General features: G+C 33.6%; 185 protein-coding genes and 2 tRNA genes (2 of these 187 cut by a window edge). 111 read left to right on the forward strand and 76 right to left on the reverse strand.

The window, feature by feature from the left end; translation table 11 throughout:
• From IM755_RS03610 to IM755_RS03635, 6 genes are all read left to right on the forward strand, one after another.
• On the forward strand, window positions 1–2,274 hold the 3' portion of the coding sequence (locus tag IM755_RS03610; protein WP_194093664.1) for a DUF4175 family protein. It extends 1,041 nt beyond the left edge of the window; 2,274 of the gene's 3,315 nt are visible here — the last part of the coding sequence; its start codon lies beyond the left edge, outside the window; the stop codon is at window positions 2,272–2,274.
• The gene (gene ybeY / locus IM755_RS03615) at window positions 2,267–2,686 is read left to right on the forward strand and encodes an rRNA maturation RNase YbeY (RefSeq protein WP_194093668.1); all 420 of its coding nucleotides are present in this window, start codon (window positions 2,267–2,269) and stop codon (window positions 2,684–2,686) included. Before IM755_RS03610 ends, ybeY begins: the two co-directional genes overlap by 8 nt.
• A 57-nt stretch (window positions 2,687–2,743) precedes the next feature.
• Window positions 2,744–4,615: a tRNA uridine-5-carboxymethylaminomethyl(34) synthesis enzyme MnmG gene (gene mnmG / locus IM755_RS03620; protein ID WP_194093670.1), complete on the forward strand. Its 1,872-nt coding sequence runs from the start codon at window positions 2,744–2,746 to the stop codon at window positions 4,613–4,615.
• Between the two features lie 89 nt (window positions 4,616–4,704).
• Window positions 4,705–5,553, forward strand: a complete 849-nt coding sequence (locus IM755_RS03625) for a class I SAM-dependent methyltransferase (RefSeq protein ID WP_194093672.1) — start codon at window positions 4,705–4,707, stop codon at window positions 5,551–5,553.
• Between the two features lie 241 nt (window positions 5,554–5,794).
• A complete protein-coding gene (locus IM755_RS03630; RefSeq protein ID WP_194093674.1) occupies window positions 5,795–6,370 on the forward strand; it encodes an OmpH family outer membrane protein in 576 nt (191 codons plus the stop codon).
• 77 nt (window positions 6,371–6,447) lie between these two features.
• The gene (locus tag IM755_RS03635) at window positions 6,448–8,724 is read left to right on the forward strand and encodes a helix-turn-helix domain-containing protein (protein WP_194093676.1); all 2,277 of its coding nucleotides are present in this window, start codon (window positions 6,448–6,450) and stop codon (window positions 8,722–8,724) included.
• Here IM755_RS03635 and IM755_RS03640 read toward each other — a convergent pair.
• The 7 genes from IM755_RS03640 to IM755_RS03670 form a co-directional block, all read right to left on the reverse strand.
• Entirely contained in the window at window positions 8,713–9,387 is a 675-nt protein-coding gene (locus IM755_RS03640; protein ID WP_166235468.1) for an ABC transporter ATP-binding protein, read from the reverse strand. The genes IM755_RS03635 and IM755_RS03640 overlap by 12 nt on opposite strands.
• Window positions 9,388–9,390: 3 nt before the next feature.
• Window positions 9,391–10,614 carry an ABC transporter permease gene (locus tag IM755_RS03645; RefSeq protein WP_194093678.1) on the reverse strand — a complete coding sequence of 408 codons (1,224 nt, stop codon included), beginning with the start codon at window positions 10,612–10,614 and terminating at the stop codon, window positions 9,391–9,393.
• A gap of 3 nt (window positions 10,615–10,617) precedes the next feature.
• The gene (locus tag IM755_RS03650; protein ID WP_194093681.1) at window positions 10,618–11,706 is read right to left on the reverse strand and encodes an efflux RND transporter periplasmic adaptor subunit; all 1,089 of its coding nucleotides are present in this window, start codon (window positions 11,704–11,706) and stop codon (window positions 10,618–10,620) included.
• Window positions 11,707–11,719: 13 nt separating this feature from the next.
• The gene (locus IM755_RS03655; protein ID WP_194093683.1) at window positions 11,720–13,009 is read right to left on the reverse strand and encodes a TolC family protein; all 1,290 of its coding nucleotides are present in this window, start codon (window positions 13,007–13,009) and stop codon (window positions 11,720–11,722) included.
• A 52-nt stretch (window positions 13,010–13,061) separates the two neighbouring features.
• Window positions 13,062–13,655, reverse strand: a complete 594-nt coding sequence (locus IM755_RS03660) for a TetR/AcrR family transcriptional regulator (protein WP_194093685.1) — start codon at window positions 13,653–13,655, stop codon at window positions 13,062–13,064.
• 72 nt (window positions 13,656–13,727) lie between these two features.
• Window positions 13,728–14,117, reverse strand: coding sequence for a DoxX family membrane protein (locus IM755_RS03665; RefSeq protein ID WP_026725407.1), 390 nt, complete (start codon window positions 14,115–14,117; stop codon window positions 13,728–13,730).
• Between the two features lie 2 nt (window positions 14,118–14,119).
• Window positions 14,120–15,271: a DNA polymerase III subunit gene (locus IM755_RS03670; protein ID WP_026725406.1), complete on the reverse strand. Its 1,152-nt coding sequence runs from the start codon at window positions 15,269–15,271 to the stop codon at window positions 14,120–14,122.
• Window positions 15,272–15,428: 157 nt separating this feature from the next.
• Between IM755_RS03670 and IM755_RS03675 the strand changes: the two genes are divergently transcribed.
• The 4 genes from IM755_RS03675 to IM755_RS03690 all read left to right on the forward strand — a co-directional run bounded on the left by IM755_RS03675 (window position 15,429) and on the right by IM755_RS03690 (window position 19,703).
• Entirely contained in the window at window positions 15,429–16,616 is a 1,188-nt protein-coding gene (locus tag IM755_RS03675; protein WP_194093687.1) for a phosphoglycerate kinase, read from the forward strand.
• 67 nt (window positions 16,617–16,683) lie between these two features.
• Window positions 16,684–18,222 (forward strand): lytic transglycosylase domain-containing protein, encoded by a 1,539-nt coding sequence (locus IM755_RS03680; protein WP_194093689.1) that lies wholly within the window; start codon window positions 16,684–16,686, stop codon window positions 18,220–18,222.
• A 16-nt stretch (window positions 18,223–18,238) separates the two neighbouring features.
• Complete coding sequence (locus IM755_RS03685) at window positions 18,239–19,222, forward strand: DUF4837 family protein (RefSeq protein ID WP_194093691.1); 984 nt, start codon at window positions 18,239–18,241, stop codon at window positions 19,220–19,222.
• Between the two features lie 37 nt (window positions 19,223–19,259).
• Window positions 19,260–19,703, forward strand: a complete 444-nt coding sequence (locus IM755_RS03690; RefSeq protein WP_194093693.1) for a GNAT family N-acetyltransferase — start codon at window positions 19,260–19,262, stop codon at window positions 19,701–19,703.
• On the opposite strand, the gene IM755_RS03695 is transcribed toward IM755_RS03690, so the two are convergent.
• The 8 genes from IM755_RS03695 to IM755_RS03730 all read right to left on the reverse strand — a co-directional run bounded on the left by IM755_RS03695 (window position 19,704) and on the right by IM755_RS03730 (window position 30,233).
• Window positions 19,704–20,558: an OmpA family protein gene (locus tag IM755_RS03695; RefSeq protein ID WP_194093696.1), complete on the reverse strand. Its 855-nt coding sequence runs from the start codon at window positions 20,556–20,558 to the stop codon at window positions 19,704–19,706.
• A gap of 1 nt (window position 20,559) precedes the next feature.
• Window positions 20,560–22,194, reverse strand: coding sequence for a S41 family peptidase (locus IM755_RS03700; RefSeq protein ID WP_194093698.1), 1,635 nt, complete (start codon window positions 22,192–22,194; stop codon window positions 20,560–20,562).
• A 71-nt stretch (window positions 22,195–22,265) separates the two neighbouring features.
• Complete coding sequence (gene rnpA, locus IM755_RS03705) at window positions 22,266–22,637, reverse strand: ribonuclease P protein component (protein ID WP_194093700.1); 372 nt, start codon at window positions 22,635–22,637, stop codon at window positions 22,266–22,268.
• A gap of 24 nt (window positions 22,638–22,661) precedes the next feature.
• Window positions 22,662–23,351: a hypothetical protein gene (locus IM755_RS03710; RefSeq protein ID WP_194093702.1), complete on the reverse strand. Its 690-nt coding sequence runs from the start codon at window positions 23,349–23,351 to the stop codon at window positions 22,662–22,664.
• 139 nt (window positions 23,352–23,490) lie between these two features.
• Window positions 23,491–25,611: an elongation factor G gene (locus tag IM755_RS03715; RefSeq protein ID WP_194093704.1), complete on the reverse strand. Its 2,121-nt coding sequence runs from the start codon at window positions 25,609–25,611 to the stop codon at window positions 23,491–23,493.
• Between the two features lie 139 nt (window positions 25,612–25,750).
• Complete coding sequence (locus tag IM755_RS03720; RefSeq protein WP_194093706.1) at window positions 25,751–27,628, reverse strand: M1 family metallopeptidase; 1,878 nt, start codon at window positions 27,626–27,628, stop codon at window positions 25,751–25,753.
• Between the two features lie 76 nt (window positions 27,629–27,704).
• The gene (locus IM755_RS03725; protein WP_194093708.1) at window positions 27,705–29,300 is read right to left on the reverse strand and encodes a S8 family peptidase; all 1,596 of its coding nucleotides are present in this window, start codon (window positions 29,298–29,300) and stop codon (window positions 27,705–27,707) included.
• Between the two features lie 72 nt (window positions 29,301–29,372).
• Window positions 29,373–30,233, reverse strand: coding sequence for an MBL fold metallo-hydrolase (locus IM755_RS03730; RefSeq protein ID WP_194093710.1), 861 nt, complete (start codon window positions 30,231–30,233; stop codon window positions 29,373–29,375).
• Window positions 30,234–30,378: 145 nt separating this feature from the next.
• Between IM755_RS03730 and IM755_RS03735 the strand changes: the two genes are divergently transcribed.
• The 11 genes from IM755_RS03735 to IM755_RS03785 all read left to right on the forward strand — a co-directional run bounded on the left by IM755_RS03735 (window position 30,379) and on the right by IM755_RS03785 (window position 39,942).
• Entirely contained in the window at window positions 30,379–30,708 is a 330-nt protein-coding gene (locus tag IM755_RS03735) for a HesB/IscA family protein (protein WP_026725390.1), read from the forward strand.
• 10 nt (window positions 30,709–30,718) lie between these two features.
• Entirely contained in the window at window positions 30,719–32,167 is a 1,449-nt protein-coding gene (gene sufB / locus IM755_RS03740) for a Fe-S cluster assembly protein SufB (protein ID WP_194093712.1), read from the forward strand.
• Between the two features lie 36 nt (window positions 32,168–32,203).
• Window positions 32,204–32,956: a Fe-S cluster assembly ATPase SufC gene (sufC, locus tag IM755_RS03745; RefSeq protein WP_194093714.1), complete on the forward strand. Its 753-nt coding sequence runs from the start codon at window positions 32,204–32,206 to the stop codon at window positions 32,954–32,956.
• Window position 32,957: 1 nt separating this feature from the next.
• Window positions 32,958–34,274: a Fe-S cluster assembly protein SufD gene (sufD, locus tag IM755_RS03750; RefSeq protein WP_194093717.1), complete on the forward strand. Its 1,317-nt coding sequence runs from the start codon at window positions 32,958–32,960 to the stop codon at window positions 34,272–34,274.
• Between the two features lie 93 nt (window positions 34,275–34,367).
• Complete coding sequence (locus IM755_RS03755) at window positions 34,368–35,369, forward strand: DUF2157 domain-containing protein (protein WP_194093719.1); 1,002 nt, start codon at window positions 34,368–34,370, stop codon at window positions 35,367–35,369.
• Window positions 35,353–36,510 carry a hypothetical protein gene (locus IM755_RS03760; RefSeq protein WP_194093721.1) on the forward strand — a complete coding sequence of 386 codons (1,158 nt, stop codon included), beginning with the start codon at window positions 35,353–35,355 and terminating at the stop codon, window positions 36,508–36,510. The genes IM755_RS03755 and IM755_RS03760 overlap by 17 nt, the downstream gene beginning before the upstream one ends.
• A gap of 71 nt (window positions 36,511–36,581) precedes the next feature.
• A complete protein-coding gene (locus IM755_RS03765; RefSeq protein WP_194093723.1) occupies window positions 36,582–37,796 on the forward strand; it encodes an aminotransferase class V-fold PLP-dependent enzyme in 1,215 nt (404 codons plus the stop codon).
• A gap of 11 nt (window positions 37,797–37,807) precedes the next feature.
• On the forward strand, window positions 37,808–38,557 hold the full coding sequence (locus IM755_RS03770; protein ID WP_194093725.1) for an META domain-containing protein: 750 nt from the start codon (window positions 37,808–37,810) through the stop codon (window positions 38,555–38,557).
• Window positions 38,558–38,559: 2 nt separating this feature from the next.
• Window positions 38,560–38,979 (forward strand): SufE family protein, encoded by a 420-nt coding sequence (locus IM755_RS03775; RefSeq protein ID WP_194093727.1) that lies wholly within the window; start codon window positions 38,560–38,562, stop codon window positions 38,977–38,979.
• A 71-nt stretch (window positions 38,980–39,050) separates the two neighbouring features.
• Window positions 39,051–39,374, forward strand: a complete 324-nt coding sequence (locus IM755_RS03780; protein ID WP_194093730.1) for an SUF system Fe-S cluster assembly protein — start codon at window positions 39,051–39,053, stop codon at window positions 39,372–39,374.
• A 64-nt stretch (window positions 39,375–39,438) separates the two neighbouring features.
• Window positions 39,439–39,942, forward strand: coding sequence for a DUF2480 family protein (locus IM755_RS03785; protein ID WP_194093733.1), 504 nt, complete (start codon window positions 39,439–39,441; stop codon window positions 39,940–39,942).
• 26 nt (window positions 39,943–39,968) lie between these two features.
• Here IM755_RS03785 and hflX read toward each other — a convergent pair whose 3' ends face one another.
• The 4 genes from hflX to IM755_RS03805 all read right to left on the reverse strand — a co-directional run bounded on the left by hflX (window position 39,969) and on the right by IM755_RS03805 (window position 46,090).
• Window positions 39,969–41,192 carry a GTPase HflX gene (gene hflX / locus IM755_RS03790; RefSeq protein WP_194093735.1) on the reverse strand — a complete coding sequence of 408 codons (1,224 nt, stop codon included), beginning with the start codon at window positions 41,190–41,192 and terminating at the stop codon, window positions 39,969–39,971.
• Window positions 41,193–41,283: 91 nt separating this feature from the next.
• The gene (locus IM755_RS03795) at window positions 41,284–42,657 is read right to left on the reverse strand and encodes a DUF5689 domain-containing protein (protein WP_194093737.1); all 1,374 of its coding nucleotides are present in this window, start codon (window positions 42,655–42,657) and stop codon (window positions 41,284–41,286) included.
• A gap of 5 nt (window positions 42,658–42,662) precedes the next feature.
• Window positions 42,663–43,298: a choice-of-anchor J domain-containing protein gene (locus tag IM755_RS03800; RefSeq protein WP_194093739.1), complete on the reverse strand. Its 636-nt coding sequence runs from the start codon at window positions 43,296–43,298 to the stop codon at window positions 42,663–42,665.
• 11 nt (window positions 43,299–43,309) lie between these two features.
• A complete protein-coding gene (locus IM755_RS03805; protein ID WP_194093741.1) occupies window positions 43,310–46,090 on the reverse strand; it encodes a TonB-dependent receptor in 2,781 nt (926 codons plus the stop codon).
• 139 nt (window positions 46,091–46,229) lie between these two features.
• Here IM755_RS03805 and IM755_RS03810 point away from each other — a divergent pair, with 139 nt between their 5' ends.
• From IM755_RS03810 to amaB, 3 genes are all read left to right on the forward strand, one after another.
• Complete coding sequence (locus IM755_RS03810; protein ID WP_194093743.1) at window positions 46,230–47,348, forward strand: endonuclease/exonuclease/phosphatase family protein; 1,119 nt, start codon at window positions 46,230–46,232, stop codon at window positions 47,346–47,348.
• A 94-nt stretch (window positions 47,349–47,442) separates the two neighbouring features.
• Window positions 47,443–47,982 carry a 3-hydroxyanthranilate 3,4-dioxygenase gene (locus IM755_RS03815; RefSeq protein ID WP_194093745.1) on the forward strand — a complete coding sequence of 180 codons (540 nt, stop codon included), beginning with the start codon at window positions 47,443–47,445 and terminating at the stop codon, window positions 47,980–47,982.
• Between the two features lie 95 nt (window positions 47,983–48,077).
• Window positions 48,078–49,628: an L-piperidine-6-carboxylate dehydrogenase gene (gene amaB, locus IM755_RS03820; RefSeq protein ID WP_228063887.1), complete on the forward strand. Its 1,551-nt coding sequence runs from the start codon at window positions 48,078–48,080 to the stop codon at window positions 49,626–49,628.
• A gap of 70 nt (window positions 49,629–49,698) precedes the next feature.
• Here the strand turns inward: amaB and IM755_RS03825 are convergent, their stop codons facing one another.
• The gene (locus tag IM755_RS03825) at window positions 49,699–50,526 is read right to left on the reverse strand and encodes a hypothetical protein (protein ID WP_194093747.1); all 828 of its coding nucleotides are present in this window, start codon (window positions 50,524–50,526) and stop codon (window positions 49,699–49,701) included.
• A gap of 281 nt (window positions 50,527–50,807) precedes the next feature.
• Window positions 50,808–51,383: a PhnA domain-containing protein gene (locus IM755_RS03830; RefSeq protein WP_194093749.1), complete on the reverse strand. Its 576-nt coding sequence runs from the start codon at window positions 51,381–51,383 to the stop codon at window positions 50,808–50,810.
• 91 nt (window positions 51,384–51,474) lie between these two features.
• Between IM755_RS03830 and IM755_RS03835 the strand changes: the two genes are divergently transcribed.
• The gene (locus IM755_RS03835; RefSeq protein WP_194093752.1) at window positions 51,475–51,846 is read left to right on the forward strand and encodes a hypothetical protein; all 372 of its coding nucleotides are present in this window, start codon (window positions 51,475–51,477) and stop codon (window positions 51,844–51,846) included.
• 47 nt (window positions 51,847–51,893) lie between these two features.
• Here the strand turns inward: IM755_RS03835 and IM755_RS03840 are convergent, their stop codons facing one another.
• Together IM755_RS03840 and IM755_RS03845 are read right to left on the reverse strand one after the other, a co-directional pair.
• Complete coding sequence (locus IM755_RS03840) at window positions 51,894–52,391, reverse strand: DUF6646 family protein (protein ID WP_194093754.1); 498 nt, start codon at window positions 52,389–52,391, stop codon at window positions 51,894–51,896.
• Window positions 52,392–52,429: 38 nt separating this feature from the next.
• Window positions 52,430–53,164 (reverse strand): metallophosphoesterase, encoded by a 735-nt coding sequence (locus IM755_RS03845; RefSeq protein ID WP_194093756.1) that lies wholly within the window; start codon window positions 53,162–53,164, stop codon window positions 52,430–52,432.
• A gap of 142 nt (window positions 53,165–53,306) precedes the next feature.
• On the opposite strand from IM755_RS03845, the gene IM755_RS03850 reads away from it, so the two are divergent.
• From IM755_RS03850 to IM755_RS03870, 5 genes are all read left to right on the forward strand, one after another.
• A complete protein-coding gene (locus tag IM755_RS03850) occupies window positions 53,307–53,522 on the forward strand; it encodes a hypothetical protein (RefSeq protein ID WP_194093758.1) in 216 nt (71 codons plus the stop codon).
• Window positions 53,523–53,541: 19 nt separating this feature from the next.
• Complete coding sequence (locus IM755_RS03855; RefSeq protein WP_194093760.1) at window positions 53,542–53,718, forward strand: hypothetical protein; 177 nt, start codon at window positions 53,542–53,544, stop codon at window positions 53,716–53,718.
• A gap of 46 nt (window positions 53,719–53,764) precedes the next feature.
• A complete protein-coding gene (locus tag IM755_RS03860; protein WP_194093762.1) occupies window positions 53,765–55,771 on the forward strand; it encodes a tetratricopeptide repeat-containing sensor histidine kinase in 2,007 nt (668 codons plus the stop codon).
• A gap of 11 nt (window positions 55,772–55,782) precedes the next feature.
• Window positions 55,783–56,454 carry a response regulator gene (locus IM755_RS03865; protein ID WP_194093764.1) on the forward strand — a complete coding sequence of 224 codons (672 nt, stop codon included), beginning with the start codon at window positions 55,783–55,785 and terminating at the stop codon, window positions 56,452–56,454.
• A gap of 612 nt (window positions 56,455–57,066) precedes the next feature.
• Window positions 57,067–61,818 carry a PKD domain-containing protein gene (locus tag IM755_RS03870; protein WP_194093766.1) on the forward strand — a complete coding sequence of 1,584 codons (4,752 nt, stop codon included), beginning with the start codon at window positions 57,067–57,069 and terminating at the stop codon, window positions 61,816–61,818.
• A gap of 175 nt (window positions 61,819–61,993) precedes the next feature.
• Here IM755_RS03870 and IM755_RS03875 read toward each other — a convergent pair whose 3' ends face one another.
• Both IM755_RS03875 and IM755_RS03880 read right to left on the reverse strand, forming a co-directional pair.
• Window positions 61,994–63,133, reverse strand: a complete 1,140-nt coding sequence (locus IM755_RS03875; RefSeq protein ID WP_194093769.1) for an ATP-binding protein — start codon at window positions 63,131–63,133, stop codon at window positions 61,994–61,996.
• 81 nt (window positions 63,134–63,214) lie between these two features.
• Window positions 63,215–64,087, reverse strand: coding sequence for an aldo/keto reductase (locus tag IM755_RS03880; protein ID WP_194093771.1), 873 nt, complete (start codon window positions 64,085–64,087; stop codon window positions 63,215–63,217).
• Window positions 64,088–64,263: 176 nt separating this feature from the next.
• On the opposite strand from IM755_RS03880, the gene IM755_RS03885 reads away from it, so the two are divergent.
• The 9 genes from IM755_RS03885 (at window position 64,264) to IM755_RS03925 (ending at window position 74,462) form a co-directional block, all read left to right on the forward strand.
• Window positions 64,264–65,268 (forward strand): AAA family ATPase, encoded by a 1,005-nt coding sequence (locus IM755_RS03885; protein ID WP_194093773.1) that lies wholly within the window; start codon window positions 64,264–64,266, stop codon window positions 65,266–65,268.
• Window positions 65,269–65,420: 152 nt separating this feature from the next.
• Window positions 65,421–66,287, forward strand: a complete 867-nt coding sequence (locus tag IM755_RS03890) for a DUF58 domain-containing protein (protein WP_026725119.1) — start codon at window positions 65,421–65,423, stop codon at window positions 66,285–66,287.
• Between the two features lie 5 nt (window positions 66,288–66,292).
• The gene (locus tag IM755_RS03895; RefSeq protein WP_194093775.1) at window positions 66,293–67,909 is read left to right on the forward strand and encodes a BatD family protein; all 1,617 of its coding nucleotides are present in this window, start codon (window positions 66,293–66,295) and stop codon (window positions 67,907–67,909) included.
• Entirely contained in the window at window positions 67,909–68,913 is a 1,005-nt protein-coding gene (locus IM755_RS03900; protein ID WP_194093778.1) for a vWA domain-containing protein, read from the forward strand. Before IM755_RS03895 ends, IM755_RS03900 begins: the two co-directional genes overlap by 1 nt.
• An 11-nt stretch (window positions 68,914–68,924) precedes the next feature.
• Window positions 68,925–69,968 (forward strand): vWA domain-containing protein, encoded by a 1,044-nt coding sequence (locus IM755_RS03905; protein WP_194093780.1) that lies wholly within the window; start codon window positions 68,925–68,927, stop codon window positions 69,966–69,968.
• Window positions 69,961–70,707 carry a tetratricopeptide repeat protein gene (locus IM755_RS03910; protein WP_194093782.1) on the forward strand — a complete coding sequence of 249 codons (747 nt, stop codon included), beginning with the start codon at window positions 69,961–69,963 and terminating at the stop codon, window positions 70,705–70,707. The genes IM755_RS03905 and IM755_RS03910 overlap by 8 nt, the downstream gene beginning before the upstream one ends.
• Window positions 70,708–70,713: 6 nt before the next feature.
• Complete coding sequence (locus IM755_RS03915; RefSeq protein WP_194093784.1) at window positions 70,714–71,898, forward strand: BatD family protein; 1,185 nt, start codon at window positions 70,714–70,716, stop codon at window positions 71,896–71,898.
• An 18-nt stretch (window positions 71,899–71,916) separates the two neighbouring features.
• Window positions 71,917–73,701, forward strand: a complete 1,785-nt coding sequence (locus IM755_RS03920; protein ID WP_194093786.1) for a BatD family protein — start codon at window positions 71,917–71,919, stop codon at window positions 73,699–73,701.
• Window positions 73,701–74,462, forward strand: coding sequence for a tetratricopeptide repeat protein (locus tag IM755_RS03925; protein ID WP_194093788.1), 762 nt, complete (start codon window positions 73,701–73,703; stop codon window positions 74,460–74,462). Before IM755_RS03920 ends, IM755_RS03925 begins: the two co-directional genes overlap by 1 nt.
• A 47-nt stretch (window positions 74,463–74,509) precedes the next feature.
• On the opposite strand, the gene IM755_RS03930 is transcribed toward IM755_RS03925, so the two are convergent.
• Window positions 74,510–75,031 (reverse strand): CvpA family protein, encoded by a 522-nt coding sequence (locus IM755_RS03930; protein ID WP_194093789.1) that lies wholly within the window; start codon window positions 75,029–75,031, stop codon window positions 74,510–74,512.
• A gap of 143 nt (window positions 75,032–75,174) precedes the next feature.
• Between IM755_RS03930 and IM755_RS03935 the strand changes: the two genes are divergently transcribed.
• The 5 genes from IM755_RS03935 (at window position 75,175) to IM755_RS03955 (ending at window position 80,917) form a co-directional block, all read left to right on the forward strand.
• Window positions 75,175–75,531 (forward strand): hypothetical protein, encoded by a 357-nt coding sequence (locus tag IM755_RS03935; protein WP_194093791.1) that lies wholly within the window; start codon window positions 75,175–75,177, stop codon window positions 75,529–75,531.
• A 100-nt stretch (window positions 75,532–75,631) separates the two neighbouring features.
• Complete coding sequence (gene pheS / locus IM755_RS03940) at window positions 75,632–76,651, forward strand: phenylalanine--tRNA ligase subunit alpha (RefSeq protein WP_194093792.1); 1,020 nt, start codon at window positions 75,632–75,634, stop codon at window positions 76,649–76,651.
• Between the two features lie 32 nt (window positions 76,652–76,683).
• Complete coding sequence (locus IM755_RS03945; protein WP_194093794.1) at window positions 76,684–77,091, forward strand: hypothetical protein; 408 nt, start codon at window positions 76,684–76,686, stop codon at window positions 77,089–77,091.
• 118 nt (window positions 77,092–77,209) lie between these two features.
• Window positions 77,210–80,023, forward strand: coding sequence for a GH92 family glycosyl hydrolase (locus tag IM755_RS03950; protein ID WP_194093795.1), 2,814 nt, complete (start codon window positions 77,210–77,212; stop codon window positions 80,021–80,023).
• A 51-nt stretch (window positions 80,024–80,074) separates the two neighbouring features.
• A complete protein-coding gene (locus IM755_RS03955) occupies window positions 80,075–80,917 on the forward strand; it encodes a thioredoxin family protein (RefSeq protein WP_194093797.1) in 843 nt (280 codons plus the stop codon).
• Window positions 80,918–80,919: 2 nt separating this feature from the next.
• Here IM755_RS03955 and IM755_RS03960 read toward each other — a convergent pair whose 3' ends face one another.
• The 10 genes from IM755_RS03960 to IM755_RS04005 all read right to left on the reverse strand — a co-directional run bounded on the left by IM755_RS03960 (window position 80,920) and on the right by IM755_RS04005 (window position 88,658).
• Window positions 80,920–81,897, reverse strand: coding sequence for a TerC family protein (locus IM755_RS03960; protein WP_194094471.1), 978 nt, complete (start codon window positions 81,895–81,897; stop codon window positions 80,920–80,922).
• A 33-nt stretch (window positions 81,898–81,930) separates the two neighbouring features.
• Window positions 81,931–82,926: an NAD(P)H-dependent glycerol-3-phosphate dehydrogenase gene (locus IM755_RS03965; RefSeq protein WP_194093799.1), complete on the reverse strand. Its 996-nt coding sequence runs from the start codon at window positions 82,924–82,926 to the stop codon at window positions 81,931–81,933.
• 130 nt (window positions 82,927–83,056) lie between these two features.
• Window positions 83,057–84,223 (reverse strand): iron-containing alcohol dehydrogenase, encoded by a 1,167-nt coding sequence (locus IM755_RS03970; RefSeq protein ID WP_194093801.1) that lies wholly within the window; start codon window positions 84,221–84,223, stop codon window positions 83,057–83,059.
• Window positions 84,224–84,286: 63 nt separating this feature from the next.
• Window positions 84,287–84,838 (reverse strand): hypothetical protein, encoded by a 552-nt coding sequence (locus IM755_RS03975; protein ID WP_194093803.1) that lies wholly within the window; start codon window positions 84,836–84,838, stop codon window positions 84,287–84,289.
• 4 nt (window positions 84,839–84,842) lie between these two features.
• Window positions 84,843–85,424: a nicotinate (nicotinamide) nucleotide adenylyltransferase gene (gene nadD / locus IM755_RS03980; RefSeq protein WP_194093805.1), complete on the reverse strand. Its 582-nt coding sequence runs from the start codon at window positions 85,422–85,424 to the stop codon at window positions 84,843–84,845.
• Between the two features lie 63 nt (window positions 85,425–85,487).
• On the reverse strand, window positions 85,488–86,072 hold the full coding sequence (gmk, locus tag IM755_RS03985) for a guanylate kinase (protein WP_194093807.1): 585 nt from the start codon (window positions 86,070–86,072) through the stop codon (window positions 85,488–85,490).
• An 11-nt stretch (window positions 86,073–86,083) separates the two neighbouring features.
• A complete protein-coding gene (locus IM755_RS03990; RefSeq protein WP_194093809.1) occupies window positions 86,084–86,398 on the reverse strand; it encodes a hypothetical protein in 315 nt (104 codons plus the stop codon).
• Window positions 86,399–86,483: 85 nt separating this feature from the next.
• A complete protein-coding gene (locus IM755_RS03995; protein ID WP_228063889.1) occupies window positions 86,484–87,344 on the reverse strand; it encodes a YicC/YloC family endoribonuclease in 861 nt (286 codons plus the stop codon).
• Between the two features lie 76 nt (window positions 87,345–87,420).
• Complete coding sequence (locus tag IM755_RS04000) at window positions 87,421–88,308, reverse strand: DMT family transporter (RefSeq protein WP_194093811.1); 888 nt, start codon at window positions 88,306–88,308, stop codon at window positions 87,421–87,423.
• Window positions 88,308–88,658 carry an arsenate reductase family protein gene (locus IM755_RS04005; protein ID WP_026725142.1) on the reverse strand — a complete coding sequence of 117 codons (351 nt, stop codon included), beginning with the start codon at window positions 88,656–88,658 and terminating at the stop codon, window positions 88,308–88,310. The genes IM755_RS04000 and IM755_RS04005 overlap by 1 nt, the downstream gene beginning before the upstream one ends.
• 79 nt (window positions 88,659–88,737) lie before the next feature.
• On the opposite strand from IM755_RS04005, the gene IM755_RS04010 reads away from it, so the two are divergent.
• Window positions 88,738–89,193, forward strand: a complete 456-nt coding sequence (locus tag IM755_RS04010; protein WP_194093814.1) for a DinB family protein — start codon at window positions 88,738–88,740, stop codon at window positions 89,191–89,193.
• A gap of 69 nt (window positions 89,194–89,262) precedes the next feature.
• On the forward strand, window positions 89,263–90,405 hold the full coding sequence (locus IM755_RS04015) for a cystathionine gamma-synthase (RefSeq protein WP_194093816.1): 1,143 nt from the start codon (window positions 89,263–89,265) through the stop codon (window positions 90,403–90,405).
• Between the two features lie 67 nt (window positions 90,406–90,472).
• Here IM755_RS04015 and IM755_RS04020 read toward each other — a convergent pair whose 3' ends face one another.
• Window positions 90,473–91,255 carry a THC0290_0291 family protein gene (locus tag IM755_RS04020; RefSeq protein ID WP_194093818.1) on the reverse strand — a complete coding sequence of 261 codons (783 nt, stop codon included), beginning with the start codon at window positions 91,253–91,255 and terminating at the stop codon, window positions 90,473–90,475.
• A gap of 259 nt (window positions 91,256–91,514) precedes the next feature.
• On the opposite strand from IM755_RS04020, the gene gdhA reads away from it, so the two are divergent.
• The 6 genes from gdhA (at window position 91,515) to IM755_RS04050 (ending at window position 100,588) form a co-directional block, all read left to right on the forward strand.
• On the forward strand, window positions 91,515–92,858 hold the full coding sequence (gene gdhA, locus IM755_RS04025; RefSeq protein ID WP_194093820.1) for an NADP-specific glutamate dehydrogenase: 1,344 nt from the start codon (window positions 91,515–91,517) through the stop codon (window positions 92,856–92,858).
• A 118-nt stretch (window positions 92,859–92,976) separates the two neighbouring features.
• Window positions 92,977–95,259 (forward strand): type IX secretion system anionic LPS delivery protein PorZ, encoded by a 2,283-nt coding sequence (gene porZ / locus IM755_RS04030; RefSeq protein ID WP_194093822.1) that lies wholly within the window; start codon window positions 92,977–92,979, stop codon window positions 95,257–95,259.
• 4 nt (window positions 95,260–95,263) lie between these two features.
• Window positions 95,264–95,977: a DNA repair protein RecO gene (gene recO / locus IM755_RS04035; RefSeq protein ID WP_194093825.1), complete on the forward strand. Its 714-nt coding sequence runs from the start codon at window positions 95,264–95,266 to the stop codon at window positions 95,975–95,977.
• Window positions 95,978–96,056: 79 nt separating this feature from the next.
• Complete coding sequence (gene ileS / locus IM755_RS04040; protein WP_194093827.1) at window positions 96,057–99,458, forward strand: isoleucine--tRNA ligase; 3,402 nt, start codon at window positions 96,057–96,059, stop codon at window positions 99,456–99,458.
• A 49-nt stretch (window positions 99,459–99,507) separates the two neighbouring features.
• Window positions 99,508–99,888 (forward strand): TraR/DksA family transcriptional regulator, encoded by a 381-nt coding sequence (locus IM755_RS04045; RefSeq protein WP_026725150.1) that lies wholly within the window; start codon window positions 99,508–99,510, stop codon window positions 99,886–99,888.
• 82 nt (window positions 99,889–99,970) lie between these two features.
• Window positions 99,971–100,588, forward strand: a complete 618-nt coding sequence (locus tag IM755_RS04050) for a lipoprotein signal peptidase (RefSeq protein WP_194093829.1) — start codon at window positions 99,971–99,973, stop codon at window positions 100,586–100,588.
• On the opposite strand, the gene IM755_RS04055 is transcribed toward IM755_RS04050, so the two are convergent.
• Genes IM755_RS04055 through IM755_RS04065 form a run of 3 tightly spaced genes read right to left on the reverse strand, consistent with a single transcriptional unit; the run spans window position 100,589 to window position 103,413 of the window.
• Window positions 100,589–101,152, reverse strand: a complete 564-nt coding sequence (locus IM755_RS04055; RefSeq protein ID WP_194093831.1) for a 5-formyltetrahydrofolate cyclo-ligase — start codon at window positions 101,150–101,152, stop codon at window positions 100,589–100,591. It abuts the gene before it with no gap.
• Window positions 101,145–102,383 (reverse strand): aminotransferase class I/II-fold pyridoxal phosphate-dependent enzyme, encoded by a 1,239-nt coding sequence (locus tag IM755_RS04060; protein WP_194093833.1) that lies wholly within the window; start codon window positions 102,381–102,383, stop codon window positions 101,145–101,147. Before IM755_RS04060 ends, IM755_RS04055 begins: the two co-directional genes overlap by 8 nt.
• Window positions 102,384–102,438: 55 nt before the next feature.
• Window positions 102,439–103,413: a succinylglutamate desuccinylase/aspartoacylase family protein gene (locus IM755_RS04065; RefSeq protein WP_194093835.1), complete on the reverse strand. Its 975-nt coding sequence runs from the start codon at window positions 103,411–103,413 to the stop codon at window positions 102,439–102,441.
• 180 nt (window positions 103,414–103,593) lie between these two features.
• Here IM755_RS04065 and uvrC point away from each other — a divergent pair, with 180 nt between their 5' ends.
• The 10 genes from uvrC to IM755_RS04115 all read left to right on the forward strand — a co-directional run bounded on the left by uvrC (window position 103,594) and on the right by IM755_RS04115 (window position 116,111).
• Window positions 103,594–105,393, forward strand: a complete 1,800-nt coding sequence (gene uvrC, locus IM755_RS04070; RefSeq protein WP_194093837.1) for an excinuclease ABC subunit UvrC — start codon at window positions 103,594–103,596, stop codon at window positions 105,391–105,393.
• Window positions 105,394–105,395: 2 nt separating this feature from the next.
• On the forward strand, window positions 105,396–107,594 hold the full coding sequence (locus tag IM755_RS04075) for a patatin-like phospholipase family protein (RefSeq protein ID WP_194093840.1): 2,199 nt from the start codon (window positions 105,396–105,398) through the stop codon (window positions 107,592–107,594).
• 175 nt (window positions 107,595–107,769) lie between these two features.
• Entirely contained in the window at window positions 107,770–108,930 is a 1,161-nt protein-coding gene (locus IM755_RS04080) for a homogentisate 1,2-dioxygenase (protein WP_194093842.1), read from the forward strand.
• Between the two features lie 52 nt (window positions 108,931–108,982).
• Window positions 108,983–110,146 (forward strand): 4-hydroxyphenylpyruvate dioxygenase, encoded by a 1,164-nt coding sequence (gene hppD / locus IM755_RS04085; protein WP_194093844.1) that lies wholly within the window; start codon window positions 108,983–108,985, stop codon window positions 110,144–110,146.
• A gap of 289 nt (window positions 110,147–110,435) precedes the next feature.
• Window positions 110,436–111,212 (forward strand): DUF3108 domain-containing protein, encoded by a 777-nt coding sequence (locus IM755_RS04090; RefSeq protein WP_194093846.1) that lies wholly within the window; start codon window positions 110,436–110,438, stop codon window positions 111,210–111,212.
• Window positions 111,212–112,138 carry a tryptophan 2,3-dioxygenase family protein gene (locus IM755_RS04095; protein ID WP_194093848.1) on the forward strand — a complete coding sequence of 309 codons (927 nt, stop codon included), beginning with the start codon at window positions 111,212–111,214 and terminating at the stop codon, window positions 112,136–112,138. Before IM755_RS04090 ends, IM755_RS04095 begins: the two co-directional genes overlap by 1 nt.
• Window positions 112,139–112,164: 26 nt before the next feature.
• Window positions 112,165–113,403 carry a M23 family metallopeptidase gene (locus IM755_RS04100; RefSeq protein ID WP_194093850.1) on the forward strand — a complete coding sequence of 413 codons (1,239 nt, stop codon included), beginning with the start codon at window positions 112,165–112,167 and terminating at the stop codon, window positions 113,401–113,403.
• A complete protein-coding gene (gene pgi / locus IM755_RS04105) occupies window positions 113,403–115,040 on the forward strand; it encodes a glucose-6-phosphate isomerase (protein WP_194093852.1) in 1,638 nt (545 codons plus the stop codon). The genes IM755_RS04100 and pgi overlap by 1 nt, the downstream gene beginning before the upstream one ends.
• 99 nt (window positions 115,041–115,139) lie before the next feature.
• On the forward strand, window positions 115,140–115,565 hold the full coding sequence (locus IM755_RS04110; RefSeq protein ID WP_194093854.1) for a hypothetical protein: 426 nt from the start codon (window positions 115,140–115,142) through the stop codon (window positions 115,563–115,565).
• Between the two features lie 45 nt (window positions 115,566–115,610).
• Window positions 115,611–116,111 (forward strand): septal ring lytic transglycosylase RlpA family protein, encoded by a 501-nt coding sequence (locus tag IM755_RS04115; protein ID WP_194093856.1) that lies wholly within the window; start codon window positions 115,611–115,613, stop codon window positions 116,109–116,111.
• Here IM755_RS04115 and IM755_RS04120 read toward each other — a convergent pair whose 3' ends face one another.
• Together IM755_RS04120 and IM755_RS04125 are read right to left on the reverse strand one after the other, a co-directional pair.
• Window positions 116,112–116,543: a YciI family protein gene (locus IM755_RS04120; RefSeq protein WP_194093859.1), complete on the reverse strand. Its 432-nt coding sequence runs from the start codon at window positions 116,541–116,543 to the stop codon at window positions 116,112–116,114.
• 1 nt (window position 116,544) lies between these two features.
• Window positions 116,545–117,012 (reverse strand): CYTH domain-containing protein, encoded by a 468-nt coding sequence (locus tag IM755_RS04125; protein ID WP_194093861.1) that lies wholly within the window; start codon window positions 117,010–117,012, stop codon window positions 116,545–116,547.
• Window positions 117,013–117,090: 78 nt separating this feature from the next.
• Here IM755_RS04125 and IM755_RS04130 point away from each other — a divergent pair, with 78 nt between their 5' ends.
• From IM755_RS04130 to IM755_RS04140, 3 genes are all read left to right on the forward strand, one after another.
• Complete coding sequence (locus IM755_RS04130; protein WP_194093862.1) at window positions 117,091–119,121, forward strand: recombinase; 2,031 nt, start codon at window positions 117,091–117,093, stop codon at window positions 119,119–119,121.
• A 3-nt stretch (window positions 119,122–119,124) separates the two neighbouring features.
• The gene (gene dinB, locus IM755_RS04135; protein ID WP_194093871.1) at window positions 119,125–120,222 is read left to right on the forward strand and encodes a DNA polymerase IV; all 1,098 of its coding nucleotides are present in this window, start codon (window positions 119,125–119,127) and stop codon (window positions 120,220–120,222) included.
• Between the two features lie 81 nt (window positions 120,223–120,303).
• Window positions 120,304–120,819 carry a PAS domain-containing protein gene (locus IM755_RS04140; protein ID WP_194093873.1) on the forward strand — a complete coding sequence of 172 codons (516 nt, stop codon included), beginning with the start codon at window positions 120,304–120,306 and terminating at the stop codon, window positions 120,817–120,819.
• A gap of 74 nt (window positions 120,820–120,893) precedes the next feature.
• On the opposite strand, the gene pyk is transcribed toward IM755_RS04140, so the two are convergent.
• From pyk to IM755_RS04165, 5 genes are all read right to left on the reverse strand, one after another.
• Window positions 120,894–122,324, reverse strand: coding sequence for a pyruvate kinase (pyk, locus tag IM755_RS04145; protein WP_194093875.1), 1,431 nt, complete (start codon window positions 122,322–122,324; stop codon window positions 120,894–120,896).
• A 5-nt stretch (window positions 122,325–122,329) separates the two neighbouring features.
• Window positions 122,330–122,803, reverse strand: a complete 474-nt coding sequence (locus IM755_RS04150; RefSeq protein ID WP_194093877.1) for an IPExxxVDY family protein — start codon at window positions 122,801–122,803, stop codon at window positions 122,330–122,332.
• Between the two features lie 103 nt (window positions 122,804–122,906).
• Window positions 122,907–123,650: a ribonuclease III gene (gene rnc, locus IM755_RS04155; protein WP_194093881.1), complete on the reverse strand. Its 744-nt coding sequence runs from the start codon at window positions 123,648–123,650 to the stop codon at window positions 122,907–122,909.
• 2 nt (window positions 123,651–123,652) lie between these two features.
• Window positions 123,653–124,906 carry a beta-ketoacyl-ACP synthase II gene (gene fabF / locus IM755_RS04160; RefSeq protein ID WP_194093883.1) on the reverse strand — a complete coding sequence of 418 codons (1,254 nt, stop codon included), beginning with the start codon at window positions 124,904–124,906 and terminating at the stop codon, window positions 123,653–123,655.
• Between the two features lie 178 nt (window positions 124,907–125,084).
• Entirely contained in the window at window positions 125,085–125,321 is a 237-nt protein-coding gene (locus tag IM755_RS04165) for an acyl carrier protein (protein WP_002988156.1), read from the reverse strand.
• Between the two features lie 173 nt (window positions 125,322–125,494).
• Between IM755_RS04165 and purN the strand changes: the two genes are divergently transcribed.
• The 4 genes from purN (at window position 125,495) to IM755_RS04185 (ending at window position 129,657) form a co-directional block, all read left to right on the forward strand.
• Window positions 125,495–126,061, forward strand: coding sequence for a phosphoribosylglycinamide formyltransferase (gene purN, locus IM755_RS04170; RefSeq protein ID WP_194093885.1), 567 nt, complete (start codon window positions 125,495–125,497; stop codon window positions 126,059–126,061).
• A gap of 127 nt (window positions 126,062–126,188) precedes the next feature.
• Window positions 126,189–126,668, forward strand: coding sequence for a ribonuclease HI (gene rnhA / locus IM755_RS04175; protein WP_194093887.1), 480 nt, complete (start codon window positions 126,189–126,191; stop codon window positions 126,666–126,668).
• 79 nt (window positions 126,669–126,747) lie between these two features.
• Window positions 126,748–127,677 (forward strand): PfkB family carbohydrate kinase, encoded by a 930-nt coding sequence (locus IM755_RS04180; protein WP_194093889.1) that lies wholly within the window; start codon window positions 126,748–126,750, stop codon window positions 127,675–127,677.
• Between the two features lie 81 nt (window positions 127,678–127,758).
• The gene (locus tag IM755_RS04185) at window positions 127,759–129,657 is read left to right on the forward strand and encodes an amidophosphoribosyltransferase (protein WP_194093891.1); all 1,899 of its coding nucleotides are present in this window, start codon (window positions 127,759–127,761) and stop codon (window positions 129,655–129,657) included.
• A gap of 633 nt (window positions 129,658–130,290) precedes the next feature.
• Here the strand turns inward: IM755_RS04185 and IM755_RS04190 are convergent.
• Entirely contained in the window at window positions 130,291–130,896 is a 606-nt protein-coding gene (locus IM755_RS04190; RefSeq protein ID WP_194093893.1) for a superoxide dismutase, read from the reverse strand.
• A 106-nt stretch (window positions 130,897–131,002) separates the two neighbouring features.
• Between IM755_RS04190 and IM755_RS04195 the strand changes: the two genes are divergently transcribed.
• The 5 genes from IM755_RS04195 to IM755_RS04215 all read left to right on the forward strand — a co-directional run bounded on the left by IM755_RS04195 (window position 131,003) and on the right by IM755_RS04215 (window position 142,007).
• The gene (locus tag IM755_RS04195) at window positions 131,003–134,176 is read left to right on the forward strand and encodes a UvrD-helicase domain-containing protein (protein ID WP_194093895.1); all 3,174 of its coding nucleotides are present in this window, start codon (window positions 131,003–131,005) and stop codon (window positions 134,174–134,176) included.
• A 34-nt stretch (window positions 134,177–134,210) separates the two neighbouring features.
• Window positions 134,211–135,407: a glycine C-acetyltransferase gene (gene kbl, locus IM755_RS04200; protein WP_194093898.1), complete on the forward strand. Its 1,197-nt coding sequence runs from the start codon at window positions 134,211–134,213 to the stop codon at window positions 135,405–135,407.
• Window positions 135,408–135,509: 102 nt separating this feature from the next.
• Window positions 135,510–136,913 carry an OmpA family protein gene (locus IM755_RS04205; protein WP_194093900.1) on the forward strand — a complete coding sequence of 468 codons (1,404 nt, stop codon included), beginning with the start codon at window positions 135,510–135,512 and terminating at the stop codon, window positions 136,911–136,913.
• Window positions 136,914–136,976: 63 nt separating this feature from the next.
• Complete coding sequence (locus IM755_RS04210) at window positions 136,977–139,754, forward strand: PD-(D/E)XK nuclease family protein (RefSeq protein ID WP_194093902.1); 2,778 nt, start codon at window positions 136,977–136,979, stop codon at window positions 139,752–139,754.
• 72 nt (window positions 139,755–139,826) lie between these two features.
• Window positions 139,827–142,007, forward strand: coding sequence for a S41 family peptidase (locus IM755_RS04215; protein WP_194093904.1), 2,181 nt, complete (start codon window positions 139,827–139,829; stop codon window positions 142,005–142,007).
• 125 nt (window positions 142,008–142,132) lie between these two features.
• Here IM755_RS04215 and IM755_RS04220 read toward each other — a convergent pair whose 3' ends face one another.
• Window positions 142,133–142,915, reverse strand: coding sequence for an alpha/beta fold hydrolase (locus tag IM755_RS04220; protein ID WP_194093906.1), 783 nt, complete (start codon window positions 142,913–142,915; stop codon window positions 142,133–142,135).
• A 204-nt stretch (window positions 142,916–143,119) separates the two neighbouring features.
• Between IM755_RS04220 and IM755_RS04225 the strand changes: the two genes are divergently transcribed.
• Entirely contained in the window at window positions 143,120–143,512 is a 393-nt protein-coding gene (locus IM755_RS04225) for a DUF1398 domain-containing protein (protein WP_194093908.1), read from the forward strand.
• A 128-nt stretch (window positions 143,513–143,640) separates the two neighbouring features.
• On the opposite strand, the gene IM755_RS04230 is transcribed toward IM755_RS04225, so the two are convergent.
• On the reverse strand, window positions 143,641–144,933 hold the full coding sequence (locus tag IM755_RS04230; RefSeq protein WP_194093911.1) for an aminopeptidase P family protein: 1,293 nt from the start codon (window positions 144,931–144,933) through the stop codon (window positions 143,641–143,643).
• 118 nt (window positions 144,934–145,051) lie between these two features.
• Here IM755_RS04230 and IM755_RS04235 point away from each other — a divergent pair, with 118 nt between their 5' ends.
• The 9 genes from IM755_RS04235 (at window position 145,052) to IM755_RS04275 (ending at window position 155,125) form a co-directional block, all read left to right on the forward strand.
• Window positions 145,052–147,829, forward strand: a complete 2,778-nt coding sequence (locus tag IM755_RS04235) for a VPS10 domain-containing protein (RefSeq protein ID WP_194093913.1) — start codon at window positions 145,052–145,054, stop codon at window positions 147,827–147,829.
• A 90-nt stretch (window positions 147,830–147,919) separates the two neighbouring features.
• Window positions 147,920–148,792 (forward strand): hypothetical protein, encoded by an 873-nt coding sequence (locus IM755_RS04240; RefSeq protein ID WP_194093915.1) that lies wholly within the window; start codon window positions 147,920–147,922, stop codon window positions 148,790–148,792.
• A gap of 179 nt (window positions 148,793–148,971) precedes the next feature.
• On the forward strand, window positions 148,972–149,853 hold the full coding sequence (locus IM755_RS04245; protein WP_194093917.1) for a succinate dehydrogenase cytochrome b subunit: 882 nt from the start codon (window positions 148,972–148,974) through the stop codon (window positions 149,851–149,853).
• Between the two features lie 18 nt (window positions 149,854–149,871).
• Window positions 149,872–151,881 carry a fumarate reductase/succinate dehydrogenase flavoprotein subunit gene (locus IM755_RS04250; RefSeq protein WP_194093920.1) on the forward strand — a complete coding sequence of 670 codons (2,010 nt, stop codon included), beginning with the start codon at window positions 149,872–149,874 and terminating at the stop codon, window positions 151,879–151,881.
• 6 nt (window positions 151,882–151,887) lie between these two features.
• On the forward strand, window positions 151,888–152,469 hold the full coding sequence (locus tag IM755_RS04255) for a hypothetical protein (RefSeq protein WP_194093922.1): 582 nt from the start codon (window positions 151,888–151,890) through the stop codon (window positions 152,467–152,469).
• Between the two features lie 12 nt (window positions 152,470–152,481).
• On the forward strand, window positions 152,482–153,240 hold the full coding sequence (locus IM755_RS04260) for a succinate dehydrogenase/fumarate reductase iron-sulfur subunit (RefSeq protein ID WP_194093924.1): 759 nt from the start codon (window positions 152,482–152,484) through the stop codon (window positions 153,238–153,240).
• A gap of 5 nt (window positions 153,241–153,245) precedes the next feature.
• Window positions 153,246–153,782, forward strand: coding sequence for a hypothetical protein (locus IM755_RS04265; RefSeq protein WP_194093926.1), 537 nt, complete (start codon window positions 153,246–153,248; stop codon window positions 153,780–153,782).
• A 125-nt stretch (window positions 153,783–153,907) separates the two neighbouring features.
• The gene (locus IM755_RS04270) at window positions 153,908–154,360 is read left to right on the forward strand and encodes a hypothetical protein (RefSeq protein WP_194093928.1); all 453 of its coding nucleotides are present in this window, start codon (window positions 153,908–153,910) and stop codon (window positions 154,358–154,360) included.
• The gene (locus IM755_RS04275; RefSeq protein WP_194093931.1) at window positions 154,361–155,125 is read left to right on the forward strand and encodes a nitrilase family protein; all 765 of its coding nucleotides are present in this window, start codon (window positions 154,361–154,363) and stop codon (window positions 155,123–155,125) included. It abuts the gene before it with no gap.
• Here IM755_RS04275 and IM755_RS04280 read toward each other — a convergent pair.
• Together IM755_RS04280 and IM755_RS04285 are read right to left on the reverse strand one after the other, a co-directional pair.
• A complete protein-coding gene (locus IM755_RS04280) occupies window positions 155,122–156,723 on the reverse strand; it encodes an Ig-like domain-containing protein (RefSeq protein WP_194093933.1) in 1,602 nt (533 codons plus the stop codon). The two genes, IM755_RS04275 and IM755_RS04280, sit on opposite strands and share 4 nt — an antisense overlap.
• Before the next feature lie 67 nt (window positions 156,724–156,790).
• Window positions 156,791–157,474 carry a ComF family protein gene (locus IM755_RS04285; protein ID WP_228063890.1) on the reverse strand — a complete coding sequence of 228 codons (684 nt, stop codon included), beginning with the start codon at window positions 157,472–157,474 and terminating at the stop codon, window positions 156,791–156,793.
• A gap of 61 nt (window positions 157,475–157,535) precedes the next feature.
• Between IM755_RS04285 and IM755_RS04290 the strand changes: the two genes are divergently transcribed.
• Both IM755_RS04290 and IM755_RS04295 read left to right on the forward strand, forming a co-directional pair.
• The gene (locus IM755_RS04290) at window positions 157,536–158,312 is read left to right on the forward strand and encodes a hypothetical protein (RefSeq protein ID WP_194093935.1); all 777 of its coding nucleotides are present in this window, start codon (window positions 157,536–157,538) and stop codon (window positions 158,310–158,312) included.
• 63 nt (window positions 158,313–158,375) lie between these two features.
• Window positions 158,376–159,917: a glycine--tRNA ligase gene (locus tag IM755_RS04295; RefSeq protein ID WP_194093937.1), complete on the forward strand. Its 1,542-nt coding sequence runs from the start codon at window positions 158,376–158,378 to the stop codon at window positions 159,915–159,917.
• A gap of 286 nt (window positions 159,918–160,203) precedes the next feature.
• Here the strand turns inward: IM755_RS04295 and thiL are convergent, their stop codons facing one another.
• Window positions 160,204–161,250, reverse strand: a complete 1,047-nt coding sequence (thiL, locus tag IM755_RS04300; RefSeq protein WP_194093939.1) for a thiamine-phosphate kinase — start codon at window positions 161,248–161,250, stop codon at window positions 160,204–160,206.
• Window positions 161,251–161,429: 179 nt separating this feature from the next.
• Window positions 161,430–161,864, reverse strand: coding sequence for a regulatory protein RecX (locus tag IM755_RS04305; protein ID WP_194093941.1), 435 nt, complete (start codon window positions 161,862–161,864; stop codon window positions 161,430–161,432).
• Between the two features lie 171 nt (window positions 161,865–162,035).
• Between IM755_RS04305 and IM755_RS04310 the strand changes: the two genes are divergently transcribed.
• The 3 genes from IM755_RS04310 (at window position 162,036) to IM755_RS04320 (ending at window position 174,002) form a co-directional block, all read left to right on the forward strand.
• Window positions 162,036–168,050, forward strand: coding sequence for a lamin tail domain-containing protein (locus IM755_RS04310; RefSeq protein ID WP_194093943.1), 6,015 nt, complete (start codon window positions 162,036–162,038; stop codon window positions 168,048–168,050).
• Window positions 168,051–168,165: 115 nt separating this feature from the next.
• A complete protein-coding gene (locus tag IM755_RS04315; RefSeq protein WP_194093945.1) occupies window positions 168,166–172,509 on the forward strand; it encodes a hypothetical protein in 4,344 nt (1,447 codons plus the stop codon).
• Between the two features lie 104 nt (window positions 172,510–172,613).
• Entirely contained in the window at window positions 172,614–174,002 is a 1,389-nt protein-coding gene (locus tag IM755_RS04320; RefSeq protein ID WP_194093947.1) for a dipeptidase, read from the forward strand.
• 33 nt (window positions 174,003–174,035) lie between these two features.
• On the opposite strand, the gene IM755_RS04325 is transcribed toward IM755_RS04320, so the two are convergent.
• A complete protein-coding gene (locus tag IM755_RS04325) occupies window positions 174,036–175,334 on the reverse strand; it encodes an HTTM domain-containing protein (protein ID WP_194093949.1) in 1,299 nt (432 codons plus the stop codon).
• The gene (locus IM755_RS04330) at window positions 175,331–176,263 is read right to left on the reverse strand and encodes a bifunctional riboflavin kinase/FAD synthetase (RefSeq protein WP_194093951.1); all 933 of its coding nucleotides are present in this window, start codon (window positions 176,261–176,263) and stop codon (window positions 175,331–175,333) included. The genes IM755_RS04325 and IM755_RS04330 overlap by 4 nt, the downstream gene beginning before the upstream one ends.
• 174 nt (window positions 176,264–176,437) lie before the next feature.
• Between IM755_RS04330 and IM755_RS04335 the strand changes: the two genes are divergently transcribed.
• The 3 genes from IM755_RS04335 to IM755_RS04345 all read left to right on the forward strand — a co-directional run bounded on the left by IM755_RS04335 (window position 176,438) and on the right by IM755_RS04345 (window position 185,604).
• A complete protein-coding gene (locus IM755_RS04335; RefSeq protein ID WP_194093953.1) occupies window positions 176,438–179,272 on the forward strand; it encodes a zinc-dependent metalloprotease in 2,835 nt (944 codons plus the stop codon).
• Window positions 179,273–179,392: 120 nt separating this feature from the next.
• Window positions 179,393–182,716, forward strand: a complete 3,324-nt coding sequence (locus IM755_RS04340) for a zinc-dependent metalloprotease (protein ID WP_194093955.1) — start codon at window positions 179,393–179,395, stop codon at window positions 182,714–182,716.
• A gap of 92 nt (window positions 182,717–182,808) precedes the next feature.
• Window positions 182,809–185,604: a M43 family zinc metalloprotease gene (locus IM755_RS04345; protein WP_194093957.1), complete on the forward strand. Its 2,796-nt coding sequence runs from the start codon at window positions 182,809–182,811 to the stop codon at window positions 185,602–185,604.
• A gap of 48 nt (window positions 185,605–185,652) precedes the next feature.
• On the opposite strand, the gene pth is transcribed toward IM755_RS04345, so the two are convergent.
• The 3 genes from pth to IM755_RS04360 all read right to left on the reverse strand — a co-directional run bounded on the left by pth (window position 185,653) and on the right by IM755_RS04360 (window position 187,953).
• On the reverse strand, window positions 185,653–186,219 hold the full coding sequence (gene pth / locus IM755_RS04350) for an aminoacyl-tRNA hydrolase (protein ID WP_194094477.1): 567 nt from the start codon (window positions 186,217–186,219) through the stop codon (window positions 185,653–185,655).
• 142 nt (window positions 186,220–186,361) lie between these two features.
• Window positions 186,362–186,964 (reverse strand): 50S ribosomal protein L25/general stress protein Ctc, encoded by a 603-nt coding sequence (locus IM755_RS04355; RefSeq protein WP_194093960.1) that lies wholly within the window; start codon window positions 186,962–186,964, stop codon window positions 186,362–186,364.
• Window positions 186,965–187,011: 47 nt separating this feature from the next.
• A complete protein-coding gene (locus IM755_RS04360; protein WP_026725217.1) occupies window positions 187,012–187,953 on the reverse strand; it encodes a ribose-phosphate pyrophosphokinase in 942 nt (313 codons plus the stop codon).
• A 166-nt stretch (window positions 187,954–188,119) separates the two neighbouring features.
• Here IM755_RS04360 and IM755_RS04365 point away from each other — a divergent pair.
• Window positions 188,120–188,199, forward strand: a tRNA-Leu gene (locus IM755_RS04365).
• Window positions 188,200–188,438: 239 nt separating this feature from the next.
• Here IM755_RS04365 and IM755_RS04370 read toward each other — a convergent pair.
• The 4 genes from IM755_RS04370 to IM755_RS04385 all read right to left on the reverse strand — a co-directional run bounded on the left by IM755_RS04370 (window position 188,439) and on the right by IM755_RS04385 (window position 196,991).
• Window positions 188,439–191,330, reverse strand: coding sequence for an alpha-amylase family glycosyl hydrolase (locus tag IM755_RS04370; protein WP_194093962.1), 2,892 nt, complete (start codon window positions 191,328–191,330; stop codon window positions 188,439–188,441).
• A gap of 51 nt (window positions 191,331–191,381) precedes the next feature.
• Window positions 191,382–192,443 carry a SusE domain-containing protein gene (locus tag IM755_RS04375; protein WP_194093964.1) on the reverse strand — a complete coding sequence of 354 codons (1,062 nt, stop codon included), beginning with the start codon at window positions 192,441–192,443 and terminating at the stop codon, window positions 191,382–191,384.
• A gap of 19 nt (window positions 192,444–192,462) precedes the next feature.
• Window positions 192,463–193,977 carry a RagB/SusD family nutrient uptake outer membrane protein gene (locus IM755_RS04380; RefSeq protein WP_317172427.1) on the reverse strand — a complete coding sequence of 505 codons (1,515 nt, stop codon included), beginning with the start codon at window positions 193,975–193,977 and terminating at the stop codon, window positions 192,463–192,465.
• An 89-nt stretch (window positions 193,978–194,066) separates the two neighbouring features.
• Window positions 194,067–196,991, reverse strand: coding sequence for a SusC/RagA family TonB-linked outer membrane protein (locus IM755_RS04385; RefSeq protein WP_194093968.1), 2,925 nt, complete (start codon window positions 196,989–196,991; stop codon window positions 194,067–194,069).
• Between the two features lie 224 nt (window positions 196,992–197,215).
• On the opposite strand from IM755_RS04385, the gene IM755_RS04390 reads away from it, so the two are divergent.
• The 9 genes from IM755_RS04390 (at window position 197,216) to IM755_RS04430 (ending at window position 209,857) form a co-directional block, all read left to right on the forward strand.
• On the forward strand, window positions 197,216–198,238 hold the full coding sequence (locus IM755_RS04390) for a LacI family DNA-binding transcriptional regulator (protein ID WP_194093971.1): 1,023 nt from the start codon (window positions 197,216–197,218) through the stop codon (window positions 198,236–198,238).
• A gap of 205 nt (window positions 198,239–198,443) precedes the next feature.
• Complete coding sequence (locus tag IM755_RS04395) at window positions 198,444–199,850, forward strand: MFS transporter (RefSeq protein ID WP_194093973.1); 1,407 nt, start codon at window positions 198,444–198,446, stop codon at window positions 199,848–199,850.
• 10 nt (window positions 199,851–199,860) lie between these two features.
• Complete coding sequence (gene pgmB, locus IM755_RS04400) at window positions 199,861–200,514, forward strand: beta-phosphoglucomutase (protein ID WP_194094479.1); 654 nt, start codon at window positions 199,861–199,863, stop codon at window positions 200,512–200,514.
• Between the two features lie 45 nt (window positions 200,515–200,559).
• Window positions 200,560–202,845 carry a glycoside hydrolase family 65 protein gene (locus IM755_RS04405; RefSeq protein WP_194093975.1) on the forward strand — a complete coding sequence of 762 codons (2,286 nt, stop codon included), beginning with the start codon at window positions 200,560–200,562 and terminating at the stop codon, window positions 202,843–202,845.
• Between the two features lie 3 nt (window positions 202,846–202,848).
• Window positions 202,849–204,963 (forward strand): glycoside hydrolase family 97 protein, encoded by a 2,115-nt coding sequence (locus IM755_RS04410; RefSeq protein ID WP_194093978.1) that lies wholly within the window; start codon window positions 202,849–202,851, stop codon window positions 204,961–204,963.
• A 64-nt stretch (window positions 204,964–205,027) separates the two neighbouring features.
• On the forward strand, window positions 205,028–206,863 hold the full coding sequence (locus tag IM755_RS04415; protein ID WP_194093980.1) for a glycoside hydrolase family 13 protein: 1,836 nt from the start codon (window positions 205,028–205,030) through the stop codon (window positions 206,861–206,863).
• Window positions 206,863–207,801: an alpha/beta hydrolase gene (locus tag IM755_RS04420; RefSeq protein ID WP_194093982.1), complete on the forward strand. Its 939-nt coding sequence runs from the start codon at window positions 206,863–206,865 to the stop codon at window positions 207,799–207,801. Before IM755_RS04415 ends, IM755_RS04420 begins: the two co-directional genes overlap by 1 nt.
• A gap of 11 nt (window positions 207,802–207,812) precedes the next feature.
• Window positions 207,813–209,249 (forward strand): alpha-amylase family glycosyl hydrolase, encoded by a 1,437-nt coding sequence (locus IM755_RS04425; protein ID WP_194093984.1) that lies wholly within the window; start codon window positions 207,813–207,815, stop codon window positions 209,247–209,249.
• Between the two features lie 122 nt (window positions 209,250–209,371).
• Window positions 209,372–209,857 carry a hypothetical protein gene (locus IM755_RS04430; RefSeq protein WP_194093986.1) on the forward strand — a complete coding sequence of 162 codons (486 nt, stop codon included), beginning with the start codon at window positions 209,372–209,374 and terminating at the stop codon, window positions 209,855–209,857.
• Between the two features lie 54 nt (window positions 209,858–209,911).
• On the opposite strand, the gene IM755_RS04435 is transcribed toward IM755_RS04430, so the two are convergent.
• From IM755_RS04435 to IM755_RS04475, 9 genes are all read right to left on the reverse strand, one after another.
• Window positions 209,912–210,364, reverse strand: coding sequence for a hypothetical protein (locus IM755_RS04435; protein ID WP_194093988.1), 453 nt, complete (start codon window positions 210,362–210,364; stop codon window positions 209,912–209,914).
• A 79-nt stretch (window positions 210,365–210,443) separates the two neighbouring features.
• Window positions 210,444–212,546, reverse strand: coding sequence for a prolyl oligopeptidase family serine peptidase (locus tag IM755_RS04440; protein WP_194093991.1), 2,103 nt, complete (start codon window positions 212,544–212,546; stop codon window positions 210,444–210,446).
• A 109-nt stretch (window positions 212,547–212,655) separates the two neighbouring features.
• Window positions 212,656–213,210 carry a type 1 periplasmic binding fold superfamily protein gene (locus tag IM755_RS04445; RefSeq protein ID WP_194093993.1) on the reverse strand — a complete coding sequence of 185 codons (555 nt, stop codon included), beginning with the start codon at window positions 213,208–213,210 and terminating at the stop codon, window positions 212,656–212,658.
• Between the two features lie 14 nt (window positions 213,211–213,224).
• On the reverse strand, window positions 213,225–215,606 hold the full coding sequence (locus IM755_RS04450) for a TonB-dependent receptor (RefSeq protein ID WP_228063891.1): 2,382 nt from the start codon (window positions 215,604–215,606) through the stop codon (window positions 213,225–213,227).
• A gap of 65 nt (window positions 215,607–215,671) precedes the next feature.
• The gene (locus IM755_RS04455; protein ID WP_194093995.1) at window positions 215,672–215,980 is read right to left on the reverse strand and encodes a hypothetical protein; all 309 of its coding nucleotides are present in this window, start codon (window positions 215,978–215,980) and stop codon (window positions 215,672–215,674) included.
• Window positions 215,981–216,177: 197 nt separating this feature from the next.
• Window positions 216,178–217,167, reverse strand: coding sequence for an aspartate-semialdehyde dehydrogenase (locus tag IM755_RS04460; RefSeq protein ID WP_194094000.1), 990 nt, complete (start codon window positions 217,165–217,167; stop codon window positions 216,178–216,180).
• A 159-nt stretch (window positions 217,168–217,326) separates the two neighbouring features.
• Window positions 217,327–217,704 (reverse strand): large conductance mechanosensitive channel protein MscL, encoded by a 378-nt coding sequence (mscL, locus tag IM755_RS04465; RefSeq protein ID WP_194094004.1) that lies wholly within the window; start codon window positions 217,702–217,704, stop codon window positions 217,327–217,329.
• A gap of 67 nt (window positions 217,705–217,771) precedes the next feature.
• Entirely contained in the window at window positions 217,772–220,216 is a 2,445-nt protein-coding gene (locus tag IM755_RS04470; protein ID WP_194094006.1) for a bifunctional UDP-N-acetylmuramoyl-tripeptide:D-alanyl-D-alanine ligase/alanine racemase, read from the reverse strand.
• A gap of 1 nt (window position 220,217) precedes the next feature.
• Window positions 220,218–220,850, reverse strand: coding sequence for a thymidine kinase (locus tag IM755_RS04475; RefSeq protein ID WP_026726402.1), 633 nt, complete (start codon window positions 220,848–220,850; stop codon window positions 220,218–220,220).
• A gap of 101 nt (window positions 220,851–220,951) precedes the next feature.
• On the opposite strand from IM755_RS04475, the gene IM755_RS04480 reads away from it, so the two are divergent.
• From IM755_RS04480 to IM755_RS04505, 6 genes are all read left to right on the forward strand, one after another.
• Window positions 220,952–221,911: a hypothetical protein gene (locus IM755_RS04480; protein ID WP_194094009.1), complete on the forward strand. Its 960-nt coding sequence runs from the start codon at window positions 220,952–220,954 to the stop codon at window positions 221,909–221,911.
• A gap of 238 nt (window positions 221,912–222,149) precedes the next feature.
• Window positions 222,150–222,833, forward strand: a complete 684-nt coding sequence (rsmI, locus tag IM755_RS04485) for a 16S rRNA (cytidine(1402)-2'-O)-methyltransferase (protein ID WP_194094012.1) — start codon at window positions 222,150–222,152, stop codon at window positions 222,831–222,833.
• A gap of 318 nt (window positions 222,834–223,151) precedes the next feature.
• Window positions 223,152–223,574, forward strand: a complete 423-nt coding sequence (locus IM755_RS04490; RefSeq protein WP_194094014.1) for an OsmC family protein — start codon at window positions 223,152–223,154, stop codon at window positions 223,572–223,574.
• 3 nt (window positions 223,575–223,577) lie between these two features.
• A complete protein-coding gene (locus tag IM755_RS04495; RefSeq protein WP_194094017.1) occupies window positions 223,578–223,910 on the forward strand; it encodes a HopJ type III effector protein in 333 nt (110 codons plus the stop codon).
• A gap of 115 nt (window positions 223,911–224,025) precedes the next feature.
• Window positions 224,026–225,726: a single-stranded-DNA-specific exonuclease RecJ gene (gene recJ, locus IM755_RS04500; RefSeq protein WP_194094019.1), complete on the forward strand. Its 1,701-nt coding sequence runs from the start codon at window positions 224,026–224,028 to the stop codon at window positions 225,724–225,726.
• Window positions 225,719–226,975 carry an MFS transporter gene (locus IM755_RS04505; RefSeq protein WP_194094021.1) on the forward strand — a complete coding sequence of 419 codons (1,257 nt, stop codon included), beginning with the start codon at window positions 225,719–225,721 and terminating at the stop codon, window positions 226,973–226,975. The genes recJ and IM755_RS04505 overlap by 8 nt, the downstream gene beginning before the upstream one ends.
• Here IM755_RS04505 and IM755_RS04510 read toward each other — a convergent pair.
• Genes IM755_RS04510 through rbfA form a run of 3 tightly spaced genes read right to left on the reverse strand, consistent with a single transcriptional unit; the run spans window position 226,972 to window position 229,353 of the window.
• Complete coding sequence (locus IM755_RS04510; protein WP_194094023.1) at window positions 226,972–227,724, reverse strand: UDP-2,3-diacylglucosamine diphosphatase; 753 nt, start codon at window positions 227,722–227,724, stop codon at window positions 226,972–226,974. The genes IM755_RS04505 and IM755_RS04510 overlap by 4 nt on opposite strands.
• 35 nt (window positions 227,725–227,759) lie before the next feature.
• Window positions 227,760–228,959, reverse strand: coding sequence for an ABC transporter permease (locus IM755_RS04515; RefSeq protein ID WP_194094025.1), 1,200 nt, complete (start codon window positions 228,957–228,959; stop codon window positions 227,760–227,762).
• Between the two features lies 1 nt (window position 228,960).
• Window positions 228,961–229,353: a 30S ribosome-binding factor RbfA gene (gene rbfA / locus IM755_RS04520; protein WP_194094027.1), complete on the reverse strand. Its 393-nt coding sequence runs from the start codon at window positions 229,351–229,353 to the stop codon at window positions 228,961–228,963.
• 117 nt (window positions 229,354–229,470) lie between these two features.
• Between rbfA and mce the strand changes: the two genes are divergently transcribed.
• The 3 genes from mce (at window position 229,471) to IM755_RS04535 (ending at window position 230,425) form a co-directional block, all read left to right on the forward strand.
• Window positions 229,471–229,872 carry a methylmalonyl-CoA epimerase gene (mce, locus tag IM755_RS04525; protein WP_194094030.1) on the forward strand — a complete coding sequence of 134 codons (402 nt, stop codon included), beginning with the start codon at window positions 229,471–229,473 and terminating at the stop codon, window positions 229,870–229,872.
• Window positions 229,873–229,931: 59 nt separating this feature from the next.
• Window positions 229,932–230,005: transfer RNA gene (locus IM755_RS04530), tRNA-Ile, on the forward strand.
• 219 nt (window positions 230,006–230,224) lie between these two features.
• The gene (locus IM755_RS04535) at window positions 230,225–230,425 is read left to right on the forward strand and encodes a hypothetical protein (RefSeq protein ID WP_194094032.1); all 201 of its coding nucleotides are present in this window, start codon (window positions 230,225–230,227) and stop codon (window positions 230,423–230,425) included.
• A 14-nt stretch (window positions 230,426–230,439) separates the two neighbouring features.
• Here the strand turns inward: IM755_RS04535 and IM755_RS04540 are convergent, their stop codons facing one another.
• Window positions 230,440–230,686, reverse strand: partial view of a riboflavin synthase gene (locus IM755_RS04540; RefSeq protein ID WP_194094034.1) — the 3' end only. The gene runs 344 nt beyond the window's last position; the window shows 247 of its 591 coding nt (coding positions 345–591); its start codon lies beyond the right edge, outside the window — the gene reads right to left on this strand; it ends in the stop codon at window positions 230,440–230,442.

The following is a 230,686-nucleotide window of genomic DNA, read 5'->3' on the forward strand; positions in this document are numbered from 1 at the left end:
TCAAGAAGAATCACAGATAATTTGAGTTACGAAGTAATTACATCGAATAGAAACATCAACGAGTTTGAAAAATTGTCGTATCAAATCGCAACGATTAAAGATCAATATCCAACAATTTCAGTTCAAATTGCGCCTGATTCATTAAAGTTAAAATCCAAAATGATGATTGGGCAAGTTGCCGATGATCATGGTTTATCGAAGTTACAAGTTGTTTTTTATCCGAAAGGAAACCCAAACGCTGTTCGAAAAGCGAATTTAGCTATCAATAAACAAGCCGTTGACCAATTTATTTATTCATTTCCTAATGGTTTAGCAATTGAAGAAGGTGTAAATTACGAATATTACTTTGAAGTGTTTGATAATGATGTAGTTAATAATTATAAAAGCACAAAATCCTCAGTTTTTCTTCATTATGAGCTTACAGAAGAGCAAAAAGAAGATAAACAACTGCAAGAGCAGAATGAAAACATCAATAGTTTAGAAAAATCGATTCAAAATCAAGAGAAGCAAATTTCAGAATTGGACAAACTCCAAAAAATGAATAAAGAGAAATCGACATTAGATTTCAAAGATCAAAAGAAAGTGGAAGATTTTATCAATCGTCAAAAACAACAAGACGAAATGATGAAAGAATTCACTAAAAAGTTAACCGAGAATTTGGAAGAGTTCAATCCGAAATCACAAGATAAAGACAAAGAAGAATTATTACGTCGTCTAGAAGAAGCAGAAAAACAAGCAGAGAAAAACGAAAAACTTTTAAAAGAATTAGAAGAACTTTCTAAGAAATTAGAGAAAGATAAATTGTTTGACAAAGCTGATAAGTTAAAACAGAATGCTAAAAACCAACAACAAAATTTAGAGCAATTAGTCGAATTGACGAAACGGTTTTATGTAGAACAAAAAGCCGAACAAATTGCAGATAAATTAGACAAGCTTGCTGAGAAGGAAGATAAATTAGCTAATGATGCTAAAGAAAATTCAAAGGAAAATCAGGATGCGATTAATAAAGAATTTGAAAACATTCAAAAAGAGCTTCAAGATTTGGACAAGGAGAATAAAGAATTGAAAGCTCCAATGGACATTCCCAATGATAAGAACGAACAAGAAGATGTGAAGAAAGATATGGAAAAAGCTTCTGAGGAATTACAAAAGCAAAACCAACAGAAAGCAAAACCAAAGCAAAAATCAGCAGCCGCTAAAATGAAACAGATGAGTCAGAAAATGACCCAATCTATGCAGTTAGGTGACATGGAACAAATGCAAGAAGATGCTAAATTGTTACGTCAGATTCTTGATAATTTATTAGCATTTTCATTTGACGAAGAGACTTTAATTAAGACTACGAATACAACACAAACACGTTCTTTGCAATTGAACAAAGTTTTAAAAAAGCAACAAGATTTGAAATTACAATTCAAACATGTGGATGATAGTTTGTTCGCGGTTGCCTTACGTAATCCAAAAATTACTGAAACGATTTTGAATGAAGTCGGTGAAATCCATTACAACTTAGATAAGACTTTAGAAACTTTAGCAGATAATAACATTCAAAAAGGAGCTTCGCACCAGCAATACGTTTTAACTTCAGCTAACCGTTTAGCCGATTATTTGAGTAATGTGCAAAGTGAAATGAATATGGAAATGCAAGGTCAAGGTTCTGGAAAAGGAAAACCAAAACCTGGAGGTGGTAAAGGAATGCAACTTCCAGATATCATCAAACAGCAAGAAGGTTTGGGTGAAAAAATGAAAGAGGGAATGAAACCAGGTGAAAAGCCAGGTGATAAACCGGGAGAAAAATCTGGTCAAGGAAAACAAAAAGGGCAATCGGGTGAGAATGGTGAAGAAGGTGAGAATGGTTCTGAAGGTAATGCCGGTAAAGTTTTGGAAATTTTAAAAGAACAACAACAACTTCGTGATGCACTTCAAAAAGCATTAGAAAAAGAAGGTATGACGGGTCAAGGTCAGAACGCTTTGAATCAAATGAAGGATATCGAAAAGCAATTAATCAATAAAGGATTCAAAAATGAGACGTTGCAAAAGATGTTGAATTTAAAACACGAGCTTTTAAAATTAGAAAAAGCCATTCAGCAACAAGGAGTAGACACCAAGCGTCAGTCAAAAACGAATGATAAGAATTATAATGGTTCCACTACTCCCCTTTCTAAGGAATTAAAAGATTATCTGAATAGTGTTGAAATATTAAACAGACAAAGCTTACCTTTGCAACCCAATTTTAACCAGAAGGTTCAAAACTATTTTAAAGGCAATGATTAGTTTTAATTACGAAACAGATTTCGAACTAGAAAACGAAGCACTATATGAAGATTGGATTTCTCGCATTATTGAATCCGAAGGATTTGATGAAGGTGAAATAAATTATATCTTTTGTGATGACGAATACCTACATAAAATAAATGTTGAGTATCTAGATCACGATACTTTAACGGATATTATTAGCTTCGATTACACAGTAGGAAATTTAATACAAGGTGATATTTTTGTTTCTATTGAGCGAGTAAAGGATAACGCTAATGATTTTAACGTTTCTTTTGAAGAAGAATTAAAACGAGTATTATCACATGGTGTTTTACACTATTGTGGATACAAAGATAAGTCTCCTGAAGACGAAGCTTTGATGCGTTCGAAAGAAGAAGAAAAAATGCAAATGTTTCACGTGGAACATTAAGCTTATAAACTAGAATTTTTTTAAATGTTTCACGTGGAACATAATATTTTATAGAAGATGTTTTTAAATCAATATGATGTAATTGTTGTGGGTGCTGGTCACGCCGGTTGTGAAGCTGCTGCTGCTGCTGCCAACATGGGGTGCTCTACTCTTTTGGTAACAATGAATCTTCAAAACATTGCGCAGATGTCGTGTAATCCTGCTATGGGAGGAATTGCAAAAGGACAAATCGTGCGTGAGATTGATGCTTTGGGTGGATACTCTGGAATTGTTTCAGACAAGACCGCAATCCAATTCAAGATGTTGAATAAATCAAAAGGACCTGCCATGTGGTCGCCAAGAGTGCAATCGGACAGAATGCGTTTTTCGGATGAATGGAGATCGATGTTGGAGAATACTCCGAACTTGGATTTTTACCAAGAAATGGTTTCTGGAATTTTAGCTGAGAATGGAAAGATTGTCGGAGTGAAAACTTCTCTTGGAGTGGAAATCAAAGCAAAGACTGTTGTGTTGACAAACGGAACTTTTTTGAATGGATTGATTCATATTGGCGACAAACAATTCGGTGGTGGTCGTGCAGGAGAAAGTGCTTCTTTTGGAATCACAGAAGATTTAGTAAAATTAGGTTTCGAATCAGGAAGAATGAAAACTGGAACGCCTCCTCGTGTGGATGGTCGTTCATTAGATTTTTCTAAAATGGTAGAACAACCTGGTGATGAAGTTCCAGAAAAATTCTCGTATTCTAATTTGACCGCTCCATTAAAAACACAGCGTTCTTGTTGGATGTCGTATACTTCATTAGAAGTGCATGATATTTTACGTGAAGGTTTTGATAGAAGTCCAATGTTCAACGGAAGAATTAAAAGTTTAGGTCCGAGATATTGTCCGTCGATTGAAGATAAAATTAATCGTTTTGCAGATAAAGAACGTCATCAATTATTTGTTGAACCAGAAGGTTGGACAACTTGCGAATATTATATCAACGGATTTTCAACTTCGTTACCAGAAGATATTCAATTCAAAGCATTACGTTCTGTTGCCGGATTTGAGAACGTGAAATTTTTCCGTCCTGGTTATGCTATTGAATATGATTACTTCCCTCCTACGCAATTGCAACACACTTTAGAAACCAAGTTGGTTGAAGGGTTGTATTTTGCCGGACAAATTAATGGAACTACTGGTTACGAAGAAGCAGCATCACAAGGTTTGATGGCTGGAATAAATGCAGCATTAAAAGTTCAGAATAGAGAACCATTTATCTTAAAAAGAGATGAAGCATATATCGGAGTTTTAATTGACGACTTAATAACAAAAGGTACAGAAGAGCCTTATCGTATGTTTACTTCTCGTGCTGAATACAGAACGTTATTGCGTCAAGATAATGCTGATTTTAGATTAACACCTAAAGCATTTGAAATTGGTTTAGCTAAAGAAGAGCGTTTGATTCGAATGGAACAAAAATTCTCACAATCGGAAGCGATGGTTAATTTCTTTAGAGAAACAAGTCTTAAACCTGAAGAAGCAAATCCAATCTTGGAAGCTAAAGGTTCGGCTCCGATGAGTCAGCCTGATAAAATGTTTAAAGTTTTCTCTCGTCCGCAATTGGATTTGGAAGATTTTAGAAAATTCAAAAAAGTGGCTGCTTATATCGAAGAACATGATTTAGATCAAGAAGTCGTGGAGCAAGCCGAAATTCAAGTCAAATATTCAGGTTATATTGAAAAGGAAAAAAATAACGCAGATAAATTGACTCGTTTAGAAGACATGATAATTCCGGAAAATTTTAATTTCGATAAAATCCAATCTATTTCAATTGAAGCCAAACAAAAATTAAATAAAATACGACCACGAACTATCGCACAAGCTTCTCGTATTAGCGGAGTTTCGCCAAGTGATATTTCGGTGTTGTTAATATATATGGGAAGATAAGAAAGTGTTCAGTGTTCAGTAAAAATGTTTCACGTGAAACAACGCCGTCAAACCTATTAAAATAAGCCTTTCGCATAAAAATAAAATAAATGAATTTTTTAGAAGATAAAAGTTTTATTACCGTTAAAGATTTTTCAGTTTCTGGAGAATCTTTTTCCTTGTTGTTAAATGAGGAATATCAAATCTTAAAAACGCATCCTCAACCTACGTTAGATAAATTAGGTTCGTATTACGAATTTGAAGATTATATTTCTCACACCGATGGAAAACGTACGTTATTTGAAAAAATGTATCACTTCATCAAAAGAAAAGCGATTCGCGATAAAGTTAGTTTGATTAATTCGCACCAACCTTTGAAAGGAAGAATTTTAGATATTGGTGCTGGAACTGGAGATTTCCTTTTGGAATGTAAAAATCAGAATTGGGAAATCTTAGGAATTGAGCCTAATGATAAAGCAAAAGGAATTGCTGTTGGAAAAGGAATTAAATTTGGTGATACGATTGAAAAGTTAGAAAGTAATTCGTTTGATGTAATTACCATGTGGCACGTTTTAGAACACGTTCCAGATGTCGAACATCAAGTTGCAGAATTGAAACGTTTGTTGAAACCTTCAGGGACAATTATTATCGCTGTTCCAAATTTCAAATCGTACGATGCGAAATATTACAAAGAATTTTGGGCAGCTTATGATGTGCCAAGACATTTGTGGCATTTCTCAAAAACAGCAATCGAAAAATTATTCGATAAACAAAATATGAATCTTGAAGATATTAAACCAATGTGGTTTGATAGTTTTTATGTGTCACTTTTATCAGAAAAATATAGATCAGGTAAAATGAATTTCATTACAGGATTTTTTATCGGTTTGATATCAAATGTGTCCGGTTTCTTCAAAAAAGAGTTTTCATCGCATATTTATGTGCTAAAAAACAAGTAAAAATCATTTTAAAGCGATTTTAGACACTTTTTTGTTTAATTTGATGTAATTTATTGTCTTTTTTTAGATGATTTGTCTAAATTAAATTATAAAAGTCACTTTTAATAGCTTGAATCTATCATTTTTAAAAAATTACATAAGAAATTCTTATAATTGAAATATAAATAAAAAAGCAACAAATTTGTTACTTTATAACTTATTATTACTTTTACGAAAAATTATTAATTACCAATATACAACCATGAAAAAATTAGTATTGATTTTAGGTGTTGCATTAAGCGTTTTAGCATGTAACAAAACAGAAACAAGTTCAAAAGATTTTAAAACTGCATATATAGATACTGCTGAGTTAATTGAGAAATACGATAAATTCAAAGATGAAGATGATAAATTCAAAGTAAAATCTGAGGAATTAGGTCGTCCGTTAGAAGCAAAAGTTAGAGCTTTTCAAGCTGATGCTCAAAATTTCCGTCAAAATGCGCAAGTAAAAGGACCACAATGGGCACAACAAATGGGAGCTTCTTTACAACAAAGAGAGCAACAATTAGGAGTTGAACAAAATGCATTAATTCAACAATTACAACAAGAAGGAGCGGTTTTAAAAGATACTTTAATTAGTGAAGTAAAGAAATTTATCAAAGATTACGGAAAGAAAAAAGGATATGATTATATCTACGGTACTGGTGATGCTGCAACAGTTCTTTACGCTAAAGATGGTTATGATATTACTAAAGAAGTTTTGAAAGAGCTTAATGATACTTATAAAGCGACTAAGAAAGACGATAAAGTAGCTACTAAAGAAGAAGAGAAAAAATAATTTGAAAGTCCTGAGAAATCAGGACTTTTTTATTTCCATCCGTTTCTATATATTTGTTTTTTAAAATTTTACGCCACATGGAACAAGTATCAGCCGCAGCCACTTATACCCTTCGATTTATTAATCAAACCAATAAATCCATCTTCCTTACCGGAAAAGCAGGAACCGGAAAAACTACGCTATTAAAAGGAATTATTGCCACAACACACAAAAACACAGTAGTTGTAGCACCCACAGGAATTGCCGCATTGAACGCAAACGGTGTTACGATTCACTCTATGTTTCAGTTACCTTTTGCCGCATTTATTCCTGATAATAAGCAATTTCCACACTTTTCAGATACTGTAAAATTCGAAAATCGCGATTCGTTAGGTCGTCATTTCAAGATGAATAACGTGAAACGTTCCGTAATTCGAAATATGGAATTGTTGGTTATTGATGAAGTTTCTATGTTGCGAGCTGATGTATTAGATGCTATGGATTTTATGATGCGAAAAGTACGCAAAAACGAAAGACCTTTCGGTGGTGTTCAAGTTTTATTTATAGGAGATTTATTACAATTACCGCCCGTGGTAAAAAATGAAGAATGGGAAATGCTAAAGAATTATTATCGAGGCATGTTCTTTTTTCATTCGCACGTAATTCAGCAATTTCCGCCTTTATACATTGAGTTAGACAAAATTTTTCGTCAAACTGATACCGAATTTATTGATGTTTTGAATAATTTACGACATAATAAAATCACTTCGGAAGATGTGCAACTGCTAAATCAATTCATACAACCTGATTTTGATCTGAAGAAAAAAAAAGGATTTATTATTTTAACTACGCATAATGCCAAAGCCGACACCATAAATGCTCAGTCTTTAAAGGATTTAGAAGGAAAACAATTCACCTATTTACCTGAAATTACTGGAGATTTTCCTGAAAAAATCTATCCATTAGAAGAACAATTGCAGTTGAAAGTCGGAGCGCAAGTCATGTTTATTAAAAACGATTTGAATTTCGAAAAGCAATTCTTCAATGGTAAAATGGGCGTAATCAGTTCGTTAACCGAAAAGGAAATTTTTGTTCATTTTCCTGAAGAAAACAAAACCATTGAAGTAGAACGCTACGAATGGCAGAATATTCGCTACAAAGTCAACGAAAACACCAAAGAAATCGAAGAAGAAGTCATCGGAACGTTTGTCCACTACCCTATCAAATTGGCTTGGGCAATTACCGTGCATAAAAGTCAAGGCTTAACTTTTGACAAAGCAGTGCTCGATGTATCGCAAGTTTTTGCGCCTGGACAGGCGTATGTGGCTTTATCGCGTTTGCGTTCGTTAAATGGGCTTATTTTGCTTTCTCCGTTGCGAATGAATGGCATTTCGAGTGATGAACAAGTACTCAGTTATGCCGAAAACAAAGCTTCTGAAGAAATTTTGCAACATTCGTTAGCTAAAGAAACCTTAATTTTTTGGTTGAATACTTTGCTTAATTCATTTGATTTCAAAGAATTAGGACAAGAATGGCGCAATCATTTGTTCAGTTATAATTCCGAAGCACCAAAATCACCAAAAACAAAGCATAACGATTGGGCAAAAACCCAACACGATAAAATTGCAGAAATTCTCGAACCTTCAGGGAAATTTATGTCGCAATTGCATAAAATTTTTTCCGATGAAAATCTTAATGTAGATTTCGTAAAAGAAAGATGCGATGCCGCTTATCAGTACTTTTTCAGAACATTAGATTTGGTTGCAGAAGAATTGTTATTGAAGATTGAAGAAGTCAAACGCATCAAAAAAGTAAAAACGTTTTATGATGAATTATTGGTTTTAGAAGAGCTTCAAATCAAAGCGATTTTACAACTCAAAAAAGCAAAATTATTAACCAATATCATTGTCGAAGGAAAAGAAATTTCGAAGAAAAATTTAATTTCGGAAGACATGAGTACTTACAAAATCAATAAGTTAGTCATTATTGCTGAACGCTTTAGAACTTCGCACGCTGCTTTAGTAGAAGACGATGAAGACGTTTCATATTACACCGATACCAAAAAGAAAAAAACAAAAGAACCAAAAAAATCTACTTACGAGGATACCTTGGAATTGTGGAAACAAAATTTATCGATTTATGAAATTGCAAAACACCGAAAGTTAACACCACAAACGATTTACAACCATTTTGCCAAGCTAATTCAAATGGAAATCGTGCAACTTTCCGATATTTTACCGGAAGATAAAATTTCAGATTTAAGAGCTGCTTTCAAAGATTTTAAAGGCGAAAGCTTAGGCGAATTAAAAGAAATCCACGGCGATCAATTCTCTTGGGATGAGTTGCGATTGTATAAAGCGAGTTTAAACAATTAAACCATCTTTCATTTCTATAATTCGGTCGCTTTTTTTTGCAAAATCATCATCGTGTGTTACAGCAATGATGGTTTGGCCATAGTTTTGAGTTAATTCCTGAAAAATATCAAAAACAATGTTGGTGTTTTTACTGTCTAAATTTCCAGTAGGTTCGTCACCCATGATTAATAATGGGTCGTTTATCAATGCACGTGCAATTGCTACACGCTGTTGTTGCCCGCCCGAAAGTTTGTTGGCAGGTTTTAAAGCTTGATCTTCTAAGCCAAGAATTTTGAGTTTTTCGTATGCTTTTTCTTCGATTTCTTTTTCGGAAAGTTTCCCAAGTTTAATCGCAGGAATCATTACGTTTTTTAAGCACGTAAATTCAGAAAGTAAGTAATGAAATTGAAAAACAAACCCAATTTTTTCATTTCGAATTGCCGCTAATTTATCAGTTGATAAACCCGTCATTAATTCGTTGTCAATGAATAAATTTCCTTTGTATTCTGTATCCATAGTTGATAAAACATACAACAACGTAGATTTACCACTGCCCGATTTTCCAACCATTGATAGAAATTCTCCTTTTTGAACTTCAAAAGATATATTTTTCAAGACTTGAAATTCAATAGGGTCATAGAAATATTTATCTATATTTTCGGTTTTTAGAATAGTTTGTCGCATAATTTATTTTCTAAAAATGGTAACAGGATCAACTTGTGCTGCTTTTTTAGCTGGAATATAACCTGCGAAAAAAGTAATTACGAGACCAATAACAACGCCTTGCAAATATTTTGTCGGTTCATAATCAATAGGAAAATAACCAATATCACCACCAACATATACTTTTTTCAAGAAAGTTATTAAAACAGTAGCCATAATCATTCCGCCTATAACGCCCATGATTCCTATTGTTACCGCTTGTGTCACGAATATTCTAATGACATCTTTTCCTTTAAAACCCATAGCTTTTAAAATAGCGATATCATTAATTTTTTGAGAAACCGTCATGTTTAAAATATTATAAATTCCGAAACCTGCGACTAACAAAATAGTTAAAGAAACAAAAGTGATAATCATTTTTCGCATTTTGTTGGCCGCCATAAAAGTTTCGTTGGCTTCTTTCCAACCTTCTGCTTTATAACCTGTTATATTTGAAATTTTTTCAGCTATTGCTTTTGCTTTTTCTGGATCAACAATATTTACGTTAATATCTGTAATGTAAGACGCTCCTTCTTTCAATAATTGTTGAGAACTGGCTAAATTTACATAGGAATTTGATTTATCAACTTTTGAATTATTGGTTTTAAAAATCCCAACAACTTTATACGTTTTGATGACACTTTTTGAGGAAGTTAAATTGATATTATCGCCAATTTTTGCATTCATTTTTTCTGCAATTCCGCTTCCAATGATAATTCCGTTTGGATTTGATTTTAATAAGTCGAAATTACCTTCAGCCATAAACGATTTGATGTTGTACATCACATTTGCTTCTTCAGGTTTGATGCCAATTGCTAATCCAGAGATTTGTGATTTCCCGTTATTGTAAAAAACATTAACGCTCACTTGAGGAGTCACCACAGTGACTTCGGGCTGTTTTAAAATGGTTTCAGAAATTAACTTCGGATTGATAATTGTATTGTTTGAAGGAACAATTTTTGGGTTAATAATCAAATAATTTTCATTGGAATTTTTAACCAAAACCTTACTTATTTCATCATCTTTATACACTCGAATATGCGATGTTGTTTTAAAAATGCTGGCGCTCGAACTCTTATCAAATCCAACCAACATGCTATTCATAAAAATATAAATAGACATTCCTAAAACCACACCGGCCGCTGCAACAGCTGTTAATTTTTTGTTGGAAATAATATACGTTTTTGCTATTTCTGTATTGATGTTCATGGCTTAAGGTTTTAAAGGCAACAAAACATCTTCTTTAGTGATTCCGTCTAAAATTTCTACATATTCTGTAGAAACTATTCCTGTTTTTACGATAACGGCTTCGTCTTTTCCTTTTACCATTACTTTATTTCCAAACCCCAAAAAGTTTCTTGGTATTAATAGCGCATTTTTCTTTTCGCCAACTAAAATATTAGCTTCTAATTGCGTTCCATAAAGCGAAGTATTTAAAGGTTTGTCGAAAATTACTTTACAAATAAACGATTGAGTTTGCTCATCAAAAGCGGCTAATATTTCGCTGATTTTTGCATTATACACTTCGTTTTTATTGGTATTTAATTGCACAAAAACGGTTTGACCAATTTTTACTTTCCCAATACTATTTTCATCAACATTTAAAACGCCTTCCACTTTATTTTCATCTGCGATTACGGCAATAACATCTCCTTTTTTTACATAATCACCTGAGAATTTTAGCTTTTTAATAATCGTTCCTTTTTGTGGAACAACCAATTTATTATATCCTAGAACTACTTGATTGTTTTTCAATTGATTTTCAGTGTTGATGTAATTTTGTTTGGATTGCTGTAAGACTTGTTGGTATTGTTTTTTCAAAGCATTCAATTGTGATAAGGAATTTTCTGCAGCTAATTGCATGTTTTCATATTCAACTTTGGCAATACTTTGCGAATCGTACAATCTTTTGTAGCGTTCGGCTTGCGTTTTATCTTGCTGATATTTGCTTTCTGCAAACTTTATATTTTGTTGTAATTGTTGCAAAGCGGGAGCATTATCCGTTAAGTTTTCTTTGGAAATAACCACTAAATCTTTAGCTGAAGCGGTATTGTTTTCATTGGTTTTATTGTCAATTGAAGCAATAATTTGGTTTTCAGTTACTTTATTCCCTACATCAAAAGTTGCATTTACTAAAATCCCGTCCGTTTGAGCAGTTAGATTATAAGAATTGTCCCATTCTAATTCGCCCGAAGCAAAAACTAATTCTTTAATGTCTTGTACAACAGGCTTTCCTTCTTCTTTTGTTCCACACGAAACCAAAGTAGAAAGTGTTAGTAAAAGAAACAGACTATTTTTCATTTTTAGAATATTTTTAGTTGTTGTTTATCACAATTTTATTTTTTGAGAATCCTATGTTTGCCAAAGCATTTACCATATTTATCTCACTGATTAACAAATCGTTTTGCGAAATTAGAAGCTTGTCTAATGGCAAAATTTGTTCTTGATATTGATTGAAATTTTTTTCAAAAGTGTCTTTTTTTAGCAGATATATTTTTTTGAAATTTTTATATTGCTCAATCGCTTTTTCATATTCAATTTCTAGTTGTTTGTTGGCAAATTCATTTTCTTTTTCGGCATGATCTGCATTGTTTTTCAATTGATTCAATTGAATTTTCTTATTGTAAACGGCGGTTAATTTTTGCACATTCGTTGGAAAATCCCAAGTAACTTTTAAACCAACATAGTTGAAATTTACCCAATTTGAATTCGCATCAAAATAGTTTACATTACTTAGATTTTGCCAATTAAATGATGAAATAAAAGATAAAACAGGTAATTGTTGCAAACGAGCGATTTTTAAATCTTGTTGCATCATTTGGTATTGCAACTTGTAGTTTTCGCTTTTAAAAGTGGAGTTGGTTGTAACCAATTCATCTCTATTTTCATAATTTGAAAGCTGTTCAGTAAGTTTTAAATCAAACTCGTTTTCAAAAAAAAGCGCTAAACTTTGCTTTTGTATCTTTTCATTTAAGATAAGTTGCGATAATTTATCTTGTAGCGCAATTAAATTAGCCTCTGCTTCATTTACATCTTGTTTTCTTGTAATTCCTTCGTTAAACTTGTTTTGGTTGATTAAAACTAAGCTTTCGGCAATTTTGATGTTTTCTAAGAGAATTTTTTTCTGAGCTTCAAACGAAAGCAAGTTATAATACACACCATTAATTTGATTATAAATGTTTTGCTCGTTGAGTTTGTTTTGATTTTCAACTAATTGTTCGTTGATTTTTGCACTTTTAATCTGGGCAATACTTCCAAAATTTAAAATATCAAATTGAGGTTGTATCGAAAAGGTGCTGGTATATTGTTGTCCCATGGTAACTTCCTTAAAAGTTCCTACAGGTAGTCCAAAGATGGGTCCAGGTAAAAAACTTACCTGTTGTTCAAAATTATTCAGGGATTGAGCAGTTGCTGGAATTCTTGGATTTAATACATTTCCAATCGCTGTTTTTTTTGTTAAGTTTGCTAATTTCGTTTGCAATGTTGCATTTTGCAAGGCATAATTCTTTTCTTTGGAAAGGTGTAACACTTCTGGTAAAGAGTTTACAATTCTTTCTTCTTGGGAAAAACTTGATATTCCACAAAAGATTGAAAAGTATATCAAGAATTTTCTTTTTGATTGTTTATGAATGTTTTCAAATTTTATCATCGCATTTTCATTTCTGAATTAAAGCTAATAAGTTGTCAATTATTTTGCTCCCTTCTATAGAAATATCGTATTGAAAACCCGAAAGTTTCCATTTTAACATTTGAAAACGAAAAGAGCCGAGTATAATGGGTAATAAATCTTCGGTTGAAATTTTTGTGGTGAATTCGTTACTTATTTTTCCTTGTTCAAGTATTTGGGCCAACAATTGCATTTTGTTTTGCATCAATTGAAGAATTATCGTTTTAATTTCTTCAGATTCATCTAATAAACCATCTGATAAAACAGCAACAACAAAGTGAGGATTCTTTTTAAAATAGTTGAATTGACTTGTAAAGACTGCTTTAAAATTTTCAGCTGCAGTATTTTGTGGTTTAATTTCTGCCGTTAATCGCTTGTTCATGTTTTGTTTTAATAGCGATAGTAAAGCAACTAAAATTTCTTCTTTCGATTTGAAATGGCGATAAATAGCGCTTTCTGAAAAATTCATTTCTGAAGCCACTGTTTTTGTAGTTAAGCCTTTTATACCTTTTTCAATAAGTATTTTTCCTGAAACCTCTATGATTTCAAGTTGTCTGTTTGATATTTCGTTTGTAATTGTCATAGGTTAGTGAATATTCACACTACAAAGATATACAAATATTTACTAACTAATAAAAAATCAAATAATTTTAAATTAGTTCAACCAAAAAACCACTAAAACTGCTGGAATAAAGTAAATTACAATCGTTCTTGCACCATCGTAATCTTTTGCTAAACGTTGTCCGAACAAAAGGAAAAGTAACGTAATACAAGATAAAATAGCACCATAAAATCCTAAACCTCTTATTACTACATCTTGCACCAAGTGTTGGATAATTCCAGAAACACATAAAATTCCAGAAACAACTTCTAAAACTAATACAATTCCTAAAGCAAACGGAACTTGTTTTGCTAAAATCGTATTGGCAAAATGACCGGTTAACCATTCTACATTGCCTTTCCAATCTTTAATTTTATCATATCCAGATTGTAAAAAAGTGATGGCTAAAAAAGCTAAGACTAAAAGTGGAGCAACTTGTATCATAATTATGCGTTTTTATGGATTAATCGTGTTAGTTTTATAGATAAATCGGTTAAGATGATTTTGCTATTTCCGTTTCTTTCAATGTGGTAAATAGCATCTTCTAATTCTTTGTAAATATCTGAAATATTGGCGCCATTTACAAACGGAGCAAATTTTTCCAATTCAAATTTAGGTACTTTTGTCTCTAAGAAAACCAAGTCATTCGCTTGATAATTAAGCAATAAAGCTTGTCTAAAAAAGTGAATGCAATAGTGTAAAAATTGCTTTTGCGTTTCTCTTCCAGTAGAAGCAATGTTTTCACTCCAAGCGATTAAATCATTAATAGCGGCGGCATTTCCTTTGGCACGAAAAGCACTTCTCACCCATTCTACAAACCATTCGTCAAACGGAAATTCATCGTCTTCTTTTCGTAAAATATGCAACGCTTTGTTATAATTTCCTTCGCTTTGATGTGCGATTTTTTTTGCAACTGTTGGCTCACAATTTTCACGTGAAACCAAAGCTTCTGCAATTACACTTTCGCTCAAACCAATAAAATCAATAACTTGACAGCGCGATAAAATAGTTTGTAACATATCGCTGGTGCTTTCGGTAATTAAAATGAAAACCGTTTTAGCTGGCGGTTCTTCTAATAATTTCAGTAATTTATTTGCTGACGAACCATTCATCTTGTCCGCCATCCAAATGATCATGACCTTGTATCCACCTTCGTAAGCTTTTAATGCTAATTTTTTGTTGATTTCAGTAGCTTCATCAACACCAATTAAACCTTGTTTGTTTTGAATTCCGAGGTTTTTCAACCAATCAAACAAACTTCCATATGGACTTTCAGTTAAAAATTGGCGCCATTCGACCATGAAATTATCACTAACGGCATGACTTTTGACGCTATCGGTTGAAGCAACAGGAAAAACAAAGTGTAAATCGGGATGCGAAAAATGTTCGAATTTTAGGTTACAAGTGGTGTTTTCACCTACATTTTCTCCGCCTACATTGCCACACAAAATATATTGCGCATAGGCAATCGCCATCGGAAGTGTTCCACAACCTTCAGGGCCAACAAATAATTGTGCGTGCGGAATTCTTCCGGCTTCGGCACTCTTAGTTAAGTGATTTTTAATATGTTCCTGTCCTAAAATATCTTTGAAAAGCATGGAACAAACCTAATCAAAAATTACCAAAATTGGTAGAAAAGAAATCAAAAAGTTGGTTTTAGAAGAATTTAAAAAAATGCAAAATATGATATTTGTTATAAAGATTTAAAATACAATAAATTATATTTGCATTCGCTCAAATTAAAATTCGATATAAATGAAAACACTTAACGACTTCAATTTCAATAACAAAAAAGCAATTATCCGAGTAGATTTTAACGTGCCTTTAGATGAAAATTTCAAGGTTACTGATGCTACTAGAATCGAGGCAGCAAAGCCAACAATTGACAAAATATTGAAAGATGGTGGAAGTGTAATTTTAATGAGTCACTTAGGAAGACCAAAAGGTGTTGAAGCGAAATATTCGTTACAACACATCGTTTCAAAAACGGAAGAAATTTTAGGTCAAAAAGTACATTTTGCTTCGGATTGTATTGGAGAAATTGCAGAAAATGCTGCAAAAAATCTTCAAGCGGGCGAAATTTTATTATTAGAAAACTTACGTTTTTACGCCGAAGAAGAAAAAGGAGATGTTGATTTTTCTAAAAAATTAGCTGCTTTAGGTGATATTTATGTGAACGATGCTTTTGGAACCGCTCACAGAGCACACGCTTCAACTACGATTATTGCTCAATTTTTTCAAGATGCAAAATGCTTTGGTTATTTGTTAGCCAAAGAAATTGAAAGCATCGAAAAAGTATTAAAAAATTCTGAAAAACCAGTGGTTGCGATTTTAGGAGGAAGTAAAGTTTCTTCAAAAATAACGGTGATTGAAAATATTTTAGATAAAGTAAACCACATGATTATTGGTGGTGGAATGACCTTTACGTTCATTAAAGCTTTGGGTGGAAAAATCGGAAATTCAATTTGTGAAGACGACAAATTAGAATTGGCTATCGAAATTTTAAAACAAGCAAAAGAAAAAGGCGTTCAAATTCACTTACCTGTGGATGTTGTGGCTGCTGATGCTTTTTCAAACGATGCCAATACGCAAGTGGTGGATGTTAAACAAATCCCAGACGGTTGGCAAGGATTGGATGCTGGTCCAAAATCATTAGAAATTATCAAACGCATTATATTAGATTCAAAAACAATTCTTTGGAATGGTCCATTAGGAGTTTTTGAAATGGAAAGTTTTGCTAACGGAACCATTTCGTTAGGAGAATATATTGCAGAATCTACTGCAAATGGTGCTTTTTCACTTGTAGGTGGCGGCGATAGCGTTGCGGCTGTAAAACAATTTGGATTAGAGCCAAAGATGAGTTACGTTTCTACCGGCGGTGGAGCGATGTTAGAAATGCTGGAAGGCAGAACCTTACCTGGAATTGCAGCTATTTTAGATTAAGAATACAATAAAACGTTGGTTATTAAGTTATTAATGATTAACATGCCCCAAAAAAACAAAAAACAGAATGAAAAAAACAATTATTATAACATCCCTTTTTCTGTCGCTTTTTAGCTTTGCGCAGGAAACTGCAGAAAAAGAAAATGTACTTCCGTTGCCTAAAATGTCCTACTTGGATTCATTGAAAACAACGTTTGTAAATCACAGCACAAGTAATTGTATTGATGAAAGATGGTTGTCGGAATTAGCGAATTTCGAACTATCAAACGATATGTTTAAAGACATTTCAACCATTGATATTGATTCAGAAGTTAGTTACAATCTTTCAACCGATTTATTAAAGAAGCGATTATCAAAAATGGATGCTAAATCGCCTTTTAATATCGAATATCATCCAGCATTAGAAAATACGATTAAAGCTTTTTTGAAAAATCGTCCAAAGGCATTTGAGCGTTTAATGGCGATTTCGGAGTATTATTTTCCAATGTTTGAAGAGCATTTAGCAAAATATAACATTCCGTTAGAGTTGAAATATTTGGCTATTGTTGAATCGGCTTTGAATCCAAGAGCGAAGTCTCGTGTTGGCGCTTCAGGTTTGTGGCAATTTATGTATCCAACAGGAAAGCAGTATAATTTAGAAGTTACTTCGTATGTTGATGAGCGTTATGATCCCTTAAAAGCAACGGAAGCAGCTTGTCAATATTTATCAAGTTTGTATGGAATTTTTGGAGATTGGAGCATGGTTTTGGCGGCTTATAATTGTGGACCAGGAAACGTTTCAAAAGCAATTCGTCGTTCGGGCGGAAGCCAAAATTATTGGAACATTCGTAAAAATTTACCTCAAGAAACGGCTAATTACGTTCCAGCGTTTTTAGCTACATTTTACATTTACGAATTCAAAAAAGAGCACGGAATTCAGCCTAAAAAAGCGCCATTAACGTATTTCGAAACGGATACGATTATGGTGAAAAAGCAAATGTCGTTCAAACATATTGCTGAGTTATTGGATATTTCGGAAGAGCAACTAGAGTTTTTAAATCCAATTTATAAATTGAAAGTTATTCCTTTTGAAGGAGATAAACCGCATTATTTGCGTTTACCAAAAAATAAAATGGGATTATTTGTTTCTAACGAAGAGAAAATTTACGCTTATTTGAATTATTTAGAAACGTACAAAGAAAAAACAAAATCGGAATTTATAGCTTCCACTTCAAAAGATTCTATTTCATCTTCTGCCGATTCATCATTTGTAAGCAAACCTAAATTTGAACGAAAAACGCAGTTTCACACCATTAAAAGCGGTGAAAGTTTAGGTAAGATTGCCGACAAGTACAATGTTTCCATTTCTGAACTTAAAAAATGGAACAGCATTAAAGGAAATAACATTCAAGCTGGAAAAAAATTAAAAATTTATTCCGACAAAAAAATAATTGCTAAAACCGAGTCAAAAGCTAACAATGACGGGACTTATACGGTTAAAAGCGGTGATTCGTTATTCTCAATTTCAAAACAATTTCCAGGCGTTTCTATTGAAGATATTAAAAAATGGAACGATATTAGTGGTGATAACATACAACCCGGAATGAAATTAAAAATTAACGGATAATAAATTGTTCTACCCCATGAAAAAATTAGCAGTATTCACTTTTGTTGCCCTATCGTTTTTGTCTTGTAAAGAAACTTCTAAAGAAGAAACACAAGCCATTTTATCAGAATCCAATGGAAAAATCAATAATGTTTCGATTATTATTGATGACAATTTGTGGAATGGAGAAATCGGAGATAGCATTCGTAAAAAATTTGCTGCTCCAGTAGATGGTTTACCGCAAGAAGAGCCATTGTTTACTTTAAATCAGTACCCAACAAAAGTTTTTGAAGGTTTTGTGCGTAAAAGTCGCAACATCATTGTTGTGAAGAAAGGGAAAGAAGCTGGATTTGCTGCTAACACTAATAAATACGCAAAACCACAAAATGTATTTTTCATTTCTGGAACCGATACCGAAGATGTTTTAAATGTTTTGGAAGAAAAATCAGCCGAAATTATAAAAACGATTAAAGCTTCTGAAATCATTGAGAATCAAGTTCGAATGAAGAAATCATTGGTTTCAGATGAACAATTACAAAAAAAGTTTGGGATTAGTCTTCAAATTGGTTTTGGATATAAATATGACATGGTGAAAGACAATTTCGTTTGGTTACGTAAAGAATTTACCTCAGGTTACAACAGTATTTTAGTCTATCAAGTTCCAATTGATAAAGTGGAAAACGGAGGCGATATTATTACGAATATAACTACTATGCGAGATGAAATTGGAAAAGCTAACATTCACGGAACATTGCCAAATACTTGGATGATTACTGAAGCCGCTTATGCTCCTTATTTGTTTGACGTAACAGTTGCAGGTAAAAAAACCTATTTAACCAAAGGAACTTGGGAATTAAAAAACGATTTCATGGCGGGACCTTTTGTTAATTACGCCATCAAAGACACTAAAAACAATCGTTATTTAATTTTAGAAGGATTCACTTATAATCCGTCAAAATCGAAACGTGATTTGGTTTTCGAATTGGAAGCGATTATTCAATCCGTTAAGTTTTTAAAATAATATAAAGTTCCCTCCATTGGGAACTTCTTTTTTTAATATGGAAATACAATTCAAAATAAAGCGATTTAACGAACTTTCAACATCCGAACTCTATTCTTTACTTCAACTACGTTCAGAAGTGTTTGTAGTGGAGCAAAATTGCGTTTATCAAGACATTGATGGCAAAGACGAGAAAGCGCTTCATATTTTAGGATATTACAATGGCGATTTAGCTGCATATTCTCGATTGTTCAACAAAGGATATTATTTTGAAGAAACATCTATAGGACGTGTTGTAGTTAGCCCAAAATACCGTGATAAAAAATTCGGTCACGATTTAATGCGAGTTTCTATTAAAGCAATCAAAGAAAGTTTCAACGAAACTGCCATTACGATTTCCGCTCAAGAATATCTCAAAAAATTCTACGAATCGCACGGATTTATCCAAACCAGCGAAATGTATTTGGAAGACGATATTCCGCATATTCAGATGAAAAAATAACTATTTCTTCGGTTGCTCCACAGGAACTACCTCATTTTTAGTAATCAAAAGCTCTACTCTTCGGTCTAAAGTACTGCCTTTTTTTAAGGATTGCGTATTGCCATATCCTTTATACGTCATACGGGTTTTACTGATGCGTTTCATTAAAAAGTAATTATATACTCTTTTGGCACGATTGGTAGATAATTCACGTTTTTTGGTGTCACGATCAATAGCTTCCTTTTGGAATGTTGGCGTACAACAAACATGTCCTTGGATTTCGAAGTGAATGTTTTTGTATTTGTGTAATTCCAAGGCAATTCGGTCTAATTCTTTCTTGGCTTTGTAGGTTAATTGGCTACTGCCTCTTTCAAATAAAACGTGGTCAAGGTATATTCTATCGCCTACAATTCTATCTTTTTTGATCGTACTATAAACACCAGGAATTTTGAAATCTTCAATTACGATTGGTTTAAAATTTACTACTACGTCTACTCTTCTGTTTTTAGAACGCGCTTCAGGAACATTCGTTTGCATATCTTCATCAAGCATAATTCTACCTTTTCCTTCAAGCGTAATGATAATTTTACTTTTAATCCCTTTTTCAATCAATTTGTTTTTTACCGTATTCGCTCTATTGGTTGATAAAGTATAGTTGTACGCGTCTTTTCCTCTATCATCACAGTAGCCAAAAATCTGAATCGATTCAATTCGTGTGGTGTCGATTTTGCTTACGAAAGCCACAACAGCATTAGCTTGCTCTTCTTTTAAATTGTATTTGTCAAATTCAAAGAATATAGAGTGTACTTCTTCATCTTCTTGAGCAAATGAAACTACTGAAAATAGTAAAAATAGTAGGGAAAATAAACGTGTCATCTTATTTTTTTAATATCGATTTGTATTGCGTTTGATTGTTTAATAAGGCAATAGCTTTTTCAATTTCTAAGTTTTCTTTGGTATAAAATTGATATAAACCCTCGCGATATTGGTAACGTGTTATTAATTCTTCTTGAATTAGTTTCTTAATTTGATTTTTGTTTTTATCTAATTCCAATTCTTGATTTCGTTCTATGGCTAACTCCAATTGTTTGTATTCCGCAGCAATTTGAGCATCTATTTTCTCTTTTTTAGCCGTTTCAAGTACGTTTTTCAGTGCTTTATTTGTTTCTGTGTCTAAAGTGATTTTCTCTTGCTTTAAAAACGCTTTAAACGCAGTATAATCTGTGTCGGTTATCGTTGGAATTCCCGAAACAGTTGGGTTTTTATAATACCATTGCGTTGCAAAGTTGAAAATAGCATCCGATTTAACAACAGCATCAGTAATAGTTGCCGTTTTGGTTTCTTCGATTTCGACATCAGGTAAAACACCACCACCATCATAAACCGTTCTTCCTGCTTTGGTTTTAAAGGCATTGAATTCGTTTTGGGATTTTTTGATAGCTTTTCCGTTTGCGTCTTTTTTAGAATAATCTAAAGCTTGAATACATCTTCCCGAAGGTGTGTAATATCTTGAAATCGTAACTTTTACTTGGGTTCCGTAAGACAAATCTAACGGACGTTGTACCAATCCTTTTCCGAAACTTCTGGTTCCTAAAATCACGCCTCTATCCAAATCTTGAATCGCACCTGCTACAATTTCAGAAGCCGAAGCACTTTTCCCATCCACAATAACCGCAATCGGTATTTCTAAATCGATAGGTTCGTTTTTGGTGCGATATTCTAAATTATGTTTTGGATTTTTCGACTTTGTGGTTACAATCAATTCGTTTTTAGGAACAAAAAGATTGCAAATATTCACCGCTTCGTGCAATAAACCACCTGGATTTCCTCTTAAATCTAAAATGATTTTGGTAGCACCTTGTTTTTTCAATTCTAATAACGCCGCTTTGGTTTCAAAACTAGCTTTTTCAGTGAATTTCGTTAAAACGATATAACCTGTATTGTCTTTTAAAAGAGAGAAAAATGGAACGGCTTTTATTTCAACATCGTCTAAAACAATCGTTGCATTTTGTGTTTTTCCTTGACGAATGTATTGAATTTCAACTTTCGTATTTTTTGCACCACGAAACAATTGCGACGCGTCTTCTTTGTATTCTTTTAAACTGATATCTCCAATTTGAATTACCTCATCACCTGCTCTCAAACCCGCTTTATCCGCAGGAAAACCTTTGTAAATTTCTTTTAGAAAAACTTTTCCTTCTTTGCGTTGCACCATAGCGCCAATTCCAGTGTATTCACCCGTATTGTTGATTTTGAATTTTAAAACATCTTGTTCGTTAAAGAAAACCGTGTATGGATCTAATTCTTTTAACATGTTTTTTATGGCGTTATCCATCATTTCACCTGGATTGGTTTCGTCCACGTAATTTTGGTTAACGGTTTTGAAAAGTCCGGTGAAGATTTCGATTTGTTTGGCAATTTCAAAAAAGTCGTTCTTGAAACTAACGCCCACAAACAAGAAACCCGCTGCCAGAACAGGAATGATTATTTTTCCTCTGAAATATTTTTTCATGTTGAAGTATTGAATTATACCAGTTTACGAAAGTAAAGAATCTTGAGCAAAAATTAAACCAAAAGCGCAATTTACTTCTGCCTTTCGTTGAATTTTTGAAAAAGTTGGATGGTTTTCTCTTCAATCTCCTGATAAGAAAGTCGCTCTTTTGTTTGATAGAAAAACATGAAAGCATGTGGTTTTTCTAAATGATCAATCAAAAGATGCTTGTTTAAACGATAGGTTTCGCGCAAAACACGCTTGAAATAATTACGGTCGACCGCCTTTTTGAAATATTTTTTAGATACCGAAACACCCATTTTAATCAGTTCCGCATTAGGTTCTGTATTTTCAACATAAACCAAACGCAAAGGATATTTCGAAACTGATTTCCCTTCCGAAAACAACAAGTCAATTGTGGTTTTGTTTTTTAATTTTTCGTGTTTGGGATAAGTAAATTTCATGAAGCAAAGTTAGAAAACTTTAAATTAAGATGCGTATTTAAGTTTTAATTCTTCTTGAAGCAGGACAAATTTGTAAAAAGTGAAGTTGGAAATTCCGAACAAAATGATGGTTAACATTCGTAAAATTTCATCTGGAAAATAATATTTGTTGATTAAAAACACGCCAATTTGAATCACAAATAAAATAGCGCTAATGAACAACCAATACAATCGTTTCTTGTCTTGAAAAAGGAAATTGAAAGTCGCCATTCCACCAATGAATGATGTTAAAAAGCCATTTATAACCCATGGATAAAAATCCATTTTTACTTCTTTTTCTATCAAAAGTAACGCATACAAATAGATAAAAAAGAAAGGAATCGAGGCCAACACTATCGCTAACCAATTTTTATTTTCAATACTTTTATAAACGATGATAAAAATTAAAATCCGATATGCAAGCGAAATAATCGCTCCAATAAAATTAAAGAAAGGTGTATTTTCCCTAAAAAACAAATAAGCAAAAAAGAACAATATTAAGGCGCTAAAATAGAGCGTACTTTTGACTTTAGAAGCAAGAAAATACATTAAAATAAGAAGCGGAATTCGAATACTTCCTAATAAGAATTCAAGAATTGGAAATGATTTCAAATCTAAAAATGAAAAGGTTACAACCGCTAAAATGTATAGAATTGTTAATTGTGATACCGTTTTATTTTTATCTAAGATTTCCACCCGATTATATTTTATACTAAATTACTAATAATCAATAGTATATTTTTTATTTTTCGATTTTATTTTCAAGCCGACAAAAATAAGCATAAAAAAAGCTTCCTCAACTTGAAGAAGCTTTTCTAAATGCAAAATTCAATCCTTATTCAGATAAAACCGCATTGCTTATAACTAAACTTTCCTGAACATGAGGAGGAACCAGTTGATAAGAACTAAATTCCAATTTGAATTTTGCTTTTCCTTGTGTTAATGAACGAAGTGTAGAGCCGTAATCTTTGAGTTCGGCTAGTGGCACTTCGGAAATAATTTTTTGATAATGACCATCGGTATCCATACCTTGAATGATGGCTCTTCGGGTTTGTAAATCGCCCATAACGTCACCGGTGTAAGCATCTTCGCAAAGCACCTCAAGTTGGTAATACGGTTCTAAAAGTTGAGGTCTAGCTTCATTAAAGGCATCTTTGAATGCGTGTGAAGCCGCCAATTGAAATGAAATATCATTACTGTCTACCGCATGCATTTTACCATCGTAAATACAAATGCGAATGTTTTGACAATTAGAACCCGTTAACGGACCTTCGGTCATGGATTGCATGATTCCTTTTTTAATGGCTGTGGCATAACGATTGTCGATAGCACCACCCACAATACACCAATAAAAGGCAAATTTTCCGCCCCAAGGTAATTCTTCAATTTCTTTGTTGCGAATGTTTACGCCTTGTGGTTCAGGCATATCATCGTAATAAGGCTCTATGGTTAAATGTACTTCGCCAAATTGTCCTGCGCCACCACTTTGTTTTTTATGACGATATTCTGCTTTTGCTGCTTTTGTTATCGTTTCGCGATAGGGAACTTTGGGTTCTTCAAAGATAATTTCGATGTTATTTTCACTTTCGATACGATGTTTGATTAAATCCAAATGCAATTGCCCTTGACCATAAACTATAGTTTGTTTAAGCTCCGAAGATTGCTCTACTTTGAAAGTTAAATCTTCTTCTTCAATTTGATGTAAGGCTTTAATCATTTTTTCCATATCGGCTAGATTGGCTGTTGCGACCGCTTTTCTGATGCGACTTTCTGGAAACTGCATTTTTCTCACTTTTCTTTCAACACCTTTAGCATTCAACGTATTGTTCGAATGTCCGTATTTCAATCGAACAGTAACACCTAAATCACCAGCTGTTAATTTATCAACTGGCGTTCTTTGTTTTCCCTCGGTTACGAATAATTGAGTTAGGCGTTCGGTTTCTCCATTATCAGCATTTACCAATTCATCACCAGCATTCAATTCGCCCGAAAGTACTTTGAAATAGGAAACCATTCCCACTTGTGGTTCTGAAAGCGTTTTGTAAATGAAAATTGTGGTTTTGTCAGAAGCATCGCATTTTAATTCGCCACCATTTTCTAGTTTTTTTGCTGGTCTATCGGCTGGAGATGGAGCAATATCATCGATGAATCCCATAATTCTTCCACTACCCATATCTTTTAAACCTGAAGCACAGAAAACTGGAAATATTTGTTGATGTGCCAAGGCTATTGTTAATCCTTTTGCTAATTCTTCTTCATCTAAATTGCCTTTTTCAAAGTATTTTTCCATCAAACCTTCTTCGTTTTCCGCTGCAGCTTCTACTAAAGCGTTATGTAGCGCATTTGCTTTTTCTAATTCGGATGCAGGAATTGGCATTTTTTCTGGTTTTCCACCATTTTCTGGAAAAACATACATCGTCATGCGAAGTACATCGATAATACTATTGAATTTTTCACCCGAATTGTATGGATATTGAATTGGAATTACTTTGTTTCCGAAACGATTTACTGCTTGTTCCAATGTAGTTTCAAAATCTGCTTTTGGATGATCCATTTGATTGATGACAAAAAAAGCAGGTGTTTGATAATTTTGAACGTATTCCCAAACGATTTCTGTTCCCACTTCTACACCAGAAGCCGCATTTAAAAGAATTACAGCGGTATCGGCCACTTTAAGGGAAGAAACTACTTCGCCTATAAAATCGTCAAAACCAGGAGTGTCAATGATGTTGATTTTGTTGTTGTGCCATTTAACGTGCATTAAGTGGCTGTATAAGGTATTTTCTCTTTCGTGTTCTAAATCGGTAAAATCCGAAATCGTATTGTGATTTTCTACTGAACCACGTCGTGGAATAACGCCACTTTCAAATAACATGGTCTCGATAAAGGTGGTCTTTCCTGATCCCGAATGCCCAAGAAATACCACGTTTCTAATGTCTTTTGTTGCAATGCTCATGACTTTATGTTTTTAAATGAATAACTAATTTTAATTTGCATTTTTAGCACATTAAAATTACGAAAGCTAAAACAGCTAAATCATGATATTTGTCATCTTAAAATGAACACAAAAAAGCGACCCTAAAGTCGCTTTTTTTTTATTTTTTTGGAAAGATATTGTCCTCTCTATTTATATCCGCCATTAGACTATCTGGGTCAATGGTGATGGATCTGATTTTATCTTTTGGTTTTGCAATTTCAAAAGTGAAAGTAGGGTAAGCCCAATCCCATCCTTTTAATACATTCCCTTTAATTCCTGCATACGGATTTGGTTTTTCCCAACGCATTAACGTATTTGGAATGTAGAAAAATTCTTTGGTTCCATCGGTATATTCTACCATCACATCTAAAGGCATTGGCATTCTTCCTTTTCTTTCAAAAACCACTTTTGTATTAGCAGCATTGGCTTCAGAAACTTCTTTGATGCTGTAATCAATAGTATTTGTAGTTAGCGTCCAATCTAACAAATACCAATCTAAATTAGCACCTGAAACTTTTTCCGCCACACGTTTGATATCGTTAGGTGTTGGGTGTGTGAATTTATACTCGTTGTAATAACGTTTGATGGTTTTGTTGAGGTTTTCTTGCCCAATTAAATAACCCAATTGTACTAAAAACACTTCTCCTTTACTGTAAGCAGAAATACCATACGCCATATTCAAATCATAACGATCAGCGTGTGTAGAAAGTGGTTGCTCTTTTCCAGATTTTGCTAAATAAATGTAATTATTGTAAGCGTCTTCAAATGGATTTTCTGTTTTTTTTGGAGGCAATACTTTGTTCATCGCTAAGTTAGAAATGTATGAGGTAAATCCTTCATCCATCCATTCGTGTTTGGTTTCGTTTGTTGCAAGTACGAATTGGAACCAAGAATGCGCCATTTCGTGAGCGGTTACACCAACTAAACTTCCAAATGCTCTGTTTCCGGTTATTAACGTACACATGCCATATTCCATTCCGCCATCGCCACCTTGAATAACAGAATATTGTTTGTATGGATAAGGTCCAACATTTTCATTGAAGAAAGCCAATAATTCAGCCGTTTTAGGTTGCATTTTTTTCCAATTTTCTAAATTTTCTTTCTTGTTTTTGTACAAGAAATGCAATTCCACATTATTTGGACCTAAAATCATGTCATGAATAAACTCATTGTCTGCTCCCCAAGCAAAATCATGCACATTTGGCGCGTAAAAATGCCAAGTTAAGTTTTTAGTTTTCTTTGGATAAACCACATTTACACCTGCATCTTGATAACCGTGTCCAATTTCGTTTTTATTTTGCAAATAACCCGTTCCACCAATTGTGTAAGCTTTATCTATGGTGATTTTCACATCAAAATTTCCCCAAACTCCATGAAATTCTCTTGCGATGTATGGGTTAGCGTGCCAACCTTCGAAATCATATTCGCATAATTTAGGATACCATTGTGTCATTGATAAAGCAACGCCTTCTTCAGATAATCTTCCTGAACGACGAATTTGCAACGGCACTTGTCCATCAAAATCTAATGAAAGTGTTGTTTTTTGATTTGGTAAAATAGCTTTTGCTAAAGTTACTTCTAAAATAGTTCCTACTACTTTAGTGGTTGCAGAAACTCCATCTTGTTTGAAATTAGCAATTTTTAAATATCCTATTTCTTCAGGTTTTAACGTGCTAATTCTACTTTCTTTTACATCTTTACCTTCTTTTTTGAATGTTTTTACCATTCGCTTATCTGGATCAGAAATAGCTTGAAGTCTTGCGTCCATTTCGCTTCCGGGTTGAAAGGCGTTATTGTACAAATGATAAAAAACTTTGTGTAAAGTGTCTGGTGAATTATTCGTGTACACAATTTCTTGTTTTCCTTTGTATTGGAATTTTTTCACATCCATATTCACCTCCATTTTATAGTCAACATGTTGTTGCCAATAGCCTGGATTTGGATTGTTTTGTGCGAAACCAATACAAGAAGTAAGTAAAAGAAGTAATTTTTTCATAATCAATTTTTAAAAGAAAAACCTACAAGAATTTGACAACCTGTAGGTTTTGGTTTTTACTAAAGTAGTGAAATTTTTATTTTTTTGCCATTTTAGCCGCTAAAACTAAAGCGTTATAAGCATTAACAATTCTTCCCGATTTAGAAGCGTCTGCAAAGTTTGCTTTATGCTTATCTTCACCAATTGTAACTGTGTTTTTTAATGGTGTTCCGCTTTCCATGATGATTTGCTTAACTTGAACTGCAGTTAAACTTGGATAGTAAGAACGAATTAATGTTGCAACACCAGCTACGTTAGGAGAAGCCATTGAAGTTCCTTGTAAATATTCATACGTATTTAATGGAGTAGTAGCATAAATTTTATCTCCTGGAGCATAAATATCTACATTGTTTTTTCCGTAGTTAGAAAAACTTGCCACCATTTTAGTTCCGTAAGTAGGAGAAAGTGCTCCAATGATTAATACGTTTTTAGCGAATTCTGGACTTCCATCGTAAGTGTCATTTGGATATTTGTTCGTAACATCTAAATCATAAGATTCGTTACCAGCAGCAATAACTACCAAAACATCTTTAGATTCTGCATATTTGATAGCATCCATAACCCATTCTTTGTGTTGAGAATAGTATTTTCCGAAAGAACCATTGATTACTTTTGCACCATTATCTGCTGCATAGCGAATAGCCAACGCAATATCCTTGTCATACTCATCTCCATTTGGAACAGCTCTTAACGCCATGATTTCAGCATTATTTGTAACACCATCACCGCCTTTATTGTTGCCTCTAACTTGAGCCACAATTCCAGCAACATGTGTTCCGTGTTTTGCTTCTTTTGGTTCTGGACCTACTACGTTGTTGTTTCCGTATTTAGTATCTTTTAAATCATCTGGATTGTCTCCAACGATTTTTCTTCCATCAAAATCAACGTTTAAGTTGTAGTTAACTTGTCCGTAGATATAATCTTTGAATTCTTCAATTTGTTTATCAAAATCCGCTTTTGTGCTATTACTTAAAACTTGTGTAAAAACAGCTTTAGCTTGAGATAATGAAGTTTCTGTTGCAGGAATTGCTTTTACTTCTTCTAATGTAAAATCACTCTTTTTGAAATAGCCCACTAAGGCTTTTTCAGCATTTAGAATGAAATCTAATTGTTGTTTTTGAGGTTGAATTCCTTTTAATTCTTCTGCTAATTCTGTTTTTGCTTTGTCATATTCAGGAGTTCCAGGACCTTTTTTAACGATACGTGTCATTTCTAATTGCTCATGAACAGCATTTCCTAAGAAATTCCACCCGTGAATATCGTCGATATAACCGTTTTTGTCATCGTCAATTCCGTTACCTGCAATTTCTTTTGGATTAGTCCAAATAACCGCTTTTAAATCTTCATGGTTGATATCTACACCAGAATCTACGATACCAACGATAACTTTTTTACCTTTTTTACCTTTTAAAAGTTCCGTGTAAGCTTTGTCAACACTCATACCTGGAAGCGTGTCTTTAACTAAGTCTAAATGACTCCAACGTTGCAAATCTTTTTCTGCGACTGGAGTAGTTTTTAAGGGTAAGTTATCAATATTTTCAACCGGAGTTGAAACCATTTGCTGAGTTCCGCAGCTTGCTAATGCGAATGCAAAAGCTAAACTTAAATAAAGCGGTCTAAAAATTCTCTTCATTTTTCAATTAATTAATTTCAGTTATTGGACTGAAGTGATTTGTATTTGTTACAATAATATTTCTTTTTAACATTATTTTAAAAGGTCTTCACATCTGAAAACTTCTTTCAAACGCACCCCTTTTTCGGTTCGCTCTACCGTAATAATTTCATTGTGAGCGTCGTGCTCTAACCATAAATAATAATTATTATCAGCCGCAGCGTTCATGAATTTTGCTTTTTCATCCAATGTCAACAAAGGTCTAGTGTCGTAACCCATCACATATGGAATTGGAATATGTCCAGCAGTTGCTAGTAAGTCGGCACAAAAAACAATGGTTTTTCCGTTGTAGTTGATGTGAGGTAACATTTGTTTTTCGGTATGACCATCAGCGTAAAATATATCAAAACCTAATTCATTTGAAAACCCAAAATCACTATCAGGACGATTTATGAAATGCAATTGGCCACTTTCTTGCATTGGAAATAAATTCTCGTGTAAAAAAGAAGCTTTTTCACGCGCGTTTGGTTTCGTTGCCCATTCCCAATGGTTTTCATTTGTCCAAAATTTTGCATTTTTAAATGCGACTTCGTAACCGGTTTTATCTTTGTTCCAATTTACGCTTCCACCACAATGGTCAAAATGCAAATGCGTCATGAAAACATCGGTAATATCATCGCGATGAAAACCAGCATTTTTTAACGATTTATCTAAAGAATGGTCGCCCCAAAGTGAATAATAACCAAAGAATTTTTCCGATTGTTTATTTCCCATTCCGGTATCAATCAAAGTTAATCGGTTTCCATCTTCGATTAACAGACATCTAGCTGCAATATCAATAAGATTATTTTCGTCGGCTGGATTGGTTTTATTCCAAATGGTTTTAGGTACCACACCAAACATAGCACCACCGTCTAATTTAAAATTTCCCGCTTCAATAGGATGTAATTTCATAGGTCAAACAATTTTCAGCCAAATTACAAAAAATACTATAAACAGAAACTATGAATCTATAAGTTATAAAAATGTTAGCAATTCTTGTAAAAAGCAATTTATGGCTTATCTTTGCGGTTAATTTAGACAAAATCAAAATAAGAATATGATTAAAGTATCTGATACAGCAAGTAAAAAAATCATCGCTATGATGCAAGAAGATGGTTTTGATGCAGCCAAAGATTACGTACGAGTAGGCGTAAAAAGTGGTGGTTGCTCGGGTTTGTCTTATGATTTAAAATTTGACAAAGAAATAGGAGAAAACGATAAAATATTTGAAGATAATAATGTAAAAATTGCCGTTGAGAAAAAGAGTTTTCTTTATTTGGCAGGAACTATATTAGAGTTTTCAGGTGGTTTAAACGGAAAAGGATTTGTGTTTAACAATCCAAACGCACAAAGAACGTGTGGATGTGGAGAGAGTTTCTCTCTATAAATCAAAAAATATGAGTAAGTATACAGAAGACGACTTAAAAGTCGAATTAGAAAATAAAGAATACGAATACGGATTTTACACCGAATTGGACTCGGAAACGTTTCCTATTGGCTTAAATGAAGACATTGTTCGTGCGATTTCGAAGAAAAAAGAAGAGCCTGAATGGATGACCGAATGGCGTTTGGAAGCTTTTCGCGCTTGGCAAGAAATGGAAGAGCCAGAATGGGCAAACGTAAATTACGAAAAACCCGATTTTCAGGCAATTTCATATTATTCGGCACCTAAAAAAGCGGATCCGAATAAAAAATTAGAAGACGTTGACCCAGAACTTTTGGCGATGTATAAAAAGTTGGGTATTTCTATTGATGAGCAAAAGAAAATGAATAACGTGGCGATTGATATCGTAGTCGATTCAGTTTCTGTGGCAACGACTTTCAAAAAAACATTAAACGAAAAAGGCATTATTTTCTGTTCGATTTCGGAAGCCATCAAAGAACATCCAGATTTAGTTCGTAAACATTTAGGAACTGTTGTTCCAATGAAAGATAATTTTTACGCTGCTTTAAATTCAGCTGTTTTCTCTGATGGAAGTTTCTGTTACATTCCAAAAGGAGTAAAATGTCCAATGGAATTATCAACGTATTTCCGTATCAATCAAGGAGGAACAGGTCAGTTTGAAAGAACGTTATTGGTGGCTGATGAAGAGAGTTATGTGTCTTATTTAGAAGGATGTACCGCTCCAAGTCGTGATGAAAATCAATTGCACGCAGCCGTTGTAGAATTAATTGCCATGGATGGTGCTGAAATTAAATATTCAACTGTTCAAAACTGGTATCCTGGAAACAAAGAAGGTAAAGGTGGAGTTTACAATTTCGTTACGAAAAGAGGTTTGTGCGAGAAAAACGCTAAAATTTCTTGGACGCAAGTAGAAACAGGTTCGGCTGTAACTTGGAAATATCCTTCTTGTGTATTAAAAGGTGATAATTCAATCGGAGAGTTTTATTCGATTGCCGTTACTAATAATTTCCAACAAGCGGATACCGGAACCAAAATGATTCATTTGGGAAAAAACACCAAATCGACCATTATTTCAAAAGGTATTTCAGCTGGAAAATCACAAAACAGTTATAGAGGATTAGTGCAAATTGGAGCAAGAGCTGAAAATGCTCGTAACTTCTCACAATGTGATTCGCTTTTGATGGGAAATAATTGTGGTGCACATACTTTTCCATATATCGAAAGTAAAAATGCTTCAGCCAAAATTGAACACGAAGCTACGACTTCAAAAATTGGAGAAGACCAAGTGTTCTATTGTAATCAAAGAGGAATTCCAACCGAAAAAGCCATTGCTTTAATCGTAAACGGTTTCAGTAAAGAAGTATTGAATAAATTACCAATGGAATTCGCAGTGGAAGCGCAAAAATTATTGGAAATTTCGTTAGAAGGTTCAGTAGGATAATCAATCATAAATTCGAATATATAACACATTTACAAAATGTTACAGATAAAAAACTTACACGCTTCGGTAGAAGACAAAGACATATTAAAAGGAATCAACCTTGAAATTAAAGCAGGAGAAGTGCATGCGATTATGGGACCAAACGGTGCCGGAAAATCAACATTATCTTCTATCATTGCAGGAAACGAAAATTACGAAGTAACCGAAGGCGAAATCTTTTTAGATGAAGAAGAAATTTCAGAATTAGCTCCAGAAGAAAGAGCACACAAAGGCGTGTTCTTATCGTTCCAATATCCAGTAGAAATTCCTGGTGTTTCGGTAACGAATTTCATCAAAACAGCTATCAACGAAAAGCGTAAAGCAAATGGTGAAGAAGAAATGCCAGCGAATGAAATGCTAAAGAAAATCCGCGAGAAATCAGAATTGTTAGAAATGGACAGAAAGTTTTTGTCGCGTTCTCTAAACGAAGGTTTTTCGGGTGGTGAAAAGAAACGTAACGAAATTTTCCAAATGGCGATGTTAGAACCAAAAATCGCTATTTTGGACGAAACCGATTCAGGTTTGGATATCGATGCGTTACGAATTGTGGCTAATGGTGTAAACAAATTAAAAAACGAAAACAACGCGGTATTAGTAATTACGCACTACCAACGTTTGTTAGACTATATCGTTCCAGATTTCGTTCACGTTTTAATGGATGGAAAAATCGTAAAAACGGGTGGAGCTGATTTAGCTTTAGAATTAGAAGAAAAAGGATACGATTGGATTAAACAAGAGCAAACCGTATAATATGGAGTTGAAAGAAAAAATGTTAGCTTCTTTCATGGCCTTTGAAGAAAAAATCAAAGACAATGAAGATTTGCACGAAGTTCGAAATCACGCCATAAAAAATTTCGAAAACAAAGGTTTCCCAACCAAAAAAGAGGAAGCTTGGAAATACACGTCGTTAAATGCCATTTTAAAAAATGACTTTTCGGTTTTCCCAAAAAAGGATAACGCCATCGAATTTAAAGACGTAAAAAAGTATTTCTTACACGAAATTGATACCTACAAAGTAGTTTTCATTGACGGAATTTTCAGTTCGTTTTTGTCTTCTACTACACATGATGGTTTAGATGTTTGTTTGATGGCTTCGGCATTGACCAAACCTAAATATAAAATGGTAATCGATACCTATTTTAATCAAATTGCGAGTAAAGAAGAGAGTTTGACTTCTCTAAATACGGCTTTTTCATTGGAAGGTGCTTATATCAACATTCCAAAAAGTAAAGTGGTTGAAAAACCAATCGAAATCATCTATTTCTCAACCGGAAATGAAGCGGCTTTGATGGTACAACCTCGAAATTTAATCATCGTTGGAGAAAACGCTCACGTGCAAATCGTAGAACGTCATCAAAGTTTGAATAGTAATCCGGTTTTAACGAATTCGGTTACCGAAATTTTCGCTCAAAAACGCGCTATTGTAGATTACTACAAAGTACAAAATGATGTACAAACTGCTAATTTGATTGACAATACGTACATTGCGCAAAAGCAAGAGAGTAGAGTAGCAGTGCACACGTTTTCGTTTGGTGGAAACATCACCAGAAATAACTTGAATTTCTATCACCAAGGAGAACGAATCGATTCCACGTTAAAAGGAATTACTATTATTGGCGACAAACAACACGTAGATCATTATACATTGGTGCACCATGCGCAACCAAATTGCGAAAGTCACCAAAACTATAAAACGATTTTACATGATAATTCAACAGGAGTTTTCAATGGGAAAATCTTCGTTGAAAAAGAAGCACAAAAAACCGATGCATTCCAACAAAACAACAACATTTTAATTGGCGATAAAGCGACTATCAACGCAAAACCACAATTGGAAATCTTTGCCGATGATGTAAAATGTTCACACGGTTGTACGATTGGACAATTAGACGAAAGCGCAATGTTTTACATGCAACAACGCGGAATTCCGAAAAAAGAAGCAAAAGCTTTGTTGATGTATGCGTTTACAAGTGAAGTAACCAATAGCATCAAAATTCCAGAATTAAAAGCAAAAATAGGAAGAATTATTGCAGATAAATTAGGGGTTAATATGGGATTTGATTTGTAATCATCCTTATGTAAATAGTAGAAAACCGCTCAAAAGGCGGTTTTTTTATGTCTTTAAATCAGAATTTCCTTATCTTTAATAAAATTTTAAAGTATGGAAAGACCTCATTTTTCAGAATTACAACTCCAAAAACTCCATCAAAAGGAATTTTTGAAAGACAAAGATTTGGAGGAAATTGCTAATTATCAAAAGAAAGGTATTTTTTCCTTGCGAAGCGAATTGCTTTTAATGATTTACTTTTCGATAATCTTATTTACTTCTGGAATTGGAGTAATTGTCTACAACAACATAGATTCTATTGGACATTTAGCGATTCTTTCGGCTAATTTTATTTTGATGTTGGTATGCTTTTATTTCAGTTTTAAAAAAGCAAAAGGATATTTCAATGATGAGGTTTTGTTCGAAAATCCGTTGTATGATTATTTGGTTTTAACAGGAAGTTTATTGGCGTGTATTTTTTTGGGTTACATCAATTTCCAATATCAAATTTTTGACGATTCGTATGCTTATGTTTCCTTAATTTCAGCCGTCTTATGTTTTGCTGTTGCTTATTATTTCGACAATCGAATTGTACTTTCTATGGCGATTACGAGTTTGGCGGCTTTCATTGGAATCAGCATAACACCAAAAAGTTTGTTTCAAAACGAAGTCTATTCCAATCTAGAATTAACGTATTCTGGATTGATTTTAGGAATGCTTTTGTTGGTTTGGATGGAATATTCGTTGAAACATAAAATCAAAGCGCATTTTCATTTTGTGTTTGCCACGTTTGCTTTGCATTTGTTGGGCGTTTGTATTTTAGCAGGTTTGGTTTCGGATCATTGGTGGGTTTTCATTCCCATTTTAATCGGATTTGTGTATTATTTCTATCAGTTTAGTTATCGTGTTTTGGCTACGTCACTTTTTGCTTTTATGTTGTTGTATGGTTATTTTGGAGTAAATATTGTTGGCGGAAGAATTATTTCGTTTATCCATTTTGAATTTATTTACCAATTTCTAACCATGTTAGCGCCATTTTATGTGGTAGCGAGTATTTATCTGTTTATTCGATTAGTCAAACAATTTAATGCCAAAAAAAATGCAAGCGTACAATAAATCCGATTTAGAAAACTATTTTTTGGCCGAAGAAGCAAAAAAATTATACCAAAAGAAATTCTTGTCAAAAGAGCAATTGCAAAACATTTTCGCCCAATTAGTCCAACTAAAATCGAATTCGAATATTTTCTTTAGAATTGGATTCTTTTTCTTGGGTAGTTTCTTGATTTCAACCATTATCAGCGCTTTTGGATTAGTTTTATTTCCACTAATTTCGGAGGATTTCGAATTCATTTTCTTCTTTTATGCGATTGTGGCCTACATTGGATTAGAGGTTTTGGTGAACATGAAGTTTTTTCGACATGGTTTAGATGATGCTTTCGTCCTTACTTCTCAAATATCTTTTTCAATTGGTATTGGAATTCTCACCGAAGCCATATTGCCGGTTTTAATCACGATGTTAGTCTTAGGACTGTTTTTTGCTATTCGATTCATCAATACCATTTCGGCTGTAATAGCTTTCATAGGTTTGGTTGGGATATTTTTCAATTTAATTGTCGAACATGATGTAATGCCCAAATTTTATTTGTCATTTGTGGGATTAATTTTAGCCATTTTGGTTTATTTTTTTATAGTTCATTTGGCTAAAAACCAAAATTACTATCCGTATTTCAAAACGTTTGATACCATTCGAATTGTGAGTTTGCTTTTAGGTTATTTATCAATGAATTATTTAGTAGTTCGCGAATTGTCTCAATCTTTAATGAACTTAGAAATCACAAATAAATCCGATGTTCCGCTTGCTTTTGTTTTTTACGGACTCACCTTTTTAATTCCGTTGCTTTATTTCTTTTTGGGAATCCAATGGAAAGACAAATTGGTTTTATACACTGGTTTAGCCACTCTAGCGTTTGGATTTTACTCCATTCGTCATTATTATTATTTCTTTCCAATAGAATATGTAATGGTAATCAGCGGAATTTTACTTTTTGGATTAGCCTATTTGATTATCCAACAATTAAAAAACAAAACCGAAGGCGTTACTTTTCAGCCTGATAGAGATTCCGATGATTCTTTATTATTCAATGCTCAAGCCGTTTTGTCTTTAGCAAATGCTACCACATCAGCCCCAACTCAAACCAATCCAATGGATTTTGGTGGCGGCGGATTTAGTGGCGGCGGAGCAGGAGAGAAGTTTTAATTCTATTTTAACCTTTATTTATTCTAATTATAAACAATCAAATCGTAAATTTGTACTCAAATTGTACAAAAATGTTTGATGTTCAAAAAGTAAGAGCTGATTTTCCCATTTTATCGCAAAAAGTAAATGGCAAACCCTTGGTGTATTTTGATAATGGAGCTACATCGCAAAAGCCACAAGTGGTAATTGATGCTATTTCAAAATATTACAGTGAAATCAATGCGAATATTCATCGTGGTGTGCATACGTTGAGTCAATTGGCTACCGATGCGTATGAAGTATCGAGAAATACGATTCAAAACCACTTAAATGCGAAATACAATCACGAAATCATTTTTACTTCGGGAACTACTTTCGGAATTAACTTGGTGGCGAATGGTTTTGCAAGTTTATTAAAAGCAGGCGATGAGGTTATGGTTTCGGCTTTAGAACATCACAGCAACATTGTGCCGTGGCAATTTTTATGTGAAAAAACAGGAGCGAAGTTGGTGGTAATTCCAATGAATGAAAAAGGAGAATTGGTTATTTCAGAATTCGACAACTTACTTTCCGAAAAAACGAAAATCATAACGGTTAATCACATTTCAAATGCGTTAGGAACGGTTAACCCAATAGAATACATCATCAAAAAAGCTCATGGAGTAGGAGCTGCCGTATTAATCGACGGCGCACAAGCAACGCCACATTTACGTCCAGATGTACAAGCATTAAATTGTGATTTTTATGTGTTTTCGGGACATAAAGTTTGTGGACCAACAGGCGTTGGAGTTTTATACGGAAAAGAAGAATGGTTGCGAAAATTACCACCGTATCAAGGCGGAGGCGAAATGATTGCCGAAGTTACTTTCGAAAAAACAACTTATGCCGATTTGCCACATAAATTTGAAGCCGGAACTCCTAATATTTCAGGTGGAATTGTTTTGGGAACCGCAATTGATTATATGAATTCGATAGGTTTTGATAACATTGTGGCTTACGAACAAGAATTGTTAGAGTACGGAACTAAAAGATTACAAGAAATAGAAGGTTTAACGATTTACGGAACGAGTGAAAACAAAGCTTCAGTGATTTCGTTTAATATTGAAGGTATTCATCCGTATGACATTGGCACAATTATCGATAAGTTAGGTATAGCGGTTAGAACCGGTCACCATTGTGCCCAACCTATTATGAATTTTTTCAATATTCCAGGAACGATTAGAGCAAGTTTTGCTTTTTATAATACCAAAGAAGAAATTGATATCTTTGTAGAAGCGGTTAAAAAAGCGCAAATGATGTTATCTTAAAAAGTAAAATTATGAAAATTATGCTTACTATTTTCTTGTCTATTTTCCTTTCAAAAGGTTGTGCGCAAGACCAAGAACTATCTGATGTTAAAATTGTTTATGGAGCTAACACAAGAGGTTATCACAGAATGATAACAATTGAAAATGGGACATTTTCGTTAGTTAGTCAAAGAGATGGAAACCCAAGTGTTGTCAATTTAACAGATACACAATGGAAAAAGTTAGCGGAATTATATAGTAAAATAGATTTAAAAACTTTCAACGATTTAGAAGGTCCAACTATGGAGCGTGCGCATGATGGGAAACCTCATGCTGATATGACAATTGTGGTGAAAGATAAAACGTATACAACTAAAGGATTTGATCATACAATTCCGCCTGCTAAAATTAAAGAATTTGTTGATTATATTAATAAAATTGCTGATGATTCTGTCTTCAAAAATCCAATTTTAGGAAGTTATGTTGTAGAAGAATTAGTAGGAGTTAACGTAGTTGAAAAAAACTATTTTATTAGTTTTGAAAACGAGAAAATTTCGGGTTTTATGGGTTGTAATATGTATTCTGGAACGTATAATCTGAATAATGAAAATATAATTATTTCACCCTTGATGGCAACAAAGAAATATTGTGAAAATGAAATGAAAAATGAAGATGTTTGGTTTAAATCTGTTTCTAATGTTTCTCGTTTCGAAATCGAAAACAAAACAATTTTTCTTTTAGACAACGAAAATAAAGTAGTTTTAAAAGCAACAAAAAAATAAGAATGACAATTAAAGAAATACAAAACGAAATCGTAGATGAGTTCTCTATGTTTGATGACTGGATGCAACGCTACGAATACATTATCGAATTAGGGAAGTCGCTTCCATTAATCGATGAACAATACAAAGTAGACGAAAATATCATCAAAGGTTGCCAATCAAAAGTTTGGGTATACGGAGAAGAACAAGACGGGAAAATCGTCTTTACAGCCGATAGTGATGCTATTTTGACCAAAGGAATTATTGCTATTTTAATCCGAGCTTTTTCTAATCAATCACCAAAGGATATTTTAGATGCAAATACTGATTTTATTGACGAAATCGGTTTAAAAGAACATTTATCACCAACAAGAGCCAATGGTTTAGTTTCAATGATAAAACAAATAAAAATGTATGCTTTGGCATTTCAATCAAAGCAATAATTAAAATTTAAAACCACAAGTTTTCAGATTAACGGAACACTTTTAACTGAATATTGAATACTAAAAATAAAATGGAAGAATTTAACGATACAATCAACTTAGGCGAAGACGTTGTCAAAGTTTTAAAAGGAATTTTTGATCCAGAGATTCCAGTAGATATTTACGAATTAGGTTTAATCTACGACGTAATGATTAATGAGGATAACGATGTAAAAATCTTAATGACCTTAACATCACCAAACTGCCCAGTAGCGGAAACGTTACCGCAAGAGGTAGAGGAGAAAATAAAGTCTATAGATGCTGTTAAATCTTGCGAAGTTGAAATTACTTTTGATCCGCCATGGAGCAAAGATTTAATGAGCGAAGAAGCAAAATTAGAATTAGGAATGTTGTAAAATTTGTTTAATGTTTCTAGTTTTAGGTTGCTCAACTTGAAACTTGAAACTTGAAACTTTTCAAATGGACGAAATAGTAAACAAAGTAGCGCAAAGTTCTTTGATGGTATTCGATTTAGAGGATTACTATCCAGATAATCATGTGGTAGATTTAGATATTTCGCAATGGTTATTAGAGGGATTTATCTTAAAAGAATCCGATTTTCGTGACCAATTAAAAAACAATGATTGGTCTCAATATGAAGACAAATACGTTGCTTTATATTGTTCTACCGATGCGATACTTCCTGCTTGGGCTTTTGCTTTAGTTTCGGTTCATTTGGCACCTCATGCATTAAAAGTAATTCACGGAAGTAAAGAATTAGCGGTTTTTGAGTGGTATCAAGATATATTGAACAAACTCGATTATACCGACTATTTTCAAAAACCGGTAATTCTTAAAGGTTGTTCTAAAAAACCAGTTCCTAACCAAGTGTATACTTTAGCGATTCAAAAATTGATAAAAGTTGCTAAAAGCGTAATGTTTGGTGAGGCTTGTTCAGCAGTTCCATTATTCAAATCAAAATAAAAAAAGACCTCAATTGAGGTCTTTTTTTATTCGTTTTCAACAGCATCTTTATAATCTGGATATAAAAATTTGTTGTAAGGAAATCTTGTAATGTGAATTTCTCTTACTGCCTCGTATACTTTTTCTCTGAATTCCTCAAAATTTGCCTTTTCAGTAGCTGAAATAAACAACGTGTTTTTATCACCTAATTTGCTCATCCAAGTTCTTTTCCAATCTTCCAAAGTATAATGTTTGGTAGTTTTTTCAACACTTAAATCATTTTCATCAAAATGTTCTGATTTGTAAGCGTCAATTTTATTAAAAACCATAATCGTAGGTTTGTCCGCACTTTTAATATCTTGTAAAATTTGGTTTACCGATTCAATATGGTCTTCAAAGTCAGGATGCGAAATATCTACTACATGAAGCAATAAATCAGCCTCTCTAACTTCATCTAAGGTGCTTTTAAACGATTCAACTAACTGAGTTGGTAGTTTTCTAATAAATCCAACCGTATCGCTTAAAAGGAATGGTAAATTCTTTATTACAGTTTTTCGAACAGTTGTGTCAAGTGTTGCGAATAATTTGTTTTCTACGAAAACATCACTTTTTCCTACAGCATTCATCAAAGTTGATTTTCCAACATTGGTATAACCCACTAAAGCTACACGAACCATAGCCCCACGATTACTGCGTTGCGTTGCCATTTGTTTGTCGATTACTTTAATTTTTTCTTTCAATAACGAAATTCTATCGCGCACAATACGACGGTCGGTTTCAATTTCAGTTTCTCCGGGACCACGCATTCCAATTCCTCCTTTTTGACGTTCAAGGTGGGTCCACATTCCGGTTAAACGAGGTAATAAATATTGGCATTGTGCTAATTCTACTTGTGTTCTTGCATACGAAGTTTCAGCACGTTGGGCGAAGATATCTAAGATAAGATTGGTTCTGTCTAATACTTTACAATCTAATTCTTTGGTAATATTTTTGGATTGTGAAGGCGTTAATTCATCATCAAAAATTACAGTTTTAATGTTGTTATCTTTAATGAAGTATTTGATTTCTTCCAGTTTTCCAGTTCCTACAAATGTTTTTGGATTGGGTTTATCCATTTTTTGCGAAAAACGCTTGATAACGGTTCCACCAGCGGTAAATGTCAAAAATTCCAATTCGTCAAGATATTCGTTTAGTTTATCTTCACTTTGGTTTTGGGTTACAATTCCTACCACTATTGATTTTTCAAAGTCAATAACTTCTTTCTCTAACATAATCGTTCTTTAAGAATACAAAGGTACGAAATAGCAAGCATAAAAAAAGCGACTCGATTAGAGCCGCTTTTATAATTTTATAGAATTGTAATTAGTTGATTACAATGTTGTCTAATTGCATTGTTGTAGTTGGACCAGAAGTTCCATTTCCAACATATTCAAACACGAAGAAACCGTTACCAGTAACTCCTGCAGGAATATTGTAAACTCCGCTTGGTGTAAATGATGCTGGATAACCGCTTGGTAATCCAGGAGAAATTGTAAAGTTAGAAGTAATATCAACTAAAGTTGCCGACGTAATTTGAGTACCTGGGACATAATTAGTTGTATAATATACTTTTAATACATTTCCGTTGTGGAAACCAGCATTTGTAGCAAAAGATAATGTGTTTGCAGCAGTCATATCAACAGGAACTAAAAATAATGTTCTGTTTGCTTCAGGAGTTCCACCAAATGAAGACATTTGGATGTAAGTATTTCCACTGAAAACTTTTCTTTGCCAATATCTACTACCTACAGCTGCATCATTAATGTATTTAGGAAATACTTGTTGATTTGTAGTTGTATAAGACGTAAAAGGCTCGTTTAAAGTAGCGCCGTAAACTAAAGCAGAACCTCCGATAGGTGGATATAAATCAATAGCTAATCTAGGATTAGTCATGTTTACGTCATTTAAAGTTCTAATCATAAATTGGTAATCACTATTGTATTTAGTCATTACTCCTCTGATTTTTCCGTTAAATGAAGGAACTGCATTTGATGCAAATGTTGCAAATTCACTAACTCTTACGATAACTTTGTTTCCAAATTCATCAGTAATTTCATGATTTGTTGCCCCACCAATGCTGTTTAAAGTTGCATCATAATATTTTTTGCCTAATGAAGCATCAGTAAATTGAACAGCGTCAAACTCGATTAACATATTCAAATATTGATCGTTTTTTGCTGCAGCTACTGTTAAGTTTTTTACGATATCATTTTCGTTAACATCTTCACAAGATCTTAAAATAACATCTTTATATTCAACACCAGAAATTCTACCAACCCCACTATTGTAAGAAGAACCAATAACGGTAGAACCGTATTGTTTGTTAAAATATCTGTTTTTGTCTAATTTGATAGTAACTTTTCTTCCAGGTTCGAACTCTGTGTATAAATTATAATTGTCAACAGGCATACTAAATCCTTTTAATCCGTCTAATGACATCATTGAAATAGATTTGTAAAAATTTCCACCTTCATCACTTGAAGTTACATAGGCTTCAATGTAATCTGTTAAAGTCTCATCTGTTGTATATTGAACAGCAGTAGCAGTTGCAATGTTAGTTACATCAGAAACTTCTTTTGTTTTTGCAATGGTAACACAATCATTTGATAAATCAGGTGTTCCATAGTCATCGCCGTTAACACACCCAACTAAAGATGCTAAAACAGCAGTTGTTAATACTAATTTTAATTTTTTCATAGCTATTAATTTTTGGTGATCTTAATATTGTCTAATTGTAAAGTAGTTGTAACACCCACTCTACTTCCAGTATATTTGAAGGCAATTCTTACATTATTACTTTCATAAGAACTAATGTCAATATTTCCACTACTTACAAAAACATCATTAGCTGTTGGTGCAGTAAAAGTAAGAGGAGTCCATGTTGCCGTTGCAATGCCAGCAGTTGTGCCGTCATAATCTGTAGAGACAAAAGCGGTTAAAGGATAGCCATTAGCAAATCTAGTTTTTGTTGTAAAAGCTAAAGTTTCTCCAGTAGATGCTGTTAAGTCGATAGCAGGTGTAATTAACCATGCTACATCATTTGTTCCAGATGTAGAATAAAATGATGAGAATTCTGCATATATATTGCTATCAAATGTTCTTGCATGCCATAAACGAGTTGATAATGGTGTTGAAGTTGATCCATTATAATTTACCCATCCTTCTAAAGCGATTGGGACTTCAACAGAACCACTTCCTGTAGGTGAAGTTTCAAATCCTTCATTAAAAGCGTAGCTAAACACGGTAGGTATAACATAATCATCATCTCCTACACAACTTGTTAAAGCACTTGTACTAAGCGCTAACAAAAAAATTGTTTTTAAAAATTTAATTTTCATAGTATATTTTTTTAGAAGTTAATGTAGAAGTTAACAAAGAATGTTCTTCCGTATCCGTAAAAATATTTAGATCCAAAAGAAGGAGTTCCGTTAGCTTGATCAGCTTGTAAATCTGGGAAAGTTGCTTTTCTAGATTGTTCAAAACCACCTGTTTTGTATACAACATCAAAAACGTTGTTTACAGAAGCAAAGAAACCTACTGTATTACGATTTGCTTTACTAATTCTCCACGATTTTCCTCCTGTTAAGTTTACTAATGTAAAGCTGTCGAATTTTTCTTGCTTTAAGATGTCTCTTACTGTTTCAGGAGTAGCTCCAGAGTAATTATCTCCAGTATTACTATCAATACTAAAGTTGTCAGTTCTTAAAATGTTTGCAAAATCAATGTAGCTATTAGCTAAGTAATTAACATTTGCTCCAACCCACCAGAAATGTGGATCTCTATATTCTAAACCAAATGAAGCCGCAGTTTGTGGCATACCTGGTTGGTGGTAATTTTTCATGTAAACAGTTCCAAAATCTGTTAAGCTTTCATTTCCAGCAGCAGCTAATGCATCATCATTAGTTTTTAATTTAGCATTGTCAGAGTAGATATACTGTCCGTAAGAAGCAGCAGCTGTAGCTTTAATAGTAGATGTAATTTGGTATTCTAAACCAAGTTCTGCTCCCATATTTTGTTTGTCAATTCCAGTTACGATTTCACTAACAAAAGTGTCTTCGTCACCACCATCGTCACCGCTTCCAATTCCTTCTCCATAGAAGAATGAAATTTCGGTAGCATTTTGAATTTTAGAGTAGAAACCCGTTAAACGAGCTTTGAATTTTGGTGCTCTTAAGATATAACTTGCATCAGCACTTGTAATGCTTTCGCTTTGTAAGTCTGGAGTAATCATGTTGTTCATTCTAGCATTTGAGAATGAGTTTCTTAAGCTTGGCGCTTTTGTTTGATATAAACCATTGAAATCTAAGTAATTTCTACCGTTTAATTTGTAAGTTAAACCTCCTTTGAAACCAAAGTTTTCAAAGGTAACTTTTTCCCCTTTTCCAAAAGAATTATCAGCGTAAATACCATTTCTGTATAAACCTTCTCTTTGGTATTCTGTTCTAGAGAACGATTGAGCTAAATAAAAATCAGCTTTGTCGTAAGTGAATTTAAATTGAGTAAATCCATCAAATGTTAAAGCGTGTAATAAATAGTTATATCCATAAGTATCTCCTTCGCCAACTTGTCTATTTGGATTGTTTAAGTTAGATTGTGAAGCATCTCCTGAGTAAAAAGGGTCGATATCTAAGAAATATTGACCTCCTAATAAATCCAATAAGTTTTGGTGATTATGAGAACGTAATTTTCTGAAATTAGCACCAGCAGTTAAGCTAACGTTTTCTGAAATACTTGAATTTAAAATACTGTTTGCACTTAATTGGTTGTCATCCGTTCTGTCTTCGTATAAAACGTAAACACTTCTTCCTGCAAAAGCGCTGTTTTGATTTGCAATATACATTGCGTTCCAATCAATTTGTGAATTTGATCTAAAAGTATTTCCAATTTGAGTCAATTGGTCTTGAGTGTAACCTCCTAAATTACTGAAGTAACTTGGTAAGTTTTTGTAGTATGTTGGATCAGGATTATTACCTAATTGGAAATCTAATCTTGAGTTACCAATTTTACCTGTTTGAAAAGCAACGTTAGTATTTAAAGTTGTTTTTTCAGTAATTTTCCAATAGTGAGATAACATTGTGATTGGCTCTTCAACATCTTTATCTCTTGAGTTACGTTTTTTACCATCTTGCCATCCCCAATAAGAATTATATTTAATTCCCATTAAATCATTCACTTCTTTAGTGTTAGGAGAATTTTTTCCTCTACTATTTTGAGCATAAATAGAAGTTAAATTCAAACTGTGTTTGTCATTGATTTTCTTTTCAACACTAGCAAATAATGAGTTTGCAGCGTAGTCTGTACCTTCAAAGTATCCTTCTTCAGCCCATCTTCTTGATGCAGAAACTACAAATGCCCATCCGTCTTTGTTCATACCAGACGCATGTGTTCCCATCATTCTCCAGCTATAGTTGGTGTTAGTACCCGACATAGAGATTCTTGTTCCTTCACGGTAAAAAGACGCTCTTGTATTAATTTCTTGAGTTCCTAAAGCACTACCAAATGTATAATCAGATGGTGCAGAACCCATTGTAAATTCTTGATTTCTTGTAGCATCATTTAAACCACCCCAGTTACTCCATTGTGGTCTTCCATCATATAATTTATTCATAGAGAGACCATTAATCATAGTAACTCCATATTCATTATCTAAACCTCTAATTCTAAAACGAGATTGTCCCCAATTAAAAGCTGCAGCTTGCTGATAAGTATCTCTTGTTGCCTGTAAAAGCCCAGAAGTACTTTCTGATCCACTGTTGTCATCTCCTAAATCGTTTTCAGTAATTGTTACTAAACTCAATTGTTGTTCTGAAGTAATATCTTCTTCTAATAGAACTACTCCTAAATCAAGAGTTTCTCCATTAACAGAAGGTTCTAACATAAAAGTTTGTTGTGTGTACCCAGAAGTTTTGATTACCAACACTTGTTCACCAGTTGGAATAGTTTTAAAAACAAAGTTTCCATCAAAATCAGTCAAAGCAGATTGATTCGTACTTTGAATGGTTGCAACAACATTTTGTAATGGTTTTTGACTTTTAGCATCGATAACCTTACCTTTTAAGGCTGGATTTTGCTGTGCAAAAACAAAAACAGCTTGCAGCACTAATAAAGTGCTCAATACAAGTTTTTTCATAAAGAATATTAAAATTAATACTAATTTAATGTTAAGTAGTTACAAACTTAACAGCCTACAAATGTATAACTTTTAATAATATTATTTACCTTTGGCACCCAATTTGTAATAAACTTGATATTAACATAACATTTGATTTATGAAAATTAAACACCTTTTGGCTGTTTTTACTGTGATTTTGTCTGTAAATAGTGCTGTTTCACAGGATAAAAAATTTAAAGTGCATACAGTAGCATTTTACAATTTTGAGAATTTATTTGATACAATTAATGATCCAGATACCTATGATGAAGAGTATACTCCTGTAAATGGTTGGACAAAAAAGAACTATCAAAAGAAGTTAGACAATTTAAGCCGTGTACTTATCGAGTTAGGCACAAGCGAAAGTCAAAAAAACTCTCCAGTAATTATCGGAGCTTGTGAAATTGAAAACAGAAGAGTGCTAGAAGACTTAGTTAAGCATCCTACTTTAATTAACAAAGGATATAAAGTAGTTCACTTTGACTCACCAGACAAACGTGGAATTGATGTTGGATTTTTATATCAGGAAAAATATTTTCAACCTACAAGTTATATAAATATTCCATTATATGTTTACGAAACCGAAACGGAATCTGATAAAAAAAGAACCAAAGAAGAAGAAAAAGAAGTTGAGGAAAATGTAAATTATGATAAAAAAACAAAACGTATTTATACTCGTGACCAACTTCTAGTAACTGGTTTATTAGATGGTGAAGAAATCAATGTAATTGTGAACCACTGGCCATCGCGTTCTGGTGGTGAGAAAAAAAGTAGCCCTTACCGTGAAGCAGCTGGTAGATTGAATAGAAAAATCATGGATTCTATTATTAAAATTAATCCTAAAGCTAAATTCATTACAATGGGTGATTTAAATGATGGAGCGTATAATAAAAGTGTAAAACAAGGTATTGGTGCGAAACTGAAAAAATCAGAATTAAAAGAACCAAGAGACGTTTACAATCCATTTGAGCAAATGGCTAAAGACGGACATGCTTCTTTATTTTATAGAGATTCAGGTGATATTTTCGATCAAATCATGGTAAGTCAACAATTGGTACCAGCGGATAATAACGATTATGGTTCGTTAAAATATTGGAAAGCAGGTATTTACAATAAGCCTTTCTTAATACAGAAAACAGGGCAATATAAAGGTTATCCACTTCGTAATCAAAATGGAGTTCCAGGATTTTCAGATCACTTCCCAGTATATATTTATTTAGTGAAAGAAGTGAAGTAATTCCAATCTTAATAATTTAATAAGGTTAGTTTGTAATAAAATGCAGCTAACCTTTTTTCTTTTTAGTAACTTTACGTTTTTAAATTCAAAAAAGATGGAAATAAGAAAACCGTTTAATTTGCAAAAGTGGATTGAAGACAACAAAGCGTTGTTAAAACCACCTGTGAGTAATAAGAATTTATATGTTGATTCAGATGATTATATTGTAATGATTGTGGGTGGACCCAATGCACGAAAAGACTATCATTACAACGAAACCGAAGAATTATTCTACCAGTTAGAAGGCGAAATTACCGTTTTTATTCAAGAAGATGGTGAAAAGAAAGCTATGAAATTAGGTCCAGGAGACATGTATTTGCATCCTGCTAAAGTACCACATTCTCCTGCAAGAACAGAAGGTTCTGTTGGTTTGGTAATCGAAAGAAAACGAGCTGGAAAAGGATTCAACGATGGTTTATTGTGGTTTTGCGACAATTGTAATCATAAATTACACGAAGTTTATTTCGAATTACACGATATAGAAAAAGACTTTTTACCTCATTTTAGTACGTTCTACAATTCGGAAGAGAAAAGAACGTGCAAAAATTGTGGAACTGTAATGGAAACCAATCCCAAGTTTACGACTAAGAAATAGTTAAAAAACAGCTGTGTAACTTGATACACACAATTATTAAAATATATTTTTTACATTTGTAAAAATTTAACAAAAACCGAATAAAAAGTTATAAAATGATATCTGAAGCAGCAATTCAATTTGGTATGCAAGAAGCTTTGCAACAATTAGGCATTAAAGAAATTAACGAAGGAACTTCTACTGGAACAAAGTGGTTTTCTAACGGAAAAATCATCGAATCATACTCACCAGCAACAGGAGATTTGATTGGAAAAGTAAAATCTTCAACAAAAGAAGATTACGAAACAGCTATGAGTGCTGCAGAAGAAGCTTTCAAAACATGGCGTTTGGTTCCAGCTCCAAAAAGAGGGGAAATTGTACGTCAAATGGGAGAAGAATTGCGTAAACACAAAGAAGCATTAGGAAAATTAGTGTCTTTCGAAATGGGTAAATCGTATCAAGAAGGTCTTGGAGAAGTTCAAGAAATGATTGATATCTGTGATTTTGCAGTAGGTTTATCACGTCAATTACACGGATTAACAATGCATTCGGAACGTCCAATGCACAGAATGTATGAGCAATGGCATCCGTTTGGAATTGTTGGAATCATTTCGGCTTTCAACTTCCCAGTAGCGGTTTGGTCTTGGAACACAATGTTAGCATGGATTTGTGGTGATGTTTGTATTTGGAAACCAAGTTCAAAAACGCCTTTGTGTGGTGTAGCTTGTCAAAACATCATTCAAACCGTATTAGAAAGAAATAATTTACCAGAAGGAATCAGCTGTTTAGTAGTGGGTAACGAGTCTGGAGATTTAATTAATAACGACAAACGTATTCCATTAGTATCGTTTACAGGTTCTACAAGAATTGGTCGTCACGTATCAAAAACAGTTGCGGAGCGTTTTGGAAACACTATCTTAGAATTAGGTGGAAACAACGCCATTATCGTTTCTAAAGAAGCGGATTTATCAATGGTATTGGTAGGAGCAGTATTTGGAGCGGTAGGAACAGCAGGTCAACGTTGTACTTCAACTCGTAGATTAATTGTTCACGAAAGTGTGTACGATAAAACATTAGACGTTTTAGCAAAAGCGTATGCACAGTTAAAAATTGGAAATCCATTAGATGCTAACAATCACGTGGGTCCACTTATCGATAAAGGTGCAGTGCAAGACTATTTAGATGCGATTTCAAAAGCAAAAGCTGAAGGTGGAAGAGTAATTGTAGAAGGTGGTGTTTTAGAAGGAAAAGGATACGAAAGCGGTTGTTATGTAAAACCATGTATTATTGAAGCGAAGAACGAGTTCGAAATCGTGCAACACGAAACATTCGCACCTGTTTTATATGTTATGAAATACAGCACAATTGAAGAAGCGATTGCCATGCAAAATGCAGTTCCTCAAGGATTATCTTCTTCTATCTTTACCAACAACATGAGAGAAATGGAATTATTCCTTTCGGCTGCGGGTTCTGATTGTGGTATTGCTAACGTAAACATTGGAACTTCTGGTGCTGAAATTGGTGGTGCTTTTGGTGGTGAAAAAGAAACAGGAGGTGGCCGTGAATCAGGTTCTGATGCTTGGAAAGCTTACATGAGAAGACAAACTAACACGATTAACTACGGAACAGCGTTACCTTTAGCACAAGGTATAAAGTTTGATTTCTAAAATAAGTAATTAGTGATTAGTTACTTTTTAGATATAGAGAAACCCTGCAATTGCAGGGTTTTTTTTTGAATTAATCTATTCTAGTGTATTCAATGAGAATTTTATCATTATCTAACAAACTTAAGCTACCGTTTTTTCCAAGTTTATAAATCCAACCAAATGGTTCTCCTTCTATTTTATAATATTTAAAACCATCCTTTTTAGAAATTAAATTAATTTTCTGTAAAATTCCGTCATCTGTTCTTTTATACAATTTCCCATTTGACATTTTTACAAATTCGAAAAAACCTTCTTCCTTAATGTCTTTAAAAGGTTGGAATTGCCATTTAAATATTGTTTTTATCTTTTTTAATGAATGAGAAGCTTTAAAATTATTGTGAGACGTTATTAATTTTGAAATTATTTCTTCATTTGAAAAGGTGTTCTGTAATTTCGAAATAAGGTTGTCATAAATTTTATCCTGATTTAATAAAGAGTATCCGTAATAATTTAAACTAATACTTTCTAATGGATACGCAGGATAGTTTTTCATTATTTGATTAATTACAACTTTATATTTTTCAATAATTGGCCAAAATAGTTTTGCTGAATTTGAATTACTACAATGTGCCATATTCATAACAGGCGCAATTTTATACAATCTAAAGGTGCTTTCATTATGATACTCAAACATTAAAATTGTTCTTATCATTAAGCTAGTAGAAATAGAATCTCTTTTTATTAAATTTTTTTCACTCAATAAAACATTTTGATCTATCTCTAAAAGCTTATCCCAATAAATGCTTACCTCATCAATAGATTTTAAATTTGATATTTCATTCCTGTAGGACTCAACAGGTATTTGTGAAAAACAAATTTTTACAAAGAACAATAAGAATAAGTAAAATGTTTTTTTCATAATTTTTTTAGTAAATGTAAGATTCACGATAGCGCGGAATTGCATTCCGTGCCCACAATCCACTTTAAAACAAAGCTACTGAAATAATTTTATCTTTTTCAAATACCAATTTATTTATACTTAAAAGGTCAAAAAGATCTTGTAGGAAACGGAAAAACCCCACAAATCAAATTTGCAGGGTTTTCTATGTTATAATTTTGTCATTCTGAACTCGTTTCAGAATCTCATACAAACTCAATAAGAAGCTGAAACAAGTGCAGCTTGACAAAAAGGAAAAAAGGTTACTTCGTTTTCTTCACGTATTGCGTCAAAATATAAATACTTTGGTTTTCTACTCTACCTTCAATTAGGTTTGCGTCGTCCCAAACTAATTTAATATTGTGCACGGCAGCTCCACGTTTTGCAGTAAAGGTAGCGCCTTTTACATCTAAATCTTTAATTAAAACTACTGAGTCGCCATCTTGTAAAACAACGCCATTACTGTCTTTATGTACAATTTTGTTTTCGTCTTCTTCTTCGCCTTCTCCAGTTGCTTTTGCCCATTCTAAAGCTTCTTCATCTAAGTACATCATGTCAAGCAAGTCGTTGTTTTTCAAACGAGCCAACATACGCCAAGATAAAATTTGAACCGGTAAATGTTCATTCCACATACTTTCTGATAACCCTCTCCAGTCGTTTTCATTCATGGTTTCTGGGTTTTCAATTTGGTCTTTTAAATGTTTAGCAACTAAAACCGAATGTTCTAAACTCTCTGCAGTGTGAGGTGGCAACGTGTACACAACTAAATCATGTTCGGCACCACTAATTTCGCAAACTGAACCACTGCGGTCTTTCAGTTTTTTTTCTATTACACTCATTTTGAATGGATTTTACGTAATTAAATAATTTGGGACAAAGTTATAAATTGAAATTAATTATCTTTGATTATTAGATTAAAATCCACTTAAAATGAAAAAATTACTCTTAATAATAGCAATCTTTCCATTATTAGCTACACAATGTAATGAAGACGATAACGGAATTGTTTGTACCGAAGAAGCAAGAGCAGGTTTAAATATCACTATAAAAGATTCCGAAACCAATGCCTATTTAAGCGAAGGTGTTTCGGTTGTAGCTACAGATGGAAGTTATTCTGAAACCTTACAAAGTTTTGATAGTACTGAACCGATTTTTTCAGGCGCTTATGAGCGTGAAGGAAATTACACGATTACGGTTTCAAAAACGGGTTATGTAACATACACTTCAGAGGTAATAAGTGTCACTTCCGATGTGTGTCACGTTATCCCACAACAAAGAACCATTTTGCTTCAACCGGAATAAAAAAAGGAAGCCATTTTGACTTCCTTTTACGAATAAATTTAAAATTTTTATAAATTGAACGAGGCACCAAAATGGAATACAAATTGGTTGTTGTAATGTTCAAATCCACGAACATCATTGTCATATCGTGCTAATGGTGCCGAACCTTCAGCATACAATCCAAAACCACTTGAAAAGAAATAACGGAATCCTAAGTGAGCTCCAAAGTTTCGGGTACCTAAATTCAAACCTGGATAAATGTCCATTTTAGGGTCCAAACCTAAAACACTTCCAATGTTTGCATTAAAACGAGCTTTGATATCGGCTCTGTCTTCAAAAGCAGCTTTTTCGCCTAAGATTTCATCAGTGTTTAATAAATAGGTTCCTACGAATCCAAAAGACATGTTTTCGCCCAAACCAAAATCCACTGTTGATGTAATACCAGAACCTCCATCTTGTAGATTAAGTCCCACTTGAAATTTGGTATCTCCTTTTCCTTTAAACGCTTGTGCATTTGTCATTTGAATTGTAACAAACAAACAAATTACCATCAGAATTTTTTTCATAGCATTCGATTTTTAATATTTCTACAAAGATACAATTTTTAATTTCTTCCATTTTCGTTCGGATATAACTCAGGTAAAGCATCACTTTGCCAGAATTCTTTCGTCTCAATATCCATAATCGTAAGTTTTCCTTTGAAAGCGGCACCGGTATCTACATTCCACACACAAGCTTTATTCACAGGAATGGTTTCATTTATTTTAGTTACTGGAGTATGCCCAATATAAATTTCTTTATAAATAGTTAACCGATTTGGATAAGTGATGGCATCTTTAGAAAGATTCGGATCAAGAGCTAAGGCGGTTTCCCAAAGGGTTCTGTCCCAGTAAAAAAGTGGTTTAAAATATTCGTAATCAACGCCTTTCATATTGGTAAAACCAGCATGAATAAACAATCGGTTTTCAGTATCTAAATAATAATTTTGAAGCGATTGTAGAAAATGAATGTGTTTCTCTTTCGTTTTAGCGTCAATATTTTGATACGATTTTACAGTTGTTTCTCCACCATGTTGAAACCACAATTTTTCATCAATATTTTCGTTATTACCTAATAGCCAGTCTAATAGAAGTTCGTCGTGGTTGCCACGAATAAAAATACAAGATTGTTTTTTTTGTAATGCAATCAAAAAATCCAAAACGGCTGGCGATTCGCTCCAACCATCTACAAAGTCGCCAAGAAAAATCAAAGTATCATTATTAGTAACGTTGGCTCTTTCTAAAACTTGGTGAATGGCTTTTAATCCACCATGAATATCCCCTAGTACGAATTTTCTCATAATTAAATATAATTTGATGCAATTTTTAGAAAAATATGCAGAAAAACTACAGCAATTAATTTTTGCAGTGTATCTAATTTTGTATTTCAAGTTAATAAACCCATTGTAAACAAATAAACAAAACCCTTAAAATCAAAATCTTATGAAAAATTTAGTTAAATTATTTGCTTTAGTGTTAGTAGGGATTTCTCTTTTTTCATGTACAACAGACGAATACGATGCTGCACTTGAAGAAAGTGTAAAAGTAACAGAAAATATCCGAAATCAACAATCTAAGGAAGGAGATCTAACAGAAACACAAAATACTACGACTACGGAAGATGGTGATCCTGTGGTAATAATTGTAAAAAAAGATTAACAGATAAATTTAATTTAAAATGAAAACACTAGTAGTTTTATTGGTAAGCTCTATTTTTTTGTCAACTATGTCAAATAATGTAGAGAAAGATTCAATTGAAAAAGTTATGACTTATAAAATTGAAAAAACAGAGAAAATTAAAGTTGAAAGTGCAATTAATTCAAGAACACCTATTATTATTATAAAAAAGGATTAATTATTATCTTTAAATAGTATTTTTGTTTATGAGCAAATCATTTTAATTGAAACAGGTTATAACTTTATTTAGTTTCTTTATTCTCATTGGATGTAATTCAAATGAGGATAAGGCTATAAATCAAAAAAAATTAGATGCCTATTTTGAAAATAGTTCAAATGTAAATTTGGATAAAGCCACTCGTTTGAAATTTATCGATTCGATAGAGCAACTAATTGAAAATTCAAATTATTCCGATTCACTGAGGATAAAGAATTATTTTAAAATAGCCAATCGCTATTTTGGAGTTTTGGAATATGAGAAGTACAAGGAAATAACAAATAAAGTTTTAGAAATTTCTAAATCTAACAAGGACTCTTTAAATATTGCAAGAGCAGAATATTATTTAGGAGATTATTATTTTTCTACTTCAAAAAATGATAGTGCTTATTACTATTATTTGGAAGCAGAGAAAAAATATGAAAATTTAAATGACAAGCCGAATTTAGCAAGCACAAAATTACATAAAGCCTATATTTTATCCTATGAAAAAGATTTTATAGGGAGTGAGATAGAGACTATTAAAGTTTTAAATGTTGCAAAAGAAATTAAAGATCAAGAGTTAATTTATGAGTGTTTTGCAAACCTTGGTAGGTCTTTGTCTGGTTTAGGGAACTATGAACAAGCATTAGAATATCATCAAAAATCGTTATCACAAATTAAGGAGATTGAGAATGACAATTATAAACCTTTATTACAAGCTCAAGCCATAAATAATATTGGTTTTGTATATTTAAGTTTAGGTAAATTTAAAGAGGCTAGTGAGATTTTCACAGAAGGATTAAAGATTAATAATTTAAAAGAAATTCAACCTGTTTTATATACTTCTTTATTAGATAATTATGCTTATTCTCGTTTCAAAATCAATAAAAACGAAGGTCTTAAGGAATTTAAAGAAGCATTAGAACTTGGAGATGAAATCGATGATATTTACAGTAAAATAAACATTAGAATTCACCTTGTTGAATATTATTTATCTAAAAATGATACTACTGTTTCGCTTCAGTATAACGAAGAAGCTAATCGTTTAGCTAAAGAGTCCAACTACAACAAAGAAGTGCTACAAACACTCGATTTCTTTACCACATTAAAGCCTAAAGAAGGTCTAAAATATGCTAAGGAATACATAAAAATTAGCGATAGTTTACAGCGACAAGAGCGCTTAACACGAAATAAATTAGCAAGAATTGAATTTGAAACAGATGAAATTATTGTAGAGAAAGAAGCTATTTCAAATCGTTTTCGAATTATTTTAATTTCATCGTTACTTATTATATCGTTTGGAATATTGTTTTATATTATTCTTTATCAAAGAAGTAAGCATAGAGAATTGTTGTTTAGTCAAGAACAACAAATGGCAAATGAGGAAATTTATAAATTAATGCTCGACAAACAAGACGAGTTAGAAGAAGCAAAAAAGAAAGAACAATTACGAATTTCTCAAGATCTTCATGATAACATTCTAAATAAGTTGGCTAGTATTCGATTTAATTTATTTGCGTTAACTCAAAAGCCAGATGAAACTGTTATAAAAAGAAGTATTGAATATATTGATAAAATTCAAAGTGTGGAAAGTGAAATACGAACAGTTGCTCATGAATTAAATTTTGAATCCTTTCTCAATAAAGGAAATTACAAAAGTATTTTAGAGCAGTTGCTTCAAAATCAAAAGGAAACGTATCAAACCATTTGTGATTATACGATTTCATCTGATGAAGCAATCGAATCACTTTCAGCTTTAGTTAAGATGAATATTTATAGGATTATTCAAGAGACGTTAAATAATATCAATAAACATTCAAAAGCTACTTTGATTTCGATAACTTTAACCATTGATGAAGGTTTCTTATATTTGTATATTATAGACAATGGTGTTGGTTTTAAGGTTTCAAAATTAAAATCAGGAATTGGACTAAAAAACATGGAAAGTCGAGCAGTATCGATAAACGGAAGACTAAAAATTTCATCTGAAATAAATAAAGGAACTAAAGTGTCTTTAAAAGTTAAATTATAAAAACAAGAATTTTGGAAACTAAAAAGCTAAATGTATTAATGATTGATGACCATCCTTCTATGATAGAAGGGTATAAAAGCATTCTCTCTTTTAACGATTTGGATTGTGAAATTAATGTTACACCAGCTTATAATTGCGAAAGTGCTTATTATTTGATAACTGAGAATCAAAATCTATCCGCTTACGATGTGGTTTTTATCGATTTGAGTTTGCCAGCCTTTCCAGAACAAAAAATTTATTCAGGACATGATTTAGCAAGATTAGTTAGAAGTTATATGCCTACTACAAAAATTATAATTCTAACATCTCACATTGAAGCCTTTTTGTTATACAAAATTCATAGAGAAATTGAACCAGAAGGGTTCTTGGTTAAAAGTGATTTTTCAGCTCAAGAACTTTTAACTGCTTTTAATCAAATAATGTTGGGCGAAAAATATAAAAGTCGTACGGTACATCAAAACATTAATGAATTAATGGCAAACGAGTTTTTATTAGACGAATATTATCAACAAATTATAACGCTTTTGGCGCAAGGCATAAAGACCAAAAATATGCCAGAACATATTAACATTACATTAAGCGCAATTGATAAAAGAAAAGCTCACATAAAAGAGTTTTTTAACATTGAAAAAGGCTCTGACGAGGATATCATTAAAGAAGCAAAAAAAAGGGGCTTGATATGAAATTTTAACAAAATGTGCAGAAAAACTACAGCAACCTATTCAAAGAGCGTCCTTAACTTTACATTGTAATTTAAATAATAAAAAGGATGAAACTATATACTAAAATCTTGCTGTTTTTGTTGTTTCTGAGTTTGGTTTGGCTATACACTGTGGTCGATTTAACATACAACACACTATTTTTTGAAAGTAGTACATTTTTATCTAAACTTATAGGATATCATGCGCAATTTGAGCTGATTTATATTTTAGGAGTTTTCCTTTTTGTTTCCTATTTGGTATTAATACTTTTTATAAAAAATAAAAAATTGTATTAGTCGTACTTCATTTTTCTTAAAATCCGCATTACTTTTTTGAAACAGATTTATTTGATAGGATTTTGTAACGATTTAAGATAAGGTTTTACATCAATTATTTTTGTTTGGAATCATCAAAACCTTTAAAAACCGAAGATTCGTAAAAGAATTTAGTGTAAATAAAAGATGATGATTTTATGAAATGTATATTCTATATTTTTTTTTAAAAGATTTTAGGAGAAACAATATTATCATTTTAATAAACAAATAAAAGATTATTTTATTTATTTTCGTTAATTTTATGAGAAATATATCAATTATGAAAAAATTAATTACTTTTTTTAAAAACAATAAAAACTTGTTTTTAGCATTTGTTTTGTTATTTTCTAGTAAAGGCTGGTCACAGGCAGATTGTTCAAGTGCTGTAGTAGTTTGCGGAAATACACAAACATTTAATCCAAGCGGAGTAGGGGCTAAGCTCGAACAATTAGCTTGTGGTGGTATTGAACATAACAGTACCTGGATAGCTTTTCAAGCAAAGGCTAATGGCAAACTAAATTTTGTTATTAGACCTCAAAATCTTTCAGGTTTGCCAACTGTTTTAGATTTTGATTGGAGTTTATATGCTCTGCCAGGAGCTCCAGGAGTTTCTAATTGTGATAATAAAACACAGCTAAGTTGTAATTTTTCAGGATCTTCAACGGTTTTTGGTATTCCTGGAGCAACTGGTTTAGCGTATCCTAATTATGTTGCGGCTCAGTTTAATACGGGTGTGGATGTTTTAGCTGGAAATTGGTACGTAATTTTAGTTGACCAATTTTCAAATACGACGCCATCTTCTTTTTCTATTCAGTTTACTGGAAATCCAGAAAGTCCTAATTTGAATTCTTCACCAGGTATTTTTGATGATAAACCTGATTTTTCTATTAATACAGTTTCAGGTTGTTCAGGGAATTATTCTTTTACAAATACTTCAACAGCTACTTCAGGTTTAGCAAGTTATTTGTGGGATTTTGGTGATGGTTCAACATCTACATTAGCCTCACCTAGTCATACTTACATTACTTCAGGTACTTATTATGTTAATTTAACAGTTACTGATGTTAATGGTTGTAAAACAAGTATAAAAAAAGCATTGTTTTATAATGCTAATACTGCTCCAACTATTAATAATACAGGAATTTTTGCAACTACATCTTGTTCAGATAGTAATAATGGTACAATAACAGTTACTACTGTAGGAAGTGGAACTTTGGGTGTTAGTGGTGGAACTCCACCTTATACCTATGAACTTGTTTCTCCATCAGCAATGATTAGAACTTCACAATCTTCAAATGTTTTTACTGGTTTACAACCAGGGGGGTATATTGTAAAAGTTACAGATGCTTGTGGAAAAGCTGCAGTAAGTACAACCATTACAGTTCCTCAACTTGCACTTAATTCCTTAATTGGACTTGGTATTCAAAACATTCAGGCGGCGTGTAGTAGTTCTCCAACTGGAACTGCAACAATTTTTGCTAATGGTTCAGTACCACCTTATACCATGCAACTAGTTGCTTCTTCACCTGTTACAACAGCAGTTTTGCCATCTTTACAACGTGATCCAATAACAGCTACCTATTATACAACTTTTACAAATTTATTACCTGGCTCATATACAGTTGAAGCAACAGATGCTTGTGGAAAAAAGCGTAGAGCAACTTTTACTGTGAATACAAGTACAGCGCCTATAGCCACAACTATTTCAAGTCCTTCTTGTGCAGGGTTAGCTTCAGGTACACTAACTGTAACAGCAACTGGAGCAAATGGTTTATCTGGTGCAGGATCTCCTGGTTCTTTCCAATATGCTTTAATAGCTCCATCACCTATAGTGAGGTCATTTCAAAATTCATCAGTATTTGAAAATCTTTTTCCAGGTACCTATACCATAGCAGTAAAAGATATATGTGGTAATATAGGAACATCTACATCAACTGTTGGGTCAGCAGTAAGTCCTAATTTTGGAACATCGTTTACAACACCCTCATGTCCTAATGGAGCAACAGGTACTATTGAAGTTCAAAATGGAACAACAGCAGGAGGAGGAGGTCCTTACACTTATGAACTTATTGATCCATCCCCAGTTACAAGACCTATTCAATCAAGTAATGTATTTAATAATTTACCTACAGGAACTTATACAGTTAGAATGTCTGATGTATGCGGAACTCAGGTAACTGCTACTGTAACTGTAGCTTCAGGCAGTGCTCCTTCTTTTACATTGGCTACCGCATCTAGCTGTAGTTCTCCAGAAAATGGTTCTATAACAGTATCACCAGCAGCTAGTAGTATAGGACCTTTTACATTTGAGTTAATAGGACCTGGTGCAGCCATAAGACCTGCTCAAGGAAGTAATATTGCTAATTCAACAAGTAGTATTTTTACAGGTTTAAAGCAAGGGACATATACGATAAAAATGACAGATGCATGTGGTGTACCAGTTACGGGAACAGCAACTATTACTGCACCTGTTGCACTTTCTTTTCCTACAGGATCCTTAGCAGTAGCATCTTGTACTTCGCCTGCGTCTGGACAAATAACAGTAGCTGTCCCAACAACGGGAGTTGCCCCATATACATATGAATTAATTGCACCATCACCTATAGTTGTGGCATCACAAGCAAGTAGAATTTTTAATGGATTAGCTGTAGGTAATTATACAATTCGCATAACTGATGCTTGTGGTAATCAGGTAACTAATTCTACTCCATTGGCATTAGCAAATGCTACAGCTCCTACTTTAACAGTTACAAATACATCAAGTTGCGCAACTAATACAGGAACAATAACCTGTATAGCAACTACCGCAAATCAAGGAGGCGGTAGTTATCAATTTGCTTTGATTGCACCATCACCAGTAACAAGACCAAATCAAATTTCTCCTATTTTTGACAATCTACCAGCTGGTGTTTATACAGTTCAAATTACAGATCAATGTGGTGTAACAGGTACTGCTACCACAACTATTGTAGCAGCAGGTGCTTTTACACCAGCAGCAGGAGCTTCAGTTGTTTCTTGTTCAGGAACGAGTTACAATGCACAAATTATTGTAACGACGCCACAAAACTTTACTCTTGGTGGACCTGTACCTACAGGTAGTGGAGGAGGACCTTATACATATGCTATTTATGATTCTAGTAATACAACCCTAATTGCAGGTCCTCAATCTAGTAATGTTTTTTCAACTATAGTTCCTATTGCAGGAACATCTACACATACGGTTCGTGTTACAGATGTTTGTGGTAATACTTCGACAGTTGCAATTACTGTAAACCCACCTGCTGCTATATCACCTGCAACGATTTCAGCGACAACATCTTCTTGTGCAGCAAGTAATACGGGTGTAATAAAAGTTACGACAGGATCTGGAGGAGGTTTAGCTCCGTATAGCTACTCGCTTATTGATGCAACAACACTAGTAGTAGTTCAGGGGCCTCAAACAAGCACTACTTTTAATAATGTTCCTGCAAATGCAACGGGTTATTTTGTTCGAACTACGGATGCTTGTGGGAATTTGGTTACCTCTTCAACAGCTTTATTGTTTCCAGCAGCAGTTGTTCCTACAGCTACAGTGGCAGTAGTAAATTCTTGTGCTTCATCATCAACTGGAAAAATAACGGTAACTCCAGGAACAGGTCCAACTTTAGCAGGAGGTACGTTTAGCTATGCTTTGTTTGATTCAGGCAATACAACTCAAATTATAGCAGCACAAGCAAGCCCAGTATTTACAAATGTTGCAGTTGGCACTTATACTGTTCGTATAATTGATCGTTGTGGTACTATTGGAACTGTGGCAGCAACAGTAACATCTACAGTTACGGCTTTAACATCTTCAGGAACCGCTTTTGGGACATGTACAAGTGGTAATAGTGGGGTAATTACAGCTACATCAACAGGTGGATCTTTGCCAATAACCTATACTTTAATTAACCAAGTAACAAGTGGTGTTGTAGCTGGTCCGCAATCTAATAATGTTTTTTCAAATTTAGTTAATGGCACTTACATAGTAAGGGCAATTGATGCTTGTGGTTCACAAGTTGATTCGGCAAATATAGTTTTAGGTGATTTAACAACAGTTCCATCTATAACAACTAGCTTAGCTTTAGACTGTGGTGGAACAGCATTAATTGCAGGTTATGGATCTGGGGGAAGTGGTGGTCCTTTTACTTATGCTATATGTAATGGTTCTGGTTGTACTTCTTTTGGAAGTTATACTAATTCTAGTACTTTTACGGTTAACACTTCAGGAACCTATAGAATAAGCGTTAAAGATAGATGTGGAAATGCTGTTTCTTCAGCAGATATTGTAATTAATTTACCTGTAATACCTACAATTTCTGCCGTTAATTTTACAAATGCATGTGGTCCTACTACAGTGACACCCGTTTTTTCTGGGGTTGTAAATATACCTTATTACAGTGTTGATGGAAGTAATTTTTCACCAACTATAGGCACATTGAGCCCAGGTGCACATACTGTTAGTGTTTTAGATTTTAATGCTGGAACATTTGGTTGCCCAAGTAGTACATTTAGTTTTAATATAAATACTGCTCCACCAACAGGAAGCTCCCCACAATTATTGCCAAGTACAAGCACTCTTTCAGATATAATCGTTTCAGGAACTGGAATAATATGGTATGCGTCAGCATTAGATGCTGCAAATGCTACTAATCCATTGCCAAATTCAACAGTTTTGTCTAATAACACAATTTATTATGCAACACAAACAATAGGAGGATGTGCCAGCACTTCTAGCCTGCCAGTTACTATAGAAACATTTTTAAGTAATAATGATTTTGACTCAAATTCATTCGTTTATTACCCAAATCCTGTTGAAAACATTCTTAACCTTTCTTATTTTGAAAAACTTATCAATGTTGAAGTTTACAATATTGATGGGAAAAACATTTTTACAAAAAAATTAGATTCTAGAGTATCTGAAATAGATATGTCTAAGTTAGCTTCAGGAATTTATTTCTTAAAAGTTTATTCTGAGAAAGGCTCTAAAATAATTAAGATTCTTAAAAAATAAGTTGATAAATTTTAAAAGCCACCATAAAAGGTGGCTTTTTATCTTACTATCAACGATAAGATAAGTTTCATTTAATTAATGTTTTTTGCACTTTAAATTCTTTAATAGTTATATTTTTGGTAAGCAAATTTTAAACCTAGAGTTATTTTGAATTTGTAGATCTTAGTATATATAGTTAGTCATATTTCATTTTTCTTAAAATCCGCATTACTTCTTTAAAGGAGACATAAACTAAAGGATCTTCAAAAGATTTCAAATAAAGTTTAGCATCTATTAGTTTTTGTTTGGCCTCTTCAAAACCATTCAAATAACAAATCATCATAATGTGAGGTAAGTTTTCTAAATCTCGCTTTTCAGAATCATTTAATGGCAATCCTTTTTGAAGTTTTCCTATTATTACCAAATTAGAATTGTAAATGTGATGCAACATTTTTCGGTTATATTGCGGTGGCTCGAATAACATTTCCGAATTCATTTTGTAATAACCATTGTCAAAAAAAGTCAAGGTTACTTTTTCAAACGGATAATAACTCGTTTTATCATTTAATCCAAGTGAAATGTATTCGGTAATCGAAAAACTACTTTCATCATAATTAATACTTACTTCATCTAAAGCCGAATAAAACAACTTCACTTGTTCGTTTACTAACTCAATATCTACTCTTGAATAATATACTTTATCCCGAACTTTTTTCTTATTTCCAGCCCAACAAACCACAAATAATTCTTTGAAAACTTTGTATTTGGAAGGCAAATCTTTATGACGATTGTTGATGAAATCCAAAACGCTTTCTAAAGTATGTTCAATGCTGTTTCGAGAACTGTTTTCGATACTAATAACTGTTTCAACATTCTGTTTCGAATACGGAATTTTATCTGTCGTTGGCGATGTATTACTGCCTTTCCTAACGAAATAAGTATTCGCTTCAATAGTATGAATTCCTTTCTTGAAGTATGAATTTTTTGATTTCGGTTTAATCGTAACCAATCCCACCACTTTATCTTTCGGAAGATTCGGAAAAGGCACATTTTCATACTGAATTTTAGGTGGATTTTCCAAAAAAGCATTCACTAAATTCTGAATTCGGCTATCATCAAAAAAATCATCCCCAACGATTTCATTGGTTTCATCTTCAACACCAACCACAATATAAGAATTATTGCTAGGATTTGAATTGGAAAGTGCACAAATGTGTTTCAAAAACTTAGCTTTTCCTTCTTTGGTGTGTAAATTCAATTGGCGCTTTTTATCATAAAAACTATTCTCATCATGATGAGCTAAAATATTTTTGATAAGAAGGCGCTTGTTAATCATTTTTTAGTGAATAGTTATAATTAAAAAGTGATTAGCGGATAAAATGGACTATTTACCAATCACTTTTCACTAATTCCTCTTTTAAGGTACTTTATGTCCCATACTTTCTGTCCAGATAGCAAACCAATCTTGTTTGTCTAAAACTAACGATTTTGCTTTTATCAATTGTTGAATTCTTCCCGAATTAACTGTTCCGGCAACTGGAGAAATTCCAGCTGGATGTTGCATAATCCAAGCCAATAAAATAATATCAGAACCTATGTGATATTTCTCTACCAACTTAGCCAAAAGTTGACGCAATCTAAAAGTTTGATCCGTATTTTCTCTGAAAACAGTTCCTAACGGATTCCAAGCCATAGGTTTGATATTGTGGATTTGCATGTAATCAAAACTTCCATCTAACATGGCTTCATGATGTGTTGCCGAAAACTGCACTTGATTAAATGAAATTTCGGTTTTTTGACGCAAAAGTTCTGTTTGAAAAGGTGTGAAATTAGAAACCCCAAAAGATAGAATTTTTCCGTCTGCTTTTAATTTCGAAACGGCTTCGGCAATTTCGTCCGCTTGCATTAACGGACTTGGTCGGTGAAGTAAAAAAACATCCAAATAATCAGTTTGTAAATTTTTTAATGAATTTTCGGCTGACCAAATAATATAATCTTTTGAATATTCGTAATGTTTTATCGAATTATTAGGTCTATTTTCAGAAGTATATTGAATTCCACATTTAGTAATTAATTGAATTTTTTTGCGATCTATTTTACTTTCAGAAAGCGCTTTTCCAAACGAAGCTTCAGTGGTATAACCGCCATAAATATCGGCATGATCAAAAGTAGTGATTCCGTTTTCTATGAATAAATTAATTAAGTAAGTAAATTCATTGGTATTTAGGTTTTTATCCCAAACACCCCAATTCATAACTCCGGCAATAATAGGTGATAATTCTACAGACATAGTTGTTGTGTTTTTAATTTTTTCTTAAAATTATAAAATAGAATCATAAAACACTCATAAAATCAACCTTTTTTATGCATTTTTAACGCAATGTTAACAACTTAAAACCAAAAAAAAATTCAATTTGCAGTGTTAAAAAATGTTGTTAATTTCACACCGCCAAATACAATCATAAAATGGAAGAAAATACATCAACCTTAGACATTAGAGCAATTAATGAAAAGATTGAAAGAGAAAGTGCTTTTATAGACTTACTTACAATGGAAATGAATAAGGTAATCGTAGGTCAAAAACACATGGTCGAGCGATTATTAATAGGTTTGTTGGGTCAAGGACATATTTTATTGGAAGGAGTTCCTGGATTAGCAAAAACCTTAGCCATTAATACGCTTTCACAAGCTGTTCACGGTTCATTCAGTCGTATTCAGTTTACACCAGATTTATTACCTGCCGATGTGGTAGGAACCATGATTTACAACATCAAGCAAAATGATTTTAGTATCCGTAAAGGTCCAATTTTCGCCAATTTCGTATTAGCAGATGAGATCAATCGTGCGCCAGCAAAAGTGCAATCTGCTTTGTTAGAAGCGATGCAAGAAAAACAAGTTACTATTGGAGACGAAACGTTTAAGTTAGACAAGCCGTTCTTAGTAATGGCAACACAAAACCCGGTTGACCAAGAAGGAACCTATCCATTACCAGAAGCACAAGTTGACCGTTTCATGTTGAAAGTGGTTATCGATTATCCAAAAATGGAGGAAGAGCGTCACGTAATTCGTCAAAACTTAAAAGGTGCTTTTGAAAAAGTAAATCAAGTGGTTTCGTTAGAGCAAATTTTAAGAGCACAAGAAGCTGTTCGTGAAGTGTACATGGACGAAAAAATCGAGAAATACATCTTAGATTTAATTTTCGCAACACGTTATCCAGAAAAATATAAATTAGAAAGTTTAAAGCCATTAATCAGTTTTGGTGCTTCACCACGTGGAAGTATCAACTTAGCTACTGCTGCTAAATGTTACGCTTTCATTAAACGAAGAGGTTACGTAATTCCAGAAGACGTTCGTGCCGTTGTGTACGACGTTTTACGTCACAGAATTGGAATCACCTATGAAGCTGAAGCTGAAAATGTAACCACTGAAGACATAATCAGCAGAATTGTTAACGAAGTTGAAGTGCCTTAATCAAGTTGGCAGTGATCAGTTATTAGTTGGCAGTTATATTGCCAAATTAGCAAACTAAAATTTATAGTTATTAAAAGTTGAATTATTGATAATCTTTCAGCATAAAGTTAATCACTGAACACTTAAAACTGAACACTGATTACTAAACAAAAATGGATACCAAAGAAATTCTAAAGAAAGTTCGAAAAATAGAAATCAAAACCCGAAGATTGAGTGATCATATCTTTTCGGGAGAATATCACACGTCTTTTAAAGGACGCGGGATGACGTTTTCAGAAGTGCGCCAATACCAATACGGTGACGACGTAAGAGCTATCGATTGGAATGTAACCGCACGCTACAACGAACCATTCGTAAAAGTGTTTGAAGAAGAGCGCGAATTAACCATGATGTTAATGGTGGATATTTCGGGTTCGGAAAGTTTTGGTACAAAAAATCAATTAAAACGCGATATGATTACCGAAATCGCAGCCACGTTAGCGTTTTCGGCAACTCAAAATAATGATAAAATTGGTTTGCTTTTATTTTCAGACCAAATCGAATTGTTTATTCCGCCAAAAAAAGGAAAATCACACGTTTTGCGAATTATTCGTGAGTTAATCGAATTCGAATCGAAAAGCAAAAAAACCGATTTATCGCAAGCTTTGAAATATTTATCAAGCGTTTTGAAAAAGAAAGCCATCGTGTTTTTAATTTCCGATTTCATGGTGAAAGATTACGAACACACGCTGAAAATCGCTTCAAAACGTCATGATGTAACCGGAATCCGAGTGTTTGACCAAAGAGAAGAAAGCATTCCAAATATTGGAGTAGTAAATATGCTAGATGCTGAAACAGGCGAAACACTTTTGGTAGATACAACCTCCTATAAAGTGCGAATGGATTACGAAAAATACTATCGTGAAAACGTAAATTATTTCAAGGATATTTTTTCAAAATGTGGAGCGGGAACGATTAGTTCAAGAGTAGATGAAAGCTATGTAACCAAATTATTGGGTTATTTTAAAGCGCGTAATTAAGAAAAATGAAAAAGAAACTTTACTTATATATTGCTTTATTGTTCGGATTTTTGGGTTTTGCCCAACAAATCTCGTCTTCTATTGACTCAACTCAAATTAAAATTGGATCGCAATTCAATTTAACCATCAAAGCAAAAGTAAACGCTAAAGATAAAGTCGTTTTTCCAGATGGAAAGTTTTTTGGTGCTTTGGAAATATTAGAATCATACCCAATTGATACCGTAAAAAACGACAACCAATACGAATTAATCAAAAAGTACGGGTTAACCCAATTTGATTCGGGACGCTATGTAATTCCAAAATTATTAGTGAAAATCAACCAGAAAGAATTCCGTACCGATTCGCTTTCGATTTTAGTCAACGATGTAAAAGTTGATACCACAAAACAACAAATGTACGACATCAAAGACATCATCGCTACCGAAGAAAAACCAATGAGCGAATGGTGGAAATTGCTGATTTTATTAGTATTGATTGTGACTTCTGGATTTGCATCGTACTTTATTATCAAAAGATTGCAAAAAGACAAAGGACAAAAAGAAGAATTTTTCGCTTCGCCAATTGAAAAAGCGATTGCGTATTTGCAAAACTTAGATAAAAAACAATTGGTGCAACGTGGTGATGTCAAAGAATATTATTCTGAAATGACCGATATCACCAGAACTTACATTGAAGAATCAATTCATATTCCAGCGATGGAAAGTACTTCAAGTGAGTTAATGGAAGCGTTGAAAAAAGCGATTGCCGATAAAAAAATGTTTGTCAATCGTGAAGAATTAGATAAGTTCAAGAAAGTTTTAGAAAATTCTGATTTGGTGAAATTTGCTAAATCGCAACCCTTACCTTTTGAAATTGAAACCGATAAAAAAATCATCGATAAATTCTTATTGGTAATTGACAAAGCATTACCTAGAACCGAAGATCAAGCGGCAATTTTATTTGCTGAAGAAGTTCGTAAGAAGGAAATGCAAAAACAAAAAGCAAAACGTTTAGCGCTTTCAGCTGGAATTTCAGCCTTTTTATTGGTGGCTTCGATAGTGATTTTCGCTTATACGGTAGGATTTGATTTTGTGAAAGACAGTTATTTTGGTTATTCTACCAAAGAATTGTTGGAAAAAGAATGGATTACTTCGGAATATGGCGAACCTGCTATCATTATTTCATCGCCAAAAGTTTTAAAACGAACTATAGATGAGAAAATTCAAAACAATCTTCCAGAAAACGTAAAATCAACTAGTCGTTTTGCCTATGGAAATATTACAGATGACTTCTCAATTGTTTTAATTACAACCGCTTACAAAGATACCACGAAGATAGATTTAGATTTAGCTTTGGAAGCAGATTTAAAAGAGTTAGAAAAGTTTGGAGCTAAAAATATCATCGTAAAAACGGGTGAATTTGAAAATGTAAAAGGTCTTTCAGGTAAAAAAGCCTACGGAACATTCACGGCTTTAGACCTTGATAGTGAAGAAGATATTAAAATGCAGTACGACATTATGGTGTTGTCGCAACCTGGTGGTGCTCAAGAATTTTTCTTTATGTATAGAGAAGAAGACGAACATGCGAAGCAGATTATAGAGAAAATTCAGAATTCAATCGAACTAAGAAAAGCCAAGAAATAATGGGAAAAGTAACCTTTTTAAATCCGGAATTTTTATGGTTGTTTTTGGTTTTACCAATTGCAATTGGTTGGTTATTTTATAAAAGAAACCAACTTTCGGCAACGGTAAAAATGAGTTCATTAGAACCTTTCAAACAAAACCGAACATTCTTAGCCAAAGCCAAACCATTTTTATACGTTTTACGAATCTTAGCGTTGAGTTCTATTATCATAGCATTAGCAAGACCAAGAAGTGTTGATGTCACTTCAAAATCGAAAACCACAAAAGGAATCGATATTGTAATGGCAATCGACGTTTCGAGTAGTATGTTGGCTAATGATTTAAAACCAAATCGTCTAGAAGCATTGAAAAAAGTAGCTTCCACATTTGTGCAAGACAGAGTTAACGACAGAATTGGATTAGTAGTTTATGCGGGTGAAAGTTATACAAGAACTCCCGTAACTTCTGATAAAACTATCATTTTACAATCATTAAAAACCATCGAATATGATGATTCCATTATTGCTGACGGAACAGGAATTGGTGTTGGTTTAGCAACCGCAATTAACCGAATTAAAGACAGCAAAGCGAAAAGCAGAATCGTCATTTTATTAACGGATGGTGTGAACAATTCTGGAACCATCGATCCTAGAACGGCATCTGAAATTGCTAAAGAATACGGCATTAAAGTTTATACCATCGGAATTGGAACAAACGGTCAAGCGATGTTTCCTGTTGCGAAAGATGCGAATGGTAAATTGGTATTTAGAAAAATGCCTGTAGAAATTGATGAAAGCTTAATGAAAGAAATTGCAAAAGCAACCGATGCTAAGTATTTTCGAGCTACATCAAACAAAAAATTACAAGCCATTTACGATGAAATTAATAAGTTAGAAACCACCGAAATTGACGAGAAGAAATTCTACAATTACGACGAGAAATACAAACCTTTCGTGTTGATTGCTTTTGTATTGTTAGGTGTTGAGGTGTTATTACGAAATTCAGTTTTTAGAGGAATCGTTTAGAAAGAAAAACAATGTTTGAATTAGAAAGTCCAATATATTTTTACTTATTAGCACTATTACCCATAATAGTAGCACTTTTTCTATTCAATTTGTTTTGGAAAAGAAAAAGACAAGCTGTTTTTGCCGATTTGGAATTGTTTAATCAATTGGCACCAGAGAAATCGAGTTTTAAACCGGCCTTGAAATTAGGAGTTTTGTTGTTAGCATTGGCTTGTATTATTATTGCTTTGGTGAACCCAAAAATGGGAACGAAAATGGAAACCGTAAAACGTCAAGGAATTGATATTGTTTTTGCAGTCGACATTTCAAAAAGTATGCTAGCCGAAGACGTAGCACCAAATCGATTAGAAAAAACCAAGCAAATCGTTTCGCAAATCATCAATCAATTAGGAAATGACCGTGTGGGAATTGTTGGGTATGCAGGAAGTGCTTATCCAGTTTTACCCATGACAACCGATTACAGCATTGCTAAAATGTATTTGCAAAGTATGAATACCAATATGGTGTCTTCGCAAGGAACTGCTTTTAATGATGCCATTCAATTAGCTGTTGATTATTTTGATGTTAAAGATACTAGTAAATTAATTGTTTTAATTTCAGATGGAGAAGATCATGGTGATGGAGTAGATGATGCAATTGAAATGGCAAAAGAAAAAGGAGTTCGCATTATAACAATTGGTGTAGGAACCGAAAAAGGTGGTCCAATTCCGTTACGTGATGATAAAGGAACTATCGCTTCGTATAAAAAAGACCAAGAAGGACAAACGGTAATTACCAAGTTATATCCAGAAGTTTTAAAGAAAATTGCAGATAATACAAAGTCAAAATATATAGTAGGAACTACTACAAAAAATGTGGTTGAGGAAATAAAAAAATCCTTAGAAAAGATTGAAAAATCAGAATTCGAATCGCAGCAAATTGCTGATTTTGAATCACAATATCAATGGTTTTTAGCTTTAGGATTTTTATTATTGTTAGTTGATGTTTTCCTTTTGGAGAAAAAAACAGCATGGGTGCAAAAGTTGAACTTATTTAATGAAAAGAAACATGCGTAACATACTTTACATAGTGCTATTATTGAATAGTGTTTTGCTTTTCGGACAAGAAAAAGACAAAAATCTTTACAACGGAAATCAGTTATTTAAAGAGAAAAAATACGCTGATGCCGAAGCTGATTTTCGTGTAACCGAATCAAAAAAATCACCTAAAAAAGCAACAGCTGGATATAATTTAGGGAATAGTGTGTATCGTCAAAACCAACAAGGGGAAGCGCAAATCCGATATATCCAAGCCTTAGAACACGCGAAAACGAAAGAAGAAAAGCACCGAATTTATCATAATTTAGGTAACACTTTCATGTTGGATAAAAATTATGAAGCAGCAGCGGAAGCCTACAAGAATGCGTTGAGAAACAATCCAAATGACGAAGAAACGCGTTACAATTACGCTTTGGCAAAAAGAAAGAAAAAAGACAATCCACCTCCAAAAAACAATAAAAAAGACAACAAAGGTGGTGGAGGTCAAGATAAAAAACCACAACCAGAAAACAACAAAAACGATAAAGGAGACGACAAAAAAGATCAAGACAAGAATAAAGGCGAAGACAAAAAAGAAGACAAAGGTGACGGAGAGAAAAAAGAAGATAAAAACGAAAATCCAAAACCAAGTGGCGCCGACAAACAACGCATCGATAATATTTTAGATGCAGTTAATAATGCAGAGAAGAAAGTGCAGGACAAAGTGAATGCGAAGAAAGTGAAAGCACGTCCGGTTTCAAATGAAAAAGATTGGTAATTAATCATGAATTTTATAAAAAAAATAGTTGTTTTATTTCTTGTTTTTAACTCTCTATGGGGATTTTCTCAAGAAGAGAAAATAATTATTTCCGAAAAAGTTTCAAGCACAGAAATAGGTTTTTTTGATGTGCTAACGGTTGAATTTGAAATTAACACCAACGATGCTGAATTGATTGAGCCAACGTTCAATGATTTTGATTTTTATTCTCAAAAAAGTATAGCGAGTTCAGTCACAATAACAAACGGAATCAAGACTTCAAAAGTAACCCACAAGTACTATTTAAAGCCAAAAAAAATAGGATTATCAACAATAGAGGAAGTAACATTTGATTATAAAGGTAAAAAGTATCAATCTAATCCAATAATTATAAATATTAAAGGAGAAACGATTGAAAACGATCCTTTAAATACAGAAAATAAACTTTTTATAATTCCAGAAATTTCAAATTATAAACCGCATCGCTATCAGCCAATTACAGTAAAATATAAATTGTATTATGATAAAGATATTAAGCCATCTTCGATACAGTTAGATTTTGAAAAAGAATATGTAGATGATTTTTTTATTTATTCAATTTCAGAAAATGCCGATGCACCCTTTCTAGCTAATTATAACGGAAAAGAATATAATTGTGTTGTAATCAGGACTGACGTATTGCGATTTAAAGAGTTATATGATACCTATATCCACAATAAAATTATTGTTCATTATAATAAAGAAGTTTCTGAAATTGAAAACGAAAGTATTTTAAAGGCAGCAAGAAAAATAGTTCCAGTGGTTTCAGAGAGAATAAAGGTTCAAAACTTTGAAAACTTCAGATTACCCTATAATTATGTTTATCCTTACGGAAATTATAAAATTGATGTTATAGAACCAGAGAAAACTTCAATTAGAAAAAATAAAATTTTTGAAGTTCAGATTCAAGTTTATGGAGAAGGTTTTTTAGAAGATGAAATGATTCCTAAATTGAGATTACCTAATGGAATTGAAGTTGTTTCAGATGTAATACAAAATGAGAATACAATTGAGGAAACTAAAATTAAAACAATTGCCTCAAGAACATATAAGTTAAAAGCAATTATGGATGGTAAAATAGATTTTAAATCAATAGATTTCTATTTTTACGACGAAATTAATCAACAACACAAATCAATAAAGTCTAAAGAGTTTTCAATTATTGTAAAATAAAGAACGACTAAAACGAAAATGAAATTTTTAAAGCAAATACATATTGTACTTTTTTTTCTATCGGCTTTGTCTGTTTCCGCTCAAGTAAAATTTGAAGCGCAAACAGAAAGAAGTTCTTATGGTTTAAATGAGCGATTCCAATTGGTGTTTTCTATCAATAACGAAGGTGATAATTTTGTACCACCAAAGTTTCCTGGTTTTAAAGCAGAAGGACCATTCATCAATAAAGGAAACCAAACATCAATAACGATTGTAAATGGTAGAGTTAATCAAAAACGAGAAATTTCAACCCAAGTTATTTACTATTTAACACCTACTAAAAAAGGAACTTTTACCATTGGCGCAGCTTCAATTGAATATGATGGAACAGTTTATAAATCAGCTCCGATAAAAATTACAATTACTGATCCTATCCAAATGCCAACTTATCCAGGTCAACAACCAACGAATGTGAATTATGGAGAAGGAATTCATTTGGTGGCTGAAATGTCAACTAAGAATCCATATGTAAATGAACCAATTACGGTAGTTTATAAATTATATTTCGAACCTCGATCTACTGTTGGGAATTTTAGAAATTTCAAAGCACCAAAGTATAACGATTTCTGGAGTCAGTATATCGATATGAAGCAATTGCGTGCCGAACGTGGAAAATACAACGGAAAAGATTATAGTATGGTGGTGCTGCGCAAGGTAATTTTGTATCCGTTAGAAGCGGGTGCTAAAACTATAGAACCTTTCAAAATCGATTTAGATGCTGAGGTTCCAACTGGTCGTCGCGATTGGTTTGGCGAATATGAAATGCGAGTTATTGAAAAATCACTTTCAACAGGAACGCAAACCATTAACGTAAAACCACTTCCAGAAAACGGAAAACCAGAAAGTTTTACTGGAGCTGTAGGGAATTTCGATTTTAAAGTAACTCCATCAAAAACAGCATTAAAAGCAGGCGAATCCTTAGATTTAGAAGTAAGTGTTTCAGGTAAAGGAAACTTAAAATTATTTACTTTACCAAAACCCGTAGTTCCAAGTGCTTTAGAAATGTACGAACCATCGCATACCGAAAATGTACAAACGCCATTAACGGGTATGGTTGGAAAAGTTTCAGATAAATACACTATTATTCCACAGTTTAAAGGAAAATATACAATTAAACCGATGGAGTTTTCGTATTACGATTTGGTAAGTAAATCGTATAAAACTATTACTTCAAAAGAAATCACCATTGACGTAGCCGAAGGTGACGGAACGGTTGTGGCTAATACACCTAGTACGAATAAACAAGTCATTCAGAAAAAAGAAGTCTTTCAATTCAATAAGTTGAAAACGGAATTTGTTTCTGCTTCTAGAGAAGATTTCTTAGGTTCAGGATTGTTTTATAGTTTGTTATTTGCACCATTAGTATTGATTCCAATTGTGATGATTGCCAGAAAACAAAAAGAAGCAAAAGATGCCGATGTTGTAGGAAACCGAGTTAGAAATAATAACCGATTAGTAAAGAAATATTTATCGGAAGCTAAAAAACAAATGGGCGACAAAGTACCGTTTTATATGGCAATGGAAAAAGCATTACACAATTTCTTAAAAGCCAAATTACATATCGAAACGGTTGAAATGAGCAAAGACAATATCATCGAATTACTACAACAACGAAACGCATCCGAAGAAAGTATTAATCGATTTATGGAGTTAATGAACGATTGTGAATTCGCACGATACGCACCAGCAACCGATATCGCCATGACAAATGATTTTGAACGAGCTGTGGAACGAATTTCTGAACTTGAAAAACAATTGAAATAATGAAAAATAAATTTATACTATTCCTTTTGTTTTTGATTTCATTTGCCAATGCAAGTGAATCCATCGATGCTACCTTCAAAAAAGCAAACGATTTATATAACAAAGGCGATTACGAACAAGCGTTGCAATCTTTCGAAAGTATTGTAAACAAAGGCAACGAATCGGCAGATTTGTATTTTAATATTGCCAATTGTTATTACAAACTTGGAAAAGTAGCACCATCGATTTACAATTACGAAAAAGCATTGCTTTTAAACCCAGATGACGAAGCCATTCAAACCAATCTGTCATTTGCTCAAAAAATGGCAATAGACGATATTAAAATCCTTCCAGAAGTGGGTTTTAAGAAAATGGTTAAAGAGTTCACCAACACATTTCATTATGACACTTGGGCTAGGATTGCAGTATTTATCGCTTTCCTAAGTTTACTTTCCTTTTTAGGGTATTATTTTGGAAATACCGTATTTCTAAAACGAACATTTTTCAGTTTGTTTCTATTATTTTTAATTGGAATTGGAGTAACGGTTTTCTCCGCATTTTTACAGAAGAAATTCGACGCGAATTACAATCCAGCCATCGTTTTTGCAGAAGCAACAACTTTGAAAGCCGAACCTAAAAATAGTTCGGAAGATGTAGTAACGCTTCACGAAGGCACAAAAGTTTTTGTTTTAGAAGAATTAGGCAACTGGAAACAAGTAGAACTCACCGACAAAACCAAAGCGTGGATTGACAAAGAAGCGATTAAGGAAGTGAAGGAATAGTGTTCAGTGTTCAGTTGAAAGTGTTCAGAATTAGCTTGTTGAAGCTTTTACTCCTCACTCGCAACTTCCGACTTCAAACTGTCATACCAACCTTCAATCGTAGGATAAATCGCTTTTAAAATATTCTGAATTGGGTTATAAAAAATGGAATTCTCTCGTGTTTCTTTAGAAAGTAGCATGTTGTTGATGTTGATTTTCTCAAAAATAAAAAGCACAACACTCAACGCTAAAATTGTTTTCAATAAGCTAAAAATCACTCCAGCAATTTTGTTAATCCAACCTAAAAAAGCAAAATCTGCTAATTTGGTTAAAATTTTCGCACTCAAGTGTATTCCAATCACCACCAACAAAAACGTAATGATAAAAGCGGTTATTTCAATGTATTTTGGATTCCAACTTGGGAAAATTCCAGTAAAAACAGTGCCTACTAAATTTGAAAATTTAATCGCTAAGTAAATTCCTAAAATCAATGCTACGAAAGAAGCGACTTCTACAAAAAGTCCGTTTTTTAATCCTTTATAAACTGCAAAACCCAATAAAACTGCAAAAACAATATCAATAAAACTCATGCAAAAAGAAAATTGATGAAAGAATAAAGAACAAAGACGATAGATTGTGTAAAAAACAAAACCATCGATTATCTTTGCAAATCTAATATAGAAAGTTGGGAATAGTCTTTTTTCTTTTCTCTTTTTTCTTTCATCTATAAAACATGTCAAGAGACGAACAATTAAAACAGCGTTGGGAAAGCGTTGTCACTATATTATCAAATAAATTCGCAGATGGTGAAACCCTTGATTTAGAGGGAATCATTTATCTAATCGGTGTGCAAGAATTAGGAAAAATTCATGCTACATTCAAAAAAGATGAAAAAGTAAACCTAATGCACATCGCTATTTGTCGTTTGTTAGAGCCTTATGGTTACTACGAATTTGAATATTTCGACAACGATGGTTGGCCACATTACAAAGTAAAAGAAGAATTACCACCACTAAAAGCAGGTGAGCAAGCCGTACTAATGAAAGAAGCAATTGTAAGTTACTTTTTAGAGAAAGAGTTGATAGATTAATGATTTAAGATTAACGATTTATGATTTTAGAAGTTTTAGACAACTTGAAACTTGAAACTTGAAACAAAATCCATAAATTTGCACCTTTATACAACGAGCGATGACAGAAACGATTAAAGCCCATATTGAAGAAGTAAAAGCTTTTCAAACCGATAATAAAGAACAATTAGAAGCCTTCCGAATTAAGTATTTAGGAAGTAAAGGCTTGTTGAAAGATTTTTTTGCTGAATTCAAAAATGTTCCAAACGAACAAAAGAAAGAATTCGGACAAGTAATCAACGAATTGAAAACTTCGGCAGAAGAAAAGGTAAAAACCATTCAAGACGCTTTAGAAAATAAAGAAGAATCAAAAGGAATTTACGGTGATACAACGCGTCCGGGAGAAGCTATGAACATTGGTTCGCGCCACCCAATTTCTATTGTAAAAAATCAAATGATTGATATTTTTTCAACCATTGGGTTCAACGTGTCCGAAGGTCCAGAAATCGAGGATGATTGGCACAATTTTACCGCATTAAATTTACCAGAATATCATCCAGCACGAGATATGCAGGATACGTTTTTCATTCAAACCAATCCTGATGTTTTATTGCGAACACACACTTCATCAGTGCAAGTACGTTACATGGAAAATAACAAACCGCCTATTCGTACGATTTCTCCAGGAAGAGTGTTTCGTAACGAGGCAGTTTCCTCGCGTTCGCACTGTATTTTCCATCAAGTGGAAGGATTGTATATTGACAAAGACGTTTCCTTTGCCGATTTAAAACAGACTTTGTTGTATTTCACGAAAGAAATGTTCGGAAAATCGAAAATCCGTTTACGTCCGTCATATTTCCCATTTACAGAGCCAAGCGCTGAAATCGATATTTATTGGGGATTAAAAACTGAAACCGATTATAGAATTACCAAAGGAACCGGTTGGTTAGAAATTGGTGGTTGTGGAATGGTAGATCCAAACGTATTGAAAAACTGCGGTATCAATCCAGACGAACATACAGGTTTTGCTTTCGGAATGGGAGTAGAACGTATTGCCATGTTGTTGTATCAAATTGGCGATATTCGTATGTTTTATGAAAACGACGTTCGTTTCTTAGAGCAATTTAAATCATCAATTTAGTCATTGCGAGGAACGAAGCAATCTCACTTACTATGAAAAAAGACATTATCATCCCAAAAGTAGCAAACGTTCACATTGTAGCTTTTCAAGAATGGAACGACGATTTTATGGAGAATTCTTGGTACGCTTACTTAGTAAACGACACCGATGATTTGCTAGAAATGGCTATGGTAGTTTCACGCGCTTACGGTTTAATCAATGGCGAAGAACGCAAAACGGGAACTTTTCGTCATGCGTTTGCCAAAGTTGAACCAAGAACAGCTGTTAAAGTAGAATTGTTAGAAAACAACGTTTTACAATTGAATAACGAATTTATGTTATCGTATTTCGCAAACGGACAATTATACGATAAAACCTTCGTGTTCCGTGTAAACACCATCAACGAAAAAGCCACTGCCGATTTACCTATTATCAACAAAAGAGGTGTTTTTGCGAATTAGATTTGCGTAAATTAAAATAGTGAAACCACGAATGCACGAATTGATTTCTGTATTCGTGGTTTTTTGTTTTTAAAAAGAAAATATTTTTACCTTTAAGAAATTTTTTCAACAACACAACATGAAACCATTTCTTATTGCTTTAGCCTTTTTAACTACAACAATTTCCCAAGCACAAGATTACGCCAAACACGTCAACCCATTTATTGGAACAGGTGGTCACGGACACACTTTTCCGGGCGCAACTGTGCCTTACGGAATGGTCCAATTGTCTCCTGATACCAGAATTGACGGCAGTTGGGATGGCTGTGGCGGTTATCATTATTCCGATAATTTGATTTACGGATTTTCGCACACGCATTTGAATGGAACAGGTGTTTCGGATTATGGTGATATCATGTTGATGCCAACTATGGGCGAACCTTCGTTTGATAATAAAGTGTATTCTTCTACTTTTTTGCATGCCAATGAAAAAGCTTCCGCTGGATTTTACTCTGTGAAATTAGACAAACACAATATCGATGTACGTTTAACCACTTCAACCCGTGTTGGTTTTCATGAATATACGTTTAATAAAGCTGGAAATGCGAATATTATTATCGATTTACATCATAGAGATAAATTATTAGATGGAAAAATTCGTGTTATCGATAATAGAACTATTGAGGTTTTAAGAAGAAGTGAAGCTTGGGCTCGAGACCAATATGTGTATGCTCGAATAGAATTTAATGTTCCTTTAGAAATGAATAAGGCTATTGCTAATTCAGAATATTTAGGAAATATTACAAAAGCTAGTTTCTCCAAACAAGTCAAAAAAGGCGAAAAAATCCTCGTAAAAGTATCACTTTCGCCAACGAGCTATGAAGGAGCCAAATTAAACAGTTCTGAAATCAAACATTGGGATTTCAATAAAGCACACAAAGCCGCTATCGCACTTTGGAACAAAGAATTGTCAAAAATTGAAGTCACTTCCAATGATAAAGATAAGTTAGCGATTTTTTACACGGCTTTGTATCACACGATGATGCAACCGAATATCGCACAAGATTTAGACGGAAAATACCGCGGTAGAGACAATAAAATTCATGTTGCCGAAGGATTTGATTATTACACAGTATTCTCGCTTTGGGACACGTTTAGAGGAGCTCATCCGTTGTATACTTTGATTGATAAAAAACGAACTGCAGATTACATCAATACCTTCATTAAACAGTATGAACAAGGCGGTAGGTTACCAGTTTGGGAATTAGCTTCCAATGAAACGGATTGTATGATTGGCTATCATTCCGTTTCTGTAATTGCAGATGCGATGGTAAAAGGTATAAAAGGTTTTGATTACGAAAAAGCGTTTGAAGCCAGTAAAGCTTCTGCTATGCGTGATGTTTTAGGTTTGGATGCCTACAAGAAAAATGGTTTCATTTCGATTGATGACGAACACGAAAGCGTTTCTAAAACCTTGGAATATGCGTATGACGATTGGTGTATTGCCCAAATGGCTCAAATTTTAAATAAGCAAGAAGATTATCAATATTTCATGAAACGTTCTCAAAATTGGAAAAACATTTTCGATTGGGAAACGGGTTTCATGCGTCCAAAGAAAAACGGAGGTTGGGACAAACCTTTCGACCCAAGAGAAGTCAACAATAATTTTACTGAAGGAAATTCTTGGCAATACTCGTTTTTCGTGCCACAAGATATTGAGGGAATGATTCAAGCTTACTGCGGACCAGCTAAATTTGAAGCCAAGTTAGACGAAATGTTCAACAGTGAAAGTAAAACCACAGGTAGAGAACAAGTCGATGTTACGGGTTTAATCGGACAATATGCGCATGGAAACGAACCAAGTCACCACATGGCGTATTTGTACAATTATGTTGGGAAACCAGAAAAAACGAATGCAAAAGTCAAGTATATTTTAGATAATTTTTACACAAACACACCAGATGGTTTAATTGGAAATGAAGACTGTGGGCAGATGAGCGCTTGGTATGTATTGAGTTCGATGGGGATTTATGCGGTGACTCCAGGAAAACCAGAATGGCAAACAGTTATACCTTATTTCGAAAAGATAAAAGTTAATTTTGAAAATGGAAAAAATGACATTTTAACTAAAAATGATGTTGTACAAAGAAATTATAATTTTGGTTTTTTTGAGCAAAATTTTGGTAACATCTATGATGTTTCAGAAGTTGAAATAAAAAAGTTTATCTCAGTTCCTGTAATTCAAGCGGAAAGCAAATCATTTAAAGATAAATTGAAAATTGAATTGAAATCAAAGGAAAATCAAGAAATATATTACAAAGTTTTTGACAAAGATACTAGTATGGTTATGATTAATTTTAAAAAGTATGAAAAACCATTTTATATAGAAAAATCAAGTTTAGTTTTGGTTTATAATGAAGAGAATGGGCAAAAAAGTAACACAATTTCCGCAACCTTTTTCAAAAAACCCAATAATTACAGTATCAATATCAAATCGGTTTACAATCCGCAATATCATGCCGGTGGTCCAGAAGGGTTGTTAGATGGTATTTTAGGAACGGAGAACTGGAGAAAAGGCGATTGGCAAGGTTATCAAAGTCAGGATTTTGAAGCGGTTGTCGATTTAAAAGAAATGAAAGAGTTAAAATCGTTTAAAGCAAATTTTTTACAAGATAGTCGCTCTTGGATTTTAATGCCAACTCATTTAGAGTTTTTAATTTCAACAGATAATGTCAATTTTACTTCTGTTGGAAGTCTTGATATTGCTAAAAATAGTGGAATTGATCCAAAAGATGAAAATTCATTTACTAGAGAATTTGGAGTTCTTTTAGAAAAGAAAAAATCAGCACGTTACGTAAAAGTCATCGCAAAAAACTTCGGTAAATTACCAGAATGGCATCAAGGCGCTGGTGGCGACGCGTTTATTTTTATAGATGAAATAACAATTGATTAACAACTTAGCGCTCTTTTTAGTTTTAATTTTACAATTGTAAATAAATGAAACATGAAAAGAGCGCTTTTTTTTATTGTATTTTTAATTTTATCAAACACTATTTCGGCTCAAGTTGTTTTTGAACCTTCTTTAAAGGAAGCGTTTAAAAAGGCTAAAGAGCAAAACAAGATTGTTTTTATCGAATATTACAATTCCGATTGTCCTGTTTGTAAACGTTTGGGTGATTTACTTAAAAACGATTCTTTAGTTGCCAATTACTACAACAAAAACTTCATTAATTATGCTATGAATACCAACGGTTCTTTAGCAGAAGATGATAATGCATTTATTTCCGAAGCGAATCTTCATTTTGAAAGTGTTCCCGTGCTTTTATATTTTGATGCGAGTAAAAAATTCATTCATCATAGCGGTGTAAATGTCGAATCTGAACATCTAATAAATGAAGGAAAGAAAGCGAAAAACCCCGATTTTAGAACTTCTAGTTTAAAAGCAAAATACGAAAAAGGAGACCGAACAGTAAAAACACTTTATGCGTATTGTGATTTACTTTTGGTCAATAAAAATGAAACTTTACTCAAAAAAGTATCTCAAGAACTTTTCGAATCGTTCAAAAAAGAAGAATTACCAACCAAAAAGAGTTACATTATCTTAAAACAAGTAGTAACTTCTACCGAAAATGGCTTTTTTCAGTATTGGATAAATAATTTGGACAACTTAAAAGACTTTGAAACAGGCTATAAAGCTGGAACCGAAAAATCATATCTAGAGAAAATTGTTCTAAAAGAATTGAATGATAAGACTATTAAAAGTTGGGATGCATCCAAAAAAGATAAATTCAAAGATTACATTTTGAAATTAAAAATCACGGACAATCCAGAAGTGTATTTTGAATAGTATTAATCCTTATCAGGAAACAACAAAGAAGCGATTACAGACAAGATTAAAGCTCCACCCACAACAGATAAAGATAAACTTGTAGGAACGTGGTAAAACGGCGCTATAATCATTTTAGTTCCGATAAAAGCCAGTATAAATCCTAATCCATATTTCAATTTACTGAACATATACATAAAGTTCGCCAAAAGGAAATACAACGAACGCAATCCTAAAATTGCAAAAATATTCGACGTATAAAGAATAAAAGGATCGTCTGGAGCAATAGCAAAAATCGCTGGAATACTGTCAATCGCAAATAATAAGTCAGTAAATTCAACGATAGCAACCACTACAAACAAAGGCGTTGCCATTTTGATTCCGTTTTGAATGGTGAAAAATTTATCGCCATCAAAATTCGGACTTACTTTAAAAAACTTGTGTACAAATTTTGAACCGGCACTTTTGCTAAAATCTTTACTTCCTTCATCTTCTTCCTGACTTAATGCCGATTTAATTCCGGCAACAATCAAAATAATTCCGAAAAGGGTAAGCAAATAGTTGATTTCGACTAGTTTTCCAAAAAGTTCCATTTCGGGCAAATACGTATAGTTCAGTAACCAAACGCCCGCAAAAATAAAAATTGCTCTAAACACTAAAGCACCAATTACACCCCAAAATAATACTTTGTGTTGGGCTTCTTTTGCTACGTTGAAGTATCCAAAAACTAAAATAAAAACAAATAAATTATCTACCGAAAGTGCTTTTTCAATCCAATACGCGCCTTGAAATTGCATGAATTTTTCGGCTCCCATGTAATGATAAATAATTCCACTAAATCCCATTGCCAATGAAATCCAAATCACCGACCAAATAGCTGCTTCACGATTAGAAATTACGTGACCTTTTTTATTTAAAACTCCTAAATCTAATACCAACATAGCAATGATGGTAATGGTAAAAGCCGAAATAATTCCAGGATGATCGATTAAATGATCAATAGCACCGGTTTTTAGTGAAAATAGCATGGGTTTTTAGTTTAATTTTTCTGTCAAGGCTTTAAAAACGGTTTTAGCGTCTTTGTTTTCGTATAAAATTTCGTAAACGGCATCAATAATTGGAGTATCAGCTCCGTATTCTTTGTTTAATTTGTAGGCACTTTTTACAGCGTAATAACCTTCAGCCACCATGCTCATTTCCATTTGTGCTGATTTTACGGTGTAACCTTTTCCAATCATGTTTCCAAACATTCTATTTCTAGAAAATACCGAATATCCAGTTACCAATAAATCACCCAAATAAGCAGAATTATTAATATTTCGCTTCATTTTGTGCACTTTACGAATGAATTTCTTCATTTCTCGAATACCGTTACTCATCAAAACCGCTTGAAAGTTATCGCCATAGCCTAAACCATGAGCAATTCCGGCTGCAATTGCGTAAATATTTTTTAAAACGGCTGCATATTCAGTTCCAATAATATCATCAGTAGTTTTTGCTTTGATGTAATGTGAACTTAGATTTTTTGCAACATATTTCGCTTTTTTTCTATCACTACACGCAATGGTTAGGTACGATAAACGTTCCATTGCTACTTCTTCTGCATGACAAGGACCTGTAATTACCCCAATATTTTCAAATGGAATATCGTATTTGGTATGAAAATGTTCGCCTACAATCAAACTTGATTCAGGAACAATTCCTTTAATAGCTGAAAAAATGATTTTCCCTTCCAAACTTTCAGTCAAATTTTCTAATTCTTTGCTTAAAAAAGCTGATGGAACCACAAAAATAATGTAATCAGCATAAGCAACCGCTTCGTTGATATCGTTTGTAAGTTTTAATTTATTGGTGTCAAACGCAACCGAGCTCAAATAATTTGGGTTGTGTTTTTGATGTTTTAAATGCTCAATAGCATAAGTACTTCGCATGTACCAAGCAATTTCGTCTTGATTTTCACAAAGCATTTTCGCAATTGCAGTAGCCCAACTTCCTCCTCCAATGACGGCAAATTTTGGCTTTTTTTCCATTTTACGATTTAATTTAGAACATCAAAAATAGGCATTTAAAAAGGATTTACAAAAAACGTTTGCGAAACTCTTTTTAATACAAAGGCACGAAGATAAACTCCGTGCCTTTATTATGATGAATACATATTTTTTAATAACTCATTTCTACAATAGCTCTCACTTTTTCAAGCGTGATGTTTTGCTTTTCACCCATGGCTTTCCAGCCTCTTTCTTCGAAACGATTTACGATGAAATCAGCTGTTTTTTCGATGTTTTCTGCGTTTTCTGAAATTTTGGTTTTCATGCCCATTTTGTGGAAGAAATCAACCGTTTTTTCAATCGCTTTTTCTGCAATTTCATCTGTTGAATTGCCTTGAATGTTCCAAACACGTTGGCCGTATTGTGCTAATTTGTCTTTTTTCGTATCGAACATGACACGGTATAAATTTGGGCCGATAATTGCCAATGTTCTTGCGTGGTCAATTTCGTATAAAGCCGTTAATTCATGACCAATCATGTGCGTTGCCCAATCCGAAGGAACTCCTTTTTGAATTAAGCCATTCAATGCCATGGTTGCACTCCAAACAAAGTTGGAAGCTATTTTATAATCGCTCGGATTTTCCACTACATCTGGACCAATTTCAATTAGCGTTTGTAAAATACTTTCTGAAATTCGGTCTTGTAATAAAGCGTCGTGCGTATACGTTAAATATTGCTCCATAACGTGTGTGAACGCATCCACAACTCCGTTTTGCAATTGTCTTTTTGGTAAAGAAGTAATTACCGTTGGGTCAACAATTGAGAAAACTGGAAACAAAGCACTTCCACCTAAAGTTAGTTTTTCTTGAGTAGCTTCAATCGTAACCACAGCGCCTGAATTCATTTCCGAACCGGTTGCTGGTAAGGTTAAAACGGTTCCAAAAGGAATCACTTTAGCAACATCTTTGAATAAAATTCGTTTTTTTAGAATATCGGCTTCATCACCTTCAAAATTAACAGCTGCCGAAATAAATTTCACGCCATCAATCACGCTTCCGCCACCAACAGCTAGAATAAACCCGATTTTTTCAGCACGAATAATTGCAACCGCTTTCATCAAGGTTTCAAAACGAGGATTCGGTTCGATACCACCAAATTCCACAATATCGTGATTCGGCAAAGCCGCTTTTACTTGGTCATAAACACCATTTTTGAAGATACTTCCGCCGCCATAAGCGATAAGAATTTTAGTATTTGTTGGAACTAAATCAGTTAGTTTAGCAATTTGTCCTTTTCCAAAGACATAATTTACTGGATTGTATAATTCGAAGTTTAGCATAACATTTTATTTTTAAGAATACAAAGTTACGCAATGGGATTGGGAACGAATGGTAAAGGAATGTTAAGAATGATTTCGATTAGAATTATATCTATTTCTGAAAAAATTCATTGTTACTATAATTTCTTCGGGGTTTGAATAATTATACAAACCAAAACGTTCTTTTTTACCAGTTTTCATAAAGATTTCCAAATAATAGTTGGAATTTTTTTGTTTGTGTTCAATCGTAAAACCATAATCATAAATTTGATTCCATGAATGTTGGGTTTTATTAATTTCAATTCCTGCTTCTGAAATTTTAATTTCTTCTATTTTTTTTGTTTTATTAAACCAAACAATAAGTGCTAAGACGACTAATAAACCCCAAATAATATACCTACTAAATATATCTTCAATCGCACGAAATCCAAAAATAAAAATCATAAATCCAAAAATAAAATAGATGTATTTATCTGAACCAGTATTATTAAAAACGATTTCTTTACTATAATTCTCGATCATTGAACCATATTCTTTTGACCTAACAAAATATGGATTATCAAAAATATAATCGATTACTGAATGCTTCTTTTTCGGTTGCTTTTCGATTAGCTTTTCTAGTTTAGGATTTTGCATTCGGTTACTTCTTATAAAACAAATTATGTTCCATATATTCCCAAACTTTATTGGGTAACATTGGTACTACATTTTTACCGTTTTTAATGCTTTCACGAATGAATGTGGAAGACAATTCGATTACAGGCGCGCCAACTCGATGAATTTTTTGATGATTTACAAATTGTTCATCAATTTCACCTGAATTTAGTCGCGGATAGACATAAATATTGTGGTTTTGCAAAATGACTTGGTAGTTTTTCCACTTGTGGAGCGAGTTCAAATTGTCTTCGCCCATGATTAACGAAAATTCGTGTTTCGGAAATTTTTCTTGTAAATGCGCTAAAGTATTTACGGTATAATTCGGCTGCGGTAATTTGAATTCGATATCCGAAGGTTGAATTTTTGGGTAATCTTCGGTTGCCAAATGCACCATATGCAAACGATGGTAATCATCTAACAACGAACTTTTCTGTTTGTGTGGATTGTGGGGCGTAACCACCATCCAAATTTGATCCAAATCAGAATGCTCCGCCATATGATTGGCAATAATTAAATGCCCAATGTGAATGGGATTAAACGTTCCGAAATATAGACCTATTTTCATTTTCAAACACTAATTTCACAAATTATCACGAATTCAAAATAATTAAATCTCACAAAATTTGTGCTAATTCGTGGAATTCGTGTTGATGAATTTTTTCACTAACTGATACGCTTCTTCTTTTGCCACATCTAAATCATAATTTTTGATGATGGTGTCAAATTGTGGTGCAGTTGCTAATTCTACTGATGCTTTCGCGATACGCATATTGATTTTGTCTTCGCTTTCTGTGGAACGTTGTTTTAAGCGGCGTTTTAATTCGTCAACGCTTGGTGGTTTTACAAAAACAGCTAAAGTTTCGTTTGGAAATTTGCTTTTAATACGCAATCCACCTGCTACATCAATGTCAAAAATTACGTGTTTTCCTAAAGCCCAGATGCGTTCTACTTCGGTTTTTAAAGTGCCGTAGAAATTATCAGTATAGACTTCTTCCCATTCTACGAAATCTTCTGCTTTAATGTGCTTTTTGAATTCATCCCATGAGATGAAATAATAATCTTTTCCATCTACTTCTTCGCCACGAGGCGCACGCGTTGTACACGAAATCGAAAATTCTAAATTCAAATCGGGTTGGGCTAATAAATGTCTTACTATAGTGGTTTTTCCTGAACCTGATGGCGCAGAGAATACTAATAATTTTCCTTTCGTCATTGTGTTGTTGTTTAATAATAAATTTTCAAGTTAAACCTTTCAATTACATCTAAATATTCATTAAAAATTATCATTATTATAATTGAAATTAAAATACTAACTATTAATGAATTAGAAATGATTTTTAATTTTTCTTTTTTAAAAACATTTAGAATAGCTCCCAAACCAAAAGGAATAACTATTGTGATAAATGGAATCAGAAAAAAAGGTTCGAAAGCATAAACTTCCTTTGAATTTGCATATTTTAAATTAGTAATGAATAAAAAAAGTATCGATACTAAAATGCTGTAAAATATTGTTTTATTAAAATTGATTTCTTTTCTCAATTTGAAAATTTGCAAAATAGATAATCCTATAATTACAAAAAGGACAATAAAATAAAACAATAAAATAATCCCCATTTCAATCCGATTACAATACGTTCAAAACTTGTTCCTTAATCTTTTCCAATTCATCTTTCATCATCACCACCAATTTTTGCATTTCGGTATGATTCGATTTTGAACCCATGGTGTTGATTTCTCTTCCCATTTCTTGCGTGATGAAACCTAATTTTCTTCCGTTAGCTTCTGTTCCGTTTAAGGTTTCTAAGAAATAGTTCAAATGGTTGCCCAAACGCACTTTTTCTTCAGTAATGTCGTATTTTTCTAGATAAAAAATCAATTCTTGTTCGAAACGATTTTCATCTACATTGATTTTTAATTCATCTAAAGCAGTACGTAAACGTGTTTTTACGGTTTCAATGCGTTCGGCATCGTAAGAAACCGCTTCGGTCATTAAATTATTGATGTTTGAAATACGCAATTGAAATTCTTTTTCTAAAGAAGCACCTTCATCTTTTCTAAAATTAGCGATGTTTTCCAAAGCTTCATCAATCACGGTTTGGATTTGTTTCCATTCGTTTTCATCGATTTCGTCGCGCTCAGTTTTTAATGCATCGGGCATACGAACTGCCATTTTCATTAATTCCGTTTCATCTGCATTTGGAATTACAGCTTTCATTTGGTTAATGTATCCTTTTACAATCGGCACATTGATTTTTGAAGTCGTTTCTTCACCAGTAACTTCTACATAAAGCGAAAAATCAACCTTTCCGCGTTCTAAACGTTGCGAAATTTGATTGCGTAAACCCAATTCCATTTCACGAAAAACCGATGGCATTCGCGTATTTAAGTCTAAACCTTTACTGTTTAGCGATTTGATTTCTACGGTAATTTTTTTGGTTGGTAATTGCAAAGAAGCTTTCCCAAAACCCGTCATGGAGTGTATCATACGTTATAAAAATGTCTTCAAAGATAAGAAAAAGTGTTCAGTGTTCAGTTTTTAGTGTTCAGTATTGGAAATCTGATTAAGAAGTAGATTTCTTTTGCGTTACTAAATAAACTCCGACAAATATCAAAACAGCTGAGATCAATTTCACTAAACTTAAATCGTCTTTTCCTAAACTTACGGCGAAAATAGTGGCAAAAAGCGGTTGTAAATAGATGAAAACTGCTACGGTTGTTGGTTTTAATTCACGCATGGAAACTAAATTTAGTAAATACGTTAAGAAGGTTGAAAACACGACTACAAAACCAATTTTCCAGAAAATATCCGTTGGTAAATTAGCAAAATCTACCGCTTGAAATTCGTTCCAACCAAAAGGCAATACCATTAAGAACCCAAAAGTGTAAATCCATTTTACGAAAGTAAAGGCATTGTATTTATCCATTAATTTTTTCACGATGATGAGGTAAAATCCGTAAGAAACGGCATTTACAAAAACCAATAAATTTCCTAAAGAAGCATTTGTAGCGTTTACTAACGATTTTCCGTAGAGAATTAAAGTTATCGTTCCGGCTAAGCCTAAAATGATTCCTAAAACTTTTCGGTTTTCCATTCGTTCTTTCATGATGAATGCTGATAAAACCAAAACAATCATAGGTGTGGTTACCATCAAAACGGCTCCCATAATAGGCGAAGTGTAGCTCAATCCTTTGAAAAAAGTCAACATGTTGAAAGCTACTCCGAAGAACGCAGCTGCAACAATTCGAGGAAAATCTTCTTTTGCAATTTTTTCTTTGGGTCCAAAAAAGGAAATCAACCAAAATAACAAAACCGAACCACCAACACGCATTACGATAAACCCGAATGCGTCGACATATTTTGGCATTACGTCTTTAGCAATCGTAAAAGTTACGCCATAAATGATGGAAACTAAGGTAGCGGCAACTAATGCCCAACTTCTTTTTGACATTAGCTTAAAACGGTAATTACTTCATGAATGTTTTTTGGACTATTTCCAATGTAAATCTTCCCATCGATAATAAAAACGGGGCGACTCAAAAACGTGTAATGTTCTAAAAGATATTTTTTGAAATCGGCTTCAGTAAGATTTTTATCTTTTAAACCTAGTGATTTATACAATTGTGCTTTTTTGCTGAAAAGCGCTTCATAACTTCCCGAAAGTTGGTACATTTCTTCCAAATCACTTTCCGAAATTGGATTTTGACGGATATCTATAAATGTTAATTTATCAGAATTGGGTAACGATTTGATGATTTTTCGACAGGTATCACAAGAAGCCAAATAGTATATTTTGTTCATTTTATTGTTTTTCAATTTCTGATGCAAAAATACAGTCTTTTGAATTCTAAAAATCAGTAATTTTATAAAAAAATTAGACATGGACGCAACTTTTAGAATTTGGGAAACCAGCCGCGGATTATACAAGAATTTTTTAGATAGTTATTCGTTGGAACAATTGAATACAATTCCAATAGGAATGAGCAATAATTTAATTTGGAACATCGGTCACGTTATTGTGTCCCAACAGAAATTAGTTTACGCTTTATCAGGTTTACCAATGCATATTCCCGATTCGCTTTTTGAAAAATATCAAAACGGTTCACGTCCAGATGGAAAAACTTCACAAGCTGAAGTCGATGAAATTAAGAAATTACTATCCGAAATGGTTGAAAAAACGAAAGCTGATTTTGAAGCTGGAATTTTCAAAGAATTTCATCCGTATCAAACTAAAACAGGATTTCATTTGGGAACATTAAATGAAGCAATGGAATTTAACAATTATCATGAGGGCATTCATTTAGGAATTATGATGTCGATTAAAAAGCATATTTAGCGAATTGTTAACGATTCGAAAAAGCAGCATCAAACAACTTTTATTTACCTTTGTAAAAATTTTTTAAAAATGAAATTCAATACAAAAACGATACATGGTGGACAACATCATGAAAAAGTAACAGGAGCAGTAATGCCACCAGTATTTCAAACTTCGACTTATGTACAATCAAGTCCTGGGAAACCAATTGGCGACTACGAATATAGTAGAGCAGCCAACCCAACAAGAACTGCTTTAGAAGATGCTTTAGCAAGTATCGAAAATGGCGCAAGAGGTTTAGCTTTTTCTTCTGGATTAGCTGCAACCGATTGTTTGTTACGTATGTTCAAAGCTGGTGACGAAATCATTGCAATGGACGATTTATACGGTGGAACTTATAGATTATTCACTAGATTATATAAAGATAGTGGTATCAAATTTCATTTTGTGGATATGAATGATTTGGAGAAATTCCAATCGTTAATCAATGAAAACACAAAATTGGTTTGGGTGGAAACACCAACAAATCCCTTAATGAAATTAGCTGATATTGCAGCGATTGCACAAATCACCAAAAAGCATAATATCTTATTTGCGGTTGATAATACTTTTGCAACACCATACTTACAAAAACCATTGGATTTAGGTGCTGATATTGTTATGCATTCGGCTACTAAATATTTAGGAGGACATTCTGATGTTATTGCGGGAGCATTGATTATTAAAGATAAAGCGTTAGGCGAAGAATTACACTTCAAACAATTCGCAACAGGAGCTACATTAGGACCAATGGATTCTTTCTTGGTTTTAAGAGGAATCAAAACGTTGCATTTACGTGTACAACGTCATTGCGAAAATGGAGAAAAAGTAGCAGCATATTTAGATAATCATCCTTTAGTAGAAAGAGTATATTATCCAGGATTAGCTTCGCATCCATTTCATGAAATTGCTAAAAAGCAAATGAGTGGTTTTGGAGGAATGGTAACGTTTACATTCAAGTCAGGTAAAAAAGAAGATGCAATTAAATTCTTAGAGAATTTAAAAGTGTTCACTTTGGCTGAATCTTTAGGTGGAGTGGAATCGTTAGCGAATCACCCAGCTTTAATGACACACGCATCTATTCCTGAAGATAAAAGAAAAGAAGTGGGTATTTCAGATGACTTAGTTCGTTTGAGTGTTGGAATTGAGGATGTTGAAGATTTATTAGCGGATTTAGAGCAAGCTTTTAAATAGTAGAAGTAACTGAAAACAAAAAATCCCGATTCGTGAGAATCGGGATTTTTTTATGTTGAGATATTTATTAATCTAAATAATAAATGTATCCGAAGTGAAACCATAAGTTCCAATCGTTAGCTTTGTTTTCTTTCCAAAGATCTGGATTTTTATTTAAACCATCAACCCAGTCAGAAAAGTAGTACTGCCATCTTAATTCAAAAAATAAATCCGAAAGTTCAGTTAACTTGTAGCGAGTACCTACTGAAGAAACAACAGACCAAGTACTTCCTCCTTCAGATGAAAAGCCGTCTGGTAAATATCTAGGATAAACATTGTTTGGATTTCCTAATCCTCCCGGTAATGTTGAATACGTGTTGTTATCAAAAAATGAGTAATGTGCTCCAAGTCCTAAGAATGGTGCCCATGCGCCATCGGTTGCAGTAAATTCACGAATACTTAATGGAAAGTATTCTAATTGCATACCCACATCTGTAACTTTAGCTTCACCTTTCATTGCTCGAAGTTGAGCACCAGCTAGAGTTTGTTTGTCTGCAAATTCACCAAAATGTTCTAATTTTGTACTGTTGTAAGATAACTCAGAACGAACTTTAAAGTGGTCGTTGAAATAAGTTTCAGGAGTGTAACAGTTACATTCTGCACGATAAGCAAAATTCATATAGTGTACTAATCCAACACCAATCCCTGTGTTTCCTGCATTAGTTTTAAAATCATGTCTTACGCCAAAATCAGATTGAAAAGCAACTCCTCCAATAAAAGCTCCAACTTCATGAGAGAAGCCAAATTGTGCATTCATTGAAAAATTTGCTCCTAAAAGCAATATTATTAGGTATTTAATTTTTTTAGTCATCGCTAAAATTTTTCCATTATCGGACAAATATATAAAAACTAACTTCACTTCAAAAAAAAAAGAATGTTTTTCTTGTATAAAAATGTATGAGAGAGAAGTGTCAAATAAAAACGCACAAGTGATATTATAAATTTTTATTAAAAATATAGTAAGTAATTTTTAAAATGTATATTTGTCGACTTAAATTTTGCGAAATTCGTAATTTGAGAAAAAACACACATATTTAACGAATTAGTTTATCTACAAGTTTTATAGTATAATGGAACAAAAAATTAATGATTTTATGGCGCTCGTTGAGGCCAAAAATCCAAACGAACCAGAATTTTTACAAGCAGTTAGAGAATTTGCTGAAACAGTAATGCCTTTTATTGCAAACGAGAAAAAGTATGATGGAAAAAATGTCCTTTTAAGAATGGCAGAACCTGAGCGTTCAGTAATTTTTAGAGTGCCATGGGTTGATGATAAGGGTGAAATCCAAGTAAATAGAGGTTTTCGTATTCAGATGAATTCTGCAATTGGACCTTACAAAGGAGGAATTCGTTTTCATCCAACGGTAAATTTATCTGTACTTAAGTTTTTAGCTTTTGAGCAAGTATTCAAAAATAGTTTAACGACACTTCCTATGGGAGGTGGAAAAGGAGGATCTGATTTCGATCCACAAGGAAAATCTGATGCTGAAGTTATGCGTTTTTGCCAATCGTTTATGACAGAATTATGTCGTCATATCGGTCCTGATTTAGACGTTCCTGCTGGTGATATTGGTGTTGGAGCAAGAGAAATCGGATACATGTTTGGTCAATACAAAAGAATTAGAAACGAATTTACAGGAGTTTTAACTGGAAAAGGGTTAGCTTATGGAGGCTCTTTAATTCGTCCAGAAGCAACAGGATATGGTGTGGTTTATTTCACACAACAAATGTTAAGCACTATTGGACAATCTATTTCAGGAAAAACAGTTGCTATTTCAGGTTTCGGTAACGTTGCTTGGGGAGTGGCTTTAAAAGTAAATGAATTAGGAGGTAAATTAGTTACAATCTCAGGTCCTGATGGTTATATTTACGATGCTGATGGAATTTCTGGTGAGAAAATCGAGTTCATGTTAGAAATGAGAGCAAGTGGTGACAACAGAGCTGAGGCATTTGCGGAAAAATTCCCAAGCGCAGTATTTCACAAAGGGAAAAGTCCATGGGAAGCAAAAGTAGATGTAGCTATTCCTTGTGCTACTCAAAATGAGTTAAATGAAGAAGATGCTAAGAAGTTAATTGCTAATGGTGTTATGTGTGTAACAGAAGCAGCTAACATGCCATGTACATTAGAAGCAATTAAGCAATTCTTAGATGCAAAAGTATTATTTGCTCCAGGAAAAGCAGCTAATGCAGGAGGTGTTGCAGCATCAGGTTTAGAAATGACACAAAACTCTATTCGTTTAAACTGGACAAGTGAAGAAGTTGATGCTCGTTTAAAAGACATCATGACAGGCATTCACGGTCAGTGTAAAAAATATGGTACAGAAGAAGATGGTTATGTAAACTATGTTAAAGGAGCCAATATTGCTGGTTTCGTTAAAGTAGCTGACGCTATGTTAGCTCAAGGTGTCGTATAACATTTGATTTATAAAATAATAAAAGCTCTTTTGGTTTTCCAAAAGAGCTTTTTTCTTTTCGAAATATATCAAAATTAAAATTAAAACGTTTGTAGTATATTTGTATTAAATACTTGTAATGAAAAAGGTAATTTTTATTTTATTTATTTCTCAATTCTTTTTTGCGCAACAAAGCAATCAGTTGTGGAAAGGTTATTTTTCCTACAATGAAATTGTTGATGTGGAATCAGCAACCGATGCAGTACATGCAGCTACTCAAAATGCGGTTTTTTCGAAAGCAATTGCTTCAAGTGATTTAAAAATTTATAATTCTATTAACGGATTAAAACCAGAATCCATAACCACCATTCATCACTCTCAAGCTACCAACAAAACTTTTGCTGGAAACTCTAATGGATTGTTGTTAATCATTAATTCCGACGGATCTATTTCTACGAAAGTGGATATTATTAACGAAGTTCCAGTGCCGCCAAATAAAAAGAGAATCAATGATCTTTATGAGCATGATGGCAAACTTTACATTGCTACAGATTATGGAATTTCCGTTATGGATGTTGCAACTTCCGAATTTATTATTACCTATTTCATTGGTACATCCGGTGAAGAAACTGAAGTACTTCAAACCACCGTTTTAAACAATCAAATTTATGCGGTTACTAGAAGTTTTGGTATTAGAAAAGGAGATTTAGCCAATCCTAATTTATATGATTTTAGCCAATGGCAAACTTTTGATGCCGGTTTTTGGTCGGGAATTGTGACTTTTAACAATGAATTAGTTGCAATGGGTACGGATTCAAGAACTTATCGTTATAATGGAACATCTTTTCAACAAGTTTTAAATCAAAATCAAACCGGACTTAAAATCAAAACTAACGGAACAGAATTAATTGTAACTACGCAAAACCATGTATTTGTTTTAAATCAGTCCTATGCCGTTTTACTAGACATCACACAAATTCCAGATTACAACGCAATTTTTAAAGCTGCAACAGTGGTAAGTGGAATAGTTTATATTGGTACAGAAAAAGATGGTTTGTTTTCAACCTCTTTAGCTAATCCATCAGTTTTTGAGTTAATGTCGCCAAATGGTCCTGTTAGAAATTATATTTTCAGAGTAAAAAAAGCTCCTAATTACTTATGGGCGGTTTACGGCGATTATTCTCGTCAATATAATCCTTATGCTTTGGATGAATTTGGAATAAGTAAATATTCAAATGATAATGGCTGGGAATTAATTCCATATAATGATTTGTTTCAAGCAAAATCTATTTGTGATATTGTAATTAATCCAACGAATGAAAATCAAATCTATGCAACTTCTTATTTTTCTGGATTGCTTAAAATTGAAGGTGAAAATATTGAACTTTTTAACAATACGAATACAGGCCCAAATGGCTTAGAATCTATTTCAACAGGGAATCCTAGCTATATTGATATTCGTGTAAATAGTCCAGCATTTGATAAAAACGGAAATCTTTGGATGACCAATGTAACCAATACAGGGAATTATAAATCGATAAAAACCTTGCAAACAAGTGGTCAATGGCAATCTTATGGTATTGCAGATGTAACAACTGATGATTTTGGAAGATTTGGACCAATGGCTATAGATAAAAACAGAACAAAATGGATACCTTCTATCAATGATGGATTAATTGCTTTTAATGAAAATTACAATAACAAATTTATTGTGATTAATTCGACTAATGGTAATTTACCAGATAACGATGTTCGATGTGTAGCGGTTGATAATAGAAATCAGTTATGGATTGGAACTTTTGCCGGTTTGAGAACCGTATCTGTTGACCGATTTATTTCTTCGGATGAGTTGACCACCAACGCTATTATCATTCAAGAGGGCGATTTAGCACAAGAATTGTTTTACCAACAAACGATTTTAGATATCGCTGTTGATGGTGCTAACAGAAAATGGGTTTCCATTGCCGATGGAGGGGTTTTCTTAGTGTCTTCAGATGGTCAAGAAACCATTTATCGATTTACCAAAAACAATTCGCCACTACCAAGTGATAACATTAACGATATTGAAATTGATGGCGTTTCTGGCGAAGTGTTTTTTGCCACTGATAAAGGAATGGTGTCGTTTTTAGGAACTTCAACCAAACCAAGTGATAGTCTAAGCGATGTTTTTGTGTATCCAAATCCAGTGCGACCAAATTTCGTAGGTACAGTAAAAATTAGCGGATTAACCGATAAAGCAAATGTAAAAATCACCGATATTGAAGGAAATTTAGTTTACGAAACCACTTCTTCTGGAGGAACGATTGAATGGGATACCAAAGCATTTGGAAAACATAAAGTGGCATCTGGAGTTTACATGATTTTTGTGGCTTCAGAAGATGCGACAGATTCTACTGTGAAAAAAGTGATGATTATCAGATAATTCAATGCTAGTCAAAACCAAAGCTATCGTAATTTCGGCCTTAAAATATCAAGAAAAAAGCTTGATTGTTAAGTGTTTCACGCAATCTGATGGTTTGAAAAGTTACTTTGTTCCAAGTGCTTATTCCAACAAAAAAGCGAATCAAAAAATCGCTTATTTTCAGCCGTTAACCATAATCGAAATCGAAGCAAATCACAAAAATAAAGGCACGCTCGAACACTTCAAAGAAATTAAATTAGCACACAGTTTCCATTCGATAAATACGGATATTGTCAAAAGCACCATTGTTATTTTTCTGTCCGAAATTCTGCATCACAGCATCCACGAAGAAGAGAAAAATGAGAACCTTTTTTCCTTTTTAGAAACCGCATTACTTTGGTTAGATACCCACGAAGAAGCGGCAAATTTCCATCTGATTTTAATGATGGAAATGACTAAATTCTTAGGGTTTTATCCTGATGTTTCCGAAATAGATTTCGATTTTTTCGATGTTAAAGAAGGCTTTTTCACACCATTTCAATCCGTGAATACTCTTTCGGCTAATGAAACACAATTATTCAAACGATTAATTGAACTAAAATTTGATTCCAATCAGAAAACTTTTGCCGGAATAGAACGTCAAATCTTGCTAAAAATTCTTTTAGATTTCTATATGTTACATCTTGAAGGCTTCAAAAAACCAAAATCCTTAGAAGTTTTAAAAGAAGTTTTTTCCTAATTCTTAACTTTTGCCTTTTACCTTTTGCCTTTTACCTTTAAATCATTACTTTCGCAAATTGATTTAAGAAAGCGACAAAATGAGTACAAAATTTACTGAATACAAAGGACTTGACTTGCCAACAGTAGCATCAGAAGTTCTTGATTTTTGGAAAAAAAACAACATCTTTGAACAATCGGTAACTTCTCGTGAAGGAGCTACTCCTTACGTGTTTTTTGAAGGACCACCATCGGCAAATGGTTTGCCAGGAATTCACCACGTAATGGCACGTGCGATTAAAGATATTTTTTGTCGTTATAAAACTCAAAAAGGCTACCAAGTTAAGCGTAAAGCAGGTTGGGATACACATGGTTTACCTGTAGAATTAGGTACCGAAAAAGAATTAGGCATTACCAAAGAAGATATCGGAAAAACGATTTCAGTTACCGAATACAACGAAGCGTGTAAAAGAACGGTTATGCGTTACACCGACGTTTGGAATGACCTTACCGAAAAAATGGGCTACTGGGTAGATATGGAAGATCCGTATGTGACGTACAAATCCAAATACATGGAAACCGTTTGGTGGTTGCTAAAACAAATTTACAATAAAGATTTACTATACAAAGGCTACACGATTCAGCCGTATTCTCCAAAAGCGGGAACAGGTTTATCTTCGCATGAAGTGAATCAGCCAGGTTCATACCGTGATGTTACGGATACTACAATTGTAGCGCAGTTCAAAGCAAAAGACGAAACCTTACCAAGTTTCTTGCAAGGTTTTGGAACGGTTCATTTCTTAGCTTGGACGACGACTCCTTGGACGTTGCCATCAAACACAGCGTTGACTGTTGGTCCAAAAATCGATTATGTTTTAGTAAAAACGTTCAATCAATATACTTTTGAAGCGATAAATGTAGTTTTAGCTAAGAATTTAGTTGGAAAGCAATTTGGTGGAAAATATTTTGTAGCGGAATCAGAAGCTGATTTTGCAAATTATAAATCGGACGACAAAAAGATTCCCTACCAAATTTTAACCGAAGCAAAAGGTGCTGATTTAGTAGGAATTTGTTACGAACAATTATTGCCATTAGCTTTACCATATCAAAATCCAGAAAATGCATTTAGAGTAATTTCTGGAGATTTCGTAACTACGGAAGATGGAACTGGAATTGTTCACACCGCACCAACATTCGGAGCAGATGACGCTAAAGTTGCTAAAGAAGCAACTCCAGAAGTGCCACCAATGTTGGTTTTAGACGAGAACGGAAATCCTGTTCCATTGGTTGATTTGCAAGGAAAATTTGTTGCTGGATTAGGTGATTTGTCAGGAAAATATGTTAAAAACGAATATTACAACGACGGAGAAGCGCCAGAACGTTCAGCTGACGTAGAAATCGCTATCCAATTAAAAGAAGAAAATAAAGCCTTCAAGGTTGAAAAATACGTACACAGTTATCCACATTGTTGGAGAACGGACAAACCAATTTTATACTATCCATTAGATTCTTGGTTCATCAAAGTAACCGAAATCAAAGATAGAATGTTCGACTTAAACGAAACCATCAACTGGAAACCAAAAGCAACAGGAGAAGGTCGTTTCGGAAATTGGTTGAAAAACGCTAACGATTGGAACTTATCGCGTTCAAGATATTGGGGAATTCCTTTACCAATTTGGAGAAGTGAAGATGGAACCGAAGAAATGTTAGTTGGTTCAGTTGAAGAATTGTACAACGAAATCGAGAAATCAATCGCAGCAGGTTTCCAAAAAGAAAATCCATACAAAGGATTCAAAATTGGTGACATGAGCGAAGCCAACTACGATTTAGTGGATTTACACAAAAATGTTGTAGACGGAATAGTTTTAGTTTCGCCATCAGGAAAGCCAATGAAACGCGAAACGGATTTAATTGACGTTTGGTTCGATTCAGGTGCGATGCCTTATGCGCAATGGCATTACCCATTTGAAAATAAAGAATTAATCGATGAAAATAAAGCGTTCCCAGCCGATTTCATCGCAGAAGGTGTTGACCAAACTCGTGGTTGGTTCTATACCTTACATGCTATCGGAACCTTAGTTTTCGATAAAATCGCATACAAAAACGTAGTTTCAAACGGATTAGTTTTGGATAAAAACGGACAAAAAATGTCGAAACGTTTGGGAAATGCGGTGGATCCATTCACCACTTTGGCTGAATATGGTCCAGATGCTACACGTTGGTATATGATTTCGAATGCGAATCCTTGGGACAATTTAAAATTTGATATTGAAGGTGTTGCTGAGGTAAGAAGAAAATTCTTTGGAACACTTTATAATACGTACTCATTCTTTGCTTTATATGCAAATATTGATGGTTTCAAATACAACGAAGCGGAAGTTCCGTTAAACGAAAGACCAGAAATCGACCGTTGGATTTTATCGGAATTACATACGTTAATTCAATTAGTTGATGAAGCGTATGCGGATTACGAACCAACAAAAGCAGCTCGTGCTATTTCCGATTTCGTGCAAGAAAATTTGAGTAACTGGTACGTTCGTTTGTGTAGAAGAAGATTCTGGAAAGGCGATTATGCACAAGATAAAATTGCGGCTTATCAAACACTTTATACTTGTTTGGTAACGGTTGCGAAGCTTTCTGCTCCAATTGCCCCGTTCTTTATGGACAAACTTTACAGAGATTTAACACAAGCTACAGGTTCTGAGTCGTTTGAAAGCGTACATTTGGCCGAGTTTCCAAAAATGGTTGAAAACTTTGTTGATAAATCACTAGAAAGCAAAATGATGAAAGCCCAAACGGTTTCTTCATTAGTTTTATCACTTCGTAAGAAGGAAATGATTAAAGTGCGCCAACCGTTGCAAAGGGTTATGATTCCTGTACTTGACGACAATCAGCGTGCTGAAATTGAGGCAGTTTCTGACCTAATTAAAGCAGAGGTAAACGTGAAAGAAGTGGAGTTGTTAGACGATGCTTCGGGTGTTTTAGTGAAGCAAATTAAGCCTAATTTTAAAACGTTGGGACCGCGTTTTGGTAAAGATATGGGTTTGATTTCCAAAGAGATACAAAATTTTGGACAAGAGCAAATTGCCAAATTAGAGCGTGATGGTGAGTTAGTTATGGATATTGCAGGAAAAAGTATAACTTTATCACAAGATGATGTTGAGATTTCTTCACAAGATATCCCAGGTTGGTTAGTAGCCAATTCAAACGGAATTACAGTAGCGCTAGACATTATAATTTCCGATGAATTAAGAAAAGAAGGGATTGCGAGAGAATTAATCAACAGAATCCAAAATATCAGAAAAGATTCTGGTTTTGAAGTGACTGACAAGATTACCGTTAAAATGGAAAAAAATGCTCAAGTTGAGGAAGCCGTTTTAGCTAATGAATCGTATATTAAGTCAGAAACGTTAACCGAATCATTAATTTTTGTTGAAAACCTTGAAAATGGTACGGAAATTGAGTTTGATGATATTAAAACAAGTATATTAATTTCAAAATAAAAGCCAAAAGCTTTTAATCATCGTATAACTATAAAAAAATATTGAAATTATGGTAGAGGAGCAAATTAGATATTCAGACGCTGATTTGGCTGAATTCAAAGCGTTAATTCAAGCGAAATTAGAAAAAGCTAAAAACGATTTAGAGCTTATTAAGAGTGCTTATATGAATGACTTAAATAACGGAACCGATGATACATCACCAACGTTTAAAGCATTTGAAGAAGGCAGTGAAACCATGAGTAAGGAAGCCAATTCACAATTAGCAATTCGTCAAGAAAAATTCATTAGAGATTTAAAAAATGCCTTGATTCGTATCGAGAACAAAACCTATGGTATTTGTAAAGTTACAGGCAAATTAATAAGTAAAGAAAGATTAAAAATCGTTCCTCATGCAACTATGAGTATCGAAGCAAAAAACTTGCAACGTTAATCTTTTTACAAAATTATACTAACGCTCCGTTTGGGGCGTTTTTTATTTGATAAATTCCACTATTTTTGCAAAAAAATTGAACATGTCGTTAAAGAAAGCCTATATTTTAATCATTGCTATTTTATTAATTGATCAGATTTCTAAAATCTATATCAAAACGCATTTTTTTATTGGAGAATCCATAAAAGTAATGGGTTTAGAATGGTTTCAAATTCATTTTATAGAGAATGAAGGTATGGCTTGGGGCGCTGAAATTCCGGGCGAACATGGGAAATTAATCTTAACCTTATTCCGTATCGTAGCTGTAGGCGGAATTGCTTGGTGGTTATGGGATTCAGTAAAGAAGAAAGCTTCTAATTACTTAATTGTAGCGATTGCTTTGATTTTTACCGGCGCCTTAGGAAATATTATTGATTCTGTTTTTTACGGTGTCATTTTTAACGATAGTTATCATCAAGTAGCAACTGCCTTTGCTGACCAACCTTATGGTACTTGGTTTCACGGAGAAGTTGTAGATATGTTCTATTTTCCAATGTGGGAAGGAAACTTACCTTCTTGGTTGCCAATTTGGGGTGGCAAACATTTCACTTTCTTCAACGCCATTTTTAACGTAGCCGATGTAGCGATTTCAACGGGTGTTGGGATTTTAATCGTGTTTAATAAAAGAGCTTTTGGTGAAAGTCATATTCTGGCAAAATAATTAAAAGCGAAACATCCTCTCAGGCGTCACACAAAAATCCAATTTTACATCATTTGCTGAAACATCCTCAATTTTTTCTTCTGGAGGAAAGAATGACAACCCAATTTTAATTGTTTCAGGCTTGCATTTACTAAGAAAGTTGTCATAGAAGCCTTTTCCGTATCCAACGCGATTTCCTTGCTTGTCATAAGCTAAAAGTGGCACAAAAACCACATCAATTTTCGCATCAGGCACTTCTAAACCATCAACCGGTTCTGGAACGTTGTAACTGTTCTTTTTGATTTTGGTATTATCCGTTAATAAAAAATGCGTCATTCCTAAAGTGGCAAATTCGCACTTCGAAATTACGATTTCTTTATCTTTTCCCGCTAAAATTTGAAGAATATATTCGGTATTGATTTCTTTTTGCTCTTCAATCGTTAAAAACAAATGATAATACAATTTGTCCCAAATGTTCATTCGCAACAATTGGTTCGCAATTGCTAAACTTTTGTCTTCGATTTCTTCTTGAGTTAACTTTTGCCTTTCAGCTTTTGCCTTTTGCCTTAACGATTTCTTATCCATTTACAGACGCTTTCAATTCGTCTATAAATTTAGTCAAATGTTCTACTTCTACGTGATCCATTAACACAATTTTGTACCATTTGTTGTTTTCGTTGTGTTGTTGCGGAACCAAATCGTACTTTTCAGCAATTTTCTCTGGAATAGATTCGGCATGAATCGTTACAATATTCATAAATGGTTCACGGAAATATTTGATATATAGTTTATCTAATTCGTGACATAAAAATTGCGTACGCATTTGTAAAATACTTACTTTTTCAAACCAACCATAAGCACCATAAGTAAATAAAATCATCCAAACCGCCACCGCATTTGCCCCAGAACGACTTCCGCAAAGGGTTAAATCCATTCCTTCTACATATTCTGCTTCTTTGGTTAATACGTTTTCAATTAAGCCTTTTCGACAAACAAAAACACCTGTTCCGTAAGGAGCTTGTAACATTTTGTGCGCATCAATGGTAATAGAACTAATTTTAGGATTACTAAAGTTGATATTCGATTTTTGATTGCTAAATGGATACACAAATCCGCCATAAGCGCCATCAATATGCAAACGATAAGTTACATTATGTTTTTCTAAAATCGAAGTATAATCATCTGGATTATCAACAGAACCAAACATCGTAGTTCCCATATTAGCAACCGCAATGAAATATTTTTTGCCTTTATTTTTAGCTTCCGAAATGATGTTATCCAATGCATTCACATCAATTTCACGATTTTCAAAACCAACCGGAATTTTCAACCAATCAATTTGCAATAAATTAGAAGCTTTAGGAATAGAATAATGTGTGTCTTCCGAAGCTAAAATGGCGATTTCGTCTAATTTTGCATCGAATTTGTGCATGAATTCATTTCTAAAGACCCAAATCGCTTGAATATTCGCTTCGGTTCCACCAGGAGCGATGTAACCGTCGAATTCGTTTTCTTTGGCTTTAAAAATATCAACAGCAATTACGTTTAAAACTTCGCGTTCAATTTCTTGTGTGCCATAAAACGCTTTTTCAGAAGTTCCAAAAGTATGACAACCAATGTTATTTGGATTCGCAACATAGGTTTGAAGCGTTGGCGCATCTTTTAAAAATGGCGCATCATCATAAAAAACGCGATTATCTAATTTAGACGCTGGATAACCTAAAGACGCGTCTTTTGAGAAGTTAACATTATCGTGTAAAGCCTTTTCAATACGGGCTTTTCTTTCTTCGTGTGTTAGTTTTTTCCAGAAGTTCATACCTAAAAATTTTGGCGAATTTACAGTTGAAAAACCAATAAAAACATGATAATTGTTAGCTTTCCGATTCTAAATGGGTTGAAACGTGAAAAATAGCATCACCTTGATATACAATTGGCGCATCGTTAACATTGATAACATAGCCGTCATGAGGTGCTTTCATTTTGTGCTCGACTTTTCCATATGGGTCGGAAATAGTAGCAATTAGTTCCCCTTTTTTGATAAAACTACCTATTTTCACCATTCCATGAAACATGCCTGAATATTTCGCTCTTACCCAATTCGATTTTTCAATATAAATAGGTTTTTTCGATTTAATATTGGCTTTTTTTCTTGGATTCAGCATGTCCAAATGATCCAAAAATCGCTTGGTGCCTTCAATAGCATCATTCGTAACTTCTTCATTAATATCTAACGATTTTCCGCCTTCAAAAAGCAACATTTTAACGCCTAATTTATCGCAAGAATTTCGAAACGAACCCGAAATATTCTTCGAATACAAGGTAAAAGGCGCATTGAAAACATCCGAAAGTTCTTTTAATTCTGGATTTTCTGGCACAATTCTAATTTGAGGGGCATTAAATCGACTGGCACCACCTGCGTGAAAATCAATTGCATAATCTACGTGTGGAATAATATCTTTTAAAATATAATACGCAAAACGACTCGCCAAAGAACCCGTTTTACTTCCAGGAAACACTCGATTCAAATCGCGACCATCTGGAAATTCTCTGGTTTTATTGATGAATCCAAAAATATTGATAATCGGAATGCAAATTATCGTGCCGCGTTTTGGTTTGTTGATTTTTTGAACAATTAACTGACGCACAATTTCAGTTCCGTTGATTTCATCACCATGCAAACAAGCGGTGAACAAAACCGTAGGCCCATCAAGTTTTGATCGTTCCACAATTATTGGAATTTTCAATTTATTCATGGTGTGCAACTTAGCAATTTCCATGTTAATGGTTTTGCTTTCGCCCGCTAAAATGGTTTCTTTAAGGATTACAAGTGGTTTTGAGGCTGTCATTTTTAAAATCTAAAGTGTTAAAAATACAAAAACAATTGTCATTTGGGAACACTGATTTAAGAAATTTAAGAAATTGACAAAATCTTTGTGCTCCTAGTGGCTTCTTCGTGCCTTCGTGGTTAAAAACTTTAAAAATTCAAAATCAAATCTCTTATCTTTGTTCTATCATCTTTCAATAAAATGCAAACACTATTAGAACTTCAAATCCAAACCTTGCCCGATAATCCGGGTGTGTATCAGTATTATGATAAGGAAGGAAAAATTTTATATGTTGGGAAGGCGAAAAACTTAAAAAAACGCGTTCAATCGTATTTTACTAAGAATCACGACAATTATAAAACTTCGGTTTTAGTTAAGAAAATTGTTACGATAAAACATATTGTTGTTCCAACGGAAACCGATGCGTTATTGTTGGAAAACAACTTAATTAAAAAGTTACAACCTCGCTATAATGTTTTGCTTCGTGATGATAAAACTTATCCTTGGATTTGCATCAAAAACGAACGATTTCCAAGAATATTCTCTACCCGAAAAATGATTAAAGATGGTTCGGAATATTTTGGACCTTACACAAGTTTTAAAACCGTTCACACGATTTTAGATTTGATTAAAGAATTGTATCCGTTGCGAACTTGTACTTATGATTTATCGAAAGCGAACATCGATTCAGGGAAATTTAAAGTCTGTTTGGAATATCATATTGGCAATTGTAAAGGTCCTTGTGAAGGTTATGAATCTTTGGAGCATTATCAAAGTCAGATTGAAAAAATTCGTCAAATTTTAAAAGGAAATTTCAAAGAAAGTTTGAAAGATTTCAAAAAATTAATGACCGATTTGGCGATGGAAATGAAGTTTGAAGAAGCCCAAAAAATCAAAGAAAAAATCGAGGTTTTAGAAAATTACCAATCGCGTTCTACGGTTTTGAATCCAAAAATTACCAATCTGGATGTGTTTTCGATTATTTCCGATGAAACAATGGCGTATGTGAATTTTTTACAGATTTCTCACGGAGCAATTGTGCGTTCGCATACGTTGGAATTAAAGAAAAAGCTAGATGAAACCAACGAAGAATTATTGGAATTAGCCGTTGTAGAATTACGCGAACGTTTCCATTTGAATGCACGAGAAATTGTAGTTCCGTTTCCAATTGATTTGGGCGAAAATGTAAAAGTAACCGTTCCTCAATTAGGCGATAAAAAACAAATTTTAGAATTATCAGAACGAAACGCCAAATTTTATCGATTAGATCAATTAAAACAAATTCAAATCGTTGATCCAGAGCGACACACCAATCGTATCATGGCACAAATGCAAAAAGATTTGCGTTTATCAGTAGAACCAAGACATATTGAATGTTTTGATAACTCGAATATTCAAGGAACAAATCCAGTTTCGGCTTGTGTGGTATTTAAAGATGGAAAACCAAGTAAGAAAGATTATCGTCATTTTAATATTAAAACGGTTGAAGGTCCCAATGATTTCGCTTCGATGGAAGAAGTCGTTTATCGAAGATACAAACGCATGTTAGATGAAAATCAGCCTTTACCACAATTGATTATCATTGATGGTGGAAAAGGACAGTTGTCTTCGGCTTTAAAAAGTTTGGATGATTTAGGCTTGCGAGGAAAAATCGCCATTATCGGAATTGCAAAACGTTTGGAAGAATTGTTTTATCCAGGAGATTCTGTGCCATTGTATTTGGATAAAAAATCGGAAACCTTGAAAGTGATTCAGTATTTACGAAACGAAGCACACCGATTTGGAATTACCCATCATCGCGATAAAAGAAGTAAATCGGCTTTAACCAATAGTTTGGAAAGTATTCCGGGTATTGGAGAAAAAACGATGATTACATTAATGAAACATTTCAAAAGTGTTAAAAGATTGCAAAATGCCGACGAAAAAGCAATTTCTGAGGTTGTAGGTGTTTCAAAAGCCAAAAAAATTTCCGACTTTTACAAGAAAAATACTTCTAATTAGAAATGAAAAAACTCCTCTTGTTTGTAAGCCTACTATTTCTAACCCAAATCAGCTTAGGACAAGAAAATCCGCGACCAAAAGTAGGACTTGTGCTTAGTGGTGGTGGAGCAAAAGGATTAGCGCATATTGGCGTGCTAAAAGTAATCGATTCGTTAGGAATAAAAATCGATTATGTAGCAGGAACCAGTATGGGTGCGATTGTTGGCGGATTGTACGCTTCTGGCTATAATGCAGAGCAATTGGATTCTATTTTTTCTAATGTGGATGTTGATGCTTTACTTCAAGATTTTACTCCAAGAGGTTCGAAATCGTTTTATGAAAAGCGTAACGATGAGATTTATGCCTTAACACTTCCATTTAATAAATTCAAATTAGGCTTGCCTTCTGGTTTATCTAAAGGATTTTATAATTTTAATCTAATTTCTTCTTTAACCCAACATGTAAGTCACGTAAGAGATTTTGATAAGCTTCCAATTCCGTTTTTATGTATTGCAACCGATGCAGAAACAGGTGAAAAAATTGTTTTAGATTCAGGTGTTTTAGCACAAAATATGATTGCTAGTGGTGCTTTGCCCACTTTGTATAGTCCAGTTGAAATTAAAGGTAGAGTTTTAATTGACGGTGGTGTTGTTGATAATTATCCAATCGAGGAATTAAAAGCTAGAGGAATTGATATTATAATCGGAGTTGATGTTCAAGATGGATTAAAAACAAGAGAAGAATTAAAAGGAGTTACATCGGTTTTGGCGCAAATCAATAACTTTTCCATGATTGAAAAAATGGAAGGGAAACAAAAAGCGACAAATATTTACATAAAACCCGATATCAAAGGTTATACAGTGGTTGCATTTGATAAAGGAAAAGAGATAATTGAAAAAGGAAAAGAGAAAGCTTTAGAATTTGTTAGAGAACTAGCTCCGTTTGGAAATTCAAATGCCAAAAGTGATAACAAAATAACAGTTCAAGATTCAATTTATATTAAAGATATTGTTTTTAATAAATTGGATAATTTCACAAGAGCATATATTATTGGTAAGTTGAAATTTAAAAGAAATACTAAAATTTCTATGAACCAGTTGCAAAAAGGAGTTTTAAACTTAAATGCAACACAAAATTTTAGTGCTATTAATTATTCATTTGAAAAAATGCAAGATGGCGAAAAATTAATCTTGCAATTGAAGGAAAATGAAAATAATACTTTTTTGAAATTCGGATTACATTATGACGATTTATTTAAAAGTGGAATCTTATTGAATTATACCAAGAAACGACTCTTAGCTAAAAATGATGTAGCTTCATTAGATGTAATTTTAGGTGATAATATTCGATACAACTTTGATTATTATATTGATAATGGATTTTATTGGAGCTTTGGTTTCAATTCTAAATTAACAACCTTCAATAGAAATATTACTAGTAATATTGCTGATGATGCTATTTTTAACACCACTGCAAGCGCAATTAATGTTGATTTTTTCGACTTGAGTAACCAAGCATATTTGCAAACCATTTTTGCTCAAAAATTTTCATTAGGCGGCGGTTTAGAATTTAAATTTTTACGATTAGAATCAGAAACATTAGAAAACACAGATCCTGTTTTTGAAAGCAGTAATTATTTGTCGGTTTTCGGATTTATGAAGTATGATTCGTTTGATAAAAAATATTTTCCAAGAACAGGTTGGAATTTTAATTCTGAAATTCGTTCTTATATTTATTCATCTGATTACAAAAATAATTTTGAGCGATTTACCGTTGCCAAAGCCGATTTTGGTTTTGCACAACCCGTTTTTAAAAACATGACATTTAAACTTCAAACCGAAGGTGGTTTTGCTGTTGGAGAAAGAAGTGTTTCTTATTTCGATTTTATCTTAGGAGGCTACGGATTTCAACAAGTAAATAACATTAAACCATTTTATGGGTATGATTTTTTAAGTTTAGCTGGTGATAGCTATGTAAAACTTTTATTAACAGCAGATTATGAAATTTTTAAGAAGCATCATTTGAATTTTAGTGCTAACTTTGCTAATGTTGGTAATAAAATTTTCGATACCCTTGATACTTGGTTAGTTGAACCTAATTATTCAGGTTATTCATTTGGTTATGGTATGGAAACGGTAATAGGTCCTGTTGAAATTAAACATTCTTGGTCGCCCGAAACAAAAGATCATCACACTTGGTTTTCAGTAGGATTTTGGTTTTAAAAAAAAATTACGATATTTGTATTGATGAAAAATTGGACTGGCTTATTAGCATATTTGAAATTCCTCATCAAGAGAAATCCTGAGTGAGTTTTTTAGCGTGCCAATACTTTTTAAACTTCATTTATAATTGGCACTTCGACATATTTACTTAATTGTCTAATAAAAACATATTATAATGCCAATATATCATAAATTGGGAAATATCCCACATAAACGTCATATTCAATTCCGTAAACCAAACGGCGATTTGTATTATGAGCAGTTGTTTGGAACGGTAGGTTTTGACGGTATGTCAACCAATTCGTATCACGAACAAAGGCCAACTCAGGTTAAAGAAATCAGAAGACAATACAGTGTTGCGCCAAAAATTGCGAAATCAAATAACATTCAGTCTTATAAATTAAGAGGATTTGAAATTGAACCGCAAGATGATTATCTAGAAAGTAGAAAAATTGTTTTGACGAATTCAGATTGTCACATTGTTTTGGCAGCACCAAGAAAATCAACAACGGATTATTTTTATAAAAATACGGATTCAGACGAAGTAATTTTCATTCATAAAGGAACAGGAAAATTAAGAACCATGTTAGGAAATTTAGATTTCAAATATGGCGATTACTTAGTAGTTCCAAGAGGAATGATTTACAAAATGGATTTCGATACTGAAGATAATCGTTTGTTTATAGTTGAATCTCATTCGCCAGTTTATACACCAAAGCAATACAGAAATTGGTTCGGACAATTGCTTGAACATTCTCCATTTTGCGAAAGAGATATTCGTCGTCCAGAGGAATTAGAAACCTATAATGAAAAAGGAGATTTCGTAATCAAAGTAAAGAAAAAAGACGAAATTTTCGAAATGGTTTATGCTTCACATCCTTTTGATGTAATTGGATATGATGGATTTAATTATCCATACGCATTTTCAATTCACGATTTCGAACCTATTACAGGTAGAATTCACTTACCACCACCTATTCATCAAACGTTTGAAACAAATGCTTTTGTAATTTGTTCGTTTGTGCCAAGGTTATACGATTATCACCCATTGTCAATTCCTGCTCCATATAACCACAGTAATATTGATGCTGATGAGGTTTTATACTACGTTGACGGTGATTTCATGAGCAGAAATGATGTAAAACCAGGAAATATTTCGTTACATCCTGCGGGAATTCCTCACGGACCACACCCAGGAGCGGCAGAAAGAAGTATTGGTAAAAAGGAAACGTTAGAATTAGCGGTAATGGTAGATACTTTCAAACCTTTAATGGTTACGGAAGATGCTATGGGTATTGCAGATGATACGTATTATCAATCTTGGTTAGAGGAATAAAAAATTAAACACAACTTTTGGTAAATAGTACCATTTTTAAAATATTAGAATCATGTCACAAGAAATAAAATCAGTAGAATACGGATTAGAAAAAATATTTGAAGGAGCACAAGACTTCTTACCTTTAATGGGAACAGATTACGTAGAATTTTATGTAGGTAACGCAAAACAAGCTGCACATTTTTACAAAACCGCTTTTGGATTTCAATCATTAGCATATGCAGGATTAGAAACAGGGGTTAAAGACAAAGCTTCTTATGTATTAAAGCAAGATAAAATTCGTTTGGTATTAACTACTGCTTTAAATAGTGATTCTCCAATTGGTGAACACGTAAAAAAACATGGAGATGGTGTTAAAGTCATCGCTCTTTGGGTAGAAGATGCGCGTCAGTCTTATGAAGAAACAACTAAGCGTGGTGCAAAATCTTACTTTGAACCAGTAGTTGAAAAAGATGAAAATGGAGAAGTAGTTCGTGCGGGTATTTATGGTGCTTACGGAGAAACTGTTTTCATTTTTGTAGAACGTAAAAATTACAACGGAATCTTTTTACCAGGCTATAGCGAATGGAAATCAGATTATAACCCAACACCAGTAGGATTAAAATATATCGACCACATGGTAGGTAATACGGGTTGGAACAGAATGAATGAAGCAGTAAAATGGTTTGAAGATGTGATGGGATTTGTAAATTTCCTTTCATTCGACGACAAACAAATTACTACAGAGTATTCAGCTTTGATGTCTAAAGTAATGTCTAATGGTAACGGAAGAATTAAATTCCCAATTAACGAACCAGCAGAAGGTAAAAAGCGTTCGCAAATTGAAGAGTATTTAGATTTTTATGAAGGAGAAGGAGTTCAACATATTGCAGTTGCAACAGATGATATCTTAACAACGGTTGCCGAAATGCGTGCAAGAGGAATCGAGTTTTTAAGTACTCCGCCTCAAGCGTATTATGATGCAATTCCAGAAAGATTGAAAGACCACATGTCGAAATTTAAAGAAGATATTAACGAACTTCAAAAATTAGGTATCATGATTGATGCTGACGAGGAAGGATATTTATTGCAAATTTTTACTAAGCCAGTTGAAGATCGTCCAACGCTTTTCTTCGAAATTATTCAAAGAATGGGTGCTAGAGGCTTCGGTGCAGGTAACTTTAAAGCCCTTTTTGAGTCGATTGAACGTGAGCAAGAATTACGAGGTACATTATAAAAACGACATTTTATTAACAATTAATCAAAATACAACGTTGTAGTAGTGTGGTTTTTGATAAAAATATGTTAAAGTTGAAATTTAACTAAGAATAATTCAAAAAACATTTCTACATTTGCACTCGCAAAACAGGGAGGTAGTTTGCCTTGTTTTGACAGTAAATTTTCATAATTTATAGTTTTTTGGTTGGTTAATAGCATAAAAACTCAGTCATATTTTTGACTGGGTTTTTTTGTTTTAGTATTTTTGGAACGGAAATTGCATTTTCATATCTAAAAATGAATAAACTATGAAAAAAATTATCTTACTTCTTGTTTTATTTGTGTTTACAAATTCTTTTGTAGTACAAGAAAATGCATACACCACTGGCGAGTGGTTCAAACTTCGAATCCATTATGGAATGGTTAATGCAGGTTACGCCACCTTAGAAATCAAAGACGCTGTAAAAAATAATAAAAAAGTTCACCACGTAGTAGGTAAGGGTTGGACTGTTGGAATGACAAAGTTCTTCTTTGAAGTTGATGATAATTACGAAAGTTATTTTGACAAACAAACAGGAAAACCGTATCAATTTGTTAGAAAAATTGATGAAGGAGGTTATACAAAAAATCAGGAAGGCTTTTTTAATCAAGATCGAAATACGGTTTTAGTTAAAGATTATAAACATAAAACCGAAAAAACATTTTCTGTTCCAGAAGAAGTACAAGATATTGTGTCTTCATTTTACTATTTGAGAAATCATCCAAAAATTGATAAATTAAAAGTGGGAGAATCCATCTCAATTGATATGTTTTTTGACAATGAAACCACAAAATTTAAGCTAAAATTTATTGGTAGAGAAGATATAAAAACTAAATTTGGAAAAGTTTCTTGTATGATTTTTAGACCCTACGTTCAAGCGGGTAGAGTTTTTAAAGAAGAGGAAAGTTTAACTGTTTGGATATCAGATGATGATAACAAAATACCAATCCGTATAAAAGCAAGTTTAGCAGTAGGTTCATTAAAGGCTGACTTAGAAGCTTTCAAAGGATTAAAGAATTCATTTAAAGTTAAAGTAGAAAAATAATGGAAGTTACTCCCAAAATTCAAGAACAATTAGATCAACTTCATGAAAAATTTGAAGCGATTAATCAAAACACATCTACCCATTTAGAGGGTTTGCTTTGGGCTAAACCCATTACCTATTGGGATTATATCCAAACGGATGCACTTTTGAGTCTTCAAACACAACGCACCACTTTGCCAGACGAAATGGTTTTTGTTATGTATCATCAAGTAAATGAATTGTTGTTCAAAATGATTCTTTGGGAAATGAATCAATTGTGTCATAACGAAAAACCAACCACAGACTATTTTACCGAAAAATTAGGAAGAATCAGTCGTTATTTCGATATGCTTACCACTTCTTTCGATATTATGAAAGACGGAATGGAGCCGGAACAATATTTAAAATTCCGAAATACTTTAACACCAGCGAGCGGATTTCAATCGGCACAATATCGTTTAATCGAATTTAGTTCAACTGATTTAATTAACTTAATTGACAACCGTTTCAGAGCTACAATTGACAGAAATACGCCATACGAACATGCATTTGAACATTTATATTGGCAAGCAGCAGGAAAAGATTATCATACAGGAGAAAAATCCTATTTAATACTAGAATTCGAAAGAAAATACAAAAAAGTGTTCTTAGATTGGATGGAAGAATACAATACGATTAACTTGTGGAGAAAATTCAAACAATTACCAGAAGCTGATCAACAAAATCCGGAATTAGTTGCTGCAATGCGTCATTACGACAAAACAGTAAACATTACTTGGGTAATGGGGCATTTTAATGCAGCAAAAAAATACATCGAAAGTGTACCAGGAAATCACGAAGCTACGGGTGGAAGTGATTGGAAAAAATACATGTTACCAAAATACCAAAAAAGAATATTCTTCCCTGAATTATGGACGAAAGAAGAATTAGATAACTGGGGAGAATAACCGCATTACGCACAAAACAAAAAACATTGAGATATTTAGTATTAGCCATTTTATTTGTTACTTTTTTTACCGCTTGTAATTCGAAAGAAGATGCTGAGAAAGCCAAAAAAGCAGTAGTAAAAAAAGAACCCATCATAAAAGAGTACGGATTTACCTTTAACGACTTCAAAGTGGTTAGAGACACCATTCGTTCAGGCGATACTTTTGGTAAATTGTTAGAAAAATATCCCTTAAAAGATAGTTTACGAGTTCATGATGTTACTGAAAAAGTAAAAGATTCATTCAATGTTAAAAGAATTAAAGCAGGGAAGCCGTATATCATGTTTCTCGACAAGAAAAAACCTAACACGCTTCAAGCTTTAGTATACATCGAAGACCGAATAAGTTATACCGTTGTAGATTTTAGAGATTCAATTGCGGTTTTCAACAAGAAAAAACCCACTACTATAAAAAGAAGAGTAGTAGCAGCAGAAATCGAAGGTTCATTATCCGAAACCTTAAGCAATGCAGGAGTTAGTGCTGGTTTAGCCAATAAATTAGCCAATATTTATGCTTACACGGTCGATTTCTTCAAGATTCAAAAAGGGGATAAATTTGCGGTGACCATAAACGAACGTTACATTGATGATTCCATTTATGTGGGAGTGGAAAGCATTGAAGCTTCTTATTTTGAGCATAAAGGCAAGAAAATCTTCGCGTTTCCATACAAATTATCCGAAAATCAGAAATATGAAGATTTTTATGATGAAAATGGAAAAGGTTTAAAAAGCATGTTCTTGAAAGCGCCTTTGGATTATTTTAGAATATCTTCTCGTTTTTCAGGCAGACGATTTCATCCGGTACAAATGCGTTTCAAAGCTCATAATGGAACCGATTATGCAGCACCTCATGGAACTCCAATTAAAACCACAGCTTCTGGAGTTGTAGAACGTACAGGTTATACCGCTGGAAATGGAAACTTTGTAAAAGTTCGTCATAGCTCAACTTACTCTACGCAATATTTACACATGTCTAAAATTTTGGTTCGAAACGGACAACGTGTTTCGCAAGGACAAGTAATTGGTAAAGTAGGAAGTACAGGTTTGGCCACTGGACCACACGTTTGTTATCGTTTCTGGAAAAATGGTGTTCAAGTTGATCCGCTTAGGCTTAAATTGCCAAATGCCGAACCTATGAATGAATCGCACAAGCAAAAATATTTAGCGTATATTGCTCCTTTAAAGAAAGAATTGGATAGTATAACTGCAGTAAAATTTAAAGAATAATGGCACTACCAAAAGTAAATCCATCACAAACAGCTGCATGGCAGCAAATACAATCGCACTTTGAGAAAATGCAAGCAACTTCAATGAAAGATTTGTTTGCTTCTGATATTAATAGAGCTGAGAAATTTCACATACAATGGAATGATTTTTTAGTTGATTATTCTAAAAATATCGTAAGTCAAGAAACATTGGATTTGTTATTAAATTTAGCCAACGAAGTTGAATTAAAACAAGCGATTTCAAGTTATTTTCAAGGAGATTTAATCAATCAAACCGAAAACAGAGCTGTTTTGCACACCGCTTTACGTGCTGAAGAATCAGCCAATGTTATGGTAGATGGCGTTAATGTAATGCCAGAAGTATATTCGGTAAAAAATAAAATCAAAAACTTCTCAAACGAAGTTATCTCAGGAAATAAAAAAGGATTCACAGGAAAACAATTCACTGATATTGTAAATATTGGAATTGGAGGTTCTGACTTGGGTCCAGCTATGATTGTAGAAGCTTTACAATTCTATAAAAACCATTTAAATGTTCATTTTGTTTCTAATGTAGATGGCGATCACGTTAACGAAGTAATTAAGAAATTAAATCCAGAAACGACTTTATTTGTAGTGGTTTCTAAAACTTTCACTACGCAAGAAACCTTATCTAATGCAGAAACTATCAGAAGTTGGTTTTTACAATCCGCTTCACAAGAGGATGTAGCGAAGCATTTCGTAGCGGTTTCAACCAATATCCAAAAAGTAACTGAATTCGGAATTAATCCTGATAACGTTTTCCCAATGTGGGATTGGGTTGGAGGTCGTTTTTCGTTATGGAGTGCTGTGGGTTTGTCTGTAAGTTTAGCAGTTGGATTTGATAATTTCGATAAATTATTGAAAGGTGCCAACGAAATGGACGAACATTTCAAAAACGAGTCTTTCGACAAAAATATTCCAGTAATTTTAGCTTTATTAAGCATTTGGTACAACAACTTTTTTGGTGCCGAAAGCGAAGCTTTAATTCCTTATACCCAATATTTACAGAAGTTAGCACCTTACTTGCAACAAGGTATCATGGAAAGTAATGGAAAAAGTATTGGTAGAGATGGAAAACCAGTAAATTATCAAACTGGAACCATTATTTGGGGCGAACCAGGAACGAATTCGCAACATGCTTTCTTTCAATTGATACATCAAGGAACTAAATTAATCCCAACAGATTTCATCGGATTCAAACAATCGCTTTACGGGAACAAAGACCATCATGACAAATTAATGTCGAATTTCTTTGCGCAAACCGAAGCTTTATTAATGGGTAAAACCGAAGCACAAGTAAAAGCAGAATTCGAGAAACAAGGAATTACAGGTGAAAAAGCCGATTTTCTATTGCCTTTCAAAGTGTTTTCAGGAAATAAACCTACGAATACCATTCTTATTAATAAATTAACGCCAGAGTCATTAGGTGCTTTAGTGGCCATGTACGAGCATAAGATTTTCGTGCAAGGTGTCATTTGGAACATCTTTAGTTATGACCAATGGGGTGTGGAATTAGGAAAACAATTAGCTAATTCTATCTTAGATGAAATCGAGTCAAAAGAAGTGAAAAATCATGATAGTTCCACTTCGTTTTTGTTAAAAGCGTATTTGAAATAAGTTTTTGAAATACATGATATAAAAACCTCTTATTCATTTTTTTGGGTAAGAGGTTTTTTAATTTCCTATATTTGTAATTCACTTTAAAAAAAATTAGGTATGTACGAAACTATTCAATCCGTTCACTCTATCTTAGCTTATGCCGCTTTAGGGCTTTTAGTATTAGCTTCAATTAATGCCATTTTTGGATTAACTTCTAAAAAATTATTTACTGATAAAGACTTACGTTTGTCTTTATTCACCTTAATCATCTGCCACATTCAATTGTTAGTAGGTTTGATTTTGTATTTTGTTTCTCCATTAGGTTCTGCTCAATTAGGAAACATGAAAGACGCTGCTATGCGTTTAACTTCGTTAGAACATCCATTAATTAATATTATTGCTTTGGCATTAATTACAATCGGATGGTCAAAACATAAAAAAGAAGAAAGTAACAACGGAAAATTCAAAAAGATTGCCGTTTTTTATACATTAGGTTTAATATTAATCTTATCGAGACTTCCTTGGGCTAATTGGTTCAATTAGTCTTTGGTACAATCTTTGGTAATAAGTCAACAAAATCAATAAATTATGAAGAAAAACATCTTAATAATATCGTTTGTATTACTTATTGCCGCATTAGTAGGCTTTTCTAATGGAACTAAATCCGGTTTCGTTAGAAAAGCTTCTTTATATGATACCGTTAAGAGAAAAGATTCCCTCCAACTTTTAGATTCGATAAAAAAATCAGACTCCATTCGAGTTGCCGATTCTTTAACCAATCTAAAAACCAAATTATACAAGAAAAATGTAGAAGCTTCGCATTATTCCGATAAATTAAACGGAAGAAGAACCGCAAGCGGACAAGTTTTTAGCAACAAAAAATACACCGCTGCTCACCGAACGTTAAAATTTGGAACGAAAGTAAAAGTTACCAATTTAGCCAATAACAAAAGCGTTATCGTAACCATCAACGATAGAGGGCCGCACACGCGAGGAAGAGAAATCGATTTAGCAAAACGTCCTTTTTTAGATATTTCACACAACAACGGACGCTCACTTTTACGTGTGAGTTTAGAAATCGTAGAATAATTATTTCAGTTTACTCCCTTTTGCAGCCCACCAAGGAACGGTTTCCACTACCAATCTTCCTGCTTTAACCGCTGGGTCAAGCTTAGCCAAACTATCCGCTTCTTTCATAGTTTCGGTATTGAAAAGTAAAAATCCTGAAATCGTTTCGTGTTTATCAGACGGACCAGCGACACTAATTTTATTCGTTTTCGCTAACCAATTGATATGTTCCATGTGTTTTTTCTGAATCTCGGCCGCTTCTTCCTTCGAATGTTCGCGATTGGGACCTTTTTTTAGCATCACCAAAAAATATTTCTGCATTACATAAGTAGTATCGCCTTCTTTGTAGCTAAAGGTTTCGTGATTGGTTTTCGGTTTGTCAGGATAAATTACGGTGTTTGAACCGCAAGAAAACAATATAACTACTGTCAATATTCCAAAAAGTGTTTTCATTTTACCAAGATTTAAAAGGATTATTACTCAAATAAGCATTGTAATAACGTTCGTCAGAAGTAACTTCTTTCCCTAACCAATTCGGTTTTTCAAAAGATTCGTTTTCCGATTGTAGTTCTATTTCCGCTACGATTAAACCTTCGTTTTCATCTGCAAAAACATCAACTTCATAGGTGTGATTTCCCACTGGAACTTCGTACCGAATTTTATCAATAGCGCCTTTTTCACAAAGCAGCAACAAGGCTTCGGCTTCCGAAATATTGATTTCTTTTTCCCACTCAAAACGGCTCATGCCTGATTCGTTTCCTTTGCCTTTTATGGTTAAAAAACCTTTGTCACCTTTGATTCTAACTCTAACGGTTCGCTCTGGATTCGAATTCAAATAGCCTTGTACAATTCTAAACTGAGCTGTGCTTTCCGAGATAAAATCGGTTGATGTGACTAAAAATTTGCGCTCTATTTCTGTCAAAATTTAATATTTATTTAGGCTTCTAAATTACTAAAAAATACTTTCTCTTTGTATCTTTACGAATCTATGACCAAAATTATGAATTTATTTACAAGCAAAAATCATCTTTCTCCCGATGTAATTCTTAAGAAATACTTTAACGAATTGCAGTTGTGGCGCAACGAAGAAAACGAAATTGATATTTTAGTTCAATTGGTTAACGCTATCCGTCCAAGAAATCCAAAAAAACCAGAACAAATAAGTCTTTTTCCTATTATCGAGTTTTTTACAAATAACGATGAAGAACGAATCAATTTTGTAGCGTATTTGCAAACGGTCTTACATAGCAAAAATTTCGACGCCATTTTAACTGATGCTGGAATTCTTCAAGATACCGATTTCTTCTACGAAGTTAAAAAGCGTGTTTTTGCTAAAATTTTACCCTATCAAGCACCAAAAGATACCTTACAATATGTTTTAAATCAGGTTTTTTATGTGGATTCTGATCCCGTTTGGATAAATAAAATTCCAAAATCTGAATTGGAAATCCTTTTTGAATTATTTCATTTCGAAACAATTTATGAATCGGTTGCAGTTAATTCTCCTTTGTATGAAGTGATGCAAGCTATCAATTTGTTATCGCAACGCACCAGCGGAAAAGCATTGGAAACCGAAGTAATGAAAATGGTGCCTGAATATGCCGATTTAGAAAGTCCATTTGCTGCTTTTGAGAAAGAATTGTATGCTATTGAAAATACCATTCGCAATAAAGAATCGGAATTTTATACGACTTCATCTGATATCAATTACAAGCAATTGTTAGTGTTGTATAAACAATGTAACGAATTTGTTGAGAAAGCCTTCCAAAACTCTTCTAAATACGGAATTTCACTGCGTGTGAACCAAAACTTGTTGCGCATCAAACAACAATTGTATCGTGTTGGCGTTTTGATGCCACTTTTGGTAGTCGATAAACCCGAGGATAAAAAAGCAAAATCAATTGAATTAGCAATAAAACTCATCAAATACAATTGTTTAAAAACCAACGTTAGAAAATTATTCAACGAAAGTACGCAGTTGTTGTCGTACGAAATCACGCAACATACTGCAAAAACAGGTGAACATTACATAACCGAATCCAAAACGGAGTATTTCAAAATGTTGTATGCCGCTTTGGGTGGCGGATTGATTGTAGGTTTTTTGTGTATTTTTAAATTGTTGCTTTCAAAAATTGAAACTTCTGATTTTGGTCATGCTTTTTATTACAGTATGAACTACTCTTTTGGTTTTATTGCGATTTATGTTTTAGGATTTACCTTAGCAACTAAACAGCCAGCCATGACAGCTGCAGCGTTAATTAGCGCTTTGGAAGATGGTTTAAAAAAGCAAGCTAGCGGAGATGGTGAAAAACACAACAGTTTCGCTATTTTATTCGCTCGATTGTTCCGTTCGCAGTTTATTGCTTTTGTTGGAAATGTTGTGATGGCTTTTCCTGTGGCTTTGTTGGGAATTTGGCTAATCGATTTAGCTTTTGATTACAATATTGCTGAAACCAAATGGCAAAAACTAGTTACCGATCTAAGTCCAATACATTCTATGGCGATTTTTCATGCCGCTATTGCTGGATTTTTCTTGTTTTTATCGGGAATTATCTCAGGAAGTATTGCAAATCGCGACAAGCATTTTGATGTCTATTACCGAATCAAAGAACATCCGTTGCTAAAATTGAATTTCGGAAAAGCGAAAGCCGAAAAAATCTCGAAATGGTACGAACGTTATTGGGCAGGAATTATTTCTAACTTTTGGTTCGGAGTTTTCTTAGGAAGTACGGCTTCGGTTGGATTATTTTTGGGACTGAATTTAGACATCCGACATATTACGTTTGCTAGCGGAAACTTAGCTTTAGCGATTTACGGCGCCGATTATATGGTGAACAATGCAATGTTATTTTGGGGTATTTTAGGCATCGGAATTATTGGTTTTGTGAACTTTTTAGTAAGTTTTGGTTTGTCGCTTGGATTGGCGTTTCGTTCGCGCAATATTCCGTTGGCGGAGTTACGCCCAATTATCACTTCGATAAAACAACATTTCTTTAGAAAACCGATGAGTTTCTTTTTTCCTACCGAATAATTTATGAGCGAACACTACCGAAAAATAATTCACGTAGACATGGATGCGTTTTATGCATCGGTAGAGCAAATGGATAATCCAGAGTTGAAAGGAAAGCCTTTGGCAGTTGGCGGAAGCGAAGTTCGCGGTGTAGTTTCAGCAGCAAGTTACGAAGCTAGAAAATTTGGTGTTCGAAGTGCAATAAGCGGTATTCAAGCTAAGAAATTGTGTCCCGATTTAATTTTTGTGCGACCAAGATTTGACCGTTACAAAGAGATTTCCAAAAAAATCAGAAAGATATTCCACGATTACACGGATTTAGTCGAACCGTTATCGCTCGATGAAGCCTATTTAGATGTTACCGAAAACAAAAAAGGCAATCCTAGTGCGACATTAATTGCTCAAGAAATCAGAAAGCGCATTTTTGAAGAAGTTGGATTAACCGCTTCGGCAGGAATTTCAGTAAATAAATTTGTTGCCAAAATCGCTTCCGATTATAACAAACCTAACGGACAAAAAACGGTAAATCCAGATGAGGTAGAAGCGTTTTTAGAAAAGTTAGATATTAAAAAATTCTATGGCGTTGGAAAAGTTACGGCTGAAAAAATGTACCAATTGGGAATTTTTACGGGTTATGATTTAAAACAAAAAACTTTAGAGTATTTAGAGAAAAACTTTGGAAACAGTGGTTTTCATTATTACCAAATTTGTCGTGGCATTCACAACAGCGCGGTTAAACCGAATCGTAAGATAAAATCCGTTGGTGCGGAACGTACTTTTGGAGAGAATTTATCTTCCGAAATTTTTATGGAAGAACGTTTGCAAAGCATTGCCAAAGAACTAGAAAAACGTCTTCAAAAAAGCAAAATCTCAGGAAAAACCATCACCCTAAAAATAAAATACTCCGATTTCACTTTACAAACCCGAAGCAAAACGTTGCCTTATTTCGTAAGCGACAAAAACATTATTTTAGACGTGGCTAAAGATTTACTCTACCAAGAACGCCTAAGAAACTCCGTAAGATTACTAGGAATTTCCATCCACAACTTAAACAACGAAGAAAAAACCAAAACAGATTTGCCTCAAAAAAGTGTGTCGGTGCAACTGAAGTTTGAGTTTTAGTCAATTAAACAAGCGTTAAAGTTGCCTTTTCTGACGTGTTGCTTCATTTTTCTTTTTAGTTTTAACGCAAATTACAAGGGTATGGAGTTCAAAGTTTACGATGCTGCGTTTGCAAAACAGTATGAAAATGGCGCTATAAAAGCAATGCCGTTAGTGTCTTGGGATATTTATTCTCAGTTTTTATTGCAAACCAATGTGTTGCTTCATGATGTAAATTCGTTACATCAAATAGCTAATAAAAACAATTGGAAATCAGTTTGGGATTATAAAGAAAGTTTACAAGACGAAACTGTTATTGTAGTTACCGATGCACAATTAAAAATTGTTTTCGCTAGTAAAAACATCAAAAAAATGAACGGTTACGAATCTCAAGAAGTTATAGGAAACTCACCAAAAATGTTTCAAGGTCCAAAAACAGATTCTAATATAAGTTTCGAAATCAGACAAGCCATTTTAAATAGAGTTCCATTTGAGAAAAACGTAATCAACTATTGCAAAGATGGTTCGTTATACAAATGTCACATCAAAGGTTTTCCCGTTTTTAATAATAAAGACGAAGTAATTAATTTTATCGCATTTGAGAAAATAGCGGCTTAAAACGAAAATATATAATAAACAAAAACGAGTGCTAGTAATGTAGCACTCGTTTTTTTATAATTGTAAAGCAAAGCTTATTCTATTTCAGAAACACGCATCGTGTTTACCATTCCTTTTGCTACGATAGGCATTGCGGCTAAGTTGACCACCATATCGCCTTTTTTCACGTATTTCTTTTCTTTACAAATCGTGTTGATGTCGTCAATGGTGTCGTCTGTACTTACTAATTTGTCGTAGAAATACGCTCTAACACCCCATAATAAGTTCAATTGCGTTAAAATACGTTTGTTAGATGTAAATACTAAAATATGCGATTTTGGACGCCATGCCGAAATTTGGAATGCCGTATAACCTGAGTTCGTTAACGTAGTAATCGCTTTCGCATTAATGGTATCCGCCATTTGTGAAGCGTGGTAACAAATCGATTTGGTAATATAGCGACTGTTTTTAACCATCGGTTGCGAAATAGGCACTTTAATTAATGGCGAATCTTCTACACTTTCAATGATACGTGTCATGGTTTGAATTACTTCCACAGGATAATTTCCTACTGAAGTTTCTCCAGATAACATTACCGCATCAGCTCCGTCCATTACCGAGTTCGCTACGTCGTTTACTTCAGCACGTGTTGGTGTTAATGAGGTAATCATCGTTTCCATCATTTGTGTTGCCACGATTACTGGAATACGAGCTGTTTTTGCTCTATGAATCAATTTTTTCTGAATCAATGGCACTTCTTCTGCAGGAACTTCCACACCTAAATCACCACGAGCTACCATCAAACCATCGCAAAATGCTACGATTTTATCAATGTTCTCAACTGCTTCTGGCTTTTCAATTTTAGCAATAATCGGAATTTTATGATCGGAATGTTCTGCAATTAAATCTTGTAAATCTTCTAGGTCTTTTGGCGTTCTTACAAACGATAATGCAATCCAATCTACTTTGTTTTCGATAGCGAATTTAGCATCGCGAATATCTTTTTCCGTTAAAGCAGGAAGCGAAACTTTTGTATTTGGTAAATTCACTCCTTTTTTCGATTTCAAAGGACCACCTTGTACCACTACAGCTTCAACTTCGGTGTTTTTATCGGTTTTAGTTACTTCGAAAATTAATTTTCCGTCGTCTAATAAGATTCTTTCTCCTGGATTTACATCTTTTGGAAATTCTTTGTAGTTCATGTAAACACGCTCTGCCGTTCCTAAGATATCTTCTGCAGTAGTAAAGGTAATTTTGTCGCCTTTGCTTACTACTACGTCTTCTTTCATAACGCCTACACGTAATTTCGGACCTTGTAAATCGGCTAAGATGGAAGTAGTGTAACCAAACTCATCGTTTAGTTCTCTAATCATGTCAATTCTGGCACTAACATCGGTATAATCAGCGTGCGAAAAGTTAATTCGGAAGACATTAACTCCAGCATCCACCATATTTTTAAGCACTTCTTTTGTACTACAGGCAGGACCAAGCGTAGCTACAATTTTAGTTTTTTTGTTTGTCGGCATTTTAATTAAAAAATTAAATTATTTTTTGATTTTAAGTTTGTTGTATCAACGGAATAAGCAGTGGTTACATTTTTGATTTTCAATATGGTATCGATGATTTCATCAGCATCAAAGCCATAATCGATATTTTCAATTTTAATTAAATAATCTGCTTTTTTATATTCTGGAAGTAAAAAAACGGTGATGTCAACTTGTTCAAAAAGCGAACTCGTTTGTTTGTTCGAATTGATAATCGTGGTTTTATTTTCGATTAGGGTCCAAATTACATCGTTCTTTTCATCATCAAAAGCGAAATTTTCAAAAGCGCTTTTTCCTTCCGGAATGGCGATTTCTATGTAGTTATCATTTTTTTGTAACTGCAATCCCAATTCCTTGTTTAAGCAATACGCTAATTTGTAATCTTCTAAAGATGAATGAATGGCGATTAACTCATAATCATCTGAAATAAAATCGTTTATTTGAATTTTATGAATGGCCATTTTCCAAAATTAAGTCGTAAATATAAGGCTAAAAATCGTTAAAAACTACCTGTTTGGCAGTTCTTAACGATAATTTATAAACTCAAACGTTTGAGTAGGGGAATTATTTTTTCGAAATTTTTTCTTGAAAGACAAAATACGCTCTTTGGGCAGCTTTTTCTTCTGCTTTTTTCTTAGAAGTTGCTCTAGCTTTGGCGATAATTTTGTTGTTAATCGACAATTTTACGCTGAAATATTTCTGTCCTTCTTGTCCGTTATCTTCGATAAAATCAAAGGCGAAAGGTGCTTTTTCTTTTTGACACCATTCGATGATTAAACTTTTGTAACTGATGACTTTACCTTCTAATTTGGCAATGTCAACATATTGTTTAATGATTTTATTTTGGATGAATTTTTCGCAATACGTAAAGCCTTTGTCTAAATAAATAGCACCAATAAAAGCTTCAAACAAATTACCATGAATGTTTTCGCCAAACTGACTCGAATTGACTTTACTTTCTACAAAACTCACTAAATTAAAATCACGTCCTAGTTCGTTCAAATGCTCTCTACTGACAATTTTCGAACGCATTTTTGTCAAATAGCCTTCATCTCCAGAAGGAACTTCGTTGTATAAATGAGCTGCGATAACGCTTCCTAGCATCGCATCACCAAGAAATTCTAAACGTTCATAATTAAAAGGATTTCCTTTTTCATCCAATTTATTAGCTGAGCGATGGGTAAATGCTTTTCGGTAATATTTTAATTCTTTTGGCTGAAAACCAAGTATTTTGGTAATTTTTTCAAAAAAAATCCCGTCTTCTTGAGAACGGGAGTTTTTTCGTATTTTATTAAATAAACGACGCATGTTTAGTTCTCAAATTTTTTGAATAAAACACAAGCGTTATGTCCACCAAAACCAAAAGTATTACTCATAGCCACTTTAATTTCGCGTTTTTGCGCTTTGTTTAAAGTTAAGTTTAACGATGGATCTATATTTTCGTCTACAGTTGTATGGTTAATCGTTGGAGGGACAATTCCGTTTTGCATTGCCAAGATAGAAGCAATAGCTTCAATAGCTCCAGCAGCACCTAACAAGTGACCTGTCATAGATTTAGTCGAGTTGATGTTGATGTTTTTAGCATGATCACCAAAAACAGCTTTAATGGCTTTTAACTCAGCAACGTCTCCAAGTGGTGTTGAAGTTCCGTGTGTGTTGATGTGGTCTACGTCTTCTGGTTTCATTCCAGCATCACGTAAACAGTTTTCCATAACAGCAATAACTCCAATTCCTTCTGGATGTGGAGCAGTTAAGTGATAAGCATCAGAAGATAAACCGCCACCACCTACTTCACAGTAGATTTTAGCACCACGCGCAATCGCATGTTCGTACTCTTCTAATACTAAAGCACCAGCACCTTCACCTAAAACGAATCCATCACGAGTAGCATCAAATGGTCTTGACGCTGTTTCTGGACTTTCGTTTCTAGTCGATAAAGCTTGCATTGAGTTAAATCCGCCCATACCAGCAATAGTTACCGCTGCTTCAGAACCGCCTGAAACAATTACATCACACATTCCTAAACGGATGTAGTTAAAGGCATCTACTAAAGCATTTGCCGAAGAAGCACATGCAGAAACCGTAGTATAGTTTGGTCCCATGAAACCATTTCGCATTGAAATGTGTCCAGGAGCAATATCAGCAATCATTTTAGGAATAAAGAATGGATTAAAACGTGGTGTTCCATCACCAGCGGCATAATTCATTACTTCGTCTTGGAAGGTTTGTAAACCTCCAATCCCAGCTCCCCAAATAACTCCAACTCTATATTTATTTACATTTTCTAATGTAATTCCAGCATCTTTGATGGCTTCGTCACTGGCAACAATTGCGTATTGAGCAAATTTATCCAATCTACGAACCTCTTTTTTGTCGATAAAATCTTCAACATTGAAGTTTTTAACCTCACAAGCAAATTTGGTTTTATGCTTTTCAGTATCGTAATAAGTAATAGGGGCAGCGCCACTTTTTCCGTTCACAAGACCGTCCCAATATTCTTGAAGAGTATTCCCAATAGGAGTTAACGCTCCAAGACCTGTTACAACAACACGCTTTAATTGCATATTCTAATTTTTAAAAAATCGTTTAAACAAATAATACCCGTGTATTCTTTAATTATTAGTAGTAAAGAGACAAGGGTATTTCAATATATTGTGATTGAATTTCAATCAAAAATAGTCTAATTTTCTTTAAAATAATAAAAACCCGTATGCCAAAATAAGCACACGGGTAATTTATTTATTATTTTTTAGCTTCTTCGATGTAAGAAATAGCTTGACCTACTGTAGCAATGTTTTCAGCTTGGTCGTCTGGAATTTGAATATCAAATTCTTTTTCGAACTCCATAATTAGCTCAACAGTGTCTAATGAATCAGCTCCTAAATCGTTTGTGAAGCTAGCTTCTGCTACAACTTCGTTTTCGTCAACGCCTAATTTGTCTACGATAATCGCTTTTACTCTTGATGCAATGTCTGACATAATCTTTAATTTTTAATTTAATTTGTTGGCAAAAATAAAAAACTTTATTTTAAAACAACCTTTTTGTTACTAAATGTGACTACGAAAATAAAAAAAAATATTCACAAAGGCTTCTTTTTTTTATTTTTTACCAATAATTATTCTTTTTTTTGTGGGAAGAAATCAATACTGAAATGAAGAATATTGTGCTTTTTGCTTCCGGAAATGGCTCAAATGCCGAAGAAATTATTCGCTATTTTAAAAAAAATAACCAAGGAACTGTAGTCGCTATCTTTTCTAACAAACCAGATGCCAAAGTGTTAGATAGAGCAAAAAATCATGATATTCCTTCTGTCGTTTTTTCAAAAAGTCAATTAAATGAGGGTTTTGTGTTGGAACAATTACATCAATTTCAACCTGACTTAATTGTTTTAGCAGGTTTTCTATTAAAATTTCCCGAGTCTATATTAAAGGAATATCCAAAAGTGATCAATATTCATCCTGCATTATTACCAAAATATGGTGGAAAAGGCATGTATGGAATGAATGTGCATCAAGCTGTCTTAGAAAATAAAGAAAAAGAAACCGGAATCACCATTCATTATGTAAACGAACATTACGATGAAGGCGAATTTATTTTTCAAAAATCAGTAAATATAGAAGATTGCAAAACAGCGGAAGAAATTGCGCAAAAAGTACATGAATTAGAACATCAATATTTTCCAACGGTTATTTCCGAAGTTCTAAATTCAAATTTTTAGGAACACAGATTGAAGAAATTGTAATAATTAATTAAAATCTTTTATGAACTTATATTCTCAAATTGCTTTGATTTAAAAGCTTATATGACTTATATGTTTAAAAGATAATAAATTCTAAAGTTAAATTTTGTCACACGAAGTTCACATATACACAGACGGCGCTGCCAAGGGAAATCCTGGTCCGGCTGGCTATGGCGTGGTGATGGAAATGGTGGGAACGCCTTATAAAAAAGAATTTTATGAAGGTTTCCGATTGTCTACTAATAATAGAATGGAACTATTAGCGGTAATCGTAGGTTTAGAAAAATTAAAAAATCCAAAAACCAAAGTTTTAGTTGTTTCCGATTCGAAATATGTAGTGGATGCTGTGGAAAAGCGTTGGGTATTTCAGTGGGAAAAAATCAACTTCAAAGCCAAGAAAAATCCAGATTTATGGATGCGTTTCTTAAAAGTGTATCGAAAACACCAAGTCGATTTTCAATGGGTAAAAGGTCACAACAGTCATCCGCAAAACGAGCGCTGCGATGAATTAGCCGTTATGGCATCGCAACAAGAAAAATTATCAATTGATGAGTTTTACGAAAGGGAAGAAGGGAAGTTGTTGTAGTGTATTAACTTTTAAACACATAAACTTTTAAACTTCTAAACAAAAACTTATCTTTGCACCTTATTTCAAATTTAATTTAATGAACAAACTATTAATAGTAGGAACAGTAGCTTTTGATGCTATTGAAACACCTTTTGGGAAAACGGATAAAATTTTAGGTGGAGCCGCAACTTACATTGGTTTAGCGTCTAACTTTTTTAATGTAGATGCAGCAGTAGTTTCTGTGGTTGGAGAAGATTTTCCAAAGGAATATTTAGATTTATTAGAAAATAAAGGAGTTAATATAGAAGGAATCGAAATCGTAAAAGGTGGAAAAACCTTCTTTTGGAGTGGAAAATACCACAACGATTTAAATTCTCGCGACACTTTAGTTACCGAATTAAACGTTTTGGCAGATTTTAATCCAGTGGTGCCACAAGCGTATAAAAATTCGGATGTAGTTTTATTAGGAAACTTACACCCAATTGTGCAATCAGGCGTTTTAAACCAAATGACGGAACAACCAAAATTAGTCGTTTTAGATACGATGAACTTTTGGATGGATTGTGCGTTACCAGAATTATTAGACGTTATCAAACGTGTAGATGTTATTACGATTAATGATGAAGAAGCACGTCAGTTATCAGGAGAATATTCTTTGGTAAAAGCAGCGGCTAAAATTCATACAATGGGACCAAAATATGTGGTAATTAAAAAAGGAGAACACGGAGCGTTATTGTTCCACAACAAAGACGTATTCTTTGCTCCAGCGTTACCATTAGAAGAAGTGTTTGATCCAACAGGTGCTGGTGATACTTTCGCAGGAGGTTTCGCAGGTTACATTGCGCAATCAGAAAACATTTCGTTTAGCAATTTGAAGAACGCTATCATTTACGGTTCTAACTTAGCTTCGTTCTGTGTGGAGAAATTCGGAACAGAAAGAATGGAAACTTTAGATAGAAAAGAAGTAAACTCGCGCTTGCAACAATTTAAAGCTTTAACGCAATTTGAAATAGAATTAGAAGAATAAAAACGTGCCTCGAAATTTCGGGGCATTTTTTGTTTCAAAAAGAAAAAGAAAATACAACAACCTACAACAACACAACAACTTATGAGTGACGCAATCAAACACGAATGTGGAATTGCACTACTGCGATTAAAAAAACCGTTAGAATTCTATAAAGAAAAATACGGAACCGCTTTCTATGGGGTACAAAAAATGTACCTACTAATGGAAAAGCAACACAACCGCGGTCAAGACGGAGCCGGATTAGCTAGTATTAAATTAGATGTAAATCCGGGTGAGCGATACATTAGTCGTATTCGTTCTAATGATCCGCAACCAATCAAAGATATTTTTGCTCAAATCAACGAACGCATTAGCGGCGAATTAGAAGCGCATCCTGAATATCAGAACAATGTAGCACTTCAAAAACAAAACATTCCGTATGTGGGCGAAGTGTTTTTAGGGCACGTTCGTTACGGAACTTTTGGAAAAAATAGTATCGAAAGCGTTCATCCTTTCTTGCGTCAAAACAATTGGATGCATCGTAATCTAATTGTTGCTGGGAATTTCAACATGACGAATGTTAAGGAGTTATTCCAAAACTTAATCGACTTAGGCCAACATCCAAAACAAATGGCAGATACGGTTACCGTTATGGAGAAAATCGGTCATTTTTTAGATGACGAGGTGACACATTTATATAAAGAATGCAAAAACGAGGGTTATTCTAAAAAAGACGCTTCCCCAATTATCGGAGAACGATTGAATATTCAACGCATTTTAGAGCGCGCTTCACGTAATTGGGATGGAGGTTACGCTATGGCTGGTTTATTAGGTCACGGCGATTCATTCGTAATGCGTGATCCTGCTGGAATTCGTCCTGCTTTTTTTTATGAAGATGATGAAATTGTAGTGGTGGCTTCAGAGCGTCCGGTAATTCAAACAGTTTTCAATATTCCTTTCAAAAAAGTTCAAGAATTAACACCAGGAAGTGCTATCATCATTAAGAAAAATGGAAAAGTTTCCATTGAAGAAGTTAGAACTCCATTGGTAAAGAAAGCGTGTTCGTTTGAACGTATTTATTTCTCTCGTGGAAGTGATGCTGAAATTTACCAAGAGCGGAAAGAACTAGGAAGATTAATTTTTCCAAGTATTTTAAAATCCATCGATAACGATACTGACAATACAGTTTTCTCTTATATCCCAAATACAGCAGAAACTTCTTTTTACGGAATGTCTGAAGCTGCACAGGATTTTTTAAATCAGAGAAAAGCCAAAATGATTATCGAGCAAAAAGATACGTTGACGGAAGATACTTTGAAAGAATTACTTTCAGTTAAAATCAGAACGGAGAAAATTGCGATTAAAGATGCGAAACTAAGAACGTTTATTACCGAAGATAGCAGTCGTGATGATTTAGTGGCACACGTTTACGATGTAACGTATGGAGTAGTAAAACCAAGTGATAATTTGGTAATTATTGATGATAGTATTGTTCGAGGAACAACTTTAAAACAAAGTATCATCAAAATGATGGATCGTTTACATCCTAAGAAAATCGTAGTTGTTTCATCAGCACCACAAATTCGTTATCCAGATTGTTACGGAATTGATATGGCGAAGTTAGAAGGTTTAGTAGCTTTTAGAGCGGCTTTAGAGTTGTTGAAAGAGCGTAATTTATATCATATAGTAGAAGAGGTGTATAAAAAATCGAAAGCACAGGAAGATTTCAATGATGCCGATGTGATAAACTACGTAAAAGAGATTTATGCGCCATTCACTGATCAAGAAATTTCAGATAAAATCGCTGAAATGCTAACACCAGAAGACACAAAAGCAGAAGTTAAAATTATTTACCAAACGGTGGAAGATTTACATAAAGCATGTCCTAAAAATTTAGGAGATTGGTATTTCACAGGCGATTATCCTACAGATGGAGGAAACCGTGTAGTGAATAGAGCTTTTATGAATTTTTATGAAGGAAAAGATGCTCGCGCCTATTAAAAAATGCGTTTCATCGACTTTTTATTTCGTTTAACAATTTTTTTATTGTAATACAAAATCTCACCATACTTTAGCACTACCAGAAAATTAGTAGGTTAAGTTTTATGGTAGATTTGGGGCAAAAAGGGTACGCAAAGCGTGCCTTTTTTTTTGCTCCAAAATCTCGTTTTAACACAAATGAAAGGTTAATTTTATTAAAAAAGTGCATTTTGTCGACTTTTTAATTCGTTTAACAATTTTTTTATGCAAGCATAGTATCTTGAACTACTTTAGCACTACCAGAAAATTAGTAGGTTAAGTTTTATGGTAGATTTGGGGCAAAAAGGGTACGCAATGCGTGCCTTTTTTTTTGCCCAAAAAGGAATGAATTTGTTAGAAAAAGTAAAAATTTAACGTGTTTTATTTTTTAAAAACGCATTTCATCGAGTTTTTGTGTTATTCAACAATTTTTTTCGTCACATATAAAAGAGTGTTCTACTTTAGTGCTACCAGAAAATTAGTAGGTTAAGTTTTATGGTAGATTTGGGGCAAAAAGGGTGAAAGTAATTTCACCTTTTTTATTTTAATAAACTTGGTAACAAAAAAGGCGAAGATTTTTCAATCCTCGCCTTTTATAATTTTATTTATTTTTAATTATTTTGCTGCAGCAAAACGTTTTGCAACTTCAGCCCAGTTAATTACATTAAAGAAAGCTTCCATGTAATCAGGGCGACGGTTTTGGTAGTGTAAGTAATAAGCATGTTCCCAAACATCCATTCCTAAAATTGGTTGTCCACCACAAGCAACACCTGGCATTAATGGATTATCTTGGTTTGGAGTAGAACAAACTTCTAATTTACCATCTTTCACACATAACCAAGCCCATCCTGATCCAAAACGAGTAGCTCCCGCTTTAGCAAATTCTGCTTTAAAAGCATCAAACGAACCAAAAGCAGCATCAATTGCAGTTGCTAATTCACCTGTTGGTAAACCACCACCGTTTGGCGACATAATTTCCCAAAACATCGTGTGATTATAGTGTCCACCACCATTGTTACGAACTGGCATATTGTTCATGTCTAAATTTTTCATCAAATCTTCAATAGATTTTCCTTCTAAATCCGTTCCAGCAATAGCAGCGTTTAAGTTGGTAACATAAGCGTTGTGGTGTTTAGAATGGTGGATTTCCATTGTTCTAGCATCAATATGTGGTTCTAATGCATCGTAAGCATAAGGTAATTGTGGTAATTCAAAAGCCATGATATTTAATTTTTAGATTAATAATATTTTCACCAAATTTACAAATTAAACTTCGGATTCAAAAATAGATAGTTTTTATACCACTATTAGTAAGATAAATATAACATTGAATACAACCGCTTTCACCATATACGACGCTTCGGCTGGTTCCGGAAAAACTTACACGCTAACGAAAGAATACTTAAAAATTCTTTTCTTGGCAACAAATGATGATGCCTATCGAAAAATTCTAGCCATAACTTTTACCAACAAAGCGGTAGAAGAAATGAAAACTCGAATTGTGTCGAGTTTGTATCAATTTTCATTGGATAATACGTCCGATAAAGCAATGGAATTGCTAAAAGATGTGGCTTCGGAAACCAAATTAAGCATCGCTACTTTAAAAGACAAATCGAAAGCCATCATTAAAAATATCATTCATAATTATGCGGCGTTTGATATTTCAACGATTGATAAATTCACTCATAAAGTCATTCGAACATTTGCCCAAGATTTGAATTTACCTCCGAATTTTGAAGTGTCATTGGAAACCGATTCCTTATTACAAGAAGCCATTGACTTGGTGATCTCTAAAGCAGGTGACGATCCAAACTTAACCAAATTACTAATCGAATTTTCAAAAGAAAAAACCGATGACGATAAAAATTGGGACATTTCGGCCGAATTATTAAAGGTTGCCCAACTGATTACAAACGAAAACAATTCGGAAGAAATCAAAGAAATGGCGGATAAAAGTTTGGATGATTTTGGAATAGTAAAAAAGAAATTACAAGAAGAAATCAAACAATTAAAAGCCGAAACTAGCGAAGATGGAAAAAATATTAAACATTTTATTGAATCAAATGGTGCGAGTTTAAGTTCTTTTCCAAAGTATTTCAATGATCATTTGAATAATATTGAGTTAAATCAATTAAAAGACACTCAAAAAAAATATTTTTCTCCAGAAGATATTAAGGTTTTAAAATCGGCAAAAGACGTTGCTATTATTGAGTCGATTATTGATGAAATTGTATCGAAATTAAAATCGATTTACGATAAGTTAGGAAAAGTAACTATGTATGAAGCTTTTCTGCAAAATTTGAATCCATTGTCGTTATTAAACACGATTTATCAGGAATTTAAGCAAATTCAGGAAGAACAAAATTTAGTTTCAATTTCCGATTTCAATAAAATCATTCACAACGAAATTCAAAACCAGCCAGCGCCATTTATTTATGAGCGTTTGGGTGAAAAATACCGTCATTATTTTATCGATGAGTTTCAGGATACATCCGTGATGCAATGGCAAAATTTGATTCCGTTAATCGATAACGCTTTATCAGGTCAAGACGATTTTGGTCAGCAAGGCACTTTGATGTTGGTTGGCGATCCAAAACAAGCCATTTACCGTTGGCGCGGCGGAAAAGCCGAACAATTTATCGATTTAGCGAAAGAAGATAAAAAACACAATCCATTTTCCAATAAAGACAAAGAAACGCTTCGTTTAGGTACAAATTACCGTAGTTTTAGCGAAGTCATTCAGTTTAATAACGCGTTTTTTAAGCAATTATCCGATAAATTCGAAAATCCAGATTATAAAAATCTTTACGAAAATCTTTCGCATCAAGAAATCAATTCCAAAATGGGCGGTTATGTGAATTTGTCGTTTATCGAAGTGCCAGAAGATGAAACTGAAGTTGAAGGTTTTGATTCGGATAACGATTCGATTTCAGTAAAAGATAAATTTTACTTGAATCAAACGTTGCGAACCATTGAAAAAAGTATCGCGAACGGATTTGAATACAAAGATATCGTCTTACTTACGCGAACCAAAGCACCTGGAATTAAATTAGCGAATTTCTTAACCGAAAACAGCGTTCCGATTTTGTCTTCGGAAACCTTATTGATTCAAAATGCAACGGAAGTTAAATTGTTGATTGCGTTGCTTCGCTATTTGAAAAATCCAAAAGACGACGAATCGAAAGTGTATTTCTTGTATTTCATTGCGAAATATTTACAGTCAGAATTGGAAATTCATGATTTCATTTTGGTTACCAAAGATAAAAATTCGGAAGAATTAGAATCGTTTTTGAAAACCATCGGAATTGAAATTTCGTTCAAAAATTGCAAGAAAAAATCGCTGTATGAAGCAGTTGAAATTTTAATAGCGACGTTTTTAAATGACAAAGTAAATACTTCGTATTTGCAATATTTCTTGGATTTGGTATTGGAAAAAGATGTAAAAGTGCAATCGAGTATTGCAGATTTCTTGGAGTATTGGGACAAAATTGGCTACCAAAAAAGTATTCCGTCACCAGAAGGAACAAACGCAGTTCGTATCATGACGATTCATAAATCAAAAGGTTTGGAATTTCCGGTGGTGATTTTTCCGTTTGCCGAAGAAGATTTTTCAAGAAAAATTAAAGACAAATTATGGATTCCGCTTGAAGATTCAAATATTGATTTACCAAAAGCGTTAATTAATAACAGAAAAGAAGTGGAAAGTTATGGAAACGAAGCAAAAACCATTTTTCAAACCAAAAACCAAGAAGAAGTTTTAGATACGATTAACGTTTTATACGTGGCGCTAACGCGTGCCGAAGAACAATTGTATGTGATTTCAAATAAACTAAAAACGAAAAAAGGAGAATTAGTTATCAATAATTTGTCTTACTATTTCTTGGAATTTCTACAAAATTCAGGAAAATACGAAGAAACCAAATCAGAATACGAATTTGGAAACCCAAATAGAATTTCAAAAAACAAATCCCACGAAGGAAATCACAATCAAATTGGGATTGTTTTACATAAATTAAATCCAAAAAACATCAAAATTGCGCAACGCGAAGCTTTAATGTGGGGGACAATTCAGCAAGATGCGATAAACTTTGGGAATATTTTGCATGAAATCATGGCGTTTATTCATACAAAAGACGATGTGGATTTGGCCATTCAAAAAGCAACTGAGTTAGGATTGATTAAGTTTTCTCAAAATGCAATTTTTAAAGAAACAATTGATAAAATTGTCAATCATGAAGAATTGATTTCGTTTTTTGATGCCGATGCAAAAGTATTCAACGAACAAAACATCATCAAAAAAGCTACTAAAAACATTAAACCCGATAGAGTTGTGATTAAAGATAATGTGGTCTATTTGTTAGATTATAAAACAGGTGAAAAACACAACAAACACAAAGCCCAATTAGAAGAATACGAAATGGCTTTACAAGAAATGAACTATACGGTTGCAAAAAAAGCATTAATATATATAGGTGAAAGTATAGAAATAGTAACTTTGTAATTCTAAACAACAAACTAGTAACAATAAACAAATTATGTACGGAAAAATCCAACAACATCTACAAAACGAATTAAATACGATTCAAGAAAACGGATTATTTAAAAAAGAGCGCATTATCACTTCGCCCCAAGGAGCAGAAATTACGATTTCGACTGGTGAAACGGTTTTAAACTTTTGCGCTAATAATTATTTAGGATTGTCATCTCATCCAGAAGTTGTGCAAGCAGCTAAAGATGCTTTAGATTCTCATGGTTTCGGAATGTCATCAGTGCGTTTTATTTGTGGAACGCAAGATATTCACAAAGAATTAGAAAAAAAGATTGCCGATTTCTACGGAACAGAAGATACTATTTTATACGCAGCGGCTTTTGATGCGAATGGAGGAGTTTTCGAACCTTTATTAGGAGAAGAAGATTGTATTATTTCTGACTCTTTGAATCATGCTTCTATTATTGATGGTGTACGTTTGTGTAAAGCAGCACGTTATCGCTACGAAAATAACAACATGGGAGACTTAGAGCAACAGTTAATCAAAGCAACTGAAGCAGGTCACCGTTTTAAATTAATCGTAACTGACGGAGTTTTCTCAATGGACGGATTAGTAGCGCCATTAGATAAAATTTGCGACTTGGCTGATAAATATGATGCTCTAGTAATGGTTGACGAATGTCACGCTGCTGGTTTCATTGGTGCGACAGGAAAAGGAACTTTAGAAGCTAAGGGTGTAATGGGAAGAGTGGATATTATCACAGGAACTCTTGGAAAAGCTTTAGGTGGAGCCATGGGAGGTTATACAACTGCTAAAAAAGAAATTATAGAAATCTTACGTCAACGTTCGCGTCCGTATTTATTTTCTAATTCCTTAGCGCCATCGATTGTTGGGGCTTCATTAAAAGTTTTCGAATTATTAGAAAAAGACACCACACTAAGAGATAAATTAGAGTGGAATACCAATTATTTCAAAGCCGGATTAAGAAAAGCAGGTATTGATTTTATCGATGGAGACTCTGCAATTGTGCCAGTTATGCTATATGATGCCAAATTATCGCAAGTAATGGCAGAAGAATTGTTGAAAAAAGGAATCTATGTTATAGGGTTTTTCTTCCCAGTAGTTCCTAAAGATAAAGCGCGTATTCGTGTGCAATTATCAGCTGCACATACACAAGAACATTTGGACAAAGCTATAGAGGCTTTTACAGAAGTGGCCAAAAAATTAGGAATAATCAAGTAAAACCGGACAAATAAGTAATTTTTTTAACAAAACTTTTTGTAGTTAAAAAAAACGTATTACTTTTGTTCCAATTATAACGCATTGTAATTAAATAAAACAAGTATGAAACATCTTAACAAATTATTTGCTGCAGCTTTATTGTTTGCTGGTTTAACATCGCAAGCACAAGATAGCAACAACCCATGGGCAGTGTCTTTTGGGGTAAATGGAGTTGACACTAAAGTTAGTGCTGTTGGTAATGACAGTCCAAAATTCATCCAATTATTGAATGTTAAAGAAAACTGGAACATTTTACCTTCAGTTTCTTATTTAAACGTATCTAGATACGTTGGAGATGGTTTTTCTTTTGGAGTAACAGGTTCTGTTAATTCAATTGATAAATGGGTTTCTAGAGTTCCTGGAACTGAGTCAACAGATTTAGTTTCAAACCCAGGTAATTTAAAATATTACGCATTTGATGCTGTTATTAAATACAGCTTCATGGATTTATTAAAATCTAAATGGTTAGATCCTTCTATTAACATTGGTGGAGGTTACAATTTCCTTGGAGATGCTTCTGCAGGTACAGTTAATGGAGGTTTAGGATTAACTTTTTGGTTTACAGAGCATGTTGGTTTACAATTCCAATCTACTTACAAACATTCATTTGATGATAACAGAGTAGCTGGTCAAGATGTTCCAACACACATTCAACACTTTGCTGGTTTAACTTTCAAATTTGGAGGTAAAGACACAGATGGTGACGGAATTTACGACAAAGATGATGCATGTCCTGAAGTTGCTGGTTTACCAGAATTCAAAGGATGTCCAGATACAGATAAAGACGGAATCCAAGATTCTGAAGATGCTTGTCCAGAAGAAGCAGGTACTAAAGAATTAAACGGTTGTCCTGATACAGACGGAGACGGAATCATCAACAAAGAAGATGCTTGTCCAGATGACAAAGGAACTAAAATGATGAACGGATGTCCAGATGCTGACGGTGACGGTGTTGCTGATAAAGATGACAAATGTCCTACTGTAGCTGGTGCTAAAGATAACGCTGGTTGTCCATGGCCTGATACTGACGGTGACGGTGTTGCTGATAAAGATGACAAATGTCCTACTGTAGCTGGTACTGTTGCTAACAATGGTTGTCCAGAAGTATCTGATGATACAATGAAAAAATTAAATGATTACGGTAAAACTATCTTGTTTAACTCTGGTAAAGCTTCTTTCCAAAAACAAACAATTCCAGTTTTAAAAGCTATGGCTGCTATCTTAAAAGAGTATCCAACTGCTAAGTTCTCATTAGAAGGTCACACAGATTCAGATGGTAAAGATGCAATGAACCAAAAATTATCTGAAGATAGAGCTGCTGCTGTTAAAAACTTCTTAGTTGAAAACGGTATCGATGCTTCAAGATTATCTTCTAAAGGTTTTGGTGAGTCTATGCCAGTAGATTCTAACAAAACTGCTAAAGGTAAAGCTAACAACAGAAGAGTAGAAGTGAAATTAGTTAAATAATTTCTTTCTAAAATATACTAAGAAACGTCCCGATATTTCGGGACGTTTTTTTATTTTTATAAAATGAATCAAAATACTTTTTTAGATAAGTTAAGCGCCACTATTTTATCACAATCTGATATACAATTATCAAATTGTTTGATTGTTTTACCCAATAAAAGAGCCAAGGTGTTTCTTTTAGAAAGTTTAAAAAATCAATTAGAAACTACTTCGTTTGCACCAACTATCATTAGTATTGAAGATTTTATTCAAGAAATTTCAGGACTTCGAACTATTGATCCAATTGAATTATTGTTCGAATTCTACGAAGTTTATCTTTCGGTTACCGAAAAAGCGAAACGACAAACCTTTGAAGAATTTGCCACTTGGGCAAAAACCGCAATTCAAGATTTTAATGAAATCGACCGCTATTTATTAGACCCAAATCATTTTTTTTCTTATTTAGAAGATATCGAAGCATTAAAACGTTGGGATTTACAACCACAAGACAAAACCAAATTAATCACAACTCATTTAGAGTTTTGGGCTAAATTACCTTTATACTATGAATTGTTTTACAAGCATTTATTAAACAAAGGAATCGGTTATCAAGGGTTATTGTACAGAGAAGCAGTAAAAAACTTAGCTTCGTTTACCGCAACCATTACCAATCAAATCTTTTTCGCTGGCTTCAATGCTTTAAATCAAGCAGAGGAACGAATATTCAAACATTTAGCGAACGAAAATAAAGCTAAAATATATTGGGATATCGATGAGGTGTTTTTAAACGATTCTTATCACGATGCTGGTCTGTTCATTCGAAGGTTTAAAAAAGAATGGAAACCTTTTGTGAATCAAGATTTCGAGTGGGTTGTCAATCATTTCAGCGAAGAAAAGAATATCGAAATTATTGGCACACCAAAAAGTATCGGTCAAGCTAAAATTGTAGGAACAATAATTGAAAAAATTCAATCTGAAAACCCAAATTTAGAAAGAACCGCTGTTGTTCTAGGCGATGAAAATTTGTTGCTTCCTGTTTTATATGGCTTACCTGAATCAGTTGATGCGTTGAATATTACAATGGGTTATCCGAGTAAAAATAATCCTGCGCAATTGTTAATTAATAAGTTGTTCAAGTTACATGCTAACGCCAAGCAACGAAATGAAAAAAGCTATACATTTTATTACAAAGAAGTTTTAGATATTCTAAATCATCCTTTGGTCGAGCCTTATTGCAAAGTAGAAGAAGTAGTAAAAGTGATTAACAACAACAATTTCACCTTCTTTTCCAATCAAAAATTATTCAGTTTATACGAAGAGAAATATCCAAATTCTGAAAACAAATTCTTCGAATTGTTATTCACACGTTGGGAGGATTCTATTTCTGATATTTTAACTAATTTGAATTCGATTTTACTTACCATAAAATCCTATTTAAGTAACGACGATGCCGAAGAAAAAGTAACGAAAGCTTTTGTGTATTCGGTTTTTAAAACCATTAATAAATTAACCAATTATCACGAAACCTATAATCAAATCGAAAGTTTGCAATCACTACAAGCGATTTACAAGCAAATTATCGATTTAGCGGAAGTTTCTTTTGAGGGCGAACCTTTGAGTGGTCTTCAAGTAATGGGTGTTTTAGAAAGCCGTGTATTGGATTTTGAAAATGTGATTATCACTTCTGTCAATGAAGGAAAATTTCCCGCTGGTAAATCGCAGAATTCTTTTATTCCGTATGATGTAAAGAAAGAATTAGGTTTACCCACATATAAAGAAAAAGATGCAATTTATTGCTATCACTTTTATCATTTGTTGTTACGTGCGAAAAACGTTTGGTTACTTTATAACACCGATAACGAAGGAATCGATGCTGGTGAAAAAAGCCGTTTTATTACCCAATTAGAAATCGAGAAACAACCAAAACACAACATTACAAGCACCATTTATAACGCCGTTTTACCTGAAAAAGCATACGAACCCGTTACGATTCCTAAAACCGATAAAATCCTAACACGTTTGCACGAAATCGCAACGGATAAAGGATTTTCGCCATCGTCTTTGACGAATTATATTCGAAATCCGTTACAGTTTTACATGCAACGTATTTTACGAATAAACGAAGCCGACGAAGTAGAAGAAAATATCGCGGTAAATACGTTGGGAACTATCATTCACAATGCGTTGGAAGAATTGTATACGAATTATCTGAATCAGTTTTTGGCATTGCATCATATTGAAGCGATGGAAGCAAAAATTGATGAAGTTATTTTGAAACATTTCAAAGAAATTTATAAAGAAGGCGAAATCACCAAAGGGAAAAATTTATTAGCTTTTGAAGTAGCAAAACGAAATGTTTACAATTTTCTACAATTAGAAAAGAAAGATATCGAAGCCGGTCAAGCCATAAAAGTATTGCTGTTGGAAGCAAGTTTATCTTGTGAAATTGAAGTGAAATCGTTACCATTCCCAATAAAAATCGCTGGTAAAGTCGACCGAATTGAAGAACGAAACGGCGCCATCAGAATCATCGATTATAAAACTGGAAAAGTAGATGGAAATAGCTTAAAAATTCAAGATTTTGGTGATTTAACTTCCGATATAAAAAATGAAAAAATCATTCAGTTGTTGTGTTATGCTTTGATGTTTGAAAATCACGAGTTAAAACAAAACCGAGAAGTTTCAGCAGGAATTGTTTCGTTTAAAAACATGAAAAACGGCTTTTTACCTTTCGGATTAGGAAAAGGAAAAGATGCTGAACTTGTTATCTCTACTGAAATTTTAGAAGATTTTAAAGCAGAATTAGAAACGTTGATTTTGGAAATTTTCAATCCAGAAATTGCGTTTAAAGAAAAGGTTTAACATTTCGTTACAATTTTCTTACATGCTTTTTCGTTTTCTTTACAAAAGTTACAATAACCGAAAAACATAGATATGAAAAAAATCTTCTCTTTTGGATTCATCTTATTGGTTAATATTTTGTTTTCGCAAAATCAGGTGCCTGTTTTTAATCTTGATTTTGAAAAACATTTTAAAAAGGATGAATTACCAAACGATTGGATTCGATGGGGAGATAGCGAATTAAAAATTGATTCGACTAATGCCGTTTCTGGAAAAAATAGTATGCTTATTAATGTCAAGGAAGGTGAAGGTTTTGGTTGTGTTGCTTACAAACTTCCTGCAAATTTTAAGGGTAAAAAAATCACTTTAGAAGGTTTTATGAAATATGAAAATGTTTCAGATGGTTTCGTTGGGTTACTCATAAGAATTGATAAAGACGGACAATCAGTTGGATTTGATAATATGCAAAACCAAAAATTACAAGGAACTTCGGAATGGAAAAAACATACTGTAACTATTGATTTCAAAGAAAATGCAGATGAAATTTATGTTGCTGGAATTTTAGTTGGTAAAGGAAAAGCTTGGTTTGATAATTTTAAAGTTTCCATTGATGGAAAACCAATTGAAAAACAAAAACCTGTTGAAAAAGAACTTTCTATTATTGATAAAGACACAGAATTTGACGCAGGTTCTAAGTTTGAAATCACGAATCTTAATGAAATTCAAAAGCGAAATTTATTCGTATTAGGAAAAGTTTGGGGGTTTGTGAAATACTACCATCCTGTAATTGCTGAAGGAAAAATCAGCTGGGATTATGAGTTGTTTAGAATGTTGCCAAAAATAAATAGTCAAAACTTTGATGGCGAATTGGTGCAATGGATTAGCAAATTAGGGACTTTCAAAACTACTACTCAAAAACTTCCTAAAGAAAGCATCATTAAATTACTTCCTAACACCAAATGGATTTCTGATACCAATTTAATTTCTTCCGAATTATCTTCATTACTACAAAAGATAAATAGTGCTGAAAGAAGTGATAAAAACTATTATATCAAATTGCATCGAAGTGTAAATAATCCAAATTTTACTGATGAAAAAGTATACAGTAAAATGGAATATTCCGATACTGGAGTTAAGCTTTTAGCGGTTTTTAGATATTGGAACATGATTGAATACTTTTCTCCAAATCGTCATTTGATGGATGAAAATTGGGATTCAGTTTTAACAGAATTCATTCCGAGAATAACCGCTACAAAAGATCAAAAAGAATATACTTTAACCTTATTAGAACTTATTGGAAAAATTCAGGATACGCATGCTAATATTTGGGGATATAATTCTGTTTTAGATGCTTTTTTTGGCGAAAATATTGCTCCAGTAAAAATAAAATTTGTTGAAAACAAAGCTGTAGTTGTTAAATTACAAGACGAATTTAAAGATGCTAATTTACAAGTTGGTGATGTAATTGTTTCTGTTAATGGCGTAAAAGTGGAGGATTGGTTAAACAATAATTTGAAGTATTTTCCAGCTTCCAATTACCCTACACAATTGCGAGATGTGGCACGAAAAATATTGCGCACAAACGATAATTCTATTCGGCTTACAATCGAAAACAATTCAGGGGTTAAAGATGTATTAGTCAGTACAATTAAAAACAAGTATTTCAAAGAAGGACCTGTTTCGCATAAAATTATCAATGAAAACATAGGTTACATTTATCCAGGAACATTGAAAAAGGGTGAAATCAATGAAATCATGGATAAGTTTTTGGATAAAAAAGGTTTGATAGTTGATTTAAGATGTTATCCTTCTGATTTTATTATATTTAGTTTGAGTAATTATCTACTAAATGAGAAAAAAGATTTTGTAAAGTTCACAGCAGGAGATATTAAAACACCCGGATTGTTTACTTTTAGAGGTGGAGAAATGCAAGTTGGAGGTAAAAATAAAGATGCTTTTAAAGGAAAAGTAATCATATTAGTTAATGAAGAAACCCAAAGTCAAGCAGAATATTCAGCAATGGCGTTACGAGTAGCACCAAATGCAAAAGTATTAGGAAGTACAACCGCTGGTGCCGATGGAAATGTTTCGACAATTATTTTACCAGGAAATATTTTTACTTACATATCAGGAATTGGCGTTATAACTCCAGATGGTTCTGAAACACAACGTATAGGAATTGTTCCAGATATTAAAATGGAACCAACAATTAAAGGAATTCGTTCAGGAAAAGATGAATTATTGGAAAAAGCTATAGATCTAATTAATAATTAAATAAAAATTTAGTTTGCCACGGATTAAAGGATTTCCACAGATTCCGAAATCCTGCTAATCTGTTAAATCTGCGGCTTTTTTAATTTGCGAACTTTGCGAAAAAACTTTGCGACTTTGCGTTAAAATTAAACCCTTTTCAAAAATCCACTCAAAACCGCTAACAATTCCGTTTGGTTTTCAAAATGACTCATGTGACCGTCTTCAAAAGTGGTGAGTTGTACTTGCGTGCCTTCGATTTGTTCTAAATTGTCATCATAATTCAAAACAGGGTCTTTTTTACCTAAAATAAGTTGAATCGGATAAGGCGCAAAATGCAAAATAACTTCACGGTCTTTTCGGATTTTCATGCCTTCTAATGCGGCAACGATTCCTTGAAGCGGCGTTTTTAAAGCTTCTAATTTCACTTCTTCAATAATATCAGCCAAACGTTCACGATTATCCTCACTGAATAAATTAGCAATACTCATGCGAATGAATGCCGAATAATTTTGTTTTACAGCAATAATAGCGCGGTCGCGATTCGCTTTTCGTTCGTCGCTATCGGCTCTTGAAGTGGAGTTTTGTAATACAATTCCTTTAACGTTATCGGGGTACAATTCGGCGAAAGCCAATGCCACATATCCACCCATCGAATGTCCAATTAAAACCGCTTTTCTGATTTTTAATTCGTGCAACACATGATGCACCATATCGGCTTGGTCTTCCATTGTATGAATATAACCTAAACATTCTGTTTCGCCATGACCTAATAAATCGATAGTAATGATGCGGTGTTTTTTAACCAATTCTGGAATAAAGGCCTTCCACATCGATTGATTTTCCAAAAAACCATGCAATAAAACCACAGCCGTTCCTTTTCCTTGGTCGGTGTAACTGATTTTAGTGTTTTTGAAGTTGGTGGTTTTCATGAGGGCAAAGTTAGGGTTTAAACGCAAATTCCGAAACTTCGGAACCAAAGTTTTTTTGCGAAGTACGCAAGGATTTTCTCACCACAAACTTGTCATTCCGTAGGAATCTCATAACGAGATGCTTTTAACTTCGTTGAATCTGCGATTTCAGCATGACAAAATTGTGTAAAAAAACGTATTTTAGCACTATAAAATTATTCACTCATGTTCACCATCCAACAAATCCAAGAAGCGCACGCCAAAGTTAAAAGCGGTGCCGATTTCCCAAAATACATGCAAGACATTATGGCGCTTGGTGTTACTTCTTTCGAAACTTTTGTTTTTGATAATCATACCCATTATTTTGGAAAAGATAATTTTCAAATTGCTTCAGAAGGTTTTTCAGAAACCTTAACTATTGCTGAACAAAGCAACATTGAGCAATTCAAGTCCGATTTAAAATCGCACCAACAAGGCAACACCGATTACATGACGTTTTTACACGATTGCGCCAAATCTGGCGTTGAAAAATGGGTAGTAGTCATGGATAAAATGACCTGCAGTTATTACGACAAAGCCGGAAATGAAATGGTGCTGGAAGTAATTCCGTCGGTTTAATATTTTAGGAACACAGATTTAAGAAATTATATAAATTTTTATAAATTTCTTAAATCTGTGTTCCAAAAAAAACGGCTCACATTTCTGCAAGCCGTCTATTTTCTATATTCTATACTCTATATTCTCAATTAAGCATTCATTATCGCTTCAATTTCTTCAATTTCAATCGGAATATTGCGCATTAAATTAAATGCAGCGCCTTTTTCTTGAATCACCATGTCGTCTTCTAAACGAATACCAAAACCTTCTTTCGGAATGTAAATTCCAGGTTCAACTGTGAACACCATGTTGGCTTGCATTGGTTCGTGTAATAATCCGTAGTCGTGCGTGTCTAATCCCATGTGGTGCGAAGTTCCGTGCATGAAATATTTTTTATACGCTGGCCAATCTGGATTTTCGTTTTGTACATCGGCTTTGTCTAATAATCCTAAACCTAGTAATTCAGAAGTCATGATTTTACCCACTTCTACATGATATTGTTTCCATAATGTCCCTGGAACCAACATTTTTGTAGCTTCATTTTTCACATTTAAAACAGCATTGTAAACTGCTTTTTGTCTATCTGTAAAACGACCCGAAACTGGAACCATACGCGTCATATCACTTGAATAATTCGCATATTCTGCTCCAACGTCTAATAAAATCAAATCGCCTGCTTTACATTGTTGGTTGTTTTCGATATAATGCAATACATTCGCGTTATTACCCGAAGCAATAATTGGCGTGTAAGCAAAACCTTTCGAACGATTTCTTAGGAATTCATGTGCAAATTCGGCTTCGATTTCGTACTCCATAACGCCTGGTTTTACGAAATTTAAAACTCTTCTAAAACCTTTTTCGGTAATATCACACGCTTTTTGGATTAAATCCAATTCTTCGCTTTCCTTAACCGAACGCAATCTTTGTAAAATAGGATTCGATTTTTCTACTTTATGTGCTGGATAATTTTCTTTCCACCATTTGATAAAACGCGCTTCACGAGTTTCCGTTTCAATAACGGCTCTATAATGTTCGTTGGTGTTGATGTAAATCGTATCGGCATACGCCATGATTTCTTTCAACGTTTTGTGGAAATCTTGTAACCAAATCACCGATTTAATTCCAGAAACTTCAAACGCTCTTTCTTTGGTTAGTTTTTCACCTTCCCAAATGGCAATATGCTCATTCGTTTCTTTTAAAAATAAAATTTCTTTCAAATGTTCGTAAGGCGCATCTGGAAAAAGCAATAAAATACTTTCTTCTTGATCCACACCCGATAAATATAAAATATCTCTGTGCTGAGCAAAAGGTAAAGTGGAATCGGCAGAAACTGGATAAATATCGTTTGAATTGAATACCGCAACGCTGTTAGGTTTCATTTGAGCTGTGAATTTCGCTCTGTTTTTAACGTATAAATCGCGGTCTATTTGATGGTATTTCATGGTTTATGATTTTTTTCGATTTCCAAAAATAAAAAGATAAAAATGAAAAGTTGTTAAATACTTTAGAAATTTTGTAGAAGTGCAATGTTTTGGCTAATTTTCAACAAATTTTTTCAAGATGAAGCAAATTACTATCCTGTTTTTATTGATTGTGCAATCGGCAATCGCTCAAAATTCGTTGTTTAATCAAGTGGAAGCTAAGAATATCGGACCAACCATTATGAGTGGTCGTGTGGTTGATTTAGCTGTAAATCCAAAAAATCCAACCGAGTTTTACGTGGCTTATGCTACAGGCGGACTTTGGTATACCAATAACAACGGAACTTCTTTCATTCCTGTGATGGATGCAGCAGAAACGGTTAATTGCGGTTCGGTTACGGTGGATTGGAATTCGGGGACTATTTGGGTTGGAACAGGTGAAGTGAATGCTTCGCGTTCGTCTTATGCTGGAGTTGGCGTTCTAAAATCTTCGGATAAAGGCAAAACTTGGGAAAATTTAGGGTTAAAAGATTCACATCATATTAGCAGAATTTGGGTCAACCCAAGCAATTTAAATGAAATTGTCGTGGCTGCTGTGGGACATTTATATACAACTAATAAAGAACGTGGTATTTACAAATCAACTGATGGTGGAAAATCGTGGAAACAAACTTTGTTCGTTGCAGAAGATACAGGAATTATTGATTTAGCCGTTTCGAAAAACAATCCAAAAATCATGTTTGCCGCATCTTGGCAAAAAGATAGAAAAGCGTGGCATTTTGATGGCGATGGAGAAAAATCAGGTATTTATAAAAGTGAAGACGGCGGAACTTCTTGGAAATTAATTTCAATTAAAGAAAGTGGATTTCCAGCAAATGAAGGTGTGGGAAGAATTGGTTTAGCGATGTTCGGTGAAAATGTGATTTATGCTGTTGTAGACAATCAAAATAAACGACCAAAAACAGCTTCAAAAAGTAAACTAACTACGATGTTGTCAACTCCAGGTGCGGATTTCATGGAAATTTCGAATAAAGAACTGAATATCGCTTTGAAAGAAAGCGGTTTTAGAGATAAATATCGAGCCGAAAATATTAAAAACTGGGTTGCCAATAATAACATGGAACCAAAAGAAGTTTTAGCCATTTTATCAGATGCCAATAAAGCTTTATTTGAAACCGAAGTAATTGGTTGTGAGGTTTACAAATCGGAAGATGGCGGAAAATCATGGAAAAAAACGAATCAAAATTATATTGACGATATGTTTTACACCTACGGCTACTATTTTGCGAATATTTCTGTAGATGAGAAAAATCAAAATCGTCTTTATATTGGTGGCGTTCCATTATTATTTTCAGAAGATGGTGGAAAAACTTTCACAGCCATTTCAAAAGAAAATGTGCATGCCGATCATCACGTAACTTGGGTAAATCCTGAGAACCCGAATCATATCATTAACGGAAATGATGGTGGTGTGAATATTTCATACGACAACGGAGCGCATTGGATTAAATGTAACAATGAAGCGCTGGGTCAATTGTATGCCGTAAATGTCGATTATCAAGAAAATTATAATGTCTATGGCGGAATGCAAGACAACGGAGTTTGGTTTGGAAATAATGAATATTCTCACTCTGTAGCTTGGCATCAAGAAGGAAAATATCCGTATCAAGAATTAATTGGCGGCGATGGAATGCAAATTCAAATTGATAGTCGCAATCCAAATGTAGTATTTACGGGATATCAATTTGGAAACTACTACCGAATCAATCAGAAAGAAGGTAAGTTTGATTACATCACTCCAAAAGCTCCAAAAGGAGAAAAACCGTATCGTTTTAATTGGCAAACACCGATTTTATTGTCTTCGCACAACCAGGATATTTTGTACATGGGTTCGGAGTTTTTACACCGTTCAATGAATCAAGGCGAAACTTGGGAAAGAATTTCAGGTGATTTAACAAACGGAGCTAAAGAAGGAAATGTAGCTTTTGGAACGTTGACTACTATTTCAGAAAGTAAATTCCAATTTGGATTACTTTATGCAGGTTCTGATGATGGAAAAATCCATGTTTCAAAAGATGGCGGTGTTTCATGGCAATTGATCTCTGCTAATTTACCTCAAAATTTATGGGTTTCAAGAGTGGTGGCTTCGTCTCATAAAAAAGAAAGAGTTTACGCGACTTTGAACGGATATAGAAATGATAATTTCGAAATTTATGCTTATGTTTCGGAAGATTTTGGAACTACTTGGACTTCGATTTCGAATGGATTAACACAAGCGGTTAATGTAATTGTTGAAGATTCGGCAAATGAAAATATTTTATACGTTGGAACCGATAATGGTTTATTCATTTCATTAGATAAAGGTGCTTCTTGGCAAGATTTTTCAAACGGAATGCCTAATGTAGCGGTTCATGATGCGGTAATTCAAACGAAAGCAAAAGAATTAATCGTGGGAACTCATGGTCGTTCGATTTATAAAATGGATATTTCAAAAGTTCAAGAAGTAACTAAGGAAGTTTTAGCTAAAAACCTGCATTTATTTAAAGTGAATGATAGAACGAAATCTGATCGTTGGGGAACTCAAAATTACGCATGGGGAAAACCGAATGAGCCTTCACAAACAATTTGGTTTTATGCTAATGCAGATGGAATTGTGAATGTTTCGATTGCGAATGAAGCAGGATTGGTGGTTCACACTCAAAAAGTAGAAGCTAAAAAAGGATTGAATTCGTTTGAATTTGATTATTCGATGCCAAAAAATGTTGCGGATAATTGGAATAAAAAAGATAAAAATATTAAAATTAAAGAAGCTGAAAACAAGAAGTTTTATTTGCCAATTGGGAAATTTAAGCTTACGATTTCACAAGATAAAATTTCAGAAAGCAAATCATTCGAAATTTTAAATCCTAAAAAATAGTTAAAAAGGCATACTATTTGCTGTAATATTTACGTTAGTTAATTAAGCAGATGTTTTAAATTTACTATTTCAAACGTTAATTTTGATTTTATGAAAAGAATTGTTGGATTTTTTTTGATTTTAGTTTCTGTTTTTTCTTTTTTCTCTTGTGAGGATGAAGATGATACGGTTAACGAACCCTATTTAATTGTAAAATTCAAATTCGATCCTAATCAAGTGCGTTTGAATAATTTGGGTCAACCAGCAGTAATTCCTTCTAGTCATGCTGCTCAATCTCCAGATTTTAGTAAAATTAGCGCTCATTATTTTGAATTGGCTCCAAATGCTTACACCCAATTAACACAAGGAACTGTTTTATATCATGCTGATGAGACTACTCAAGGTGGTTCAGTTGCGATCGATTTTAGTAAAGCGGTTGTTGTTAGTGAAGGTGAGGCTTTTTTAAAAATCCCATTAAGTCAAGTACCTCAGGGAAGTTATGAATACGTTCGTGTTTCATTAGCATATCAAGAATATACTATTTCAGTTCGAAATGCAGGAAGTGATTATCTAGGAAAACTAGCTAGTTTTGTTGGGTATAATACCTACATCACAACACATTCTATAGGAAATAATTCGTTTCCAGTAAATGGTAATCGTTTGCAAGGTTATTGGGCTTTTGCTTTAAATGATTTTCCATATGCTACCTCTGGTCAAGCTCCAGCAGGAGCTACAACCGTTCCAAACCCAATTGCTGCTACGTCTCCAATTCCGCCAGGTTCATGTGTAGTAACGGGAAAATTTGCTCAAAATTTAGTTATCAATGGTAATGAAACTCGCGATGTTGTATTAACACTATCACTTTCTACAAATAATAGTTTCGAGTGGCAAGAAGTAACAACTGATGGTAAATATGAGCCTTCAATAGGCGAAAATGTTGTAGATATGGGACTAAGAGGATTAATGCCTTCATATGTAAAATAAGTATATTTGCTAATATACTATACATTTGCATGATTTATCTGCTTTAAACCCTTGGTATTCAACAATAGTTAAACTCATTTTAAAATCATTATAAATTAGCTAGAAAAGGTTGTAGTTAATTTCAAATAGCCTTATTTTTGTTTGATTTTTTATTAAACTAGTACAATCAAATAAAAATTATGGCAAATTCGGCACTATTAAAGTCGTCTATAGTAAAAAAATACTGGATGGCTCTTACAGGTTTATTTTTATGCTTGTTTTTGGCGGGGCATTTGGCTGGAAATCTTCAATTGATTTTTGGAACCAGTCAACAATTCAATGAGTATGCATTATTCATGACCACCAATCCGGCAGTTAAGTTACTTTCTTATCTCACTTACATTTCAATTATTTTCCATGCTTTTGATGGAATTATGTTGACAATTCAAAACAAAAAAGCAAGACCAATTGGTTATGCTAAAACAGATGGTTCTTCAAGTAGTTTAGCTTCGAGAAATATGGCTGTTTTAGGAACTGTGATTTTGGTTTTCATCGCTACACACATGGTGAATTTTTGGGCAAAAATGCATTTTGATAAAAACATGCCTTTGGTTCAAAAAGAAATTGACAATGGGATGGGCGGAAAACAAATTCAGTTAGTTGGTACAAAAGATTCTCAAATGCCATTTATGCAATTAGATCAAACAGGAAAACTTTCTAAAGAGTTTTTCGAGATGATTAAAGCACAGACACAAGGGCAATACGATTTGGAAGTTCAGGACATGACTAAAATTGTAAATAAGAAAACAGGTGAAGTTGTATTTATCGGTTATAAAGATTTACACAAATTAACGGTAGATTTCTTCAAAGATGCAAAATACGGATTGTATTTTACTATTGGTTATGTTTTAGCTATGTTAGCTTTAGCATTTCACTTGTGGCACGGTTTTCAAAGTGCTTTCCAATCTTTAGGTGTTAATAATAAGTTTACACCAGCAATTAAGTTTTTCGGAAAAGCATTCGCAATTATAGTTCCACTATTATTTGCAATTATTCCAGTTTTCTTACATCTTAAAAAATAATCAACATCAGTATATATTATGAAGTTAGATTCTAAAATACCAGCGGGTCCGTTAAAAGACAAATGGACCGATCATAAAAACCACTTGAAATTAGTTGCTCCAAATAATAGACCAAAAATCGATATTATTGTGGTTGGAACTGGTTTAGCAGGTGCTTCTGCTGCCGCTTCTCTTGGAGAAATGGGGTATAATGTAAAAGCATTCTGTTTTCAAGACTCTCCTCGTCGTGCGCACTCAATTGCGGCTCAAGGAGGTATCAATGCAGCAAAAAATTATCAAAATGATGGTGACAGTGTGTACCGTCTTTTCTATGATACAATTAAAGGAGGTGACTACCGTGCGCGTGAAGCAAACGTTCACCGTTTAGCAGAAGTTTCAGGTAATATTATCGACCAATGCGTGGCACAAGGTGTTCCTTTTGCTCGCGAATATGGTGGAATGTTAGATAACCGTTCATTTGGTGGAACACAAGTACAACGTACTTTTTACGCCGCTGGACAAACTGGTCAACAATTATTATTAGGAGCGTATTCTGCTTTATCAAGACAAATCGGGTTAGGTCGTGTAAAAATGTACAACCGTCATGAAATGTTAGATTTAGTAAAAGTTGATGGTAAAGCTCGTGGAATTATCGCTCGTAATCTAATCACAGGAGAAATCGAAAGACATTCAGCTCACGCAGTTGTTATTGCTTCTGGAGGTTACGGAAATGTATATTTCCTTTCTACAAATGCAATGGGAAGTAACGTAACAGCTGGATGGAAAATCCACAAACAAGGAGCGTTATTTGCAAATCCATGTTACGTACAAATTCACCCAACATGTATTCCAGTTCACGGAACGAATCAGTCAAAATTAACTTTGATGTCGGAGTCGTTACGTAACTCAGGACGTATCTGGGTTCCAAAGAAAAAAGAAGATGCTGAAGCAATCAGAGCAGGTAAATTAAAACCAACTCAAATTGCTGAAGAAGATAGAGATTACTACTTAGAAAGAAGATATCCAGCGTTTGGAAACTTAGTACCTCGTGACGTAGCTTCAAGAGCTGCTAAAGAGCGTTGTGATGCTGGTTACGGAATCGAAGCTAACGATACTAACGAAGGTGTTTACTTAGATTTCTCGACAGAAATTCAAACTAAAGGTCGTCAAGCGGCTTATGCGAAAGGAAATCATAATCCAACTCCTGAAGAAATTACAGCTTTAGGGAAACAGTGGTTAGAAGAGAAATATGGTAACTTGTTTACGATGTATCAAAAAATCACGGATGAGAATCCTTATGAAACACCAATGAAAATTTATCCAGCGGTTCACTATACTATGGGTGGTGTTTGGGTTGATTATAACTTACAATCTACAATTCCAGGTTGTTTCGTAGCAGGTGAGGCTAACTTCTCTGATCACGGAGCTAACCGTTTAGGAGCTTCGGCTTTAATGCAAGGTTTAGCAGATGGATATTTCGTATTACCATACACGATTTCAAACTATTTAGCAGATGAAATTAGAACTGGAAAAATCTCTACAGATTCTCCAGAATTCGCTGAAGCAGAAGCTAGAGTGAAAGATTCAATTAGTAAATTCTTAAACAACAATGGTACGAAGTCAGTTGATTATTTCCATAAAAAATTAGGTTTGATTATGTGGAATAAAGTAGGTATGGCTCGTAACGAAAAAGGATTAACAGAAGCTATTGCTGAAATCGCTCAATTAAAAGAAGATTTCTACAAAGATGTATATGTTCCCGGAAGTGCAGACGAATTAAATCCAGAGTTAGAAAAAGCTTTAAGAGTGGCAGATTTCATCGAATTAGGTCAGTTAATGGCAATGGATGCGTTACAACGTAAAGAATCTTGTGGTGGTCACTTCCGTGAAGAATATCAAGATGCTGAAGGTGAAACATTACGTGATGACGAAAACTTCAAATTTGTTGGAGCTTGGGAATATAAAGGTGATGACATCAGCAAAGAAGAGCTTCACAAAGAAGAATTGAAATACGAAGAAATTAAAATTGCTGCACGTAACTATAAATAGTATTTTATGACAAAATTCCGCCATGTATTGGTTTTAGTGATTTTCTTTTTAGGAATAACTAACGTTTTTTCTCAAAAAATAACCAGTCAACCTGTTGTTAAGCCTTCAGAAGGGAAAGCATTGGTTTATATTACTAGATCAAACGGGGCAATGATGGTAAATTTTAGAGTCTATGATAAAGATTTGTTTATTGGAGCTTTAGAATATGGAAATTATTTTCTTTATGAGTGTGAACCTGGTCAGCATTTATTTTGGGCTGCTTCTGAGAATAGAGATTTTGTCGAGGCAAATCTTGAAGCAAACAAAGTATATGTAATTGATCTTGAAGCTAGAATGGGTGCTTTTATTGCTGCTATCGCTGTTGTTCCACAAAATCCTAAGGAAAAGAGACATAGAAAAATGTTTTATAGAACTGTAAAGAAAGAAACTTCTATTCTAAAGTTTCAATCAAAATTAACATCTCAAGATAAAGAAAGTAATATCATTGCCGCATTAGAGAAATATAAAGATTTAAAACAAAACAATTCTACCAAAATTATGGTTTTAAATCCTGATATGAATTTTGAAAATGCTGATAAACCAGAATAAAAGATATAATTTATGAGTACAAAAAACATAAACATAAACCTTAAAATTTGGCGTCAAAAGAACGCTAGTTCAAAAGGTAGCATGGAAACCTATAAATTAGATAATGTTTCTACTGCAAGTTCGTTTTTGGAAATGTTAGACCAATTAAACGAGCAATTAATTAACGAGAAAAAAGAACCAGTAGCATTTGATCACGACTGTCGTGAAGGTATTTGCGGAATGTGTTCTTTATATATCAACGGTCGTGCTCACGGACCTGATACAGGAATTACCACGTGTCAGTTGCACATGAGAATGTTCAATGATGGCGATACCATCTATATCGAACCATGGAGAAGTAAAGCGTTCCCAGTAATCAAAGATTTAGTAGTTGATAGAAGTGCTTTCGATAGAATTCAACAAGCAGGTGGTTTTGTGTCGGTAAATACTTCTGGAAATACTATTGATGCAAACTCAATTCCAGTTCCTAAAGACGATGCAGACAAAGCGTTTGAAGCAGCAGCTTGTATTGGATGTGGTGCTTGTGTGGCAACTTGTAAAAATGGTTCTGCGATGTTATTCGTTGGAGCAAAAGTATCACAATATGCTTTATTGCCACAAGGTAAAGTAGAAGCTACTCAACGTGTTTTAAACATGGTACGTCAAATGGATGAAGAAGGATTCGGAAACTGTACCAATACAGGAGCATGTGAAATCGAATGTCCAAAAGGGATTTCGTTAGAGAATATTGCTCGTATGAACAGAGAATACTTAAAAGCAAGTTTAAAATAAATTTTATGAAATCAATTTTTAATATATCAATTTTACTTTTGTTTGTAACATTGTTTTCTTGTTCATCTGAAGATTCTTCTAATAACAATAATGTTGATCCAATAGATACAGTTTATCCAATGGAGATTTATTTAGATGGTGAACATATTGTATTACAAAATGATAGTAATTTAGCAAATCCATTAGGAGGTACTTTTGGTCCGGATTATAATTTATTATACGGGTTTTCTCAATCATCATTGACTGGTAGACCAGTTATTGATAGAAAAGTAGAAATGAATTTAGCTATTCCAAAAACTAATGTTGTTGTAGGAGAGCATCTTTTTACAAATGCTATTCAGACTAATGGTTATTTTGCCGACATGGACATCAAAATTGATGGTGTTGTTAAAGTTGTTAATACAACAAGTGGAAAAATAAATGTTTCTTCGATAGATCCTGTTACAAATTTAGTAACGGGTACTTTTGAGTTAATTACTAATGATGGTACAAATCAAAATCATACAGTAACCGGTTCATTTGAATATGTTATAGTTGATTAAATAATTTAGTATAAAAATAAAAAACGCATTCATTAATTTGGATGCGTTTTTTATTGTTTAAATATTTCTTAAACATTCTTAAATAAAAGAATAAAATGGTATTTTAGCTTGATAAAATCGTTGATATGAAATATCTATTTCTTTTGTTTTTCTTTCTTTTTTCCATTTGTGTTTCATCGCAAAATAAGGTTTTAGTTATTCAACAATTAAACTCTAAATTCACCAAAGAGATTAATGAGAATAAGCGCATAAAAGTATGGACTAAAGATGGGGAGAAATTTTACGGAAGATTTACAATAAAAGACTCCACAAGTATTATAATTGAAGAAAAAGTTGTGCTGTTAGAAGACATCATTAAAATGAAGAAAAAATCACTTTTTGGAACTATAGCAAATCCTATTTTCATTGTTTATGGTTCTTTTGCGATAATTGCTGGTGCGGCAACCGTTGGTACTGGGGCCTGGGGCGCATTAATTGGAGGGAGTTTTATTGTTGCAGGAATACCAATGGTTTTAATTCCCTCAATTAGTAATAATCATCCAATGCAAGATTGGAAATATTCAATTAAAATAGAATAGATGAAAGTAGCACTTTTTCAAACCAAATTAGCTTGGCAAAATCCAGAAATCAATAGAACATTCATCGAAGAATATTTCTTGAATGAAGATGAGTCGTTTGATTTATTTGTTTTACCCGAAATGTTTACTTCAGGTTTTACCATGAATCCATCTATTGTAGCTGAAACTATGGAAGGCGAAACCATAGCTTGGCTGAAAGATTTGGCTAAAAAGAAAACGTGTGCTATTACAGGAAGTTTAGTAATTAAAGAAAATGATAATTTCTACAACCGAATGGTTTTTGTGTTTCCATCTGGCGAAGTACAGTGTTACAATAAACGCCATTTATTCACTTTAGCTGGCGAAGAAAAAGTATATACAAAAGGAACTGAAAAAGTAATCGTAAAGTATAACAATTGGAACATCTGTCTACAAATTTGCTACGATTTGCGTTTTCCAGTTTTTGCCAGAAATGTGGAAAATTACGATTTGTTATTGTACGTTGCAAATTGGCCAAAACCACGAATTAACGCTTGGGATGCATTATTAAAAGCTCGTGCCATTGAAAACATGTGCTACACCATTGGCGTAAATAGAATAGGCGAAGATGACAATAAATTAGAATATCCCGGACATTCAAAAGCGATTGACTTTTTTGGCAATATAATTTTAGATTGCGAAGATGATCTAGGTGTTTTTATCTTCGAATTAGACAAATCTTTTCAAAATGAAGCTAGAGCAAAATTCAATTTTCTGAACGATAAAGATGCTTTTGAAATCCTCTAATCCAAAATGAAATCTTGTTCCACATCCCAGTTGGCTCTAACGTCAATTAGCTTTGGGAAATAGATGATTTCTTCGGCTTGTTTTTTGGCTAAGTAATTACCAGTTGTCCATTCATTATCAGAATTATCGTCGTAGATGATTCTTATTGTGTATAATCTTGGTTCAATGCTTTCAAAAGAAATGCTCGTTTCTTTTGTAGAATTAGCAGAATATAAAACCTCATTCTTATCTAACAATTCAACAATAAAAGGAAAACGTTTTACGTTTATCAGATTAATTTTTAAGTTTCCATAATCAGAGAGTTGTTTGGTAGCAAAATTGAATTTTAAGGAGTCGTTAGACTTTTCATAAAAGTCTTTTATAGCACCTGGAAGCAATTCTATAGTATATTTTTCATTTTCTTCTTTTTTGAAATCAAAAGCAATTTCTTGATCAAAATCATGGTATTTCGAAGTGAATTTCACCGCTACCGAATCTTTATTTTTTAAAATAATTTTTGACTCATCAATTGTTACTACAGGCGTGCTTGTTTTTAAAACGAAAGTATTTCTAAATGGTAATACTGCACCTGTTTTGTTTTCAATATTTAAAGAGTCAGATTCTTTTAGGTTCTTGAGTCTTGAAGTGAAGTTTTTTAAATAGGTTCCGTTTTTAACAGTAATTTGAATAGAATCCATCTTTACATTAGGATAAAAGATCTGAACAGAATCTTTATTTTTTTCAGGAAATCTTACAACTTTAATAGGCACTTCTTTATTGTCATAGGTGGCGCTAATTGAAGTGTTTTTAAAATCTCCTTCATAACCTAAAAAAAGTTTGTTATTGCTTTCTTGGGTTGGTTTAAAAGTTTTAAACGGTTTCTTTTCTTGAAATAACTCTATTTCAAACATGTCAGTGGTTGGAATAGTTATTGGATAATCAATAAACCCTATTTTATCCGTATCAGGATTGTACTTATTGTTGTTTGCTTTGTCTTTTAAAGCTATAATTTTATAAGAGCCTTCCTTAAGATTTTCAAGAGAAAAGACTTTTAAACTATCTAATGTATTGGTAATGTAGAGAGGTGTTTCTTTAAAAACTGTAGAATCCGTAAATGTTTTCGCATCATACAGCATAACACTAATAAAACTATCTGGTTTTTGTTCATATGCATCTTTTACTTTACCTACTACAGTTAAAGAGTCTACATAACTTCCAGTTGATAAAACATATTTGAATTGTGAATAAGGATTTCCTTCATTGTTATCGGTAATACTTTGACCAAAGTTGAAACTGTAAGTTGTATTTGGTGCTAAAGTGTCTAAGATTTTAATTGAAATATATTTACTAGCACTTCCTTGCGGTACAATGATAGGTTGTTTTTTCATTGGAGGTGAAATGATCAATTGCTTATTGATGTCTTTCACTTTAATTAATTCATCAAAATTAATTTTGATTTCGTTTCCTTTAAAATTGGTAGTAAAATTTTCAGGTAAACTATTTATAATTTTTGGCGCAATAGTGTCCTTTTTGCCTCCAGTTATTGTGCCTCTTTTAGCACAATTGGTTAACAATAAAAGACTTGCCAATAAAAAGGCTATGTGTTTAAATTTTATCATTTTCTTAAATAATGGTGTTGCAAAATAACGACTATAATTAGTACAAACATACAACTTTTAGTATTTTTTATGATTGCGTGTAAGCAATTGTTACGATACTTACTTTGCTGTTTGGAATTTTTAACAAAGCTTTTGCACACGCTTCTAAAGTAGCTCCAGAAGTTAAAACGTCGTCAATTAGTAAAAAGTGATTGTTGGAATCAGCTTCGGTGAAATTTACTTTAAATAACGCATTACTAACTTCTTTTCTTTTTTCTTTATCTTTTTTTGTTTGTGTTTTTGAATAGCGACTTCGGTATAATAATTTGTTATTAAGAGGAATTTGAAGTTCTTCAGATAATGCTTCGCAAAAAGAGGTAACTTGATTATAACCTCTCTCTTTTAATCTTTTTTTATGGAGTGGTACTGGAATTATTTCTGTTACTGTTTTTATATTTGCTACAGATTTTAGATCTTTTGCATACCATTTTCCTAATAAGGTTCCTATTTCCTCGTGTTTTTTGTATTTTAAATTGTGAATTAAATTTTGTACAATACCTTTGTGGTGAAAATAAAGCATAGATGCGCTAAATTCAATTGGAATTATGCCATAAAACTTTTTTGTTGTATCATTGTGGTCCAAAATATGGTGATTGGTATAAGGCAATTGATGATTACATTCTGCACAAATGATTTTTTCATTTTGAAGTAACAATGAATTACAGCCCATACAAAGTTTTGGGAAAAGTAAGTTTATCAGATATTTTAGCATTTTATCGATTAATTATATCAATATTAACATTTTTAAATAAATTTATAAAAAAGTTTATAATATGACACGCAGAAGAAATAAAATAACAAAAATTAGCATCTTGGTATTGATGCTGTTATCGTTATTTTTAGGTGTTAAATATTATAAGGTTTTGGGTGAATACAATGCATATGTTCAAAGTTCTGATTTAGAGAATAAAGTCCTTGAAAGTCAATTAACTGAAATTCTTCATAAATATGATTCAGTTAGTGCTAAGAATAAAATAGACAGTATTAAATTTGATCAAGTAATTAAATCAAACAATACTAATGGGATTGTTGATAAAACATCTAAGAATAATTTAATACAAGATTCAATTGTTTTTTATGCAAAACAACTGCAAAAAGTTCAAAAAGTTGACCACGGCCTTTCTGCCATGAATTTAGTTGAATCTAAAACCAATAAATTAAAGACAAACAAGTTAACTGCTTTGAATATTAATGCTAAAGGAGTTAAAATTTACTCTGATGCTTACAAGATGAGTGAAGCAAAAATTCAACAGTTAAGAGTTTGTTTTACTTTAGAAGAAAATCAATTGATTAATTCTGGTGCTAAGACAATTTATGTGCAAGTTGTTAATCCGAAAAATCAGATTATTTCATTAGGAGATACTTCAGTTGAATCGGATTCTAATATTAAATTGCAATATAGCGCTTCCGTTACTACTAATTACCAGAAAAAAGATACTGATGTTTGTACTTATGTCGATTTAGAAAAAAATAAAACGATTAAAGGGAAATACAAAATCAATATTTACCACGATTTTGTTAAAATTGGCACTACAATTTTCGAATATTAATAATTCTTATTTTTATTCCTTAATTTCTTTTCTTTATTTCATTCCTATTTTTACTTTTGCACTATGGCAAAACAAGATGATATTTTCAAAAATGTAGTTTCGCATGCAAAAGAGTACGGATTCATATTTCCGTCAAGCGAAATTTACGATGGTTTAAGTGCGGTTTATGACTATGCACAAAACGGTGTGGAGTTAAAAAAGAACATCCGTGAATACTGGTGGCAATCTATGGTGCAAATGCACGAAAATATTGTGGGATTAGACGCTGCAATTTTGATGCATCCAACTACTTGGAAAGCTTCTGGACACGTTGATGCTTTTAACGATCCATTAATCGATAATAAAGATTCTAAAAAAAGATATCGTGCCGATGTTTTAATTGAGGATTATGCCGAAAAATTAAATCAAAAAGCACAAAAAGAAATCGACAAAGCACGTGAGCGTTTTGGGGCTTCATTTGATGAAGAACAATACAAAACAACGAATCCTCGTGTGATGGAATATTTGTCTAAAAAGAAGGAAATTCTAGAAAGAATGGCTCGCTCTTTAGAGACAGAAAACCTTTCTGATGTTAAAGCTTTAATCGAAGAGCTAGAAATTGCTTGTCCAGAAAGCGGTTCTAAAAACTGGACCGATGTGAAGCAATTCAACTTAATGTTCGGAACTAAATTAGGCGCTTCTGCTGAAAACGCAATGGATTTATATTTGCGTCCAGAAACAGCTCAAGGTATTTTCGTAAACTTTTTAAACGTTCAAAAAACAGGTCGTATGAAGATTCCTTTTGGAATTGCTCAAACGGGTAAAGCGTTTAGAAACGAAATCGTAGCGAGACAATTTATCTTCCGTATGCGCGAATTTGAACAAATGGAAATGCAGTTTTTCGTTAAACCAGGAGAAGAAATGAAATGGTACGAATACTGGAAAACAACTCGTTTAAATTGGCATTTATCGCTTGGTTTAGGAAAAACGAATTACCGTTTTCATGACCACGAGAAATTAGCGCATTATGCAAACGCAGCTGCAGATATCGAATTCAATTTCCCATTCGGATTCAAAGAATTAGAAGGAATTCACTCGAGAACCGATTTCGATTTGAAAGCGCACGAACAATATTCAGGTAAAAAATTACAATATTTTGATAACGATACCAATTCAAACTACACACCTTATGTGGTAGAAACTTCGGTTGGTTTAGACAGAATGTTCTTGGCGGTTTTCTCAAACTCGTTACAAGAAGAAGTATTAGAAGATGGTTCTTCAAGAACAGTTTTACGTTTGCCTTCAGTTTTAGCACCAACAAAAGCTGCTGTTTTACCATTGGTTAAAAAAGACGGTTTACCAGAAGTAGCGCGTAAAATTATCGATGATTTAAAATGGGATTTCAACGTAGCGTATGATGAAAAAGATGCGGTTGGAAGACGTTATAGAAGACAAGATGCATTAGGGACACCATTCTGTATTACGGTAGATCATCAAACATTAGAAGATGAAACGGTAACCATTCGTCACAGAGATTCTATGCAACAAGATAGAGTGAAAATTTCTGAATTACGCGATATCATTAACAACGAAGTTTCGATGAGAAACTGGTTGATGAAAATGTAGTTTTGAAGTAAAAAGTAAAAAGCTCAAAGTAAAAAGCTCAAAGTAAAAAGTAAACCCCGAATTTCATTTGGAATTCGGGGTTTTTATATTTTCTGAACTTCCGGTTTTCCACTTTCGTCACTTCGATTTTGTATTTGGAAAGCCTAAGATTTACAAATACAAAATGTATCGAGAACTAATGAAAACGAATTGTAGTTGCAGTTCTCGATACAATTTTACAAAGCAAAAATTAAAATTTTTCCTTTATAAAATCGAAGTGACGTTTGAGTTAATTCGTTTCTTTTTTTTACTCACTCAAAGCATTCCAACCTCTTGCTTTCAATGCAATCTTTGTATTGGCTCTTGTGATTAAATGATTTCCTTCGGTAGCGGCAACCATGTGACCGATTACGGTGAAATTTGGATTCCCTTTGATTTTGTCAAAATCTTCCATTTTAATAGTGAAAAGCAATTCGTAATCTTCGCCACCGCTTAACGCTACAGTTGTGATGTCTAAATTGAATTCTTCACATACATTAATTAATTGTGGATCAACCGGGATTTTCTCTTCGTATAAATTACAACCTACATTACTTTGCTTACACAAATGTAAAATCTCCGATGATAAACCATCTGAAATATCAATCATTGCAGTAGGTTTAACTTCTAATTTTTCTAAAAGTTCTTTGATATCAGTTCTCGCTTCTGGTTTTAATTGGCGTTCGATTAAATACGTGTAATCGTCTAAAACCGGTTGGTTGTTTGGATTTACTTGAAACACTTGTTTTTCGCGTTCCAAAACTTGTAATCCCATATAAGCCGCACCAATATCTCCCGAAACTACTAATAAATCGTTTTCTTTTGCGCCATCTCTGTAAACGATGTCTTCTAAATTCGCTTCACCAATAGCGGTAATACTAATGATTAATCCTTTTTGCGAAGAAGTCGTATCGCCACCAATTACATCTACATTGTAAATTTTAGAAGCTAACGTAATTCCTTCAAATAATTCTTCCAAAGCTTCCAAAGGAAAACGATTTGAAACCGCTACTGAAACCGTAATTTGAGTTGGAGTTGCGTTCATCGCGCAAATATCAGATACATTGGCAACAACGGCTTTGTATCCTAAGTGTTTTAACGGCATGTAAGCCAAATCAAAATGAACACCTTCGACTAATAAATCGGTTGAAATTACCGCTTTTTTATCGCCAAAATTCAATACCGCAGCATCGTCTCCAATGCCTTTTAATGTTGATTCTTGACTGATAGTAAAGTTTTTAGTTAAGTGTTCAATTAAGCCAAATTCGCCTAATTGCGATAAACTGGTTCTTGATTGGTCTTTATTTTCTAACATGGATTATTTTTTTTGCAAAAGTACGATTTTATTGTGACACAAAGTATCGCGAAGTTTTTCACAAAGTTTCATAAAGTAAATTTTAAAAATCTGCGAATCTGCGGTTTAATTGTTATACAAAGTTTTATTAAATACCTCTGTGAATCTCTGTGTCTCTTCGTGATTCTTTGTGTAATAACTTAGTTTCCAGTTTCCAACTCATTCAACTTTTCATAAATCAAATTCGTTTCATAGCCTTTACGAAGTAAGAAATCGACGAACTTTTTGTTCTTTTTTGGGCCTTTTCGTTCGGTGATGTTGTGCCAATGTTTTTCGGCTAACTGATGAAAATTTTTTAGATAGGTTTCTTCAGGAATTTCTTTTAAGGCAATTGTAATGATGCGAGAGGAGATATTTCGAAACTTCAATTCGTTTACAATACGGTTTTTACCCCAAAATTTGTAGTTGTGCTTGCCACGAACAAAACTCTGTGCAAAACGTTCTTCGTTAATGAAATTATTTTCGATAAGATAAGTCAGAATTTCCTCTTTTTCAGAAGAATTAACCGAAAACGAATACAATTTTTCCTCCACTTCCTTATAACAACGCTCTTGATACGCACAGTAATATTCCATCTTGGCATAGATTTCTTTCAAGGAAAAAGCGGATTTATTAGTTTTCAATTCGTTAACAATTTAATAATGCAATAAATATTTCATAATCAAAAAATTATGATTTATCTTTGTTGGCTTTTTTTTAAGCAAAGAAGCATAATCAAACCAAATCTAATATTTTCATTCAAAGTTATGAAATTAAAATTACTTATTGTTGCGTTATTTTGCTCGGTTTTAGGGTGGGGACAGACTACTTTGGCAAATTATAAATTTGAAAATAACTTAACTGTTGAAGCTGGTGCTATTGGTTCGCCAACATTCACGGCAAGTACAACGGTTTCTTATTTTGCAGGTGTTACTGGTCAAGCTGTAGCGTATGCTAGTTCAGCGGGTAAATATTTCGATTTGGTAATATCAACAACTGGATATAATAACATAGATATTTCATTTTCGGGTAGATCATCTGCTGCATCAACATCTTGGGTAGTAACCGGAGACGCAACGGGTGGAACTACTTTTTCTGCTATCACAAGTTTGGCTTGCCCAAATGGTTCATTTGGAACTTTGTCTCCATTTGTTTTAGGAGCTAGCTATGATAATAAAACATCAATTCGTCTTAGGATAACAGCTACTGGAAGTGCTACTGCTACATTAAGATTAGATGATTTGATAATTAGAGGAGTGCCAATATCCTCAAACACCATCACTACAACTACTCCAATTGTAGGTAGTCCGTTCTGTATAACGGCTTCTTCGGGAGCATCGGTTTCAGTGCCTTTTACAAGTACTGGAACTTTTACTAGTAATACTTATACCGCACAATTGTCAAACGCAGCAGGAAGTTTTGCTTCGCCTGTAAGCATAGGAACACTTGTTAGTAATGCTAATAGTGGTACAATTTCGGCAACAATACCGGCAAATACTGCAACTGGAACGGGTTATTTAATTAGAGTTGTCTCTAACGGACCAGTAGTAACAGGTTCAAATACGGCTGCTTTTACGATAAATTTAGCTAACAATAGTATAGCTCCAGTAGCCACTCAAAATATTTTTGAAAGTGCAAATGGTACTACCTTAACAGTAACAGAAACATCAACACCATCTTCAAGACAATGGTATTATGCAACAGTTAGTGGTGGGCCATATACTAATTTAATCGGGGGTGCAACAGGAACTACTTATGTGCCTAACTTTGCTACTGCAGGAACTTATTACGTAGTTTGTGTTTCTACTTTTGCTTGTGGAACTATAACTTCAAATCAAGTTCAAATCAATGTAACGGCAGCTCCAACAGGTTGTACAGATTTGTTTATTTCAGAATATATTGAAGGAAGCAGCAATAATAAAGCAATTGAAATTTATAATCCAACAGCAGCACCAATTAATTTAGCTACCTACGATTTAGCCTATTATTTTAATGGGAGTGCTACTGTATCAGGAACATTTGCGTTATCAGGAACAATTCCTGCTTATGGAACTCATGTTGTGAGTAATTCTGCTTCTTCAGCAGCTATTTTGGCGTTGTCAAATCAAACTACAGGAGGAATGACTTTTAATGGGGATGATGCTGTTGCTTTAAGAAAATCAGGAGTGAACATTGATGTTATAGGTCAAATTGGTTTCGACCCAGGAACCCAATGGGTTTCAGGTGGAAATTCTACGTTAGACAATACCTTAATCAGAAATTTTGCAATTCAAATAGGAGATGCTAATGGAGCAGATGCTTTTAATCCAGCAACAGAATGGACAGGATTTGCAACGGATTATATTTCAGATTTAGGAAATCACTCTAATTCTTGTGCACCTCCAATGCCAGAAATAAATGTTCAAGGAAATTCAGTTACGATTCTTGATGGAGATACTACACCTATTGTAGGTGACGATACAAATTTTGGTTCGGCTGACATTGCAGGTGGAACAATTGTAAAAACATTTACTATTCAGAATACAGGAACAGCAGTTTTAAATATTGGTGCTATTTCGTTTACGGGTACCCATAGTGCTAACTTTACAGTAACAACCCTGCCATCAGCTACCGTTGCTATTGGAGGTTCAACAACGTTCCAAGTAACTTTTGATCCAACAATTGTAGGAGCTCATAACGCAGAGATATCAATTGTGAATAACGATGTAAGTGAAAATCCATATAACTTTGCAATCACAGGAAATGGATTTGCAACACCTAATATTGTGTTGAGTTCTTCTAATCCTGCTGTGGCTGCATCTAATATCACACAAGGGACAACAAATAATGTTATTTATGCATTTAACTTAGCGGTAACTAATGCTGATGCTACTTTAAATAATGTGGTTTTTAACACATCTGGAACTTATGCAGCTTCAAATATCACAAACTTCAAATTGTGGTATTCAGCAGATGCTACTTTTAATAGTGCATCGGATACAACTCTAGATAATGAAACAACTGCTCTAGGAACTGGAGCACATACTTTTACTGCTTTTACAAGATTAATTACAGACGGAAGTACTGGATATTTCTTTATTACAACAGATATTCCATGTGCCTCAACAGCAGGTAATACAATTGTTGTCGACGCTATTACAACAGCAGATTTAACTTTTGTATTAGGGAATAAATCAGGAACAGCTTTTGCTAGTGGAGTGCATACAATTCAAAGTGCTATTCCAAATAATGTTACAGGAGCTGTAACATCTGTTTGTGAAAATGGTACAGCAACAATTAGTTGGACAGCTCCTGCAGGTTGTAGTGATAATGTGTTGGTATTTGCAACAAGTGGAACATTTACAGCTGCAATTCCAACAGGAAATGGTGGAGCTTATACAGATAATGTTGTTTTTGGTTCAGGAACGACTTTTGATGGAGGGTTTACTGTTTATAAAGGTACTGGTACATCAGTTACAGTGACCGGATTGACAAATGGAACAACTTATAGATTTAAAATTTTTACTAGAAACGATTTAAATTGGAGTAATGGTGTAGAAGTAAGTTGTACACCAACTTTAGCATATTGTGCTTCAGGTGCAACATCAAGTTTAGATTCAGAAATTGAAAATGTAACCTTAGTAGGATATTCTACTACGATTTCAAACAATACAACCAATGCTTGTACTACAGGAGTAAACAATTACACAGCTATGAGTGCTGATTTACAAGTTGGCGGAACCTATACCGTTACAGTAGAATTTGGAGATTGTAGTGATGCATCGCAATTTGATGGAGCAGGAGGAGTTTGGATTGATTGGAATAACGACGGTGATTTTCTTGATGTGAATGAAACTATTGGTACGGCTTTAGTTGCTGTTTCTGGAGGAAATGTAATTCAAAACTTTACAATTAACGTTCCAGGTGGCCAGCCAATTGGGAATTATAGAATGAGAATTGTTCAAACAGAAGGAGGTACTCTAGGTACAATCAATCCATGTGGGACGTTTACTTATGGTTCAACAGAAGATTATACGGTTCAAGTTATAAATTCATGTATTCCTACACATAGTGTTACATCATTTACACCAACATCTGGACCTATAGGAACTGAAGTTACCATTATTGGAACAGGTTTAACAGGTGCAACAGTAACTTTTTCAGGTGTTAATGCAACAATAGTTTCTAATACAGGAACTCAAATGGTAGTTGTTATTCCTGCAGGAGCAACAACAGGAATGTTATCAGTAAAAGATAGCCAACCTTGTGCTATCGATAACGCTTATACAATTATTTCAACCAACAATACTTCATGTGAAGGTGCAGCTTCTACAACCGATTTAATTATTTATGATATTCACGATGAGCAAACTGGTTCAGGTGGATTTATTACATTATATAATGGTACAGCTGCTACGGTGGATTTAACAAATTATAGTATTTGGAGAACGACGTTACACGATGATGGAAATGAAGTAGATTATGCTAATTTAACCGGGACAATTGCCCCAGGTGCTTTAGGAATATTGAAAGTTTCTGTTGGTAGTTGTGGTCCAGCATCAACAAACGGTACAATAGATGGTGGATTTAATGAGAATGATGGTATTCAATTAAGAAATGCGGCAGGAACGGTTATTATTGATGATGTTGATACTTACCCAGTTGGGCCAGGTTATTATATGGTTAGAAATACAGGAGCATTAAGCGCTAGAACATCTTATGTTGCAGCAGATTGGAGCACTATACCTTTAGCTGCTGGAGTTTGTTATCCAAGTGCTGGATTAGTTCTTCCTACTGGAGGAGCTGTACCTCCTATGGTTACTTCTCAACCTTCTTATACGCCATCATGTGGTTCAACAGCAGCTACTTTAACAACAGTAGGTGCAGAAGGTTATACAGGAGGAAATGCCTTAGCTTATCAATGGTATTTTGCTGCACCGGGAAGTGCAACATGGACTGCTGTAGCTGATGGTGGAATTTACAGTGGTGCAACAACTGCTTCTTTGTCAATTTCTACAATTACAGGAGTTGTAAATTATCAATATTACTGTCAGATTAGAGAAAATTTAGCAACATGTTATACAGCAACTAATGCAGTTAAAATTACAGATTCAAATGCAACGACCTGGAATGGTTCAGCTTGGTCAAATGGAGTTCCAACTTTAACAAAAGCTGCAATTATTGACGGAGCTTATGTGACGGCAACAAATGGTAACTTTAGCTGTTGTAGTTTAACGGTAAATGCCACTAGAACTTTAACTATTTCTTCAGGAGGTTATGTAGAAGTTCAAAATGACATAACAACCAACGGAACTTTTAATGTTTTAAACACAGGTTCATTAGTTCAAATTAATGATTTAGGAGTAAACACAGGAAATATTTCTTACGAAAGAATTGCTTCTGTAAAACTTCAAGATTACGTCTATTGGTCATCACCTGTTAGTGGTTTTGATGTCAACTCAATTTCACCAGCAACACCAGCTTACTATCATTGGGAATGGAATCCTACGATTGTAAATCCAAATGGAGGAGAAGGGAATTGGGTAAATGCTTCAACAACAATGTTAGGAGGAAAAGGTTATATTGTAAGAGCTCCAAACGGATTTAGTAATGCTGCAAATCAAAACTGGACAGCTACATTTAATAATGGTGTTCCAAATAACGGAGTCTATACGCCAACAATTGCTAGAGGAACAGATTTAAATGCTGGAACTGCTGGTCCAAATGGAGTTATGAGAACCGTAACAGACGACAACTGGAATTTATTAGGAAATCCATATCCATCTGCAATAAGTATTGGTTCTTTCTTAACTGCAAATCCTCAATTGGATGGATTTGTAAGATTATGGACACATGGAACATTACCTACATCAACGGTTGACCCGTTTTATAATAATTTCGTTTATAACTATACATCATCTGACTATATTGCTATCAACGGTGCTGGTGCTACAAGTGGCCCAGGAACTTTGAGTGTAATTGGAGGTGGTCAAGGATTCTTTGTTTTAATGAATCCAGGAGCAGCAACTACTACAACCGCATTATTTAATAATGCAATGCGTGATAAGGGATATTCTAATAGTCAGTTCTATAGAAATTCAAATACATTAACAACAGCTCCAGGTGGCGATATTGAACGTCATAGAATTTGGTTAGACTTAATCAGTCCAACAAACGAAACTACACGAACTTTAGTAGCTTATGTAGAAGGAGCAACTGCAGAAAAAGACAGAATGTTTGATGCATTAACGGATTATAAAAGTGCGCAAAACTTCTATTCTTTAATTGCAGATCAAGTAATGACAATTCAAGGAAAAGGATTGCCTTTTGTACAACAAGATAGAGTGCCTTTAGGAATTAAAACACCTTCAAATGGTGCTTATAAAATTGCTATTGGTGCAGTAGATGGACTTTTTGCAGGGAATCAGAATATTTATCTTGAAGACAAAGTTTTAGGAGTTATTCATGATTTAAGACAAAATCCGTATTCGTTTTCTGTAAACTCAGGAATTTTAAATGATAGATTTGTTTTACGATATACAAATGAAACTCTAGGAAATGAAGATTTTGATAATGATTTTAATGTCTTAATTGCTTCTTCAGATGTAATATCTATTTTAGCAACAAATGAAACAATTCAAAGTGTTCAAATTCATAATATTTTAGGACAATTGTTGGTAAATGAGAAGAATATTAGTTCAGAATCATTTGAGATTAATACACTTCAAAAAAATAATGCTCCTTTAATTATTCAAGTTACCCTTGAAAATGGGAAAAAAGTTTCTAAAAAACTTATATATTAAGTATAATTAGTTTTTTTAAATAAAAATGACGACTGTTGAGGTCGTCATTTTTATTTAAGTTATCTTGTTTTTTTAGGTTATTTTTCTATATTTGTTATCCCCAATCATACCTAAAATGAAAAGAAAATTACTTTACGCATCAGCTTTTGTAATAGCTGCTGCTGCATTTGTTTTTTTAAGCTCTATTAAAAATGAGAAACAAGAGACTGAAAAACAAAGAATTGAGCAATCTGTAGTAAGTACTTCTAATGTACAATCAGATTCAAAAATTGAAGCTTCTAAAACTTCTGAAGCGATTCATCCTAAAGTTGGTTTTTCAAAAAATCGATCAAAAAGCAAAACTATTGCTGAAAATAAAACTGAATATCGACTTTCTTCAAAAGAATTAGACTCTATTGAACAATTAAAGAAGAAATATGCGTCTTTTCTTCGTAATCACCCTTTTGCTAAAACCAAGCAATTATCTAAAAGTGAGAGAAAAGAGTTGTCTTTGCCTCCTAATGCTTTTTATGAACAAGAGTGGTTATATACCGCAAATCCTTATTTAGAAAGACCAGAACCAGAAGCAACTTTACAATTACAAAAAACATTACAAACACTTGAGCTTACAGGTAGAGTGCCTGGTGATGCTGTAGATAATGCATGGGTAGAACGAGGTCCAAATAATGTTGGAGGTAGAGTAAGAACATTAATGTTTGCTCCTGGTAGTACAACAAAAGTTTTTGCTGGCGGTGTTAGTGGAGGTTTGTGGGTTAATAACGACATAACATCTGCAGCTTCGCAATGGCAACAAGTTAATGGAGTGCCAGGAAATTTGGCCGTTTCATGTATTACTGTTGATCCTAATAATACCAATATTATGTATTTAGGTACAGGTGAAGTATATACATGGGGAGCTGTAAACGGAAATGGTGTTTATAAATCAACTGATGGTGGCCAAAACTGGGTAAATATTTTTGGCGCTGCAACTGCTAATGTGGCGGATAACATTGTTTACATTCAAGATATAGTAGCTTGGAATAATCCAGGAACAAATCAAACAGAAGTTTTTATTGGAGTTGATGCTATGGCATATACTGAAGAAGTAACTGCGGCTTCTGGTGGAACTGCAGGGTTTACTTACTTGGGATCTAATTCAATAGGTCTATACAGAAGTACAGATGGAACCAACTTTGCAAGATTAAATTTAGCAGCACTTAAAAATGCATCTAACCAATTTTATGCTCCAAATAAATTCGCAGTAGGCGCAGATGGTAAATTGTGGATGGGAACAAAATACAGTTATGCTTTTGGAGCTGCTGGAGGAATGGTTTTTTCTACCACAAACGGAGGTACATGGACAAATGTTAGAAATTTAGGAAATAACGGTAGAGTAGAAATTGTAGCTTCTAAACAAACGGCTAATAAATTATACGTTTTGTTAGAAAATAATTCAGGGACAGGAGATTTAGCTCGTTTTGCTGTAACGACTGACGGTTTTGCTACCGCACCAACTTTTAGAACAATTCCAGATGACGTTGACACTGGAATTCCTGCAAATGACTTTACAAGAGGACAAAGTTTTTACGATTTATTAATAGGTATTGACCCTAATAATGATAATACATTGATAATCGGTGGAATTGACTTATTTAGAACTGCTGATGGAGGGGTAAATTTTACCCAAATTTCAAAGTGGTCTAATAATAATAACTTAGCTGCATTAAACGTACCATTAGTTCATGCTGACCACCATTGTATTGCTTTTGCAAATTCATCTCGATTAGTATTAGGAAATGATGGAGGTGTATTTTATTCAAATACAGGAGCTGTTGGAGCGACTTCAATTGAATCAAGAAATAACGGCTTAAATGTTACTCAGTTTTATAAAGCAGCCATCAACCAAACTGGAGCTACACAAAAATTATTAGCAGGAGCACAGGATAATGGTTCTCAGTTTATTAACAACGCTCCGGGGTCGCCTGCTTCTTCTGTTGCTGTTTCTGGTGGAGATGGATGTTGGGTTTTTATTGATAAGCAAGATGATTTTATGATTTCTTCTTATGTATATAATGTTTACTATAGAAAAGATATGAATGGTAATGCATTAAATACTATTGTTAACAATACTGCAGATGGAGATTTTGTTAATCAAAGTGGTTATGATAGTAATTCTAATATTTTATACACAAATGGAACAAACGGGACAACTTATAGAATATATAGATTCTCTGGAGCTAATTTAACAACACAAGCTACTTTGACTAATGCTTTGTTAAATGATATTCCAACTTATTTACAGCCTTCTCCATACACTGCAAACCGTCTTTTAGTTGGGCTAGCAAATGGTAGATTGCTAAGACTTAATAGCGCAAATGGAACTCCTGCATGGGCTTCTATTGGTGATGCAACATGGGTGGGAGCTATTTCTGATATCAGATATGGACAATCTGAAAATGATATTTTCGTAACGTTTCATAATTATGGTGTAGTTAGTGTGTGGTACACTGCTGATGGTGGTACGACATGGCAAAATAAAGAGGGAAATTTACCTAATTTGCCAGTTAAATGTATTTTACAAAACCCTTTTGCTTTAAATGAGGTAATTGTAGGGACAGAACTAGGAGTTTGGGCTACTACAAATTTTAATGCTGCATCTCCAAATTGGGTTCAATCAAATAACGGAATGAAAGATGTTAAAGTATTATCTTTTGATTATAGAAACTCAGATAATACAATTTTAGCAGCAACTTTTGGAAGAGGAATGTTCACAGGTGAGTTTTGGACTTGCGGAAGTTCAACGACAACTTGGAATGGAACAGTTTGGAATAATGGTACTCCAAATAAAAAGAAAGTTGCCGTAATAGATGGTAATTATAATACAGCAACAAATGGAAGTTTCGAATGTTGTAGTTTAACAGTAAATGCTGGAAGAACAGCAAATATTGGAGCTAATAATTATATTTCCGTTTCTGGAAATATTACTGTAAACGGAACATTAAATGTGTTAAATAATGGTTCGTTAGTTCAAATTGATGATACAGCTGTTAACGTAGGAAATATTTCATACGAGAGAACAGTTTCAATTCGTAAAAGTGATTATGTGTATTGGTCTTCACCTATTAGTACATTTAATATTAATGGAGTTTCACCAGCTACAAATTCATCTTTTATTTTTAAATGGAATCCAACTGTTGTTAATGCAAATGGAGGTTTCGGTAATTGGAACGCCGCAAATGGAGAAACTATGGTTTTAGGAAAAGGATATATTGTTAAGGGTCCAGAAAGTTTTACAAATACGGCTCAGAACTTTACAGCAACTTTTAATAACGGAATTCCAAATAATGGTATTATTACAATTCCTATTTCTAGAGGGAGCTTTACTGGGGCAAATTATAATGGTACTAACGGAACTCAAATAACTAAGTTTGATGACAATTGGAATTTAATCGGTAATCCATATCCGTCAGCTATTCGTGCTTTAGATTTCTTGAATTTAAATACTAATATTGAAGGAGCAATTCGTTTGTGGACGCATACTAGTTTGCCGTCTTCAGCAATTTCATCACCTTTTTATGGAACTTCTCCATCAAATTATACACCTGCAGATTATATAACGTATAATGGTTTAGGAACTGTAAGTGGTCCTGCTGGTTTTAATGGTTACATTGCAGGTGGACAAGGTTTCTTTGTACAAATGAATGATGGTGCCGCAGCAACTCAAAATATTACTTTTAATAACGCATTAAGAAGTGCTGCTTATGCTAACAATCAGTTCTATAGAAATGCTCAAGGAGAAGAAAATCCAGATTTAGTAGCTTCAAGAATTTGGTTGGACATTGTAGATAGTAGTAATAATTCCGATAGAACATTAGTAGGATATACAGAAGGTGCAACTACTGCAAAAGATCGTCTTTTTGATGCCGTTACTGCGGCTGGGCTAACCATGAAAATTTATTCTTTATTAGAAGACGATTTGTTAACTATACAAGGTAAATCGTATCCAATTGACATCAATGATAGAGTGACTTTAGGTGTTAATATTGTAGCCAACGGTAATTATTCAATTGCTATTGCTGCATTAGATGGTGTTGCTTCTGATTTGCCAATTTATTTAGAGGATAAAGATTTAAATATTATTCATGATTTAAGACAAGCGCCATATGCTTTCTCTGCTATTGCAGGTCAATTGAATAATAGATTTGTGTTGCGATATAATAATGAAACATTAGGGAACAATGATTTTGTTTTAAATAATGAAGTTATGGTAATTTCAAATAGTGCGATTCAAGTTGTGTCAAATAAAGCATTAATTGCTAATGTTAAAGTTTATTCTGTTTTGGGTCAATTGCTTTTTGATTCTAATGTGATGAGTTCTAATTCATTTGAGACTTCTAAAATTCAAAAAAATAATACTGCTTTATTAGTTCAAGTAACACTTGAAAACGGAGCTAAAGTAACTAAGAAAATAGTTTTTTAAACTGAAAATAAATTATCTCTCAAAGCCCAATCAATTAAAGATTGGGCTTTTTTTATTTCATTTGAAATCAATTTTGTATTTTTGAACTTTATCAAACAATCACAATGGACAATATAAAACAATACGTTCAAGAAAATAAAGAACGTTTTTTAAACGAATTAATAGAACTTTTAAAAATACCATCTGTAAGTGCTGATAGCGCTTATGCTCACGATGTAGTATTGACAGCCGAGGCAGTTAAAGCAAGTTTAGAGAAAGCAGGTTGCGATTTCGTAGAACTTTGCGAAACACCAGGTTACCCAATTGTTTATGGAGAAAAAATCATCGATAAAAATTTACCAACGGTTTTGGTTTATGGACATTATGATGTGCAACCACCAGATCCAATGGAGTTATGGACATCGCCTCCTTTTGAACCTGTAATCAAAACGACAGAAATTCACCCAGAAGGAGCTATTTTTGCTCGTGGCGCTTGCGATGACAAAGGACAAATGTACATGCATGTGAAGGCGTTTGAGTATATGATTCAAAACAATTGCTTACCATGTAACGTAAAATTCATGATTGAAGGCGAGGAAGAAGTAGGTTCAAAAAGTTTAGGTTGGTTCGTAGAAAGAAATCAAGAAAAACTAGCAAATGATGTGATTTTGATTTCGGATACTGGAATGATTTCTAATCAACAACCATCAATCACAACTGGATTAAGAGGTTTAAGTTATGTTGAGGTTGAAGTTACCGGGCCAAATAGAGATTTACACTCAGGTTTATACGGTGGGGCAGTAGCGAATCCAATTAATGTATTAACCAAAATGATTGCTTCGTTACATGATGAAAACAATCATATTACGATTCCTGGTTTTTACGATAAAGTAGAAGAATTATCTACTGAAGAAAGAGCCGAAATGGCAAAAGCACCTTTCTCATTAGAGAAATACAAAAAAGCTTTAGATATCGAAGATGTTTACGGAGAAACTGGTTATGTTACCAATGAAAGAAATTCGATTCGTCCAACTTTAGATGTGAACGGAATTTGGGGTGGTTACACAGGTGAAGGAGCTAAAACGGTTATCGCAAGTAAAGCTTTTGCAAAAATTTCGATGCGTTTAGTGCCAAATCAAGATTGGGAAGAAATTACGGAATTATTCAAAAAACACTTCGAAAGTATCGCTCCAAAATCAGTGAAAGTTGTGGTAAAACCGCATCATGGTGGACAAGGTTATGTTACTCCAATTGATAGTGTTGGATACCAAGCAGCTAACAAAGCGTATACAGAAACTTTTGGAGTTCCTGCAATTCCGGTTCGATCAGGTGGAAGTATTCCTATTGTAGCGCTATTTGAGAAGGAATTAAAGAGTAAAACCATTTTAATGGGCTTCGGGTTAGATAGCGACGCTATTCACTCTCCAAACGAACATTTTGGGGTTTTCAATTATTTGAAAGGAATTGAAACGATTCCATTGTTTTACAAGTATTTCACAGAAATGAGTAAATAAAATAAATCCCGATGAAAATCGGGATTTATTGTTTTAATGAAGTACTATCCACTCATTATGTTTGAAATGACTCCATTCTGCACTAGCCATATCAAATTTTGGATCAATCAAGGTTTTATATTCTTTTCGATTGATACTGTTTTTACAATCGATATAAATAGCAATGGGTTTTCCTTTGTATTCCTCTTTTATTCTTTGACAGTATTGCCAAATGAAATCGGGTTTGGCTGCTAAGTTCAGTGCTTGTTTTTCTGTTAACTCTTTACCGTAATTATAAATTGATTCTTTTCCGGTTTTTAAATCTTTTAATCTAATGATAATGTATCCATTTCTTTCTCTAAGCATCATACGCCAACTTAATCGATGTCCTTCTTCTGTCCACAACACGTCGCCTTCAATAAAATGATGACGAAGCGGAAGTATAAGTTGAATAATTATATAAGGAATCATCAAAAAGTAAACAATTCTTTTTCCGTAGAAATTTTGGTGCAAATTTTCATTTTCAACACTTGTTTTCTTTATAAGAAATATTCTTCTGATGGCTTCAGGTTCGTAAAAAAATAAAGCAAAAGTTAGAGCAAAGAAAGGAAAAATGCCAATTTCTAAGAAAACTGCATTAAAAAGATGGAAAGATAAAGAAGCTATTAATGCAATAATTCTAGTTCTTTTGAAAAGAAGAAGAGGTACAATTAGTAAATCAAAAATAATTCCCATATAGGCGATAAAGAGATAAAACCATTTTTGGAGAAAAAGCTTTTTTAAGGTAATTATTTCAGTAGAATTTACAAGTAAGTTTCTAGTAAAAGTTCCGTCTAACCAATCTGGATAAAATTTAGCAATGGATGCGTAAACATAAACAATAGCAATTTGAACTATAAATAGAAGACTAATCCAATAAGGCATTGTTTTTTCCTCTTTCACTCTTTGTTGCTTTACATCTAGAGAAGCATATCGATTTGCTGGAAGAAAAATCAGCAGGAAACTTATTAAAAGTAATAAATAGTAATGATTGTTATAGGCTGTTTTTTGCATAAAATACACGCCAGCCCACAAAAAAGTATAAGAAATAATGGCTATTCGATATCGATAACCTAGCATAATAGCCAAGCCAAAAATTCCCATTGTAATGAAATAAAAATACATTCCATTGCCAGGAAAAGGTTGTAGCCATTCAAAACCAATAAAAGTAAAAGTAAATTGAGGATCAATAAAAACACGTTTAACCCATCCAGTAAGTATAGCTCCAAAGCTTTCACAAGCAACTAAAAATCCAAAGAAGATTCGGAAAACAATTAACGGACTGTTATCTATTTCTTGGAATAATATTTTCATTTTAAATTCTTAACAAAGTCAAGTGAAAATGTTTTGTCTTTTTCAAGTTGGGATTGAAGTTCTGTTATTGAATTAAATTTTTGTTCATCTCGAATATGTTCTAAAAAAGAAATTTCTAAATCTTTATTGTATATATTTTCGTTTAAACCAAAAAAGTGAACTTCAATTGATTGTTCATTCTCACCAAGTGTTGGGTTATGGCCAATATTCATCATTCCGTAAAAACTCCTGTTGTTTATTTGGCTTGATACAACATAAACGCCATTCTTAGGAAGTAATTTATAATTTTCTTTTATTCTAATATTAGCAGTTGGAAAACCAATGGTTCTGCCTATTTTTTTACCTTCAACAACTTTTCCTGTAATAAAATAAGAATAGCCCAAATATTGATTGGCTAATTGAATTTCTCCTTCTAATAAAGCTTTTCTAATTTTAGTTGAACTAATTGCAATTTCGTCAATTTCTTTTGCATTAATTTGTTCTACTTCGAACCCATATTTTTTTCCAAAGGTTATCAAGTCATTAATGTCGGCAGTTCTATTTTTGCCAAAGCGGTGGTCGTGACCAATAACAATTTTATGTATACGTAGTTTTTCAACTAAAATATCTTTTACAAATTCTTCGGCAGATAAATTTGAAAAAGCTTCGTCAAAGGGGTGAATTAGTAAATTATCAATTCCAAATTTTTCTAATAAAGTAGCCTTTTCATCAATTGTATTTAAAAGTTTTATAGATCTATCTTGTTGTAAAACCATTCTAGGATGGGGAAAAAAGGTGAGCAATAGGGTTTCGTATGAACCATTTTCTTTTGCTTCAACTAATTTTTTTAAAATAGACTGATGACCTAAATGAACGCCATCAAAAGTGCCTATCGTAATTATTGAGGGCTTTAATTGTTTAAAAGTATATGCTGAAAAATTAGTTTTCAAAATGTGATTGTTTCTGCAAAGATATTTGACTTTGCTTAAATAGAAAAGTAATGGCTGGATTATTTAAACGTCTTAAAGTGCAATTGGAATTAGTTGATATTGTGTTAATTTTTAATAATTTATCACAATTAAAAAAATTATTTTTATTTTTGTAGGTATTAAATTTAACCAAAAATGAAAAAAAAATTACTATTTTTATCTTTTTCATTGTTTAGTTGTTTTGTGTTAAACGCACAAACTGATAAATTATGGAAAGAGATTTCAAACAAAGAAGGAATGGTAAAACACAAGAGTGTTACCAGAGAAAGCTTTCCGTTAGAATTTAAACTGTTTCAACTTAATCTTGAAAGTATGAAACAAGTACTTTATTCTGCGCCAGACAGAAGAGATGTTGGAGCTACAGGAGTTGTAATTTCTGTTCCTAATTCAAATGGAAAATTAGAGCGCTTTGAAATGTTCGAAGCTTCAAATTTCGACGCAGAATTGCAAGCTCAGTATCCAAATATTAGAGCTTATGCGGGAAAAGGACTAGACGATAAAACCGCTCAAATTAGATTAAGTTTTGGTGTTAATTCACTTCAAACAATGGTTTTTAGAGCAGATAAAGCTACTGAGTTTATGGAGCCATATACTCAAGACGCAACAGTTTTTGCGGTATACAGCAGAAGTAATGTTACTAAAAGAGCTCCTTTTACTTGTCTTACTGTAGAAGAACAACAGATTGCAAATTTAGGAAGAAATGGAAATCAAGTTTTAGCAAGTAATCCAAACTTAAGAACCTTTCGTTTAGCATTATCATGTGTTGGAGAATATTCAAATTATTTTGGTGCAACAAGTTCAGCACAAAGTGCATTAGTTTTAACAGCATTTAACAACACAATGACACGTGTTAATGGTGTAAATAACCGTGACTTTGCTATCCATATGAATATTGTAGCTGCTACTACCAATGTTATTTATTATAATCCAGCTACTGATCCATATTCTGACGCCGCTACTGGATCTGCGGGTGCTTGGAATGCGGAATTACAAAACACTTTAAGTTCTTCACTTACAGGACCAGCAACGTCTTTAGCAACTAATAATGCCGCGTATGATATCGGTCATTTATTTGGTGCGTCAGGTGGTGGTGGTAATGCGGGTTGTATTGGTTGTGTTTGTGTGAATGATACTGCGTCAACAACTGATAAAAATAAAGGTTCAGCATTCACATCTCCAGGAGATAATATTCCTTCAGGAGATACTTTTGATATTGATTACGTAGCTCATGAAATGGGACATCAATTAGGAGCCAATCACACATTTAGTCATTCTACAGAAGATAACGCTGTAAACTATGAGCCAGGATCAGGTTCAACTATTATGGCTTATGCTGGAATTACTAGTAAAGACGTTCAAAATAATTCTGATGATTATTTCCATGCAGGTAGTATTGATCAAGTTCAAACAAATATGGCAGGAAAAACATGTGATGTAGAAACAGCTTTAACTCATGGAGTTCCAGTTGTTGCTGCAGGTGCAGATTTTACCATTCCTAGGAGTACCCCTTTTACATTAACAGGGTCTGCAACTGATTCAGGTGGTGGGGCTTTAACTTATTGTTGGGAACAATATGACGATGCTTCAGGGGCTGGAAATTTATGTAGTATTTCTACAGTAAGTGCAGGAGATAATGATTGTGTTCCAGTAGGTACTAAGACTGCTGGTCCAGTTTTTAGATCTTATCAACCAACAACTTTATCATCAAGAACATTTCCTAGATTACAATCAGTTTTAACTGGTTCAACTACTACAACAGGTTCTGAAATTGTAGTTGAAGCTTTACCTTCTGTTGCTAGAACATTAAATTTCAGATTAACAGCACGAGATAATTCTGTTGTAGGTGGTGCTGGTTTAACTAATTTTGATGATGTTATTGTTACTGTTGCTAACAAAGATCCATTAACAGTGTCATATCCTGCTAATGCAAATACAGATGTTTATGCAATAGCATCAACTCATACAGTAACTTGGACGGGAACTGCAAGTGCTACTACAGGTCATCAAACTATTGCAGGTGCAACTAATGTTGATATTTTATTTTCTAATGATGGAGGATTAACTTTCCCTTATACATTATTATCAGGAACTCCTAATGATGGTTCGCAGTCAGTAACTTTACCAGCGGGCGTTTCAGGTGCAGATTGTAGATTTAAAGTAAAAGCAAGTTCAAATATCTTCTTCAACATAAGTAAATCTTTTGCTGTTGGAAATTATACATACCAACCACAAAATTCATGTACTGATTATGTTCTTAATTTTGGAGGATTAGATATTCCAGAAGATTCTGGTCAGTTTGTTGGTTATGGAGTTTCTGTTCCAGATGCATTTACATTAACAGATTCTAACATAAGAGTTGAATTAACACATCCTGATATTGGTTCAGTATTTTTAGCTGTAAGACCTGCTCATGTTGCTACAGGTGTTACTCAATTCTTCAATGGTTCTTGTGATGGTTCTGCAAATATGAACTTAAATTTCGACACTTCTGGATCTGTGTTAAATTGTGCAGCTCCAACTAGTGGAGTAAACACAATTCCTCCAGTTGCATCTTCGGTTACAGCAATTAATGCTTTTAATGGGAATTCAGCAACCGGTACTTGGTATATTTTCTTTACAGATATTGCTGTTGGAGATGGTAATATTGGAACTATAGAAAAAGTTACTTTCAATTTGTGTAAATCTGTAAATGTTGCAGTTTTAGCGAGTGAATCTTTCGGATTAGATAATTTTGTTATTTATCCTAATCCAAATAGTGGAAACTTTAATGTACAATTTTCTTCAAATTCAAATAATGAGATTAAAATTGTTGTGCATGATATGAGAGGAAGAGAAATCTTTACTAATAATTATAATAATTCAGGATTATTTAATGAATCTATTCAATTAAATAATGTTCAATCTGGAATCTATCTTGTAACTGTTCAAGATGGAGATAGAAAAGAAGTGAAAAAAATTATTATTGAATAATTGTAATTTTAAGTGTTTTAATTAAAGAGAAGGCGTAAGTCTTCTCTTTTTTTTGCATAAAATTTAAAAATTTATATTAAAAATTATATATTTGCTCATTAACCCTTAAATTAACCAAAAATGAAAAGAAATTTACTATTGATTGTTTTTGTGTTTTTTTCTTTTGTTTTGAATGCTCAAAATAATAAATTTTGGAACAGCTATCAAAATGACAGAAGTAAAATCGAAACCAATAAAAGTGTAAATAGAATTACTTTTCCGAAAGAGTTCGATTTATACACTTTGAATTTAACGGCTTTAAAACAAGAATTATTTACTGTAGTAAATAGTACTAGTAAAAAAAGTGTAATCATTTCTCTTCCAAATACTAGAGGTGAAATGGAACTTTTTGAAATGTATGAGGCATCCAATTTTGTGCCTGAGTTACAAGCTCAGTTTCCTGAAATTAGAGCCTTTTCTGGAAAAAGTCTTACTGATAAATCATCTCTTTTGAAATTAAGTATTTCTCCACAAGGAATCTCTTCAACAGTGTTTAGAGCAAATAGAGAAAATGAGTTCATAGAATCTTATTCTCAAGACAATGTTATCTATGCTGTTTATAGTTCTAAAAGAGATAAAGCTAAATTACCATGGACGTGTACTACAGAGGATCAAGAGTTTCTTGAGAAAACATCTTCTAAATTTGATTCAAATGTGACATCAAGATTAAGTGATGCTACTCTTAGAACTATGAGATTAGCACAATCTTGTACTGCAGAATATGCTAATTATTTTGGAGCTACTAGCGCTGCTCAAGTAGGTCTTGTTATGGCTGCATTTAATGCAACAATGACAAGATGTAATGGTGTTTATGAAAAAGATTTGGCATTACACTTAAATTTAGTTGCTAACACAACAAGTGTAATTTACTATAATCCTGCAACAGATCCTTATTCTGCTGCAGCACAAATGGGAAACTGGAATGGGGAACTTCAAGCTACATTAACAAGTGTTATAGGTGAAGCTAACTATGATATCGGTCATCTTTTTGGAGCAACTGGTGGTGGTGGAAATGCAGGCTGTATTGGTTGTATTTGTGTTGATGGACAAAAAGGTAGTGGAATTACTTCTCCAGCAGATGGAATTCCTCAAGGGGACAATTTTGATATTGATTATGTTACTCATGAGATAGGACATCAATTGGGTATGAATCACTCGTTTACACATAGTGCACAAACTCTTCCTGCACAAAGAGAAGTAGGTTCTGGAGTTACTATTATGGGTTATGCTGGTATTACAAGTTATGATGTAGCTCGCCATTCAATTGATACTTATCATGCATACAATATTTATCAATTTGAAGCTAATGTTAGCACAAAAACTTGTCCAGTTCTAGTTTCTGTTGCTTCAGCTAACGTTGCTCCAGTAGTAAATGCAGGTGCAGATTATATCATTCCAATTAGTACTCCTTTTATTTTAGAAGGTTCTGCTACTGATGCTAATGGTGATGCAATTACCTATCAATGGGAACAAAATGATGCAATTACGGGTACTGGTCAAGCTGGAGCAAGTAGTCCAGCAAGTCCAACAAAAACAATTGGTCCAAATTGGGTTTCAATGTTGCCATCAACATCTCCGAATCGCTATATGCCGAGATTGTCATCAATTTTAGCAAATTCTGCTACAACAAATGGTACAGGAAATGAGATCATTTTAGTAGAAGCACTTAGTTCTGTTGCGAGAGATTTGAACTTTAGACTTACAGTAAGAGACAACGCGCCATATAGTTCAAGTACACCAGAAGTAGGACAAACGGGTTATGATGATATGAAAGTTACTGTAGCTTCAACGGCAGGTCCATTCTTAGTTTCAGCTCCTAACACAGCTGTTTCTTGGACTCCAGGAACAAATCAAAATGTAACATGGGCAGTTGCAAGTACAGACACGGGAACTGTAAATACTAAATTTGTAGATATTTATTTGTCTACAGATGGAGGAAATACTTATCCAATTCTTTTAGCAAGTAGAGTTCCAAATGATGGAAGTGAAACCATAACGGTACCTAACTTACCAGGAACTACTAATAGAATTATGGTTAGAGGGAATGGTAATATTTTCTTTGATATTTCAAATACAAACTTTACAATAGCTGCTGCAACATCAACTTTTGCTGTAGCTTTTAATGGAATTGCAGGAGATCAAAATAAATCTTTTTGTCAAGGAGCTACTGCAACATTTAGCATTGATTACAAAGCTTTAAGTGGTTTTTCAGGTACAACAACTTTTGCAGCAACTGGTAATCCTGCAGGTACAACGGTTTCGTTTTCTCCAGCTTCAATTAATGCAAATGGAACAGTTACAATGTCAATTACAAATACAGCTGGTGTTACACCAGGTTCTTATAATATAATTGTTACTGCGACATCAGGTGCCGTAAATAAGACAGTTCCTTTTTATTTAACTATATTGAATTCGAATTTTGGCACACAAACTTTAACTTCACCAGCTAACAATGCAATTAATCAGTCTACAATTTTAACGTTAAGTTGGCCGGCAAATGGTGCTGCAACATCTTATGATGTTCAAGTGGCAACTGATGCAGGATTTACAACAATCATATACAGTGGTAATGTTGTGGGGACTAGCTATGCTTTAAATGGTTTGGCAGATGCTACAACTTATTATTGGAGAGTTAAGCCTAAAAACGCTGGCTGTGAAGGAGTGTATAGCGCTACGTTTAATTTTAAAACTGGACAAACGAATTGTAATTTAACTTCAAGTGTTGATGTTCCGAAAACTATTAGAAGTAATAATGCAAATACAGTAACTTCAACTTTAACTGTTGCTTCTGGTGTAGTAATTACTGATTTAAATGTAAATTTAAATATTACTCATACATATATACAAGATTTGACAATTAGATTAACAAGTCCTTCAGGAACAGTTTTAGATTTATTAGTTGAGCCATGTGGTGACAATGACAACATGAATGTCACAATCGATGATTCTGGTTCTGTAGTTGCTTGTGGGGCTGGTAATCCATCTCTGTCAGGGGTAGTTGTTCCTTCTCAACCATTGTCAACTTTTAATGGATTGAATTCTGCAGGAACTTGGACGCTAACTGTTATCGACGGATATTCAGGAGATGGAGGAACATTAAATAGCTGGAGTTTAAATTTTTGCTCTACACAACCGTTAAGCTCAAATAGTAATCAGATTAACGATTTAGTTGTTTATCCAAATCCTAATAATGGTAACTTTAATATTCAATTTACTTCAAATTCTGGAAATGAAATTAAAGTAAATGTTCATGATATTAGAGGAAGAGAAATTTTCAATAGATCATATGCTAATACTGGTTTGTTTAACGAAACTCTTCAGTTAGATAATGTTCAATCAGGGATTTACCTAGTTACTGTGCAGGATGGATCAAAAAAAGAAGTTAAAAAAATAGTAGTAAATTAAAAAAAACAATAAATTCATAAAAAAAGGAGGAAATTTAAATTTTCTCCTTTTTTTTATATAATTTTATGCCCTAATCATAAATTTACCCCAAAATGAAAAGAAACTTACTATTAAGTGTTTTTCTGTTTTCTGGGTTTTTTAGTTTTGCTCAAGAGTTAAAAACTAAAAACTTAGTTAGAACAGATGAGACTTTTGCTAACGGCATTTCTCAAGCGCGAACCTTTGGTCCCAATGGAATTGTCAGATGCGCGAGCACAGAATATTTAAAAAGCAAACAAAATAAAGGTCTAGCAGTTTCAAATGAAGCGTTTGAAGAATGGTTAGCTCCAAAATTAAAAGAAATTAAAAAGAAACGTTCAGAAGGTAGACTCCCTGCTGTAATCAGAATTCCTGTTGTAGTTCATATTATCCATAATGGTGATGCATTAGGTACAGGAGAGAATATTGCAGATGGTCAGGTATTATCACAAATAACGGTTTTTAATCAAGATTTTAGAAAATTAGCAGGTACACCTGGTGATGGTAGTGGAGTAGATACTACTATTGAATTTTGTTTAGCAGTAGTTGATCCTAATGGAAATCCAACAAATGGTATTGATAGAGTAAGCCGAGCACTTGCTTCTTATGCAGAGGCAGATGTTGAAGCTGCAAAAGCAGCAACAATTTGGGATCCAACAAAATATTTAAACATGTGGACTTTCCGATTCGGAGGTGATTTAGCTGGTGTTTTAGGTTATGCTCAATTTCCTTCAGGTTCAGGTTTAGCAGGAATGCCAACTGAAGATTGTATTGCAGGTGAAGCTTCTACTGATGGCGTAGTTTGTAGTTTTGATACTTGGGGTTCAAGAAATATCTTTCCAGCAGGTTCATATGGCGGAACTTCTTATGACAAAGGTAGAACTATGACTCACGAAGTTGGACATATGTTAGGCTTACGTCATATTTGGGGAGATGATGGTTGTCCGTCAGGCACAACTAACGTAGCTACTAATGAAGATTTTTGTGCAGACACTCCAGCTTCGGCAGCTGCTAATTTTGGTTGTCCAACTGGTACTGATTCTTGCCCAACTATTCCAGGTGAAGATCAAATCGAGAATTACATGGATTATACAGATGACGCCTGTATGAATATGTTTACTCAAGATCAAAAAGATAGAATGTTAGCTGTTTTGATGAATTCTCCTCGTAGAGATGATTTATTGGTTTCTACAGTTTGTAATACACCTCAAGCAACTATCCAGTTTAAAAGATTAGTTTGTGAGTCAAGAGTTCAAAACTCAGATAAAACGGAAGGAAATGGATGTAGTTTTACTGATTATACTATTCCTTTAAATATTAACAAAGCACCAACTGCAAATGCAGTAGTGACTTTTACTGTTGATGCAGCATCTACAGCGAATGCTAATGACTTTGCTATTATGACGCCTACTGTTACTTTTAACTCGGGTTCAACTGCAGACCAAAATTTAGTAGTTAGAGTTTATAATGATGCCTATATTGAATCTGTTGAAAATATAGTTATTAATTTTACTGTTAATGCTAACGGAGGTGATGCTGTAGCAAATGCTGAAGGGAATAAATTAACTTTTTCAATTTTAAATGATGATGTAGCGCCTTCATCTACTGTTGTGAACACATTAATCAATGAAGATTTTGAAGATTCAACAGGCTGGACTTTATTAGATGCTGATGCTGATAGATGGGGAATTGTTAATGGTGCAGCAGGCGTTGGAACTGCTCCAAATCTTATTGTAGGACGTTGTGCTTATTCTGAAAAAAGTAGATCTTTCTTAGGAGGTACAGGTAATGCTACCCCTAACAATTACTTTATTAGTCCTCAAGTAACAATTCCAACTGGTGCTGTATCAGTTAATTTGTCCTATATTATGGCAGGTTATGGAGCTACTGCCGGTAATTATACTGTTTATTTTACAACAAACGTTTCAACTGAAGCAAATATAACATCAGGAACAGTATTACAGACAGCTACTACAATTGCTTCTGGCGCTTCAGTGTTAAGAAATCATAGTTTATTAGCTTTAGCAGGTCAAACGGGTTACATTGTTTTCAGACATAGTAATTTAAATACTGCAACAGGTTTATTGTTGTTGGATTCTGTATTATTGACTTCTACTGTAAATACAAATGTTCAGACAACGGTTAATACAGCTACTAGTGGTAATAATAGTTTAAAAGGTGCAGGTACAGCTACTTTTTATGACTCAGTTGCAGCAAGAAATATAATGACAGGGATAACGGTTAATAGCGCTACTGATTTTGGATGTACTTCTGTTGCTGTAACAAGATCTGGAACTGGGGCACTACAATATGGTTCAGTTACTGGGACTACTAACTATGCAATGTCAAAACAATTTACTATTACACCAACTAATGTTGTAACAGGAAATTCAACTATTACATTTTACTTTACTGAAGCTGAAATTGCAGGATGGGAAGCTGCTACTAGTAATACAAGATCATTACTTTATGTAGTTAGAGATGGTGTAACAAGAGAAATTCAACCAGTTACAATAGGTTCGTTTGGTGCTACTGGAGTAACATTAACAGCGACGTTTACAAATGGTATACAAGGTGTTTATTCATTTGCAAAACAAGCAAGTTTACCAACTGAAAGTTTTGAGTTAACCGATATCAACTTGTATCCTAATCCAAATAACGGTACTTTCTCAGTACAATTTACTCCTAGTTCAGATAAAATAGGTGTAACTGTTTTTGATATGAGAGGAAGAGTAATTTACGATAGAAGATATCAAAACAACGGATTATTCAACGAAACTATTCAGTTAGATAACGTTCAATCTGGAGTTTATTTAGTTAAAGTTCAAGATGGTTCAAGAAGCTTAACTAAGAAAATCGTGGTTGAGTAGCCAAAAGAGTTAAATACAACAAAAAGGGAAGCTTTAAGCTTCCCTTTTTTATTTTCCATTATAAGCATTCATGGTGTTGTTTAAGCCTGCCAAAGCGAAAGATTTTATTATTTCAGAACTAATTTCTAATCGTTCTTTTAGTTTTTCTTTTTCTTCTTCTGACCATTCTCCTAAAACATAATCAACTTGTTGCCCCTTTTTAAAAGCATCACTAATTCCAAATCTATATCTAGGATACTCTGTTGAGTTTAATAATAATTGAATGTTTTTAAGTCCGTTATGACCGCCGTCACTTCCTTTGGTTTTTATTCGGATAGTTCCAAAGGCTAAATTTAAGTCGTCAGTAATGACCAACATATTTTCTTTTTCGATATTTTCTTTTTCTAACCAATATTTTACCGCTTTCCCACTCAAATTCATGTAGGTATTTGGTTTTAGCAATAGAAGTGTTCTTCCTTTTATTTTTAGTTCAGCAACTTCTCCTAATTTTACCGTTTGAAACGAAATCCCTTCTTGATTAGCAATATAATCTAAAATTTTAAAACCGATATTATGTCGTGTATTTGCGTATTCTGAGCCAATGTTTCCAAGCCCAACGATTAAGAATTTCTTCATTGGAATAGTGTCTTGTTTTTGTTTCTTAATTAGATTTAATAACCAATTCATATTACAAAAGTAATGCAAAGTTTAGATACTGAAAAGCATAAAAAAAGCACCAGTAAAAACTGATGCTTCTTTTGTATGGCTTGTAAAGAAATTATTTTTTCTTTTTTGCTCCTTTTTCTGCTTTTGCTGCTTCTTGAGCTGCTTTCATTGCCGCACGAGAAATTCTCACTTGACAAACTACAGTGTTATCTGGGTGCATTAATTTGAAATTGTTAGTTTCTAATTTAGTTACATACAATTTATTACCCATTTGTAATTCTGAAATGTTAGCTTCAACAAAGTCAGGTAAGTTTTTAGGTAAAGCTTTTACTTTTAAACGACGTTGGTTTAAACGTAAAACACCTCCTAATAATACCCCTGGAGAAGTTCCTGTAACTTTAACTGGTACTTCCATGATGATTTCTTTGTCATCACTTAATTGGAAGAAGTCAATGTGTAAAATTTTGTCAGAAACTGGGTGAAATTGAATGTCTTGCATAATAACATTGTAAGACGTTCCGTTTAACTCAACTACAACTGTGTGTGCGTTTGGAGTGTAAACCAAATCTTTAAATGCTCTTTCGTCTGCAACAAAATGAACTGGTTGATTTCCTCCGTAGATAACGCAAGGAACCATTCCAGCATCACGTACGGCTTTAGTTGCCTTTTTACCTACGTTTTCTCTTTCTGATCCTTTAATCGTAATTGATTTCATTGTAAAATATATATAATTAATAAATACTTATTAGAGTGGATTCTTGATTACATCAAAAATTTACCACTAATTGAGTTGTTGTTTTGAACCATGTGCATTACTTCTGCAAATAATGGTGCACAACTTACCACTCTTATTTTTTTTGATTCTTTTCTTAAAGGAATTGAATCGGTAACAATTAATTCTAATAATTTAGAATTTTCTATTTTTTCATACGCTTCACCTGATAAAATAGGGTGCGTACATATTGCTCTTACACTTAATGCTCCTTTTTCCATCATTACATCAGCAGCTTTTGCTAATGTGCCTCCAGTGTCAATCATGTCGTCAACTAAAATAACATTTCTGCCTTTTACGTCTCCGATTAGCTCCATGGTGTCAATTACATTCGCTTTTTTTCTTTGCTTGTAACAAACGACAACATCAGATTCTAAAAATTTAGAATATGCGTAAGCTCTTTTTGAACCTCCCATGTCTGGAGATGCGATAGTTAAATTTTCTAAATTTAAACTTCTCACATAAGGCAAAAAGATAGTAGAAGCAAACAAATGATCTACTGGTTTTTCAAAGAACCCTTGAATTTGATCGGCATGTAAATCCATGGTCATAATTCGGGTTGCTCCAGCAGTTTCTAATAATTTTGCAACTAATTTTGCTCCAATTGGCACTCTTGGCTTGTCTTTTCTGTCTTGTCTTGCCCAACCAAAGTAAGGGATAACCGCTGTAATATGACGTGCTGATGCTCTTTTTGCTGCATCAATCATCAATAATAATTCCATTAAATTATCCGAACTTGGGAAAGTCGAACAAACAAGGAATACGCGCAATCCTCTTATCGATTCTTCAAAAGAAGGCTGAAATTCGCCATCACTATATTTAGAGAACGTAATCTTACCTAGCGGAACGCCATACTTTTCAGCAATTTGTTCGGCTAAATACACACTCTGAGAACATGCAAAAATTTTTGCTTCTGGTTCTTGATACAGCATGTTAATTTATTGTTTAGTAGTTAGTTAGTGTTGTGTCGTGTTAACGAGGTGCAAATTTAGAAATAAAATCGAACTCTGAAAGGATATTTTTAACTATTTTTTTATGAATTGCAGAAATATTTTTTACATTTGCACCCACTTAATGATACAAATATCATTTTCCATTGCCCGGATGGCGGAATTGGTAGACGCGCACGACTCAAACTCGTGTACTTAGGTGTGTGGGTTCGATTCCCACTCCGGGTACTAAATGAGACTTATCAGGTTTTCTTGGTAAGTCTTTTTTTATTTTTACTACCACAAATGCTTTGAAAAGCAATTAGTTAGTTCAAATAAAGTGCCTGCTTTTGAGGTTAGATATTCTTTTTTTTTAAGTGAATATTGTAAGCCTTCAGGAAATAGTAATTTTTGTAAAACTCTTTTTAAGTTTTATTTGTAAAAAAAGCCGCTCAATTTTTTTGCGGCTTTTTTAATTAACTATAAACTTATTCTTTTATTAATTTTTTTGATTGGCTTATACCATTACTATCTGTTATTTTTATTAAATACATTCCAGTTTCAAGATTAGTAATATCTAGTTGTTGATTAGAGATTACATCTGAAAATGTCTTTATTAATTGTCCAGTCATTGAATAAATCTCAACATGGGTTACGTCTGCAGAAAGAGCAAAACTGTTTCGTGTTGGATTTGGATATATGTCAATGTTGCTTTTTATCACTTCTAAATCGTTAGAAGATAAAGTTGAAGGTTTATTTCCATATACTCTAAATTGTCCCGGAGTTAAAGCGATCGTTGCTGTTGGACTAGTAATCGTTACAGGAGTGTTATCCATTAAATTATACCAGGTCATTGGATAGGTATATACATCTGTTGGGAAACTAGGGTTTATACTTTGATTTGCTACAGAAAAGTTAGCAATAACAACTACATTCCGCAACTGAGTAGTTGGGTAAGCATTGTTATATACATACAATCTTTGACGGATGTTACTTCCATCTGGACTAATTGCAAAGTCAGAACTAAATACTGGTTCAGAAGTTTTTAGGCTAATTAATTTTGACCAATCGCTCAAAATAGCTGTTCTCCTGGTATCCGACAACCAGTTTTGAGTCCATTGCACTTGTTCTTTAGTATCTAATTTACAATCACCAGGATAGAATGTACCTTCGTCGTTAACAGTTCCATTAGCACAGGTGTAAATAGATTGATTGTTGCCTAATTCAGCGAAATGCCAAATCATCTTTGGACCGGGAACAAGAATACTCATTGCTCCTAAAGCTCCCATTCTAGATAATGCATTGGTTAAATTACCATTGACTGGTGAAGTTCCACCACCATTGCCATAAGTTACAGCTTCATACATCATTCTATCTTTATCATGACTTTCTGGATATCCAATTAATCTTTTTCCAGAAAATCCGCGACTTGTATGCCCCATTCTAGAAATATTTTGTGTTGAGAATCCCATAGCAAGTTCTTTATATTGCGTATACATTTCTCCCCACATCATAATTCCTTTTCCTTCTCCTAATCTGTAATTTGCCCATTGCTGTTCTTCATTATCAGTTCCTAAATGTTCAAATATTACATAATGGTCATTATCTAAGCTCCAAGAATAATCTGCATATTCTTTTAATACATCTACACGATCTTGTTGATATGCATTAGTACATGCATCATCTCCTGAATTGCAGTTTTGGGTAAATCCTTTGGTTAAATCCCAACGGAAACCATCTATTTTGTATTCTGTTATCCAATGTTTGATAGTTTGTTTTACATAGTTTTTGGTTAGTGTTGAAGAATGATTAAAATCTTCTCCCACGCTATAACTATGTCTTGCTGTAGTGTTAAAATAAGGATTATCACTAGCTGGCCCACCCCAACCGTCTCCATCAGGATCGTTCATCCACATTCTTATCATTGGATTTCTTCCAAATGCGTGATTGAAAGCAATATCAAGAATAACTGCGATACCATTTTGATGACATAAATCTACCAATTCTTTCAGTTTTTCTGGTGTTCCATAGAATTTATCTAAAGCCATATGAAAAGCAGTGTTGTAACCCCAACTTTCATTTCCTTCAAATTCCATAACTGGCATTAATTCGATAGCATTAATCCCTAAGTTTTTGAAGTATTGAATTCTATCAATAATGTTTTGATAACTTCTATTGGCATCGAAATCACGCACCAATAATTCGTAAACTACTAGTTTGTCTTTATTTGGTTTTGTAAAGTTGGTTACTTGCCAATTATAAGGAGTTGTTCCAGTTTTAAACCAAGTTACTTCACGTTCTTGTCCGGAAGGATATGTTGGTAAACTAGGAAAATTAGTACTTGAAATGCCTGAATCATCGTATGGAGATAGAACCATAGTTGAGCAAGGGTCAGCAACTTTTACTAAAGCTGGAGAATTAGCAATAGGAGTTTGATCCACTACCCAATATTGATAGGTGTTGTTGGCTCCAGGAGTGAGTCCAGTAAGTTCTAGCCAAAATTTACCATTTGAAGGATCTTTCTTCATTGCAAAGCTACTGTTTGGTGTGTAGTTGTTAAAACTACCAGCCACATAAACAAAATCTTTACCAGGGGCTTCTAAAACTAAGGTAGCTCTAGTGTTGTCGGAAGTGTTATAGTTGATTCCGTTTACTAAACCTAGGGGAATTGCTTGAGAAGTACTTCCTGGATTTACAATTACTGAAAATCTTCTTGTTATAGTGGAAGCTCCTAAAGTTACTTCTAATTCATAACTTGTATTTGTTGTAATATTGGTATGATTAAAAGAATAACTCGATGTAGTATTTGTATTTATACTTGTTCCATTAGCCTTTAAATTATATAAAGCATTTCCGCCGGTATTGGTTGCAGCAATGTTTAAATTACCTCCAGAATTAATAATGGTAGCACTATTGTTAGACGGAGCAGTTAAGTTGACTTGAAAAGTACCTACATTGAAGATAAAATCACCACAAGATGGAGGTAGTTTTAAAGTTTGGCTTCCGTTTGCATTCCTAAAAACCATTCCTAATTTTGTAGCATTGGCTTGTTGCGTTCCATTTAAACCAAAATAAGTGCTAGGAGTTAAGGTTATACTCCATGTGCCATTTCCGTTATTTGTCATTAATCCAACGCTGTCGTCTTGACCCCAGTTTCCTACTACTGAAAAACCAAATGCATTGCTGTCGTCTCCAATTCCTGCGTGCATATATACTTTAGTTGGGGTTGTTCCCATAAGATTACATGCTTGAGCCACTGTTGAGACTGTGATTGTAATTTGATCCGTAACATTAAAACTGCTGGGGGTGATGGTTACTTGTGCATTAGCAAAGAATAGATTGCTTAACGTTAGTAACAATGTAAATATTATTTTTTTCATAGCTGTAAATGGAAAAAAGGGCTGCTTTATAGCAGCCCTTTATAATTTAAATTAAAGAGCAATTAACTCGTAAGTGTATCTTCTAGGATTAGATAAATCTAAAATAACTTTATAATTTCCTGCAGGACCAGAGAAAGTTAAATCTCCTCCGTCAACTAAGAAACCATCAGCATTAACAGTTCCTAAATCAAAACCATTGCTCCATGCATTGTTTCCTCTAAATTTGAATGCTCCTGGTACTAATGCGATACTAGCAATTTCTAATTTTTTTGTCGTTGGGTTATAAGTTAAATCTGTATCAGAATCCCATCCTGTAGGAGTCGCTGCTCCGATGATTCCCCAACTAACTGGAGCAACATTGTAAGTGCCTGTTGCTGGGTTTGCTCTTACTCTGTAATAACCTGTTACAGCACTGCAATCACTTTCACCTGTTTCAACTAATATTCCAGTAAAAGAACCATCATCACCATAATCTGTATTTCCCCAGTTGAAATTTCCAACTGCATCAGGTGCGACAAATTTAAATCCTCCGTCTAACATCATATAACCTTCATAATCGGTAGCTCCAAAGGCAGATGATGCAATTCTTGGGGCTGTTGGTGGATTCCATCCTTGATGATTTCCTGCTACTGCAAGTTTAGGAAGTTCAGTTGAATATGGTGTTACTAAATAATTAATAACATTTGAATATTGTACTTCACTTGATTGTGACCCAACTGATGATTTTATTCTTACATCAATTGAACCCTGTGAAAATGGGGTTAGTCCTACTGTTGCTACAGCACCATTTAGTGCGTCAGAATTAATTGTAATGTAAGTATTTGTTGTACTAGATATTGTGAAAGGAGTGTCAAAGTTGTCTCCTGTTTTATCAATTTCTATTTCATAAGTTATCTCAGTTGGTGTAGAGCCATATTTTGCATCTTCCCAAGAAAGAGATAATCCCGGATTAAGAGGAGTTGTAGCGCTTAATACGACTTCATCACCAGATGTTGGTGTTAAAATTTGAAACGATCCTTCTGGTGTTAAGTAGGATAAGTCTTGCTCATCTTCACAAGAAATTAGACTTGCTATTAAAGCAATCGATAAAAATGATTTAACTATATTTTTCATATTTTCTATTTAGTTTTGATTAATAACCTGTATTTTGAGTTAAATTTGGATTTGAAGCTAAAGCTGCTTCTGGTATTGGATAAACTTTAAGATGGTTACTTAGTGCAATTCCATTAACCCCATTTCCTTTCCAAGCCCAATTATAGCTTCCTCCGGTATATTTATTAAAGCGAATCAAGTCTTGTCTTCTGTGAGCTTCCCAATGTAACTCACGAGATCTTTCGTCTAAAATAAAATCTAAAGTAAGAGATGATAAAGAAATATTGTTTAAAGTAGATCCATTATTTGCCCTAGTTCTTAAACTATTAATATATCCTAGCGAAGTGTTGTTAGCTGTACCATCTTTTCTGATTTGAGCTTCAGCGTACATTAAAAGTACGTCTGCATATCTGAATAGTGGAAAATCTGTCTCCACAAATGTTGTGCTAATTCCTGCAACGCCAGTAGATGAAATGTTTGAAAATTTACCTAAGACATAACCTTGATCTCTATTTGCTATATCAGTAATTTCTATATCTCTTGATCCTGAAATTATTGTTTTTCTTACATCTGATGAGAATTCACTTCCATCAAATTTTTGAACAAATTGTTTTCTTAACCTTAGGGCGCCTCCCCAGCCACCAACACCAAATTGTGATCCATTTGCTTCAATAGATCCTACTTGACCATTTATAATTACAGTAGTAGGCCCATAGTTTTGAGTAACTTCACCATTAGATTGTAGAGAAAATATCATCTCAGGAGAAGTGTGATTATCAGCTTTAAAGTTGTTAAGATAATTAGAGTTTAAAGTATAACCAGATGAAATTATTTCTGAACAAACATTCATACACTCTTGATACTTTGATTGTCCAATATACACTTCTGCATTCAGATATATTTTAGCTAAAATCATATTTGCAAAGGCTTTATCCAATCTTCCGTATTCATTTGTTCTTGGATTTTTTAAATCAGGAAGTAATTCATTAAGTTCAGATTCAATGTAACTAAACAATTGTTCTCTGTTATACTCTGGACCAGCTGTTCCAATAGCATCATCTTCAGTAACAAAAGGTGCTTTTCCATATAGATCCATTAAATGATAATAAGCTAAAGCTCTCAATACTCGTGCTTCTTTTCTGTATAATTCTATATCGTTAAGAAGATTTGTGTCTGTAACACCTCTTCCGCTAAGTACAGAAGGGCTTGTTTGTCTTAAATATTCATTAACTAAGGCTATTTGGTAAGTAGAGCGACTAAACATTCCTCTAATTATTGGATTTGTTGCACTCCAAATATTTCTTTGAATCTCTCTTGTACCTGGGTCATTTTCATAACTCCAAATTACTTCATCAGTAGATAAATTTTGTAGATACCATAAAACACGGCCATATTGGCTAGTACCTGCATCAATACCTCCAATATTTGAAGATTCGGCACCTGATGTCCCTGTTAAAGATAAATTGCCATACACACCTGCCAAAGCTTGCTTATAAGCTCCTGGTTGAGCATAAAATTCTTCAACAGATAATTGTGTCTCTCCTTCTGGAGTCACATCTAAATCATCAACACAAGACTGAAGAAAAATACTTAAGCTTAAAAGTGTAAATAATGTTAATTTTATTTTTTTCATAATCAATTTTTTTAGAATTTAACATTTGCTCCAAACAAAATTTGTTTTTGTCTAGGATAGATAGTAGCATCAATACCTCCGTTAATTTCTGGATCAAGACCTGAATACTTTGTAATTATGAATGGATTTTGTACTCCAGTAAATAATCTCACAGATGCTTTACCATCTAACCATTTTGGAAATGTATATCCAACTGTTGCATAGTCCATTCTTAAGAAAGACCCGTTCTCAATAAACATATCAGATAATACATTTTCGCCATTTTGAATTTGAAAGTTTGTATATAATACATTAGTAGAAACATTTTGAAGTTGACCGTTTTCTAATTGAGAGTAATATGATCCAGTAGATTTAATAGTATTTAAGATTCTATTACCTACACTAGCTCTTAAATTAAATCCTAAATCTAAATTTTTGTATTTAAATGTAGTTGAAAAGCCTAATAACAAATCTGGATCAGGATTTTTATATATATATCGGTCTGCACCTGTAATTATACCATCTCCATTTAAATCAGCAAATGCGCCTTCAATTGGAGCTCCGCTCGCATCATATAATTGTTTGTAAACATAAAATGAATTTGGAGTATATCCTTCTGCTAAAATTTGTGATGTACCACCTGTACCCACTCCTGTAAAGCCTGTGTAAATTGGGATTCCGGCTGCAATTTTATCAATTCTTCTTTCAAATTTTGTAGCATTTAAATTAACATCCCAATTAACATTCTCATTTTTAATAATGTTATAATTGATATTTAATTCAATACCTTTGGTACTCATGTCGCCAACATTTTGTGGACCTTGATTTGTGTAGTTACCTCCATCGGCAAACGGACCTATTTGAAACAAGTCGTTTGATTTTTTGTAAAACAAATCTACACTTCCAGATAATTTATTGTCAGCAATTCCAAAATCAATTCCTGCATTATAAGTAGTGGTTTCTTCCCATTTTAAAGGGCCGTAAGCACTTGGTACAGCTATACTAATTGGATCATTACCAAAGATATACTGTGAATTCCCATTTCCAATATTATATAATTGTCTATAAAATAAAGATTCTACGATTTCTTGTTGGCCTGTTATACCCCAACCTAAGCGAAGTTTTAAATCAGAGATAAGTTTTGAATTTTTGAAAAAGTCTTCTTTAACTTTCCAAGCAAAAGCTGCTGCAGGGAAATTACCCCATCTATTAGATTCGCCAAAGCGTGATGTTCCGTCTCTTCTGTAAGTAAAAGTCAGTAAGTATTTGTTTTTGAAGTTTATGTTACCTCTACCAAAGAATCCAATTAGTACAATATCATTATCAATATATGCTCTTTGAACCGATGTAGGATTCGTAGCATTATAACCTGACAAACCACTGTTTTCAAATTTTTGATATGCATAACCTGCAGTACCTTCAATATCAAAATCTCCAATCGTTTTGTTGTATATAAAATAGGAGTCTAGCGATTTATTAATTCTTGTATTTGATTCACTGTAGTCAGTTCCTAACGAAATATTATTGTTCAAAAAACCTGATCTTGCAAGTCTTGATCTTCTTACCGTTCTAGAACCATCATTGTTGTCATAGCCTAAATTTACCACGGCTCTTAATTCTGGTAAGAAATGGAATTTATAGTCAACTTGAAAATTTCCATAAAAACGATTGTTTACACCTCTATCATTTGTCTGTAATAACTGAGCAACAGGGTTTCCGATAGATGGATTTGCATAAACAGGGCTTCCACTGTTATATCCAGTTATGTATTCAAAAAAACCACTAGGATTTGTGTCGTCATAAATTGGTTGAGTAGGATCAAATCTGATTGCAGCTCCTTCAACACCATCTGCAAACCTGTTTTTTTGGTTTGTATAATTTGCATTAACGTTAAGTTTTAAGTAATTATCAAAAAAACTTGGGTTCATACTTAAAGAGAATGAATTTCTATTGAAATTATTTGTCAATCGTAATCCTTCTTGATAAGTATTGCCTATTGATACTCTTGTTGGAATAATTTTAAATAAATTACCTTTTAATGATAAATTATTATCTACAAAGTCAGTTCTTCTATAGATTGCTTCTTGCCAATCGGTATTAGCATTACCTAACATTGATATTTGATTAGCAGTTCCAATATTATTTATCAAATCTCTATAATCCTGTGAAGAAAAAACATCTATTTTATTGAATTTTTTTCCGCTACCATATTGAAAATTATAATCTACAGTTAATTCTTTACTACCTTTTTTTGTTGTAATTAAGATAACTCCATTTGAAGCTCTAGAACCATAAATTGCAGTAGCAGACGCATCTTTTAAAACAGTAAAACTTTCAATGTCATTTGGGTTGATAGAAGATAAAACTGAAGTTGATCCAGCAACACCAGAGTTTGATATTGGTAATCCATCAATCACTATAAGTGGATCATTTGATGCCAATAATGAAGAACCTCCTCTTATCCTAATTTCCGCACCTGATCCGGGAGCTCCACCTCCAGTGTTTATGCTCAAACCAGCTACCTTACCATTTAATAGGTTTTCGGCAGTTACAACAGTGCCTTTGTTGAAATCTTTTGAGTTAATTGTACTTACAGATCCAGTAGCATCTTTCTTTTTAACTGTCCCATATCCAATTACCACAACATCTTTTAATTCTCTTTGATCTTCTTTTAAAGTAATTGTGATAGTTTTCTGATTTTCATAAATTAGTGTTTCATCTGTGAAACCAATATAAGAAAATGAGATCTTTTCACCTTTTTTGATGTTTGTTAAAGTGAAATTTCCATCAAAGTCGGTAGTAGTTCCATTAGTTGTGCCTGTGACTAATACGTTAACCCCCGGTAATGGCTGGTTGTTAGTGCCATCTAAAACAACTCCTTTGAGAGTGTTTTGTGACAATAAGCCAAAGGGTAACATCAGTAGCAAAAGCAATAACTTTTTTTGCAGTGTTTTCATACAAATTGTTTAGGTTAAATTGTTTTTTAATCGCTTGTAAATTCACTTCTAATGTTAAATTTATGTAAAAATCTATACAAAAAAAATTGAGTTTTGCGAAAAACCTTTCGAAAACGTTTTCGTGTTGAAAACTTTATGGATTTGAGCTATTTTTTAGCATAATATTGCAAGACCCAAAAAAATAAGTTACATTTATTAAAAAATTATAACCGACTAAAATTCTTATGAGAAGAAAAGTTACTTTAAAGCAAATCGCAAAAGAATTAGATGTATCTATTTCAACTGTTTCAAAATCCCTTCGTGACAGCCCAGAAATCAGCGAAGATACTCGCTTAAAAGTACAAGCTTTTGCTAAATTATACAACTATAAGCCTAATAATATTGCGTTAAGTTTAAAGAATAAGAAAACTAAGACAATTGGTATTATCATTCCTGAGATTGTACATCACTTTTTTGCTACAGTAATTAGCGGAATTGAACAAGTGGCAAACGAATGTGGTTATAATGTTATTGTGTGTTTATCTGACGAGTCTTTCGACAAAGAAGTCATCAATATGGAAATGTTAGCTAATGGCAGTACTGATGGATTTATCATGTCGTTATCAAAAGAAACCCAACAAAAGAAAGATTTTCACCATCTTCAAGAAGTGATTAATCAAGGAATGCCTGTGGTGCTTTTTGATAGAATTTCTAATGATATTCTGTGTGACAAAGTAATTATAGATGACCAATTAGCCGCGTATGAAGCAACTAATTTCTTAATTTCAAAAGGATTGAAGAAAATCGCTTTACTAACGACAGTTGATTATGTTAGTGTTGGTAAATTAAGAACGGATGGTTATTTAAATGTTTTGCACGATCACGGAATAGAAGTAGACGAAAGCTTAATAATTCGAATTGAAGATACTGAACATTGCGATGAAAAAATTAATGAATTATTAGAAAACAAGTCGGTGGATGCTATTTTGGCGGTTAATGAGTTATTTGCTGTTACAGCAATAAAATTAGCGATGTCTAAGGGAATCAAAATTCCAGAAGATTTATCGGTAGTCGCTTTTACGGATGGAATTATCTCTAAATATTCTACTCCAACCATTACCACTATCAGTCAAAACGGTATAAAAATGGGAAGAAAAGCTGCCGAAATGCTAATCAAAAGATTGGAATTAGAAGATGAAGAAGACGAACATTACAAAACCGAAATCATCGAAACGAATCTAATAATTCGAGAATCTACGAAATCGTGATAGTTGAGTTTAAACAATTGAAAATCAATTAATTAAAATTTCAATTTACACTATTCGAATAAAAAATATTTGACAAAAAGCAATTATTTATTAAAAATAACCTTTTATATTTGTGAAATCAAAGCTTGTAACTTCACTTCTAAAAACATAAGTTTTGATAAGTACATAGAACGCTTATCGATTTATTAATCAATAAATTACGATAATGGAAAAGCGTAAATTAGGTTTCTGGGAAATTTGGAACATGAGTTTCGGTTTTTTGGGAATCCAGTTCGGTTTTGCCCTTCAAGGAGGGTTTATGTCCCGAATTTTTCAAACTCTTGGTGCTAATGTTGACGATATCCCTGGTTTATGGATTGCAGCTCCTTTAACAGGACTTTTGGTTCAACCAATAGTGGGTTATTTGTCAGACAATACTTGGAGTCCAAAATTTGGAAGAAGAAAACCATTCTTCTTAATTGGTGCAATTTTAGCATCTGCAACTTTGTTTATTATGCCTCATTCTCCTGCTTTATGGATAGCTGCAGGGTTATTGTGGGTGTTAGATTCAAGTATAAATATTAGCATGGAGCCATTTCGAGCTCTTGTTGCAGATAAACTTCCAGAATCTCAACGATCAAATGGTTTTGTAATTCAAACCTTAATTATTGGTATTGGAACATGGATAGCAAGTAATTTACCTTGGTTAGTAAATAAATTAGGTGTATCAAATGAAGCATCTTCAGGAGTAATTCCTCCTTCAGTTATTGTTGCTTTTTCAATTGGTGCTTTCGTCTTTTTTGGAAGTATTTTATTTACCATTTTTACTACAAAAGAAGATCCGCCTCAAGATTTAGAAAAATTTCTTTCCGAAAAAAAAGAATCAAGATTTATTCCTGATTTGATTTTGAGTTTAAAAGAAATGCCTTCTACAATGAAAAAATTAGGTCTAATACAATTTTTTAGTTGGTTTGCTTTTTTTACAATGTGGAGTTTATCAACACCTGCTTTGACGGAGCATGTATATAAATCGCCAAAGCCAGATGTGAAAGAATTTGCAAAATTAGACAGTGACGGTGAAGTACTGAAAGATGCTAAAAAAGATGTGATTTTTTTAAATCAAAATGCTGAAAATGAGTACAAGTCTAAAGATAAAGTTTACAATGATTCAGCTGATTTAGTTGGTTCAGCAACTGGGGTCTATGGGTTGTCATCAATGGCATTTGCACTTTTATTGACTTTTTACACTTTAAAAAGAAAAATAAACAGAAAGTACATTCATATGGTTTCTTTAATTATGGGTGGATTTGGGTTTATTTATATGTTTTTTGCTACCCCATCAACTTTAATGTATTCTTTTATTTTAATTGGTTTTTCATGGGGAAGTATACTTTCAATGCCTTATGCCATGTTATCAAGTTCAGTAAATCCAGATAAAATGGGAATGATGATGGGTTTATTTAACATGTTTATTGTTATTCCACAGATTATAGCTGCTCTTGGAGGAATTAATTTTTTATACAAGTTAATCGGAGAGGCACACATCAATGCTATGATATTAGCTGGGATTTCTTTGATAATTGCAGGACTATGTAATTTTTTAATAAACGAGAAAAATGCAATTTCTGGATAATAAAATTGATATGGCAAAAAAAGCATTCATATTCGACCTTGATGGCGTAATTGTTGACACGGCTAAATATCATTTTTTAGCTTGGCAAAAGTTGGCCAACCAATTAGGAATCGAATTTACGCACGAACATAACGAAGGTTTAAAAGGTGTAAGCCGTGTTCGTTCGTTAGACATTATTTTAGAATTGGGTAATGTTCAAGGTTCCCAAGAAGATAAAAACAAATGGTTGGTTCAAAAAAATGAAGAATACCTTTCCTATTTAGTAGACATGGACGAAAGTGAAATTCTTCCAGGTGTACTAAAAGTATTGGAATATCTGAAAAGTAAAAACCAATTCATTGCTTTGGGTTCGGCAAGTAAAAACGCGCGACCTATTTTAGAAAAAACCAATATCATGCACTTTTTTGATGCTATTGTTGACGGAAATGACGTTTCCAACGCAAAACCAGATCCAGAAGTGTTTTTGAGAGCAGCACAATTGGTAGGAGTTTCCAATGAAAATGCTATCGTTTTTGAAGATTCGGTAGCGGGAATTCAAGCGGCAAACATTGCCAACATGATAAGTGTAGGAATTGGTAATGCATCTGTCTTATACGAAGCAAAGTACAATTTTAAAGATTTCACCTTTATAGATGAAGCCTTTTTATCGCAATTAATTGGTTAAGAAATTGACTAATTGACACATTAACAAAATTGACATATTACAAAAATGAATCAAGATTATATACAACCTAACAATTGGTCGATTATTGAAGAAGGATTTGATGCAGAGCGAGTTAAATCTTCTGAAAGTTTATTTAGTATCGGGAACGGTGCTATGGGGCAACGCGCTAATTTTGAAGAACACTATTCGGGCAAAACGTTTCAAGGAAGCTACATTGCCGGAATTTACTATCCCGATAAAACAAAAGTAGGTTGGTGGAAAAACGGTTATCCTGAATATTTCGCTAAAGTTTTAAATGCACCCAACTGGATTGGAATCGACATCGAAATTAATGGCGAAAATTTAGATTTAGCTAAATGTCAGTCGGTCTCTAATTTTCGTCGTGAGTTGAACATGAAAGAAGGAATTTATTATCGTTCTTTCAATGCAATTTTAGCAAATGGAACCGAAATCGCTGTAAAAGTGCAACGTTTCTTATCTTTAGATTTGGATGAAATTGGGGTTATCAACTACGAAATCACCGCTTTAAATTCTGATGCAAAAATTGTTTTCAAACCTTATGTTGACGCTGGAGTTCATAACGAAGATGCCAATTGGGAAGAAAAATTTTGGGAACCAATAAGCGTAAAACATTCAGGAAACGAAGCTTTCGTAACGGCTAGAACGTTCAAAACGCATTTTACAGCTACAACTTTTATGCAAAATAGTATTTTGTTAGAAGGTTCTAATTTGAGTGTAGCTCCAGTGAGTGTTGAAGAAACGAAAGAAAAGATTCAGTTTTGCTATCAAGTTGCGGTTACAAAAGGGCAGTCGACTACTATTCAAAAAATTGGTGGTTACACCGTTTCAATGAATCATGAGGACACGATTTTAGCTGCTAAAAAAAGCATTGCAAAAGCATTAGAAATTGGCATTGCTCAATTAACTGAAAACCAAAAACAAGCTTGGGCTAAAATTTGGGAAATGAGCGATATTACTATTGATGGCGATGTAAAAGCCCAACAAGGAATTCGTTTCAATATTTTCCAATTGAATCAAACCTACTTAGGAAAAGATTCCAGATTAAATATTGGTCCAAAAGGATTTACAGGTGAAAAATATGGTGGTTCTACTTATTGGGATACCGAAGCCTATTGTATTCCTTTTTATATGGCCACCAAAGACCAACAAGTTGCTAGAAATCTATTAGCGTATCGATACAACCAATTGGATAAAGCAATCGAAAATGCAGAAAAATTAGGTTTCAAAAATGGAGCTGCTCTGTATCCAATGGTAACAATGAATGGAGAAGAATGTCATAATGAATGGGAAATTACCTTCGAGGAAATTCATAGAAATGGTGCCATCGCTTTCGCTATTTTCAACTATTACCGATTTACAGGTGATTATTCTTATATTCCAGAAAAAGGACTAGAAGTTTTAATCGGAATTGCGCGTTTTTGGCATCAAAGAGCTACTTTTTCAACATATAGAAATCAGTATGTGATTTTAGGAGTAACAGGTCCAAATGAATACGAAAATAACGTAAACAACAATTGGTACACAAACTACATAGCAAAATGGTGTATTGATTACACTGTTGAACAAATCAATAAAATTGAAAACGAATATCCATCGGATTATACCCGAATCATGAATAAAGTGAAATTATCACAAGCCGAAATTTCAGCAATGAAAAAAGTGGCAGATAATATGTATTTCCCTTATTCAGAAGAACATGGCGTATATTTACAACAAGATGGTTTCTTAGAAAAAGAATTAATTACTGTTGCCGATTTAGATAAATCGCAACGACCAATCAATCAAAAATGGTCTTGGGATAGAATTTTACGTTCGCCTTACATCAAACAAGCCGATACATTACAAGGATTCTATTTCTTCGAAGATCATTTTACCAAAGAACAATTAGAGAAACATTTCGATTTTTACGAACCGTTTACCGTTCATGAAAGTTCGCTTTCGCCTTGTGTGCATTCGATTCAGGCAGCTGTTTTAGGTAGAATGGAACAAGCGTATACATTTTATTTAAGAACTTCACGTTTGGACTTAGACGATTACAACAAAGAAGTGGAAGAAGGCTTACACATTACTTCAATGGCGGGAACTTGGATGAGTATCGTTGAAGGTTTTGGTGGAATGCGTGTTAGAAATAACCAATTGCATTTTGAACCAAAAATTCCAGCACAATGGAAAGGCTATTCTTTCAAAGTGAATTTCAGAAACGCCATTGTAAAAGTAGAAGTAAAACAAGAAGGAACCAACGTTTCCATTGAAGGAAATTCGGATGTGGAAGTGTTTGTAAATGGTGAATCGCAATTAATTAAAAATTAAAAAATGAAAAAATTTTTTGTTTCAGTATTCGTGATGGTTTTTTCAATTTTTGGGATGAATGCTCAAGAATTAAAATCACCCAATGGAAATTTCAAGATGATTTTTGCTTTAGAAAATGATGGTACACCAACGTACCAACTTTTTACGAAGAACAAAGAAATCATCAAAAAAAGTAAGTTAGGTTTAGAACTTCAAAAAGATAAAAAGTCGTTATTGAATGATTTTAAATTGGTAAACGAAGTTCGAAACACTTTCGATGAAACTTGGAAAACCGTTTGGGGAGAAGAAACCCAAATTCGCAATCATTACAACGAAATAGCGCTTACACTGAAACAAAATGAAACCGAAAGACAAATTATCATTCGTTTTCGATTATTCAATGATGGTTTAGGTTTTCGTTACGAATTCCCTGAACAAAAAAACCTAACGTATTTTGTACTAAAAGAAGAACGCACCGAGTTTGCTATGACAGGTGATCACACCGCATTTTGGATTCCAGGTGATTACGATACACAAGAATACGATTTTACAGAAAGTAAATTAACCGAAATCAGAAAGTTATTCCGAGGTGCTGTTTCTGAAAATGCTTCTCAAAAACAATTTTCAGATACGGGAGTTCAAACGTCTTTAATGTTAAAAACTGCTGACGGAATTTATATCAATATTCATGAAGCGGCATTGATAAATTATTCCTGTATGCATTTGAATTTGGATGATAAAAACTTAGTTTTTCAATCGCATTTAACTCCAGATGCTAAAGGGAATAAAGGACATTTACAAGCACCATGTGTTTCGCCATGGAGAACGATAATTGCGAGTTCTGATGCACGTGATATTTTAGCTTCTCGAATGACATTGAACTTAAACGAACCTTGTAAAATAGAAGATACTTCTTGGATTAAACCTGTAAAATACATTGGAGTTTGGTGGGAAATGATTACCGGAAAAAGCTCTTGGGCATACACCGATGAAATTCCATCCGTACAATTAGGAATTACCGATTTCACCAAAGCCAAACCAAACGGAAAACATGCTGCTAACACAAAACACGTAAAAGAATATATCGATTTTGCCGCTAAACATGGTTTCGATGCGGTTTTAGTAGAAGGTTGGAACGAAGGTTGGGAAGACTGGTTCGGTCACGAAAAAGATTATGTATTCGATTTCGTTACTCCTTACCCTGATTTTGATGTAAAAGGAATTCACGAATATGCGAAATCTAAAGGTGTGAAAATGATTATGCATCACGAAACTTCTGGTTCAACTCGAAATTATGAGCGTCATTTAGACAAAGCATTTCAATTTATGAATGATAATGGATATGATGCTGCTAAAACGGGTTATGTAGGTAACATTTTACCTTTAGGCGAACATCATTATAGTCAATCGATTTTAAATCATTATCAATATGTGATTGAAAAAGCAGTCGATTATAAAATCATGATTAATGCGCATGAAGCGGTTCGTCCAACAGGAATTTGTAGAACGTATCCTAATATGATTGGTAACGAATCAGCTCGTGGAACAGAATTCCAAGCGTTTGGTGGTTCAAAAGCAAATCATACTACTTTATTGCCCTTCACGAGATTACTTGGTGGTCCAATGGATTACACACCAGGAGTTTTTGAAATGGATATTGCCAAATTAAATCCAAACAACAATTCACATGTGAATACAACCTTAGCGAATCAATTGGGATTGTATGTGGTCATGTATTCGCCACTTCAAATGGCTGCCGATTTACCAGAAAATTATAATCGATTCTTAGATGCGTTCCAATTTATTAAAGATGTTCCGGTAGAATGGTCAACTTCAAAATATTTAGAAGCTGAGCCAGGTTATTACATTACGATTGCTCGAAAAGATAAAAATTCTAACAATTGGTTCGTTGGAAATTCAAACGGATACAATACTAGAACATCAACTGTTACATTAGATTTCTTAGAAAAAGGAAAAAAATACGAAGCCACTATATATGCGGATGCTGCCGATGCGGATTACAAAACCAATCCACAAGCATACAAAATTTCAAAACAAAAAGTAACCAATAAGACTAAATTGCAGTTGAAAACGGCAGCAGGTGGTGGCTACGCTATTAGTATTGTTGAGGTTAAATAATTTAATTCTGTCTATAACCCTTTCAGAGTTTAAAACTCTGAAAGGGTTAATCAAAATAAAAAAGATGAAAAAATTAATTCTATTATTCTTAATTACATTTTCAACAAGTGTTGTTGCTCAAATCGACCGAATGGAACCACCGTTTTGGTATGAAGGAATGAATAAAAGTGAAGTTCAAGTATTGTTTTACGGAAAGAATATCGCTCAAAATTCTGTACAAGTTTCTAGTAATGTTGTAATTACGAATGTAACTAAAACCGAAAATCCGAACTATCTTTTCGTTACAATTGATACCAAAAATGTAAAAGCGCAAGAATTACAATTTACGTTTACCAATGGTAAAAAATCATTCAAAAGAAATTTCGAAATCAAAAAGAGAAGACCCAATTCGCCGCTTCGTAAAAGTTTTGATGCTTCTGATGTGGTGTATTTATTGATGCCGGATCGTTTTGCAAATGGAAATCCAAATAACGATTCTTCGCCTGAATTACAAGAAAAAGCCAATAGAAGTTTACCAGGAGGAAGACATGGTGGCGATATTCAAGGCATCATCAATAACTTAGATTACATCAAAGAATTAGGAGCAACGGCAATTTGGAGCACACCAATGTGTGAAGATAACGATAAAGGCTATTCGTATCATACGTATGGACAATCAGATGTTTACAGAATTGATCCGCGTTATGGAACCAATGAAGAATACAAAAAGCTAGCCGATGAAATGCACAAACGAGGCATGAAATTAATCAAAGATTATGTAACGAACCATTGGGGAGCTGAACATTGGATGTTTAAAGATATGCCAACTTACGATTGGTTTCATCAATTTCCAGGTTATGCCCAAAGCAATTATCGCATGACCACGCAATACGATATTAATGGTTCAAAACGCGATGCTAAATATTGTATGGACGGTTGGTTTGTGCCAAGCATGCCCGATTTAAATCAGTCGAATCCATTAGTGTTGAATTATTTAATTCAAAATGCGATTTGGTGGATAGAATATGCCGATTTAGATGGTTTTCGAGTAGATACTTATTCGTATAACGATAAAGAAGGAATCGCAAAATGGACAAAAGCCATAACCGATGAATATCCGTATTTCAATATTGTTGGTGAAGTTTGGATGCACGATCAAGCCCAAATTTCGTATTGGCAAAAAGACAGTCCAATTGCTAAAATTCAAAGTTATAATTCCTATTTACCAAGCGTGATGGATTTTACATTGCACGATGTTTTTGGAAATGTTTTCAATGAAGATAGAGCCGATTGGAGCAACGGAATGATTAAGTTTTACGAGAATTTCGTTAACGATTTCTTGTATGCCGACCCAAATAATTTATTGATTTTCCTTGAGAATCACGATACTGGTCGTTTCAATCAAATTTATCAAAACGATTTCAAAAAATACCAATTAGGAATGACCATTATGACAACCATGAGAGGAATTCCACAAATTTATTACGGCTCTGAAATTGGAATGGCGGGAGACAAAGGTATGGGCGATGCCGATATTCGTCAAGATTTCCCTGGCGGTTGGAAAGGCGATACAAACAATGCATTTTCAGCTAGTGGAAGAACAGCAGAGCAATCAAAATATTTCAATTTTTCTAAGAAAGTATTGAATTGGAGAAAAAACAAAGAAGTTATTCATACAGGAAAACTAACGCATTACATTCCTGAAAATAATGTATATGTATATTTCCGTCACAATGACAAAGAAACGGTTATGGTGGTTATCAATAATGCTCCAGATTCTCAGAAATTGAATCTTACTCGTTTTCAGGAAAATATCAAATTGTTTACTTCTGGAAATGATATTCTTTCAGGAAAAACCATCGATTTGAAAACTGAATTAGCGATAGATGGAAAATCGGCAATGATTTTAGAATTGAAATAATGAAACAACTATTACTCTTTCTATTATGCTCTTGTTTTGCTTTTTCTCAAAGTAAGATAACATCTTATGCTCTTGAAAATTCAGGAAAATTTGAAGGAAATATAGAAAGAGTAAAAAGTTTTCCATCAAAATATATTGTGCCAAGAACGGTTGATGTTTGGTTACCAAAAACCTATTCTAAAACAAAAAAGTACAATGTTTTGTATATGCATGATGGGCAAATGCTTTTTGATTCAACTAAAACTTGGAACAAACAAGAATGGAAGGTTGATGAAGTGGCATCCCAACTGATGCAAGAAAACAAAGTAAATGATTTTATAGTTGTGGCTATTTGGAACATTCCTAATTTGCGTCACATGGATTTATATCCAAAAAAACCTTACGAATCACTTTCAAATGAGTTAAAAGAGAAAATTCAAATGGAAGCTAAAAAATCTCAATTTCCATTTGATGACAACAAAATAAACTCGGATAATTATTTGAAATTTATTGTCGAAGAATTGAAGCCTTACATTGATAAAAAGTATTCTGTTTTTACTACTGCTAATCACACAGCCATTATGGGTTCGAGTATGGGAGGCTTGATTTCGATGTATGCTTTGTGTGAATATCCAACTATTTTTGGAAAAGCAGCTTGTTTATCAACGCATTGGATTGGATTCAGAGAATTTGAGAACAACCCAATTCCGGAATTTTTTTTCGCGTACATGGAAAAGAAATTACCCGAAGCTAAAAATCATAAAATATATTTCGATTACGGAACAGAAACTTTAGATGCTTTTTATATAAAATATGAATATCGAGTTGATGAAATTTTAAAAGCAAAAGGATATACAGATGTAGATTCTCGAAATTTAAAGTTTGAAGGCGAAAACCATTCGGAAGCTTCTTGGCAAAAAAGAGTCAATATTCCGTTAGAATTTATGTTTGGAAAATAAAACTATAAAAAATGAAAAAGACAATTGTTACTGCATTAGCTGTTTTGACTTTATTGAGTTGTAAAAACGAAACAGAAAAAACCGTAGAAAATTCAAAAACTGAAATCGCAAAATTTTCTCCAGAAGTAGAAGAAAGTGCTGTTATTTATGAAGTTAATATCCGTCAGTATTCACCAGAAGGAACTTTCAATGCCTTTACTAAAGACATTCCACAGTTAAAAGAATTGGGAGTAAAAATCATTTGGGTGATGCCTATTTTTCCTATTTCGCAAACGAAGAGAAAAGCTACTGGTGGCGATAATAGCAAATTTGCTTCAGAAATGCCAAAAGAAGAGCAACACAAATACTTAGGAAGTTACTACGCGGTTTCTGATTTCAAAAAAGTAAATCCGGAATTTGGAACAATTGAAGATTTTAGAAATTTAGTAAAAACAGCTCATGATAATGGGATTTATGTGATTTTAGATTGGGTTCCAAATCACACGGGTTGGGACCATGTTTGGATTAAAGAACATCCAGAATTTTATACTAAAAATGCTAAAGGCGAAATCATCGATCCAATCAATCCAGAAACGGGTAAATCTTGGGGTTGGTCGGATGTTGCTGATTTGAATTATGATAATAAAGAACTTCGCAAAGAAATGACTTCTGATATGTTGCATTGGATAAAGAACGAAAATATCGATGGTTTCCGTTGTGATGTGGCAGGAAATGTACCTTTAGATTTTTGGCAACAAGCTATTCCTCAATTAAGAAGAGAGAAAAATATTTTCATGTTGGCAGAAGCTTGGGAGCCAGAATTATTAAAAGATGGTTTGTTTGATATGGCTTATGGTTGGGAAGCGCATCATACCATGAATAGAATCGCTCAAGGCAAAAATACCGTGAAAGAATGGGATGCATATATTAAAAAGGTAAATAAAGATTATGAAGCGAATGATATTTTGATGAATTTTATTGACAATCACGATGAAAATTCATGGAATGGTACTGTAAAAAGTAGACTAGGCAAAGCAGAGGAAGCCATTACCGCTTTATCTTATGTGATGCCAGGAATGCCATTAATTTACAGCGGAAATGAATATGGTTTGAATCACAGTTTGAAGTTTTTTGAAAAAGATTCAATTCCAAAAACAAAAGGAAAAGATTGGGAATTAAGAGCAAAATTAGGAAAGCTTAAAGCTGAAAATCCTGCGTTAAACGGAGGAAAAAACAAAGCTAAATATACTAGAATTAAAACAGATGATGATGACAATATTTTAGCTTTTGTTCGAGAAAAAGACGGAAAGAAAGTGTTTTATATCGCGAATTTTTCAAACAATCCAATAAGTACAAAAGTTGAAGTTAAGGGTGAATATACGGATTATATGACAGGAGAAAAAATGAAGCTTAATGAAAAGCAATTTTTTTCAATGGAACCATGGCAATACTATATTTTTTCGGAATGATATAAGAAGTATTACCCTTTAAGGTTCTGATGTTTTTTGTTTTGAATAAATAAAATGTTAGCGATCTTTTTAAAATAAATGATTAAAGTTTTATCTTTGATAACTATAATATAAGGAAAAAGATGACAAAGCAATTAATTTTAGCCATTATAATAGGGTCAATTCTAATCGTTTCTTGTAAAAAAGACGAAGAAGTAAAACCAGTAGAAGAAACACAACAAACAGCTCAGCCTTTTTCAGGCGAAGCTTGGTTAAAGCAGCGTGTTGGTAATCAAGGTCAGCAAGTGCAACCTGTACAACAACAAACCGCTCAATCAGCAACTCAAACGGCAGCAGGAATGAATCCACCACATGGTCAACCTGGTCATCGCTGTGAAATACCTGTTGGAGCACCATTGAATTCAAAACCAGCACAAAATACTCAATCCCAAAAGATTACTCCTGTGGTAAATCAAAAGCCTGTTGAGCAACCGGTTATGAATATTAATTCAAAAAGTGGCTCAACAACAATTGTTGGAACATCAACTCCTCCAGGAATGAATCCGCCTCATGGTCAAGAAGGACATCGATGTGACATTGCGGTAGGAGCACCACTTCCAAAAGAATAAAAGTTTAAGAAATAAAAAAAGCAAAATCTTAATTAATAAGGTTTTGCTTTTTTTTTATTTCATAGGTCTAAGTGTATTGCTATAGGTAATAATAAATTGAAATTTTCCTTTAGTTACTTTTTTCATTACATAAACATATTTGTGTTTGCTTGATTTTTTTGATGGAATCAAAATTTCTTTTTTAGAATTTCGATCGTTAATTACCAAATCTTGTTGGTTGTTGAAACTTAAATAAGAAGCAATTCTATTGTTTAAATTAGTGATGGGATATTCAGAGTAAATCGTTTTTCCTTTTTGCGTAATGATGATTTTTTCTCCCTTGTACACTTGAGTTAGAAATAAAATACTTTTGTTACTGTTTTGGGCATTGACTTCTTTTTGAACTTTTTCGATTTCAGGTTTTGAAGCACTTCTAAAGTCATCTCGATACACGCTTTTTACGGTTGAATTACAACTTTGTAATCCAATAGAAGCAATAATGATGGATATAAAAACTGAAATTCTCATAAAATAGAAAACCCGCTTTTTGAAATTTTATTGCATAAAAAAAGAGCCCGAAGGCTCTTTTATCAGTTTTTTAACTTTTCTATTTTAATTCTTTAACACCCATATTGTAAAGTGTAAAGACTTGCATATCCACATTTTCTTGAATCGTAGCCGCAACCGATTTTCCAGCTCCGTGACCCGCATTTACATCAATGCGAATTAAAACTGGATTATCACCCGCTTGTTTGGCTTGTAATTCTGCAGCAAATTTGAAACTGTGTGCTGGAACAACACGGTCATCATGGTCTCCAGTAGTCACCATAGTTGCTGGATATTTCGTACCTGCTTTTACGTTATGAACTGGTGAATACCCTTTAATGTATTCAAACATTTCTTTGCTTTGTTCCGATGTTCCATAATCGTAAGCCCATCCTGCACCAGCTGTAAATGTATGATAACGTAACATATCTAAAACGCCAACTGCTGGTAACGCTACTTTTACTAAATCAGGTCGTTGTGTCATTACCGCACCAACTAATAAACCTCCGTTTGAACCTCCTTTTATCGCTAAATAATCTGAAGAAGTATATTTTTCTTTGATTAGATATTCAGCTGCCGCAATGAAATCATCAAAAACGTTTTGCTTTTTCAATTGTGTTCCGGCATCGTGCCATTTTTTACCGTATTCTCCACCGCCGCGTAAATTCGCAACAGCGTAAACACCTCCATTTTCTAACCAAACGGCATTCGCGATGCTAAAAGAAGGGGTTAAACTAACATTAAATCCTCCATAACCATATAAAATAGTTGGATTTTTTCCGTTTAATTTTGTCCCTTTTTTATACGTAATAATCATTGGAATTTTTGTGCCATCTTTTGAAGTGTAAAACACTTGTTTTGATTCGTAATCTGCCGAATTAAAATCCACTTTTGGTTTTTGATATACAGCTGATTTTCCTGATTCTGGATCAAATGAGTAAATAGTTCCTGGCGTTATATAATTCGTAAACGAAAAATATAAAGTAGTTTCTTTTTCTTTTCCACCAAAACCTCCAGCAGTTCCCACGCCTGGTAATTGAATATCACGAACTAATTTTCCGTTATAATCGTATTGTTTAATGAACGAAACAGCATCTTTCATATAACTTGCGAAAATATAACCACCACCTGTGTTTGGCGACAACACATTCTCAGTTTCTGGAATACAATCTTTCCAGTTTTCTTTAGCAGGATCTGATAAATCAAAAGTCACCACGCGTTTGTTTGGCGCTTTGTAATTGGTTACCAAATAAATTTTAGAACCTTTGTTGTCTAAAACATCATTATCATTTTCGTAATTGTCAATTAACGTTACGATTTTGCTATTTGGTTTTGATAAATCTAAATAATATAACTCGTTTCCAGAAGTTGAATTCGCAGCAGAAATGAATAAATATTTTTCATCTTCCGAAACATAACCACCTACATATCTTCTTTTAACATCGCCACCGAAAATTAATTTATCTGTTTTTTGCGAAGTATTTAATTTGTGATAATACAATTTGTGTTGGTCTGTTTTTGCAGATAATTCACTTCCTACAGGTTTATCATAACTTGAATAATAAAAACCTTCGTTTTTGTACCAAGAAACACCACTGAATTTCACATCTACAATCGTATCGCCAATGATTTTCTTAGTTTTAGCTTCCATTACAATTACTTTTCTCCAATCACTACCGCCTTCGGAAATAGAGTAAGCTACTAAACTTCCGTCTTTGCTGAAATTTAATCCACCTAGAGATGTAGTTCCATCTTTTGAAAAAGTATTTGGATCTAAGAAGATTTCTTCTTTACCTGATTTGTCTTTTCGATACAAAACCGATTGATTTTGAAGACCGTTGTTTTTGTAATAATACGTATAATCACCTTCTTTGAATGGAGCGGAAATTTTCTCGTAATTCCATAATTTTTCCATTCTTGATTTTAGTTGATTTCTGTATGGAATTTGTTCTAAATAACCATACGTCACCACGTTTTGAGCTTTTACCCAAGCTTCCGTTTCTGCGCTTCGGTCGTCTTCTAACCATCGGAAAGGGTCGTTGATTTTTTCGCCAAAATACGTGTCAACATGGTCGATTTTTTTGGTTTCAGGATAATTGATTTTTGTTTGTGCGTTCATAACAAGTGTACAAACAATAGCCGATAATGTTATTGTTTTTTTCATATAGTATTTGTTGATTAAAACAAAGATATTCATTTGAATTTTAAAGATTTGTTAAAAAACAAAAACGACTGAAATTTCAGCCGTTTTGTAACAAATTTTATTTCATTTTTTAGTTTACTGCAACTGAAAAAGAAACTGCTGCATCGGTGCTTCCACCAGCGTTTGTTATATCACCGCCAGCTACTCCAGCTCCCGATTTGTTTAAATCATGTCTTAAAGTAACTGTTAAAGTTCCTGTTGATCCAGAAGTCCCAGCAACCAACGTGAAGTTTAAACCAATTGGTCTTCCATTAGCGTCAGTATCAGTGTAAGTTATTGTACCAATTGATGGAGCTAACTGATAAAAAACTTGGTGTTCTGTTCCTTCTTCTTCCACTTCAACAGTTATATCTTCAGTTGGATCTTCTAGTTCATTTAAAAATTCTGTAGAACCTACATAGGTTACACCAGTTACTAAATTTCCAGAAACTGTTACTACAGGAGCGTTTGGTCCATCACCATCTAAATCTCTTGAGGTTAGAGTTATAATTTGTCCACCACCCGTTAAAGTAGTTCTTACGGTTGTGATTACTTCTTCCTCGTTTACAGGAGCATCATCATTTGAACAAGATGTTGAAAATAATACTGGAATAACTAATAGCGCAATAAGTTTTAAATTTTTCATAATTGTAAATTGTTTTAATAATTAAATTTTAATTGAATTTGAACATTTCTACCCATTTCGTCTACAAAAAAACGTTGACGATTTAGATAATCTCGATACGTTGTGTTCATTATATTTTGAATACTAAAAGAGGTGGTTAGGCTATTTCTTTTATTGATTTTAAACGTCATTTCACTGTAAAAATGTAATAAATGATAACCTTTTGGAGGTGAACTAATATCAACCAAAACCGGAGTTAATTCGTTATTCACAACAATGTTGGTTTCAAAATTGTAATTCGGGAATTGATTTTGTCTGAAAACCAGTTCACTCTTTAATTCGGAAACGAAATTGAACCAAGATTCCTTTTTGTATTGAATTTTATTATTAATGACAAATGGAGGCATATCAATCAAATACTCGTCAGTACTTAGATTTTGTCCGTTTACATAAGCCATTCCTAATTCGTGTGAAAAATGGTTGGAAAATTCCCATTTGGTATTAACATCAAAACCCGTTAACAAAGCTTCCGTTTGTTTGAATTCCCAAACTGGAAAAGCCCCGCGAATAGTGGTTTCAAAACCAGTAGGTTGCAAATAAATGAAGTTTGAGATTCGGTTAATAAACGGATTAATTTGGATACGAAACGATTTCCAATCTTTATTAAAAGTCGTATTGAATTTATACGCTTGCTCTTTTTCCAAACGTAAATCACCTAATTCAATTTGACCTGTTGAATGATGCAATCCATCGCTAAATAATTCGGACGGATTTGGATTTCGAGAAGCCAAACTCACATTCACTAACCATTCCATTTCATGATGAAATTGCTTTCTAAATCCGATGTTTGCCGTAATATTATGATAATCAAAAGTCGGTTTTGTTAACCATTGATTGCCTTCTTCGCCCACAATAAAATGTGAAAATTCGGCATCATAGCCACGTTCTGTCCATCTTGATTTCAAGTAATATTTTGTTGCTTCAATAGTCGAAAAATCATAACGAATTCCCGATTCTAACAAAGTCGCATTGTCGAATTTATAAACGGCAATTCCGTATAAGCCAGCATCTAATTTTTCATAACTCGGAATTAATGGACGAACACCTGTTTTTGGATTCGCAAAATTGTTTTGGTAACCCAAATTCAGTCCTGACTTCAATCTCCAATTTCCAACATTCGTTTTATAATCCGCTAAAAAAGTATGTGTTGCCAATTGTAAATCCAATGCGGCTTTGTCATTGTTGGCGCTACTTCTTCTAACATCAAACTCTAAACGATTATTGAATTGAAACGCATATTGAAAATCAATCGAAGTGTTTTGGCTAAGCCATCTTTGGTAATTCACTTTTGCTAAATGATGTTGCACTTCTTGTTTTGGCGCATCAATCGAGTAGGTGAAAGGTTCAATTACGCTTGGTTGTTGGTTGTTGATGGAATTGTATAAATCGTTTACATTTCCAATGTGAGATGCTTTGATGATTCCAATTTGTGCATTGTAAAAACTGTACATCGCATTGAAGTTGTATTTCTCTTGCGCATAACGAATGCCGCCCGAAAAATTTTGTTCGCGATTTCCAGAATTGGACAATACATAATCAGGTGTTTCTCTATCGCCTAAATATTTAAAAGTTCCCAAAGCATTCCAACTCCAACCATAACGATTTCCTTTTTGAAGACTTGAACTCAAGCTCCCGCCCATTCCGTTAGAGGCTAAGTTGAGAATTGATTTTCCAACTAAAGTATCTTTTTTAATTACTTCAGGTTCGATGATAACGATTCCGCCAATAGCATCACCGCCATATTGCAAAGCCGAAGCACCTTTAATCACGGTGATTTTTCCAGCTGCATTAATATCGAAATTCGGTGCGTGTTCAGTTCCCCATTGCTGGTCTTCTAATCGAACATTATTGTTGATAATCGGCACACGATTACTATGTAAACCATTAATTACTGGTTTTACAATAGTACTTCCGGTTTTTAAAATGGAAACTCCAGAAACTTCTTTCAAAGCTTCACCCAAAGTTTGATTGCTAAACTTTTCAATGGTTGCGCTTTTCAAAACTTGTTCGTTACTGCTTTCGCTTTTTGAGTTCGAAAGTTGTTGAATGGTGATATCGTCTAATTTGGTGACATCTAACTTCAGTTGACGATTGATAGTCAAATCGCTTGAAATTTCGATGGTTTCCTCAATAGCATGATAGCCTATAAACGAAATATAGAGTTTCTGTTTCCCTTTTGGAATGCCTGATAAAACATAACTTCCGTTTACATCGGTTGAGGTAGTTTTATTAGCAATGTGTACGTGAGCATCTCTAAGTGGTAAGCCATTTTCATCCGAAATAACGCCAGTAATCGTAACTTGAGCGTATCCGAAAAAGCCAACCAAAAAGAAAAATAATATCGATAAGTATCGCATTTCTTTTAGTTTAAATGTAACAACAACGTATCATTATTTTTGGTAATGATATCGAAATATATTTTTTAAACTAATGCAGGCGGACCGCGAAGATAGAACGAATTTCCATCAAACGTAATGCAAGATTCATTACTATTGAATTGATACGGAATTTCGTAAAACGAAGGAATAAAGTCAAAATGGAAAACTTCTGGTGAAAGGAAAGCCGCAAATTTGAAATCACAAACAGGACAATCTTCACTTTCGGTAAACGTTTTTTCAGAAGTTTTAAAAGTCAAATGATGTGAATCATCACAACATTCTGTTTTTAAATGGTGATCGTGTGAAAAAGTATGAATAGATTGATAGCTCACAGCAAATAACACTGCAAGCATCAAAAATATGTTGATATGTAAAAATTTCTTTTTCACTATTACAAATATACTGCTTTTAGAACAAAGCCAAAAAACAAACCACGAATTAACGAATTTTTAAGTTTTGATGACTTGTTTCGCTAGTTCGTGGTTATTTGTTTTTGCAACGGATTAAAGGATTCAAAAAAGGATTAAATCTGTGTAATCTGTGGCTAAAATTATACTAGATTATTTTCAACCAAATATTCTGCAATTTGAATCGTATTTGTTGCCGCTCCTTTTCTTAAGTTGTCAGCAACAATCCACATATTAATAGTGTTCGGTTGACTTTCATCTCTTCGGATTCTACCAACGAAAACATCATCTTTTCCTTGAGCGTAAATTGGCATTGGATAAGTAAACGTCTCTAAATTATCTTGAACTGTTACACCAGGCGTGTTGTGTAAAATTTCACGTACTTCATTCACATCAAAATCATTTTCAAACTGAACGTTAACTGCTTCACTGTGTCCGCCAACAACCGGAATACGAATTGCAGTTGCTGTAACCGCAATGGTTTTGTCGTTTAGTATTTTTTGTGTTTCACGAACTAATTTCATTTCTTCTTTCGTGTAACCATTATCTTCAAAACTATCACATTGTGGAATGGCATTTCTGTGAATTGGATATTTGTATGCCATTTCACCTTCAATTCCTGCATATTCGTTTTCTAACTGACGAACTGCTTTAACTCCAGTTCCTGTAATTGATTGGTATGTAGAAACTACAATACGTTTGATATCATATTTAGCATGTAAAGGCGCTAAAGCCATTACCATTTGAATCGTTGAACAGTTTGGATTTGCAATAATTTTATCTTCCTTAGTTAAAACGTTTGCATTGATTTCTGGAACTACTAATTTCTTAGTGGCATCCATTCTCCAAGCAGAAGAATTATCGATAACTGTTGTGCCTACTTCGGCAAATTTTGGAGCCCACTCTAAAGAAGTTTCTCCACCTGCCGAAAACAAAGCAATTTCAGGTTTCATATCTACAGCGGTTTGTAAACCTACTACTTTATAGGTGTTACCTTTCCATTCGATTTCTTTTCCAACTGATTTTTCAGAAGCAACTGGAATTAAATCTGTTACAGGAAAATTACGTTCTGCTAATACTTGAAGCATTATTTCGCCTACCATTCCGGTAGCGCCAACTACGGCTACTTTCATTTTGATGTGTGTTATTTAATGATGCAAAAATATAGAATATTCAAACGACTTAGCAAATATTGATGAAATTATAACAAAAGTTTTGAGTTGTAACAAGTTTCTAAAAAAATACCCCGACGAATCGGGGTTTAATTAGAATATATAATGTAGCGGAATCGACTATTTTTTTAATAAATCTCTGATTTCAGCTAACAATTGCTCTTGTGTTGGTCCTGCTGGAGCCGCTGGAACTGGTTCTTCTTTTTTCTTCATACTGTTAATTGCTTTAACCATCAAGAAAATAACAAAAGCAATTACTAAAAAGCTAATAACAGCTGCTAAAAATTTACCATATAAAATTCCACCATCGGTTTTTAAACCTGCTAAATCTTCAACTTGAGCTGCTTTTAATGCTGGATTCAATAATGCTGGTGTTATTACATCAGATACTAATGAGCTAACGATAGCTCCAAAAGCACCACCAATAATTACCCCAACTGCTAAATCCATTGCGTTACCTTTTGCAATAAAATCTTTAAATTCTGAAATCATTCCCATAGTTTTTAATTTTAAGAGTTAGTTTTTTGTTTTAGTATAACGAATATACAAAATTTAAAACAAAATGTTAATTTTTGTAAAAAATTCTTTTAACACGTTGCGAAATTCCAGTTAGAATTTCATAAGGTATCGTGCCAATAATATTCGCCATTTCGGTTACTTTTGGACTTTTTCCAAAAACAATCACTTCATCTCCAGTTTTGCAGGAAATGTTCGTAACATCCACCATCATCATGTCCATACATATTGATCCTAAAATGGTTGCTTTTTGATTGTGGATGGTAACAAATCCTTTCTCATTGCCCCAAGCTCTTCGAATGCCATCAGCATAACCAATCGGAATCGTTGCGACTTTCATTTTTTGCGTTACTCGAAATCTTCGGCTGTAACCAATGCTTTCTTCGGGTGAAACTTCTCTTATTTGAGAAATTATCGTTTTTAAAGTGCTCACATTTTCCAACACTTTCAATTCTTGTTCCGAATTTCCAATACCATATAAACCAATTCCTAATCGCACCATTTCCATCTGTTTTTCAGCATAATTGAAAATTCCAGACGTGTTTAAAATATGACGAATCGGTTTTGAAGGCAATACTTTTTCTAATTCGGAATACATCGCATCAAAACGTTGAAATTGTAATTTCGTGAAATCGTCTAGTTGCAAGTCATCACTCGCAGCTAAATGCGAAAACACGCTTTTTACCTTAACAAAATTGTTGTTTTTTAGTAAGGAACACAATTCGTCTATCAAATGCGGTTCAAATCCTAAACGATGCATACCGGTATCCAATTTAATATGAATTGGATAATGGGAAATATTTTGGTGTTGGGCAATTTTTAAAAACGCTTGTAAACCCGTAATCGAATAAATTTCAGGTTCTAAATTATAAGCAATCATGGCTCTAAAACTACTATTTTCAGGATTTAAAACCATAATTGGAGTCGTAATTCCAGCTTTTCGTAATTCGATGCCTTCATCGGCAAACGCTACGCCTAAATAATCGACTTTATGATGTTCGAGCAATTTGGCAATTTCGTAACCACCATTTCCGTAGCCAAATGCTTTCACCATGACCATAATTTTGGTTTCCGGTTTCAGTTTAGATTTATAGAAATTCAAGTTGTGACTAATTGCATCGAGATTGATTTCTAAAATAGTTTCGTGATTTTTCTCTTCCAACAAAACTACAATTTCATGAAAGTTAAATCCGCGAGCACCTTTCACAAGAATGGTTTCGTTTTGAAACGAATGTGTATTGAATTGCTGTAAAAATTCTTGCGTAGTGGCAAACGAAATCACATTTGGTAAATCGTTCAATTGTTTTGCGATGGTTTCGCCAATGGTAATAATGCGTTCGATTTTGTTTTTCGAAAGCAATTGTTTTACTTGATTGTAAAGTGTTTCAACGGCAATGCCACTTGTGAAAATATCGGATAAAATAATCGTTTTTTTATCGTGTAATTTTTGTTGTTCCAAGAAATCCAACGCAATTTTCAACGATTGATAATCCACCGAATAACTATCGTCGATGACCAAACAATTGTTGATGCCTTTTTTGGCTTGAAGTCGTAATTCTACTGGATATAATTCCGAAACTCTATTTTGAATAAACGGAATTTCTTCGCCTAAAAACAGCATAAAATTCACGCAAGTAATTACATTTTCAATCGAATTTTCATCCGAAAACGGAATAATTACACTAAAAATATTGGTTGTATTTTTGAAAGTTAATTCGGTTTTGCCATTTTCATTTTTCTTAGAAACGAAAAGATTCGCACTTTCATCCGAAAAACTCCAAGTGTGTTTTTGACAGTTTTGTGGAAGTGAAACTTCAATTTCAGTATTCTTTTCCAAGAAAATATCCGAACAATTTTCAAAAAGTTTGATTTTCTCTTTGATTTTGGTTTCATGATTTGCAAAACCTTCATCATGAACCGAACCAATATTGGTTAAAATGCCATATTTCGGTTGGATGATGTGTTCTAGATTTGACATTTCATTGGGTAACGAAATTCCCGCTTCAAAAATTCCTAAATCATAATTCCCTTCAATCGCTAAAATAGATAGCGGAACACCGACTTGCGAATTGTAACTTTTCGGATTTCGAACAATCAAATGATTTGGACTTAATAAGAAATTCAACCATTCTTTTACGATGGTTTTTCCGTTGCTTCCCGTAATTCCCACAAATGGAAAATCGAATTGTTTTCGGTAGCCAATAGCAGTTTGTTGTAGCGCTTTTAACGAATTTTCAACGATAATGAAATTCGCTTTTTCGTATACATGTTCCGGAATATATTCGACTACAAAATAACGAACGCCTTTTGCAATCAACTCTTCCAAATACAAATGCGCATCGTGATTTTGTCCTTTGATGGCAAAAAACAAGGTGTTGCTTCCATTTTGCAACGAACGGCTGTCAATCGAAATGTGAGTTGCGGTAAACTCAGTCGAATTTCCGTGAAAAACGCCTTTACAAAACGAAATAATATGAGTTAGGTTGAGGTTCAATTTATTGATTATCGTCTTTTTGCTTGTTTACAATTTCAACATCTTTAACTTCCATGTTTTCACGCATGGCTTTAAAATAGGCAGCACGACTTAGTGGTTCGTATTCTTCGGTTTCGCCAAGCATAACCAATCTTTTATCATCTGATTTTCTGAAACTATAATGTGCTAAATTTCCAGTGCGTGTACAAACGGCGTGCACTTTGGTAACATATTCTGCTGTAGCCATAAGTCCAGGCATTGGTCCGAACGGATTTCCTTTAAAATCCATGTCCAATCCAGCCACAATTACTCGGATTCCTGAATTGGCTAAATCATTACAAACGGCAACAATTTCCTCATCGAAAAATTGGGCCTCGTCAATACCAACGACATCGCAACCTTGTGCTAAAATTCGAATATTTTCAGCAACAGGAACAGGTGTAGAACGAATTTCATTACGATTGTGCGAAACCACCATTTCGTCGTCATATCGAGTGTCGACAGCCGGTTTGAAGATTTCTACTTTTTGTTTAGCAAACTGAGCGCGTTTTAGTCGGCGAATTAATTCTTCGGTTTTACCCGAAAACATGGAGCCACAAATTACTTCAATCCAGCCAAATTGTTCTTGTTGATTTACGGTATTTTCGAGAAACATTTTGTATCTTTCGTACGTTAAAAATTATTTTCTGTTACATTTGTAATCAAAACAAAATTATTAAAAAAGTATCGATATATTCAATTCCATCCAATAAAGTTATGAAGAAAAGAGTAAGCGCTGAATTAGTCAGTATTGCCCACCGAATTTTAAAGTTAAAAAACCATTCAGAAACGGTTCAATTGCAGCAAGAAGCGAAAAATTTGTACGATCAATTGACGATTTTACGCTTTTATGAAGAGAATTTCGAATTGGTGAAAAATGAAATTTCAGAAGAAGTTTTAGAAGCGAAATTAGAAAGAAAGCAAGCTGATATTTTTGAACAACCAATTCCTGTTGTAGAAGGAATTGCACCTGCAAAAGAAGAACCAGTTGTTGAAGAACCTATTGTAGAAGAAAAAGCTCCAACAACTCCAATTGAAGAAGAAAAAATTGTGGTGGCGGAGTTGATTGTGGAAGATGATGAAGATGAAGAGGAGGAAGTATTGATTACTTCAATGGAAGAAGAACCAATTGAAGAGGAAATTATAGAAGAAGTACCAGTTGTTGAGACTCCAAAAGCAGAAGAACCAGCGAAACAAATTTCGTTTGAAGATTTATTGGTGCACGATTACCAAGAATTGGATTTTGTAAAAGTGGAAGATGTTCCAGTAGAAGTTGAAAAAGTTACTGAAACTGTTTTTGAAGCTGTAACTCCTGTTGAAGAAGTTAAGGAAGAGGTTCAACCAGAACCTGTTTTAGAAACTCCAAAAGTATTAGAAGAAGAAGTGAAAGCAACTTTTGAAAAAGTAAGCCAAGAGCCAAAAATCAGTTCGCTAAATGATAGATTAAACAAAGCTATTACTTTTGGCTTAAATGATAGAATTGGATTTGAAAAGAAATTATTTGGCGGAAGTTCGGATGATTTTAACCGTGTGGTTTCACAATTGAATACGTTTGATAGTTTTGAAGAAGCAAAAGCTTTCGTAGATGATTTCGTAAAACCCGATTATAACAATTGGGAAGGCGCGGAAGAATTCGAAACGCGTTTCATGGAAATTGTGGAGAAAAAGTTTAGTTAGTTTTAGTCGCAGTCTCAGTTTTCAGTCACAGATTTTTTTTGATGAATTTGTGCTAATTCGTGAAATTTGGGTTTTTAGTTTAACCACATAGAAACATAGGTTTTTTATTGTTTGAGTTTTGTTTAGCACGTATAGCTAATGTGTAGAAAATTTATTTTCTAAATTATTCTTTTCAAAATAAAAATATTACTATGTGACTATGTGTTTAAAAAATCGTGTTAAATTCAACCTGTTTTAAATGAGTAAATTATATATCGTTCCAACGCCCATAGGCAATTTAGAAGACATGACTTTTCGTGCAATTAAAGTACTAAAAGAAGTCGATTTAATTTTAGCAGAAGACACACGAACCAGCGGAAAATTGCTAAAACACTTCGAAATTGCAACGCATATGCACAGCCACCACATGCACAACGAACACAAAACCGTTGAAAATTTGGTCAAGCGATTACAAGCGGGCGAAACCATTGCTTTAATCAGCGATGCTGGAACTCCAGCCATTTCAGACCCAGGATTTTTGCTTACGCGCGCTTGTGTGGAAAACGGAATTGCGGTGGAATGTTTACCAGGAGCAACTGCTTTTGTGCCAGCTTTGGTGAATAGCGGTTTGCCCAATGATAAATTTGTATTTGAAGGCTTTCTACCTGATAAAAAAGGAAGACAAACCCGATTTTTATCCTTACAAGAAGAATATCGTACGATGATTTTCTATGTATCGCCACACAAATTAAACAAAACCTTAGCCGAATTTGTCCAATATTTTGGAGCCGATAGACCGGTTTCTGTTTCCCGAGAATTATCCAAATTACACGAAGAAACCGTAAGAGGAACCGCCGAAGAAGTTCTAAAACACTTTGAAGCGAAACCAGCTAAAGGGGAAATTGTGGTTTGTGTTGGGGGTTTAATTAAGACTAAAGGATAATGAGTTTTAAGAAAATAGGATTATTCTTTTTTATTTTACTAACAATAAATGCTTTTATTTATTTTGTTATTATTGCGTACATTCAAAAATTAGTGAATAGTCATTTAGCTTTAGCTGACAATGTTACTATCGTTTTGTCTTTTGTTGCTTTATTGTTTTTTATTATCTCATTGTATCGATTTTTTTATCAAAAGTTAAATATAACAACCTGGATTCTTCTATTAATAGCTATTAGTTTGTTTTTGTGGTTACCGAAAATTTACATTCTTAAATGCTATGGTTGCTCAATTTCAGGTTAACATAATAATATTATTTTAAATGGAAACACACAACATAACTACAACCTGGAAAGGTAACATGCAATTTGAGTCCACGAATCCAAGTGGCGATGTCATTTCAATTGATGCGGGTCCAGAAAATGGAGGCGAAGGAAAAGGCTTGCGTCCAAAAGCGTTGATGTTATCGGCTTTAGCAGGTTGTACAGGCTTAGACGTCGCTTCGTTAATGGAAAAAATGAAGTTAGAAGTAGCTGATTTCAAAATTGAAACTTCTGGAGAATTAACGGAAGAACATCCTAAAACTTATCACACTGTAAAAGTCAATTATCATTTTTACGGTAGTAATTTAGACGAGAAAAAGCTAGAAAAAGCTGTGAATTTATCGGTAGAAAAGTATTGTGGTGTGATGGAAATGTTTCGTCAATTTGCAAAAGTGGAAATCGAAATTTTTTATCACAATTAAGAAATGACAGTAGAAGCACTTATTAATAAAGTAAAGCAATCGGAAATACTTTCTTTTGCTGAGGTTATTGAGGCCATCGATGCCAACTATTCTTTTACACCTTCCTTTTTTAAAAATGGTGATGTTGTAAATGAAGAAAATCAAAATAATGGTTCTTGCAAGGTGTTTTCATTTGCTAAAATGCATAAGTTGTCAGAGAAAGAAACTCTTTTTCTTTTTGGTGAACACTATCAAAAAGTACTTGAAACACCAAGTGATGCTGATCATCAAAACATTCGAAGTTTTATGAATTTTGGTTGGAACGGAATAGCATTTGAAAAAGAAGCACTTTCGTAGTGATTTCTCTTTACGTCGAAATGACAACAAAAAAATAAAAAATATTTATACCTTTGTTTTTCAATTATATAAGCCAAAATAAATAATTCATAATTTTTTAATTCGTAATTAAACTATGCGTTGGAATCCAAAATCTAAGCCAAATCCAGAAAAAGTACAAGCCATTCAGCAAGCACTTCAAGTCGATGAAATTATTGCGACACTTTTAGTTCAACGAGGAATCGAAACCTTCGAACAAGCCAAAACCTTTTTCCGTCCCACCTTAGCCGATTTGCATAATCCGTATTTGATGAAAGATATGGACAAAGCCGTGGCGCGAATTGAAAAAGCGATTGCTAATAACGAAAATATTCTAGTTTTCGGTGATTACGATGTCGATGGAACTACCGCTGTTTCTTTAGTTTCTAGTTATTTGCGTAGTTTTTATCCCAATGTTGCGACATATATTCCCGACAGATATGCAGAAGGTTATGGCATTTCTTATATGGGAATTGACTATGCCGAAGACAACGATATTTCCTTAATTATAGCTTTGGATTGTGGTATTAAATCAATTGACCACGTGAATTACGCCAAAGCCAAAAATATTGATTTCATCATTTGCGACCATCACCGACCAGGTGATATATTACCTGATGCGGTTGCGGTTTTAGATCCAAAACGCGAAGATTGTTCGTATCCGTATGATGAATTATGCGGTTGCGGTGTCGGATTCAAATTGGTTCAGGCTTTAGCCGAAAATCGAAATCAAACTATTGAAGATTTAGTAGAATATTTAGATTTAGTTGCGACTGCAATTGCGGCTGATATTGTTCCGATTAATGGTGAAAATCGAGTGTTAGCTAAATTTGGTTTGGAAGTGATTAATTCTAACCCACGACCAGGAATAAAAGCATTGATTCAAAACTTAAAGAAAAAAGTCTTGACAATTACGGATGTCGTTTTCATCGTGGCACCAAGAATCAATGCCGCAGGAAGAATCAAACATGGAAACGAAGCCGTTGCTTTATTAACCGAATACGATTTAGACCAAGCCGAGCAATTCGCTTCCGAAATCGAGCAACATAATTCCGACAGGAAAGAATTAGACAAACAAATCACGAAAGAAGCATTACTTCAAATCGAAGCAAACAACGAACAAAATCGATATTCAACCGTTGTGTACCAAGAAAATTGGCACAAAGGCGTTATTGGAATTGTCGCTTCAAGATTGGTAGAAAATTACTATCGTCCAACGATTGTTTTTACGAAAAGTGGCGAAAAATTAGCGGCTTCGGCACGTTCTGTAAAAGATTTCGATGTGTATAATGCGTTGGAAGCTTGTGCCGAACATTTGGAACAATTCGGCGGGCACATGTATGCAGCTGGAATGACACTTTTGGAAGAAAACTATGAAAATTTCAAAAATGCCTTCGAAAAAGTCGTTCAAGAAACCATTCATCCCGATTTATTAACTCCGGAAATTTCATACGATGCCGAAATCGAATTATCAGAAATCAATCCGAAATTGATGCGTTTATTGAAACAATTCGAACCTTTCGGACCCGAAAATATGACGCCATTATTTTTAGCGAAAGGATTAACTGATTCAGGTTATGCAAAAACTTTAGGTTCGGATAACGAACACTTGAAAGCATTCGTAAAACAAGGAAATTCGGAAAGTTTTGGAGTGATTGGTTTTGGATTGGGAAATAAATTAGACTTGGTTGTCAACAAAAATAAATTTGATGCAATTTTCTCTTTGGAAGAAAATGAATGGAAAGATACTGTAACTTTGCAATTGCAATTACGCGATATCAATACTTCAAATGGCTAAAAAAGATCCATTTTCCTCTTTAAGAATTCCTGAATTTCGTTGGTTTTTAGCCATGCGATTGTTTATTGTATTGGCTTGGTCGATGCAATTTGTATTGATTGAGTGGGAAGTGTATCGCATCACGAAAGACCCGTTATCATTGGGATTAATTGGTTTAATGGAAATTATTCCCGCAATAAGTATGGCGTTGTTTGCCGGACACATTGTGGATCAAAATGAGAAAAAAGGTTTGTTAATCAAATGCTTTTCCGGATTAGCAATTATCAGTGTTTTGTTTTGTTTGTTAGTGCATCCGAATTTTATCGATTCTTTTTCAAAAAATACCATTTTATATGGAATTTACGCTCTAGTTTTCGTGGGCGGAATCATTCGTGCGTTTTTAATTCCGTCCGTTTTTAGTTTATTGGGTTTGATTATTCCGAAAAAAGAGCAACCTAACGCAGCGACATGGAGTAGTTCTACTTGGCAAGTGGCGGCTGTAATTGGACCAGCTTTGGCGGGATTTTCAATTGGTTGGTTTGGCGCATTTTGGTCGTTGATTTTTGTGGTTTTTTGTGTGATTATGGCTTTGGTCGTATTGACACAAATTGAAAGAAAACCGATTTTAAATCCAAAATTAGGCGAACCTATTTTTAAGAGCTTGAAAGAAGGATTGTCGTTCGTTTTTCATTCGAAACCTATTTTGAATGCGATTTCGCTTGATATGTTTGCGGTTTTATTTGGTGGAGCCGTTGCTTTATTGCCCATTTTTGCGCAAGATATTTTAAAAGTAGGTTCGGAAGGATTCGGAATTTTAAGAGCTGCACCAGCTATTGGTGGTTTAATTACCATGTTGATTTCAACTTCAATTCCGTTACATCAAAAAGCAGGTAAAAAGTTATTGTTAGCTGTTTTCGGATTTGGAGTTTGTATTATCGTTTTTGGTTTATCAACTAACTTTTGGTTATCAGTAGTAGCATTATTTTTAAGTGGCGTTACTGATGGAATTTCTGTAGTCATTCGTCAAACTATACTTCAAATTTATACTCCCGACCATATGCGCGGACGCGTTTCTTCTGTGAATTCAATTTTTGTTGGTTCGTCTAACGAATTAGGGGCTTTTGAAAGCGGCTTGGCTTCCAAAATCATGGGAGTAGTTCCAGCAGTTGTTTTTGGTGGAATGATGACCTTGGGTATTGTGGGAGTTACTGCCGTAGCGTCGCCAAAATTCAGAGAACTGGATATCGAAAAAGATTTGGAAACGATTTAATTTTTGAATTCTTTCAACTCCATTTTTTCGCCATCAAAAACACCATAGGTGAAATAACCGATCCAATCGCCTAAGTTTACGTATTTAGAATTTTTGGTTAATTCGATTTCTAATGGCAAATGGCGGTGACCAAAAACGAAGAAATTGTACTCTTTAGTTTCTAATTTTCTTTTGCAATATTGTACTAACCATTCATTGTCTTCTCCTAAATATTTTACATCTTCTGCGCCAGAAATCAGTTTGTTTTTTACCGATAAATATTGGGCTAATTTTACACCAATATCGGGATGTAACCAACGAAATAACCATTTCGAAAACGGGTTGGTAAACACTTTTTTCATTCGTTTGTAACCCATATCACCAGGGCCTTTTCCATCTCCATGACCAATTAGAAATGTTTTACCATTGAAGGTAAATTCTTGATTATCATGATAAACAGGAATGTTTAACTCTTTTTGAAAATAATCGTGCATCCACAAATCGTGATTTCCAGCAAAGAAATAAATTGGAATACCAGAGTCTTTTATTTCGGCTAATTTCCCCAAAACTCTAACGAATCCTTTCGGAACAACTGTTTTATATTCAAACCAAAAATCGAATAAATCTCCAAGTAAAAAAATTGCATCAGCATCTTGTTTAACGATATCAAGCCATTGAATGAATTTTTGTTCTCTTGGAAAACTTAATTCGGGAGTTGGAGCGCCAAAGTGTTGATCGGAGGCGAAGTAGATTTTTCTTGTTGCTTTCAATTTTTCGGATAGTTTTAACAAAAATACATAAAAAATTACGAAAGAATTTTTTTATTTACAGTTCCAGAAGCAATCCAAGAAGAGATTAATCCAAGAATTATGATTGTCATAATTACAATTGCCATGTTTTGCCATTCAAAAAGTACAGGATAAGGCATTGTAGGTGTAATCATGATGAATGAAAAATGCTGTTGAAGTAGAATGATACCTATAGCTAATCCTAACCCTATAATCAAACCAAATAAGGTAATGATAATTCCTTGTGTAAAAAATATATTGCGAATAGCTTTTTGTGTAACACCAATGTTATATAATGTTTTAAGATTGTCTCTTTTGTCAATAATAATCATTACAATAGCTCCAGCAAGGCAAAATAAGGTAAGAATTACAACTAATGTACTAAATAAATAAATGAACAAGTTTTCCGATTGTAGCATTTTATATAGCGAATCGTTTAGTTGAGCTCTATTCTTTATTTTAATGTCATTTCCTAAAACAGAATTAAGCTCTTTTCTAGCTTTATTTTCGTCCGTATTAGGTTTTAACTTGATTTCAATATTTGTGATTTCGTTGCTTTTCAGTCCAAGAAAATGTTGGGCTAACCCAATAGAACAAAAAACATATTTACCATCTAATTCTTCATTAATAGAGTAAATACCAGAGGGGAACAGTAAAGATTTATTGAAAGCTTCGTTTGCGTTTTCAATATCACCTTTTCCGGGTTTTGGAACATAAGCCTCTAAAGCATTATTGTAATCAAATAAACCTAAACCTAATTTTCTGCTAATATCAGCCCCAATGACTACGCTTTCAGAATTGGTTTCAAACCATTCTCCTGCGTATAGATGTTTGTTAAAATCGGTTACTTGTATAAAATGATTGTCAACTCCTTTTATATGTGCCACCAATTCTTTATTATCATACATAAAATAAACTCGCTCTTCAATAATTTTACTAAAGGAAGCGATATTGTTACTTTTTTTGAGTAATTCTTCTTGTTTTGGACTAATCAAAAAGGTTTTACCTGTTGTAGTTTCAATTCGTAAATCTGGGTCCGAAGCATTAGCGAAGTTTAAACTGAATTCTTTCAATCCGCTAAAAACCGATAAGAATACAAAAAGAGCCATTGTACTGGCAATAATCCCCACAGAGGCAATTCCCGTAATAATGTTAATTGCTTTGTTTTTACTGAAACTTACAGCATATCGTTTGGCTATGTAAAAGGAAAGGTTCAAATTACGATTTCTTTCTTTTTTCTAATAAATCTGGATTTTCAATTGGATTTTCTTTCCCAGTTAGTGCTTTATCAATTTTTTCGATGTAATCTAAGCTATCATCAATGTAGAAAATCAAATTTGGAACTTTTCGTAATTGATTTTTTACACGTTGTGCCAAATCATGTTTAATAAGTGGTGCGTTGCTTTTTACAGCAGCTAAAATTTCTGGAGCTTTATCGGTTGGGAAAACGCTTAAATGTACTTTTGCAATAGATAAATCTGAAGTTACATTTACTTTTGAAACCGAAATTACCAGGTTGTTAATGTTATTTTTACGGATTTCACCTTGTAAAATCGATACCAAGTCGTTTTGTAAAAGTGCCCCTATTTTTTTTTGTCTATTTGTTTCCATGGTGCAAAAATACATAAAAATTCATCAAGGCGTATTCTTTTGTACTATATATGAATGTCCTCGAATAACCGTTTGTTGTTTTTTGTTAACTTTGTTCGCATTAAAAAAAATAATAAGATGAGAAAAATAGAACATATAGGTATAGCTGTAAAAAGTTTAGAAGTTTCAAATGTTTTGTTTGAAAAATTATTTGGACAACCACCATACAAGGAAGAAGAAGTGGCTAGTGAAGGAGTTAAAACCTCTTTTTTTATGAATGGACCAAATAAAATAGAATTGTTAGAAGCAACAAATCCAGATAGCCCAATTGCTAAATTTTTAGAAAAAAAAGGAGAAGGAATCCATCACATCGCTTTTGACGTAAATGATATTAATGAAGAGGTTATTAGGCTAAAAAAAGAAGGTTTTGTAATTTTAAATGAGATTCCTAAGAAAGGAGCTGATAATAAATTGGTTGTATTTTTACATCCTAAAGGCACGAATGGCGTGCTAATAGAGCTTTGTCAAGAAATCAAATAAAGTTTAAAAAAAGATTTGGTTGCCTTGAAAATTAGTCTTAATATTGCAACTTCAATACTGGTCCTATAGCTCAGTTGGTTAGAGCACCTGACTCATAATCAGGTGGTCCCTGGTTCGAGCCCAGGTGGGACCACTTTTATTGTTAATATTTAAGAAGAAAAAACTCACAATTAACAAAATTTAAGTTTTTTTTAAGTTTTTTTCTAAAAATAACTTGTAAAGTATAAAAATATTTATATTTTCGTGTTTTCTAATAAGTTTGTGTTACATAATATTAACTTATTATTAAATAATTTCTTTTATTAGTAAGGGAATGATATAAATTATACTTTTGCGCCCAATGAGAACAATTATGAATAAAATTATAACAATTTTAGTAGTACTTTTTAGTATTCAAGGTGTTTTAGCAGCAGATCCAACACCTCCGCCGCCAACTCCACCACCGCCACCTGGTTTGCCTATTGATGGAGGATTGGTTGTTTTGTTCTTCTTGGCGTTAGTTTCTGGTTATTATTTATCTAAGAAATATATATCTACAAAAAAAGGCTCTTAAATAGAGCCTTTTTTTTATTTTCTTAATTCATTTAATCGACTTACATACTTTCCTATAACATCAAACTCTAAATTTACTTTTGTGCCAATTTTAAAAGTATTAAAATTAGTGTGGTCAAATGTGTAAGGAATAATGGCAACGCTAAAGGTGTTTAATCCTGAATTTACAACTGTTAAGCTAGTTCCGTTTACGGTTATTGAACCTTTTTCAATAGTAATATTGTTTAAAGAAGCGTCGTATTCAAATGTAAAAACCCAACTT

This window comes from Flavobacterium proteolyticum (genome assembly GCF_015223105.1).
Classification (GTDB): Bacteria; Bacteroidota; Bacteroidia; order Flavobacteriales; family Flavobacteriaceae; genus Flavobacterium; species Flavobacterium proteolyticum.

Excerpts from the sequence above, each read along its gene's own strand:
- ybeY (WP_194093668.1), top strand. The coding sequence starts at position 2,267 with ATGATTAGTTTTAATTACGAAACAGATTTCGAACTAGAAAACGAAGCA.
- mnmG (WP_194093670.1), top strand. The coding sequence starts at position 2,744 with ATGTTTTTAAATCAATATGATGTAATTGTTGTGGGTGCTGGTCACGCC.
- IM755_RS03625 (WP_194093672.1), top strand. The coding sequence starts at position 4,705 with ATGAATTTTTTAGAAGATAAAAGTTTTATTACCGTTAAAGATTTTTCA.
- IM755_RS03630 (WP_194093674.1), top strand. The coding sequence starts at position 5,795 with ATGAAAAAATTAGTATTGATTTTAGGTGTTGCATTAAGCGTTTTAGCA.
- IM755_RS03635 (WP_194093676.1), top strand. The coding sequence starts at position 6,448 with ATGGAACAAGTATCAGCCGCAGCCACTTATACCCTTCGATTTATTAAT.
- IM755_RS03640 (WP_166235468.1), bottom strand. The coding sequence starts at position 9,387 with ATGCGACAAACTATTCTAAAAACCGAAAATATAGATAAATATTTCTAT.
- IM755_RS03645 (WP_194093678.1), bottom strand. The coding sequence starts at position 10,614 with ATGAACATCAATACAGAAATAGCAAAAACGTATATTATTTCCAACAAA.
- IM755_RS03650 (WP_194093681.1), bottom strand. The coding sequence starts at position 11,706 with ATGAAAAATAGTCTGTTTCTTTTACTAACACTTTCTACTTTGGTTTCG.
- IM755_RS03660 (WP_194093685.1), bottom strand. The coding sequence starts at position 13,655 with ATGACAATTACAAACGAAATATCAAACAGACAACTTGAAATCATAGAG.
- IM755_RS03665 (WP_026725407.1), bottom strand. The coding sequence starts at position 14,117 with ATGATACAAGTTGCTCCACTTTTAGTCTTAGCTTTTTTAGCCATCACT.
- IM755_RS03670 (WP_026725406.1), bottom strand. The coding sequence starts at position 15,271 with ATGCTTTTCAAAGATATTTTAGGACAGGAACATATTAAAAATCACTTA.
- IM755_RS03675 (WP_194093687.1), top strand. The coding sequence starts at position 15,429 with ATGAAAACACTTAACGACTTCAATTTCAATAACAAAAAAGCAATTATC.
- IM755_RS03680 (WP_194093689.1), top strand. The coding sequence starts at position 16,684 with ATGAAAAAAACAATTATTATAACATCCCTTTTTCTGTCGCTTTTTAGC.
- IM755_RS03685 (WP_194093691.1), top strand. The coding sequence starts at position 18,239 with ATGAAAAAATTAGCAGTATTCACTTTTGTTGCCCTATCGTTTTTGTCT.
- IM755_RS03690 (WP_194093693.1), top strand. The coding sequence starts at position 19,260 with ATGGAAATACAATTCAAAATAAAGCGATTTAACGAACTTTCAACATCC.
- IM755_RS03695 (WP_194093696.1), bottom strand. The coding sequence starts at position 20,558 with ATGACACGTTTATTTTCCCTACTATTTTTACTATTTTCAGTAGTTTCA.
- IM755_RS03700 (WP_194093698.1), bottom strand. The coding sequence starts at position 22,194 with ATGAAAAAATATTTCAGAGGAAAAATAATCATTCCTGTTCTGGCAGCG.
- rnpA (WP_194093700.1), bottom strand. The coding sequence starts at position 22,637 with ATGAAATTTACTTATCCCAAACACGAAAAATTAAAAAACAAAACCACA.
- IM755_RS03715 (WP_194093704.1), bottom strand. The coding sequence starts at position 25,611 with ATGAGCATTGCAACAAAAGACATTAGAAACGTGGTATTTCTTGGGCAT.
- IM755_RS03720 (WP_194093706.1), bottom strand. The coding sequence starts at position 27,628 with ATGAAAAAATTACTTCTTTTACTTACTTCTTGTATTGGTTTCGCACAA.
- IM755_RS03725 (WP_194093708.1), bottom strand. The coding sequence starts at position 29,300 with ATGAAGAGAATTTTTAGACCGCTTTATTTAAGTTTAGCTTTTGCATTC.
- IM755_RS03730 (WP_194093710.1), bottom strand. The coding sequence starts at position 30,233 with ATGAAATTACATCCTATTGAAGCGGGAAATTTTAAATTAGACGGTGGT.
- IM755_RS03735 (WP_026725390.1), top strand. The coding sequence starts at position 30,379 with ATGATTAAAGTATCTGATACAGCAAGTAAAAAAATCATCGCTATGATG.
- sufB (WP_194093712.1), top strand. The coding sequence starts at position 30,719 with ATGAGTAAGTATACAGAAGACGACTTAAAAGTCGAATTAGAAAATAAA.
- sufC (WP_194093714.1), top strand. The coding sequence starts at position 32,204 with ATGTTACAGATAAAAAACTTACACGCTTCGGTAGAAGACAAAGACATA.
- sufD (WP_194093717.1), top strand. The coding sequence starts at position 32,958 with ATGGAGTTGAAAGAAAAAATGTTAGCTTCTTTCATGGCCTTTGAAGAA.
- IM755_RS03755 (WP_194093719.1), top strand. The coding sequence starts at position 34,368 with ATGGAAAGACCTCATTTTTCAGAATTACAACTCCAAAAACTCCATCAA.
- IM755_RS03760 (WP_194093721.1), top strand. The coding sequence starts at position 35,353 with ATGCAAGCGTACAATAAATCCGATTTAGAAAACTATTTTTTGGCCGAA.
- IM755_RS03765 (WP_194093723.1), top strand. The coding sequence starts at position 36,582 with ATGTTTGATGTTCAAAAAGTAAGAGCTGATTTTCCCATTTTATCGCAA.
- IM755_RS03770 (WP_194093725.1), top strand. The coding sequence starts at position 37,808 with ATGAAAATTATGCTTACTATTTTCTTGTCTATTTTCCTTTCAAAAGGT.
- IM755_RS03775 (WP_194093727.1), top strand. The coding sequence starts at position 38,560 with ATGACAATTAAAGAAATACAAAACGAAATCGTAGATGAGTTCTCTATG.
- IM755_RS03780 (WP_194093730.1), top strand. The coding sequence starts at position 39,051 with ATGGAAGAATTTAACGATACAATCAACTTAGGCGAAGACGTTGTCAAA.
- IM755_RS03785 (WP_194093733.1), top strand. The coding sequence starts at position 39,439 with ATGGACGAAATAGTAAACAAAGTAGCGCAAAGTTCTTTGATGGTATTC.
- hflX (WP_194093735.1), bottom strand. The coding sequence starts at position 41,192 with ATGTTAGAGAAAGAAGTTATTGACTTTGAAAAATCAATAGTGGTAGGA.
- IM755_RS03795 (WP_194093737.1), bottom strand. The coding sequence starts at position 42,657 with ATGAAAAAATTAAAATTAGTATTAACAACTGCTGTTTTAGCATCTTTA.
- IM755_RS03800 (WP_194093739.1), bottom strand. The coding sequence starts at position 43,298 with ATGAAAATTAAATTTTTAAAAACAATTTTTTTGTTAGCGCTTAGTACA.
- IM755_RS03805 (WP_194093741.1), bottom strand. The coding sequence starts at position 46,090 with ATGAAAAAACTTGTATTGAGCACTTTATTAGTGCTGCAAGCTGTTTTT.
- IM755_RS03810 (WP_194093743.1), top strand. The coding sequence starts at position 46,230 with ATGAAAATTAAACACCTTTTGGCTGTTTTTACTGTGATTTTGTCTGTA.
- IM755_RS03815 (WP_194093745.1), top strand. The coding sequence starts at position 47,443 with ATGGAAATAAGAAAACCGTTTAATTTGCAAAAGTGGATTGAAGACAAC.
- amaB (WP_228063887.1), top strand. The coding sequence starts at position 48,078 with ATGATATCTGAAGCAGCAATTCAATTTGGTATGCAAGAAGCTTTGCAA.
- IM755_RS03825 (WP_194093747.1), bottom strand. The coding sequence starts at position 50,526 with ATGAAAAAAACATTTTACTTATTCTTATTGTTCTTTGTAAAAATTTGT.
- IM755_RS03830 (WP_194093749.1), bottom strand. The coding sequence starts at position 51,383 with ATGAGTGTAATAGAAAAAAAACTGAAAGACCGCAGTGGTTCAGTTTGC.
- IM755_RS03835 (WP_194093752.1), top strand. The coding sequence starts at position 51,475 with ATGAAAAAATTACTCTTAATAATAGCAATCTTTCCATTATTAGCTACA.
- IM755_RS03840 (WP_194093754.1), bottom strand. The coding sequence starts at position 52,391 with ATGAAAAAAATTCTGATGGTAATTTGTTTGTTTGTTACAATTCAAATG.
- IM755_RS03845 (WP_194093756.1), bottom strand. The coding sequence starts at position 53,164 with ATGAGAAAATTCGTACTAGGGGATATTCATGGTGGATTAAAAGCCATT.
- IM755_RS03850 (WP_194093758.1), top strand. The coding sequence starts at position 53,307 with ATGAAAAATTTAGTTAAATTATTTGCTTTAGTGTTAGTAGGGATTTCT.
- IM755_RS03855 (WP_194093760.1), top strand. The coding sequence starts at position 53,542 with ATGAAAACACTAGTAGTTTTATTGGTAAGCTCTATTTTTTTGTCAACT.
- IM755_RS03870 (WP_194093766.1), top strand. The coding sequence starts at position 57,067 with ATGAAAAAATTAATTACTTTTTTTAAAAACAATAAAAACTTGTTTTTA.
- IM755_RS03875 (WP_194093769.1), bottom strand. The coding sequence starts at position 63,133 with ATGATTAACAAGCGCCTTCTTATCAAAAATATTTTAGCTCATCATGAT.
- IM755_RS03880 (WP_194093771.1), bottom strand. The coding sequence starts at position 64,087 with ATGTCTGTAGAATTATCACCTATTATTGCCGGAGTTATGAATTGGGGT.
- IM755_RS03885 (WP_194093773.1), top strand. The coding sequence starts at position 64,264 with ATGGAAGAAAATACATCAACCTTAGACATTAGAGCAATTAATGAAAAG.
- IM755_RS03890 (WP_026725119.1), top strand. The coding sequence starts at position 65,421 with ATGGATACCAAAGAAATTCTAAAGAAAGTTCGAAAAATAGAAATCAAA.
- IM755_RS03895 (WP_194093775.1), top strand. The coding sequence starts at position 66,293 with ATGAAAAAGAAACTTTACTTATATATTGCTTTATTGTTCGGATTTTTG.
- IM755_RS03900 (WP_194093778.1), top strand. The coding sequence starts at position 67,909 with ATGGGAAAAGTAACCTTTTTAAATCCGGAATTTTTATGGTTGTTTTTG.
- IM755_RS03905 (WP_194093780.1), top strand. The coding sequence starts at position 68,925 with ATGTTTGAATTAGAAAGTCCAATATATTTTTACTTATTAGCACTATTA.
- IM755_RS03910 (WP_194093782.1), top strand. The coding sequence starts at position 69,961 with ATGCGTAACATACTTTACATAGTGCTATTATTGAATAGTGTTTTGCTT.
- IM755_RS03915 (WP_194093784.1), top strand. The coding sequence starts at position 70,714 with ATGAATTTTATAAAAAAAATAGTTGTTTTATTTCTTGTTTTTAACTCT.
- IM755_RS03920 (WP_194093786.1), top strand. The coding sequence starts at position 71,917 with ATGAAATTTTTAAAGCAAATACATATTGTACTTTTTTTTCTATCGGCT.
- IM755_RS03925 (WP_194093788.1), top strand. The coding sequence starts at position 73,701 with ATGAAAAATAAATTTATACTATTCCTTTTGTTTTTGATTTCATTTGCC.
- IM755_RS03930 (WP_194093789.1), bottom strand. The coding sequence starts at position 75,031 with ATGAGTTTTATTGATATTGTTTTTGCAGTTTTATTGGGTTTTGCAGTT.
- IM755_RS03935 (WP_194093791.1), top strand. The coding sequence starts at position 75,175 with ATGTCAAGAGACGAACAATTAAAACAGCGTTGGGAAAGCGTTGTCACT.
- pheS (WP_194093792.1), top strand. The coding sequence starts at position 75,632 with ATGACAGAAACGATTAAAGCCCATATTGAAGAAGTAAAAGCTTTTCAA.
- IM755_RS03945 (WP_194093794.1), top strand. The coding sequence starts at position 76,684 with ATGAAAAAAGACATTATCATCCCAAAAGTAGCAAACGTTCACATTGTA.
- IM755_RS03950 (WP_194093795.1), top strand. The coding sequence starts at position 77,210 with ATGAAACCATTTCTTATTGCTTTAGCCTTTTTAACTACAACAATTTCC.
- IM755_RS03955 (WP_194093797.1), top strand. The coding sequence starts at position 80,075 with ATGAAAAGAGCGCTTTTTTTTATTGTATTTTTAATTTTATCAAACACT.
- IM755_RS03965 (WP_194093799.1), bottom strand. The coding sequence starts at position 82,926 with ATGGAAAAAAAGCCAAAATTTGCCGTCATTGGAGGAGGAAGTTGGGCT.
- IM755_RS03970 (WP_194093801.1), bottom strand. The coding sequence starts at position 84,223 with ATGCTAAACTTCGAATTATACAATCCAGTAAATTATGTCTTTGGAAAA.
- IM755_RS03975 (WP_194093803.1), bottom strand. The coding sequence starts at position 84,838 with ATGCAAAATCCTAAACTAGAAAAGCTAATCGAAAAGCAACCGAAAAAG.
- nadD (WP_194093805.1), bottom strand. The coding sequence starts at position 85,424 with ATGAAAATAGGTCTATATTTCGGAACGTTTAATCCCATTCACATTGGG.
- gmk (WP_194093807.1), bottom strand. The coding sequence starts at position 86,072 with ATGACGAAAGGAAAATTATTAGTATTCTCTGCGCCATCAGGTTCAGGA.
- IM755_RS03995 (WP_228063889.1), bottom strand. The coding sequence starts at position 87,344 with ATGATACACTCCATGACGGGTTTTGGGAAAGCTTCTTTGCAATTACCA.
- IM755_RS04000 (WP_194093811.1), bottom strand. The coding sequence starts at position 88,308 with ATGTCAAAAAGAAGTTGGGCATTAGTTGCCGCTACCTTAGTTTCCATC.
- IM755_RS04005 (WP_026725142.1), bottom strand. The coding sequence starts at position 88,658 with ATGAACAAAATATACTATTTGGCTTCTTGTGATACCTGTCGAAAAATC.
- IM755_RS04010 (WP_194093814.1), top strand. The coding sequence starts at position 88,738 with ATGGACGCAACTTTTAGAATTTGGGAAACCAGCCGCGGATTATACAAG.
- IM755_RS04015 (WP_194093816.1), top strand. The coding sequence starts at position 89,263 with ATGAAATTCAATACAAAAACGATACATGGTGGACAACATCATGAAAAA.
- IM755_RS04020 (WP_194093818.1), bottom strand. The coding sequence starts at position 91,255 with ATGACTAAAAAAATTAAATACCTAATAATATTGCTTTTAGGAGCAAAT.
- gdhA (WP_194093820.1), top strand. The coding sequence starts at position 91,515 with ATGGAACAAAAAATTAATGATTTTATGGCGCTCGTTGAGGCCAAAAAT.
- porZ (WP_194093822.1), top strand. The coding sequence starts at position 92,977 with ATGAAAAAGGTAATTTTTATTTTATTTATTTCTCAATTCTTTTTTGCG.
- recO (WP_194093825.1), top strand. The coding sequence starts at position 95,264 with ATGCTAGTCAAAACCAAAGCTATCGTAATTTCGGCCTTAAAATATCAA.
- ileS (WP_194093827.1), top strand. The coding sequence starts at position 96,057 with ATGAGTACAAAATTTACTGAATACAAAGGACTTGACTTGCCAACAGTA.
- IM755_RS04045 (WP_026725150.1), top strand. The coding sequence starts at position 99,508 with ATGGTAGAGGAGCAAATTAGATATTCAGACGCTGATTTGGCTGAATTC.
- IM755_RS04050 (WP_194093829.1), top strand. The coding sequence starts at position 99,971 with ATGTCGTTAAAGAAAGCCTATATTTTAATCATTGCTATTTTATTAATT.
- IM755_RS04055 (WP_194093831.1), bottom strand. The coding sequence starts at position 101,152 with ATGGATAAGAAATCGTTAAGGCAAAAGGCAAAAGCTGAAAGGCAAAAG.
- IM755_RS04060 (WP_194093833.1), bottom strand. The coding sequence starts at position 102,383 with ATGAACTTCTGGAAAAAACTAACACACGAAGAAAGAAAAGCCCGTATT.
- IM755_RS04065 (WP_194093835.1), bottom strand. The coding sequence starts at position 103,413 with ATGACAGCCTCAAAACCACTTGTAATCCTTAAAGAAACCATTTTAGCG.
- uvrC (WP_194093837.1), top strand. The coding sequence starts at position 103,594 with ATGCAAACACTATTAGAACTTCAAATCCAAACCTTGCCCGATAATCCG.
- IM755_RS04075 (WP_194093840.1), top strand. The coding sequence starts at position 105,396 with ATGAAAAAACTCCTCTTGTTTGTAAGCCTACTATTTCTAACCCAAATC.
- IM755_RS04080 (WP_194093842.1), top strand. The coding sequence starts at position 107,770 with ATGCCAATATATCATAAATTGGGAAATATCCCACATAAACGTCATATT.
- hppD (WP_194093844.1), top strand. The coding sequence starts at position 108,983 with ATGTCACAAGAAATAAAATCAGTAGAATACGGATTAGAAAAAATATTT.
- IM755_RS04090 (WP_194093846.1), top strand. The coding sequence starts at position 110,436 with ATGAAAAAAATTATCTTACTTCTTGTTTTATTTGTGTTTACAAATTCT.
- IM755_RS04095 (WP_194093848.1), top strand. The coding sequence starts at position 111,212 with ATGGAAGTTACTCCCAAAATTCAAGAACAATTAGATCAACTTCATGAA.
- pgi (WP_194093852.1), top strand. The coding sequence starts at position 113,403 with ATGGCACTACCAAAAGTAAATCCATCACAAACAGCTGCATGGCAGCAA.
- IM755_RS04110 (WP_194093854.1), top strand. The coding sequence starts at position 115,140 with ATGTACGAAACTATTCAATCCGTTCACTCTATCTTAGCTTATGCCGCT.
- IM755_RS04115 (WP_194093856.1), top strand. The coding sequence starts at position 115,611 with ATGAAGAAAAACATCTTAATAATATCGTTTGTATTACTTATTGCCGCA.
- IM755_RS04120 (WP_194093859.1), bottom strand. The coding sequence starts at position 116,543 with ATGAAAACACTTTTTGGAATATTGACAGTAGTTATATTGTTTTCTTGC.
- IM755_RS04130 (WP_194093862.1), top strand. The coding sequence starts at position 117,091 with ATGAATTTATTTACAAGCAAAAATCATCTTTCTCCCGATGTAATTCTT.
- dinB (WP_194093871.1), top strand. The coding sequence starts at position 119,125 with ATGAGCGAACACTACCGAAAAATAATTCACGTAGACATGGATGCGTTT.
- IM755_RS04140 (WP_194093873.1), top strand. The coding sequence starts at position 120,304 with ATGGAGTTCAAAGTTTACGATGCTGCGTTTGCAAAACAGTATGAAAAT.
- pyk (WP_194093875.1), bottom strand. The coding sequence starts at position 122,324 with ATGCCGACAAACAAAAAAACTAAAATTGTAGCTACGCTTGGTCCTGCC.
- IM755_RS04150 (WP_194093877.1), bottom strand. The coding sequence starts at position 122,803 with ATGGCCATTCATAAAATTCAAATAAACGATTTTATTTCAGATGATTAT.
- rnc (WP_194093881.1), bottom strand. The coding sequence starts at position 123,650 with ATGCGTCGTTTATTTAATAAAATACGAAAAAACTCCCGTTCTCAAGAA.
- fabF (WP_194093883.1), bottom strand. The coding sequence starts at position 124,906 with ATGCAATTAAAGCGTGTTGTTGTAACAGGTCTTGGAGCGTTAACTCCT.
- IM755_RS04165 (WP_002988156.1), bottom strand. The coding sequence starts at position 125,321 with ATGTCAGACATTGCATCAAGAGTAAAAGCGATTATCGTAGACAAATTA.
- purN (WP_194093885.1), top strand. The coding sequence starts at position 125,495 with ATGAAGAATATTGTGCTTTTTGCTTCCGGAAATGGCTCAAATGCCGAA.
- IM755_RS04180 (WP_194093889.1), top strand. The coding sequence starts at position 126,748 with ATGAACAAACTATTAATAGTAGGAACAGTAGCTTTTGATGCTATTGAA.
- IM755_RS04185 (WP_194093891.1), top strand. The coding sequence starts at position 127,759 with ATGAGTGACGCAATCAAACACGAATGTGGAATTGCACTACTGCGATTA.
- IM755_RS04190 (WP_194093893.1), bottom strand. The coding sequence starts at position 130,896 with ATGGCTTTTGAATTACCACAATTACCTTATGCTTACGATGCATTAGAA.
- kbl (WP_194093898.1), top strand. The coding sequence starts at position 134,211 with ATGTACGGAAAAATCCAACAACATCTACAAAACGAATTAAATACGATT.
- IM755_RS04205 (WP_194093900.1), top strand. The coding sequence starts at position 135,510 with ATGAAACATCTTAACAAATTATTTGCTGCAGCTTTATTGTTTGCTGGT.
- IM755_RS04210 (WP_194093902.1), top strand. The coding sequence starts at position 136,977 with ATGAATCAAAATACTTTTTTAGATAAGTTAAGCGCCACTATTTTATCA.
- IM755_RS04215 (WP_194093904.1), top strand. The coding sequence starts at position 139,827 with ATGAAAAAAATCTTCTCTTTTGGATTCATCTTATTGGTTAATATTTTG.
- IM755_RS04220 (WP_194093906.1), bottom strand. The coding sequence starts at position 142,915 with ATGAAAACCACCAACTTCAAAAACACTAAAATCAGTTACACCGACCAA.
- IM755_RS04225 (WP_194093908.1), top strand. The coding sequence starts at position 143,120 with ATGTTCACCATCCAACAAATCCAAGAAGCGCACGCCAAAGTTAAAAGC.
- IM755_RS04230 (WP_194093911.1), bottom strand. The coding sequence starts at position 144,933 with ATGAAATACCATCAAATAGACCGCGATTTATACGTTAAAAACAGAGCG.
- IM755_RS04235 (WP_194093913.1), top strand. The coding sequence starts at position 145,052 with ATGAAGCAAATTACTATCCTGTTTTTATTGATTGTGCAATCGGCAATC.
- IM755_RS04240 (WP_194093915.1), top strand. The coding sequence starts at position 147,920 with ATGAAAAGAATTGTTGGATTTTTTTTGATTTTAGTTTCTGTTTTTTCT.
- IM755_RS04245 (WP_194093917.1), top strand. The coding sequence starts at position 148,972 with ATGGCAAATTCGGCACTATTAAAGTCGTCTATAGTAAAAAAATACTGG.
- IM755_RS04250 (WP_194093920.1), top strand. The coding sequence starts at position 149,872 with ATGAAGTTAGATTCTAAAATACCAGCGGGTCCGTTAAAAGACAAATGG.
- IM755_RS04255 (WP_194093922.1), top strand. The coding sequence starts at position 151,888 with ATGACAAAATTCCGCCATGTATTGGTTTTAGTGATTTTCTTTTTAGGA.
- IM755_RS04260 (WP_194093924.1), top strand. The coding sequence starts at position 152,482 with ATGAGTACAAAAAACATAAACATAAACCTTAAAATTTGGCGTCAAAAG.
- IM755_RS04265 (WP_194093926.1), top strand. The coding sequence starts at position 153,246 with ATGAAATCAATTTTTAATATATCAATTTTACTTTTGTTTGTAACATTG.
- IM755_RS04270 (WP_194093928.1), top strand. The coding sequence starts at position 153,908 with ATGAAATATCTATTTCTTTTGTTTTTCTTTCTTTTTTCCATTTGTGTT.
- IM755_RS04275 (WP_194093931.1), top strand. The coding sequence starts at position 154,361 with ATGAAAGTAGCACTTTTTCAAACCAAATTAGCTTGGCAAAATCCAGAA.
- IM755_RS04280 (WP_194093933.1), bottom strand. The coding sequence starts at position 156,723 with ATGATAAAATTTAAACACATAGCCTTTTTATTGGCAAGTCTTTTATTG.
- IM755_RS04285 (WP_228063890.1), bottom strand. The coding sequence starts at position 157,474 with ATGCTAAAATATCTGATAAACTTACTTTTCCCAAAACTTTGTATGGGC.
- IM755_RS04290 (WP_194093935.1), top strand. The coding sequence starts at position 157,536 with ATGACACGCAGAAGAAATAAAATAACAAAAATTAGCATCTTGGTATTG.
- IM755_RS04295 (WP_194093937.1), top strand. The coding sequence starts at position 158,376 with ATGGCAAAACAAGATGATATTTTCAAAAATGTAGTTTCGCATGCAAAA.
- thiL (WP_194093939.1), bottom strand. The coding sequence starts at position 161,250 with ATGTTAGAAAATAAAGACCAATCAAGAACCAGTTTATCGCAATTAGGC.
- IM755_RS04305 (WP_194093941.1), bottom strand. The coding sequence starts at position 161,864 with ATGGAATATTACTGTGCGTATCAAGAGCGTTGTTATAAGGAAGTGGAG.
- IM755_RS04310 (WP_194093943.1), top strand. The coding sequence starts at position 162,036 with ATGAAATTAAAATTACTTATTGTTGCGTTATTTTGCTCGGTTTTAGGG.
- IM755_RS04315 (WP_194093945.1), top strand. The coding sequence starts at position 168,166 with ATGAAAAGAAAATTACTTTACGCATCAGCTTTTGTAATAGCTGCTGCT.
- IM755_RS04320 (WP_194093947.1), top strand. The coding sequence starts at position 172,614 with ATGGACAATATAAAACAATACGTTCAAGAAAATAAAGAACGTTTTTTA.
- IM755_RS04325 (WP_194093949.1), bottom strand. The coding sequence starts at position 175,334 with ATGAAAATATTATTCCAAGAAATAGATAACAGTCCGTTAATTGTTTTC.
- IM755_RS04335 (WP_194093953.1), top strand. The coding sequence starts at position 176,438 with ATGAAAAAAAAATTACTATTTTTATCTTTTTCATTGTTTAGTTGTTTT.
- IM755_RS04340 (WP_194093955.1), top strand. The coding sequence starts at position 179,393 with ATGAAAAGAAATTTACTATTGATTGTTTTTGTGTTTTTTTCTTTTGTT.
- IM755_RS04345 (WP_194093957.1), top strand. The coding sequence starts at position 182,809 with ATGAAAAGAAACTTACTATTAAGTGTTTTTCTGTTTTCTGGGTTTTTT.
- pth (WP_194094477.1), bottom strand. The coding sequence starts at position 186,219 with ATGAAGAAATTCTTAATCGTTGGGCTTGGAAACATTGGCTCAGAATAC.
- IM755_RS04355 (WP_194093960.1), bottom strand. The coding sequence starts at position 186,964 with ATGAAATCAATTACGATTAAAGGATCAGAAAGAGAAAACGTAGGTAAA.
- IM755_RS04360 (WP_026725217.1), bottom strand. The coding sequence starts at position 187,953 with ATGCTGTATCAAGAACCAGAAGCAAAAATTTTTGCATGTTCTCAGAGT.
- IM755_RS04370 (WP_194093962.1), bottom strand. The coding sequence starts at position 191,330 with ATGAAAAAAATAATATTTACATTGTTACTAACGTTAAGCAATCTATTC.
- IM755_RS04375 (WP_194093964.1), bottom strand. The coding sequence starts at position 192,443 with ATGAAAAATATAGTTAAATCATTTTTATCGATTGCTTTAATAGCAAGT.
- IM755_RS04385 (WP_194093968.1), bottom strand. The coding sequence starts at position 196,991 with ATGAAAACACTGCAAAAAAAGTTATTGCTTTTGCTACTGATGTTACCC.
- IM755_RS04390 (WP_194093971.1), top strand. The coding sequence starts at position 197,216 with ATGAGAAGAAAAGTTACTTTAAAGCAAATCGCAAAAGAATTAGATGTA.
- IM755_RS04395 (WP_194093973.1), top strand. The coding sequence starts at position 198,444 with ATGGAAAAGCGTAAATTAGGTTTCTGGGAAATTTGGAACATGAGTTTC.
- pgmB (WP_194094479.1), top strand. The coding sequence starts at position 199,861 with ATGGCAAAAAAAGCATTCATATTCGACCTTGATGGCGTAATTGTTGAC.
- IM755_RS04405 (WP_194093975.1), top strand. The coding sequence starts at position 200,560 with ATGAATCAAGATTATATACAACCTAACAATTGGTCGATTATTGAAGAA.
- IM755_RS04410 (WP_194093978.1), top strand. The coding sequence starts at position 202,849 with ATGAAAAAATTTTTTGTTTCAGTATTCGTGATGGTTTTTTCAATTTTT.
- IM755_RS04415 (WP_194093980.1), top strand. The coding sequence starts at position 205,028 with ATGAAAAAATTAATTCTATTATTCTTAATTACATTTTCAACAAGTGTT.
- IM755_RS04420 (WP_194093982.1), top strand. The coding sequence starts at position 206,863 with ATGAAACAACTATTACTCTTTCTATTATGCTCTTGTTTTGCTTTTTCT.
- IM755_RS04425 (WP_194093984.1), top strand. The coding sequence starts at position 207,813 with ATGAAAAAGACAATTGTTACTGCATTAGCTGTTTTGACTTTATTGAGT.
- IM755_RS04430 (WP_194093986.1), top strand. The coding sequence starts at position 209,372 with ATGACAAAGCAATTAATTTTAGCCATTATAATAGGGTCAATTCTAATC.
- IM755_RS04435 (WP_194093988.1), bottom strand. The coding sequence starts at position 210,364 with ATGAGAATTTCAGTTTTTATATCCATCATTATTGCTTCTATTGGATTA.
- IM755_RS04440 (WP_194093991.1), bottom strand. The coding sequence starts at position 212,546 with ATGAAAAAAACAATAACATTATCGGCTATTGTTTGTACACTTGTTATG.
- IM755_RS04445 (WP_194093993.1), bottom strand. The coding sequence starts at position 213,210 with ATGAAAAATTTAAAACTTATTGCGCTATTAGTTATTCCAGTATTATTT.
- IM755_RS04450 (WP_228063891.1), bottom strand. The coding sequence starts at position 215,606 with ATGCGATACTTATCGATATTATTTTTCTTTTTGGTTGGCTTTTTCGGA.
- IM755_RS04455 (WP_194093995.1), bottom strand. The coding sequence starts at position 215,980 with ATGCTTGCAGTGTTATTTGCTGTGAGCTATCAATCTATTCATACTTTT.
- IM755_RS04460 (WP_194094000.1), bottom strand. The coding sequence starts at position 217,167 with ATGAAAGTAGCCGTAGTTGGCGCTACCGGAATGGTAGGCGAAATAATG.
- mscL (WP_194094004.1), bottom strand. The coding sequence starts at position 217,704 with ATGGGAATGATTTCAGAATTTAAAGATTTTATTGCAAAAGGTAACGCA.
- IM755_RS04475 (WP_026726402.1), bottom strand. The coding sequence starts at position 220,850 with ATGTTTCTCGAAAATACCGTAAATCAACAAGAACAATTTGGCTGGATT.
- IM755_RS04480 (WP_194094009.1), top strand. The coding sequence starts at position 220,952 with ATGAAGAAAAGAGTAAGCGCTGAATTAGTCAGTATTGCCCACCGAATT.
- rsmI (WP_194094012.1), top strand. The coding sequence starts at position 222,150 with ATGAGTAAATTATATATCGTTCCAACGCCCATAGGCAATTTAGAAGAC.
- IM755_RS04490 (WP_194094014.1), top strand. The coding sequence starts at position 223,152 with ATGGAAACACACAACATAACTACAACCTGGAAAGGTAACATGCAATTT.
- IM755_RS04495 (WP_194094017.1), top strand. The coding sequence starts at position 223,578 with ATGACAGTAGAAGCACTTATTAATAAAGTAAAGCAATCGGAAATACTT.
- recJ (WP_194094019.1), top strand. The coding sequence starts at position 224,026 with ATGCGTTGGAATCCAAAATCTAAGCCAAATCCAGAAAAAGTACAAGCC.
- IM755_RS04505 (WP_194094021.1), top strand. The coding sequence starts at position 225,719 with ATGGCTAAAAAAGATCCATTTTCCTCTTTAAGAATTCCTGAATTTCGT.
- rbfA (WP_194094027.1), bottom strand. The coding sequence starts at position 229,353 with ATGGAAACAAATAGACAAAAAAAAATAGGGGCACTTTTACAAAACGAC.
- mce (WP_194094030.1), top strand. The coding sequence starts at position 229,471 with ATGAGAAAAATAGAACATATAGGTATAGCTGTAAAAAGTTTAGAAGTT.
- IM755_RS04535 (WP_194094032.1), top strand. The coding sequence starts at position 230,225 with ATGAATAAAATTATAACAATTTTAGTAGTACTTTTTAGTATTCAAGGT.